The following is a 203,197-nucleotide window of genomic DNA, read 5'->3' as shown; positions in this document are numbered from 1 at the left end:
AATTTCATCTCCCTTTTAATTAAATTATTTCAAATGAATCAATAGCTTTAAAAGTCACTCTCTTTCAGGATTTTATTAATTTTTATCCAAATTAAAATTTTACTTTTCCACATTAATAAAACAAAAATTTTAGAGTTTTCCACATTTGGTTTTCCGCATTTTTTAGATTTTTTATTTTTTTGCTAAATAAATAAAAAAACTAGAGAGTTTTCCACAATTTTTTTATTTTTTCCCCTTTTTTTCAAATTTGATACATTTTTATATTATGAATATAACATATATAAAATAAATAATCAAGATTTAGCAAAAAGTTTTCCACATAGTTTTCCACAGGTACTAGATACTATATTTACCTGGTTTATTGTTATTTTTGCTCAAAATTGACAAGTTTTCCACATAAAAATGAATAGCCTATTTTACTGGATTCCCACATTTTTTCCACATTTTTTTAGTTTTCCACATCAAATTGTGGGAAACATGTGGGAAACTTTGTGGAAAAAAGTTTTCCACAATTTAAGTAAAAGTTTTCCACATGTTATTCTCTGGCAAACCCTTTATTCATCAATATTCCCACATTTCCACATTGTATAATAATAATATATATATAATAATATATAATATATTATAATAATAGACTGTGGGAAACTATGAAAAACTAAAAAGTTAATAAGTTGGTAAAGGGATTTTACTTGACTTTTATTCAAATTTTGTATATAATATTTATAAAATACTAAAAATTGTTGAAAAGAAAAGAAAAAAGAAAGGAAAAAAGAAAAAAATGACAAAAAGAACATATCAACCAAATAAAAGAAAAAGAAAAAAGATCACGGTTTTAGAAAAAGAATGCAAAATAAAAGTGGAAGAAATGTATTAAAAAGAAGAAGAGCAAAAGGAAGAAATAAATTATCTGCATAATTTATAAGTTTTACAAACAAAATTAAATTGTAGGGGAATATTTCCCCTGTTTTTTAAATAAAAAATGAATTAAAAAGAAGAAGAAGTATGTATATCAATAAAATAAAAAAAACAAAAGATTTTTCAATAATATATAACAAATCAAAAAAAGTGCATACCAAGTATGCTATTATTTTTATAAAAAAAAATTTCAAAAAAGAACAAAGATTTGGATTTGTAGCAAGTAAAAAAACAGGAAACTCTGTCTATAGAAATAGAATCAGAAGACTATTTAAAGAATTTGTAAATCTAAACAAAGAAAGATTTCACAAAGATACAGACTATGTTTTTGTAGGTAAATCAATTTTAAAAGATAATCTAAAAAATATAAAATATAAAGATATAGAAAAAGACCTAAGCAAGGTGATAAAATGATAAAAAAAATTTTATTATTTCTAATAAAAATTTATCAAAAGATTATTTCTCCTATATTTGGAAAAAGATGTAGATTCTATCCAACTTGTTCAGAATATTCAAGACAGGCAATTACAAAATATGGAGCGATAAAAGGAACTTACTTAAGCATAAAAAGAATACTAAAGTGTCATCCCTTTCATAAAGGTGGTTATGATCCTTTAAAATAATTAAAAACTTAATATAAAAATAAAATACGGAGGAAAGTTTATGTTCAAAATACCAGCATTGGTAAACTTTGTTGTATTTGTACTAAATGCTATTTACAAAATTGTAGGGAACTATGGAATAGCAATAATTATTGTGACAGTACTGATGAGAATAATTATATTCCCGCTAACACTAAAACAGGAAAAATCAATGAAAAAAATGCGTGAAATACAACCTGAAATGGATAAATTAAAAGAGAAATATAAAGATAATCCTCAAGAATTTCAAAAGAAAACAGCAGAATTATATCGTGAAGCTGGAGTAAATCCACTAGGAGGATGTCTTCCACTATTAATTCAATTACCAATATTTGTAGCATTATATTATGCATTTATGGGTGAAGCAATACCCAATGATGCAAAATTTTTGTGGTTCACATTAAAACAGCCTGACAAATTATTTATGATAGGAACATTTGCGTTTAACCTATTGCCAATACTAAATGTAGTTATTACATTTGTTCAGCAAAAAATGATGGCAACACCTGGACAAGATAATCAGCAGATGCAGACAATGATGTACATGATGCCAATTATGATGTTATTTATATTTTATAGAATGCCATCAGGAGTAACTTTATATTACTTAGTTTCTGGAGCACTGGCACTGTTGCAACAATATATTATTCTAAAAGGGAGAAGTGATGATGGAGAAAATAATACTAAAGTCACAAAATGAAGAAGAACTTAAAGAGATGATAGAGCGTTCTCTAACTTTACAAGAAGATGAAACTTATCGTGTAAAGATATTAAAATATCCAAAAAAAATATTGTTTGTCAACATAAAAGGGGAATATGAAGTTGAAATTATAAAAAAATCTGAGTTAGAAAATCTAGAAAATAAATTTTCTAAAAAAGAAAAAAAACAAGTAAAAGAAAATATAGAAAATAATTCAAAAGATGTAGAAGAAAAGAAGATAATTTCAAAACCAAATTCAAGTAAAAAAAACAATTTTAAAAATGAAATCAAAAAAAGTACAGCAGATGCGACCGTTGATAAAATTAGAGGTTTTTTTAAAGAGTTCATAGTTAATACAAAGCTAGATATAAAAATTATTGCTATAAAGAAGGAAAATAGTGATAAATATTTAGTTTTACTGGATGGAAAAGATATGAGATACATCATCGGAGAAAAAGGGAACACACTAAATAATTTTGAATATCTGATAAGCGTATTAAGAAAATTTAAAAATATAAAAATTATGGTAGATTCAAATAATTACAAGGAAAAGAGAGAAATTTCACTTAGGGAACTTGCTAGAAAAAAAGGGAAAATAGTGCTTTCAACAGGAAATGCCATAAAATTGAATCCAATGCCGGCAAGAGAACGAAAAATAATTCACGAAGAAGTTTCATTTATGCACGGACTTAAAACAGAAAGCTTTGGAGAAGAGCCAAAAAGATATTTAGTTATAAAAAAATTTGATAACAAAATAAAATAAATAAATAAATGATTTAAAAAGAGGTAGAAAAATGTTATGGGATGACACAATAGCTGCAATTTCAACACCAAAAGGTGAAGGAGGAATTGCAATAATAAGAATATCTGGCGATAAATCATTTGAAATTTTAGAAAAAATATTTAAAAGACAAAACCCAAACAGTGATTTGGGTTTTTCTAAATTAAATTATGGGTTTATCAAAGATGGGAAAAAAATGATTGACGAAGTGATGGTAGCAAGATTAAAAGCGCCAAAAACTTACACCTGTGAAGATATTGTGGAAATAAATTGTCATGGAGGAGTGGTTGTTTCGCAAAAAATATTGGAGCTAGTTTTGAAAAATGGAGCAAGACACGCAGAAAAAGGGGAATTTACCAAAAGAGCTTTTATGAACGGGAGAATTGACTTATCTCAGGCTGAAGCGGTAATGGACATCATTCATGGAAAAACTGAAAAAAGCGTGTCTTTATCATTGGATCAGCTAAGAGGAGATTTGCGGGATAAAGTAAATAGTTTTAAAAAGGCACTTTTGGATATTACAGCACATGTGAATGTGGTGCTTGACTATCCTGAAGAAGGAATTGATGATCCGCTTCCAAAAGATTTACGAGATAATCTTGAAAATGTGTATGAAGAAGCGAATAGACTTATTGAGTCGTATGATAAAGGGAAAAAAATAAAAGAGGGGATAAAGACAGTCATTGTTGGAAAACCAAATGTGGGAAAATCGACTTTGCTAAATTCACTTTTGAGGGAAGAGAGAGCGATTGTGACGCATGTGGCAGGGACGACAAGAGATGTAATTGAAGAAGTTATAAACATAAAAGGAATTCCTTTGGTGCTTGTGGATACAGCTGGAATTAGACAGACTGACGACATTGTGGAAAATATTGGGGTTACAAAATCAAAAGAGTTTATAGAAAAAGCGGATTTAGTTTTACTTGTGCTAGATGCTTCAAAAGAATTGGAAAAAGAAGACAGAGAAGTGATTGAAAAAATTAAAGAAAATGGTAAAAAGGCGATAGTTTTGTTAAATAAAATTGATTTGGCAAAAAAAATTGATTTAAAAGAATTTGATTTGGAAAATGTTGTGGAAATTTCAGCAAAGGATAATATTGGAATTGAAGATATGGAAGAAAAGATTTATTCTTATATTATTTCTGAAAAGGTTGAAGATTCTTCGGAAAAACTTGTAATTACAAATATAAGACATAAAACGGCGCTTGAAAAGACGAAAGAGGCAATAAAAAATATTTTTGAGACAATAGATGCTGGGCTTCCTATGGATTTGATTTCGGTTGATTTGAAAGAAGCGCTTGATAGCCTTTCAGAAATTACGGGAGAAATTTCATCTGAAGATATTTTAGACCATGTGTTTGGAAATTTTTGCGTGGGAAAATGAAAAATACAGAGAAATAAAATTTTAAAAGTAATTTAAAAATTTAGCTCAAAATGAAATGTAGATTATGCAAATAGAAAAGTTTGGGAAAAGTGCACTAAGGAAATTAAAACCAAAATGTAGTATAATATATATAAGTAATTTTAAATTTTATATAAAAAATTTTAATTAAAAAATTTATTTTATAAGAATATAAGAGAAGATAAAGAGAGGGATTATAAAAAATGGCTAATAATTACGGAGCTGAAAGTATTACGGTGTTGGAGGGACTGGAAGCTGTAAGGAAAAGACCTGGAATGTATATAGGTTCAACATCATCAAAAGGGCTGCATCACTTGGTGTGGGAAATCGTCGATAATAGTGTTGACGAAGCACTTGCAGGAGTTTGTGATAAAATTACTGTGAAAATACTTGAGGGAAATATTATTGAAGTAACAGATAATGGGCGTGGAATTCCAGTTGCGATGCATAAAACAGGAAAATCGACGCTTGAAGTGGTTATGACAGTGCTTCACGCCGGAGGGAAATTTGACAATGACAACTACAAAGTGTCAGGAGGACTGCACGGAGTGGGAATTTCGGTTGTCAATGCTCTATCTGAATGGGTGGAGGCAACTGTTACAAGAGATGGACAGATTGTAAGACAAAAGTTTGAAAGAGGCGTGCCGACTTCTGCTCCAGAAAAGATTGGAGATGCTCCGCTTGACGCTCATGGAACAGTTATTAGATTTAAGGCGGATGATGAAATTTTTGAGACGACGGTTTATGACTATTCTGTTTTGGAGTCAAGATTAAAAGAGTTGTCGTATTTAAATAAAGGGCTTAAAATAAAATTAATTGACGAGAGAAAAAAAGACGATATAAGAGAAGAAGAATTTCATTTTGAGGGAGGAATAAAAGATTTCTTAAATGAAATAACGGACGATGAAAAAATTGTAAATGATGTTATTTATATGGCGGATTCGTTTGAAACTCAGCCTGCCAGAGAAGTGGAAGCTGTGGACGAAAATGGAAATATTTATATGAAAAAAGTTGGGGCAAAAATAGTTGAAGTGGAAATTGCGATGAATTACACAACTGCTCAAAGAGAAATCGTCTATTCATTTGTAAATAATATAAATACCCATGAGGGTGGAACTCATGTCAGTGGATTTAGAACGGCGCTTACTAGAACAATTAACGACATAGCAAAACAGATGAATTTGATAAAGGAAAAAAGTGGTACATTTCAAGGAACGGATGTGAGAGAAGGACTTGTATGCATAATAAGCGTAAAAATTCCCGAACCGCAATTTGAGGGGCAGACAAAGACTAAGCTTGGAAACAGTGAAGTGACAGGAATTGTTTCAAATATTGTTGGAAGCAATTTAAAATTCTATTTGGAAGACCATCCGAAAGCGGCTGAAAAAATAATAGAAAAAATGACAATGTCAAAAAAAGCAAGAGAAGCGGCTAAAAAGGCAAGAGAACTTGTACTAAGAAAAAGTAATCTGGAAGTGGGTTCACTTAAAACTAGCTGACTGCTCTTCAAAAGATCCTGCTGAATCAGAAATATTCATAGTCGAAGGAAACTCAGCGGGAGGTTCGGCAAAACAGGGAAGAGATAGAAGATTTCAGGCAATCCTGCCGCTTCGTGGAAAAATATTGAATGTGGAAAAGGCAAGTGTGCACCGTACGCTTGAAAATGCAGAAATACGTGATATGATAACTGCATTTGGAGCTGGATTTGGCGATGATATGAACCTTGAAAAATTGAGATACCATAAAATTGTAATAATGACGGATGCCGATGTCGATGGGGCTCACATAAGAACATTGATGCTGACATTCTTTTACAGACATTTAAGAGAATTGATAAATGAAGGATATATTTACATAGCGCAGCCTCCTTTATACAAAATTCAGGCTGGAAAAGCAATCAGATACGCATATTCAGACGAACAGCTAAAAAAAGTTACAAAAGTACTGGAGAGTGAAAATAAAAAATATACAATTCAGCGATATAAAGGGCTAGGAGAAATGAATCCTGAGCAATTATGGGAAACTACCTTGGATCCAGAAGTAAGAACACTTTTGAAAGTTTCAATGGAAGATGCTTCGTATGCTGATAAAATGTTTAATATTTTAATGGGTGATAAAGTTGAGCCAAGACGTAAATTTATTGAAGAAAATGCAAGTTATGTCAAGAATTTGGATATTTAAAACTGCAAGAAAATTTTGAAAAAGAAAAAGAAATGAGGTAAATAAATGTCTGATGATTTCAGAGATGACAAAGAAAAAAAAGATGAAGTAGAAAAAAATAAAGAAAACAATGAGAAAGAAGTAACTTTAGAAGGAATTTCTAAAACGACGGACTTATCAAATGAGCAAAATGTCTATATCGAAGAAGAAATAAGGTCTGCATATCTTGATTATTCGATGAGTGTCATTGTGAGCCGTGCTTTGCCTGATGTGAGAGATGGGCTAAAACCTGTTCATAGAAGAATACTTTTTGCAATGAATGAAATGGGGATGACCCATAAGACACCATTTAGGAAATCTGCAAGAATTGTCGGAGATGTACTGGGGAAATACCATCCGCACGGAGATTCTTCAGTTTACGGGGCTATGGTCAGAATGGCGCAAGATTTTAACATGAGATATGAGTTAATTGAAGGGCACGGAAACTTTGGTTCAATTGACGGTGATGAAGCAGCTGCCATGAGATATACTGAAGCTAGAATGGACAAAATTACGGAGGAATTGCTAGCTGACATAAATAAAGACACGATTGATTATAGAAAAAACTTTGATGAAAGTTTGGACGAACCAGTTGTTCTTCCTGCAAAATTGCCAAATCTACTTTTAAATGGAGCAAACGGAATAGCGGTGGGGATGGCTACAAATATTCCTCCACATAATCTAGGGGAAGTCGTTGATGGAATTGTTGCATTAATTGACAATCCAGAAATTTCGATTGATGAATTAATCGGGTACATAAAGGGTCCAGATTTTCCAACAGGTGGAATAATTAATGGAAAACAGGGAATTTATGATGCATACAGAACTGGGCGTGGAAAACTTCGAGTGGCAGGACGTGTGGATGTGGAAACATCAAAAACTGGAAGACAGTCAATAATTGTGACAGAATTGCCGTATCAGGTGAATAAAGCAAGACTTATCGAAAGAATTGCAGATTTAGTAAAACAGAAAAAAATATCAGGAATTTCGGATTTACGTGATGAAACTGACAGAGACGGAATAAGAATCGTAATTGAGCTTAAAAAAGGCGAAGAAAGTGAGCTTGTACTGAACAGTCTTTACAAATTTACTGATCTGCAAAATACTTTTGGTGTGATAATGCTGGCATTGGTTGACAATGCACCAAAAATTTTAAATTTGAAACAAATTTTGGAAAAATATTTGGAGCATAGATTTGAAGTAATTACAAGAAGAGTTAAATTTGAGCTAAATAAAGCTAAAAATAGGGCTCATATCTTGGAAGGATTTAAAATTGCACTGGACCATATTGAAGAAGTAATAAGAATTATTAGGGCTGCAAAAGATGCCAATATTGCAAAAATAGATTTGATAAATGCCTTTTCATTTTCAGAAGTACAGGCTAAATCAATTCTTGATATGAGACTACAAAGGCTAACTGGGCTTGAAAGAGATAAAATTAACGAAGAATATGATGAACTTATGAAGCTGATTGCAGAATTAACAGCAATTTTGGAAGATGACAGTAAAGTATTTGAAATAATTAGGGAAGAAGCTCTTAAGTTAAAAGAAGATTTTGGTGACAAGAGAAGAACAGAAATAAGAGATGCGAGAGCTGAAATCAGTATTGAAGATTTAATCAAAGATGAAGAAGTGGTTGTGACACTTACTGAAAAAGGTTATGTAAAGAGAATAGCAATCGACACATATCGTTCACAAAAAAGAGGTGGCGTTGGAGTAAGTGCCACAAATACTGTGGAAGACGATGTGATAAAAGATATGTATATCGCCAAAAATCTTGACACATTTCTTATTTTTACAACAAAAGGAAAAGTGTTCAGTATAAAAGTGTATGAAATTCCTGAAACGGGAAAACAGGCTCGTGGAAAACTTATAGGAAATATTATAAATCTGGATAATGACGAAAAAGTGAGCACAATAATAAAAGTTCGTGAATTTGAAAAGGATAAAAACTTATTCTTTGTAACACGAAATGGAGTTGTTAAAAAATCTGAATTGACATTATTTAGCAACATTATGAAAGCTGGAAAACGGGCAATTAGATTAAATGACGAAGATGAAGTTATGTTTGTAGGACTTACAAGTGGAAGTGGAGAAGATGAAATTTTTTCGGCAACTAGAAATGGTATTGCAATAAGATTTTCTGAAAAAGATGTAAGAAGCATGGGAACTGGAGCTGCTGGTGTAAAAGGAATAACTCTCAGGGATAAAGATAAAATTGTGGGAGCGGCGATTATTAATTCAAAAATAGATGATGATAAAATTAAAATTTTGACAATTACTGAAGAAGGTTACGGAAAACGGACTAAATTATCAGAATACAGACTGACTTCCAGAGGCGGAAAAGGTATTATAAATGCTAAATTAAATGAAAAGACAGGGCTTATAATAGATGTTAAAATAGTCGGCAGTGATGACGAAATAATGCTTATAACTTCTGAAGGTACGCTTATTAGAACGAAAGTTGACAGTATTTCTACATTTGGACGTTCTTCGCAAGGAGTTAAAATAATGAAAGTAAGAAATAGTGAAAAGATAGTTTCAACAGTAAAAATAACAGAAACATCTGAATTAGAAAAAAAATAAAAAATTGATATTGGGAAGTGATTGAAATGTTATCTAAAAAAATTTTATTTTTAATTACAGCAGAAAATGAAATTAAGGCATTGACACAATTTGGAAAAAAATTTAAAGAAAAGTATGATGTGCAAATGGATGTAATTTATGTAAAAGATGTTTTGAAATATGAAATTTTTCCTGTAGCAGTCGAAGGAATTGGTGTAAATGTGGGAATGAATTATTTTGTTAAAGAATACAAGGACCAGGAAGAAAAAACTTTTCAAAAAATAAAAAAACAGATGGACAGCTCTTTTGAAAAAGTTTATGCAAAAGAAGGGGAAACTGATGAAGTTGCGCTGGAAGAATTAAAAAAATACGATGCACTTGTTTTGGTAAAAAATGAAAAAGTTAGTCCAGTTTTAAAAGAACTTTTGAGAAGTAACTATAAGCCTTTGATTATTTTACCAAATGTGGAAGAATTTGAGATGGAAAATATACTTTTACTGGATGATGGCGCTTATAATGCGAATAAGACGTTATTCACATTTTTATACATGTTTGGGGAACAAAAAATAAATGTTCTTAGGGTAAATAGCGAAATTGAAAAGGAAGAAGATGGACTTGCTCAAAGATTTGGTGAAAATTATAATTTGATTTATAAAAAAGGCGAAACTTTTAAAACGCTTTTACAGGAAACTAAAAATCATGATTTCATTTTGATGGGGGACTTAAGATACACTATTATGGTGGAAAAAATTACAGGAAAATTGGGAATCAGACTTCTTGAAAATGTAAAAAAACCAATATTTATAGTATAATACTTTAAACTATATCCAAAAGATTAAATAAAAAGATGTTTATTTTGGATATAGTTTTTTTTATGAATTTTTGATAAAAAATTTTAAATAAAAGAAAATTTTATAAAAAATAACATAAAAACAGAAAAGAATAATAAAAAACTAACTAAATTAAAATTTTGATTAATTATAATTATGACACACAAAACATGATATAAACAATTTTTCTTATCTAGAATAGTTATTTCTTTTTATTTAACAAAAAATTAATATTTTAATTGAAAAAGAAAGGAGAAACAAAATTATGAAAGCATTAATTTGCTCTGACAGCCACCAAAGACTCGATTATTTTCAACAAGTGATGGAGCTGGAAGAACCAGAAGTTGTCATATTTGCTGGAGATCACAGCACCGATGCATTTGATATGTCACTTGTATTTAGGGAAATTCCTTTTGCAATTGTAAAAGGAAATACTGATTACGATGACTTCGACACGAGAGAAACAAAAATTTTTGATTTATTTGGAAAAAAAGTTTTACTTACTCACGGACATCTTTTCAATGTAAAAACAACTCTTAAAGAACTTGAAAAAAAAGCTCGTTATGAAAATGTGGATATCTGCATATTTGGACATACTCACAAGGAATTTTTGGAAGAAAAAAATGGAATAATTTTTGTAAATCCAGGCGCATTGCAAGATAAAAAATATGTGATGTACTATGGCGGAAAAAGATTTGAACAAAAAATTTTAAAATAAAAATTTTTTTTACTAAAAATTTGCAATATAAAAAAAATGAGGTATAATTTTATTAACAAGTTCTTTTAAGAAATTTTATTTGGGTGAAAGGAGAGTTTTTATGATTAATTTAATTGTAGCAACTCATGGAAAAATGTCGCAGGAAACTGTTAATCTTACAAAAATGGTTTTAGGAGAAAGTGAACAGCTGGATTTTGTCACTTTTGTGCCTGGAGAAGGACCTGAAGATTTGATAAAAAAATATCAGGACATTATTGCAAAATATAACAGTGAAGGAACATTATTTTTGGTGGATTTATTTGGTGGAAGTCCATATAATGCAGCATGTCGTGTAGTTGCTGAAACAAAAAATACTGATGTAATAACAGGGGTCAATGTGCCTATGTTACTAGAAGTATTAGATGCTAGAGAAGAAACAGACGATGTTGCAGAATTAGTTCAAATTGCAAAAAATTCTGGAATTAACGGAATTAAGATTTTCAGTGAATTGTTTGTTGACAGTTCAAGTGATGAAGATGAAGATTTGGATGAGTTGGATTTATAAAAGTTTACTAAACATTTATGAATTGAAATATAAAATAAATGTGAAAATTTTTTAGCTGAAAATAAAGAGTGTCAATAATTTTTTGTGAATTTATAGATGAATTTAGTAAATTCAATACTTTGCTGTTCTATTTATACAAAAATTTTTACACACTCGAAAAAACAAAATTTTAAAAATTAAGTAAAAAAATATAAAAAATAAAAAAGAAGGGAGCGTTACTGCAAACTAAATTAAAATAAAAAAAATAATTACAGAGTTTTCGGTAGCGGGAAATAGAATTATGGAATTAGTTTTAACAAGAATAGACTCAAGATTAATACACGGACAAGTTGCGACTTCATGGGTAAAAGCAACTAAACCTGAAGCAATTTTTGCGGTAAATGATGATGTGGCAGAAGATAAAATTAGAAAATCACTTTTATTACAAGTGGCACCTGAAGGAGTAAAATCATTTGTAATACCTGTTGAAAAAGCAATCGCAGTTTATAAAAACCCTAAATATGCTAAAACAAAAGTAATGCTGCTTGTTACTTGTCCAGCTGATGTTGTTAGATTAATCGAAGGTGGAGTTGACATTAAAACAGTCAATGTTGGAGGAATGACTTTTAAAGAAGGAGATAAATTAATTTCAAAAGCAGTTGCGATTAATAAAGATGACTTGGAAGCATTCAATAAATTAAGATCTATGGGAGTAGAACTTGATATGAGACAATTAGTAACTTCTGCAAAAGAAGATATTAATTCTAAACTAGATTCTATTTCATTTGACTAGTAAAAAATATCAGGAAATATAAAATTTCCTGATTTATTTAGTAAAATTAAAAATCATTGTAAAGTATAAAAACTCAAAATTTAGGAGGGCTAAAAAATGAATGTTGTTCAGTTAATTTTACTGGTATTGGTAGCAGCAATAACAGGAATGGGAAGCGTACTTGACGAAAGACAGACTCACCGTCCATTAGTGGCGTGTACTTTGGTCGGTCTTGTACTGGGAGATCTAAAAACAGGAATCATTTTAGGTGGTTCACTTGAAATGATAGCACTTGGATGGATGAATGTCGGAGCGGCAATGGCACCAGATGCGGCACTAGCAAGTGTAATTTCAGCGATATTAGTAATAGTAGGTAAACAGTCAATTGGAGAAGGAATCGCAGTTGCAGTACCGATTGCAGCGGCAGGACAAGTTCTTACAATTTTCGTTAGAACAATAACAGTATTCTTTCAACATAAAGCGGATGATTTTGCAGAACAAGCTAATTTTAAAGGGATTGAGATGTGTCACCTTGCAGGATTGGCTTTACAAGCGTTAAGAGTTGCGATACCAGCACTTCTAGTTGGTCTGATTGCGGGAACAAGTGCTGTAGAAGGAGCATTACATGCAATTCCTGAAGTAATTACCAGAGGATTGCAAATTGCAGGAGGATTTATCGTAGTTGTTGGGTATGCGATGGTTATAAATATGATGGAAGCAAAAGCTTTAATGCCATTCTTCTTCTTAGGATTTGTAATAGCGGCATTTACAGAATTTAACTTAGTTGGTTTAGGTATTTTGGGATTATGCCTTGCAATCTTGTACATTCAATTAAATCCTAAATATCACGCTTCTATTGCTTTGCCAAGTGGTGGAAATGATGGCGGTGGAGCCGGAATTGCAGAAGAAGCTGACGATGAATTGGAAGGACTATAGGAGGTAAGAAAAATGGCAGAAAATAATGTAGAAAAAAAACTAACTGATAAAGATTTGAAAAGTATGTATTGGAGATCCACTACTTTATTAGGTTCTTTCAACTTTGAAAGAATGCAGTCAATGGGATTTTGTGTAACAATGATTCCTGCAATAAAAAGACTTTATTCTAAGAAAGAAGATCAAGCAGCTGCATTAAAAAGACATTTGGAATTCTTTAACACTCAACCTTGGATTGGTTCAACTATAATGGGTGTTACAGCTGCGATGGAACAGGAAAAAGCAAATGGAGTAGACATTGATGACGCAACTATAAGTGGTATTAAAGTAGGACTTATGGGACCGCTTGCTGGAGTTGGAGATCCGATTTTCTGGGGAACATTAAGACCAGTTTTAGCGGCGCTTGGAGCTTCATTAGCTATTGCTGGAGGAAATTTATTAGGTCCATTGATTTTCTTCATTGGAATAAATATCGCAAGAGTTTTGACTAGATGGTATGGATTAAAATATGGTTATGAAAAAGGTACTGAAATCGTTGGGGATATGGAAGGTGGAGTAATTCAAAAATTAACTCAAGGTGCTTCTATATTAGGGCTTTTCGTAATGGGAGCCTTGGTTTCTAAATGGACTTCAATAAATGTTCCATTGGTGTTGTCTAAATATACTGATTCAACAGGAAAAGAAGTTGTAACTACTGTCCAAAGTATTTTAGATTCATTATTACCTGGATTATTAGCATTATTATTAACATTTGGATGTATGCACTTATTGAAGAGAAAAGTAAATGCTATTTGGATTATCTTTGGATTCTTTGCAATAGGAATAATCGGATTCTGGTTAGGAATTTTGGCATAATTATGTTTAAGAAAATGATTTCAAAAGTGGAAAAATTTGTAAAGGTTCCGCCAAAGGAAGGATATATTAAAAATAGTTCTATTTTAGTTACAGGACTTATGATTATTGGAATGATTTTATATCCATTTACAAAAGGTTATGGAACAATAATAGCGTTAGCAGCGGCTCTAATTGTTATGGTTGGGCAAAAGTTGCTTATAAAACAGGCTAAGAATGATTTTCGTGATATGTATTACGCTAAAGATATGTATTTGAAAACTAAGAATACTGAATATTTGGACTTTATTACAGCTCGTTCTAAACAAATGACCAATGATGTAAAAGTTTTATCAGAAAGAGCTAAAAAAGAGATAGCAGAACTTATTGAATTTGTTAAAAAATATAAAAAATAATGAAAAGAAGGGATTATCTTTAGGGGTATTTCCTCTTTTTATTTTTTTAAAGTAGAATAGAGTAAAAATTTCAAATACTCCTCTGCTTAAAAAATAATAGAAAAAAATAAGAAAAAAAGTGTCATTTTATGATATAATCTTTAAGAAAGAAAAATTAAAAAAAGGAAAATGATATGAAGATATTAATCATACATACTGCATTTATTGGCGACATTGTTTTGTCAACACCATTAATACAGAGATTGAAAGAAATGTATCCAGATTCAGAAATTGATTATTTGACTTTGCCGACAAATAAAAGCATAATAAGCAATAATCCAAATTTAAATGAGATTCTTCTTTATGACAAGAAAGGAAAAGATAAAGGAATAAAAGGATTTTTTAGAGTTTTAAAAATTTTAAAGGAAAAAAAATATGATTATGCTGTTATTCCGCACAGATTTATCCGTTCAATTGCGCTTGCAAAAATGGCTAAAATTCCCAAAATAGTTGGATTTGATGTGGCAACAGGCTCTTTTCTTTTGGATAAAAAAGTTCATTATGATATGAAAAAGCATGAAGTTGAAAGACTTCTGGATTTAGTTGAATACAGCGGGAAAAGGATTCCGATTAGAATTTATCCAAGTGAAGAAAATAAATTAAAAATTAAAGAGATTTTGAAAGGAAGAGGTTTTGACGAAAAATTTATGAAAATGATTGTCGTTGCATCTGGAAGTCAAAGGCCGGAGAAAATGTGGGCGATTGAAAAATATGGGAAAGTTATAGAAAAGTTGTCGGAAGATGAGAAGAATTTTGTTGTGATAACTGGAAGTAAAGCGGAAAAAAAATTGCCATTGAACTTTAATAAAAAAAATGTAATAGATTTGAGGGGAGAAATAAATTTATTGGAATTTTCGGCACTGCTGTCGTTTGCGGATGTGGTTGCTGGAAATGATAGTTCTCCCATCCATATTGCAAGTGGATTTTCTAAACCTTTTGTAATCGGGATTTTTGGACCAGGAAAAAGGTCACTTGGATTTTTTCCTTGGAAAGAAAAAAGTAATGTTATTGAGGATAATGAGTTTTATGAAAATAATATTGTGAAAATCCCTGAACATCAGCATGAATATAAAAAGGATTATTATAAAGGGATTCCTTTGATTAGTGTGGACAGAGTTTATGGAGAAATTGTAAAAAGATTGGGAAAAAATTAAATAGGAGAAAAATATGAAAAGAATAAAAAGTATAGGATATGGAATTTGTTTATTATTTGCATTGTCATTATTTTTATCAGAGAAATTTGAAAATAATGTGTTAATTCCACTGCTTTTGGTATTATTTTTAATTTCGATAAGTTTTGATAAAGATAGGGAAAATATTTTTGTTTTTAAGGAGAAAAAAATTTCTGTTGCAGTTTTTTTATTGGCATTGACGCCGTTTGTCATTGCTTTTCTGGACGGAGGCTTACATTCAAGGCTTGATAATTATAATTTTAAATATTTGTCTTTTTTTCCACTAATTTATTTTTTGGATGAAGATAAAAAGGTATTTAATTTTATAAAAGCGTTGTTAATTGGTGGAACGATAACGTTAATGTTTGCGATGCTTAATTTTATTAAAAATTTTAATGCTTGGGCGCATCCTGTGGGGTTTGATTATCCAAGAGTAACTGCTATTTTGACAGTTCAGGATTTTGCTAATATTATGTGTATAATTTTGTTGTTTTTGCTTTCTTTTATACTTTTTTATAAAAATAGTGATGAGAAAAAAAACAGGATTATAAAAATAATTTTGATTATTTTGGCATTATTAGTTACTTTTATCGTGGTTGTCAACAGATCTAAAATGGTTTATATTTCTCTTCTGCCAACTATTTTTTATTTAGTTTTTAAGAAAAATAAAAAATATGTTGTTGCACTTGTGATTGCTTGTGCGTGTGGATTTTTTCTACTTCCGACTTCGATTTCAAGCAGACTTAAATATATAGCGGATTATAAAAAGGATCCGTCAAGTAATCTTAGAGTGATTTTTTGGGAAACGGGAGTAGCGGCATTTGAGAAAAAACCGATTTTTGGGTGGAAATCGCTTGAGCGAAAAGAGTTTAATTTGGATCATTATAAAAAAACAGGAACTATGGACTATGTCAATCAATACTTTTTGAGTGGACCAAATATTAGACCACAGCACTATGTGGCTTCACATAATTCATATTTACAGTATTTATTGGATTATGGAATTTTAGGATTTGCATTTTTTATATTTTTATTTGTTGAAGTTGCAATAATATTTTTTAAGACACGATTTTCTAAAAGTGAGAAAAATTTAAGCTCAAAAATTTTGGCATTTGAACTGGCTACGAAAGTATCGCTTATTGCTTGGCTTATTCAAGGAATGACTGATGATAACTTAAATGATAAGCACATGATTTTAACTTTGACCATTTTAATCGTATTTATGTGCTATCTTTATCAAAAATGGAAAATTTTGAAAAATAATAAAAAATGAAAGGACAGATTATGAAAGAATACAAATTCACCGCTTCCACAATTTATAAATTAAATGAAAAACTAAAAAAAAAGCCGTTTAAATATATTTACAAAGAACTTATGCCAAATTTTTTGTTTGATAAAATACAAAGAGAAGTGTATTTTTCTAATCAAAAGGCTATTGTCAGTGACTGGGATAAAATTTTAGCCGATTATTTTAAAGATAAAATTGAAATAGCTAAAGTTATTCCAAAAAAAAAGTTTTTAAATGATGAAAAAATAATTTGGCAATTTTGGGGACAAGGCTGGGATTATGAAAATTTGCCAAATGTGGTAAAAATTTGTTACAGAGCGATGAATAAATATAGAGAAAATTACACTTTGATTAGACTGGATATGGAAAATATCGGCGAATATTTGGAATTTCCTGATTATGTGATGAAAAAATTGTCTGAAAAGAAAATGGGATACGCTCATTTCACGGATATTTTGAGATTTTCTCTCTTAAAGTATTACGGTGGAGTCTGGATTGATGCGACAATTTTACTCACAGATTATTTGCCGAGTGAATATTTTAAAATGGATTATTTTCTTTTTCAAAGAGATGGTGATTTCAAAAATAAAAAAGAATTTGAACTTTATGATTCGATTTATTTTTCTTGGAATAAAAAATCTAAAATAAAGATGTTAAGCAGCATAATATTTTCTCATAAAAATAATAAAATAATGGCTACACTTCTTGATTTACTCTTAGTTTTTTGGCGAGATAATGACAAGATTCCAAATTATTTTTTTATGCAGATTTTGTATACGGAATTAGTTGAAAAATATTATAAGAAAGATAGGTGTAAAATTGTTTCAGACACATTGCCTCACGAACTTTTTAAAGTGTGGTTTGATACTTATTCCAAAGAAAAATTAAAAAAAATAACTGATTCTGTGAGCATTCACAAGTTGTCATTTAAAATAGACAGCAGTAAAAAGAAAGTTGAAAATACTTTTTTTGAATATTTTAAAAATTTATATGAAATTTAAAAAGCGAGAGGAAAATTATGAAAATATTGGTTTTACACGGTCATTTGAGTATGGGAGGAGAAGAGCGAGTTTTAATTAGTGTATTAAAAAACTTAAGAGATTTGGGACACAATATAGATTTACTCATAACTTGGAATCATAAAGAAAATAATTTGTTTGAAAATGAAATTCCTAAAGGTGTAAATTATGAATTTTTGTTTGATTTTTATGATGGGAAAAATAAACTTATAAAAGAGTTTTATAGATTTTTGGCGAAAAATAAATATTCAAAATTGATAAAAGAAAAAATAAAAAAAGAAAAATATGATGTTGTAATAGATTATTCTTCAAATTTATTAAAATATGAAAATTTTTCTGTAAATGTACCTTTGATTTCGTGGGTTCATTTTTCGCTTACTTTTGGGGAAAAATTGACGAGTAAAAAAATTGAAAAATATAAAAGGCAATATAAAAAGTATTCAAAAATTATAGCGATTACAAAAGTTATGCAAAAAGAGTTTTTGGAAAAACTTGAAATGAATAGTGAAAAAGTTGTGATGATTTACAATCCAATTGACTTGGAATTTATAAAAAAAAGAGCGGAAGATGTGGAAAAAAAATATGAAAAATATTTGAAGGAAGATTATTTTTTGCAAGTTTCACGACTTTCGGAGCAAAAGCAGCCTGAGCATTTAATTGATATTTATTATAAGTTGAAGAAAAAAGGGATAAAAGAAAAACTTTATTTTATTGGAAGTGGGATAAAAAATGAATTGCTTCGTCAAAAAATACAGGAATATAAATTGGAAAATGATATTTTTCTGCTGGGGCAGATGGAAAATCCATATCCATTCTTTAAAAATGCGAAATTATTTGTGCATACGGCGAAATATGAAGGACTTCCTACGGTTTTAATCGAAAGTATGACATTTGGGATTCCTGTTGTCGCCTATGACTGTCCTACTGGACCGAAAGACATTTTGGGAGAAAATAGTGAATATGGAAAACTTGTTCCGTTAAATGACAAAGATAAATTTGTTTTAGATATTTTGGAACTTGAAAATAGAGAAAAGTATAGATATTATTGTGAAAAAGCGCTAAATCGTGCAAAAGATTTTTCGATTGAAAGTAACAGAAATAAATTAAAAGAACTGTTGGAAAATCTAGTTTTTGAGTAAAATCATTAAATTTGAAGTAAATTACTTTGGATAAAAAGATAGCGGGAGTAAAATAATGAATGTAATAAAAAAAATTAAAATAAAATTGACAATTTTACTGCTTGGAAATAAAAAAAAGTATAAGAATATAAGTTTAAAAGATGTAAAAACGGTACTTTTAAGTCCAAAAGATGCACTGGGAGATACGCTTATTTCTTTTAGTCACGCAAGGCAGCTGAAAAAAATGTATCCGAGTGCAAAAATTGGGATTGTTTCGACTGAGAGAAATAAAAATTTTATAGAACTTGTTAATCAAAAAGAAAAAGTAGTTGATGAAATTGTCGATAGAAAAAAAATAATTAAGCAGCGGAAAAAGTGGGACTTGCTTTTGGATTTTAAAGATCAGATTAATACAAAAAGACTTATTTGGACAAAGATACTAAAACCAAAAATAATAATAAGTTTTGGAAAAGATAAAGAGGGACATTATTTTAACAGAAATAATGTAAAAATTTATGATTTTGTAACTATGACACCAGAAAAATCTCATATTGTTGACTATCTGATGTATTCGGAACTTTCAAAATATTTTAATATTGAAAAAGAGATTCCAAAATTGGAGTTAAATAGATTTGAAGTTTCAAAAATGGTTAAGAATTGGAATTTGAAGCGAAGAAAAGTAAAAATTTTATTGGCTCCACAGGGAAATGACAGATGTATTAAAATCGAAGAATTGGCAAAATTTTTGAATGATGTAAATTTTGAAAATGTAAAATTTATTATGTCTAAAACTAGTGGAAGTGAAAAGTATTTTGAAAAACTAACTTCACTTTTAAAAAGTAATATTGATATTTCGTTATCCAAAGCATTTTCAATAGACGAATATGTAAACTTTTTGGCGTCGTCAGATATAGTTGTGGGAGTTGATAGCGGAAGCGTTCACATTGCCTGTGCGCTAAAAAAACCAGTGCTTAGTTTTTATGCAAATAATGAAGCAAACCTTTACAGATGGTCGCCTGTACCGAATAAAGGTGTCGATAATTTACAAGTGATTTCAAATATTGTCGGAACTCAAAACGATCTTTATAATTTCCCCATGGAAGATGCAGTAAAGTGGCTAAATTTTGAAATAAGTAAAATTTATGGACAAAATGAAAGGTAAAAAATAAAGAAGAAAATGAAAGAAATAAAAAAAATAAATTGGAAGTTTTACAAACCTTATAGAGATGTGTTAATTGATAAGAAAAATGATTTTTTGAGTAAAATGTTTGACAGAAAGAAAGAAAAAGTGAATCTTACACCTGATAAAATAAAAAAAATGCTGTTTATGCGAATAGATGGAAAAATAGGAGATTATATTATAAGTTCTTTTATGTTTAGAGAAATTAAGAAAAAATATCCGCATATACAGCTGGATGTAATTTCTGATAATTCTTTGGAAAATTTGTTGAAATATAATAAAAATATTGATAATTATTATGTCTTTAACAGAAAAAAGCTTAGAGAGTGGAAAGAGATGATAAAAAAATTAAAGCCAAATAATTATGATGTGATACTGGATTCTACAGAAGGGCTAAAATATAAGCAAGTTTATTTTCTAAATAAAATGAATGCTAAAGTGAATATTGGGTACAACAAAGATGATTTTTCAGTTTACAACGAGAATGTCAAACAAAGTAAGACTTTGAAAATGAAAGACATCTATCGGGAAATGCTTAACTGTGTAAATATTAAAATTACGAATACTAAATATGACGTGCCGATTTCAAGTGAGTCAGAAAAAAAAGTTGACAAATTTTTTAGAGAAAAAAATATTTGTCAAAGTGATAAAAGTGAAAGAGTGATTTCAGTAAACTTTTTTGGGGCTTCGAGTGGAAGAAAGACAAATTTGAAAAATTCACTTGTGATATTAAAAAAATTGAGAAAAAAATATCCAAATGATAAAATTGTGATACTTGATTCACCATCTGACAGAGAGCAAATTTATGAAACACTAAAGAATGTGAATGATGAGAATGTATATTTTTTTGAAGATTCAAGGACGATTTTGGATAGTATTTCTCTAATTAATCGAAGTGACTTGGTCGTTTCCTTGGATACTTCGATACTTCATTTGGGAGAGGGATTAAATCGAAAAGTGATGGCTTTTTATGGACCAAAGCTTAATAAAAATAAATGGCGGATAAAAGAAGAGGGAAATATTTTGATTGATTTTCCAGAAAAAAATATAAATGATATTGATTTTGAAAAACTTTTATGTAATTTTTAAAGAAAAATAATTTTAAAAAATGGGAGAAAGCTAAATGAAATTATCGGTTGGGATAATAACTTTTAATGAGGAAAATAGGATTGGAAAGACGATTGATGCGATTAAAGGGATTGCGGATGAAATAATTGTTGTCGATAGCGAGAGTAGAGATAGAACTGTGGAAATAGCCAAGTTTAAAGGGGCAAAAGTTTTTGTGGAAAAATGGAAAGGATATGGTATCAAAAAATTCTGTTTTGGAAAAGTGCTGTGGAGAGTGGATTTTACTTCTTGATGCAGATGAGGTTGTGTCGCCTGAATTAAAAGAAAAAATAAAAATGATTATAAATAGTAGTAATCCTTCAAGTGAAGTTTATAAAATAAAACTTAGAAACATCGCTTTTGGGCGTAAAATTAAGTTTGGTGGCTGGGACGACTATGTAATTAGACTTTGGAAAAATGGGAAAGTTAAAATTAGTAACAGGGAAGTTCACGAGAAATATCAAACAAAAGAAAAAATTGAAAAAATTAATGAGCTTATAATTCATTACACTTACGACAGTATCGAAGAATTTTTGGAAAAGTTGAATCGGTATACTTCACAAAGTGCGAAAGAATATATAAAAAATAAAAAAAATCCAAGTTTTATAAAAATTTATTCAAAAATGTTGTTTAGATTTGTGAAAATGTATATTTTGCAATTGGGATTTTTGGACGGCTATGAAGGATATTTGCTAGCAAAGTATAGCTCGATTTATACGATGACAAAATATACTAAATTGCGCGAAGCTTATTACAACACTTTGGGAAAAGACACTTCTCTTGTGATTACGACTTATAATTGGCCAGATGCATTAAAACTGTGTTTAGAAAGCGTTTTGGCTCAAACTGTCTTACCGCATGAAATTATTGTGGCAGATGATGGCTCAAGGGAGGAAACAGTTAATTTGGTGCGAGATTTTCAAATTAGTAATCCTTTTGTAAAAATTATTCATTCCTGGCAGGAAGATAAGGGATTTAGAGCGGGAATGTCGAGAAATAGAGCGATTGCTAAGGCAACTGGAAATTATGTCATAATAATTGACGGGGATTTGATATTGGAGAGACATTTTGTGCAAGACCATATTGAAAAAAAAGAAAATGGCTTTTTTATTCAAGGTTCTCGTGTTATAATATCAAAAGATAAATCGCAAAAAATTATAAATGGCGAAAAATTAAATTTGTGGAAAAATTTGTTTGACAAAAATTTTAAAAATAAACTTAATATGATAAGAAATTCGATTTTATCTAAAATTTTGACAAAAAAAGATAAAAATTTAAAGGGGATTAGAAGTTGCAATATGTCTTTTTTTAAGAAGGATTTAGAGCTTGTAAATGGATTTGAGGAAAAAATTGAGGGCTGGGGCAGAGAAGATAGCGAACTTGCGCTAAGGCTTTTTAATAATGGAATTAAAAAAAAGAAATTGAAGTTTAGTGCGCTAACTTATCATATTTTTCATAAGGAAAATGATAGAAGTCACTTAAAAGAAAATGACAAATTGTTAAGTGATGCGATAAAAAATAAAAAGATGATAGCTGAAAAAGGGCTGAATCAATATGATTAAATTATTATAGAAAAGAGAAAAAACGATGAAAAAAGAAGTTACACTTGTCATTACAAGTGCTGGAAGATTTGATTTGTTAAGAGAAACATTGGACAGTTTTTTTGAGTACAATACTTATCCGATAAAAGAAATAATAATTACGGAAGATAGTACCGAAGGAAAGAAATTGGAAAAATTGATTTCAAATTATAAAAATCAAAATTTTAAACTTATTGTAAATTCTACAAGATTAGGGCAATTAAAATCGATTGACAAAGCTTATAAAGAAGTTGACACAAAATATATCTTTCATTGTGAAGATGACTGGAAGTTTTTTAAAAAGGGATTTATTGAAAAGTCAATGGCTCTTCTTGAGGAAGACAGCTCAATTTTGATTGTCGGAATGAGAGCGAAGGAAGATTACAACAACGATTATTTTTTTAGTGAAAAAGACGATTATGTGTCAAAGTCGGGTGAGAGATTTTACAAGGTAAAAGGTGAGATTTTTACTTATAATCCTGGGCTTCGGCGAAAAAAAGACATGGATTTGTTTGGACTTCACGAAAAGCTTGAAAATCAGCGATATGAAGAAGTTTTATCAGATTTTTATAAAGAGAAGGGATTTTGTACTGTATTTTTTAAAGAACCTTGCGTGAAACATATTGGAGACAAAAGACATGTGCATTTTAGTAAAAATAAAAAAAACACAGTTTTAAGTTTTAAAATTGACAGATTTATAAAAAAAGTGAGAGCTAAATTTTTAAAAATGACTGGGAAAATAAAGTGAGGTGAAAAAAGCAATGGCTGTAATTTTAGTAGCAATTGTTATTTTGCTATTTCTAATATTTATTATTTACAACAAAACTAGAAAAAAATTTGCAATTTGCCTTATGTATCATAGCATTGATGACAAACCTGGAAAAGAAGGGATATTTGTAGATGAGTTTGAAGAGCAGATGAAACTTATTAAAGATAAGACTTCTTTTAAAATGGAAGAGTTAAAAAAGATGAATTACAAATTGCCTGAAAATTCAATACTTGTCACATTTGACGACGGCTACAAAAATAATTATACACTAGCTTATCCAATTTTGAAAAAATATAATATAAAGGCGACTATTTTTTTGAATACGAGATATGTCGGAAATAATGCGGATTATTTGAGCTGGGAAAATATAAAGGAAATGTATGAAAGTGGCTTAGTTGATTTTCAGATGCACACACATTCACATGATTTGACGATAAAGCGAATCAAAGTTGTGGATTTTTATGAAAAAGATACTTCGCCGTATTTTAAAAGAGAGAGCTACAATTTATTTTATGAAGGAAAAGATGGACATTTTAATGTGAAAAATGACAGTGGTAAATTAGATGGGCTTCCTGTTTTTAAACTGGTTAGCCAAGTGTCAGTCGCTGGATTTCGTCCAAAGAAAAATTTTGTTGAAAAGTATAGAAAAATTGAAAATTCTGATGGATTTCGGAAAAAATCTCGTAAGGAAAAAATAGAATTTTTGAATAAACTATTTGTTGAAAAAAAAGATGAGTTTTTCTATAAAATTGATGAAAATAAATTTGCAGAAATAGTAAATTTTGAAATTTTGGAAAATAAAAAGATTATTGAAAAAAATCTTCATAAAACTCCTTTTGTTTTGGCGTATCCTTGGGGACATCGTTATAAAGGAAAAAGAGAAGACTTGAAAAAACTTGGCGTGGAAGTGTTTGTTACGACTAGAAAAGGAGCAAATTCGTTGAATTTGAAAAAAGATTGGATTTATCGAACAAGTGGAGATGATTTTGAAAATTTGTCTGAATTTAAAAAAGAGATAAATAATGGAGAAACCCCATTATATAAAAAAATAAAAAAATTATTTAAATTTTAAAATTTTAAATTTTTAGATTTAAAAGAAAGGAAAATAAAAATGAAAGTTATTGAATCAGAAAATTATAATTCAATAAAAAAATTAAGGAAATATATGAAGCGTTACTCGATTCCTATATTTTTAAATATTTTGCTGGCAATAATTTCATCAGCGGTGTCTTCGGCACCACTTGCTCTTATAAAAAGACTTTTTGATAAGGGAATTATTGAGAGCAATGAAAAAGATATTCTTTATGCGGCAGGGTCTATGATTTTGCTTGCAATAATAGGAGCTGTGCTAGTTTACTGGAATACTGTATTTTCAGCATTAATTTCCGCTTCGATATACAAAAATATCGTCGATGATATTTACATAAAGATACAAAAACTTGATATGGAATATTTTTCCAGTGCCAAAATTGGAGAACTCATGACAAAGGTCGTAACTGACCCAAATAATATAAATAGTGTAATAAAAGAAACATTTAATATGATTCCAGAAATTTTTAAAGTTGTGATTTGTTTTGGGCTTGCACTTAGTATTGACTGGAAGTTGACTTTGGGAATTTTAATTGTTGCACCTGTTTTGATTACGGTTGTAAAAAAATATTCAAAAAAATTAAAACGTTCTGGGAAAAAAAGGCAGGAAGCGATGGGAGTAATAAATTCAAAATTGCAGGAGTCACTTTCTGGAATCCGTGTTATAAAGGCATTTGCTATGGAACAGGAGGAAATCAGAGATTTTAGAATAAAAAATACGAAGTTGAAAAGAATTGCCATTCAAACTGCGAAATACAATGCTCGCTCAAGTGCTGTTTCAGAAGCATTAAACTATATTATGATAGCGGGACTGTTACTTGCAGGAGGTTATCGTGTTTTACGAGGACATGATTTCACGCCGGGAGATTTTGTCGCTATAATGGGAGCCATAAGTTCGATGTATGCTCCAATTCGTCGTGCAATTACTAGATTTAACGAAATTAGCGTGGATATTCCGTCAGTTGGGAGAGTTTTTGAAATTTTGGAAGAAGAACCTAAGATTATTGATAACGAAAATAAGATTTTATTTCAATATTTTTCAGATAATATAACTTTTGAAAATGTGGATTTTAAATATAAAGATAGCGAGGAGAGAATTTTAAAAAATATAAATTTAACTGTAAAAAAAGGTGAAACAGTGGCTTTTGTAGGAAATTCTGGCGGTGGAAAATCGACCCTTGTAAATTTGATTCCTAGATTTTTTGATGTGTCGAGTGGAGTGATAAAAATTGATGGAGTGGATATAAAAGATTATGATGTGAAGTCTTTGAGAAAAAATATTGGAATAGTTCCGCAGGAGACATTTTTATTTTCTGGAACAATTTTGCAAAATATAAAATACGGAAAAAGAGATGCCACTTTTGATGAAATAAAAGAAGCCGCAAAAAAAGCTAATGCACATGATTTTATAGAAAATCTGGAAGAAGGCTACAATACTGAAATCGGTGAACGGGGAGTAAAATTGTCAGGAGGACAGAAACAGAGAATAGCAATTGCTCGTGCAATTCTTGAAAATCCACAAATTCTTATTTTAGATGAAGCAACTTCAGCTTTGGATAACGAATCGGAAAAATTGGTTCAAGATGCGCTGGAAAAATTAATGGAAAATAAAACTACATTTGTCATCGCTCACAGACTTACAACTATTGAAAATAGTGATAAAATAGTGGTATTGCAGCAAGGAGAAATAAAAGAAATAGGAACTCACACCGAGCTTCTGGAAAAAAATGGACTTTATAGGTCACTTTATAACAAAAACTTTGATTTTTCTAAAAAAAAATAAGGAATTATTAGGAAAAATATGTTATAATAAAAAATAAATATAATTTGAGTAAGTAATTGTAAAAGTAAAAAAATTTAAGCTTTTACAAGTGACTAAAATATAATAAAAATTAGGAGAGAGCTATGAAACAAATAAAAGGAATTTTCATATTTTTAATTTCTGTCGGATTACTTGCATTCGGAAGTTTAACTGCGAAAAAGTCAAAAAATTTGAATCAAAAAACAAATATTAATCCATTTTCTGGAATTATGAATAAGAAAAAAAATACTAAAAAAGTGGTAAAAGCAGCTCAGCCGGCACCTGAAAAAGTACAGCAAAGTACGCCAAAACCTGCTACTCCGCAAGAAATAGCTGCAAAGGAAGCACAACTTAAACAGCAACAGCAGCAGGAACAACTTGAGCAACAGCAGTTGCAACAACAGCAACAACAAAAATTAAGTCAAGAAAAAAATCTTCAAGGTCAGTCGGTAGCTAGTGTCAATGAAAAATTTGCAATGGATGTAAATGGTAAAAAGCATCATAAAAAAGGCAAGAAAAAATTTGCTGTTGAAAATGGAAATTATGCGCCTAAAAAATTTAAAAAGCATTCATCGGGAAATTCAGCTGGCAGCAAAAAATCGTCTAGTTCTACCAGTAGTGAAAGCAGCAACAGTTCATCCTCTTCTGCCAGTGGAAGTGAAAGTGGCGGAAGTAGTCAAAGCTCAGGTGCATCATCACAAGAATAAGTTAGAAAAAAACAATTATTAAAAGTTTAACAAGAAAGGTAGTGAAAAAATTTATTATGTTTAGAAGAAAAAAAAGAGAGATTAATGAAAATATCTTTAAGACAAACATTGACATTTTTATTTCGCTAGTTCCAATATTTTTAGCATCTTTTATTTATACTTTACAACCACTGATAACTATAATAACTTCTACTATTGGAGCGGAAGTCGTAGAATTAATTTACTTAAAATTATATAGAAAGCAGAATATCTCAGAAAGAAAGGACACATTTTCTTCCACAGCTATAGGAGTTTTAACAGGACTGATTTTACCTCCATTTGTACCATTTTATGTAGCGCTTTTTGCAGGAGCGATGGCTGTTGTTTTTGGAAAAAATGTTTATGGAGATATTGATAAAAAAATATTTAATCCAGTTGTATTGGGAAAATTATTTGTTGTGACATTTTTTTCAAAATTTCTGATTCCAGAATCTCCAGTTTGGGGATTTGATGGGGCACTTACAATACCAATTGACAATTCTTCAAAGATAATGTCGCTATTTATAACAAGTAGAGGAATGATAGGTTCATTGTCTGTCTTAGCAATTGTTATTGGAGCAATTTATTTGATCTTTCGGCAAAGAATAACTTGGCATATTCCAGTGGCCTTTTTTATAACAATTTTTATAGGATTAAATTTGGCGGCGAATAATGGCATTTTGGTGTCAACTTCACTTGGAGAGTTTTTATTCTTTGGAGTTTTTGTAATGACGGATAAATTTACAAGTCCAGAGCATTCTTTTGGAAAAATATTTTTTGGGGTTATGCTTGGAATTTCGACAATTGCTTTTTGGTTTTTGGGTGTTCAGTCAGAAGCCATCATTTACTCAATCTTAATTTTAAATATTTTCACAAGAGGAATAAACATTATTTACAAACCAAATGTGTTTGGAAATGAGACTGTTTCGATTGCGGAAATTATTCAAGGACTTGGATTTGCAATATTAATTATGATTTTAGTCTTTGTGTTCGCATTTTTACACAACAATGGATTTATACCATATTTAGTTTACATCTATTTAGTATTTGGAGTTTGGAAGTTGTACAATCAAAATAATGAAGATTAAAAATAGGGAAATAAATCCTATTCACTTTGGCTGAAAAGCCAGAGTGTTTTTTTTATATTTTAAAAGAGAGGGTGGAAAATGGAATTTTTTAATTTTTTAAAACAGATGGATAAAAGTTTTTTTGCAAAATTAAATGAGAAAGATAAAGTGTATCGAGGGGAGATTCCGTGGATTTTGCAGCAATCGAAAGCTAAAAAAATAATTTATATTTCAACTTCCAATAAAAATTTAGAAAATTATTATTCAATGCTGGATAATTATTATAATGAGAAAAATACTTTTTCTAAAAGTTCAGATAAAGATACAAAATATATTGATATTTTTGAAAATATTTCGCAAACTAAAGAAGATATTGTCGGAATCAATGTAAAAATGCTGGATATTTTAAGAAATCAAGATAAATTTATTTTATTTATGAATTTACAAATTTCACTCGATATTTTTTTTGAAAAAGTAAATTTTTTGGAATTTAAAATTGGAAGCGAATATAAATTTGAAAAAATAAAAAAATTTTTTTTGGAAAATGGATACGAAAGTTCTTATTTAGTTGAAAAGAAGGGGCAGTTTAGCCAACGTGGGGACATTGTCGATATTTTTCCACCAGATTTGGAAAATCCTGTTAGACTTGAGTTTTTTGGCGATGAATTAGAAAGTATTAGATTTTTTGAAGTTGACAGCCAGATTTCGATTGAAAAAATTAAGGAGATAAAAATTTTTGGAAATATTTTGAGTGGAAGCGAATATGAGCTAGTCGAAATGATTTCAGAAATAAATAATGACGAAGTTTTAATTGCTATCGAAAATAAAGAATTAATTGACTATAAAATGGAAGAATATATTTTGTTAAATCGCAAAAAAGAGAATTTGTATCGAAAGAGATATGAAAATTTGAAGAAAAAAAGTTTTTTTATTTCCACAAAAAATTTTAGTAAAGAACAGCTGGAAACTTTTAAAGATAAAGAGAAGCTGGAAAAATTGGCAAATCAAAATAAAATTTTTATTCAAACAAAAAATTACGAAAAAAAACTTTCCGAATACAATCACATTTTGAAAAAAAATCAAAATAATTTTTTTGTTTCAAATTTTGAGTTATTTGAAGGATTTTTTAGTGAAAAAAATAAAAGTTTTATTTTGACGGACAGGGAGCTTGATGGCTATATCTATGAAAATTCCAGAAAAATAAAAAAATCTATAAAATATAAAAAGCTAAATCAAATTCTAGTAGACGACTATGTAATTCACATCCAGTATGGAGTTGGAATCTACAAAGGAATTCAGACTATTGATGACAAGGACTATTTAAAAGTAAAATATGCCGATGAAGACATTTTATACATTCCTGTTGAAAAGCTGGACAGGCTTGAAAAATATATTTCTAATGATTTGGAGCCCAAATTATTTCGTCTGGGAACTTCTGGATTCAAAAGAAAACGAAAAAAATTGGAAGAGGACATTCAAAAATTTGCAGCTGAACTTATAAAAATTCAAGCTAGAAGAAAAAGACAAACTGGATTTATTTATCAAAAAGATACGGTTTGGCAAGAGGAATTTGAAGAAAGTTTTCCATTTGAAGTGACACCTGACCAGAAAAAAGCGATTGACGATGTAAAAAGTGATATGGAAAGTCCAAAAATTATGGATAGGCTCGTCTGCGGCGATGTCGGTTACGGCAAAACTGAAGTTGCTATGCGTTCGGCATTTAAAGCGATTGACAATGGAAAGCAAGTGATTTTGGTAGCTCCTACTACAATTTTGGCTCAGCAGCACTTTGAAAGGTTTAAAAAGCGATTTGAAAATTATCCGATTATCATAGAAAATTTGTCAAGACTTACAAAAAGTAAATCAGATGAAATTTTAAAAAATTTAAAAAATGGAACTGTGGACCTGGTTATTGGAACTCACAGGCTTTTGAGCGATGACGTTGTCTTTAATAATTTGGGACTTTTAATCATTGACGAAGAGCAGAAGTTTGGAGTAAAAGCGAAAGAAAAATTAAAAGAGAAAAAGGACAAACTGGATGTTTTGACATTGACTGCAACTCCAATTCCAAGAACGCTAAATTTGTCGCTATTGGGAATACGGGATATTTCAATCATTGACACGCCGCCAGTTAATAGGCTTCCAATAATAACGGAAATTTTGGAGTGGGACGAAAATAAAGTAAAAATGGCAATTTTAAAAGAATTGTCTCGAGATGGTCAAGTTTTTTATATCTATAACGATGTAAAAAACATGAAAAATAAAGTGCAGGAACTAAAAGAAATCATTCCAGATTTTGTAAAAATAGAATTTATTCACGGACAGCTTCCGCCACAGGAAATTAAAGATAAACTTATTCGCTTTGAAAATGGAGATTTTGATATTTTGGTAGCTTCCACGATTATTGAAAATGGAATTGACATTCCGAACGTAAACACAATTTTAATAGAAAATTTTACAGGACTTGGATTGGCTCAAGTTTATCAGCTAAAGGGTCGTGTAGGACGAAGTAATAGACAGGGCTACTGCTATTTGTTAAAGACAAGAAACACAACAAAATTGGGAAAACAAAAAGAAGATAGCCTCTTTAAAGTGGAAGGAATAAAGTCTGGCGGTTTTCAAATTTCTGTCGAAGATTTAAAAATTCGTGGCGCTGGAGAAATTTTGGGGGACAAGCAGCATGGAACAATTGAAACTTTTGGCTATGATTTGTACATAAAGATGTTAAATGAAGAAATTCAGCGTCAAAAAGGGGAATTTAGCGAAAAAGTTGAAAACGTGGAAATTATTTTATTTGACCAAGGATTTATTCCAGAAAATTATATTCAGGATGAAGAAAAGCTAAATATTTATCGCCGTTTTGCCACGCTTTCATCAAATGAGGAGCTAAAAGATTTAGTTTTTGAAATAAAAGACAGATTTGGAAAAATTCCAGAAAGTTTGAAAAAGTTTATTATGAGTATAAAATTTAAGTTATTTGCTCAAAAAAATAAAATAAAGAGGATTTTGGAAGTAAAAAGTGGCTATAGATTGTATTTTGTGGAAAATTGTGAAAAAGAAATAAAAAATTTGGCTGAAAAAATAAAAATAAAAAAAGTGGAAAGTTTGGAAATTTTGGGGGAAAATAAAAAAAATGTAAACGAAGAAAATTTTGTTGTAATTGAAGTTTTGAAAAAAGAATTTTTGGAAGTTATCAAAAGGGGAGAAAAGTTGTGAAATATGTAGAAAATTTGGAGAGCGTAAATAAAAAAATAACGATTTTGAACGAAGGTTTAAAAATAACAGAAGATGCAATTTTGCTTTCAAAATTTATAAAAAAATATAACAAAAAATCTGGTGAGTTTTTGGAAATTGGCGCAGGACAAGGAATAATTTCAATTTTAATTTCAGAAATTTCAAAGGTTTCAAAAATTTTTGCCGTCGAAATTCAAAAAGAGATATTTGAAATTTTGGGAAAAAATATAAAAAATAATTTTTTAGAAAACAAAATAATTCCAATAAATAAGAATATAAAAGAGATAACGGGGCAATTTGATGTAATTTTTTCAAATCCACCGTACAAAAAAATTAACAGCGGAAAACTTCCAAAAAAAGAATCGGAAAAAATTAGTAAATTTGAAATTTTTTTAACTTTGGAAGAACTTTTTTTTGAAATAAAAAGGCTGCTGAAAAATTATGGCGAATTTTTTGTCATAGTTCCAAATGATAGGCTTAATGAAGTTTTTTCATATGTTTATGCAAATAAAATGAACATTTTGGAAATAGAAATTAATAAATATAAAAATCGGGATTTGGTCATTTTGCACGGGAAAAAAGGTGGAAAAAATTCTAAGATAAAATTTTTTTAACAAAAAAACTCCTAAATTGGAGTTTTTAATTTTATTATTATTATTATTATTTTTTTTTATTAAACTTTAAATTTAATGTTTAAAAATCGTCAAAGCTCCGTACGAAACTAAAATCATAATAATTGCTGCAATTAATACACCTAAAGTTATATACCAAAATGATTTTTTCCTATCAAATTGAAGAAGTGCCGCGATTAATGCACCTGTCCAAGCTCCCGTTCCTGGAAATGGAATGGCAACAAATAGCATAAGTCCTATAAATTCTCCTGTTGCAAGACTTTCGCTTCTTTTCATTGCTCTATCTTCTATTTTTTTTATAATCCCAGTACAAATATTGTGTTTTTTCAAAAAGTCAAAAACTTTGACTGAAAACCACAAAATGAATGGAACTGGAAGTAGGTTTCCAATGACGCTGACAGCCATATTTAGATACCATGGAAGTCCTAAAGCCGCTCCCACAGGTATTGCTCCACGCAGCTCAATAATTGGCAGCATTGAAATAAAAAAAACTCCAAGCGCTTTATTTAAAAGTGGCGCTGTCAAAAGCGAAGTCTGTATAAATTTACTAAAATCTTCAGCTAATTTCATAATTTTTAATTTTTTCCTTTCTTTCTTTCTTTTTTTCTTATTTTATTTATTTTTATTATTATTATTTCTTTATTTACTAAATTTTACTAACTTATTAAATATTTTATTTTTTACTATAATCTTAAATTTCCATATTTATAAAATCAAAATTATTATTTATTATTCATATATTTTTTCAAATTTTTCAAAAAACATTTTTTGAATAAACGGATATTCTCCCATTCCGATAAGTTCTGTTTCAACTTTGTAACCATTTTTTTCTAAAATTGTCTTCCAGGAATTTTCGTCATCTGACATAATGTCGCTTTTAGCATGATCTCCAGCTACAATTAAAAAAGGTTTTAGCAAAATCTTTTTAAAATTTGTGTTTTTTAATTTTTTCAAAATATGCTCAATTGTTATTTTTCCTTCGATAGTTCCAATAAAAATATTTTCTTTCCCAAATTTTTTATAATAATTTTGCAACTTTTCATAACTTTCATCAGAAGCATCTTCTGAGCCATGTCCTACAAAGACAATGGCATCATTTCTTTTTGCGTCATTAAATTCTTTATTTTCAACAATTTTTTTGAAATCAAGTTCATTAAATAACAAAGGTTCTGAAATTTTTCCAAATTTATCGCTTAATTTTTTGTATTCAATTCCATTTAAAATATGTAGCGACATTGTGAAAATTTTTTCAAATCCATAATTTTTAAGATCTTGCAACGCTTCACTTTGATTAAAAATAATCAAATTTCTTTTTATTTTGAGTTTTTCCCTAACTTTGTTGGAAGTAAAAGCTCTCTTGCAATTTTCAAATCCATATTTTTGTCCCATTTTATTTTCAATAACATCAATTGTCCTTTTTAGCGCATCTTCGTGTGTTGTTCCAAAACTTGCAATTACAATGCCTTTTTTCATACAAATAAATTCTCCCTTTTTTTATTTTACTGATATATTGTATCATTTTAATAATATTTGTCAATAAAAATAAAAAAACCACCTAAAAATAAATTATATTATTAGGCAGTTTTTAAATGTCTTATTATTTTTCAATTCTTGTGTAAGGCATTAAAGCGATTTGTCTAGCTCTTTTGATTGCTTTTGCTATTTTTCTTTGAACTTTAGCTTCTAATCCTGTAACTCTCGCAGGAGAAATTTTACCTTTATCATTCATAAAGTTTTTTAATAATTCAACATTTTTATAATTAATATCTTCCACTTTAAATTTTACTTTTGGTCTTCTTTTTCTTCTTTTAAATTCAGTAGCTGGTTTTGCTCTCATTCGATCACACCTCCTAATTTTTTTACTTTAAATTATTTTTTAAAATGGAAACTGATCTTCATCTTCGTCATCATCATCGTCTTCATCAGCAAAGTTATTGGAATTTTTGTCATAATATATGTCTTCATCAACATCTGAATCATCATCTTCAAAAATTTCCTTTTGTTTTTTAAAAGACTTTTTTGATTTCTTACTTTTATAAGAACTTTGATATTCGTCGTCATAATTTCCATTGTTTGCACTGTTTCCAGAACTTTCGATAAATTCAAATCGGTTTACTAGGACATCTGTTGTATAAATAGTTTGACCATTTTTTTCATAACTTCCTGTTCTAATACTTCCTTGTACTAAAATTCTTTGACCTTTTTTAAAATAGTCAGAAATAGTTTTTGCAGTTTTTTCCCAAGCAACACAATTTATAAAGTCAGTTCCTTCTCCAATTCGATTTATTGCTATGTTAAACCTAACAAATGCCTTTCCACCTGAACTTCGATTTAATTCTGGATCTCTTGTCAATCTTCCCATCAATATAACATTATTCATATTACTTGTCCCCCTTGTTTTTACTATTTATTAGTCATTTTTGACAATCATATATTTTAAAATTGATTCATTGATGTTTAATTTTGATTCAATTTCTGTGAATCTTGTTCCATCTGTTTGGAATGTAGTTAATACATAATATCCATTTTCTTTTTTCTTAATAGGATAAGCTAATTTTCTGTCTCCCCAAACTTCTGTTTTTACTTCAACTGCTCCAGCAGCTTTTAAAGTGTTTTCTACAAATTCAACTCCAGCATTTTTTTCTTCTTCAGTCAATTGTGTAGATAAAATAAACATAATTTCGTAATTTCTCATTGATTTTCTCCTTTCCTTTGGCTTTTTTAGCCCTACTTCCAAATAGAGCAGGTTTCATATAATTATATCAAAAATAAATGTCAAAATCAAGAATATTTAAAAAAATTTTTTTGCAAATAAAGATTTATAAAAAAATAAGTCTAAAAAGACTTATTTAAATATGAAAATGATTAATTTATTTATAAAGATTTTATTTTTGTTTTGGTGGAAATGACGGGAATCGAACCCGTGTCCAAAATAAAAAGTCTTTACTACCCTCTACAAGTTTAGTTTATTTATCTTTTTAACTTTTAGATATTAAACAAACAAAAGTCTAAAAGCGAGATTATAAAATTTCCTCAAGTGACATAATCATACATTTGAGTAAGCCGTAAAAAGTAACATCATCTAGTGGAAAAACGGCATTTCCAAAAGTGATGAGCCGCTATCTTAGGCAGCTAATGCGTAATTATCGTTTCCGATTATATTTTAGTTGGATTTTAAAGCTCCCGCTTACTTGCTAGTAATAAGTTTTTTATCCTGTCGAAACCAAAACATTCCCAAATGTTTATTTAAATATTTTTTAAATACTTTTTTCAAAACTATATTAACATATTTTTTTTAATTTTTCAATATAAATATTTTATTTTTAAAAAAATTTTTAGTCGTCTTCGTACATTGGTTCTATATGCACAAATAGTGATTTTATATTAGGGTGCTGATATTTTATTTTTTTTGAAATTGTATTTATAATTTCGTGAGCTTCTTCTATTGTCTTGTCTTTTTTCATTCTTGCATCCAAGAAAATATGAATATCTTTTCCAGAAGTTGTCATTTTAAAGTCGTGTGCATTTTCGATTTCTTCAAATTCTAAAATTTCATCTCTTATTTTGGAAAGCAGTTCTTCATTTTGGGAATCCATCAAGATTAAAGAATTATCTCTTATTAATTCGTATCCGCTCTTTAAAATGTAAATCGCAACGATAAGTCCAATAATTGTGTCAAAAACAGGATTAATTTCGGAGCATAAAAGTCCTATTAATACTGAGATTGAGATTATAATATCGTTTTTGTAATCTTGAAGCAGTGAATTTATCAAAGCGCCCCGATAACTTTTTGTCTTATTTTTCATAAAAATTAACTGAAAAACTTTTATTAAAATAGAAATTATCGAAATTGTGATAAGAATATTGCTTAATTTTACATTTTCTCCATTTTTTGAAAAAACCTTTTCTATATTTTCTCGAATCAGCTGAACTGCAGAAAGCATAATAAATGTTCCAATTATGATGCTGAAGACAGATTCTATTTTTCCGTGTCCAAAAGGGTGTTCTTTGTCTTCAGGATTGCTTCCAACTTTCAAGCCGATAATTACCAAAATATTTGTAATCAAATCTGAAAACGAGTTTAATCCATCCGCTAAAAGCGACATACTGTTAAAAATTTTTCCAGAAAATATTTTTAAGAAAGCTAGAATAATATTGATAATTATTGCCACTTTTGCTACAAAAACCATATTTTTTTTCTGTTTTTGAATTTCCAGAAGTTTATCTAAAATATATCCGTCTTCTGTTCGCAAAAATTTTTGCTTTTCCAAAAAATTGTTCATCTTTTTGTGATTTGTCACAGTCAATGAATCACATTTTTCTTTAGTTATCCAATTGATTATATATTTTAGCAAAAATGTTCCATAGCCATTATTTCTATATTTTGGAATTACAAAAATCTTTTTCAGTTTTGCGTTTTTTTCCAAATTTATTGTCGCATATCCACACAACTTTTCTTCATTATAAATGAAAAAAAGTTCGTCATTGTCTAAATCTATTGAAAAATTTATATCTAGTGCTCGGAATTTTTGTAATTCTTTTGTTATATTTGACTTTTTATCCCAGTGTTCAACTTTCATTTTTCCTCCAAAATTGTTTAAATTAAAAGTATAAAAAATAGAATAGCAATTGCTATTCTTTAGTAGATTTCATAATTTTATTTTCAAAAAGAGCGTCATACGCCAAACAATCGAAGAAATTTTACCATCCGTTTCTTAAGATAAAGACTCAAAAACAGCTACCCCATAAACCTAGAAAAACTAACTTAGTGCTGCTTCGTTCCCGACCTGACACGGTTCGTAAGCTTCCTACAATATGGGACCATCTTCTCAACATCTTTAAAATAAGGCGTTGACACTAAAACTCCCCTCAAATTTGGCATCACCTCTACTAAAGCGGATTGTAGATACAGGGCACCGCTATCTCCCCGGCTAGTATGACAATTGTATTCTATCATTTTTTTTTGAAACTGTCAAATATTTTACTCTGTCCCAATATTTTTGGAATCTTGCATAATATTTAAAATAGTAGTATAATTAAAAAATAAGCTTTAAATTAAAAAATAGAACAAAAATTAGGAGGAAATAGATAAATGTTGGAAAAATTGGCACAGCTTCGAGAAGATGTTCTAAAAAAACTTAACGAAATAGAAAATCTTGAAGAAGTTAATGATCTGAAAGTGAAAATATTGGGTAAAAAAGGGGAATTTACGGCAATTATGAAAGAAATGGCAAATATTGCCGCTGAAAAAAGAGCTGAATTTGGAAAAACTACTAATGAAATAAAAAAAGTGCTGCAAGATAAATTTAACGAAACAACTGTCAATTTGAAGGAAATTGCAAAACAGGAAAGACTTAAAAATGAAACTATTGATATAACTTTGCCGGGAAGAGCAGCCAATATCGGTTCACTTCATCCAATTACAAAAACTGTCATGGAAATTAAAGATATTGTATCTGAAATGGGATTTGACATTGTTGACGGACCAGAAGTTGAGTATGTCAAATATAATTTTGACGACTTGAATATTCCTAAAACACATCCATCGAGGGAGCTTACCGACACTTTTTATATAAAAGATGACGTTGTTTTAAGAACTCAGACTTCGGGAATGCAAATTCGTTACATGAAAGATAAAGTTCCACCATTTAGAATGATTTCTGTTGGAAAAGTGTACCGTCCTGATTATGATGTGTCGCATACTCCGATGTTTCACCAAGTTGAAGGGCTTATGGTGGGAGAAGATGTGTCGTTTGCTAACTTTAAAGCAGTTTTGGAAAACATAGTGAAAAAAATATTTGGAAAAGATAGAAATGTGAGATTTCGTCCACACTTTTTCCCATTTACAGAGCCGTCTGCTGAAATGGATGTGGAATGTGGAGTTTGTAAAGGAAAAGGTTGCCGTGTATGTAAAGGTACAGGATGGCTTGAAATACTTGGAAGCGGAATGGTGAACTCAAAAGTTTTGGAAAATGCTGGAATTGACGCAAAAAAATATCAAGGGTTTGCATTTGGATTGGGGCTTGAGAGAATTACAATGCTAAAATATGGAATTGATGATTTGAGAGCGTTTTTTGAAAATGATGAAAGATTTTTGGATCAATTTTAGAATTTTTGAGAATCTAATGGGAGTTTTAAAGTAAAAAATAGATAGAAAAATTTAAAAAATAAGGAGAAGAAAAGAATGCTGATTTCGTTAAACTGGTTAAAGCAATATATAGATTTAGATGGAATTGAAATAAGTGAACTAGAAAATGCCTTAACTATGATTGGGCAGGAAGTGGAAAAAATAGATGTAAAAGGGGAAAATCTTGAAAAAGTTGTGACAGCAAAAATCGTTGAAAAAGAGATGCACCCTGATTCTGATCATCTTACAATTTGCAAAGTTGACAACGGAAAAGAAGTTTTGCAGATTGTGTGTGGAGCGCCTAATCACAAAGCTGGGGACAAAGTTGCACTGGCACAGATTGGAGCAAGACTGGCTGAAGATTTTGTCATAAAAAAAGGAAAAATTAGAGGTGTGGAATCAAGCGGAATGCTTTGCTCGGAAGAAGAGCTTGGGCTTGGAAGCGATTCTAGCGGAATTATGATTTTGCCAGAAGATGCACCTATTGGAATGCCGTTAAAAGAATATCTTGGAGTAAACGATGTTGTGTTTGAGCTGGAAATCACGCCAAATAGACCAGATTGTCTTTCTCACATAGGCATTGCAAGAGAACTTGGGGCTTATTACAACAAAGAAGTTAATTATCCAAGTACAGAAATAAACGGTGAAACTGGTGAAAAAACTGAAGATAATATAAAGGTGGAAATTGAAAATAGCGATTTATCGAAAAGATATGTGGCTAGAATTATAAGAAATGTGACTGTGAAAGAAAGTCCAGCTTGGCTTAAAGAAAAAGTTGAGTCAATTGGGATTAGAAGTATAAATAATATTGTGGATGCTTCAAATTTTGTCATGATGGAAATGAATCAGCCAAATCACGCTTTTGATTTTGATAAAATTGCTGCAGGAAAAATTTCGGTTAGAAGTGCACGAGAAAATGAGAAACTGGTAACTTTAGATGAAGAGGAAAGAGACCTTGCGACAGATGACATTGTTATTTCTGACGCAGAAAAAGTGGTGGCACTTGGTGGAGTGATGGGTGGTCAAAATTCACAAATTACTGAAAATACAAAAAATATACTTTTGGAAGTAGCTCATTTTAATCCAATAAACATTAGAAGAACATCTAGAAGACTTGCACTTATCAGTGATTCTTCGTATAGATTTGAGAGAAGAGTTGATAGAAGTAACGCTATAAATGTGATTAATAGACTTGCAAATTTGATTCAAGAAGTTGCTGGTGGAGAAATTTTAGCTGGAGCAGTTGATATTTATCCAGAACCTTATGCTAGAAGAGTTGCGACACTTAGTTTTGAAAAGCTTCACAGATTTGTTGGGAAAGTTATTCCAAAAGAAGAAGTTATTCGAATACTTACAAAACTTGAAGTGGAGGTTAAAGATAATGGAGATAGCCTTACACTAACTGCACCAACCTACAGAGATGATTTGGAAAATGAGCAGGATTACTTTGAAGAAGTTATTAGAATGTACGGTTTTGACAATATCGAAAATATTTTGCCAAGACTTGACATTAATCCAAAAGCGACTATGGATACAACTAAGCTTTATGATAAAGTAAAGGTTATCGCTTCTCAAGCGGGGTTAAAAGAAGTGATAAATTACAGCTTTGTGCCAAGAGATGCGATTGATAAAATTAAATTTACAAAAGTTCCAAAAGAAAATTTGATAGACTTGCCAAGACCGATTACAGAAGATTTTGCAACATTGAGACCAACATTAATTTATAGCCTTTTGAAAAATGCAAAAGATAATATGAATAAAAATGTATCAAACATAAGATTTTTTGAAGTGAGCAGAACTTTTGAAAAAGGGGAAGAACTTGCTAGTGAAGAAACTAAACTGGCATTTATTCTCGCTGGGGAAAATGATAAGACTTTGTGGAATGCAAAACCTGTACCTTACGATTTTTATGACTTAAAAGGAATTGTGCAGGAAATTTTTACAAAATTAGGATTTAAAAATTATCAAATAAAAAGAAGCGCTGCGACTGAACTTCATCCAGGAAGATCGGCAGATGTATTTGTCGGACGGGAATTAATCGGAAGTTTCGGGGAAATTCATCCAGATGTGTTAGAAAATTTTGACTTGAATAAAAAAGCTGTCTTAGTTGCAGAATTTAGTATTGACTTGATTAAAAAATATATTGGAAGAAAAACTGTTTATGAACCGCTTGTTAAATTTCCAGCAGTACCAAGAGATTTTGCTTTTGTTGTAAAAGAAGATGTGCTGGTTGGGGATATTTTGAAAGCAATTGAAAAAGTTGATAAAAAGATTGAAAAAGTGGAATTATTTGATATTTATCGTGGTGTGGGAGTTTTACCTGGCATGAAGAGTGTGGCAATTAGTGTAATTTTGAGAGATAAGAATAAAACTCTTGAAGAAAAGGAAATTGTGGAAATTTCAAATAAAATTGTGAATAAAGTTAAAAAAGATTTTGACGGTATCTTGAGACAATAAAGTCAAAAAAGTTAAATAAAAGGGGGAAAAAGGTTATGTTTAAAATTATAACATTGCCGTTTGACGAGGATATGGAAGAGTTTGACCAAGATAGGCTGGAACGGGAATTTTTGTTTGCACTAAAAGATTCTGAAATAAAAAAGTATAAGCCAGAATTGGTGGAAATAGATGGAAGATATTACTGGACAGTTTTTGTTGAATATGAAAAAATAAAAAAAAAAGAAAGTGAAAATGTTTCTTTTCAGAAAAACGGTGAGTTTAGGAAAAATCAAAATTTGGAAAAGAAGAGTTTGCCTGAAGCAGAACTTCAAACTAAAAAGGAATTGGAGCTTTATAGAGTTTTAAGGGAGTGGAGGCGGGAACAATCGGATGATTTAGGTTATCCACCTTACATAATTGCTTCTAATAGACTTCTTGTGGAAATAGTGAAGGCTAGACCTAAAAATTCTTTGGAACTTTCAAAAATAAAAGGTATGGGAGAAAAAAAGACAAAGGAATATGGCAGGGAAATTTTGTTAATTTTAGAAAATTTTTATGAAGCTAGTGATTAAAAACTAAAAACTCTATTAAATTAAAATTAATTTTAAAAATATATTGAAAAAATGGTTATCTAGTGATATAATCCTACAGAGAAATACTAAGTTAAAATATGGAGAACGAATTATGAAAAAAAGTGATGTCTTTGCTGCTCTTTTAAAGGAAGAGAATATAGAGTTTGACAGGGAAATAATTGATTTTGACAATGTCGAAATGAACTCGAAAAAAATTAAAGATAAAGATTTATTTGTTGCGATAAGAGGTGGAAATAATTTTGTAAATGAAGCGCTTAATAAAGGTGCTTTTGTAGTTTATGATAATTCGGATATAGAAATAGATGGGGGCTTTGAAAAAAAGGCTTTTTTTGTGCATGACAGCGTAAAATTTTTACAGAAGTTTGCAAAAAAGTGGTGTGACAGCCTTAATATAAAAGTGATAGGAATTACAGGAAGCAACGGGAAAACTACGGTTAAAGACATGATTTATCATATTTTGTCTCAAAAGTATAAAGGGAAAAAGACGCTGGGAAATTACAATAATCATATTGGATTGCCTTTTACTTTACTTCGGAGCGAGACGGATGATAAATTTATTATTTTGGAAATGGGAATGAGTGATTTTGGGGAAATTGACTTACTTGGACAAATTGCAAATCCCGATATAAACGTCATAACAAATATCGGAGAATCACATCTTGAATTTTTAAAAACAAAAGAAAATGTTTTTCGTGCTAAAACGGAAATTTTGCCGTATATAAGAGATGCATTAATTATAAACGGAGATGACAAATATCTAAAAAATATAAAATCCGAAAAAATAAAAGTCGTAAAAGCGCTAAATCTACAAAAAAACGACTTTTTAGAAGATTCGGAAAATTTTTATTATGGAGATATTGAATTTGATAAAAATAAAACGAGATTTATATTGAAATATTTTGGAAAAATCTGTAAAAAAAATGTAACGAGAAATTATGAAACAAATGTTTTGGGAGAGCATAATGTTTTAAATTTGACAATGGCAATAGCGGTTGTAAAACAGTTTGGAATTGAAGATAAAGTGATTGAAGATGCCATAAAAAATATAAGTTTGACTGATATGAGATTTCAAATAATTGAAAAAGGGGATTTAACTTATATAAATGATGCTTATAATGCAAGTCCTAGTTCTATAGAAAAATCACTTGAAACATTCTCAAAAATTTATAACGAAAGAAACATAAAAAAAATTATAGTTTTAGGCGATATGTTGGAATTAGGAGAAAATGAGCTTAAATATCATGCAGATATTTATGATGTCTTAAAAAATGTGAAATTTGACTCGATTTATTTGTTTGGTGAGCGAATTAAAAGTCTTTTTGACAGGATTGAAAAAGAAAGTTTACAAAATAAAGAAGTTATTTATTTTGAGAAAAAAACTGAAATAAAGGAAAAAATAAAGGGAATTGAAGGAAAGAAAGTTGTTTTATTGAAGGCTTCGAGAGGAATAAAACTGGAAGAAATTATAGAAGAATAGAAAGGAGATAGAATTTTTAAAATTCTAAAAAAATAATGTTATATTTATTGCAAAAGTTATTCATAAACAATTTTGGAACACTGAGAATTTTTAAATCTATTATAGTTAGATCTTCTGTGGCATTTGCCGTGGCATTTTTGTTTATGCTTATGTTTGGAAAGCCGTTTATCGCTTGGCTGAAAAAGAAAAAGTATGGGGATACAGCGAGAGAGGAAGGACCAAAATCTCATTTTGATAAATCTGGGACACCTACGATGGGTGGAATTTTAATAATAGGAGCTATACTTTTTGCGACATTAATTGCTGGAAATTATGAAAATAAATTTATAATATTTTTGTTTTTTATAACAATACTATTTACAACAATTGGGTTTTATGATGATTACTTGAAATTGACGCGACATAAAAATGGACTTTCAGGAAAAAAGAAAATTGTGGGACAACTTATTATAACTGCAATAACTTTTTGGTTTATTTATAAGTTTGGAATGATTAATAAAACAATTGATTTTTCAATAGTAAATCCAATAATTAAAAATTCATATTTGTACATAACGCCGATTTTATTTTTCGTATTTATGGGTTTTGTCATAATAGGTTCATCAAATGCAAAATTTGACAGATGGACTTGATGGATTAGTGAGTGGACCTATAATTGTTGTAAGTATAACATTATTTATAATTACATATTTAACAGGGCATTATGAATATGCAAAATATTTAAATTTGAATTATGTCAGAGAGTCTGCAGAGATTTGTGTGTATCTCGCTTCGATTGTCGGAGCTCTAACTGGATTTTTGTGGTTTAATTTTTATCCAGCGCAAGTGTTTATGGGAGATACTGGTTCACTTACTCTTGGAGGGATATTAGGAATAGTAGTTATTTTCTTAAAGCAGGAATTGCTGCTTCCAATTGCAGGATTTATATTTATTGTGGAAGCGTTGTCCGTTATGATTCAAGTTTGGCACTACAAAACTTTTGGAAAAAGAGTGTTTAAAATGGCGCCAATTCATCATCACTTTGAATTATTGGGACTTCCTGAAACGAAAGTTACGATAAGATTTTGGATAGTTTCAATTATGACTTGTCTAATTACATTTTTAATTTTGAAAATGAGATAAAAATAATTTAAAATAAAAAAGCGAAGGATGATTTTTTCATCCTTTGCAAAAAAATAAAAAAATTGTATTTTTATTTAATTTTTTTAATAAAATTTTGTTATAAAAATAAAATAAGTATATATGAAAAAGAGAGGAATAATCATATGGATAAAGCGATAGTTTTTGGAGCGGGACTAAGTGGTCACGGAGCGAAAGAATTACTTGAGAAAAAAGGTTACAAAGTGTATTTAGTGGATGATAAAGTGGCTTTGAGCTCAGAAGAAGGAATAAAAATTTTAAATGAAGAAGATATAGAGTTTGTTGTAAAAAGTCCAGGAATACCTTGGAAAGCACAACTTTTAAAGGTTGCAAAAGAAAAAGATATAAAAATAATTTCAGAAATTGATTTGGCGTATAAATATGTTAACAAAAATATAAAAATAATTTCATTTACGGGGACAAATGGAAAGACAACAACTTGTACAAAAATGGCAGAACTTTTGAATTTTGCTGGATTTAGAGCAAAACTTGCTGGGAACGCCGGCTTTTCATTTGCGAAACTTGTGGCAGATGAAACACCACTAGATTATGTAGTTTTGGAGTTAAGCAGCTATCAGCTGGAAAATAATCCACAAATTCACTCACATATTGCTGGAATTATAAATTTAACGCCAGATCATTTGACAAGATATGCCACATTGGAAGATTATTATTCGACAAAATTTGATATTTTTACGAAACAGACAGCTGATGATTTCGCAATTATAAATTTGGACGATGCAGAATTTTTTGAACTTTGTGAAAAAAGAGAAAATTTAAAAGATAAAATAAGAGCAGAAAAAGTTTATTTAAGCAAAGAGACAAAGGGGACAGCGTTTATATATAAAAATAATATTCGCATTATGAGGGATTTGACTAAAAAAGTTGATGAAAATAATATTTCCGATGAATATGTCGAAAAAAATTCTGAACTTTTGATGAATGTTGGTGAAATGTCACTAAAAGGAAAACATAATTTGGAAAATATGCTGTTTCTAATTTTGGCTGCAAAAATCTTGAATGTTTCAAATGAAAAAATCTCTGAGTTTTTGAAATCTACAGCACCGCTTGAACACAGACTTGAGAATTTTTTTACAAAAGGGAATACAGCTTTTATCAACGATTCAAAAGGGACAAATGTGGAATCTACTTTAAAAGCGATAGATTCTTTTGATAACAAAATTGTGATGATTTTAGGTGGAGATGATAAAAAAATTGATAATATGCCACTTATAAAAGAAGTTAGTAAAAAGGTGGACTTTGTTTATTTAATTGGGGATAATGCACAAATTTTGATAGATGATATGGAAAAAGTCAATTACAAAAACTACAAAAATTTGAAAACTGTTGAAAATGTACTTTTGGATTTAAAAGAAAATTTAGATTTTGAAAAAAATCAGACTGTACTTTTTTCTCCAGCAACTTCAAGTTTTTGCCAATTCAAAAGTTTTGAGCACAGGGGAAAAGTTTTTAAAGAATTGACTGTAAAAATTTTAGGAAAATAAAAAATAGGAGAAAATAAATTGTTTAAAAATAAAAAATTTTTAGGGACAGCATTTATAATAGTTATTTTATTTCTTTTGGCGGTGAGCCTTTTGACGATGGCGAGTGTCAGTTATCCAATTGTACCAAAAGGTCAGTCAGATTTTTATTATTTATATAAACAGATGCTTTGGATGATCGGCGGTTTGGCTTGCTTTTCTTTTGCGGCTATGATGAACTACAAGAGATATAAGGAAATTAAGATTTTTTCAGCTCTTTATATAATAGGAATAATAGGGCTTATAGCGGTATTGCTTTTTGGAAGCAAGTCAAAGGGAGCGGTTCGTTGGATTGATTTGCTGGGATTTAGAATACAGCCGTCAGAATTTTCCAAGTTAATAATAATTATAGTTGTTTCTGTGTTAGTTGAGCGGTTAAAAAAGAAAAATATGATAGCTACAAAACCTTGGATTTCGGCACTTATAATTTTAGGAGTAACAGGGGTTTATTCGTTTCTTATTTTTGCAGAAAAATCATATACGAGTATGATTCAAGTTGCAGCTATTGGAATTTTAATGTTATTTATTTCGGGCATTAATTTACCAATTTTTTCGATAATATCCTTATTTTTAGTGATTCTCGGAAATATTTTATTAATGAGAGATAAATATAGAGTTGATAGAATAGAAGGTCACAAAAATACTCAAGTAATTCCTTTTCAGGTACAGCAGTCATTAATAGCGATAGGAAGTGGGAAATTAACAGGAAGAGGTTATGGAAATGGATTTCAAAAATATAAATTTCTTCCTGAGATTCACACGGACTACATACTTTCTGGATTTGCTGAAGAAAATGGATTTATAGGGGTTTTGTTTTTAATTTTAGTCTATGTATTTTTACTTGCTATAATTTTGATGGTCGCCTTTAAAATTAAAGATATGTTTGCAAAATATTTGCTTATCGGAATTTTTGTGATGTTTGCAACACAGATATTGGGGAATATAACTGTTGCAACTAATATGCTTCCTTCAACTGGAATCTCGTTGCCACTTATGAGTTATGGCGGAAGTTCCATATTTGTCAGCATGTTTGCATTAGGAATAGTTTACAATGTCATAAGGGCGCTCTATAAGCAGGAGATGGGCGATGAATTGGACGAAATTAATGAAGTGGAATATATGATGTAAAAAAATTTTTGAAAATGAAAGGAAAGAAAATGGAAAAAGTAGTATTTACCACCGGTGGTACAGGTGGGCATATTTATCCAGCTCTCGCTATAGCAAAAGAAATGAGAAAAAAAAATATAGATATTTTATTCATAGGGACAAAGTATAGAATGGAAAAAGAAATAGTCCCTCGTGAAAATTTTAGATTTATTGGACTTGATGTGTTGCCGTTAAATTCAGTGAAATCTGGAATTAAGATGTTAAAAGCGATTTTTAGCACAATAAAGTTATTAAAAAAAGAAAAGCCGCAAAAGATAATTGGATTTGGAAATTATATTACAATTCCAGTTTTAGTAGCTGCAAATGTTTTAAAGATTCCATATTACTTGCAGGAGCAAAATCACACGATGGGACAAGCTAACAGATGGTTTTACAAAGGTGCCAAAAAAGTATTTGTCGCATTTAAAAATACAATAGATAGCGTAAAAGAAAATCAAAAATCCAAATTTATCGTGACGGGAAATCCTTTAAGAGAAGAGTTTTATACAAAGGATAAATTTGAGGAAAGAAAAAAATTGGGAATAGCTGACGATGAGCATGGAATACTTATCATTGGTGGGAGTCTTGGAGCAAAAAATATAAATGAAGCAGTTTCCAAAAAATGGAAAAAGATAATGGCTGACACAAAGTTAAAATTATTTTGGGCAACTGGAAAAGATAATTTTGAGGAAGCAACTTACAGAATGAGAGATTTTGGAAAAGCTGTCGTAAAACCTTATTTTGAAAATGTACCGCAGTTAATGGCAGCGTGTGATTTAGTCATTTGCCGGGCTGGTGCTTCGACAATTTCAGAATTGATTGAGTTGGAAAAACCGTCAATTCTGATACCCTATGATTTTGTTGGGCAAAAAGAAAATGCAGATGTCTTGGAATTTGAAAACGCAGCTAAAATTTTTACGAATGAAACTGTGGAAGAAGCTATTGACGAAGCGTTGTCACTTGTAAAACAAAAGACAACTTTGGAATTTATGAGTGGAAATATAAAAAATTTGAAAAAAGGAAATGCGTCAGAATTAATAATAAAAGAAATGGGACTATAAAAAATGGAGGAAATAAAATGTTGACAAAAGTAAATAATATATATTTTAGTGGAATAAATGGAGTTGGAATGAGCGGACTTGCAAGAATACTTGCAGCTGACGGATTTAATGTAGCGGGTTCAGATTTGGTTAGAAAACCTGTGACAAAGGATATGGAAGATTTGGGAATAAAAGTTTATATTGGACAAGTTGAAGAAAATGTGAAAGATAAAGGAATTGATTTATTTGTATATTCAACAGCGATAAGAGAAACAAATCCTGAATATAAATATATCGTTGAAAACAACATAAAAAAAATAAAAAGAGGGGAATTGCTGGCTGAAATAATGAACCGTTTTGATGGAATTGCAGTTGCTGGAACTCATGGAAAGACAACTACAAGCTCAATGTTAAGCGTGGCGCTTTTAGAAAAAGAACCATTTATTGTAGTTGGTGGATTTATACCAGAAATTCAAAGTAACAGTAAAATTGGAAATTCGGAATATTTTATAGCGGAAGCCGATGAGAGCGATAACTCATTTTTATACATAAAACCAAAATATTCGGTTGTTACAAATGTAGAACCAGACCATCTTGACCATCACGGAACATTTGAAAATATAAAAAAATCGTTTGAAAAATTTATTGACAGCACTGAGAGAATTGCAATTTTATGTAAAGATACAGTTGAGAAAGTAAATTTGAAACTTACAAATAAAAATATCGTCTGGTACAGCATAAAAGATGAAACAGCCGATATTTACGCTAAAAATATAAGAGTAGAAGATGGAATTACAAGTTTTGAAGTTGTGAAAAAAGGAGAGAATCTTGGAACATTTAATTTGAGTATTCCAGGAGAACATAATGTTTCAAATTCACTTCCTGTAATTTATTTTGCACATGAATTTGGGTGTAATATGAAAAAAGTAAAAGAAAGAATTTTAAAATTTAAAGGGGCAAACAGAAGATACCAAGTGATTTATGATAATGGTATAAGAATAATAGACGACTATGCGCATCATCCAACAGAAGTGAGAGTTACAATAAAAGCGGCACATAAGACAGAAAAAGGAAAAGTTATAGTAATCTTTGAACCACACAGATACAGCCGGACAAAATTTTTCTTTGATGATTTTGTGGAGGCTCTAAAACACGCTGACGACTTGATACTGCTTCCAATTTATGCGGCAAGTGAAGACAATGTTTACGGCGTAAGTTCAGAAATGCTGGCCGAAAAAATTGGTGGAAATGTGAGAGTTCAGACAAAAGAAGAGATTGAAAATCTTTTGAAAAGCGGAAAAGACAGCGGAAACACTTATGTATTTATGGGTGCGGGAAGCGTTTCAAAGCTAGCTCATGAAATAGCGCAAGATTTAGAAAAATTATAAAATACTTTTGAGAAAAAGCGAAAGGAAGTTTTATGGAAGTTATGAAAAATGCACAAATGAAAGAATATTCCAATATGAAAGTTGGTGGAATAGCCAAAGAATTAATTTTTGTGGAAGAAAAAAATGAATTAAAAGAAATAATAGATACAAGAAAAAACATTTTTATTCTAGGAAATGGAACAAATACTTTAATATACGACGGAAATCTGGATATAAGTTTTGTTTCACTAAAAAAATTGCAAAAAATTTCTGTTGAAGAGAAAAATAAAAATTTTGATTTGGTTAGAGTGGAGTCTGGATTGGATTTGGATGATTTAATTAAATTTATGGAAGAAAATAACTATACTGGACTTGAAAATATTACAGGAATTCCTGGATCTGTCGGAGGTCTTGTCAATATGAACGGTGGAGCTTACGGAACTGAGATTTTTGACTGCATTGAGGAAGTAGAAGTTTGTAAAAATGATGGTAAAATAGAAAAAATAAAAACAAAAGACTTGCATTTTAAATACAGAACTACTGAAATAAAAGAAAATAGATGGATTGTTATATCAGCACTATTTAAATTCAAATTTGGTTTTGATCATGCTGCTTCAGAAGACAAAAGAGAGCAAAGAAAAGTAAAACATCCGCTGGACTTGCCAAACTTGGGAAGTACATTTAAAAATCCTAAAGGAAAATTTGCTGCAAGATTAATTTCAGATGCTGGGTTAAAGGGTTATCAAGTGGGAGGCGCAAGAATCTCTGAGAAACATCCGAACTTTGTCACAAATGTTGGAAATGCCACTTTTAACGATGTAATTTCCGTAATTGAGCATGTAAAAGAAGTAGTTTTTGAAAAATTTAATATAGAATTAAATACAGAAATTATTATCCTAAAATAAAATTAAACAATTTAATTTTTTTGGCAAAAAAATTGAATAAAATTGAAAAATAGTGTATAATAATATTAAAAAAGTGGAGTTAAAGTTAAGAATGAAAAACATAATTAAAATATTGGTTATATTATTTTTACTGTTAGGAATTATATTTTTTTGCAAAAGATTTATTGATTCTGACTATTTCAAAGTTCAAGAAGTTGTTGTAACTGGAAATACAAAACTTTTGAAGAGAGATGTAACGGAACAAGTTGAAAAAATGAAAGGGAAAAATATTGTTTATTTGAATACTAAAGAAATTGAAGATTTTTTAAGAAATGATGTAAGAGTAAAAAAAGTTTCAATTACAAAACAGTTTCCGAGCAAAATATTATTTAACATTGAAGAGAGACAGCCTTATGCATATGTAAGAAAAGGGGAAAATTTATTTTTAGCGGATAATGAATTAAATATTTATGGAGATAAAATAGAAGATTTGCCAAAGAGCATGCCAATTATAGATTATACAGATGAAGCGAGTTTTGAAGGAATTAAAACTATAGTTTCCAGAATAAAAAACAAAGATCTTTATTCTATGATTTCAGAAATAAGGAAAACACCCAAATGTTATGAAATATTACTTGTGAATGGTGTGGTATTTAAAACAGATACTGATGTAACTGAAGAGAAATACAATGACGCATATAAAGCGTATGACCAAATAATAAGAAAAGAAGGACCGTTGACTTATATAGAATTAAGATATAAAATTATTTATAAAAAATAATCTTAAAAGAATTTAAAGAAAGGAGATGCTATTTTTAAAATTAAAATAAGATTTTTAAGTAGCAAGTAAATAATGGAAAATTTAAATAGTACTGTAAAATTAAAAGTAGTAGGAGTAGGTGGTGCTGGTGGTAACGCAATAAACGATATGATTGAAAGTAACATAACAACTGTAGAATTTATAGCTATAAATACGGACCAGCAAGATTTAGATAGATCAAAGGCAACATCAAAAGTTCTTTTAGGAAGAGGAACAGGAGCAGGAGCGGATCCTGAAAAAGGTAGAAGTGCAGCAAGAGATTCTGAAGATAAGATAAAAGAAGTGCTGGAAGGTACAGACATGTTATTCATTACAGCAGGAATGGGCGGAGGAACAGGAACAGGAGCTTCTCCAATTATAGCTGAAGTGGCAAAGTCAATGGGAATTTTAACAGTCGCAGTTGTAACAAAACCTTTTAGTTTTGAAGGACCTATTAAAAAAATAACGCGTTTAAGGATTAAAAATTTAAAAGAAAATGTCGACACGTTAATTGCTATACCAAATGATAAATTATTTGAAATTCCAGGAATGAATATCACTTTGTTAAATGCTTTTAAGGAAGCAAATGGGATATTAAAAATAGGTATAAAAGGAATTTCTGACTTAATTATGAAGCAAGGAACTATAAATCTTGACTTTGCAGATATTAGATCTATTATGCAAAATTCAGGTATTGCTATGCTTGGTTTTGGGGAAGCAAATGGAGATGAAAAAGCAAAAAGTGCTACAGCTCAAGCATTGAACAGTCCATTATTGGAAAAATCAATAGAAGGGGCAAGAAAAATATTGATAAACATTACAGGTGGACCAGATGTTTCACTAAATGAGGTAAATGAAGTTGCAAATACAGTAACAGCAAAAGCTGGAAGTGAACCTAACTTAATTTGGGGATATATTTTGGATGAAGAATTAGAAGGAACAATCAGTGTGTCAATTGTAGCAACAGATTTTCAAGATAATCTTCATTCAAATATACAAGAAAATAATAATTCAAAAACTGTGAGATTTGCTCCAGAAATAAAGAAAGAAGAAATTAAACCATTATCATCAGAGGAAGAAAAACAGCAAAAATCAGATATTTTTTCAGAAAAGGATGAGAATCAAAAAAAAGATTTTGACGATGAAGATGAAGACGATGACGACAGTATGTCTGATTTTGTCTTACCACCATTTTTTCAAGAATAAAAAATAACTTTTGATATTGAAAATTTATTAAAAATGTGTTATACTCAAAGTGTAATAAATATATTAAACTTTTAATATATAAAATTTTTAGGAGGTATTATTAAAATGGCAGTTAAAGTAGCAATTAATGGATTTGGAAGAATCGGGAGATTAGCATTAAGATTAATGTCTGAACAAACAGATAAATTTGAAGTTGTAGCAATTAATGACTTAACAGATTCTAAAATGTTAGCTCACTTATTCAAATACGATTCATCTCAAGGAAGATTCAACGGAACTATCGAAGTTGAAGAAGGAGCTTTCGTAGTAAATGGAAATGAAATTAAAGTTTTCGCAGAAGCTGATCCTGAAAAATTACCTTGGGGTAAATTAGGAGTAGACGTAGTATTAGAAGCAACAGGTTTCTTTGCAACTAAAGAAAAAGCTGAAAAACACGTAAAAGCAGGAGCTAAAAAAGTAGTTATTACTGCACCTGGTGGAAACGATGTTAAAACTGTAGTTTACAACGTAAACCATGAAATCTTGGATGGTTCAGAAACAGTTATTTCAGGAGCTTCTTGTACAACTAACTGTTTAGCACCAATGGCTAAAGCATTAAATGATAAATTTGGAATCGTAACTGGAACAATGACAACTATCCACGCTTACACAGGAGACCAAAATACATTAGATGCACCACACAGAAAAGGTGATTTAAGAAGAGCAAGAGCTGCTGCGGTAAATATCGTACCTAACTCAACAGGAGCTGCAAAAGCAATTGGATTAGTAGTACCTGAATTAAATGGAAAATTAGATGGAGCTGCTCAAAGAGTACCTGTTCCAACTGGTTCATTAACTGAATTAGTATCTATCTTAAACAAAAAAGTAACTGTTGACGAAGTAAATGCAGCTATGAAAGAAGCATCTACTGAATCATTCGGATACACTGAAGAACCATTAGTATCTTCTGACATCGTTGGAATCCACTTTGGATCATTATTTGATGCAACTCAAACTAAAATTGTTCAAAATGGAGATGTTCAATTAGTTAAAACAGTATCTTGGTATGACAATGAAATGTCTTACACTTCTCAATTAATCAGAACATTAGGATATTTTGCAAGTAAAATTTCTAAATAATTAATTGCTTTTAAAATTTTTTAAAGGTCAAGTTGAAACAAAAGTTAAAAAGTTAAATCGGCTAATTTTAGTCGATTTTTCTTTTTTTCTTTGTTAAATTCATTTTTTGATAAAAATTTTAAAATAAAGGAGGTATTATGAAAAAGTACATTAAAGATTTTTTTAAAATAAGAAGAATCGATGCAACAATGGATTTACCAATACTTTGTAGCTTATGTATGGCAATTCCGATATTTACCGGATATTTTACAAATAATTTTAGAAATGCGATGATTTCAGCGTTAGCGGGAATTATAGTTGTTTATTTTCCACTTTTTGGGAGCTTAAAAGAAAAAATGTCTGCTCTTTTGGGGTGTTCATTTGGATTTATATTTTCATATTCGACAGGACTTATCTTTAGTTTTAATAAAATTATAATCGTTTTTATTTTGGGATTTGTTTCTTTTATCATACATTATGTAGTTTTACATTTTGAGTTAAAGCCACCTAGAAGTTTTTTCTTTATTATGGTTTGTGCAACTGCAAGTTCCCTTCCACACTTACCAATTTCAAAAATAGCGGAAAATGTCGGTTATTTAACATTTGGAACACTTTCTACTTGTGTCATAGCTTTTGTTTATAGCTTGTTTTTTCAAAACAAAATAAAAAATAAAAAATTAAATTTAGTAAAACTTGAAAAGAAAATTAATTTGGGAGATGAAAAAAATAAAAAAATTGAAAGTCTTATAGTTGGAATTTTTATGAGTTTTTCTCTTGCAATAGGATTTTTGTTAAAAATCAAAAATCCTTATTGGATTTGTGTAGCTTGTATTGCAATCATGCAAGGGACATCTAAAATTCATGTGTTTAAACGAAGTATTCAAAGAATGTGTGGAACAATTTTGGGAGTTGGATTTTGTTATTTAATACTTATCGTTTCCCAAAATGATATATTTTATATATGTGTTTCAATAGTTGTTTTGCAGTTTATTGTGGAATATTTAGTGCCGAGAAATTATGGAATAGCTGTAATTTTTATAACACCACTTACAATTTTACTGTCAGAAGCTGGAAGCCTTACATTAAATAATCATTTTTTATTTATTTTCAGTCGTTTTGAAAATACCATAATTGGAAGTATATTAGGTTTGATAGGTGGATTTTTAATATTTTCCGAAGGGAAAAAAACATTTTATAAAAAATAGCCGATTTTATTTCGGCTATTTGTGATTAGTGAACTACTCCCGCTTTTAGAAGCGGGAGCTTCTTGGGAAGTATCTGCTTCTGTTAGCCAAATATATTTACCAAGCTCTTCGGGCAGTCCCTGCCCTGATGTACGAGTATTATACCATATAATAATTATTATTTCAAGTTATGTTCTGCAATTCATCTCCCTCTTGTAGAAGAGGGAGACTTCTTGCTAGATATTGTTAAATAATTTGTATATAATTGTCTATAAGTTCTTTTTTTAAGCTTTCTGGTGGCAAATCTAAAACTTTTACTTTTATATTTTTGCTAAAATATTTTATTTCAAAAATATCATTTTTTTTCACTTCATAAGAAGATTTTTTTTGCTCTCCATTTACAGTGATATTGCCGTTGTCAGCCAATTCTTTTGCAACGGTTCTTCTTTTAATAATTCTTGTCACTTTTAAAAATTTGTCTAATCTCATTTTATTTGATACCTTTCATACTTTCATACCATGCGGTATTTGTTTCGATAAATCCAATATTTGGATTTTCTCTTAAAAATAATCCTCTAATTTTTGAATTTTTTGTTGTTTCTTTTGGACTGAAAATATATGGATTGTCTGTAACTTCTTTAGACATCAAAGCCTTTTTGATTTTTTCCTGATCTTCCTTTGACAAAGTTTTTGTGTTAAACACAATAGGCCCGTTGTAGACAGGAATTGAACGGATTACAGTGAAACTTTTTCCGGCATATTGTCCAAATGGTGCAACAGCTCCTTTCTTAACCGTGTAAGTAGCACCAGATCTAAAGTCAGTTCCAGAAGTTAATTCATAAGTTGTAAATGATTTTGGAATGGCAAATGTCGCCACATCAACATCTCCTTTAAATAATAACGCTTGTGTTCCAGGGTGAGAAGCACCAAAAACAACTTTTGAAAACACTTTATTTGGTTCAATCAATTCATCTGTATTTTTTATTCCAAATTCATCAGCTATAATCTTTCCAGGAATTTTAAATCCTGAAGTTGAGCTGTTTGTAACAAATCCGATTGTTTTTCCTTTAAGCTTTTTTAAGTCAAAGTTATTTCCAGTTTTATATTTAGCGGCATCTTCACTACGAACAGCGATAAAGCTGTAATATAGTGAATCTTTTAGAGTTCCGCTTTCTCCAGCATTTGTAAGCACAGCTTCAATATCTTTTGAACGTTCTCTTGCTTTTAAATAGGCTTCGGCACCGATATAAGTAATTTGTGCTTGCCCAGATACAATATTCTCGACTGTGATATTGTAGTCAGTAGTTGTTATAATTTCTACTTTTTTTCCTGTAGCTTTTTGGATTATGTTGGCAAATTCATCTCTTGATTTTTTTAATGATTCATTTGCTTCGTTTGGCAAAAAGACAATTTTTATCGTGTCATTCTTTTTGGAACAGCTTATCATAAAAAATAGTGTCATTACCAAAGTCAAAAGTTTCAAAATGTTTTTTTTCATAAAAACCTCCTAAGTATCAAGTATTTAAATTAACATATTATAACACTTGTTATTTTTATAGTCAATACGGATTTTTTTATTTGAAAATTTATTTATATAATTTTTTTATAAAAAAATTATTAAAAAAAATAATATTTTATAGTCAAAAAAAGTATAGAAAAAAAATTTTTTTTGTTGTATAATGTAAAAAAGTAGTTTTTTTAAATAATTTAATTGATTAAATTTTAATTTTGAAAGGTATGATTTAATCAAGATTTTGGAGTTTTAGAAATGAAAAAAATTTTTGAAGTCATCATTTTATCGGGGCTGTTTCTAGCTGGCTGTGCAAAAAGTGGGAAAGATGAAAGTGATAAAAAAAATAAAGAAAGAGAAAATATAGAAAATATTATCAAAAAAGAGAATATTTTTTCAAATAATTCGATTGAAGCGGTACTTAAAATATTTTCTGAAAAATCTGAAAAAAATAGAATAGGAATTAATAAATTTGAAAAATTAATTTTTGAAAACAGAAATTATTATTATGCTAAAATAAATTCTAAAGAAAATTCAATTTATGCATTAGATTATAGCGGAATAAATGTAACAGGAATATTTTTAAAAGTAAATAAAGTGGACAGTGCAAATTTGGGAGTAATTGAAAATTTGGTGGCAAATTTAATTCAGGTGTCTGACAGTAAATTAAAAGATTCTGAAGCAAGAGCTATTTACGCAGAAATTTTATCAAAATTAAAAGATAACGAATTTTCCAGTTCACTTACATATACAAATGGGATAACTTACGGATTACAAATAAACAGTGCAACGGGAGAATTTATATTTTATGCAAAAGAAGCTGATACACAAAACGCACAGAAAGATTTTCAAAACATCACCATCGACGAAAAATCATTCCAGACAAAAGTAGCAAAAAACAAAATCAATTAGGAGGGAAAATGAATTTAGAAGCATTATTGGGACTTTTACAAGGACAGGATTTAGAGAAATTAGCTCAGCAAGTTGGCGGGAACAGCAAAGAAGTGAGAAATGGAGTAGCAGCAGCTCTACCTGCAATTTTAGCGGCAGTTAATAAAAATGCAAATAATAGTGAAAAAGCACAGGGATTGAATAAAGCGTTGGAACAGCACGATGGAGCAGTATTGAATAATCTTGGGGGCTATTTGCAAAATCCTGATTTAAAAGATGGAGCAGGAATTTTGAACCATTTATTTGGTGGAAATACACAGAATGTGGCAAATGCTGTTTCCCAATCAAGCGGTTTAGATACACAAGGCAGTATAAAAATTCTAGAAACTTTAGCACCACTAGTTTTAGGAGTATTGGGGCAGCAAAAAAAGGAAAATAATCTAGATGCGCAAGGAATTAGTGATTTAACTTCAAAACTTTCATCAAATTTGGAAGGAGCGAGTGGAATTATGGGTATGATTACAAATTTTTTGGATTCAAATAAAGATGGGAATGTGATGGATGATTTAACTGGAATGATTGGTAAATTTTTGGGTGGAAATAAATAACCTAAAAAAATAAAAAAGTTTAAAATTTGAACTACATATTTTTCATATTAATTATTTTTTAAATTTATTTCGTTCAAATGTTAATTCAATGTTGACATTTCACTCTTAATGTGGTACGCTTATATTGAATGAAGGTAACAGTAATTCAATTCATATTGAGTAAAGTTAATCAAAATATTTTTATTTTAAAAATTTTAGAAAGAAGGTTTTTATTATGAAAAGGAAAATTTTGTTGATTTTGGCTGTAATTTTTGCGTTTAACTACACAACTTTTTCAGCAGTAACACAGAAAACTCAGGGTAATTTGGAACAAAGTACAGTAAATACAGATACAGATTATTTGAGAGGCACTTCGTGGCAGTTGACTAGTATCAAAGAAAGTAAATTTAGAACTGCAATAACTGATGGAGTAAGTAAAATTAAAATTAATTTTACGGAAGATGGTTTTAACGGGACTTCAGGAGTTAATAATTTTTTTGGAACTTATGCTTTAAGCCAGAACGGTGGTATTCTTATGTCTGATGCAGGTATAACTGAAATGGCAGGTTCTAGAAAAATGATGAAGTTGGAAAGTAAATTTATGAAAATTTTACAAAATGTGGAAAAAGTTAGATACAATAAAAATACTCTAGTTTTAGAAACAGAGAAAGGTGAAACTCTAACTTTTAAAAATGTAACTTACAATAATTCTAACAATTCGTCAAAAGGTAATATTGAAAAAGCAATTTCATCGACTCAATGGAAAGTTACAAATATTTCTGGGAAAAAAGTAAACTTAAAAGGTAAAGGAATTACAGTAAATTTTGATGGAGGAAGAATTAGTGGAAACTCTGGAGTAAATTCATATTCTGGAAATTATGAAATAAAAAATAATAACATTCGTATCGTTTCTGAATTAATGCTTACAGCAATGTTAGGTCCAAATGATGCAATGGCAATAGAAGAAGAATTTATAAATATATTAAAAGATGTAAAATATACAAGATTAGTTGATAACAACACTATGATTTTGTCAACAGAAACAGGCGCTACAATAACAATGAAAAAAGTGAAATAAAATATAAAAATTATAATTATGACTATGTACTAATTTAAACTAATATTTTTTATTAATAAAAACAGTTTAGATTAGTGCATTTTTATTTTTTTGAAGAGTTAAAAAGAGTTATTTTTAGAATCTTTATTCTATCGTTTTAAAAAACAATATAATAAATATTATTTGATAATTTTACGGTTATTACTTGGAGGTTTTTATGAGAGAAATAGCAATTTTCTATATAATTGCAATTATAATTTTACTGATTTATTGTATTTGGACAGTAAAATTTTGGGGCAAAAATTTTTTCAAAAAAGATGTCATTCCAAAATTGAAAGTTCCGAAAAGTATTTCTGCAATGGGAGTAGGAATTTTGAATAATTCTAGGACGGAGAAAAATTTTCATATTGGGATATTTTCTTTGGTTGAGAAAAATTTTATAACTGCAAAAAGAGAAAAGCTTTTTGAAAATATGGATTTTCAATCAGATATTTTGTATAAAAAAAATTTGGAAAAATCCAAAAGTAATTATTATAGACAAGATGAGCTTTTTGCAGAAGAGAGATGGGTTTTAGATAGCTTGTCGGATTCTGAAAATGGGATTTTAACTGATTATCAAGGTTTTTGGAATAGAGAGAAATTGCCGAAAATGGATGAAAAAAATATTGATAGAAGAAAAGAGATTTTTAGAGAAGTCTTGCAAGTGCTAATAATTTTTTTAGTAGCTTTTTTGATAAATGTAATTTTAAAGGGTTCTTCGGATTCTTCGTCGGATAATTCGAGTAACGGTTCTTCGAGTAGGTCATATAATCAAAAATCTTTAGATCCTTTTTTTGAAAAAATGTTTGAGATTTATAAAAGGACGAAGAAAAAGTTTTTAGGTTCATTTTGGTCGCCTGAAAAATTGGAAGAATTTATAATTTACAAGAAAAATTCAGGATTTTATATTTTTTATTTTGGAGTTATTTTAGCTTCAATTATAATGACAAGTAAAGATGTAAAATTTGGAAGTGGAGAAGGGAATTTTGGACTTATAGTTTTAGCTGCAATAATTGTTTTTTTCTTGGAAAGTCTTTGGCTAAGAATATTATTTTTACCGATATTTTCTAAGTATATCCCGAAAATAGCAAAAATTTTTATTGCATTGGCATTTTTATTTTCATTGTATAGTTTTATGTTACCAAATATTGCATTCATATTTGGACTAAGATTTTATTAAATAGTGCAAGAACACTCGCGACTTTAGTCGTGAGATGAATTGCACGAAAATTTTAGTAAGCATATAGGGAAACTTGTATGTAGACACGGAGCAAAACCGTGCAACAAAGAAACTGAATTGCTGGGAACTCTTAAAGCTAGTATAACCACAACATAATACTTAAGTGAGAAAATGGTATAAGTGTGAAGGTAGCGAAAGCAGAAAAAATATACTAGATGATGCAAGGTTAAATCCTAAACATTATGATAATAGACAATCAGCAGCTAAGCCTGAAAAGGAAAGTTCAACGACTATCCCTCGTGAGGAGAGTACAATACAAGCGGTTGGTATTGGAAGTGGTTTCGCCTAAGGTGTTGAGATACACTATGGATAAGATATAGTCTGTGCTTGTTAGAGATAACAAGAAGTTCATAAGAGAACTGCATAAGTAGTAGCGTACTTATGTGAACAACACTTCCCACTGTTGTGGGGTTTTAAAAACTTTAAAAATATTTAAAAATAAATAAAAAATACTACTTTTTTGACAGATAAAATGTAGAATGCATGGTATAATATCTCTGATGAAAAGGAGGTGATATCTATGTATTTAACTTTAAAACAACAGGTAAAACATCTTAGCAAAAAGGAGTTTAGGAATTTAAAATATTTATCTCATATAGCCAAGAACTTAACTAATGAAGCTATATATAATATTAGACAGTATTATTTTAAAAACAAAAAGTATTTAAGTTATAATGAAAACTATAAAATGCTTAAAAATAGTGAGAACTATAAGAAGTTAAATTCTAATATGGCTCAACAAATTCTAAAAGAAGTAGACGGAAGTTTTAAATCATTTTTTGGACTTTTAAAACTTGCTAAGAATGGTCAATATAATTTTAAAGATATAAAATTACCTAAATATCTTGCTAAAGATGGATTTACAACTCTTGTTATAGGTTTTGTTAGATTAAAAGACGATATTCTGATAGTTCCTTATTCAAATTCGTTTAAGAAAACTCATCAGGAAGTTAAAATTAAGCTGCCACCAGTATTGAAAGGCAAGAAGATAAAAGAGATTAGAATAATACCAAAACAACATTCTAGGTACTTTGAAATTCAGTATACTTATGAGGTAAAAGAAGTTCAAAGGGAATTAAATGAAAACAATGCACTAGGAATTGATTTAGGTATAGATAATCTTTGTACTTGTGTTAGTAATAATGGAGCATCATTCATAATAGACGGCAGAAAATTAAAATCTATTAATCAATACTATAATAAGATAAATGCAAAATTACAAAGCATAAAAGATAAGCAAAAGATAGAGCATATAACATTGAGGCAAAAGAGAATAGCTAGAAAGAGAAATAATCGTATAGAAGATTATCTTTCAAAAACAGCAAGAATAATTATAAATTATTGTCTTAATAATGATATAGGAAAAATAGTTCTAGGATATAATGAAAATTTTCAAAGAAATTCAAATATAGGAAATATAAATAATCAAAACTTTGTAAACATACCATATGGAAAATTAAGAGATAAATTAATATATCTATGTAAACTATATGGAATAGAATTTAAGCTACAAGAAGAGAGTTATACATCAAAAGCAAGTTTCTTTGATGGAGATGAAATTCCAATATATGATAAAGAAAATCAAAAAGAATATATATTCAGTGGAAAAAGGATAAAAAGAGGACTATATCAAACAAGCACAGGAAAACTCATAAATGCAGATTGTAATGGAGCATTAAATATTTTAAGAAAAAGTAAAGTTGTGGACTTAAGCGTCCTATACAATAGAGGTGAGCTGAACACACCTAAAAGAATAAGGGTAGTGTAAAGCTATCAAACTTCTTAGAAAATTTTTAAATATTTTTAAAGATTTTAGAACCCTGCGACTTTAGTCGTGGGAGGTTCAGATTTTAATTCCATTGACATTTGTAATTCTATTTTTCATTTACAAAAAGTTAATCGTGCGGTATACTGAAAATGGACTTTTGGCTATGAATGAAATTGAATCATTCAGAAAATACATTTTAAATTTTGAAAAATTGGAAGTTCCCACTTTTTCAAGTGAAAATGAATTAATCGAAAATTTTCAGCAAATATATATTTACGCTTTTGCTTTGGGAATTGAAAAAAGATTTTTGAATTTTTTGGATGTTACTTTGGAGAAAAATAATTTTGCTGGGAGAAAAGAATTTATTTACGAAAAACTTTTGATTTCGACTGTTTTTTGTGATAAAAAATTGTTGGGGGAATTGAAACTTAATGTTATGGGAAGATGATTTTTAGTAAAAAATTATTCTTTTTAACAATATTTAGCAAGAAGTCTCCTTCTTCTATAAGTGGGAGATGAATTGCAGAATATAGCTTGAAATAACAGCTCTTATATGGTATACTATTCATAGTCAGGGCAGGGACTGTCCGAAGAGCTTGGTAAATATATTTGGCTAGCAAAAGCAGATAATTCCCAAGAAGCTCCCGCTTCTAAAAGCGGGAGTAGTTCACGGGAGGAAATTTTATGAAAAAATTTTTAGAAAAAATTGGAAAAGATGAGTTGCTTGAATATTTTCGTTCATCTAAAGGACGATTTGCTGTTGGAAATTTTGTTGGAATTAATGGACAATTTGCTATTTTTACTTCAATTAGTAAATATGGGAAAAATGGCGGATTTAGACTTATAAAAATAGATGACTTAAAAAGAATTGCAAAAAATACAGAATATTTAGCGTCAATGAAAGAAAAAATAAAAGAAAGAAATTCTGAGAATAGAAGAATTGTTGAACTTGAAAAAAATAAATTTTTTAAAGAATTATTTAGATATCTTAAAAAGAATAAAATAAAATTGAAAATATTTTTTGAAGATGATTACCAAAAAGAAGGATATTTATTGAAAGAAACAAAAGAATTTTTACATTTTCAGTGGTGTGACGAGGAAGGAAATTCTGAAGAAGTTATTAGAAAAAGTGAAGCGAAGAGAATTGAGATAGGAGAAAATATTATTAAAGACATAATTATTAAAGGTGAAAAAGTTAAGAGAAATAAAATTATAGTAGCTGAAGATGATATTCAAGGAGATATTTTTTTTCAAGATGAAGATTATTCATTGATTTATGAAAATAATTTGTTTTGGGAAGATTCAAATTTTGTGATAGTGAGAACAACTGATATTTGGGAAATTACAGAAAAAGTTTATAAAATAGAAACAGAAAGCGTTTCTCCAAATGATATTTTTTCTGATATTTCAAATATGGAGATAAAAGAAATTTTGAAAAGATGTTATGAAAATAAGATATTGATAGATTTTGAATATGAACAGTCATATTATGAAAAATACGGAATAATTGAAAAACTTGAAGATGATAAATTGATTTTAAAAGAAATAAGTAAAATAAGTGGAATTTTTATTTCTAAATCAGAAATATTGATTAAAGATATTTCGTTTTTATTTGTGAGAAATTGTAGAGTTTTGAGAGTAGTAGGGTAAAACTATGGCTTTGTTTGTTATAGAAAAAAGAGAACTGATTTGATTGGTTCTCTTTTATTTTTATCTATTTATTATGAAAATTTTTGGATAAAATTTTTTATATTCATGATGTCATTGTATTATAAAAGTCAGTAAAATAAAATATTTTAAAATAAAAATTTTTACTATAATTCCAAAATCATAAATCCATCAAAAAATCTATAATCTTTTTCCGTTGAATTCCATTTATATTATATTCATCTAAATTATCCATAGAAAGAACATATTTTGGATAGTTGTCTTCAATGTTTTTTAATGGAGAAAATTCTCTCTCAATGGTATTTTCTGAGGCTAAAAGATAAGTTACTTGAATATATAATTTTTTATCTTCTTTTTGTGCGATGAAATCAATTTCTTTTGTTTTTAATTTTCCGATATTTACATTGTATTTTCTTCTTAATAATTCTAAATAGATGATGTTTTCAAGATGACCAGCGATGTCGTTTGCTTTGTAGCCTAATTGAGAATGTTTTAAACCTAAGTCAAGAAGATAAAATTTTTCTTGTGTTTCTAAAATGGATTTTCCTTTTATGTCGTATCTTTGAACTTTTGAAATAATACACGCATTTTCAAGTGCTTTTAAATAATTATAAACAGTTTCAACACTTAATTTTCTACCCTGGTTTTTCAAAAAATCTGAAATTTTTTTGGCAGAAAAAATGTTTCCAATATTGTCAAAAATATATATAATTATTCGTTCTAAAAGTTCAATATCCCTTATACTATTTCTTGCAACAACATCTTTTAGCAAGACAGAATTATAAATATCAGTCAAATACTGATAAATTGAAGTTTTATCTTGATTGAAATTGTGGATGGCAGGTAAACCTCCAAATTGCAAATATTTTTCAAAATATTCTTCATTGCTGTAAATTTTTTCTGGATTTTGAATTTTGGAAAAATCTATAAATTCTTTAAAAGATAAAGGAAAAACCTTTATTTCAACATATCTTCCTGCAATGTAGGTAGCCAGCTCCGAAGACAATAAATTAGCATTTGAACCAGTGATATAAATATCGCAATCTAAGTCAACCAGCAATGAATTTATCACTTTTTCCCAAGAAGCAACTTCTTGAATCTCATCGAGTAAAATATAAATTTTACCAGTTAAATTTTTTGATTTTTCAATAATATAGCTGTATAATTTTTGAAAATTTGCAAATTCGGCGAACATTAAAGACTCAAAATTAATAAAAATAATATTCTCTTTATTAATTCCCTTTTCTTCAAGTTCTTTAGATATTAATTTTAAAATCATAGATTTCCCACTTCTACGCATACCAGTAATAACTTTTATTATCGGCTTATCCATAAATTTTTTAATTTCTTTTAAATATTGCTCTCTTTTTATCATTTTATCACCACCTATATTAATATATACAAGAAATTATATCCTAAATTAAAAAGTTTTTCAACTTATACTAGAAAAACTTTTCGAAATAACATATTTTTTGCTTATATACTAGAAAAAATAAATAAAAATTTCTGATAAAATAAAAAAAGAGGCATAAAACCTCTTTTTGTTTTTAAATAAAAGTATAATAAAAATATTTAATAGTAAATTTCATTTTTTATAAATAAAAATTTATAAAGCTGTAATAAAAGTTAAAAATCCTAATATCACTCCAGCTAAATTTGGAACGATAAGAATAAAATCTTTTTTAGGTTCTTTAGTCCATCCGTAAATAACCCAAATTAGACAAGAAATCGAAGCCGTAAGAGGTTGCCAAGGCTGAGCTTTTTCTCCTCCTAAATTAGCAATAATTTGAGGAATATAGGTTATAAACACAAAAACTCCAATAAATGCTCCAATTGAACCAACAACCGTGTTAATTTTCTTTTTGTTCATAAAATTACCTCCTTTTTAAAAAGTACATATATAAATTATATCAAAGTTTAATATTATTGTCAAATTTAAAAGAAAAATTTCTTTAATGAGAAATTCCCAAACATTGTAAACAAATATCAAAAATGATATAATTTAACGAATAAAATTAAAATATAAGATATAAAAAAATAATTTGATAAAATAGAGAAAAGGAAGGGAATTTGATGAGTTTAGTGCAATTTAATAAGGTGTATAAGCAGTTTGCTGGGGAATATATATTGAAAGATATTAATTTTACGATTGAGGAGAGAGATAAGATTGGGCTTGTTGGAATGAATGGAGCTGGGAAGTCAACAATTATTCGGATGTTACTTGATAGAGAGCGGATTGACGGAGCAGAAGATAATTTGAATGAAATTGGGAATATTGTGAAAAGTCCTTCTATGAAAATTGGGTATTTGTCGCAAAATCATGAGTTTTCAGATGAGAAAAATACGATTTATGAAGAGATGATGTCAGTTTTTGCAGAAGAGAGGGAAATTTGGCACGAACTTCAGAAGGTTAATTTGCTTTTGGGAACGGCTGAAAATGATGAGCTGGAAAAATTGATTAATAAGTCTGCGGAGTTGTCGTCGCTTTATGAGGCGAAGGGCGGATATGATATTGAGTATAAGATAAAGCAGATTTTGACTGGGCTGGAGCTGACTGAGGAATATTACAATTTGGTTCTGAAAGATTTGAGTGGTGGAGAACAGACTAGGGTTTCACTTGCAAAATTGCTGCTATCTGAGCCAGATTTACTAATTTTAGATGAGCCGACAAACCATTTGGACTTGGTTTCAATTGAGTGGCTGGAAGATTATTTGAAACGGTATGCGAAGGCGTTTTTGCTTGTTTCACACGATAGAATTTTTTTGGATAATGTTTGTAACAAAATTTTTGAAATTGAGAATAAGAAATTGCATAAGTATGATGGAAATTTTTCTGCATTTATTATTCAAAAAGAGATGATTTTGAAAGGGGAAATGAAGCGTTACGAAAAAGAGCAGGAAAAAATTAAGAAAATGGAAGAATACATTGACAGATTCCGTGCTGGAATAAAGGCTAGACAGGCAAAAGGGCGACAAAAAATTCTAGATAGAATCGAGCGAATGGACGCTCCTATTTTTAATCCGCAAAGAATGAAATTAAAATTTGAAACAGACACGATTACTGGGGACAATGTTTTAAAAGTGAATGGAATTTCAAAAAGTTTTGATGGCAAAAAAGTGTTGAATAATGTGAGTTTTCAGCTATTTCGTGGGGAAAGAGTTGGAATTATTGGAAAAAATGGGATTGGAAAATCGACTTTGCTAAAAATTTTGGTAAATAAATTGAAGCAGGATTCGGGAACTGTCGAGTTTGGTTCTCGTGTAAAAATCGGCTATTATGACCAAAATCACATGGATTTGACTCCAGCAAACAATATTTTACAGGAAATTAATAATTCTCTGAATTTGACGGAAGAATATTTGCGAACACTTGCGGGAGCTTTCTTGTTTTCAGGCGACGATGTTTTAAAAAAAGTAGAAAAATTGAGCGGTGGAGAAAAAGTTAGAGTTTCATTCTTAAAATTGTATATGCAAAGGGCGAATTTCCTAATTTTAGATGAGCCGACAAACCATCTGGATATTTACTCAATTGAAGTTTTAGAAGACGCATTGGAAGATTTTGATGGAACGATGCTTGTTGTTTCTCACAACAGACACTTTTTAGACACAGTCTGCAACACAATTTACTGCCTTGACGAAAACGGACTTACAAAATTCAAAGGAAATTACGAAGACTACAAAGAAAGCCTAAAAACAGCAAAATCAGCTTCTCAAGGAACAGACCTCGAAACAAAGGAAGAGAAAAAACTTTCATATCAGGAGCAGAAGGAACAGTCAAGAAAAGTCGCAAAATTGAAGCGGGATATTGAAAAACTGGAAAAGGAAATGGAAAAAATCACGGAAACGAGAGAAAACTTGAACGCAGAATGCGAAAAGGCTGGAAAAGAAAACAATATGGAAAAACTGATGGAAGTGCAGGAAAAACTGGATAGGCTGGAAGAAGAAGAGATGGAGAAGATGGAAGAATGGGATTTGAAGAGTGAGGAATTGGAGAGTTTGGAGTAGGATTTAAATTCATTTGGAAAAATTTAAAAATAATAAAAAATAATGTTTAAATAAAAATACAAAAAACTTAGGAGGATAAAAATTATGAAAGATGAAAAAAGCTACGTAGAAACGGAAAGAATAAGAGAGCAATCAGAATTAGGGAGGAAAGAAGAAAAAATAGTAAACTGTGTGGATATTTCGGATAATCAGAAAGTATTTATAAAATTTAGTACAGTTACGTATAGAAATTTATTAAAATGGGTTATTATTGGTGGAATTTCTGGGATTTTGACGCCTTTTTTTCAAGCGGCGATGCTTGGTGTGATAGTTTCGGCATTTTTCTGTTTTTCGATATTAATGACGATATTGTTTAATGGGATAAGAACTGTGGAATTGAAGGAAAATACTTTTGTTACAAATGTTGAAAATGAAGATATAGATTATAAATCTTTGGAATATTTTATAATAACAACATATTCAGGGGATTTCCTAGCTTATAGAAATAATAAGAATTACTGGAGAACAATATCTGAAATAGCTTTTCCATCACAAACTATACAAAGCCTTCTAAAAAATCATCTGCTTGATAGAATCCCTGTTTCCAAAGAAATTATAAATTCAGGCGGGGAAGAAGTTTTTGGTGTACGTTCAGAAGAAGACATAAAAGCTGATTACCGTAAAAGAGATTTTCTTGGAAAGCGTAGAGATAGAGTTTATCGTGCTATGAGAGATAAAGTTGTGCCTCTTGACAGACTTCAAAATGAAGCTCGTAAAGTTTTTGAAAATCCAAATAATAAGTTGATAATAAAAAAAGAAGGATTAGTTGTGGATGGTGCAATTTATCCGTGGAATAGACTACAGCCAATAAAAGTTTCCAGAAATTTTGGAGGAATGTTAGAAATAAAAACAAGAGAAGATGAAATAATTTTTTCTGAAAGAGCAACAGCGGTAGTAAAACTTCCTTTATTTGAAGCATTATATAATTCAATGGTTTTTCAAAAATGCAAATAATTTTATGAAAGCAGGAAAAGCAAATGGTAAATAATAAATACATTTGGGAAAACGAAAGTGACAAAATTTTAAAAAGGCTAGTTTCTTAAGACGAAGAAGAATTTTTGAGCAAAAGACGGGCAAGAGAATTATTTGATAATAGAATATTGAAAAATATTCAAGTGGGAACTTTTGAAGGCTTGAAGGAAATAAATAGGTATTTGTTTCAGGAATGTTATGGAACTGCAGGAAAAATACGGAAACATGATATTCGGAAAGGCGATACTGTATTTTGTCGTGCGATGTATCTTGAAGATAATTTAAAGACGGTTTCTAAAATGCCTGAAAATAATTTTGAGGAAATAGTTGAAAAATATGTTGAGATGAATATAATGCATCCGTTTTATGAGGGAAATGGAAGAACGACTAGGATTTGGCTGGATCAGATGTTGATAAAAAGTCTTGGAATGTGTGTGAATTGGCAAAATATCAGTAAAAATAATTATTTATCGGCAATGAAAAGAAGTGTGATTAATGATTTGGAACTAAAGATGCTTTTGAAGGAGAATTTGACGAAAGATGTGGAAAGTAGAGATATGTTTATGAATGGGATTAATCAGTCTTATGAATATGAAAATATGGGGAAATATGATGTGAAAGAATTGGAAGTTTCAAATGAATTAGAAAAAATTAGCGAATAAAAAAGGAGATTAAAATGGAAAAATTAGTAAGAAGAGGTGGTGGCGGACATTCTCACGGTGGAGGGCATAGTCATTCACATGGAAGCAGTGGAAGTTATCATTATAGTGGGCATCACGGAGGAGAACATAGTAGCGGAGAACATTCGAGCGGTCATTCGGATGGAGAAGGAAATGGAAAATCTAAAAAGTCTGGTGATGATGAGCAAGAAAATTCGTCATCTTTTTGGAGAAGTCACGGATCTCATTCAGGAAGTTCAAGACGAAGAGATTGTGAAAGCATTGTTGACACTAAGGAAAGGCAGAATTGTATTGACAGCAATAATAATGCTGGTAATCTTGAGGTATTTTTTATTTTTTGTGCTGTCATAGTTTTTGTTTTTTTGAAAATAAAAGATTTTGGAAGAAAATAATAAAAAATAATGAGCGTTATATTGGATATATTTACATTGAATGATAAAAATAGCTTCTGAATTGATAATGTTTAAGATAATGGATAAAATCGTAAATATAACAGCGAGTGCAAGAGAAAAGAGAAATAATAAGTTGAGATGGCAGGAGTAGAAGATAAAATATGGAAATATTAATATCGGTATTAATCGTAGTTATTGGAATTGTAATTTTGATAATAATGAATTTTAGAAATCGCAAAAAAATGGATGAATTTGATGACTTTTCGAGAGAAATGCAGGAAAGGGAAAAAAGAAAAAGAAAAGTTCGTGAAATTGAAAAATATGAAGCTGAAGAAAGAGCGAGTTTTAGCGAAAGTGCTTATAATGAAAATAGGATTTCTTCGGAAAGTGTGCCTAAACAAAATGGAAAGACATCGAATGTAGATACATTTGGCGTGAAGATAGTTTCATTGGATGATATTGTTACAGAAGATTATGGAAAAGATTTTATAGAATATGACAAAAAGGAAAGCGAGGAATATCAAAAAAATATTAGAACAGCGAATATATTTATAATGTCAGGATTTTTTGGAGAAGCAAGAGATAGAATAGCTGAATCCTTGAAATTTAGCCAAAGAGCAAATTACGAGCTTGGAAAGTATTACTATTATTGCGAGAAAGATAACCAAAGTGCTGTAAACGCATTAAATTTGGCATACAATTCAGGAATAAAGGAGGCTATGTATTACATAGGGCTGATTGAAGAAGAATCGGGAAATTATGAAATTGCAAAAGGCTGGTATGTGGCAGGTGCGGAAAATGGCGAAATTAATTCAATAATTAGGCTAGGAAAAATTGCTGAAGAAAAGAAGGATTATGAAGAAGCAGAAAGTATTTATTTAAAAATTGCTGATACAAAAAACGCTGAATTAATATACAATCTTGTAAGAATTTACTTTAAGCAGAATAAAAGAGAAAAAATAATAGAATGGCAGGAAAAATTGTTAAATGAAAAGAAAATTATGGGATTGAATTCTAAAATAATCAAGAATATTGAATTTATGCTTGGAAATGAAAAAGACAGAAAATACGTGGAACTGATTAATCAGGGAAATGAACTTTTGGAAAAGAGAGATAAGGGAAATGCTCAAAAACTGTTTCTTGAAGCGGCACAATATAATGAAAGAGGATATTTGTCGCTTGCAAAATCATATTATGTTGCAGGCAATGGAGAAAAAGCCAAAGATATGTATGAAAAGGCTTATTCTTTAGGAGTGGAAGAGGCAGCTTATGAACTGGGGAAATATTTTGATACGATTGAAGAAAATGAGAAAGAAGCTGAAAAATGGTATAAAATTGGGCAGGAAATGGGAGATGTAAAATCTATTTATGAACTGGGGATACTTTATGAATGCAGTAAGGAATTTGGAAAAAGTGAAGAGGAAGCATACAAGCTATATGAAAAAGCTGCTAATATGAAATATGCTCCTGCAATTAGTGATATGATATATTACAATGATAGACAGGAAGACAGGAATAAGTCAAAGGACTGGGCATTTAAAGTATTAAATGAAACAGGATTGATTGAACTTGGGAGAGAAGCAATAAGAGATGCACAGGATTTTCTGGAAGAAATGGGAGAATATACGGGCGATAAAATTTCAGAAAAAAATTATGAAATTGAATACGATAACGATTTGATATATTTTATAGAAAAAAATTCTAAAGGCAGAAATATAAAGGAAGAAACTTACGAAAGAAAAAAATCAAATTTCTGGATAATATTTGGAATTATAATTTTTATATTGCGACTGATTATAAAATGTTCAGAGTATTAATTTATGAATAATAAAGTGGGAATTGTAGTCAATCCACTTAAAAATGAGAATAAAAATATGTAAAAAGAAACTTTCTGATTATGTTTTAAACTAAAATTACTATATTTTTTAACAAAAGATAGCAAGAAGTTCTCCGGCTTCTACAAGCGGGAGATGAATTGCTTTTTTTTGTAAAAAAAATTGAAAAAAGGATATATTTATGATATAATTTATTCAGTGAAATAATATAGAAGTAGGTAATAATAATGTCATATAATAGCAATTATCATTCAGTATTTGATATAAATTATCATATGATTTTTTGTATAAAATATCGAAGAGAAGTCATTAATGATGAAATTTCTAATAGATTGAAAGAGATTTTTGAAAAAATATGTCCGAAGTATAACATTGTTCTTAAAGAATGGGAACATGATGTTGATCATATTCATATTTTGATTAATGCTATGCCTAATACTGAACTTTCTAAATTTGTAAATACTTACAAAAGTGCTTCCAGCAGGTTGATAAAAAAAGAATTTCCTGAAATAAGGAGAAGATTGTGGAAAGAATATTTTTGGAGTAGAAGTTACTTAGTTGTAAGTGTTGGAGGTGCACCATTAGAGATAATTAAAAAATATATTCAAAATCAAAAGGAGGTGTAATTTATGAAATATAATTTAGCATTCAAATACAGAATTTATCCAAATAAGGAGCAGGAATTATTGATAAATAAGACTTTTGGATGTGTTCGTTTTGTTTATAATACGATTTTGTACACTGCGAATAAATTTTATGAAGAAACTGGAAAAAATAAAATAATTACACCTGCCAGTTTGAAAAGTGAAAATCAATTTCTAAAAGAAGTAGACAGTTTGGCACTTTCAAATGCTCAATTAAATGTAAGACGATCGTTTATGAATTTTTTTCAGAAGAGAGCAAAGTTTCCAAGGTTCAAATCTAAAAAGAATAATGTTAAAAGTTATACAACAAATTGTGTGAACAATTCGATACGAATTGAGGAGAATAAATATTTGGTCTTGCCAAAATTGAAAAGAATAAAATTAAAATATCATAGAGAAATACCAAAGAATTATAGAATAAAGTCGGTAACATTGACAAACAGTAATGGAAATTACTATGTTTCCATCTTGACAGAATTTGAAAAAGAAATTCAAAAAATACCAAGTAGCGATAAAGTAATTGGGCTTGATTTTTCAATGTCTGAATTATTTGTCAGTTCTGAAAACCAAAAAGCTGATTATCCAAGATATTTTAGGATGTTGGAAGAAGAATTGAAAAAATTACAGAAATCATTATCAAGAAAAGTGAAATTTTCTAAAAATTGGTATAAACAAAAAATGAAAATATCAAAATTACATGAGTATATCAAGAATTGTCGAAGAGATTTTCTGCATAAATTATCAAAAAAATTGTCTGAAGCGTATAATGCTGTGGTTGTTGAGGATTTGAATATAAAAGGGATGAGTCAGGCATTAAATTTTGGGAAAAGTGTAGGAGATAATGGATGGGGAATGTTTTTGAGGATGGTTGAGTATAAACTGATGTTTTTAGGAAAGCAATTTTTGAAGATAGATAAGTGGTTTCCATCGTCGAAAACTTGTAGTAAATGTGGAAATGTTAAAGAGGAACTGAAATTATCAGAAAGAAGTTATAAATGTGAGTGCTGTGGAATTGAAATTGACAGAGATTACAATGCGGCATTGAATATAAGAGATATTGGAAAATTGATGTTGAAATATTAGGAAAATAAAAAAAGACAGGGTAGGAACTACCCGAAGAGCTTGGTAAATATATTTGGCTAACAAAAGCAGATACTTCCCAAGAAGCTCCCGCTTCTAAAAGCGGGAGTAGTTCACTAAGTGTTGAAGGTTCGCCTCAAAATGTGAATGAAATGCAAAAAAGCGTTGAAAGAAGCTGGAATCCCTTGAAATAATAGAGAATATAATAAAACAGTCAAGCAAAGATTTTTGAATAAAACCTTGTTTGACTGTATTTTTTGTTTAGCCTATTTATTTGCAACGTTTAAATGTCCAGCGTGATGAGATTTTCCGTGTAAATGACGCTTGTAGTTAAATAACAATGCTGTGCAGATAATTGTAACTACACTTGCGATTAAAGTACCGTAAAATTCAATAGTATGAACAGGCACATTTTTGAAAAATCTTACAAATCCTTCTGGAGCGATTATGATATAAGTTGTAACAACCATTGTCATAAACATTGAAGGAATTAATGCGAATAAGAATGGTTTTCCTTTTTTAACAAGCCATACTGTTGCAGTCCATAATGAAACTGCCGCCAAAGTTTGGTTTGCCCATGCAAAATATCTCCAAATAACGTTAAAGTCAATAGTTGTTAAATAAATACCAACGACAAATAAAGGTATTGCAATTAAAAATCTGTTTTTTATTGGAGCCTGTTTAATTTTGAAAATATCAGCAATAATTAATCTTGAACCTCTAAAGGCAGTATCTCCCGAAGTAATAGGACAAGCAACAACACCTAGTACAGCTAGAAATGCTCCAAATACACCGAGCAATTGAACAGATGCTTTATTTACAACAACTGCAGGAGTTCCGGCAGCGGCAAGTTCCTTAATTCCACCAAAAACTGTCATCGCAGCGGCAGCCCATACTAATGCAACTACACCTTCTGAAATCATAGCACCATAAAAAACTTTTCTTCCTTCAGTTTCATTTTTTAGGCAACGTGCAACCATTGGGGATTGAGTAGCATGGAAACCGCTTACTGCACCGCAGGCTATTGAAATAAATAAGTAGGGAAACATTGAAGTTCCTTTAGGATGCGGATTTCCTTTAAAAATTTCAGTAATTTCAGGAATTGCAAAAGCACCTTTAAATTGCCCGTAAATTAACATTGTCCCAATACCAATCGCCATAAATAACAATGCAAAACCAAAGATTGGGTAAATTTTGGCAATGATTTTATCAAGTGGGAGAATTGTCGCTAAAATATAGTAAGCAATTATAATAATTGTAAAAGTCATGGCACTTACACCTGGAATTAAATTGTGAAGAATATCAGCAGGTGATTTGATAAATACCACTCCAACTAAAATAAGTAAAATAATTGAGAAAACTCTCATAATCTGCTGCATGACAACACCTAAATTTTGTCCGACAAGTTCTCCAATACTGCTTCCCTTATCCCTAAGCGAAAGCATACCAATCAAGAAATCGTGAACTGCTCCTCCAAATATACATCCAAAAACAATCCATAAAAATGCGGCTGGTCCCCACAAAGCACCTGCAATAGCTCCAAATATCGGTCCTGTTCCAGCAATATTTAAGAATTGAATCAAAAATGCTTTTGGAGTGCTAATTTGCACATAATCGACACCGTCGTAATATTCAATTGAGGGTGGTGTTCTATCAGGTTCTATTCCAAAAACTTTTTCTACAAATTTACTGTAAAATGCGTAACCCAAAATAAGAGCAACTATTGCTAAAATAAAAGAAATCATAATGAAAACCTCCTATAGTTTTGAATATTCATTTATTTACTGTATAAAAATTTTAAAATTTATTCTGCTAATAATATAATAGCCTGATTTCAAAAAAAAACAAGAGTATTTTTTAAAAAAATTTAATATGGATTTAAAAGACGGGAACAAAATGCTTAGGCGAATGTGAAGATTATAAAGGAAAATGAAGATTTTCTCCCTTTATGTAAAAAAATATAAAAAAATATATTAAGTAAAATAACATCTTGTAATCAGAAATAGATAAAAAATATTGAAACTAAAAATCTGACTCTAAAATTCTTACCTTGTCAGTTTAGAAAAATGACCTTGTAATTTAAAATAAAAAGTTATATAATAAATTAGAAAAATATTTAAGGAGTTGATTATGTTACAAAGTTTTTATGGCGTTATTCAGGTGGAACATTATCAAACTGGACGTTTAAGGCTTCAAACGGATGTACTAAAGGAAAATGTGGAATTAGAGCAAGAGTTTTTAAATAATATGAAACAATTATCGGGAATAAATGAAGTAAAAGTAAATTCTGTAATTGGAAGTATCCTAATTTATTTTGATGAAAAAGTGCTTGAGAATTCTTTTTTGTATCTAATAGTGTTAAAATTACTTCATTTGGATGAAGAAGCCTTGAAAAGCAAATCTGGAAAAGTGAAAGTAATGCTAAAGCAGGTATTTGAAGCGATGGATATGACTATTTATAACAAAAGTAAAGGTTATTTGGATTTGAAGACATTAATTTCTGGAATCTTTGTTTTTTATGGAATTAGAAAATTGAGAAAAGTTCCAGTATTACCCACAGGCGCTACATTATTGTGGTGGGCTTTCAGACTTTTATCAGAAGAAAAAAGAAAATAAAAGAAAAAATTGAAGGGGAAGATGATGTTAGAAAATTTTTTTAAGGCAACGTATCTGATGTTTAATCAGATAAAGGTAGTACACAGTATTCCTGGAAGACTTAGACTTTTTGTTCCAAATTTATCAAAAATTCCAGAAGAATTAAAAAAATATGATGAAGAAGTTAAAAAAATTATTTTGTCAAAAAAGGGTATAAAAAGTGTTGAATATTCATACATAACAAATAAAATTTTGATTTATTACAATATAAATTTAATTTCAGAAAAAGAAATACTGGAATGGATAAATAAAATTTGGAAAACGATAATTGAGCATTCTGAACTATATGAAAACAAATCTTTGCAGGAAATAGAAGATAATTTGGAAGTCTTTTATAATTTAATAAAAAAACTTTAAGTTTTAACTTAATTTAAAGAAAGGAAAATTTTATGGTTGGTAGAAATTATTTGCTGAATTGTGAAATTTTACATGAGATTCGTGGAAGAATCAGAATACGGTCAAGGGCATTAAAATATCTTGGCACTCATAAAGAAGAAATGACGAAGCGGTTAATGCAGATTCATTATATTAAGAGCGTTGAAATCTCAACTGTTACAGGTTCTGTACTTATTTATTTCGATAATTTTTCGCTAACTGGAGAAAATCTGGTATCTTTACTTCAAAAGACATTAAATGTATATTTAGTGGATATTTATAAAAATGAGAAAAAGAAAATATCTAGTAAATATGCGATAGAAAGACGATTGCAGGAAGAATCGCCCAAAGAAATTTTAAAAAGTATAGGTGCTGCAATATTATTGCTGCTATTACCGAGTCCGAAAACAAAATTGACAGGAATAAAAAGATTGTTTAACTATAAAACTATTTCAACAATTTCTTTGGCACTGCCTATCTTAAAAAATGGAATTTTCTCATTGATCAAAAACAAACGGCCTAATGCAGATACATTGAGTTCCACAGCGATTGTCAGCAGTATTGCTTTGGGAAGCGAAAGAACAGCTTTGACAATTATGATTTTGGAAAAAATTGCAGAGCTTTTGACGGTTTATACGATGAAAAAGACTCGTGGTGTGATTAAAGATATGTTAAGTGTCGGGGAAAGTTATGTTTGGAAAGCGTCTGGAGATGAAGACCAGGTAGCGAAAAAAGTTCCAATTGAACAAATTAAAAAAGGAGATTTGATTCTCGTTCAGACTGGAGAAAAAATAAGTGTCGATGGAACAATCGAAAAAGGGAGTGCGATAATTGATCAATCAGCCATTACTGGAGAATATATGCCTGCTAAAAAAGAAATTGGACAGGAAGTTTTTGCTGGAACACTTCTAAAAAGTGGGAATATCACTGTAAGAGCAGAAAAAGTTGGAGATGATAGAACTGCTTCAAGAATTATAAAATTGGTGGAAGATGCTTCATTTAACAAAGCGGACATTCAATCATACGCTGATACGTTTTCTGCACAGTTAATTCCATTAAATTTTCTTCTTGCTGGAATAGTTTACATTTCGACTAGAAATTTACAAAAGGCGTTGAGTATGCTTGTAATTGACTATTCATGCGGAATAAGATTGTCGACAGCAACAGCTTTTTCTGCTTCAATTAATACAGCCGCTAAAAACGGAATTCTGATTAAGGGAAGTAACTACTTGGAAGAACTTTCAAAGGCTGATACGGTAATATTTGATAAAACTGGAACAATTACAGAAGGAAAACCTAAAGTTCAAACAGTAAAAACTTTTGCTAAAAATATGAGAGATGATAGAATGATTGCATTAGCAGCAGCGGCTGAAGAAACTTCTACACATCCTTTGGCAAGTGCAATTTTAAATGAAGTCAGAAATAGAGGGTTAAAAATACCACAACATAAAGAAGATGTAATTAAAGTGGCAAGAGGAATTGAAACTTATGTAAATAAGGATATTATTCGCGTGGGAAGCAGAAGATATATGGAAGAAAACAATATTTCAGTAGAAATATCAACTGATGTGGTAAAAGGAATGCAAAATCATGGTGAAATTGTTATTTATGTGGCAAAAAATGGGAATTTAATTGGTGTAATCGGAGTTTCTGATCCGCCAAGGGAAAATATCAAAAAAGCTATGAACCGTTTGAGAAATCAGGGAATAGATGATATTGTACTGCTTACAGGAGACTTGAGACAACAGGCTGAAACTATTGCAAATAGTATGTCGATGGACAGATATGAATCAGAATTGTTGCCAGAAGATAAGGCAAAGGATATTTTAAAATTCCGTTCAATTGGATCCAAAGTTATTATGATTGGAGATGGAATAAACGATGCTCCCGCTCTTTCTTATGCAAATGTGGGAATAGCACTTGGAAGCACTAGAACAGATGTTGCAATGGAAGCTGCTGATGTTACAATAACTTCTGATGATCCGTTGCTGATACCAGCTGTAATTGGTTTAGCTAAAAATACTGTAAAAATAATAAAGCAAAATTTTGCGATGGCAATTGGAATAAACAGTTTTGCGCTTGTATTGGGGGCAACAGGACTGTTACCAGCGATATACAGTTCAGTTTTACATAATTCAATAACAATTCTAGTAGTTGGAAATTCATTGAGACTGTTGAAATATGATGTTAGATAAGTGTTATCTAATTTTGGAGGAATTTATATGAAAAAATTAACTTTGACGGTACTGCATAAATTGCCAAATCGTGTCAGATTTAAAGTTTCACACAGAATAATTGATACCAAAAAATTTTTTGAGACAATAAAAATCGGGACAAAAAATATAGCCTTGCGATATAATCGGACTATAGAGACATTGCTTGTAACTTTTGAGCCAGAGGAAATTTTAATTGATGAAGTAATTTATCGAACTGCAACAGCGCTATCAGTCGAGCACGAAATGACTTCAGTAAAGTTGGTGGAAGATTTTGAAGAAAAATCAATAGATTCGTTGTCTGTGTATTCTGGAGCGGCAATACTTCTTTCCTTTTTATATGGACTGGGAAAAAGTAAAATTGAAAAACTGCAGCTGGATATAAATAACTTTGCGGCAGGACTGACAACGGCAGCAATTATAGAACACGCCTATATGGAAACACAGCGAAAAGGATTTTTTGATATAGAAATATTACCCGCCTTGTACTTGCTTAAATCCTATATGGCAAATAGATCAGTTGTAGCTATAGCGCTTATGTGGTTTACAACTTTTGGACGGCATCTTGTATTAAACAATTTTTCAAATAAGGAAGTGAGAATTTATCGATTAAAAGCAGATAACGGCAAATTTCATTATGTCGTGGATGTAAAAGATGATAATTCTATCGAAAATTTGAGCGACTTAATAGACCACATATTTTTTAATAACAAAACGGGAAATGAGTCAGATGACAAATATATAGCTTTAAAATAAAAAAATTAAAAATAATAAATAAAATTTGGAGGTAAAAATATGATAAAATTTGGAAGTGTAAAAAAAGAACATTTAGTAGGAGCGGCAATTGGAGTGGGAACAGTTGCGGCAGGTTATTACTTGTATAAAAAAAATCAAAGTAAAGTTGACAGTTTTTTAAGAAAACAGGGAATAAATATAAAAACATCTTCCCAAGCGGCTTATGACAATATGAATCTTGAAGAATTAATGACTACAAAAGAACATCTTGAAGATTTGATTGCTGAAAAAGAATTATCTACAAATACAACTATTTCAGAAGCAGCTGTGGAAGTTAAAACAAAATAGTGTAACTGTATTTTTAAGCGAGGACAAATTTAAAAAGTCCTTGCGTTTTTATTTCATTTAAAAAAATGGATTTCAAAGGATGGTGAAATATATGACTTTGGAAATAACTACACCAGCAGTGCTATTTCCCACTGTATCTCTTCTATTGCTTGCGTACACAAATAGATTTTTGGCGCTTACATCAATTGTTAGGCGGATGGATTCGAGTGGAGAAGTAGAGCATGAGTTTTATCAAGTGAAAAATCTGAGAAAAAGACTTAATTATATAAAAAAAATGCAGTATTTTGGAGTTTCAAGTCTGCTTATGTGTGCTGTTTCAATGTTATTTTTATTTTTTCAGATAGATTTTATTGGAAAAATAAGTTTTGCGATAAGTCTTGTGTTACTTGTAATTTCACTGCTATTTTCGCTTTTGGAAATACAGATTTCGCTTGAAGCATTGAGAATTCACTTGAATTATAGTGAAAACGAAAGTAATGAAGATGAAGGTAAAAATAAAAAATAAATTATTTGCTTTTTATAAAAAATTTTTCGATATTATTTGAATAAATTGAAAAAATTTGATATAATTGAAATGAAAAATAGTTTATCCATCAAATCTAAGTTTTGTTAAATATTGTTTTTTATAATTTAGATAAAAATTAAAGGAGGATTTATGAAATTAGTATTAATCAGACATGGTGAAAGCCAATGGAACTTGGAAAACAAATTTACAGGTTGGAAAGATGTAGATTTGAGTTCAAAAGGAGTTGAAGAAGCAAAAGCTGGAGGAAAAGCATTAAAAGAAATGGGATTAGTTTTCGATGTTGCTTATACATCATATTTAAAAAGAGCCATCAAAACTTTAAATTATGTTTTAGAAGAATTGGATGAATTGTATCTTCCAGTTTACAAATCTTGGAGACTTAATGAACGTCATTACGGTGCATTACAAGGATTGAACAAAGCTGAAACTGCTAAAAAATATGGAGATGAACAAGTGCTTATCTGGAGAAGAAGTTTTGATGTTGCACCACCTGCAATTGACAAATCAAGTGAATATTATCCAAAATCAGACAGAAGATACGCAGATTTAACTGATGAAGAAGCACCACTTGGAGAAAGCTTGAAGGATACAATCGCAAGAGTGTTACCTTACTGGCATTCAGATATTTCAAAAAGTTTGCAAGAAGGAAAAAATGTTATTGTAGCAGCTCACGGAAACAGCTTGAGAGCTTTAATAAAATATTTGTTAAATATTTCAGATGAAGATATTTTGAAATTGAATTTAACAACTGGAAAACCTTTAATTTTTGAAATAGACAAAGATTTAAATGTAGTTTCATCACCAGATTCGTTCTAACTTGGAATAAATAATTTTTTTGAAAAATAAAGTTTCTAGTTCTTGCCTTATTATAATTAGAAAATAATATTAAAGTAAAGCAAAGTGCTGTGCTAAAAAATTAATCTGAAAATTATAATTAAAAGGAGAAAAAATGAGAAATTTAAAAGTGTTAGTAAGTGTAGCAATGATTGCCATTTCTATGACGGGAGTTGCTGCAACAAAAAGTAATGCAGTTAAAAGAAATACAAAAAAAGATAGAGAGCCTGCAGTAGGAATGGCAAATCCAGCTTCTGTTTATTGCACTAAAAATGGTGGAAAATCAATTATTGTAAAAGGTAAAGGTGGAGAATATGGAGTTTGCCAACTAAAAGATGGAACAGCAGTAGAAGAATGGGAATATTACAGAGAAAATAATAAAGATGAAAATAAAGAACCTGAAAAAATAATTGGAACTCCAAATCCAGCTTCAGTTTTCTGCGAAAAGCACGGTGGAAAATCTATCAATGTAAAAGATAAAAATGGAAATGAAACAGGGAAATGCCAATTTAAAGATGGTACGAAAGTTGATGAATGGAATTATTACAGGGAAAATAATTAAGATTTAAAAAATCATTATTAAAAAAAGACAGTCAAGCAAAGATTTTAGTAAAACTTGTTTGACTGTATTTTTTAAAAAATTTTGGAGGAAATAGAAATGTTTAAAGGAATAAAAGGAATATTGTATTTAGTGATGATGGGACTTTTGGCGACAGCGCCATTAAATGCGGCAGAGGCTAATAAAAGTTTAGTTTGTATTGATCCGGGACATCAATTAAAAGGAAACTCGGGACTTGAACCTGTAGCGCCAGGTTCGAAAGTTAGAAAAGTAAAGGTTTCATCTGGAACAAGAGGAGTTGCAACTAAAAAAAATGAATATGAATTGACGCTTGAAGTTGGATTAAAATTAAGAGATGCGCTAAAAGCAAAGGGATACCCTGTTTATATGATAAGAGAAACACATGACGTGAATATAAGTAACAAAGAAAGAGCGGAAAAAGCAAACAGCATGGGATGTGAAGCCTACATCAGAATACATGCTGATGGAATAAATAATTCGAGTACAAACGGAGTATCAGTATTGACTGCTTCAGCAAAAAATCCATACACAAAAAACGTACAGCGTCCGAGTGAAAAATTGTCAAGAGATATTTTATCTGAATATGTAAAAGCGACAGGTGCTAAAAACAGAGGAATTTCATACAGAGATGACTTAACAGGGACAAACTGGTCAAAAGTTCCAACTACATTAATAGAATTAGGATTTATGTCAAATCCTGCAGAAGATAGAAAAATGGCGACGCAAGAATATCAAGATAAAATGGTGACAGGAATTGTAAACGGAATAGAAAAATATTTTAGAGAAAAATAAAGATATAACTTTATTTGAAACTTAAAAAAATAATTTTAAATTATTTTTTTACAATAAACTTTAAAGAGCTAAGCTAAAAAAACTATTGTTTACCCTTGACAAAAGGACTTTTTTAGTATAAAATGTCTTTTGTGAAATGTTACAAAATAAAATTGTGACATGTCTTCAGGATTGAGCCTCCGGTGTGCCTGATATTAAATATTAGGAAGAGCTTTCCGTTATAACTCATAAACTAAATCATTAAAAATATTTTTAATATTTTTATAGAGTGAATTTAGAAGTAAGTTGCTACATTTAAAATAAATGTACACCTATGTTTTTTGGACATAAACTGAAGAAATGAGCTTTATTTGAAAAAAGTTTTAGTTTTGAAAATAACGACAGAATATATATAAATTAAAGAAATTTGAGAGGAGGAAAAAGATGCCTACTATTAATCAATTAGTAAGATTTGGTAGAAGTACAACTGAAAAAAGAAAAAATCACCTGCATTAAAAGGTAATCCACAAAAAAGAGGGGTTTGTGTAAGAGTATATACAACTACACCTAAAAAACCAAACTCAGCGTTAAGAAAAGTAGCAAGGGTTAAATTAGTAAATGGAATTGAAGTAACTGCTTATATTCCAGGAATCGGACACAACTTACAAGAACACAGTATCGTTCTTTTAAGAGGAGGAAGAACAAAAGATTTGCCAGGGGTTAGATATAAAATAATCAGAGGAGCATTGGATACAGCAGGAGTTGTAAACAGAAAACAAGGTAGATCAAGATACGGTGCAAAAAAACCGGCAGCAGCTAAATAATTAAATTTTTTGAAAAAGTAAGGAGGACAAATAGTGTCAAGAAGAAGAAGAGCGGAAAAAAGAGATGTTTTGCCTGATTCGCAATACAATGATAAAGTAGTAACTAAATTCATAAATGGATTAATGAAAGACGGGAAAAAATCATTAGCAGAAAGTATTTTTTATACAGCATTAAATGAAATTAAGGAAGAAACTAACGAAGAGGGAATCGAAGTATTCAGAAGAGCAATGGAAAATGTTAGACCTCAATTGGAAGTTAGATCAAGAAGAATCGGAGGAGCTACTTACCAAGTACCAGTTGAAGTTAGAAAAGAAAGACAACAAACTTTAGCAATCAGATGGTTAGTTAGATACACAAGAGAAAGAAAAGAGTATGGAATGGTAGCTAAACTAAAGAAAGAATTAATTGCAGCCGCTAACAACGAAGGTGGATCAATTAAGAAAAAAGAAGATACTTATAAAATGGCAGAAGCAAATAGAGCGTTCGCACATTATAAATGGTAATTTTCATATAAAAAATCTCTTGATATAGCAGATTTAAGAGAGTTTTTAAAAGTTTTTGTGAAAAAATTTTTTGTTTGGTCAAAAGACTGTTAATAAATTAAGGAGGAAAACTTAAATGGCAAGAAAAGTTGCTTTGAAAGATACCAGAAATATTGGTATCATGGCTCATATTGATGCCGGAAAAACAACTACTACTGAAAGAATTTTATTCTATACAGGAGTTAACCATAAAATTGGAGAGGTTCACGAAGGAGCCGCTACAATGGATTATATGGAACAAGAACAAGAAAGAGGAATTACGATCACATCAGCAGCAACAACTGCATTTTGGAATAAACACAGAATCAATATCATAGATACACCAGGACACGTTGACTTTACTGTAGAAGTAGAAAGATCATTGAGAGTATTAGATGGCTCAGTTGCTGTGTTCTCTGCAGTTGATGGAGTGCAACCACAATCAGAAACTGTTTGGAGACAAGCGGATAAGTATAATGTGCCAAGAATGGCATTTTTAAACAAAATGGACAGAGTCGGTGCAGATTTTGATATGTGTGTAAATGATATTAAAGAAAAATTAGGTGGAAATGGTGTACCTATTCAATTACCAATTGGAGCTGAAGATGATTTTGAAGGAATCATTGACTTGGTAACAATGAAAGAATATTTGTTTAAAGATGAAACTATGGGTGCAGATTACGACATTACTGAAATCAGAGCAGAATTAGCTGAAAAAGCTGAAGAAGCAAGAGAACATATGATCGAATCTGTAGTTGAAACTGATGATGAATTAATGGAAAAGTACTTCGGTGGAGAAGAAATTACAGAAGAAGAAATCAAAAAAGCATTAAGAACTGCTACAATTGCAGGAACAGTTGTACCTGTATTATGTGGAACAGCATTTAAAAACAAAGGAATTCAACCATTACTTGACGCAATCGTTGCTTATATGCCATCACCAGTTGACATCAACAAAGGAAAAGTAAAAGGAACAGATCCTAAAACTGAAGAACCAATGGAAAGAGAAATTAGCGATGACGCTCCATTCTCAGCATTGGCATTCAAAATCATTACAGATCCATTTGTTGGAAGATTATCATTCTTCAGAGTTTATTCAGGGGTTTTAGAAAAAGGTTCTTATGTATTAAACTCAACTAAAGGTAAAAAAGAAAGAATGGGAAGATTACTTCAGATGCATGCTAATAAGAGAGAGGAACTTGATATAGTTTATTCTGGAGATATTGCAGCTGCAGTTGGATTGAAAGATACTACAACTGGAGATACATTGTGTGATGAAAATGCTCCAATTATTCTAGAAAAAATGGAATTCCCTGATACAGTTATTCAAATAGCTGTTGAACCAAAAACAAAAGCTGACCAAGAAAAAATGGGAACAGCACTTTCAAAACTTGCTGAAGAAGATCCAACATTTAAAGTTACAACTAATCAGGAAACTGGTCAAACATTGATTTCAGGAATGGGAGAATTACATTTGGAAATCATTGTAGACAGAATGAAGAGAGAATTTAAAGTTGAAGCAAATGTAGGTAAACCACAAGTTGCATACAGAGAAACAATCAATGGTGCAGCAGATGTTGAAGAAAAATATGCTAAACAATCAGGAGGACGTGGACAATATGGACATGTTAAGATGAAAGTTGAAGCAAATCCAGATAAAGGTTATGAATTTATTAACCAGATTACAGGAGGAGCTATTCCAAGAGAATATATTCCAGCTGTAGACAAAGGTATTCAGGAAGCACTAGAAGCAGGAGTAGTTGCAGGATACCCAGTTCAAGACGTAAAAGTTACATTGTACGATGGATCTTACCACGAAGTCGATTCATCAGAAATGGCTTTCAAAATTGCTGGATCAATGGCAATCAAAAAAGCTCTAAGAGCTGCAAATCCAGTATTATTAGAACCAATTTTTAAAGTGGAAGTTACAACACCAGAAGAATATATGGGAGATGTAATCGGAGATTTAAATGCAAGACGTGGACAAGTTTCAGGAATGACTGACAGAAATAATGCAAAAATTATTGATGCACAAGTACCATTAGCTCAAATGTTTGGATATGCAACTGACTTAAGATCAAAAACTCAAGGAAGAGCTTCATATTCAATGGAATTTGAAAAATATGTAGAAGTGCCTAAAAATATTGCACAACAAGTTATTGATGAAAGACAAGGAAAGTAAAGTAAAACAAAACAAAATAAATAAAAGAAAAAAATTAAAAGAAATCTAAAAAAATATGGAGGAAAAAGAGAAAGATGGCAAAAGCTAAATTCGAGAGAAGTAAACCACACGTAAACATAGGAACAATTGGTCACGTAGACCATGGAAAAACTACTTTGACAGCAGCAATTTCAAAAGTGTTGTCTGATAAAGGGCTTGCAGAAAAAGTTGATTTTGAAAATATCGACCAAGCTCCTGAAGAAAGAGAAAGAGGAATCACAATTAACACAGCTCATATTGAGTATGAAACAGCAAAAAGACACTACGCACACGTAGACTGTCCAGGACATGCGGATTATGTAAAAAATATGATTACAGGAGCAGCTCAGATGGATGGAGCAATCCTAGTAGTATCAGCAGCTGATGGACCAATGCCTCAAACAAGAGAACATATTCTATTGGCAAGACAGGTTGGAGTACCTTATATTGTAGTATTCTTAAACAAAGTTGATATGGTAGACGACGAAGAATTGCTAGAATTGGTAGAAATGGAAGTAAGAGAATTATTAAACGAATACGGATTCCCAGGAGATGATGTACCAATAATAGCTGGATCAGCATTAGGAGCATTAAATGGGGAAGCAAAATGGGTAGAAAAAATAATGGAATTAATGGATGCAGTAGATACATATATTCCGACACCAGAAAGACCAATTGACCAGCCATTCCTTATGCCAATTGAAGATGTATTCACAATTACAGGAAGAGGAACAGTAGTAACAGGAAGAGTAGAAAGAGGAGTAGTAAAAGTTGGGGAAGAAGTAGAAATCGTAGGAATCAAGCCAACTTCAAAAACAACAGTAACAGGAGTAGAAATGTTCAGAAAATTATTGGATTCAGGACAAGCTGGAGATAATATAGGAGCATTGTTAAGAGGAACTAAGAAGGAAGAAGTGGAAAGAGGGCAAGTACTTGCAAAACCAGGAACAATCACTCCACATACAGGATTCAAGTCAGAAGTATACGTACTTACAAAAGATGAAGGAGGAAGACATACTCCATTCTTCACAGGATACAAACCACAATTCTATTTCAGAACAACTGACATTACAGGAGAAGTAAACTTGCCAGAAGGTGTAGAAATGGTAATGCCTGGAGATAACATTGAAATGACAGTGGAATTGATTCACCCGATTGCAATGGAAGAAGGATTAAGATTTGCGATAAGAGAAGGTGGAAGAACAGTAGCTTCAGGAGTTGTTGCAACTATTACTAAATAATTGATTAATTTAACAAAAAGATAGCAAGAAGTCTCCAACTTCTATAAGTGGGAGATGAATTGCATTTTTGATTGATATTTATAGCAAAATGTATTACACTAAATATATCAGGGTAGGAACTACCCGAAGAGCTTGGTAAATATATTTGGCTAACAAAAGCAGATACTTCCCAAGAAGCTCCTGCTTCTAAAAGTGGGAGTAGTTCACTAAAATAAAATTTCAAAGGACTGGGAGAAATATTTTCTTATTCCTTTGGAATCCAATAATAAAAAAAGATTTTGTAACTTTGAAAAGTGTTTTATAAAAATAGGAGGAAAAAAATTGGATAAATTAAGAATATATCTTCAATCTTACGATCATAAATTGTTAGACCAATCTGCTAAAAAAATTGCAGAAGTAGCTAAAAAGAATGGTTCACAATTAGCAGGACCACTTCCGTTGCCTACAAAAATCAAAAAATATACAGTTTTAAGATCTGTTCATGTGAACAAAGATTCAAGAGAACAATTTGAAATGAGAATTCATAGAAGATTTGTAGAAATTAAAAACTCTAATCAACAAATCGTAAATGCGTTGGCATCATTGAACTTACCATCAGGTGTGGGAGTTGAAATTAAGCAATCGTAAGCTTAGTACAAGTTGGGGTAAACTCAACCAATATATTAAGGAGGAAAAGTAAAAAATGATATTAGGAAAAAAAGTCGGAATGACTCAAATTTTTGAAAATGAACAATTAATCCCAGTTACAGTAATTGAAGCTGGAACAAACTTTGTAACACAAATCAAGACAGTTGAAAAAGAAGGATATAACGCTATAACCTTAGCATATGGAGATAAAAAAGAAAAAAATACAACTAAACCAGAATTAGGAGTTTTCAAAAAAGCTGGAATTACTCCAAAAAGATTCTTAAGAGAATTTAAAGTTGAAAATCCACAAGAATTTTCATTGGGACAAGAAATTAAATTAGATGTTTTAGAAGGAATTGAATTTATTGATATTACAGGAACTTCAAAAGGTAAAGGAACTGCTGGAGTTATGAAAAGACATAACTTTGGTGGAAACAGAGCTTCACACGGGGTTTCAAGAAACCACAGACTTGGAGGATCAAATGCCGGGGGTGCCGCTTCAAACAGTAATGTACCTAAAGGTAAAAAAATGGCTGGAAGATTAGGAGCTGAAAAAGTTACAGTTCAAAACTTGCAGGTTGTTAAATTTGATGTAGAAAATAACCTTTTATTAGTAAAAGGTGCGGTTCCAGGACCTAAAAACGGATTTTTAATAATAAAAAAAGCAGTAAAAAAATATTAATTAAGTAGGAAAGAGAGGAGGATAAAATGCCAGTTTTAAACATATACAAATTAAACGGTTCACAAGCAGGAACTGTAGAAGTAAACAACGAAATTTTTGGAATTGAACCAAATAAAAATGTAATGCACGAAGTTTTAGTTGCAGAATTAGCGGAAGCTAGACAAGGAACTGCATCAACAAAAACTAGAGCAGAAGTAAGAGGTGGAGGAAGAAAACCCTTCAGACAAAAAGGAACAGGAAGAGCTAGACAAGGGTCAACAAGAGCACCACACATGGTAGGTGGAGGAGTTACTCACGGACCAAAACCAAGAAGTTATGCTAAAAAAGTTAATAAGAAAGTTAGAAAATTAGCTTTAAAATCTGCATTAGCTACAAAAATTAACGAAGGAAATGTAATTGTATTGGATGATTTCACATTAGAAACACCAAAAACTAAAACATTTATAAACTTTGCAAAAGCTTTAAATTTTGATGGATTGAAGCAATTATTCGTAGTAAGTTTTGATTCAGACAACTTTGATAGAGATTATTCTGTAGAACTATCTACTAGAAATATTGAAAAAGTTACTACAATTAGTACGAGAGAATTAAATATTTACTGGTTAATTAAACAAGATAAAGTAGTTCTTACAAAAGAAGCACTAGCAACTATCGAGGAGGTGTTAGCGTAATGCATATTACTGATATAATCAAAAAACCTGTAATTAATACAGAAAAAGCAAGAACTTTATTAGAAAACAATGAATATGTTTTTATCGTAGATAAAAGAGCAAACAAAATCCAAATAAAAGAAGCTGTAGAAAAATTATTTAATGTAAAAGTTAAAGGTGTAAATACATTGAACATTAAACCAAAATCTGAAAGATTTAGAATGTCTATGTATAAAACTCCAGCTATTAAAAAAGCAATTGTTAAATTAAAAGATGGAGAAACTATCTCAGCTTACGAAGGATAAAAAGATTTAAAATAATTTTTAAAAAATAAAATTTTAAATAAATAAAAATTTTATAATTTTTTTGTGGAAATTATTTTAAAAAAATGTTATAATACATACAATATTTAAAAAATTTAGAGAAATTATAAAAGAAAAGAGGTAAAAAAAGTTATGCCAATTAAAAAGTTAAAACCAATAACTAGTGGGACAAGGCATATGTCGATATTAGTTAATAATGAATTAGATAAAGTAAGACCTGAAAAATCTTTAGTTGAGCCATTAAATTCTTCATATGGAATTGACAACTACGGACATAGAACAGGAAGAAACAGACATAAAGGACATAAAAGATTATATAGAGTAATCGACTGGAAAAGAAATAAAATTGGAGTGCCTGCAAAAGTTGCGACTCTTGAATATGATCCAAACAGAACTGCAAACATTGCATTGTTACACTATGTTGATGGAGAAAAAAGATATATCTTAGCTCCAAACGGATTGAAAAAAGGTGATACAGTAATAGCTGGAGAAAATGTTGATATCAAACCGGGAAATGCTTTGAAATTGAAAAATTTACCAGTTGGGACTGTAATTCACAATGTAGAACTTATGCCTGGTAAAGGTGGACAGTTGGCAAGATCTGCAGGAACAGCTGCAAGACTTGTTGCAAAAGAAGGAACTTACTGCCACGTAGAATTACCATCAGGAGAATTAAGATTAATTCACAAAGAATGTATGGCAACAATTGGAACAGTAGGGAATTCTGAACATTCATTGGTATCATTAGGTAAAGCCGGAAGAAATAGACACTTAGGAAGAAAACCTCATGTTAGAGGGTCAGTAATGAACCCTGTAGATCACCCACATGGAGGAGGAGAAGGAAGATCTCCAATAGGTAGAAAATCGCCAGTTACACCTTGGGGTAAACCAACTCTTGGGAAGAAAACTAGAGGTAAAAAACCTAGTGATAAATTTATTGTTAGAAGAAGAAAAAAATAGTATTATAATGATATTAGATGAAAATGTTGCTTAACGCATCTAAAATATTATTTTATGGTGTGTAAGCGTCATTTTTATGAGTTTAGAAAATTTGATAAAGGAGGAAAGAATGGCTCGTTCATTAAAAAAAGGACCTTTTGTTGATGCATATTTATTAGAAAAAGTTGAAGCATTAGGAGAAAAAAAACAAGTTATTAAAACATGGTCAAGAAGATCAACTATATTCCCTCAATTTATCGGACACACATTTGCTGTGTACAATGGTAAAAAACATATACCTGTATATGTAACTGAGGAAATGGTAGGACATAAGTTAGGTGAATTTGCACCAACTAGAACTTTCTATGGACACGGAAAAGATGCAAAAAAAGCTAAAAAATAAGTAAATTAACGAAAGGAGGCCTTTAAATGGCAGTAGTAGCTAAATTAAAATACCAAAGATTAAGTCCTCAAAAAGCAAGATTAGTTGCTGATATAGTAAGAGGGAAAAATGCACTGCAAGCATTAAATATATTAAAATTTACAAATAAAAAAGCGGCAAAATATATAGAAAAAACTTTAAGATCAGCAATTGCAAATGCTGAACATAACAATAATATGGATCCTGATAAATTATTTGTTTCAAAAATCTTAATTGACAAAGGACCTGTATTAAAAAGAATCAGCCCAAGAGCAATGGGAAGAGCAGATGTTATAAGAAAACCAACTGCTCATATAACAGTTGAAGTTGATGAAAGACAAGAAGGATAATTTTAGACAAATAAAGGAGGTAAGTCTGTGGGACAAAAAGTAGATCCTAGGGGGATGAGATTGGGAATCACAAGAACTTGGGATTCAAAATGGTTCGCTGAAGGAAAAGAATATTTAAATAACTTTCATGAAGATTTAAAAATAAAAGAATATATCAAAAAAAATTATTACCATGCGGGAATTTCTTCTATTCAAATAGAGAGAACATCGCCTACTGAAGTAGGGGTTATCGTTGAAACTGGGAAAGCGGGAATTTTAATTGGTAGAAAAGGTCAAGAAATTGAAACTTTAAAAATAAAATTAGAAAAGTTGACTGGTAAAAAAGTACAGATCAAAGTTCAAGAAATTAAAAACCCAAATAAAGATGCACAGTTAGTGGCTGAAAGCATTGCGACAGCAATTGAAAAAAGGGTTGCTTACAAAAGAGCGGTTCAACAAGCTATTCAAAGAGCTGAAAAAGCTGGAATTAAAGGAATTAAAGTTATGGTATCTGGAAGATTAAATGGTGCCGAAATTGCGAGAAGTGAATGGACACTTTCAGGAAGAGTACCATTACATACTTTAAGAGCAGATGTTGATTATGCAACAGCGACAGCGCATACTACATATGGAGCATTAGGATTGAAAGTATGGATTTTCAATGGTGAAGTTCTTTCTACTACGAAGGAAGGAGGAGAAAAATAATATGTTAATACCTAAAAGAACAAAATATAGAAAACAGTTCAGAGGGAAAATAGGTGGTGTTGCAACTAAAGGAAACAAAGTCAGTTTTGGGGAATTTGGACTTGCAGCGAAAGAATTTGGTTGGATTACTTCAAGACAAATAGAAGCTTGTAGAATTACAATCAACAGAACATTTAAAAGAGAAGGTAAAATTTGGATTAGAATATTTCCTGATAAACCTTATACTAAAAGACCTGAAGGAACAAGAATGGGTAAAGGTAAAGGTAATGCAGAAGGTTGGGTAGCAGTAGTAAAAAGAGATAAAGTAATGTTTGAAGTTGGCGGAGTATCGGAAGAAAAAGCCAAAGAAGCATTAAGAAAAGCTGGACATAAACTACCTATAAAAGTTAAATTTGTGAGAAAAGAAGAAGTAGGTGGTGATAAGTAATGACAATCAAAGAAATTAGAGAATTATCATTAGAAGAATTGGAAACTAAAGTAAATGAATTGAAACAAGAATTATTTAATTTAAAATTTCAAAAAACTCTTGGACAATTACAAAACACTGCTAAAATAAAAGATGTTAAAAGAACAATAGCAAGATTAAAAACTGTTGTGACTGAAAAAACTGTTAAATAGGAGGATCCTAAGTGGAAGGTAAGAGAAACGAAAGAAAAGTAAGAGAAGGAATTGTTGTTTCTGATAAAATGGATAAGACAGTAGTCGTTTTGGAAGAGACAATGAGATTACACAAAATTTATAAAAAAAGAGTAAAAACTTCTAAAAAATATAAAGCACATGATGAAAAAAATGAATGTGGTGTAGGGGATAGAGTTCAAATTATGGAAACTAGACCATTAAGTAAAGACAAAAGATGGAGAGTTGTTACTATTTTAGAAAAAGCTAAATAGTTTTAGATTAATAGTAAAATTCAAATTTAGACATATTTTTAATTTTTGAGAGGAGGAAATTTTAAATGGTTCAACAACAAACAATACTTAATGTTGCTGATAATACTGGAGCTAGAAAAATTATGGTTATCAGAGTATTAGGTGGTTCAAGAAGAAGATTCGGTAAAATTGGTGATATTGTAGTAGCGTCAGTTAAAGAAGCTATCCCTAATGGAAATGTGAAAAAAGGGGAAGTTGTAAAAGCTGTAATCGTTAGAACAAGAAAAGAATTAAAAAGAGCAGATGGTTCTTATATAAAATTTGATGATAATGCTGCTGTTATTTTAAACACTGCGTTAGAAGTTAGAGGAACGAGAATTTTCGGACCTGTTGCGAGAGAATTAAGAGGTAAAAACTTTATGAAGATTGTTTCATTGGCACCAGAAGTATTATAATTAAATAAGTTTTTTTATAGAAGATAAATTAATAGGAAGGAGAGTTTGAAAGTGGCTAAACCAAGAGTAAAATCAGTACCTAAAAAATTACATGTTAAAACTGGAGATACAGTTATTGTAATTAGTGGAAGATCTAAAGATTTGCCTAGAAATGAAAAAAGCGCTCAAACTGGAGATAAAGGAAAAATTGGAAAAATATTAAAAGTATTTCCTAAAACTGGAAAAATTATTGTTGAGGGTGTTAATATTCAAAAAAGACATGTTAAACCTAATGCGATGAACCCACAAGGAGAAGTTGTCGAAAGAGAAATGCCGATTTTTGCTTCTAAAGTTATGATTTGGGACGAAAGCGCAAAAAAACCGACTAGAACTAGAAAAGAATTTAGAGATGGGAAAAAAGTGAGAGTATCAGTAGTATCTGGTAACGAAATATAATATTTTAGAGAGGAGGATGAATAGATGTCTGAAAAATATATACCAAGATTACAAAAATTATATAAAGAAGAAATTATCTCTTCTTTAATGAAAGAATTAAATTTAAAAAACATCATGCAAGTGCCAAAAATTGACAAAATTATCGTAAATATGGGGATTGGTGAAGCAGTAAACAATCCTAAATTAATAGATACAGCGTTAAATGAATTAAAACTGATTACAGGACAACAGCCTGTTGCAAGAACTGCTAAAAAATCAGAAGCTGGATTCAAATTGAGAGAAGGACAAAAAATCGGTGTAAAAGTAACATTGAGAAAAGAAAAAATGTACGAATTTTTAGATAGATTAATTAGTGTTACTTTACCAAGAGTTAGGGATTTTGAAGGAGTTTCCCCTAAAGGATTTGATGGAAGAGGAAATTATACAATGGGACTTAGAGAACAAATTGTGTTCCCAGAAATTGAAATTGATAAAGTGGATAAAATTTTCGGAATGGGAATTACAATCGTATCTACTGCTAGAACAGATGAAGAAGGAAGAGCGTTATTAAAAGCATTTGGAATGCCATTTGCAAAATAGTTTGTATTTTGAAGGAGGTGTAATTTGATCAATGGCTAAAAAAGCGATGGTTGAAAGAAACTTAAAAAGAGAAAGAATAGTCGAAAAATATGCAGCTAAAAGAGCTGAATTAAAAGCAAGAGCTAAAAAAGGTGATAGAGAGGCAGTTTTAGAATTATCAAAATTGCCTAGAAATGCTTCGCCTACAAGAGTTAGAAATAGATGTAAAATTAACGGTAGACCAAGAGGATATATGCGAGAATTTGGAATATCAAGAGTTATGTTTAGACAATTAGCGGGAGAAGGAGTTATTCCTGGAGTTAAAAAATCAAGTTGGTAGTCTTATCACTAAGCGATTTATTATATAAAATTGCTAAAAATATTTAGAATTAAAAATTTTCAAAAGATTGAGAGGAGGAAAATTAATGTATTTAACAGATCCTATTGCTGATATGCTTACTAGAGTTAGAAATGGTCAAATGGCTAAACATTCACAAGTGGCAGTTCCATTCTCTAAAATTAAGGAAAGTATGGTCAGCATATTAAAAAATGAAGGATACATAACAGGATATGAAATAAAGGAAGAAGGAGCTATAAAAAATATAGTTGTATCTTTAAAATATATAGACGGAGAAGCTGTAATCAAAGGTTTAAAAAGAATATCTAAACCAGGAAGAAGAGTATACGCATCTGTTGAAAATTTACCTAAAGTATTAGGTGGGTTAGGAATTGCCATTGTCTCAACGCCAAAAGGTGTTATTATAGACAAAGAATGCAGAAAGCATAATGTTGGTGGAGAAGTACTTTGCTACGTGTGGTAATTTACGCATTTTATAAATATAGGAGGATAAACAATGTCAAGAATAGGTAACAAACCTATAACTATACCAGCTGGTGTAGAAGTTAAACAAGATGGTAATAAATTCACTGTAAAAGGACCTAAAGGACAACTTGAAAGAGAACTTAGCAGTGAAATAAAAGTAAATATAGATGGTAATGAAATTACATTTGAAAGATCAAGTAATTTGCCAAATATTAGAGCACTTCACGGAACTACAAGAGCAAACTTGAACAATATGATTGTTGGAGTAAGTGAAGGATTTTCTAAAGGATTGGAATTAGTAGGGGTTGGATACAGAGTACAAGCTAATGGAAAAGGGTTAACTTTATCGTTGGGATATTCTCATCCAGTTGAAATCGAAGCTGTGGAAGGAATTACTTTCAAAGTGGAAGGAAATACTAAGATTTCAGTAGAAGGAATTGATAAACAACTTGTCGGACAAGTTGCTGCAAATATCAGAGCAAAAAGACCACCAGAACCTTACAAAGGAAAAGGGGTTAAATATGCTGATGAAGTAATTAGAAGAAAAGAAGGTAAAAAAGGATAGAAAGATAGGAGGTAGATTTTAGTGATTAAAAAGCTTGATAGAAATAAATTAAGACAAAAAAAACATAAAAGTATTAGAAAAAAAATCGCAGGAACTGCACAAAGACCTAGACTTTCTGTGTACAGAAGTTTAAAAAATATTTTTGTTCAAATAATTGATGATGTGACTGGAAATACTTTAGTTTCTGCATCAACAATTGAAAAAAATGCAAAAATTGAAAATGGTTCTAACATTGAAGCAGCAAAAAAAGTCGGAGAATCAATTGCTAAAAAAGCGTTGGATAAAGGAATAACAACTGTTGTATTTGATAGAGCGGGATATATTTACACAGGAAGGGTTAAAGCATTGGCAGATGCTGCAAGAGAAGCAGGATTACAATTCTAGGAGAAAAGGAGGAAAATAACTTTGGCAAGAGAGAGAGATAATAGAGATTCAAGAGATAATAAAGACAATGAATTTAGAGAAAAATTGTTAAGAATAAGCAGAGTATCAAAAACTGTTAAAGGTGGAAGAAGAATATCATTTTCAGTATTAGCAGCAGTTGGTGATGAAAAAGGTAGAGTAGGTATCGGACTTGGAAAAGCAAATGGTGTACCTGATGCAATAAAAAAAGCAATTGCAAGTGCTAAGAAAAATTTAGTAACAGTATCATTAAAAGGTGGAACTTTGCCACATGAACAAATTGGTAAATTTAATGCGACATCTGTATTATTGAAACCAGCTTCTAAAGGGACTGGAGTTATCGCAGGTTCTGCAGCAAGAGAATTATTAGAATTAGCAGGAGTAACAGACGTACTTACAAAAATTAGAGGTTCAAAAAACAAAGATAACGTTGCAAGAGCAACATTAGAAGGATTAAGACAGTTAAGAACAATTGAAGAAGTAGCTAGACTTAGAGGAAAATCAGTTGAAGAAATTTTAGGATAATATAGGTTAGGAGGTAAAATTAATGTCTAAAATAAAAGTAACACTTGTTAAAGGAATTAATGGAAGAAAGCCTAATCATGTTGCGACTGTTAAATCACTTGGATTAAGAAAAATCAGTCAAAGCGCAGTTCATAACAAAACTGCTGATATAGAAGGAAAAATAAAATTAGTTTCTTATTTACTTAAAGTAGAGGAGGTTTAAAAATAAATGAATCTTAATGAATTAAGACCTGCCGAAGGTTCTAAAAGAGAAAGAAGAAGAATCGGAAGAGGACATGGTACTGGTTGGGGGAAAACAGCTGGTAAAGGACATAACGGACAAAAACAAAGATCAGGTTCATATGTATCACCTATATTTGAAGGTGGACAGATGCCAATAGTTAGAAGAATCCCTAAAAGAGGATTTTCTAATCACCCATTTAAAAAAGATTTTGTCGTGATTACATTAAACGATGTTGTTAAAAAATTTAATGACGGAGATGTAGTTAGTTTAGAAACATTAGTTGAAAATGGAGTAGTTAAAAACCCAAGATTTATAACTAAATATTCAGATGAAACATTGAGAAATATTAAAGGAAGAAAAGCTGTAAAAGCTTATTTAAAAGAAAATATTGATTCATATGTAAAAGAAAGAGAATATACAAGTTTATTAAAAGTTATTGGGAATACAGAAGTTGATAAAAAATTAACAGTAAAAGCTCACAGAATTTCAAAAACAGCTAAGGAATTAATTGAAAAAGCTGGTGGAAGTGTAGAGTTATTAGAAATTAGATCATATTCAGCTAAAGCAGGAAATAACAAAAAAGAAGAAGAAGTTAAGTAAGATTTTAATATCTTGCTTTTTCTTCATATATTAAAGGAGTGATGAAATTGACTCTAGCTGAAGCAGTAACAAGTAGATTAAAAGCTATATTTAACATTCCTGAACTGGAAAAAAGAGTTACATTTACGCTGCTTATGATACTTGTCGCAAGAGTGGGAATTCATATTGCAGTTCCTGGAATAAATCAAGAAGCTTTTAAAAATTTTCAAAGTAACAATGCAATTGCTCAATTTTTAAATTTATTTTCTGGTGGAGCGGTGGAAAGAGCGTCTATTTTTGCATTAGGAATAGTTCCATACATTAACGCTTCGATTGTGTTTCAATTACTAGGAGTAATTTTTCCTAAAATTGATGAAATGCAAAAAGAAGGTGGAAAAGAGAGAGATAAGATAACTCAATGGACTAGATATGTAACTATTGTATTGACATTTATTCAATCATTTGGAATAGCAATTATGCTACAAAACCAAGGTTTAGTATTGGAGCCGGGAGCTAAGTTTGTAATTAGTACAGTAGTTTTAATTACAGGTGGAACTTCGTTTCTTATGTGGATTTCTGAAAGAATTTCCATAAGAGGAATTGGAAACGGGACTTCAATGCTAATTTTCTTAAATATTGTTGCAGGATTGCCAAATGTTGTAAATCAGATGATGATTTCGCTAAAATCAGGAATGGGAGCAGTTTTACAGACATTGTCATTTGTGGCTTTTGTTGTATTTATTGCTCTTATGGTGTATGTTCAGTTAGCTGAAAGAAGAATTCCGATTCAATATGCAGGAAAAGGAAGTCTTGGTTTTGGTGGAGGAACAAGTTCAGTTGGAAAAAGAACTTATTTACCGTTAAAAATAAATATGTCTGGAGTAATGCCGATCATTTTTGCTTCAGTATTAATGGCAGCACCACCATTTTTAGTGGGAATGATGAAAAGTGGAAGAATAAAAAATATATTGACCGCTCAGTTTGAGCCAAAAGGAGCATTATATTTATTATTGTTCGCAGTATTAATTACAGTTTTTTCATTTTTTTATACACTTACAATAGCTTTTGATCCAGAAAAAGTTGCCGAAGATTTGAAACAAAGTGGAGGAACAATTCCAAGTATAAGAGCTGGAGCTGAAACGGCAGATTATCTAGAAAAAGTTGCAACGAGAGTAACATTTGGAAGTGCCCTGTTTTTATCAGTATTGGGAATTATGCCAAATATATGGTTTGGATATGTACTAAATCTTCCTGTTATGCTTGGGGGAACAAGTTTATTAATCTTAGTCGGAACAGCGGTAGAATTACTACTTCAAATTGATTCTTATCTAGCGGTTAAAAAAATGAAAGGTTTTATATCAAAAAAACATAGATAAAAAATAAAGTGCTTTTGAATGTTTAACATTTTTAGCACTTTTTTTATTTATTTTTTTAAATAATTTTTTTTCAAAAAATAAGAAATAAATTCTAATATGATTGCAACTGAAAAAATTAAATAGACAAAAACTCCAATTTCTTGAATGTCAAAGTACATCGTTCCCGCCATAAACATATCATAACCAATTCCACCAGCTCCAGCAGCAGCTCCAACTAAAACGGCATTTGTAAAATTTATTTCAAAACGGATAAAAGTCCAAGATAAAATAGAAGTAATCGTGCTTGGGAAAATTGCGCAAAATATAATTTGCCAAAAGGATGCTCCAGTTGATTTTAATGCTTCTATAATCCCGCTGTCAATTTCTTCAAAACTTTCCGAATATGCTTTTACAAGATAAGCCACGCTGTGAAAAGTCATTCCAATTACAGCGGCTTCCACTCCGATATTTGCCACAACTGAAAAAACCATAACCCACAAAATAGTTGGAATCGCACGAATAAATGACATAATCACTTTTATAATTTTTGAACTTTTTTCACTTGCCAAATTTTTTGCAGAAAAAAATGCTAAAAAAAGTGCAATTATTGAACCGATTATTGTTGAAAGTACAGCCAATGCAATTGTGATTACTAGATTATTTAAAACTTCTAAAAAAGTATATCTTTCAGATAATCTTGGCGCAAAAAACATCAGTTTTAAGTCTTTAAGCAAACTTTTTGTTGCAATTTTTATATTTACTCCGCCAAAGTCCATCGTTGCAAATGTATAAATTGTCAAAAGAAATAAAATTGTAAAAGTTACGTATAAATATATCTTTTGTTTTGTAATTTTTCTTATTTTTATATTTTTATAATTGTCATTCAAATTAAAGTCACTTCCTTTTTTTCTTTCTTACACAAACAAAGAAACTCTCTTTCTCTCTTTCTTTCTTTACTTTTCTTTTTCTCTTTTTTTATTTTTATTTTTTTTTCTTTACATCATTTCACTTCGCAGTTTGTTAGAAAGCAATTCAATACTTATTACAATTATTGTAACAATTAAAATTACCAATCCTGCAGCGTCGTATCTAAAACTTCTGTAATATAAGTTAAATGTAAATCCAATTCCTGTTCCTGTCAAAATTCCGATTAATGTCGCTTCTCTTATGCTATTTTCGATAAAATATAGAAGCCATGAAAGAAATTGCGGAAAAACGGTTGGAAAAACTCCGCAAAAAATAATTTGCAGATAGGACGCTCCAGTTGATTTTAACGCTTCGATGTTATCGGTTGCAACTTCATCTATCGTTTCTGAAAAAGCTCTTGTTAAATAGCCGAAAGTTATAAAAAATAGCGATAAAAATCCAGTAAACTCACTTTGTTTAAAAGAAAAAAGCAGGATTAAAGACCAGGCAACAACTGGCATGTTTCTAAAAAATGAAGCTATAACTTTGGATATAATTTTTGTTACAATATTGATTCCTGTGGTATTTGAGCCAATAATTGACAAAAATAATGCAAATGCCGCTGAAACCATTGTAGAACTTATGGAAAGCAAAATAGTTTTTATGGCAGAATCAAAGATTACTGGAAAATATTGAACAGAATTTTTGGTTGGAATAAACTTTTGAAATAGCCAAATTATTCCAGACGGGATTGAGAAAAAAGCAGTTCCATTTTTAAAACCAGCCAAAACAGCCGAAATTATGTAAAGTCCTACAAGCATTACAAAAAATGTGATTTTTGAGTAAAGCCGTTTTTTGAAAATATCTTTTTGATTTAACTCCATAAAATCCTCCTACTCATTCTCTTCGTTTTTATAAACATCTTCAATTATTTTATCCGTTAAATTTTCAACTTTGCCGTCAAAAACTTTTTTTCCCTTGTTAAGTGCAATAATCCGAGTTGAATATTTTTTTGCAATGTCGACTTGGTGAAGATTTATTATACAAGTAATTTTCATTTCTGTAACAATTTTTTTCAAATAGTCCATTATATTTTCTGAAGATTTTGGATCAAGAGAAGCGATTGGCTCGTCGCATAAAAGCAGTTTCGGATTTTGCATAATTGCTCTGGCAATTCCAATTCTCTGTTTCTGCCCACCAGATAATTCGCTACACTTTTGATAAGCATATTTAGTCATATTAACTTTTTCTAATAAATTAAAGGCTTCTTTTTTTTCTTTTTTTGTGTAAATTCCAAAAATGGAAGAAAATGTGGATTTGTAGCCGAGCTGACCATGAAGTACATTTTCAATAGCCGTAAGCCGTTCCACCAAATTATAATTTTGAAAAATCATTCCCATTTCTCTGCGGATATTTTTAATTTCTTTTTTTTTCATATTTGTAATATCGTGATTTTCAAAATAAATGGAACCAGAAGTGACATCAATCATTTTGTTGATGCTTCTAAGTAAGGTTGATTTTCCAGAACCAGATGGTCCAATTATTGAAATAAACTCTCCTTTTTCCACATCTAAAGAGACATCATTCAAAGCGTCTATCCCATTTTTATATCTTTTTGAAATATTTTTTATACTGAGTAACATAATTTTCCTTTCCGAAAATATAATTAATAAACTTTTTAAATATATTTTTAAAAGAGTTAAGTTAGTATCAGTATATCATTTTTTCTATTATTAGTAAATATTTATTATAAATTTTAACTTTTTATTAAAAAAAAACCAAAGTAAATTTTCAATAAATAAAATATTAAAGTTAAAAAAATCAATAAAAATTTTTATTTAAATTTTACTTTTTTTTGTTACAAATCTAAAAAATTGTGATATAATTTTAAATTAAAAGCACAAAAAATTATTAAAAATTTGGAGGAAAATTGAAAAATATAAAAGAATATTTTTTATTAATTTTATTTTTAATTTTCAGTTTTAGTTGCAGCAAATTTGAAAAAAAAGATTCAAAAAATGGAAATAACGAAAAAATTAAAGATAAAAAAGAAATTTCAATTATTGGTGTCGGAGACATCATGCTGGGAAGTAATTATCCAAACGAAGATTTGCTGCCAAATACGAATATTTTAAAAAATGTTGAAAGTATTTTACAAAATGCCGATATAACGGCTGGAAATTTGGAAGGAACATTGTTTGACAAGGGAGGAGATCCAAAAAAATGTGAGAATCCATCAGTTTGTTATGTCTTTAGAATGCCTTCAAAATATGGCAAGTATTTAAAAAACGCTGGTTTTGACTATTTGAGCTTGGCAAATAATCACAGCAACGATTTTGGCGAAGTTGGAATTTTGCAGACAATGGAAAATCTTAATTCATTGGGAATTAAATATTCAGGAATCAAAGAAAAAGCGGAATATTCAATATTAGAAAAAGATGGCATAAAATATGGATTTGTATCATTTGCGCCAAATTCTAAAACTGTTGATATAAATGATTATGAATATGCTTCAAATCTTATAAAATCTGTAAAAGAGAAGTCTGATATTGTAGTTGTATTTTTTCACGGTGGAGCTGAAGGAAGGGAACATGAGCATATAACTCGAAATAATGAGATTTTTCACGGCGAAAATCGAGGAAATGTGTTTAAATTTGCTAGAAATGCTGTAGATTCAGGTGCTGATATCGTTTTTGGACAAGGTCCGCACATAACTCGTGCGATAGAACTTTATAAAAATAAATTTATTTCATATAGCGCTGGAAATTTTGCTACTTTTGGAAATATAAGTTTATCTGGAATAAATGGAATTGCTCCAATTTTTAAAATAAATATTGATAAAAACGGAAATTTTATCAATGGAAAAATTATATCTATAAAACAGGAAAGCGGAATTTCCAAAGTGATGTTGGACACAAGAAATTCAGCCACTAAAAAAATTATTAATTTAAGCAAAGCTGATTTTCCTGAAGGAAATAATCTTGAAATTTTGGAAACTGGAGAGATTAACAAAAAATAAAATATTTTTAAATATTTTTTGAAAAATAGTGAAAATTTAAGAGTTTAAATTTTATCGCTATTTTTTTTATTTTCTAATCTTTTATTTTCTAATTTAGTAGAAAAAATAGAAATTTACTGATATAATGAAAGTAGACATAAAGAATAAAAAAAAGTAAAAAAAAATGGAGAATCAAGAATAAAAAATAAAGAATAAAGAGTAAAGAAGAAAAAATAAAAAAATCAAAAATAAAAAAAGAAAGAGGAAAAAATGGTACAAAAATTTAAAAGAATGGCAAAATTATCAGAAGTTCTCTTTAAATATGGATTTGAAGAACTTTTTGACCGCAGCGGAATTGAAAAATTTATTCCGAATAGAATTAAACAAAAAAGCAAGAGGATTGAGAATATAAAGGCAACTTCGTTTCCTGAAAGAATTAGAATGGCGATGGAAGAATTAGGACCGACTTATGTCAAATTAGGTCAGATGTGCAGCAATAGAACGGACATTTTCTCAGAAGAATTAATCGTGGAATTCCAAAAACTTCAGGATAAAGTTGAGCCGGAAAAAATAGATATTTATGAAAAAATAAAAAAAGAATTAAATATTGATCCGTTTCAGCATTTTGAAGAAATTGAAGAAAATCCAATAGCCTCTGCTTCGATGGCACAAGTTTTTAAAGGAAAATTAAAAGATGGAAGCAAAATTGTTCTAAAAGTTAGAAGGGAAAATATAAAAGAAATTGTAGCAGCAGATTTGCTTGTGATGAAAGATTTAGCGGCATATCTTGAAAAAACAAATGAAGAAATAAAAAAGATGAATTTATCATACATAATAAATACTTTTGCAAATTCTATCACAAAAGAGCTCTCGTTCAGAAATGAATTAAACAATATGGAGCGCTTTGCAAATAATTTTAAAAATGATGAAAGAATTCATGTGCCAATAACTTTTAGAGAACTTTCAAACGACAACATTCTCTGTATGGAATTTATTGATGGATTTAAAATTACAGACAAGGAAAAAATTGAAAAATATGGATTTTTGCCTCAGGAAATAGCAAGAGCAGGATTAGATTTGTATATTAAACAAGTTTTAAAATATGGATTTTTTCATGCTGACCCGCATCCTGGAAATATTTTGATGATGGAAGATGGAAAAATTGTATTTATTGACTTTGGAGCGATGGGAAGCCTTTATCCGCAAGATAAGGAACTTTTGGAAAGTCTTTTGCTATATTTTGTACAAAAGAATATAAAAAAGGCGATAGAAAAAATTAGAGAGCTTTCGGTTATTTACAATGTTCCCGATGAAAAAAGTCTTGAGCGGGAATTGACAGAGATTGTGTATATGGTCGATGGAAATTCGTTAAATGAAATTAGCTTGGGAAATATTTTTGAAAAAATAAGAATTATTTTAGGAAAAAATCAAATCACACTTCCTGAAGATATTTATCTTTTGGCAAAAGGGATTGGACAAATTGAAGGGATAGGAAGATATCTGGATCCATCTCTTAGTATAACAGAAGTTATGAAACCTTATGCCGATGAAATTTCAAAAAAAAGATTGAATCCAATTTATGTTTTTGAAAAAGGCAGCCAAAGATTTTCTCAAATATCTGAAAGTTGGCTCTCACTTCCTGAAGATTTAAAAAGTATATCTCAAAAACTTTTAAACGGTGAATTAAAGCATAAACACGAAGTCATCGGATTTAAAGAACTGCAAAAGACACTGGATAGGCTTGTGACTGCAATAATTATTGCGGCATTGCTCATCGCTTCGTCGATATTGGTATTGTCAAATGTTCCGCCAAAAATAAATGGAATTCCAGCGCTTGGTTTTTTAGGCTATGTAATTTCAGCAATTTTGGGAATCAATGAGATAATAAAAAAAAGAAAATAAAAATGTTATAAAATAAAAAAAATAGGAAATAAAAAAATTTTCCTATTTTTATTTATATAATTTAATTTTGAATTTGCGAATTTAAATTATTTTTTTTGTCTGTTTGATTATTTTCGTTTGCTTGGTTATTAATATTTTTTGAATTTGGTAAACTATTATTTTTATTTTGCTCATTATTTTGTGGTTCCAATGTTACAACTTTATCGAGTGACAACAAATCTTTTTTTAGTGTATCAAGTTTACTAATTTTAACATTCACATTTTCAATAAGGCTTTCAATCGTTTTTGTCTGTTCCGCATATTTTGTCATCAATTGGTTATAGTCATTAGTTTTTAAACTTTCCATTTTTTGCATTAAAAGTTGTTTTTCTTCATCTGTTAAAACCGTGTTATTCAAGTTTTTAAAACTATTGTTTTCTGATACAACTTCAGAAATCAATTTTATTGCTTTCCCAGAAATCAAATTATTTTTTAAATATTCAATTACAAGATCTATTTTTTTATCCGAATACAATGTTTTTATCAGCAAATCATTTTCATGGGAAGAAATTTGATAATTTCCATCTTTTTTATTTATCAACGCTTTTAAATTATTTTGAGAAATATATCCATTTAAATTTTGTGGATTTTTTAAATCGTTTATCACAACTTCCCCATTATTTATTTTGATATTGCTAATAGAAAGTTTTAATTTTTCAATTTCTTTTACTAAATTTACAATTTTAAAAGATCTATTTAATGTATCGCTAATTACTTTTCCTTTGTCCATAAAAATATATAAATTCATATTTTGAATATTATTATTATTCATTTTATTGACATCATTTAAAGAAATTTCTTTTTCCAGTTTTTCAAGTTCATTTGAAACATTTTCTAGCATAAGATTTCTTTCATCTTCAATTTTTGAAACAGTTTTTTCCGCATCTTCCTTCTGTTCATTAATTGATTTTACAAGCGGGTCAAGTTCACTGTTCAAATCCAAAATCTTTTGAGCTTTAGTTTTCAAATCTTGAGAAGTGTTGTAGTCATTTTTTAGAACATTTGTTTTTATTATATTTTCTCTTATTTTATTATAAATAAAATCGTCAATGTTATTTGCTAAAACTTGAGTATTCAGTGTTGTCTGGCTAACAAACTCGTCCGTTGACTTAGTTTCTTTGTTAGAATTTGCCGGCACTTCCAGTTTTTCAACAAAATTGTCAATTTTTTTATCTTTTTCGCTATATATTTTCTCCAAATTAACTTCTTCCAATTTAAGATTTGCCAATTTCACAGAAGGAATCATTTTAAATAGACCACTTCGAGTTGGGATGACAGTAGCTCTACCTTTTCCCAAATTTTTTCCATTTACTACAAAATTGTCAAAAGTCATCTCTTTATTTTTAAAAGAAAATTTCACATTTTGAAATTCTGAATTTTTTGTCTTAGTCATATACGAAATAATATTATTTGAAAAAATTACTCCACCAAGCAAAAAAAATAGAACTAGTAAAAATAAAACGAGTATAAATTTTAAAAATCTCATAAATTTCTCCTTATTAAATAAGCTGTCAAAAATAGAAAATCTTTCTATTTCAAACAGCTCCTATTTTTTATTATTATTTAGTTAATATTAATTATTTGACATCTTTTATTTTATCAGCTATATTAGTTAGCTTAAATTCGTCCGCTACCGATTTCATAAAAGTTTGTTGTTCCATTTGCCTTTTTTGCGTTCTGATTTGAGTTTTTATATCTTCTTTAACTGTTTCAAAAGGAATTTGTCCCTTAGGGTTTTTTTGTAATACTTTTACAATATATAATTCATTTGTTCCAACAGGAATTACACTATTTACAACTTGGCCATTTGAAACAGATTGCACAGCTTTACTGATTGGTTCAAAGCTCTTTGCCAATTGTGACATTGGTATTTCTTGAGTTTCCCCAGTTCCAGTGCCTGAATTACCGTTATATTTTTGAACAAAAGAAGTAAAGTCTGCTGGATTTGCCATAACTTCTTTCAAAGCTGCATCAGCTTTTGCCTTATCACTTGCTCTAAACACGATAAGCTGTAACTTTACAGTATCTTCAGCTCTTTGAAATTTTGCAACATTCGCATCATAAGCTGCTTTTGCGTCGGAATCAGACACCTTTACTTTTTCATTCAAGTCATTTACTATCGCAAGAGAAGCTAGAGATTGTTCTTTTAAAATATCTTCACTTTCTGTATATTTTTTATCTTTATCCAGTTTTTGTTCTTTCGCTTTTAAAACTAACGCTCTGTTTAAAGCAATATTTTGAATAATATTTTTTTTCATTTGAGTTATTTGATCTGGCGTTAAATCTTTTTGTGAAACTCCACTAGAAAATAAGGATTTTTCTAGCTCAAGGTTTACTTCGTTTTCATACACTTTTATCTTTTTGTCATCCGATTCAAATAAGACTTTTCCACCTTTTCCGCTATTTCCACATGATATAGCGAATGCACAAATTGCCGCTGCAACTATAACTAATTTCATTTTATTCTTCATTAGACTGTCCTCCATTTTTAATTACAATTAAGTAAATCTTTTTTCTTATTTTATATGCTTTTATTCTATTATAGAATTATACTTTTGTCAAGATATTTATAAAAATACAAAAATTAAAAAAAATTCTTGAAAAAATCTTAAATAAGTGTTATTATATATCTGTAATTTTATTCGGGAATAGTCTAATGGTAGGACGTCTGGCTCTGACCCAGAAAGTAGTGGTTCGAATCCATTTTCCCGAGCCAAATAAATAAAAAGTTATAAATAGATATTTTTTAAAAGAGAAAGAGTTAATTTCTCTTTTTTTTATTATATTTAATTAATTAGAAAAAAATGTGATAAAAATACATTTAAATTAATTAAAAAAAATCCCTATATCAAAAATTTTAATTTTAATTTAATATAAAATCTTTAATTTTATTAGTATTAATCACAAGTCTGAAAAATATAAAAGTACCTAAAAAATTAAATTTATAATTGTTATCATAAAAAATAATTTTAACATTATAAATATGGGGTCAAAATAATGAAATTGGACTTGGAAGAAAAAGATCTTTTGAGAGAAATAATAAATTTTAAAATTATAAATCGGAAGGACATTGAAGAAAGATACGGTTTTAATCGGTTAAAATATATGCTTATAAAATTCAATGAAATTTTAAAAAGTATTGGTGAAGAAAGTATTTACAGTAATAAAGATTATATTTATTATTTTGGGAATTACACAACAAAAATTTTTAAATTAGAGAGTAAAGACAAAAAATTAAAAATAACATATAGAAGAGAACTAATCGAACTATTTCTGCTTTTCAGTAACAAAAAATTAAGTATTTACAGAATTATAAAAAAAATGAATTTAAAAGAAGATGAAAAAAATAAAGTAAAAAGGGATGTTCAAAAAGTATTATTTAAATATAAAATAAAGTATTCGGAATATAAAAATTTTGAAAATACAAAAGAATTATTTAAGAGTAAAGGATATAAAATAAATAAAATCAGAGAACAATTTTTAAGAGAAATTTTGTCCAAGAGATTAGGAAGAGAAAAGAATAATATTTATTCAGAAAATTTCTATCTTGAAAATTTGGAATTGACGTTGGGCATAAAAAATATTACATACATAAAAAAAACAATATTTTCATATTTGGATGAGAAAACCATTATAAATTCTACAAAAGAAAAATATGAAATATTGACTAAATTTTTGATAAATTTAAAAATTCAAAAATCCGAAGCAAAAAAAGAAATTTTTTTTGAAGAACAAATGCAAGAAGAATATTTTGAAATGATCGAAAAAATTTTGAAAAAAGAAAATATAAAATTTTATCCCAAAATAATAAAAGAGCTTTACAAAAAAGTGAATAAAAACTTAAAAAAAGAAAAATCTGAAGTTGAAAACATAAATAATAAAATCAAAGAGAATTTGTTAAAAGAAAATTTAACAGAAACTAAAATAGAACTCTATAAAATTGAAGAAAAGAGACAAAACCACAATAATCAAGAATTTATAGATAAAAAAATAAAAAAAATATATGTGTTTCCTGATGAATTAAAAAGAACAAAAACTTTAGTTTTAATGGATGTAGAAGAAAGTAAAGTTTCAAAAATTTTTTATGAAATACAAAAAATGGCAGGATTTTTAGAGATAATGGAAGTCTGTAAATTGAGTGAATTTAAAAAGAGCATAAACAAAACTGAAAAAAGATATGGACAAATAGTAATAGTTTCCACTTCGAGCAGAATAAATGATATAAAAAATCTCTCAAAAATACCAATATATTTATTGAGTATAGAAAATTTAAAAACATCTATGACATCAGTAAAAAGAAAAGATTATTTAATGGGAAAAATTCTTATATTAGAAGATTTGATCAAAGAATATCAAAATTTAATTTCAGAAAGAGAAGCAAGTATCAGACTTATAAAAAGAAATAAAAGAAGAAAAGAAAGAGAATTACAAAAGAAAAAGAAATTATTAGAAATTAAAAGTAAGATCGAAAGAATGAGAAAACAAAAAAGTAAAAAAGCAAAAAAATTCAAAAAAAGAGTTGACAACGGAAATTTTTTTTGATATAATATATTCCGTCGATTGGGAAAAGGTCGGCGGAAGGACAATGGAAAGAGAAGAAGAAAAAGCAGAGTGATAGATAAAAAGATATAAGTCAAGGCTTAGCAATATATCGTCAAAGACAAAAGGTGAAATATAATGTTGAATGAAGAGTTTGATCCTGGCTCAGGATGAACGCTGACAGAATGCTTAACACATGCAAGTCGATGGGGAAGCGGCGCTTGCGCCGTGGCAACCATGGCGGACGGGTGAGTAACGCGTAAAGAACTTGCCGGATGGACCGGGATAACAGCTGGAAACGGCTGGCAAGACCGGATACTATGGGCTTACCGCATGGCTGTCCCATGAAAAGGGATGCCGTCCGAGAGCTTTGCGTCCTATTAGCTGGTTGGTAAGGTGACGGCTTACCAAGGCGATGATAGGTAGCCGGCCTGAGAGGGTGGACGGCCACAAGGGGACTGAGATACTACTCCTACGGGAGGCAGCAGTGGGGAATATTGGACAATGGGGGCAACCCTGATCCAGCAATTCTGTGTGCACGAAGAAGGTTTTCGGATCGTAAAGTGCTTTCAGCAGGGAGGAAGGAAGTGACTGTACCTGCAGAAGAAGCGACGGCTAAATACGTGCCAGCAGCCGCGGTAATACGTATGTCGCGAGCGTTATCCGGAATTATTGGGCATAAAGGGCATCTAGGCGGATAAGTCCGGGGTGAAAACTGCTGGCTCAACCAGCAGCCTGCCTTGAAACTACCCGGCTGGAGTGCTGGAGAGGTGGACGGAACTGCACGAGTAGAGGTGAAATTCGTAGATATGTGCAGGAATGCCGATGATGAAGATAGTTCACTGGACGGCAACTGACGCTGAAGTGCGAAAGCTAGGGGAGCGAACAGGATTAGATACCCTGGTAGTCCTAGCTGTAAACGATGATTACTGGTGTGGGCATGAAGAGTGTCCGTGCCGAAGCTAATGCGATAAGTAATCCGCCTGGGGAGTACGGCCGCAAGGCTGAAACTCAAAGGAATTGACGGGGACCCGCACAAGCGGTGGAGCATGTGGTTTAATTCGACGCAACGCGAGGAACCTTACCAGATCTTGACATCCTCGGAAGGCGGCGGAGACGCCGCTGTGCCCTCGGGAGCCGAGTGACAGGTGGTGCATGGCTGTCGACAGCTCGTGTCGTGAGATGTTGGGTTAAGTCCCGCAACGAGCGCAACCCCTATCGCTAGTTGCCATCATTAAGTTGGGGACTCTAGCGAGACTGCCTGCGAAGAGCAGGAGGAAGGTGGGGATGACGTCAAGTCATCATGCCCCTTATGATCTGGGCTACACACGTGCTACAATGGCTGGTACAGAGAGATGCGACGCAGCAATGCCAAGCCAACCTCTAAAGCCAGTCCAAGTTCGGATTGAAGCCTGCAACTCGGCTTCATGAAGTTGGAATCGCTAGTAATCGCGGATCAGCAATGCCGCGGTGAATACGTTCTCGGGTCTTGTACACACCGCCCGTCACACCACGAGAGTTGTCTGCACCTGAAGCTGCCGGTCTAACCTTTCGGAAGAAGGCATCTAAGGTGTGGACAGTGATTGGGGTGAAGTCGTAACAAGGTATCCGTACCGGAAGGTGCGGATGGATCACCTCCTTTCTAAGGAGCATGTTTTCCTGCGCTTCTTCTTTTGATTTGGGCGTGTAGCTCAGGTGGTTAGAGCACTGTGCTGATAACGCAGGGGTCGCTGGTTCGAGTCCAGCCATGCCCACCATTACTTTTTGGGGATATAGCTCAGTTGGGAGAGCGCTGCCCTTGCAAGGCAGAGGTCAGCGGTTCGAACCCGCTTATCTCCACCAATTTTAAGGACAATGGGAAATGAATAGTAGGTAAAAGATTACAACAAAATAGATTATTCTGTTTAATAAAAAAGCTAATTAAGAGCACACGGAGGATGCTGGGCAATAACAGCCGAAGAAGGACGCGATAAGCTGCGATAAGTCAGAGATGCACATAATCAATGACGCCTGAATCTCCGAATGGGGCAACCCGCATGCTTGAAGAGCATGCACGAGAGTGGTAAGCCTGCGAACTGAAACATCTAAGTAGCAGGAGGAAAAGAAAGTAAAAACGATTCCCTGAGTAGCGGCGAGCGAACGGGGAGAAGCCTAAACCGTGCCGGTGCCAAGCTGGCAGCGTTGCCGGCGCGGGGTTGTGGGATTTCATACGACTGACGCCATAATGTCTAAGTGGTGGCAGCAAGTAGAATCAGCTGGAAAGCTGAACCGTAGAAGGTGACAGTCCTGTACACGTAAATGCTGAGCCATGACTTGAAACTCCCGAGTAGCGTCAAGCACGAGGAACTTGGCGTGAATCAGCGTGGACCATATCACGCAAGGCTAAATACTGTTATTGACCGATAGTGAAGAGTACCGTGAGGGAAAGGTGAAAAGAACCCTGTGCAAGGGAGTGAAATAGAATTTGAAACCGTGTGCTTACAAACGGTAGGAGCCCTTCGGGGTGACTGCGTGGATTTTGGTTAATCATCCTGCGAGTTATGATCAGTGGCAAGGCTAATTAATGAAGCCGAAGGGAAACCGAGTCTTAACAGGGCGGCTAAGTCGCTGGTCATAGACGCGAAACCTAGTGATCTATATTGTCCAGGCTGAAGCTGAGGTAAGACTCAGTGGAGGTAGAACTCACCGCCGTTGAAAAGTTGGGAGATGAGATAGGTCTAGGGGTGAAAAGCCAATCGAACTAGGAAATAGCCCGTTCTCTCCGAAATGCATTTAGGTGCAGCCTGAATCTTAGATAACTGGGGGTAGAGCACTGTATGATCTAGGGGGCGTACTGCTTACCGAAATCAAGCAAACTGCGAATACCATTTATTACTGATTCGGAGTGAGTCCGTGGATGACAAGGTCCGCGGACGAGAGGGGAACAGCCCAGACCACCAGCTAAGGTCCCAAATTATGTCTAAGTGGGAAAGGAGGTGGATATTCACAGACAACCAGGAGGTTGGCTTAGAAGCAGCCATGCCTTGAAAGAGTGCGTAATAGCTCACTGGTCGAGAGTATCTGCGCCGAAGATGTAACGGGGCTCAAGACATAAACCGAAGCTGTGGAAGCCATGCCGCTTGGTAGGAGAGCGTTCTGTAGGTCTGCGAAGGCTGGAAGGCCTGCTGGAGACATCAGAAGCGAGAATGCAGGAATGAGTAGCGAGAAGGAGGGCGAGAATCCCTCCTAGGAAGTCCAAGGTTTCCGGGGAAGGTTTGTCCGCCCCGGGAAGTCGGGACCTAAGCGTAAGCAGAGATGTGATTGCGAATGGGAAACAGGTTAATATTCCTGTACCGCTGTCAGTCGCCTGAGTGACGGAGTGACGCAGCAAGGTATGTGAGAAGGCTGACGGAATAGCCTTTCTAAAGGCGTAGCCTGGGCACGCAGGCAAATCCGCGTGCCTAAAGGTGAGACCCTATGGGCAAGTGCTCCTGCACAAGTCACAGATCCTACACTGCCAAGAAAAACTTCTAGCGAGACTGGACAGCGCCCGTACCCTAAACCGACACAGGTGGACAGAGTGAGAAACTTAAAGTGACAGGATAACTCTAGCTAAGGAACTCTGCAAAATAGCCCCGTAACTTCGGGAGAAGGGGTGCCTGACATACCTGAGGGGAGAAGCGCCTCAAGGGGAAACAGCGCAGTGAAGAGTCTCAAGCAACTGTTTACCAAAAACACAGGTCTATGCTAAGCTGGAAGGCGACGTATATGGGCTGACACCTGCCCAGTGCCGGAAGGTTAAGAGGAGGAGTGAGAGCTCCGATTTGAAGCCCCGGTGAACGGCGTAACTATAACGGTCCTAAGGTAGCGAAATTCCTTGTCGGGTAAGTTCCGACCTGCACGAATGGTGAAATGATTTGAGAGCTGTCTTGGCTGGAGACCTGAAGTTGTAATGCCGGTGAAGATACCGGCTACCTGCAGTAGGACGGAAAGACCCCGTGGAGCTTCACTGCAGCCTGGCATTGGGTTCTGGCAACGTGTGTATAGGATAGTTGGGAGACTGCGAAGTTGAGGCGCCAGCCTCTTCCGAGTCGCTGTTGGAATACCAACCATATGCTGCCGGAATTCTAATCCGCTCGCGGAGACAGTGCTAGGCGGGCAGTTTGACTGGGGCGGTCGCCTCCAAAAGAGTAACGGAGGCGTTCAAAGGTTCCCTCGGGCTGGATGGAAATCAGCCTTCGAGTGCAAACGCATAAGGGAGCTTGACTGCAAGACCGACGGGTCGAGCAGGTACGAAAGTAGGAGTTAGTGATCCGGCGGTCCCTCATGGAAGGGCCGTCGCTCAACGGATAAAAGCTACCCCGGGGATAACAGGCTGATACTTCCCAAGAGTCCATATCGACGGAAGTGTTTGGCACCTCGATGTCGGCTCGTCTCATCCTGGGGCTGGAGAAGGTCCCAAGGGTTGGGCTGTTCGCCCATTAAAGAGGCACGCGAGCTGGGTTCAGAACGTCGTGAGACAGTTCGGTCCCTATCCACTGCAGGCGCTTGAGCACTGAAAAGATCTGACCTTAGTACGAGAGGACCGGGTTGGACAGACCTCTGATGTATCAGCTGTCACGCCAGTGGCACGGCTGAGTAGTCACGTCTGGTAAGGATAATCGCTGAAAGCATCTAAGCGAGAAGCCGGCTTTGAGATGAGTGCTCGCAGTATCCACAGAGAACATGTGGTCGATAGGCTGGGGATGTAAGCGCAGCAATGCGTTCAGTTGACCAGTACTAATATTACTTGGGCTTTTTAATCTTTTGCTCGCCTGCTATTTATTTCCCATTGCCCTTTACATCCATTCTTGTTTGGTGACCATTGCGGCAGGGATACACCCGGTGACATCCCGAACCCGGCAGTTAAGTCTGCTTGCGCCTACGATACTTGGCATGCGCCAGGGAAAATAGGCAGTCGCCAAACTTTTCTTTTTCTGCGTCTCCGTAGCTCAGCTGGTTAGAGCATCTGACTGTTAATCAGAGGGCCGCTGGTTCGAGCCCAGCCGGGGACGCCATTTTTTTTATTTTTTGGAGTGTTTCTATGGGAGTCAAAAGTAAGTTATTTGATAAGATTGTGATTTTTTGGAATGAAAATTTTAAATTTAGGTTGGGAATATTTTTATTAGTAACTATTTTTTTTGCTTTTAAATTTCTTGAAAAATTTGAATTATCGATAGATATGGCGATTATTTTTGTTGTTTATATGTTTTCAATGACTTTTCACGAAATTGCACATGGATATGTTGCATATCGTTTTGGAGATGACACGGCAAAAAATATGGGAAGAATAACTTTGAATCCCCTAAAGCATATTGATTTATTTGGAATGATTGTTCCTTTTATAATATTTTTATGTGGATTTAAGTTTTTAATTGGATGGGCAAAACCTGTGCCTGTAAACTTTTGCAAGTTGACTCCTCGAAAAAAAGGGATTTTTTGTGTCTGCATAGCTGGAGTTATGGTAAATTTTATTTTAGCAGCAGTTTCGTTAATTGTACTTCGAATTATTAGAAATGGACTTGGAATTGATAATAATATTGTAAAAATATTGATTTATATTTATTTAATAAATTTGTTGTTAGGAATTTTTAACTTAATACCAATAACTCCTTTAGATGGCGGAAGAATTGTCTATTTTTTTTCTTCTGGAAAAATAAAAAAAGTTTATGATTTTATTGAAAAATATGGAGTTGTAATAATAATAATGATAGCATATTTTGTAAATGAATATTTTTCTGATAAAATTTTAATAATGTTTGATTTTTTTCTTAAATTAACAGGAACAAATTTAGGTCTTTAAAAATTATATGTTATAAAAGTAGAAAGTAGTTCAGAATTAAAAATTTGAAAAGCTGTCTCATAAAAAAAGTACGAAACAGCCTTATAAAAAATAAAATTTAAAATTATCTTTAAATTTTAATCAAAATTTCCCTCATTTTTTCAAACTCACCCCAATTTTTTTCATTTACAAACTTCCTCCATCTTTCAAAATCATTTTCTTTCATATAATTTCTCAATGTGGAAGCATTTATTTTTATATCATCTCTGGAAATTACAATAAAATTTACAGATTTTTTTATTTTTTCACTAAACCAGCTCTTACATTTAGATTCTTTGCCATAAACAATACAATCGACTTTTCCCAAAATTTTTTCTGCTTCACAAAACAAATAATCCCCCCATTTTGTAACATTTCCAGCTCCCAAGTCAGCGAGTGGGGAAATTACTAATTTATTTTCCACAATTTCATTTTCATAAATTTTTTTTATCAATTTTTTCCTTAATTCATAGGAAAAAGGATTTTCTATTGTTCCAAATTTATCGCTAGAACCAATGAATACCAAAACTTTGTCACATATCTCAAGAGCTTTATTTATAATATATTCATGTCCATTGTGAAATGTTTGAAATCTTCCCAGAACCAAGCCTGTCTTATATTTTTTCATTAAAGTTTCTCCGTTTTTTTTTTATAAATTAAATATAAAATTTCAATATTTTTTTTAATATTTTTACAAGGGTTTATGACCTTTTGCTGATATAACCGCTTATTTACAGATTTAAACTTTTTTAATATTCTTTTTCCCGCTCCAGCCTAAATTTTACCGATGCCTTCAAATATTTTAAATATTTTTCATCATCACACATAACTTTCCCTTCCACATCACTTAATTTAGCAACTGGTCTAGCATTTACGTATTGAAGTTTGATTACAATATTTAATGGTTTTTCTTTTGTGTCATTAGTCACAAATGTTCCAATTCCAAAAGAAATTTTTACTTTATCTTTAAAAGTCTGATAAATCTTTTCAGCTTCATCAAAATTTAGTGAATCACTGAACAAAAGTGTCTTTGCCTTTGGATCTATTCCATATTTTTCGTAGTGATTCAATATTTTTTCAGCCCAAATATATGGATCTCCCGAGTCATGCCGTACTCCTGTATAGTTATTTACCATGCTTCTGTCAAAATCCCTTAAAAATAAGTCTGTTGTTATCGTGTCGGTAAGTGCTGTGCCGTTATCTCCCTTGTATTCGTCATACCAGTCTTTTAATGCGTAATGATTTGTGTAAGATAGCGGAATTGAGTCGATTCCCTGATACATTTGGACATATTCGTGTGCATAAGTTCCAATTGGCACTAAGTTGTATTTCATTGCCAAAAATACATTGGAAGTTCCGACCATATTTTGAGTTTCGCAGGATAATTTTTTTACTACTTCTTCCTGCCATTCTCTTGAAAGTCTTCTTCTGCAGCCAAATTCAGCAAATTTAAAATTATATTTTTTATTTTTAAAATCCAAAATTTTTTTCTCCAATTTTTCTTTTGCAGAAATAAGCAATTCATCATAATTAAATTTCATTCTAAAATACACTTCGTTAATAATTTCAAGCAAGTAAATTTCAAATTGCATAGCACTAAAAAGCGGACCTTTAACAATTACTCTAAGTTTTCCATTTTCAAGTACCATAGTTACATAATCTCTAATTGGATGCCACAGTCTTAAAAACTCGACGTAATCTGATTTTATAAATCTTATTGAACGTAAATAATTTAATTCTTCGTCTTTAAAACGTAAGCTGCATAAATAATCAATTTGCTCATTTATTTCTTCCAACATTTCTTGCGTAAAGGAAATTCCTGGAGTTCGACATTTAAAGTGATATTCTCCGACTAAATCCGTATGTTTGTGAAAGATTACCTGATTCATATTAAATTTATAAAAATCCGTATCTAGTAAAGATGTTATAATAGGTTTTAATTTCATTTTATTCATCTCCCTTTTTATATTTTGGCATAGGTAGTATTTTATGCAAATTAATTTTATGCAAATAATCTATTTTTTCTTTTACTTTTAAATCTGAAATATCACCTGTTCTAATATATTCATCCAAAACTTCATAGCTAAATCCCAGTTTTTCTTCATCAGATTTTCCGCTCATCCCATCTTCAGGCACTTTTTTCAAAAACATTTCAGGAAGTCCCAGTTCAGCTCCAAGTTTTCGCACTTCGGTTTTTGTAAAATCAGAAATTGGAGAAAAATCCCCCGCAGCATCTCCAAATTTTGTTGAATAACCCACAAAATCTTCCGACAAATTACAAGTATTAGCCACTCTCCCGCCAACAATGGCAGAAATCCCATAAAGCACAGCCATCCGTATTCTGGCAGGCTGATTAGTCTTGTAGGCATCAAATTCATCAGGATTTACTCCCGTTTGCTGCGAAATTAATTCTTTTAAGTCATTCACAGGCTTTTCAACATTTATTTCATAATGCTTTATTTTCAAAAACTCAACTAATTTTTTGGAATAATCAATATCATGCTGCATACCTTTTGGCATAAGAACTCCTATCACATTTTCCTTTCCTAAAGCCGCTACACAAAGTGCTGTCACGACTGAAGAATCTGTTCCTCCTGAAATTCCTACAACTGCCTTACAGTTTTTTCCATTTTCTTCAAAATATTTTTTTATCCATTCGATAACTTTTTCTTTTTCATTTTTCATAAAATCACCTCTTTATTTTATTATACCTGGAAGTTTTACGAATGACAAGATTTGTAAAAAAATTTATAAAATAATATTTGTATTAGACTTTTCTAATGATAAATACAGTATGTTATATTTTAAAAAATGTATAATTTAAGAAAATTCATAATTAAGAAAATTTAGAATAAGAAGATTTTAAAAAAGAAGGAATAAAGAAGAAAAATGAATAAAGTGAATAAAAATATAATGGTATTGATAGAGAATTTGCTTTTGATAAATAAAAATATATTTGCAGATTTGTTAATTGATAATTTTAGTAGTATCATATTTGAAGAAGTTTTTTTTAATAATGTAAAATCAAATAAAAGTTTTTTTGAAAAAAAGATTGAAATTATTGCAGAAATAAAAAAAGGAAATAAAAAAATTTTAAAAAAATTGATAAATTTTAATAACGAATATGTTAAAAAGAATTATTTAAATTTGTCGGAAAAAAAGTATTTGGAAGAATTTAGGAAAATCAAAATACGAAAAATTTTTGGGCGTGGAATAAATCCTGAACAAATGATACTTTATATTCTGACTACAAATGATATGGAAGAATATTTAGATTTTTTTAAAAAAGAATATTTGAATTTGAGACAAAATTTGTGTGAAGAAAGTGGTAAAATTTTTGAAAAAGCTCCGTTTTTAAAAAAAATTTTTAAATCTAAAAATTTTCAAAAAGAATTTGAAAATTATTTAGACATAAAATTCAAAAATATAAAAAAAGAAATTTAGAGAAAATATCAGAAAAATACGATTTAGAATTTGATAAAAAATTAAAATGTTTTTCTATTCCAACAGAATATATTATTTTTTTTGATAAAAAAATAAAAGAATATTTTGAAATGCTAGAAAAATTTAAAATTGGGTTTGAAATTTTTAACGCAAATTTTAGTAAAATGAGTGAGCAGGAAAAAGAAGTAGAAGAATTGATGGCTGAATTGGAAAAACTTGAAGGAGAAAATCTTTTTTTTATTTTGGAACACGATAAACTAGAAATAGAAAATAAAAAATTAAAACAAAATTTGAAAAATCAAGGAGATAATAAACTTGAAAAACTAATTTTAAAACAGCAAAAAGAAATCGAAAAGTTAAAAAATAAAATTGAAAATATGGAGCAGGACGAAAAGATGGAAGTGACTGAAAATATAAATATAAAAGAACTTCCAGAAGAACAAACTTTAAATTTTAAAGATAAAAATATAAAAGTCGTCGGCGGAAAATGGAGTTTACAAAGTATGAAAAAAGCTCAAAAATACGCAGAAGAAACAGAATTTGATATAGAATTTATAAATGCGACAGAAGTTTTTAGAAATTCAGATAAATTAAAAAATTCAGATATAATAATTTTTGATACATCATACAATTCTCATTCCGCTTATTATAAGTTAAAAAGTTATGGATTAAAAATATATCGTATCTCAACTTCAAATTTAGAGAAAATAAAAAAATTAAATTATACTTAAATTATAAAACTAAAAGATGTAGTAAAAAAATTCCAAAGTAGAAAAAACCTGGAAAGAAAACGTTGAAAAAGCAAGGAACAAAAAAGTAAAAAAATCAAAAAAAGAGTTGACAACGGAAATTTTTTTGATATAATATATTCCGTCGATTGGGAAAAGGTCGGCGGAAGGACAATGGAAAGAGAAGAAGAAAAGCAGAGTGATAGATGAGAAAATAGAAGTCAAGGCTTAGAAATATATCGTCAAGGAACAATAAGGTGAAATATAATGTTGAATGAAGAGTTTGATCCTGGCTCAGGATGAACGCTGACAGAATGCTTAACACATGCAAGTCGATGGGGAAGCGGCGCTTGCGCCGTGGCAACCATGGCGGACGGGTGAGTAACGCGTAAAGAACTTGCCGGATGGACCGGGATAACAGCTGGAAACGGCTGGCAAGACCGGATACTGTGGGCTTACCGCATGGCTTACCATGAAAAGGATGCCGTCCGAGAGCTTTGCGTCCTATTAGCTGGTTGGTAAGGTGACGGCTTACCAAGGCGATGATAGGTAGCCACCTGAGAGGGTGGACTACCACAAGGGGACTGAGATACTACCTTACTCCTACGGGAGGCAGCAGTGGGGAATATTGGACAATGGGGGCAACCCTGATCCAGCAATTCTGTGTGCACGAAGAAGGTTTTCGGATCGTAAAGTGCTTTCAGCAGGGAGGAAGGAAGTGACTGTACCTGCAGAAGAAGCGACGGCTAAATACGTGCCAGCAGCCGCGGTAATACGTATGTCGCGAGCGTTATCCGGAATTATTGGGCATAAAGGGCATCTAGGGGTAAGTCCGGGGTGAAAACTGCTGGCTCAACCAGCAGCCTGCCTTGGAAACTACCCGGCTTGAGTGCTGGAGAGGTGGACGGAACTGCACGAGTAGAGGTGAAATTCGTAGATATGTGCAGGAATGCCGATGATGAAGATAGTTCACTGGACGGCAACTGACGCTGAAGTGCGAAAGCTAGGGGAGCGAACAGGATTAGATACCCTGGTAGTCCTAGCTGTAAACGATGATTACTGGGTGTGGGCATGAAGAGTGTCCGTGCCGAAGCTAATGCGATAAGTAATCCGCCTGGGGAGTACGGCCGCAAGGCTGAAACTCAAAGGAATTGACGGGGACCCGCACAAGCGGTGGAGCATGTGGTTTAATTCGACGCAACGCGAGGAACCTTACCAGATCTTGACATCCTCGGAAGGCGGCGGAGACGCCGCTGTGCCCTCGGGAGCCGAGTGACAGGTGGTGCATGGCTGTCGACAGCTCGTGTCGTGAGATGTTGGGTTAAGTCCCGCAACGAGCGCAACCCCTATCGCTAGTTGCCATCATCAGGTTGGGGACTCTAGCGAGACTGCCTGCGAAGAGCAGGAGGAAGGTGGGGATGACGTCAAGTCATCATGCCCCTTATGATCTGGGCTACACACGTGCTACAATGGCTGGTACAGAGAGATGCGACGCAGCAATGCCAAGCCAACCTCTAAAGCCAGTCCAAGTTCGGATTGAAGCCTGCAACTCGGCTTCATGAAGTTGGAATCGCTAGTAATCGCGGATCAGCAATGCCGCGGTGAATACGTTCTCGGGTCTTGTACACACCGCCCGTCACACCACGAGAGTTGTCTGCACCTGAAGCTGCCGGTCTAACCTTTCGGAAGAAGGCATCTAAGGTGTGGACAGTGATTGGGGTGAAGTCGTAACAAGGTATCCGTACCGGAAGGTGCGGATGGATCACCTCCTTTCTAAGGAGCATGTTTTCCTGCGCTTCTTCTTTTGATTTGGGCGTGTAGCTCAGGTGGTTAGAGCACTGTGCTGATAACGCAGGGGTCGCTGGTTCGAGTCCAGCCATGCCCACCATTACTTTTTGGGGATATAGCTCAGTTGGGAGAGCGCTGCCCTTGCAAGGCAGAGGTCAGCGGTTCGAACCCGCTTATCTCCACCAATTTTAAGGACAATGGGAAATGAATAGTAGGTAAAAGATTACAACAAAATAGATTATTCTGTTTAATAAAAAAGCTAATTAAGAGCACACGGAGGATGCCGGCAATAACAGCCGAAGAAGGACGCGATAAGCTGCGATAAGTCAGTGAGATGCACATAATCAATGACGCCTGAATCTCCGAATGGGGCAACCCGCATGCTTGAAGAGCATGCACGAGAGTGGTAAGCCTGCGAACTGAAACATCTAAGTAGCAGGAGGAAAAGAAAGTAAAAACGATTCCCTGAGTAGCGGCGAGCGAACGGGGAGAAGCCTAAACCGTGCCGGTGCCAAGCTGGCAGCGTTGCCGGCGCGGGGTTGTGGGATTTCATACGACTGACGCCATAATGTCTAAGTACTGCAGCAAGTAGAATCAGCTGGAAAGCTGAACCGTAGAAGGTGACAGTCCTGTACACGTAAATGCTGAGCCATGACTTGAAACTCCCGAGTAGCGTCAAGCACGAGGAACTTGGCGTGAATCAGCGTGGACCATATCACGCAAGGCTAAATACTGTTATTGACCGATAGTGAAGAGTACCGTGAGGGAAAGGTGAAAAGAACCCTGTGCAAGGGAGTGAAATAGAATTTGAAACCGTGTGCTTACAAACGGTAGGAGCCCTTCGGGGTGACTGCGTGGATTTTGGTTAATCATCCTGCGAGTTATGATCAGTGGCAAGGCTAATTAATGAAGCCGAAGGGAAACCGAGTCTTAACAGGGCGGCTAAGTCGCTGGTCATAGACGCGAAACCTAGTGATCTAGGTCCAGGCTGAAGCTGAGGTAAGACTCAGTGGAGGCCGAACTCACCGCCGTTGAAAAGTTGGGAGATGAGATAGGTCTAGGGGTGAAAAGCCAATCGAACTAGGAAATAGCCCGTTCTCTCCGAAATGCATTTAGGTGCAGCCTGAATCTTAGATAACTGGGGGTAGAGCACTGTATGATCTAGGGGGCGTACTGCTTACCGAAATCAAGCAAACTGCGAATACCATTTATTACTGATTCGGAGTGAGTCCGTGGATGACAAGGTCCGCGGACGAGAGGGGAACAGCCCAGACCACCAGCTAAGGTCCCAAATTATGTCTAAGTGGGAAAGGAGGTGGATATTCACAGACAACCAGGAGGTTGGCTTAGAAGCAGCCATGCCTTGAAAGAGTGCGTAATAGCTCACTGGTCGAGAGTATCTGCGCCGAAGATGTAACGGGGCTCAAGACATAAACCGAAGCTGTGGAAGCTACCATGCCGCTTGGTAGGAGAGCGTTCTGTAGGTCTGCGAAGGCTGGAAGGCCTGCTGGAGACATCAGAAGCGAGAATGCAGGAATGAGTAGCGAGAAGGAGGGCGAGAATCCCTCCTACGGAAGTCCAAGGTTTCCGGGGAAGGTTTGTCCGCCCCGGGAAGTCGGGACCTAAGCGTAAGCAGAGATGTGATTGCGAATGGGAAACAGGTTAATATTCCTGTACCGCTGTCAGTCGCCTGAGTGACGGAGTGACGCAGCAAGGTATGTGAGAAGGCTGACGGAATAGCCTTTCTAAAGGCGTAGCCTGGGCACGCAGGCAAATCCGCGTGCCTAAAGGTGAGACCCTATGGGCAAGTGCTCCTGCACAAGTCACAGATCCTACACTGCCAAGAAAAACTTCTAGCGAGACTGGACAGCGCCCGTACCCTAAACCGACACAGGTGGACAGAGTGAGAAACTTAAAGTGACAGGATAACTCTAGCTAAGGAACTCTGCAAAATAGCCCCGTAACTTCGGGAGAAGGGGTGCCTGACATACCTGAGGGGAGAAGCGCCTCAAGGGGAAACGCAGTGAAGAGTCTCAAGCAACTGTTTACCAAAAACACAGGTCTATGCTAAGCTGGAAGGCGACGTATATGGGCTGACACCTGCCCAGTGCCGGAAGGTTAAGAGGAGGAGTGAGAGCTCCGATTTGAAGCCCCGGTGAACGGCGGTAACTATAACGGTCCTAAGGTAGCGAAATTCCTTGTCGGGTAAGTTCCGACCTGCACGAATGGTGAAATGATTTGAGAGCTGTCTTGGCTGGAGACCTTGAAGTTGTAATGCCGGTGAAGATACCGGCTACCTGCAGTAGGACGGAAAGACCCCGTGGAGCTTCACTGCAGCCTGGCATTGGGTTCTGGCAACGTGTGTATAGGATAGTTGGGAGACTGCGAAGTTGAGGCGCCAGCCTCTTCCGAGTCGCTGTTGGAATACCAACCATATGCTGCCGGAATTCTAATCCGCTCGCGGAGACAGTGCTAGGCGGGCAGTTTGACTGGGGCGGTCGCCTCCAAAAGAGTAACGGAGGCGTTCAAAGGTTCCCTCGGGCTGGATGGAAATCAGCCTTCGAGTGCAAACGCATAAGGGAGCTTGACTGCAAGACCGACGGGTCGAGCAGGTACGAAAGTAGGAGTTAGTGATCCGGCGGTCCCTCATGGAAGGTAGTCGCTCAACGGATAAAAGCTACCCCGGGGATAACAGGCTGATACTTCCCAAGAGTCCATATCGACGGAAGTGTTTGGCACCTCGATGTCGGCTCGTCTCATCCTGGGCTGGAGAAGGTCCCAAGGGTTGGGCTGTTCGCCCATTAAAGAGGCACGCGAGCTGGGTTCAGAACGTCGTGAGACAGTTCGGTCCCTATCCACTGCAGGCGCTTGAGCACTGAAAAGATCTGACCTTAGTACGAGAGGACCGGGTTGGACAGACCTCTGATGTATCAGCTGTCACGCCAGTGGCACGGCTGAGTAGTCACGTCTGGTAAGGATAATCGCTGAAAGCATCTAAGCGAGAAGCCGGCTTTGAGATGAGTGCTCGCAGTATCCACAGAGAACATGTGGTCGATAGGCTGGGGATGTAAGCGCAGCAATGCGTTCAGTTGACCAGTACTAATATTACTTGGGCTTTTTTAATCTTTTGCTCGCCTGCTATTTATTTCCCATTGCCCTTTACATCCATTCTTGTTTGGTGACCATTGCGGCAGGGATACACCCGGTGACATCCCGAACCCGGCAGTTAAGTCTGCTTGCGCCTACGATACTTGGCATGCGCCAGGGAAAATAGGCAGTCGCCAAACTTTTCTTTTTCTGCGTCTCCGTAGCTCAGCTGGTTAGAGCATCTGACTGTTAATCAGAGGGCCGCTGGTTCGAGCCCAGCCGGGGACGCCATTTTTTTGTCTTAAAAAATACCAATTCTACATTTTTCTCATTTCTTTTTACTGAATTCTATTTGTTTTTAATTTTATTTGCTTGAAAAAAAATTTTAGTTATGATAATATTAAACATGATAAAATTAAAGAGTTAGAAAATTATTTATTAGTAAAAAAATGTTTTAGTAAATTTTTAAAATAATTAAAATATAAGATATTAAATATGAAAAAAATATTGTAGTTTGATTTGCGATATTTATTTTTAAGAAAGAAGGGAAGATATGAAAACTATTTTAGTTCCTGGTGGAGCAGGATATATCGGTTCACACACAGTTTTAGATTTGATAAAAAAAGGTTTTAATCCTATTATTGTAGATGACTTTAGTAATTCTAGCAAAAAAGTTATTACAATTTTAGAAGAACTTTCTGGAGAAAAAATAAATTTTTATGAGTTAGATATAAAAAATAAAGAAGGTTTAAGAAAAATTTTTAGTGAAAATAAAATTGATGCTGTTATTAATTTTGCTGGATTTAAAGCTGTTGGAGAATCTGTAGAAAAACCGCTTATGTATTATGAAAATAATTTATTTGGAATGATTACTTTGCTTGAAGTAATGAAAGAATTTAATGTGAAAAATATCGTATTTAGTTCGTCAGCTACTGTTTACGGTGTTTCTGAAAAGGTTCCTTTTGTAGAAACTGATCCGATGGGAGAAGTTACAAATCCTTATGGGCGTACAAAAGTAATAATTGAACATATTTTAATGGATTTGGCAAAATCTGACAATACTTGGAATATCATTGCTCTTAGATATTTTAATCCATTAGGTGCTCATGAAAGTGGAAGAATTGGAGAAGATCCAAACGGAATTCCAAACAATCTTTCACCTTACATAACTCAAGTTGCAGTAGGAAAATTGGAAAAATTACATATTTTTGGAAATGATTACGACACTCCAGATGGAACTTGCATAAGAGATTTCATTCATGTAAATGATTTAGCGGCAGGACATTCAGCAGCATTAAATTATTTATTCAATAATGAAAATCTTGGTTTTGATGCGATAAATTTAGGAAGTGAAAAAGGTTACAGCGTTCTTGAAATTTTAAGCAATTTTGAAAAAGCTGTTGGAAAAGAAATTCCTTATGTAATTGACGGAAGAAGAGCTGGAGATATTGCAGTTTGTTATGCAGATGCTTCAAAAGCTAAAAAATTATTGAATTGGGAAGCAAAATATACAATTGAAGATATGTGCCGTGATTCTTGGAATTGGCAAAAGAAAAATCCAAATGGATTTAAAGATTAATAATCATTATAAAACATAAATAAAAATTTTTTAGGAGGATTTTTTATGAAAAAATTATTTTTAGCATTTATGTTATTAGCACCAGTTACAATAGCATATGGAGAAAGAAATGAAATTATTGTCAGTCCAACTTATGTCAATCAAAAGAAGGAAAATGGTTCCAAAGTTGGAAAATATGCACTTGGAAGTGGAGTCAAGATTTTGACAGAAACCATATCTTCATTTGGTGATGGAAGTAATGCCGTAATAGGGGCAGGAGCGGGAGTTTCATATAATTCTTTGAAAGTTAAAGGAAATGGCGTAAAGAGCGATTCTGGAAATTTAGTTTCAATCCCACTTTATTTGATATTTGGAACAGGAACAGATAATGGAATATACACAAAACTTTCAGCTGGTTTTGCAGTTAGAAACGGAAGTGTAAAATGGACTGACAATAATGGAGGTTCTGGAAAAATAAAGGCTAGACCGCTAACTGGATATGCTGCTTTTGGTGTTGGTGTCAGAAAAGACAGATTTTCAATTGGAGTAAGTGCCAGCACATCAACAAAAGCAAAAAGAACTTATTCCAGCCCTACTAAACATTATAGAGATAACATTATGTTAAGCGGTGCTGCAATATCGCTAGATTTTGGATATGCTCTTAAATACGAATAATAAAAAAATTATAAAATTAGGAATTTTCAAAAACTAAATATTTATACAATAAGGAGAATTTAAAATGAAAAAATTATTTTTAATGTTTATGTTGCTAACACCATTCACTATGGCATATGGAGAAAGAAATGAAATTATCATAAGCCCTATTTATGGTAAGCAAAAAAACAATAATGATAAAAATGCTCCTGTCAAAGGTGTTACAGGAAGCGGAATTAAAATCTCGCTTGAAGGAAAAGGTGGAGTTGATGATGATGTTGTAATGGGGCTTGGAATGGGATTGACATACAATTCTTTAAAAGTTAAAGGGAAAGATATAAACAGTAATTCAGGAAGTTTAGTTTCAATTCCAGTTTATTTTATGATAGGAACAGGAACAGATAATGGAATCTATTCCAAACTTTCGTTTGGTGCATCACTTGCAGGCGGAAGTGTAAAATGGACTGATAAAAATGGTGGAAGCGGAAGAATAAAAGCTATGCCGTTAAATGGATATGCTGCTTTGGGAATTGGAGTTCAAAAAAACAGATTTTCATTTGGATTAAATGTTGCCACAACACCAAAATTGAAAAGAGAATACTACAGTCCTGCTAAAAAATATAAAAGCAAGTTTACAGATGGAACGGTCTCATTAGAATTTGGATATCAACCTAATTATAAAGATTAAAAATTTTAATTTGAAAGGAACAAATAAAAATGAACAACTTTGAAGAAAAATTAAATAAGTATGCAGAAGTAATTGTAAAAATTGGGGCAAATGTACAGAAAGGACAGAAAGTCTGGGTAAATTGTACAACTGATGCTTTGCCGTTGGTTTACAATGTTACAGAATTAGCTTATCAAGTTGGGGCAAGTGATGTTCACGTAAAATTGACTGATGACAAATTATCAAGACTGCATGCTGAATATCAGTCAAAAGAAGTTTATTCACATATCCCGCAATGGGCAATTGACGAAAGAAATGACTATCTTGACAATAATGTTGTATTTATACACATTTTAAGCAGCTCTCCAAACTTATTCGTAGGAATTGATGCTGAAAAATTAGGAGCATTGACAAAAAATGCAGGGGAAGCCTACAAGTATTACAGAACTTGCATCATGACAGATGTAAACTCTTGGACAATTGCAAGTTATCCTTCGGCAGACTGGGCAAAACTTGTATTTCCAGATGAAACAGATACTGATATTGCACAGGAAAAATTGCTTGATGCAATATTGAAAACTGTAAGAGTTGATAAAGCTGATCCAGTTAAGGCTTGGGAAGAACATAGAAATAATTTGAATGAAAAAGCTGAATTTTTGAATAGCAAAAATTTCGTGGCACTTCATTATACTTCAAAAGGAACTGATTTGACAGTTGGACTTCCTAAAAATCATATTTGGGTGGCAGCTGGAAGTGTTAATGCGAAAGGGGATGATTTCTTACCTAATATGCCGACAGAGGAAGTGTTTACAGCTGGAGATAGAGATCGTGTAGATGGTTATGTTTCTAACAAAAAACCACTTTCGTATCAAGGAAATATTATTGATAATTTCAAATTGACTTTTAAAGATGGAAAAGTTGTAGATTTTGAAGCAGAAGAAGGTTACGACATTTTGAAACAGTTGCTTGACACTGATGAAGGTTCAAGAAGAATAGGAGAAGTTGCTCTTGTGCCAAATGATTCACCTATTTCAAATTCAGGACTTCTTTATTATCAGACTTTATTTGATGAAAATGCTTCAAATCACTTAGCATTGGGGGCAGCATATCCAACTACAATAAAAGATGGAACAAAAATGACAGAAGAAGAATTAAAAGAAGCTCATATCAATCAATCAATTTCACATGTTGACTTTATGATTGGTGACGCTGAAATGGATATTGACGGAATTTTAGAGGACGGAACAAGAATTCCTGTATTTAGAAAAGGAAATTGGGCGTTTTAAATTTTAAAATTTTGGGGATAATATTATGAAATGTAATAATTTGGAAGAAGTAAGAGAAAATATTGATAGCATAGATGATAAAATTATAAAATTAATTGCACAGCGTTCAGATTATGTAAAACAGGCTGCTTATTTTAAAAAGTCAAAAACAGATGTAAAAGCAGCTGATAGAGTTGAGAAAATAATAAAAAAGGTCAGGGGAAAAGGCTAAAATTTATGATTGCAGTCCAGATGTTGTGGAATTGATTTATAGGAATATGATAAATTATTTCATTGGTGAAGAAATGAAAATTTTTGAAAAAAATAAATAGTCAATAAAAAAGAAACTGCTTTAAATTTAAGAGTTTCTTTTTTTTTATAAATTTTTATCTAAAATTATTTAAAATATCTTCATAATATTTCTTATATTTAGCTCCAATAATTTTTAAATCTCTTTCACAAGCTATATTATATGCATTTTTTACAATATCATCCAAATTTTCAACTTTATTTTCCACAATATTTTTTATTTTTTGACAAAATTCTTCGTTATCTTTAGCTTTAAAACAGCTCTTGCCGTCTTCAATCCAATCGTTGTAAACGGGGATGTCCCTTACAACTAATGGAAGTTCTGCTGAAAAAGTTTCAAGTACGACAATTCCTTCATTTTCTTCATAAGTTGTGAATAAAAATACTTTTGCTGCACTAAAAGCACCAATTAAAATATCTTTTTCTACATATCCTGGAAAAATTAAATTTTTGGGCGGATTTTCAATTATATCTTGAATTCTCTTTGGAAGCATTGATTTTACGCTTGACGAGCCAAACCACAAAAACTGATAATTGCTGCATTTATTTACGATTTTTACAAAATCTCTTATTCCTTTTCGCTCAAAAGGTAGACCTGCTGTGATTATAAGCGGTTTTTTTATGTCGTAAATATTTTTATATTCGTCTAAAAATTTTTTCTTTAATTCTTCACTTTTTTTAAATTTTTTTGTATTTACACCATTTGAAATAACTCTTATTTCTTTGTCTTCTTCTAAATATTTAGACTTTATCAAATTTTTGGTATATTCTGATGGAGAAATTAAGTAATCGGCAGCATTGTATAATTTTTTTGCCCAAAACTTTATTATTGGAGACAGAAAATAACTTCCTTTTATGCTTCCGCGAAAATCTTCATAAGTTGTATGTGTATGAAAAATAACAGGCTTCTTTAATTTTTTTGCTTCTTTTAACATCTCATAAGACTTTATTCCAATTGTATTTATGTGAACTAAATCATAGCTGTCCTCTTTATTTAATGTAACTTCGACATCATTTTCTCCAAGGGCTTCTATCTGATGATTTAGGGCTTGCCCAACGCCTGATTTGCTGAATGAATTTTTCCCCTCTGAATAAAGTAAAACTTTCACTACTATCATACTCCTCTATCGTTTTTTTATAAAGTGCTTCCACACGGTTTCCAAAATTTTCGGCTGTATAATCCATAGAAACTGTAAAAGCTTTTTCTATCATTTTTTTTCTAAATTCTGTATCTTCTTTTAATTTTTTTATATTTTTAATAAATTCTTCTTCATTTCTGTAAACAAGCCCAGCTTCGTTTTCCACAAGTAAATCTTCCAAATTTAAGTCGTATCTTGCATTGACAGGTACTTTTGCTACCATAGCTTCGACAAATGTAAGTCCCTGCGTTTCTGAAATACTCGCATTTAAAAAAACTTCTCCAATTTGGTAATAAATTGCAACTTTTTCATGCGGAACTTCTCCCACGAAGATAACCCTGTCTGAGATTCCAAGTTTTTTGGCCTGTTCTTTTAATTTATCGCCTGTATCTCCATAGCTTTTTCCAACAATCATAAATTTACATTTTGGATCACTAATTTTAGAAAACATGTCAATTAGCACATCAATACTTTTTTCCTGCGCCACTCTTCCGACATAGACACACAAAAAGTCATCTTTTTCGACTCCAAAACTTTCTCTTATAAATTCTCTGTCTTCATCGGTGTAATTTTCACGATAAAATTTATCGACATAAATTCCAGTTGGAATTATATTTGGCTCTTTTTTTATTCCATAAGATTTTAATATGACAGCTACTTTTCTTGTTGGAACAATTAATTCGTTACATCTTTCACAGTAAAATTTACTTATCGCAGCTGCCACTTTCTTTCGTTGATTTTTTAAGTGATTTCCAAAAATGTAATGTCCGTAATATTCATACAAGGTGTGATAAGTGTGAATTAATGGAATTTCAAGTTTTGTTGCAACAAATCTTGCAAATGTTCCAACTCCCCATTCTGTTTGGCAATGAATTACATCAAGATCCAATTTACTTATTTTTTTTATAATCTTTGCGGAATAGACAAGTCCTAATCTATATTGTGGCGCAGGTTTAAACTCTATGCTTGGGATTCTTAAAACATTGGGTTCAATCGCTTTTGCATCAGGATCAGTTGTCGTTATGATGTAAACTTTGTGTCCTTTTTTTCTAAGTTCTTTTTCTAACGTTGTAATCGAACTCACAACACCGTTTACTTGCGGTCTGTATGTATCAGTAAATATACCTACTCTCATAAATTTCACTCCTTTTATTTTTTTATAGAATTTTAGAAATCCTCCAAGAAAAATTTTCCAATTTTTCCTATTCGATAATCCTTTAAAAGTCGCTTAGAAACAATGCTGTAATCGTGCTCATCAGCTTTTGAAATTCCAAGCCTAGTTTCAAGAATACTTAAAATCTTGTGATTATCCAGCTCATAAATATTATTGTTTTCAAAATATTTTTCCAAATTATACGACTTTATCAAATTTTCAATTTTATTTAATTTTTTTAGTTTTTCCAAAAATTTTAATGTAACTTGCTCTATTGGAAGCACATTATCTTTAATTGAACCAGTAATTGCAAGATTGTAAGCCACATTTTCGTCTTCAAATTTTGGCCACAAAACTCCTGGCGTATCCAAAAGTTCCAATTTTTCGTCAATTCTTATCCATTGTTTTCCACGAGTAAAACCTGGAGTATTTCCGACACGAGCTTTGTTTTTATTTACAAATTTATTTATAAATCGTGATTTTCCGACATTTGGAATTCCAACTATCATCGCTCGAACGACAGTTTTTCTAAGTCCCTTTTTTTTCATCTTTTCAAGTTTAGCTTCATAAATTTTATTAATAATTTTTCTCAGTTCGCCAAAATTTGTCCCTTTTTCGCAGCTCAAAGCTACAAAATATTCTGAAAGGTCATTAGAAATAAAATAGTTTTCCCACTTTTTTAATTCTTTTGCATCAATCAAATCGACTTTGTTTAAAATAATAATCTTTTCTTTATTTTTAGCAAGTTTTGAAATATCAGGATTTTTACTGGCAATAGGAATTCTTGCGTCCAAAATTTCTATTACAATGTCAACCAATTTAAGATTTTCAACTATCAAATCTTTCGTTTTTTTCATATGTCCTGGATACCAGTTTATATTCATTTTTTTCTCCAATTTTTAAATTTATATAATAAAATTATTTAAAGCAAAATAAATAATTTTATTATATACTCAAAAGCAGATTTGAGCATATATGAAAAAGTAAAATGTAAAAAAATTTTAAAATTTGTATTTAATTTTTATTTCTCTTTATTTTTAAAATAAATTCCGTCATCGTTAATCGCTCGAATAAACAAGACGATTTCACCTTTTATTGGCTTTTTTTCTAATTTTTCAATAATTTGTGAAACATTTCCTCTGGTAATTTCTTCATAAATTTTTGTAAGCTCTCTCGTTATGACAACATATCTTTCACCTAAATATTCTCTAACATCTTTTAATGTCTTTAAAATCCTATTTGGTGATTCTAAAATGACAATTGTCCGCTCTTCATCTTTTAATTTGTTAAAAAGCGTCTGTCTCCCTTTTTTTTTCGGTAAAAATCCTTCATAAGCCATTCTTCTCATATCAAGGCCCGAAATACTTGCTCCCGTTATAATTGAAGAAGCTCCTGGAATTCCCACAACTTTTAAGTTATTTTTTAAAATTTCATTTACTAACTCAAAACCAGGGTCTGAAATGCAAGGAGTTCCAGCATCAGTAACTAATGCGATATTTTTATTGCCTTTCAATAAATTTATCACATTTTGAATTTGGTGTAACTTGTTATGTTCATGATATTGGTACACCGTTTTTTCTATTTCATAATGTGAAAGCAGTCTTTTTGTAACTCTCGTATCTTCAGCAAAGATGTAATCGACTTCTTCTAACACTTTTTTAGCTCGAAAAGTCAAATCTTCTAAATTTCCAATTGGTGTACCAACAACATAAAACATAATTTTTACTTCCTTTTTTCTTTTTTTCTTTTTAAATATTTATTTTGTTTTTTCTCTATTTTTTAATTTTTTTATTCATTTCTTCAATTGCTCTTTTTAATTGAACGTCTCCAGCTGAAATTATTTTTTTAGCTTCAGCGTCACCTTTATCTTTTTTTATTATTTCTTCGATTTCTTTTTCACGATTTTTTTTCGCTTGGTCACTTTCGTTTGTGTATCCTTTTAATGTAAGCAGTTCTTCCATTTCAATTTTTATATCAGGTTCAATTCCTTTTTCGTGAATGTAATTTCCTTTTGGTGTAAAATATTGAGCAATAGTAAGTTTAATTGCATCGTTTGTTGCTGGAAGCGGTATAACCTGCTGTACGATTCCTTTTCCAAAAGTTTTATCTCCGATAATTGTAGCTCGTTTGTAATCTTTTAATGCACCTGTAACAATTTCTGAAGCAGAAGCACTATTTTTATTTGTAAGTACAATTAGTGGAAAATCTCCTAAATAGTTCAATGTTCTGTTGTAATTCTTTTGAGAACCATTTTTATCTTTTAGATATACAATTAAGTTTTCTTTTACAAAAAGTGAAGAAATATCTTGAGCTTCAGTCAAACTTCCACCTGGATTAGATCTCAAGTCAAAAATTAAACCTTTCATTCCTTGACTTTGTAAATTTTTGATAGCTTTTTCAACTTCGTGTCCGACATTGTTTCCAAATCTGATTAAACTCACATAACCAATTTTATTTTCAAGCATTTTGCTCTCAACCATTTCAAGTTTGATTTTAGATCTTGTCATAGTAACTTTAAATGGCTCTTTTTTTCCAGCTCTTGTCACTTCAACTTCGACTTTTGAATTTTCTTTTCCTTTTAGTAATTTCACTGTTTCATTTGCAGTCAGTGGCAAAATATCTTTTCCGTCAACTTTTGTAATTTTATCTTTTGGTTTTATTCCAACTTTTTCAGCTGGACTTCCGATAAATGGATCCAAAACTTCTAGTGCTTCTCCTTTTTTCTTGCTGATAGTCATTCCAACCCCAACATATTCTCCGTCCATATCTTCAGAAAAATCTTTTAAGTCATCAGATGACAAATATTCAGAATAAGGATCGTTTAATTTTCCGATAATTCCAGCAACTGCACCTTCGTAAAGGTCTTTTTTGCTAGGTGTAGCTTCTTTCCCGACGAATCTTTTTTCGACGATGTTTATGACATCTACAATTCTATTTAGCTCTGTCTGGTCTTTTGCGATGCTTGCATCATTTGATCTGTCTATCTGACCAGTTTTAATCGCAGTGGCAGCAGCTAGTGGTAAACTTACAAGTGCCACTCCAAAAATTACTTTCAATATTTTATTTTTTTTCATTTTTCCTCCTAAAATTTTTTAATATAAAAAATTAAATTTATAAACTAGTTAGTTTTTTTACAGTTTTTTAAATAAATCAAAAATTCTTTATTTCCTTTTGTCCCTTTTATTGGAGAATCTTCGACTCCAACCAATGTATACCCGCATTCTTTAGAGAAAGAAATTATTTTTTTTATTGCTTCGTCGTGATATTCTTCATTTTCCACAACACCATTTTTTCCAATTTTCTCTCTTCCAACTTCGAATTGTGGTTTTATAAGCATAATAATTTTTCCATCTTCTTTGAGAAATTTTTTAAAATACGGTATGACTTTTGTTAGCGAAATAAATGACACATCAATTACAATAAAATCGACTTTCTCGCCTTTTAAATCACTTTCCTTCAAATCTTTTATGTGCATCTCTTCCATTGAGACAACTTTTTCATTATTTCTTAATTTCCAGTCCAGCTGATTCTTTCCAACATCCACGCTAAATACAAGTTTTGCACCATTTTGTAAGGAGCAGTCGGTAAATCCGCCAGTTGAAGCCCCGATGTCCAGAACAAGTTTGTCCTTAAAGTCCAAATTCCATATTTTTATGGCTTTTTCTAATTTTAATCCACCACGGCTGACATATTTTAGTTTGTCTTTAATTCTTATATTTAACTCGTCGGTATCTTTAAACATCATTCCAGCTTTTGTCACAGCCTGTTCATTGACAATGACATTTCCTGCCATAATTTCTCTTTTGGCTTTTTCTCTTGTCTCAAAAAATTTTTTTTCCACAAGCAATAAATCCAGTCTTTTTTTCATTTTTATCCCTTTTGTTAAGATTATTTGCTAAAAATAAAATATTTGAAACAATAATCATTATATAATAAAATATTTTCCTTAATTTTTTATTTATTTTATATTATTGTAAGATTATTGAAAATGACAACAAATTTTGCAAAAATGAGCATAAAAAATATTTTAAAACTTCTAGCTAATTAAAGCATTATAACATATTTTTGCATATTTTTGAAGTTTTTTGAAAAAATTTGAATTAAATAAAAAAAATTGTTATAATTGAATTAAGAGAAATATTTATATAATATTAGAAATTTAGGAGGAAAAATGTTATCGGTTATTTTGGCAGCTGGAAAAGGGACACGAATGAAATCTTCAATTCCGAAAGTTTTACACAAAGTAAACGGGAAGCCAATGTTAAAATTGGTTACTGAAGTGATTGAAAATGTAGGAATTACAAAAAATATTTTTATTTTGGGACACAAAAAAGAAGTTGTGCTTGAAGAAATGAAAAATATAGAATATGTAACCCAAGAAGAACAGCTTGGAACAGGTCATGCAATTTTAATAGCAAAAGATAAAATTGAAAAATACAAGGAAGATATTTTAATAACTTGTGGTGATACACCACTGTTAAAAGAAGAAACACTAAAAAATTTGAAAAAGGCGTTTGAAGAAAAAAAATTGGACTGTATCGTTCTTTCATGCAAAGTGAAAAATCCATTTGGATACGGAAGAATTATTAAAGAAAATGGAAAGATTACGAATATTGTGGAAGAAAAAGAAGCTACAAATGAAGAAAAATTAATAGATGAAATAAATACAGGAGTCTATATTTTCAAATATGAAAGTTTAATTTATGCAATACAAAAAATTGATAATAATAATTCAAAAGGTGAATATTATTTGACAGATGCTATAAAAATCTTGACAAGTGAAAACTACAATGTGGATAGTTATCAAATAGACGATGAAAGTGAAATTTTAGGAGTAAATTCAAAAGTTCAACTTGCACAGGCAAATGAAATTTTAAAAATGAGAAAAAATATTGAGTTGATGGATAACGGAGTAATTTTAATTGATCCAAAAACAACATATATCGAACAGGAAGTACAAATAGGTGAAGATACTGTAATTTATCCGAACGTTGTAATTCAAGGAAATACAAAAATTGGAAAAAATTGTGAAATTTTGTCAAATACAAGAATTGAAAACTCTTCAATTGGAGATAATGTGAGAATAGAAAGTTCAGTTATCGAAAGCGCAGTAGTTGAAAAAAGTGCAACAATTGGTCCTTTTGCACATCTAAGACCAAAAGCGTACTTAAAAGAAACAGTTCATGTCGGAAATTTTGTAGAAATTAAAAATGCGACACTTGAAAAAGGAGTAAAATCTGGACATTTAACTTATATCGGAGATGCACAAGTCGGAGAAGATACAAATATTGGCGCAGGAACAATAACTTGCAATTATGATGGAAAAAATAAACATAAGACAATTATTGGAAGTGGTTCATTTATTGGAAGTAATTCGATAATTGTAGCACCTGTTACAATGGGAAATGAGGTATTCACAGCGGCAGGTTCGGTAATTACAAAAGATATTCCAAATAAAATGTTGGCATTTGGAAGAGCAAGACAAGTAAATAAAGAAAAAAAATAATTTTATAGCGAGAGAAAGAAGGAAAAAAATGATGTCATTATCAGCAAAAGATAAAGAAAAAATGAGAATATTTGCAGGTTCTTCGAGTAAAAAACTGGCTGAAAAAATAGCAAATTATTTGGATATGAAGTTATCTTCAGTTCAAATTGTAAAATTTGCAGATGGAGAAACCTTTGTAAAATCAGATGAAAGTGTGAGAGGTTGTAAAGTGTTCATTGTACAGTCGACTTCTAAACCAGTAAATGAAAGCTTGATGGAACTTCTGATATTTATTGATGCGCTAAAAAGAGCTTCAGCTAGAGAAATTATAGCAGTTATGCCTTATTATGGATATGCTAGACAAGATAGAAAAGCAAGTCCAAGAGAGCCAATTACATCAAAATTAGTGGCAAATCTACTTACAGTTGCAGGAGCGACAAGAGTTATCACAATGGATTTACATGCAAGACAAATTCAAGGATTTTTTGACATTCCAGTTGACCATATGGAAGCGCTTCCAATTTTGGCAAAACATTTTATAAAATACGGATTTAGTCCAGAGGATACAGTTGTAGTTTCACCTGATGTGGGAGGAGTGAAAAGGGCGAGAGGTCTTGCAAACTGGCTGCACACGCCGCTTGCAATAATTGACAAAAGAAGAGCAAAAGCAAATGTCTCAGAAGTTATGAACATAATTGGAGATGTAAAAGGTAAAAAAGCGATTTTAATTGATGATATGATTGATACGGCTGGAACAATTTGTAATGCGGCTCAAGCCTTGATAGATAAAGGAGCGACAGAAGTTTATGGGTGTGCGACTCATGCGGTATTTTCAGGACCTGCAGTTGAAAGATTGAAAGATTCAGCATTTACAGAAGTTGTAATAACAGATAGTATCGAACTTCCTGAAGATAAGAAATTTAAAAAGTTAAGAATACTTACAACAAGTAAAATGTTTGCAGAAACAATAAAAAGAATAGCAACAAGTAAAGCAATCAGTGATTTATTCGAAATGCCAGTGGAATCTGTGGAAAAAAAATAGACTATGGAAAAAATGAAAAAAAATAAAAAAAGTATAATACAGGAAAATATTATAAAAGTTATAAAAAGTGGAGGTGTTGTCGTATTTCCAACGGACACAGTCTATGGAATCGGTGCGCTTCCGCAAAAAGAACCTGTTGCAAAAATTTATAAAATTAAAAAAAGAGATTTTAGTAAAAAAATAATTGCACTAATAAGTGACAAAAAAATATTAAAAGATTTGGTGCAGGAGTCTTGTGAAAATATGTTAAAAATAGATAGAATATTGGAAAAATATTGGCCAGGAGAACTGACGGTTATTTTTCGTGCAAATAAAAATTTTACACATAAATTTGATGCACAAATGGAAACTATTGGCATAAGAATTCCTAAAAATAAACTGGCTTTGGAATTAATTGAAAAATCTGGAGGAATTTTACTTACAACAAGTGCAAATATTTCTGGGAAAAATGCGGTTTCTCGAATTTCAGATTTAGATTTAAAAATACAAAGAAAATCAGATGCGGTAGTTTTTGATGAAAAAAATGAAAATTTGACAGGAAAGCCGTCGACAATTGTAAAATATGAAGATGGGAAATTGACTTTGCTTAGGCAAGGAAATATTTTATTTGAAGAAATAGAAAAAAATTTTGACTGTTAATTAAAGTTTTAAATTAGAATTTTAATAAAATAAAAGGAGAGAATATGGCAAAAGTGATGAATCCTAATTCTGTGAGCAACATGGATTTGATTAATCAAAAAGCACAATTTAAAATGCAGCAATTAGTTCAAAAAATTGGAAAAGGGAAAAGAAGAGTGACAGTAACTTTTTCAAAAATGTCGAGAGGTTATGTCGCAAAAATGATTGAAGAAATGAAAAAGGCGATGGCACAATATGAAAGACAGCTGCCGAATCTTTTTAGTTTTTTTAATTATTTGGAAAAAGAAGTAAAAATTACAAAAGAAAATAAAAAAGAAAAGACAAAAGATGTAAAATTTTCTTATGAGGAAATAGATTTTTTTAAGTTGCAGTTAAATGAAACAATAAAAGGAATTGACACACAAGTTGCAACGTTAAAATGGTACAATTTAATAAAAAAAGGATTATTTAAGACACTGAAAAAACAGACTGAAACTGTTTTGGAAGAAGTTAAAAACGGAAAAGCAGTTAAGAAGAAATAAAAAAATAAAAAAAGAAATATATTAATAAAAGGGTTTGGGGGAACTTTAATGGAAAATAAAAATAATATTATTTCAAAAAGTGTAATTTCATATGTGAACGAAATTTTAAAGATAGGAATTTTTGAAAATGCAAGTGATATTCACATAAAATATGACAATGTTGAGGGAATGGAAATAAAATACCGAAAAGACGGCTATCTTATAGAAAGCTCAAATTTATACAAAAATATAAACAAAAATTTGTTGGAAAAGAATATTGTGGAAATAATTTCCAGAATAAAAATATTGTCACAGATGAATGTTGCGGAAAAGAGAAAGCCGCAAGATGGCAGTTTTTCAATTTCACTAAAAGACAAGAGATATGATATAAGAGCGGCGTATATGCCAACCTTTTATGGAGAGAGTATTGTCCTTAGAATTTTAGAAAATTATTTAGATAATGTGAAATTGGAAACTTTGGGATTTCTTCCAGAAAGTATAAAACTTTTAAAAAAAATTTTGAAAAGAAAACACGGACTTGTTTTAGTGAGTGGTCCGACTGGTTCTGGAAAATCGACTACACTTCAATCAATGATAAATAAAATCAATGATGGGAAGAGAAAAATAATAACTGTGGAAGATCCTGTAGAAATTAAAATAAATGGAATAGTGCAAGTTCAAATAAACAACGAAATAGGTGTAACTTTTTCAGAAATTCTAAAGGCAACTTTAAGAAATGACCCAGATGTCATAGTCATCTCAGAAATTCGGGATGAGGTAACAGCAGAAATTGCAGTGAGAGCTGCGTTAACTGGACATTTAGTTATTTCAACAATTCATACAAATGACGCTGTTTCAACAATTGTGAGATTAGTGGACATGGGGATTCCCAAATATTTAATTTTAGATTCTTTAATAGGCGTGGTTGGTCAGAGATTGGTGCAAAAAAAATGTCAAAAATGCGGTGGTATTGGATGTGGCGGTTGTAATAACGGACATAGCGGAAGAATTTCGATAAACGAAGTACTTTTGATAAATGATGGCGTAAAAGATATTTTGAAAAACAATAATTTGGGGATAGAATGCAAAAATAAGTTAAGAGAATTAAACGAAAAAAATAATTTAAATAATTTTGAAAAGTGTTTCATAAATTTTTATGAGGATATGAAAAATAAAATAGAAAAGAATTTGATTTTAGAAACGGATAATTTAGATATTTTATTTTAAAAAATAAAGAATAACCTTAAATAACCTTGAAATTTATTTTTAAGGTTATTTATTTTTAAAAAATTTTAAATCAGTCGAGGAAAAATATATGGAAACAGTTTTAATAACGGGTGCAAGTAGTGGAATCGGATGCGAGTTGGCAAAAGTTTATGCGAAAAATAATTACGATTTGGTTTTAGTAGCTAGAAGAATTGAAAGATTAAAGCAATTAAAAAGTGAAATAAAAAAAAGTAATCCCAAAATTCAAGTAAAAGTTATAGAAATAGACCTTTCTAAAAGCAAATCACCAGAAGACTTATTTCTTTTGTTGAAAAAGGAAAATATAAAAATAGATATTTTAATAAATAATGCAGGAATGGGAGTTTACGGAAATTTTTTGGAATTATCGAAAGAAGAGATGAAAAAGATAGAAAAAATGCTAAATTTAAATATGATAGCAATTGTTAAACTCACAAAAATATTTTTGAATAAAATGAAAACACATAAAAAAGGTGCAATTTTAAACGTTGCCTCAACAGCAGCATTTCAACCAGGTTTTAATGGCAACCTATTATGCAAGTAAAAGTTTTGTGCTATCTTTTAGCGAAGGAATCAGATATGAATTAAAAGATACAGGTATAAAAGTTTCTGCACTTTGCCCGGGACCAACAATTACAGAATTTGAAAAAATGTCAGAAATAAAAAATTGGAGAGATAAAATAAAGGTTATGTCTGCTAAAAAAGTTGCAAAAATAGCTTTTAGAGATTTTAAAAAAGGGAAAAAAATTATAGTTCCAGGATATTTAAATAAATTCTCAATTTTAGCAAGTAAAATATTTCCAAGAGAATTACTTTTAAAAATAATAAAAAAAATTCAGCAAAATAAATAAAAAAAATCTAAAAAAACCAGAAAAGAAGTTTTCAAAATAAGAAATTAAAAAAAGTAAAAAAATTCAAAAAAAGAGTTGACAACGGAAATTTTTTTTGATATAATATATTCCGTCGATTGGGAAAAGGTCGGCGGAAGGACAATGGAAAGAGAAGAAGAAAAAGCAGAGTGATAGATAAGAAAATAGAAGTCAAGGCTTAGAAATATACTCGTCAAGGAACAATAAGGTGAAATATAATGTTGAATGAAGAGTTTGATCCTGCTCAGGATGAACGCTGACAGAATGCTTAACACATGCAAGTCGATGGGGAAGCGGCGCTTGCGCCGTGGCAACCATGGCGGACGGGTGAGTAACGCGTAAAGAACTTGCCGGATGGACCGGGATAACAGCTGGAAACGGCTGGCAAGACCGGATACTGTGGGCTTACCGCATGGCTTACCATGAAAAGGATGCCGTCCGAGAGCTTTGCGTCCTATTAGCTGGTTGGTAAGGTGACGGCTTACCAAGGCGATGATAGGTAGCTACCTGAGAGGGTGGACTACCACAAGGGGACTGAGATACCCTTACTCCTACGGGAGGCAGCAGTGGGGAATATTGGACAATGGGGGCAACCCTGATCCAGCAATTCTGTGTGCACGAAGAAGGTTTTCGGATCGTAAAGTGCTTTCAGCAGGGAGGAAGGAAGTGACTGTACCTGCAGAAGAAGCGACGGCTAAATACGTGCCAGCAGCCGCGGTAATACGTATGTCGCGAGCGTTATCCGGAATTATTGGGCATAAAGGGCATCTAGGCGGTAAGTCCGGGGTGAAAACTGCTGGCTCAACCAGCAGCCTGCCTTGAAACTACCCGGCTTGAGTGCTGGAGAGGTGGACGGAACTGCACGAGTAGAGGTGAAATTCGTAGATATGTGCAGGAATGCCGATGATGAAGATAGTTCACTGGACGGCAACTGACGCTGAAGTGCGAAAGCTAGGGGAGCGAACAGGATTAGATACCCTGGTAGTCCTAGCTGTAAACGATGATTACTGGTGTGGGCATGAAGAGTGTCCGTGCCGAAGCTAATGCGATAAGTAATCCGCCTGAGTACTACCGCAAGGCTGAAACTCAAAGGAATTGACGGGGACCCGCACAAGCGGTGGAGCATGTGGTTTAATTCGACGCAACGCGAGGAACCTTACCAGATCTTGACATCCTCGGAAGGCGGCGGAGACGCCGCTGTGCCCTCGGGAGCCGAGTGACAGGTGGTGCATGGCTGTCGACAGCTCGTGTCGTGAGATGTTGGGTTAAGTCCCGCAACGAGCGCAACCCCTATCGCTAGTTGCCATCATCAGGTTGGGGACTCTAGCGAGACTGCCTGCGAAGAGCAGGAGGAAGGTGGGGATGACGTCAAGTCATCATGCCCCTTATGATCTGGGCTACACACGTGCTACAATGGCTGGTACAGAGAGATGCGACGCAGCAATGCCAAGCCAACCTCTAAAGCCAGTCCAAGTTCGGATTGAAGCCTGCAACTCGGCTTCATGAAGTTGGAATCGCTAGTAATCGCGGATCAGCAATGCCGCGGTGAATACGTTCTCGGGTCTTGTACACACCGCCCGTCACACCACGAGAGTTGTCTGCACCTGAAGCTGCCGGTCTAACCTTTCGGAAGAAGGCATCTAAGGTGTGGACAGTGATTGGGGTGAAGTCGTAACAAGGTATCCGTACCGGAAGGTGCGGATGGATCACCTCCTTTCTAAGGAGCATGTTTTCCTGCGCTTCTTCTTTGAAGTTTTTCCTTTTAAGGACAATGGGAAATGAATAGTAGGTAAAAGATTACAACAAAATAGATTATTCTGTTTGATAAAAAAGCTAATTAAGAGCACACGGAGGATGCAGGCAATAACAGCCGAAGAAGGACGCGATAAGCTGCGATAAGTCAGGAGATGCACATAATCAATGACGCCTGAATCTCCGAATGGGGCAACCCGCATGCTTGAAGAGCATGCACGAGAGTGGTAAGCCTGCGAACTGAAACATCTAAGTAGCAGGAGGAAAAGAAAGTAAAAACGATTCCCTGAGTAGCGGCGAGCGAACGGGGAGAAGCCTAAACCGTGCCGGTGCCAAGCTGGCAGCGTTGCCGGCGCGGGGTTGTGGGATTTCATACGACTGACGCCATAATGTCTAAGTGCAGCAAGTAGAATCAGCTGGAAAGCTGAACCGTAGAAGGTGACAGTCCTGTACACGTAAATGCTGAGCCATGACTTGAAACTCCCGAGTAGCGTCAAGCACGAGGAACTTGGCGTGAATCAGCGTGGACCATATCACGCAAGGCTAAATACTGTTATTGACCGATAGTGAAGAGTACCGTGAGGGAAAGGTGAAAAGAACCCTGTGCAAGGGAGTGAAATAGAATTTGAAACCGTGTGCTTACAAACGGTAGGAGCCCTTCGGGGTGACTGCGTGGATTTTGGTTAATCATCCTGCGAGTTATGATCAGTGGCAAGGCTAATTAATGAAGCCGAAGGGAAACCGAGTCTTAACAGGGCGGCTAAGTCGCTGGTCATAGACGCGAAACCTAGTGATCTATTTGTCCAGGCTGAAGCTGAGGTAAGACTCAGTGGAGGGAACTCACCGCCGTTGAAAAGTTGGGAGATGAGATAGGTCTAGGGGTGAAAAGCCAATCGAACTAGGAAATAGCCCGTTCTCTCCGAAATGCATTTAGGTGCAGCCTGAATCTTAGATAACTGGGGGTAGAGCACTGTATGATCTAGGGGGCGTACTGCTTACCGAAATCAAGCAAACTGCGAATACCATTTATTACTGATTCGGAGTGAGTCCGTGGATGACAAGGTCCGCGGACGAGAGGGGAACAGCCCAGACCACCAGCTAAGGTCCCAAATTATGTCTAAGTGGGAAAGGAGGTGGATATTCACAGACAACCAGGAGGTTGGCTTAGAAGCAGCCATGCCTTGAAAGAGTGCGTAATAGCTCACTGGTCGAGAGTATCTGCGCCGAAGATGTAACGGGGCTCAAGACATAAACCGAAGCTGTGGAAGCGGCCATGCCGCTTGGTAGGAGAGCGTTCTGTAGGTCTGCGAAGGCTGGCCGGAAGGCCTGCTGGAGACATCAGAAGCGAGAATGCAGGAATGAGTAGCGAGAAGGAGGGCGAGAATCCCTCCGGCCGGAAGTCCAAGGTTTCCGGGGGAAGGTTTGTCCGCCCCGGGGAAGTCGGGACCTAAGCGTAAGCAGAGATGTGATTGCGAATGGGAAACAGGTTAATATTCCTGTACCGCTGTCAGTCGCCTGAGTGACGGAGTGACGCAGCAAGGTATGTGAGAAGGCTGACGGAATAGCCTTTCTAAAGGCGTAGCCTGGGCACGCAGGCAAATCCGCGTGCCTAAAGGTGAGACCCTATGGGCAAGTGCTCCTGCACAAGTCACAGATCCTACACTGCCAAGAAAAACTTCTAGCGAGACTGGACAGCGCCCGTACCCTAAACCGACACAGGTGGACAGAGTGAGAAACTTAAAGTGACAGGATAACTCTAGCTAAGGAACTCTGCAAAATAGCCCCGTAACTTCGGGAGAAGGGGTGCCTGACATACCTGAGGGGAGAAGCGCCTCAAGGGGAAACATACGCAGTGAAGAGTCTCAAGCAACTGTTTACCAAAAACACAGGTCTATGCTAAGCTGGAAGGCGACGTATATGGGCTGACACCTGCCCAGTGCCGGAAGGTTAAGAGGAGGAGTGAGAGCTCCGATTTGAAGCCCCGGTGAACGGCGGTAACTATAACGGTCCTAAGGTAGCGAAATTCCTTGTCGGGTAAGTTCCGACCTGCACGAATGGTGAAATGATTTGAGAGCTGTCTTGGCTGGAGACCTGGTGAAGTTGTAATGCCGGTGAAGATACCGGCTACCTGCAGTAGGACGGAAAGACCCCGTGGAGCTTCACTGCAGCCTGGCATTGGGTTCTGGCAACGTGTGTATAGGATAGTTGGGAGACTGCGAAGTTGAGGCGCCAGCCTCTTCCGAGTCGCTGTTGGAATACCAACCATATGCTGCCGGAATTCTAATCCGCTCGCGGAGACAGTGCTAGGCGGGCAGTTTGACTGGGGCGGTCGCCTCCAAAAGAGTAACGGAGGCGTTCAAAGGTTCCCTCGGGCTGGATGGAAATCAGCCTTCGAGTGCAAACGCATAAGGGAGCTTGACTGCAAGACCGACGGGTCGAGCAGGTACGAAAGTAGGAGTTAGTGATCCGGCGGTCCCTCATGGAAGTAGTCGCTCAACGGATAAAAGCTACCCCGGGGATAACAGGCTGATACTTCCCAAGAGTCCATATCGACGGAAGTGTTTGGCACCTCGATGTCGGCTCGTCTCATCCTGGGGCTGGAGAAGGTCCCAAGGGTTGGGCTGTTCGCCCATTAAAGAGGCACGCGAGCTGGGTTCAGAACGTCGTGAGACAGTTCGGTCCCTATCCACTGCAGGCGCTTGAGCACTGAAAAGATCTGACCTTAGTACGAGAGGACCGGGTTGGACAGACCTCTGATGTATCAGCTGTCACGCCAGTGGCACGGCTGAGTAGTCACGTCTGGTAAGGATAATCGCTGAAAGCATCTAAGCGAGAAGCCGGCTTTGAGATGAGTGCTCGCAGTATCCACAGAGAACATGTGGTCGATAGGCTGGGGATGTAAGCGCAGCAATGCGTTCAGTTGACCAGTACTAATATTACTTGGGCTTTTTTAATCTTTTGCTCGCCTGCTATTTATTTCCCATTGCCCTTTACATCCATTCTTGTTTGGTGACCATTGCGGCAGGGATACACCCGGTGACATCCCGAACCCGGCAGTTAAGTCTGCTTGCGCCTACGATACTTGGCATGCGCCAGGGAAAATGGGCAGTCGCCAAACTTTTCTTTTTCTGCGTCTCCGTAGCTCAGCTGGTTAGAGCATCTGACTGTTAATCAGAGGGCCGCTGGTTCGAGCCCAGCCGGGGACGCCATTTTTTATTGAATAAAAAAATACCAACTCTTAGTTCCCTAGAATTGGTAAATTTTATTTTAAAATTTGTTTTTATTCAGCAATTTCAGTTATATTTTTGACTTTGTAATGACCAGCATTATTTATTAAATCAGCGATTAGAATGTCATCCACTTCTTCATTTAAAGTTATTTTTGCATTTTTTTTGTCTAAATTTACTGACACTTCTTCAACTTCTGGAATTGAACACAATGTATCTTCTACTTTCTTTTGGCAGTGTTCACAATGCATTCCTTCAATTTCAATTAATTTTTTTATCATAAAAAACATCTCCATTCATTTTAAACTTTCACTTTTATTATATAAAATTTTATTTTAAAATTCAAGTTTTTTAAAATATTTTCTTTAAATATAAAAAAAGTAATTTTTTATTTAAAATTATTAAAAAAAATGGTATAATACTTTTAAGTTGACTTTTTAGAAAAGGAGAGATTATGTATGATTTTACAGCATGTATTGTAACATACAATACTCCAAAAAATGATTTGAAGAAAATAATTAAATGTTTTCAAAAAATTAAATTAAATTTTAAATTATGGATTTCAGATAATTCTGAAAAAGATGATTTGAAAAGTTTTTTTAAGGAAATAGATGATAACCGAATAGAATATATTTTTAATAATTCAAATAAAGGTTTTGGGGCTGGGCATAATGTGGTTATTGATAAATTGATTAACAGTTCTGAAATATCTGAATTTCATTTGATTATTAATGCGGATATTTTTTTTGAGGAAAATATAGTTGAGAAAATTTTTGAGTACATGAAAAGACATAGTGAAATTGGGCAAATTGGTCCTAAAATTAGGGATTTAGAAGGGAATTTCAGCTATACTTGCAGATTGTTTCCAAAACCTTTGAATCTTGTATTTAGAAGGTTTTTACCATTTAAAAATATTGTTTATAAAATGGATTATGATTATGAAATGAGATGGGCAAATTTTGAGAAAATAATGGAAGTTCCGATACTTTCTGGGTGTTTTATTTTTTTAAGAGTTTCGGCATTAAAGGAAATCGGTGGATTTGATGAGAGATATTTTATGTATATGGAAGATTACGATTTGTGCCGAAGAATTGGACAGAAATATAAAGTTGTTTATTATCCAGAAGTCGAGATATTTCATGAGCATGGGAAGGCTTCGTATAAATCGAGAAAAATGATGATGTTTCATGTAAAATCAGCTATTAAGTATTTTAACAAATGGGGATGGTTTTTTGATAAAGAGCGAAAAATTAAAAATGATGAAACTAGAGAAAGATATTTTAAAGAAAATTAAATAATAAGAAGTTTTAAATTTAGAGTATTAAAACATTTCAAGCATAAGTATTAGATTATAAAATTTTTAATTTAATATTTATGCTATTTTTAGTATTTAAAAGAGGAGATATAAATTTTGATCTTTGAATTCAAGGTGATATAATTATAAATATGAGTTATTAGGAGGAAAATAGATGAAAACATATTTAGTAACAGGTGCAGCGGGATTTATTGGGGCAAATTTTTTGAAATATATTTTGAAAAAGTATGAGGGGAAAGAAGATATAAAAGTTATAGTTGTTGATGTATTGACTTATGCAGGAAATTTGGGGACTATTAAAGAGGAAATTAAAGATGCAAGAGTGGAATTTAAAAAAGTTGATATTAGGGATAGGAAAAAAATTGAGAGAGTTTTTTCTGAAAATGATGTTGATTTTGTGGTGAATTTTGCGGCGGAATCGCATGTTGATAGATCGATTGAAAACCCACAAATTTTAAACTAATATTTTGGGAACTCAAAATTTGTTGGAAAATGCTAAAAAGGCTTGGACAATTTCTAAAGATGAAAATGGATATCCAATTTACAAAGATGGTGTGAAATATTTGCAAGTGTCTACTGATGAGGTTTATGGAAGTTTGACGAAGGATTATGAAATAGCGATTGATTTGGCAATTGAAGATAAAGAAGTGAAAAAAGTTTTAAAAAATCGAACAAATTTAAAAACTTATGGGGATAAATTTTTTACAGAAAAAACGCCAGTTGACCCAAGAAGTCCTTATTCTGCATCAAAAACAGGAGCCGACCATATTGTAATTGCGTATGGAGAAACTTATAAAATGCCGATAAATATTACAAGATGTTCGAATAATTATGGTCCGTACCATTTTCCAGAAAAATTGATTCCTTTGATGATAAAAAATGTACTTGAAAGGAAGAAATTGCCTGTTTATGGGAAAGGTGACAATGTAAGAGATTGGCTTTATGTTGAGGATCACTGTAAAGGAATTGACTTGGTTGTGAGAAACGGAAGATTGGGAGAAATTTACAATATTGGTGGATTTAATGAAGAGCAAAATATTAATATTGTAAAATTGGTAATTGATATTTTGAAGGATGAAATTACTGCGAATGACGAATATAAAAAAGTGTTGAAAACTGACTTGGCAAATGTAAATTATGATTTGATAACTTATGTTCAAGACAGATTGGGACATGATATGAGATATGCGATTGATCCTTCAAAAATTGCGAGAGAATTGGGATGGTATCCTGAAACTGATTTTGAAACAGGAATCAGAAAAACTGTCAAATGGTATTTGGAAAATCAAGATTGGGTAAATGAAGTAGCTTCAGGTGATTATCAGAAATATTATGATGAAATGTATGGAAATAAATAGAAAGTTATGAAAAAAGTTATGAAGGAGGAAATTATGAATAATTTCAAAGTAGTTGAAACACCGATAAAAGGTTTAGTAATAATTCAGCCAAAGGTGTTTGGAGATGAAAGAGGATTTTTTTTAGAAACATATAATAAAAAGTCATTTAAAGAACTGGGGCTTACGATGGAATTCGTTCAGGACAATCATTCAAAATCCAAAAAAGGCGTGCTTAGAGGATTACATTTTCAGACAAAACATACTCAAGGGAAACTTGTCAGAGTGGCAAAAGGGAAAGTGTATGATGTGGCTGTGGATTTGAGAAAAAATAGTAAAACATTTGGTAAATGGTATGGAGTTTTGTTGACAGAAGCTAATAAGACTATGTTTTATGTGCCAGAAGGGTTTGCGCATGGATTTTTGACGTTGGAAGATGGTACGGAATTCATGTACAAGTGTACGGATTTGTATTCGCCAGAATATGATAGTGGAATCATGTGGAATGACAAAACTATTGGAATTGACTGGAAATTTGAGGAATTTGGGATTGATTCCAGTGAGCTTACAATTTCTGATAAGGATACTAAGCATCGGAATTTCGATAGAAATAAAAAATATTTTGAAAAATATTAAAAAATGAGCTCAAATTATTATAAAAAATTGTGAAAAAATTTTTATAAAAAACAGAAAAATTTTGATTTTTAGATAAAAAAGTGCTATAATGTGAAAAATTTTGATTGGAGATGATAAAATGAAAAATATCATAAAAAAATCGTTATTAGTTTTGGGAGTATTAAGTTTTTCAGCAGTTTCTTTTTCAGCGAGAAAAGTTTATGTGAAAAGGGAACCTAGTAGAATCATTTCAACTATAAAGAGTAGATTGGCAATAAGAAGAGCAAGAAGAGCTAGAAAATCAAAAAAAGTGTATGTAAAAAGAGAGCCTAGAAGAAAAAGAAGATAATTAAAATAATAAAAAGACTATCTCAGAATTTTTTCGAGATAGTTTTTTATTGATACAGTTAGTTTAAATTTTAAAAATGTTTGAAGAATATTCATAATTTTTTTGAAGTTGTATATAAATCCATTAAAATAGCAATGTTTTATTATGATTACGAAAAAATTACATTCTAAATTTTTGATTTATTTTGCAGAAATAAAGATACTTAAAATTTTTTTTATTTTATAGTGGTTTTTTTGATGGAATTCCCGTCTTTCTTGGATATTTTTCGTCAGTTTTTTTTGTTTTTTTGATTTCTAAAATGATTCTCTCATCACAACTGTCAGGAAGATTGAACTTGTGAATATTTTCGATTTTTGAGTTTAACTTTGAAAGTGCATTTTTACTTTCGTCAAGTTCATTTAAATTTAGTTTTTGTGGCAAAAATCTTCCGTTTACTTTGATAAAAGGTATCATATATTCTAAAATAATTCTTAAATTTGCAACTCCTCTGCAAAGTGCGCAGTCAAAAGTTTCCCTTTTTCCTTTTATCAATTCTTCAGCTCGTTTAAAACTTGTCTGAACATTTTTTAAATTTAACTTTTCAATGACTTCATTGATGAAATTGATTTTTTTTCTCACGGAATCAACTAGCAAAAACTCTTTTTCAGGATAAAAAATCGCAAGGACAAGTCCTGGAAATCCTGCACCTGTACCGACATCAATAAAGGATTTTTCCTCATCTTTTATAACTTTTGTAAGCAAAAGCGAGTCAATAAAATGTTTTTCCAGCATTCCATTTTTTTCACGAATCGCAGTTAAATTTATCACTTTATTTTTTTCATAAAGTAGTTCCAAAAAATCCAACATTTTTTCTAACTTTTCTTTTTCAAGTGAAATTTCTGCTTTTAAAAGTAAATTTTCAAAATAGTCTTTTATATTTTCCATAAATTTCTTTTTCTCTTTTCTTTTTTTTTAAATTATTCATTATTATATTTATTTGTTTATTTTCTTTTTTTATTCAAATTTTTATTTCAAAATTCCATCCAAATACATTATAAGTACCGAAATATCAGCTGGAGTTACACCTGCAACTCTTGCCGCTTGTCCCACATTGTATGGTCTTTTTTCCTTCAATCTCTGTTTAGCTTCTCGTGTTATCCCTTTCATCGCATCATAGTCAAAATCTTTTGGAATTAATTTTGTATCAAGTTTTTTTTCACGCTCCATGACACTTAGCGCTCTTGCGATATATCCTTCATATTTCACTTGCACTTCGATTTGATATTCAGTTTCGGCATCAAAATCCAATTTTGGAGGGTTTTCAATATCTTGCGCAATGTATTTTATATCTTCATAAGTAACTTTTGGTCGACGCAAAATTTCTTTTAAAGTTGTTCCGCTTTTTAGCGATTCTCCATATTTTTCAAGAATTTCCACCAATTTTTTGTTGCTAGTTCCAAGTTTTGTTTCTTCTAATTTTGTAATAGTATTTTTGACATTCTCTATTTTTTTCAAAACTTTGTCGTAATATTTTTTCGGAAGCAGTCCAACTTTGTAACCTTTTTCAGAAAGTCTAATATCTGCATTATCTTCTCTTAAAATAAGTCTATATTCCGATCTTGCGGTAAACATTCTGTAAGGCTCAAATAATTCTTTATTGATTAAGTCATCAATCATTGTACCAATATAAGAACTTTCTCTGTCTAAAATTAGAGGTTCTTTACCTTTTACTTTAAGAGCTGCATTTATTCCCGCAATAATTCCCTGAGCTGCAGCTTCTTCGTAACCGCTTGTACCGTTTAATTGACCTGCCAAAAACAGACCTTTTATTCTTTTTGTTTCAAGCGAATAGTCAAGTTCGCTTGGATTTACAATGTCGTATTCAACAGCGTAACCATACCGCATAATATGAGCATTTTCAAGACCTTCAATTGAGTTTACAATTTTTTGCTGCAATTCAGCTGGATAGCTTGTGGAAAGTCCACTTATGTAAACTTCTGTTGTGTGAAATCCTTCCGGCTCTAAGAATAAATGATGGCTGTCCTTGTCGCTAAATTTTACGACTTTATCTTCGATTGATGGACAATAACGAGGTCCTGTGCTGCTGATACTTCCGTTATACATTGGCGCTCTATGAAGGTTTTCTGTTATAATTTTATGTGTTGTCAAATTTGTTCTAGTCAAAAAGCATGATAACTGTGGTCGGCTCTGAGCTTCTTCATTGGAAGTCCTCATTGAAAATTTTAGTGGAACTTCAGTTTCTCCAGGCTGTTTTTCTAATTTTTCTAAGTCAAGAGTTCGGATGTCAAGTCTGGGCGGCGTTCCTGTCTTAAATCTTCCCATTTTAAATCCTAAATTTTTTAGCGACGAAGTCAGGTCATCAGCTGAGAGTTCTCCCATTCTTCCACCTTTAACTCTTTTTTCTCCGATGTATAAAAGTCCGCGAAGAAAAGTTCCTGTTGCAAGTACAACAGCTTTTGCGCAAAATTCCATTCCAGTTTTTGTCTTAATTCCTCTGATTTCGCCATTTTCTGTCACAAGTTCTGTCACAATATCCTGAATTGTATCAAGATTTTCTTGTTTTTCGACAGTTTTTTTCATTTCTAATGCGTAAATTTTTCTGTCAGCTTGGGAACGAAGAGATCTCACGGCTGGACCTTTTTTTGTGTTTAAAATTCTCATTTGAATAAAGCTCTTGTCCATATTTCGTCCCATTTCTCCACCAAGTGCGTCAACTTCTTTTGCCAAATGGCTTTTTGCAGGTCCGCCAATAGAAGGATTGCACGACATAACGCCGATATTATCTAAAGTTATTGTAAAAATTGCAGTATTTAGACCCATTCTGGCAGAAGCTAAAGCGGCTTCCACACCAGCGTGTCCAGCACCAACTACAATTACATCATAATTTTTCATCTTTTAAGATTCCTTTCAGATTATATTATATATAAATTTTTTTTATTTAAAAAGTTTCTGTCAAATCACAATTCAAGAAAATTTTTTAAAATGAAGTCTTTTAAGATATTATAACACAAAAAAAAATCTCAATCAATTTTAAGATAGAAAGCATTTTTATGTTTTTGGCTAAGTTTAAATGAGAGAAAATTTATATTTTAACAAAAAGATAGCAAGAAGTCGTAGGCTTTCTACAAGTGGGAGTGGTTCATCAGAACGAAATATGGTATTTGCAATACTATAATGTTTGTGATAAAATAAAAAATAAATCATTTTAGATTAGAAAGGAAGTAAGACAAAATGGAAGTTTATTTAGAATTATTCTGGATTTTCTTTAAAATTGGTGCATTCACTCTTGGTGGTGGATATGCGATTTTACCACTTATTCAGGCTGATGTCGTAGATTTTCATAAATGGTTAAATATACAGCAATTTACAGATATTGTGGCAATTTCTCAAGTAACTCCAGGTCCTATTTCGTTAAATTCAGCAACTTATGTCGGATATTTAGTTGGGAACAAAGCAGGAATTTGGAATGGAGTTTTAGCTGGAACAATTGCAACGATAGGATTAATTCTTCCATCAGTTATTGTAATGACTTTTTTCAGTAAATTTTATTTAAAATTTCAAGATAATAAATATATGGATAATGCGTTTGCTGGTCTTAAAATTGTTGTTGTAGGATTGATTCTAGCAGCTGCAATACTATTGATTGATAAAAATAATTTTATTAAATAGTGCAAGAACACTCGCGACTTTTAGTCGTGAAATGAATTGCACGAAAATTTTAGTAAGCATATAGGGAAACTTGTATGTAGACACGGAGCAAAACCGTGCAACAAAGAAACTGAACTGCTGGGAACTCTTAAAGCTGGTATAACCACAACATAATACCTTCGTTAAAATATGGTATAAGTGTGAAGGTGGCGAAAGCAGAAAAAATATACTAGATGGTGCAAGGTTAAATCCTAAACATCATGATAATAGACAATCAGCAGCTAAGCCTGAAAAGGAAAGTTCAACGACTATCCCTCGTGAGGGGAGTACAATACAAGCGATTGGTATTGGAAGTGGTTTCGCCTAAGTCCTTGAAATAGGATATGGATAAGATATAGTCTGTGCTTGTCAGAGATAACAAGAAGTTCATAAGAGAACTGCATAAGTAGTAGCGCACTTGTGTGAACGACGCTTCCCGCTGTTGTGGGGTTTTAAAAACTTTAAAAATATTTAAAAATAAATAAAAAATATTACTTTTTTGACAGATAAAATGTAGAATACGTGGTATAATATCTCTGATGAAAAGGAGGTGATATCTATGTATTTAACTTTAAAACAACAGGTAAAACATCTTAGCAAAAAGGAGTTTAGAAATTTAAAATATTTATCTCATGTAGCCAAGAACTTAACTAATGAAGCTATATATAATATTAGACAGTATTATTTTAATAAGAAAAAGTATTTAAGCTATAACGAAAACTATAAAATGCTTAAAAATAGTGAAAACTATAAGAAGTTAAATTCTAATATGGCTCAACAAATTCTAAAGGAAGTAGACGGAAGTTTCAAATCATTTTTTGGACTTTTGAAACTTGCTAAGAATGGTCAATATAATTTTAAAGATATAAAATTACCTAAATATCTTGATAAAGATGGTTTTACAACTCTTGTTATAGGTTTTGTAAGATTAAAAGATGATATGCTGATAGTTCCTTATTCAAATTCGTTTAAGAAAACTCATCAGGAAGTTAAAATTAAGCTGCCACCAGTATTAAAAGGCAAGAAGATAAAAGAGATTAGAATAATGCCAAAACAACATTCTAGGTACTTTGAAATTCAATACATTTATGAGGTAGAAGAAGTTCAAAGGGAATTAAATAAAGAAAATGCACTAGGAATTGATTTAGGTATAGATAATCTTTGTACTTGTGTTACAAATACTGGAGCTTCATTCATAATAGATGGTAGAAAATTAAAATCAATAAATCAATACTATAACAAGACAAATGCAAAATTGCAAAGCATAAAAGATAAGCAAAAGATTAAGCGGACAACATTAAGGCAAAAGAGAATAGCTAGAAGGAGAAATAATCGTATAGAAGATTATCTTTCAAATATAGGAAGCATAAATAATCAAAATTTTGTAAATATACCATATGGAAAATTAAGAGATAAATTAATATATCTATGTAAACTATATGGAATAGAATTTAAGCTGCAAGAAGAGAGTTATACATCAAAAGCAAGTTTCTTTGATGGAGATGAAATTCCAATATATGATAAAGAAAATCTACAAGAATATGTATTCAGTGGAAAAAGAATAAAAAGAGGACTATATCAAACAAGCACAAGTAAACTCATAAATGCAGATTGTAACGGAGCATTAAATATTCTAAGAAAAAGTAAAGTTGTGGACTTAAGCGTCCTATACAATAGAGGTGAACTGAACACACCTAAAAGAATAAGGGTAGTGTAAGGCTATCAAACTTCTTAGAAAATTTTTAAATATTTTTAAAGATTTTAGAACCCTGCGACTTTAGTCGTGGGAGGTTCAGTGACTGGAAAAGTGTTGTGATATTCGTTATATCTGTGGCACTTGTGTTAAAATGGAAAATGAGTCCGATATTGCTGACAGTAATTGCGGCGATTGCAGGAATTATAATTTATTAAAATCTTTACTTTAATCTTAGAAATAGAAAAAAATAAAATAGTTGTCTAAATTTGATTATTTTGATATAATAAAAATAAAAATTGTTAATTTTAAAAAAAATTTGACAATCAAAATAAAATATGATATATTTAGTCATACGAATTTAAAATAAAAGACTAGATATAGAATATAAACTAAATCAAATGGAGGTTAGAAAATGGCAAAAGTAGGTATTTTTTATGGATCAACAACTGGAGTTACTGAAGATATAGCAAATAGAATTGCTGAAAAAATTGATGGAGCAGAAGTTTTTAACATTGATGGAAATGTTGATGAGCTTGAAAACTATGATGTATTACTTTTAGGAACATCAACTTGGGGATTCGGAGATTTGCAAGATGACTGGCAAGCAGTATTAGACGACTTAGCTAACTTAAATTTAGCTGGAAAAAAAGTGGCATATTTCGGAAGTGGAGATCAGGGGACTTTCTCTGATACATTTATGGACGGAATGGCTATTATAAATGAAGAAATTTCAAAAACAGGAGCAACTGTAATTGGAAATACTTCAACAGAAGGATATGAGTTCAACGAATCAAGAGCAGTGGAAGGCGACAAATTTTTAGGACTTGCATTGGATGAAGTAAATCAGTCTGATTTGACAGATGAAAGAATTGATGCTTGGGTTGAACAAATTAAAAAGGAATTTTAGTGAAATTTTGTGAAAAAAGTTCACAAGTATAATTATGATTTTAGCTATATTCATATATAACTAAGATAAAATCAATTTTCACGAATTGATTTTCTCTCCAAAAAGTAGAAAAGGTGTCTCCACAACACCTTTTTTATTTTAAAAATATAATAATATTTTTTTTAAGAAAAAATATAAAATTGAAACATATAGAAATTTGTGGTATAATTAAAAATAATTTTAGATTAAGGAGAAAGTGAAAATGAAAAATGCAACTGTGATAATATTTTACGTAATTTTAATGGTAACTATATTTTTACCTGCATATCTTGCAAATAAAAAAAGAAAACAGCAACAAAAAGAGATGATTGACAATTTTAAAGTTGGGGATAAAGTAGTTACATCTGGAGGAATTTTAGGGACAATTACAAATGTTTTGAGTGAAACTTTGGAGATTAAAGTTGATAAAAATGCAAAAATTACAGTTTTGAAAACATCTATTTCAAGCGTAGAAAAAAAATAATTTTTTAGAAAGGATAGGTTTTGAAAAATGAAAAAAATATTGATATTTTTATTATTTTTAGTAGGTTCTGTCATATTTGCAGAAAATTTGGAAAGTATAAATTATAGAAATGGGACATTTAAAGGAATCTTTAAAGAGAATAAAAAAATGATGCCAGGGACAACTGTGACTAAAGTTGGAAATGACAATGTTTTAATTTTAAGTTTTTTAAATACAAAAGCGGCAAAAATTCCGCAAAGTACTTCTGTAAATGATCAGTATATAAGTAAAATTCAAGTTTATGAAAATGATTCTTCAACTTCGTTGATGTTTTATTTGAAACCATCGGCAAAATATCAAATAGTTACAAGAAACAAAGAAATTGAAGTGACATTTAATAGTGGAGATGCTAACTCTATGACACAGACAACGGTAACAACTAGACCAAATACAAGTACAACAAGTACAAGTATAAGCTCAAGACCGCAAGCAAGTGGTTATTCAAGACCAAATAATAACACAAATACTTACACACCGCCACAACAAAAACCAACAGGTCCAAGATATTCCACTTCAGGAAATAAAAAATATACTATTGTTGTAGATCCAGGACATGGTGGACATGATTCAGGTGCAAGAGGAAATGGATATAATGAAAAAGATATAGCATTACAAGTAGCAACAAGATTGGCTAACAATTTAAGACGGGATTATAATGTTATAATGACAAGAGATTCAGATTTCTTTGTACCATTAGATACAAGAGCTAAAATTGGAAATGATGCAAATGCAGATTTCTTTATAAGTATTCACTTAAATTCAGGTTCAAGCTCATCGGCAAATGGAACAGAAGTATTTTACTTTAGTAAAAAAGATGAAGGAAGTTATGCTGCAAGAGTTGCACAGATTGAAAATAGAGTGGATTCAAGCTATGGAGATACGCCATTTTCAGATTTAGTCGTAAAAGATATATTTTATAGAACAAATCAGAAAAAAAGTCAAGCTATTGCAACAACTGTGTTAGATAATCTTATAAACACTATTGGACTTAGAAGAAGAGGAGTTTTTGGAGCAAATTTTGCAGTGCTTCGGGGAAGTAATTCGCCTTCAATTTTGGTGGAATTAGGATTTATGAATAACTACGGTGACTTATCACAGTATTTAACACCTGAAGGTCAAGAAAGAGCAGCACAAGCTATTGCTAATGGAATTAGACAATATTTTAGATAATTAGGTTTACGAATATTTGGAGAAAATTATGGCAGAAGAAATTAAGAAAAAAAAAGGTTTTTTTAGAAAAAATGGCTGGGTGATATTGCTTGTTTTAGCAACTGGTGGAGTTGTAGCTACGAGTTTCTATGACAAAGATCACGAAGATATGATAGAAGTGACTGTGGATAAAGGTTCGGAAGAAGAGAGAATTCAAAATAATGCAGAAAATTATCAGACAATTACTATCTTTGTATATGATAAAAATACTAAAACTATAAATGAAAAAGAAGTGACAATTCCTAAACAGCTAAATTTAGTTGAAGGAGATTTTATTAATGAAATTATAAAAAATTCAGATTTTATTAATGAAAATATGAAATTTAGAAGTGCTTACAATTTAAGAATAAATAATGTCAACACAACAGTTGTAAAATTAAACGGAGAGTTTTTAAATTTGAAAAAAAATCCTGAATTATTTAATGGTTTTTCCCAAGCAGTGTCGAATACAATCTTGAAAAATTTTTCAAATATTCAAAGCGTTGTAATTCAGATAGATGGGGAAACAAATATCGGGTAGAAAATAATTGTCCTAAAATAATTAATGATTTTTTTGTTTCATTAATTTTTTGGGACAATTTTTTTAAAAAAGTAAAAGGTGATGGAGATGAGAGAGAAAAAATCTAAAAAAAACAAAAAAGAAGTAGAGAAATTTAAAGAAAATAAAAACGAAAGTAAAAAAGAAAAGAAAAATAAAAGTGAGAAAAAAGAAAGAAAAGACAATAAATTTTTTGGAAAAAAAGTTTTGAAAAAAAATGAGAGTGAAAATGAAAAAATAAAAAAATTTGAGGAAAGGGAAGAAAAAGAACTGAAATATTTAAAAAAAGTATTGGCGGAATATGAGTTTAATTTTCAAGAAATTTTGCAGCTCTTGGAGTGGAGTCCCAAAAAAAGAAAAATTTATAAGATGTTATTAAATCATTGGGAAGAAAAGGGAGAAATCTTTTTAAAGAGAAATGGAAAGTACACTTTGCCTGAAAAAGAAGGATTTTTGCGAGGAGAAATTTCGATTGGAAATGGGAATTTTGGATTTTTGGATATTTTAGGAGAACACAGCGTGTTTATTCCTGGCGCATATTTGAACACGGCAATGGATGGCGACACAGTTTTGGTACGAATTCTGAAAGAAAGCAGCAGTTCTAAAAAAAGAGAGGGCGAAGTTGTAAATGTAATTAAGAGAAACAGAGAGATTATAGTTGGGATTTTTGAGCATAATTTGAGCTTTGGCTTTGTTCGTCCAAAAAATTCTCCAAGCGACATTTACATTCCGAAAAAATTTATAAAAGGTGCAAAAACTGGGGATTTGGTTGCTGTAAAAATTGATTTTTGGGGAGACGATACACGAAAACCAGAAGGAGAAATTGTGAGTGTCTTGGGAAATCCGCAAGATACAGAAGTTTTGATTTCGTCGTTGCTTTTAAATGAGGGAATTGAAGAAAAGTTTTCTAATGAAGTTTTAAAAGAACTAGATAAAATTGATGAAGATTTTACAAATGAACTTTCAAATAGAAAAGATTTGCGAAATCTTGACATCATTACGATTGACGGAGCGGATGCAAAAGATTTGGATGATGCCGTGTATGTTGAAAAAAAAGAAGATAGATACAAACTTATTGTAAGTATTGCCGATGTTTCTCATTATGTTGGCGAAAATACTGCACTTGACAGTGAAGCACTAAAGCGGGGAAATTCGATTTATCTTGTGGACAGAGTAATTCCAATGCTTCCAAGAAAATTGTCAAACAACCTTTGTTCGCTTAATCCGAATGAAGATAAACTGACTTTCTCGGTTGAGATGGAAATTGATTTTAAAGGAAAAGTTGTAAAAAATAATTTTTATAAATCAGTTATAAGGTCCAAATATCGAATGACTTACGACGATGTGAATAAAATTTTTGATTATCAAAGAGATAAAAAGAGTGAAAAAAACGGAAAAAACGAAAAGAATGAGAATTTGTCTGAAGAAAAAAAAGAAATATTTTTTGAAAATAAAAAGGTTTTTGAAAGATATGAAAAAATTTCGGAAATGCTAAAAAATATGTTGGAACTTTCTAAAATAATTCGTGCGAATAAAAAGAGAAGAGGAAGCATTGATTTTGAACTGCCAGAAATAAAAGTTGTGCTGGATGAAAATAAACTTGTGAAAGACATTAAGCTTCGTTCTCGTGGGGAAGCTGAAAAGTTAATTGAAGATTTTATGGTAATTGCAAATGAAACTGTGGCAGAAAAATTATTTTGGGAAGAAACTCCAGCGATTTACAGGGTTCACGAAGATCCAGACAAGGCTAAAATTCAAGCGTTAAATGAAACGCTTATAAAATTTGGGTATTCACTAAAAAATATGGATGAAATTCATCCTGGAAAATTTCAAAATATTATAAATAAAACAACGGGACTGCCAGAAGGATATTTGATTCACAAGTTAATTTTACGGGCTATGCAGCGGGCAAGATATGCGAATAAAAATCTTGGTCATTTTGGTTTGGCTTCTAAATATTATTTGCACTTTACTTCGCCAATTAGGCGATATTCAGATTTAGTTGTCCACAGGATGCTTGGGCGTTCGATTGAAAGATTTATAAATGAGCGAGAGAAAACGAAATATTTATCCGATTTTGAAGTGATAGCAAGTAATATTTCCAAAACTGAGCGAATTGCCGATAAATTGGAAGAAGATAGTGTAAAAATTAAATTAATTGAATATATGCAAGATAAAATTGGTGAAACGTTTATAGCTAGACTTAGCAGAATGAATAAAAATAAAATATTTATGGAACTTGAAAATCATATAGAAGTTGTCTATAATATTACAAGTTCACGGGATAATTTCATTTATGATGAAGAAAATTTTAAAATTATAAATAAAAGGACAAATGAGAGCTTTACGATGGGAAACACGCTAAAAGTGAGTGTTGTGAGTGCAAGTTATGAAAAGATGGAAATTGAAGTTATTCCGTTTGAAGAAGAAAAAAGCGAAATAAATTTAGAAAACTAGAAAATTTATTTGATTTTTAGATTTTAGATAAAAAAAATTATTAAATACTTAAATACTTAAAAAGGATTATGCATTTTCCTAAATTAATGTAAATTTATGAGATGGAGAATTTTATATGAAAAGAAAGTTATTAATTTTAATAAGTTTTTGTTTCTTTTTGGTCATAAGTTGTGGAAATAAAGAGGAGCAAAAAATCAGAAAAGATTTTGACGCCACTATGGGAATTATGAGAACAGGTGACTACAATAAAGTAAAAAAAATGAGTTCTGAACTTAGTGAAGAGGAATTTTCAATTGTTGAAGAAGGATTTAAAAGAATAAAATATAAAATAAAAAAAGTTGAAGTAAATGGCAATAGAGCTAAGATGGCAATAGAAGTAAATTATCCAGATATTTCAAGTGTTATGCAAGAATACTTAGTTCAATTGGCCAGTAAAGGGCAAGAGATTGAAAATAAAAAATTGACGATTGATCAGGGAAAAAAAGAAATGAGAAATTTTACAAAAAGTTTTTTTTCTCAAAAATTTAAAGAAAATAAAGTAAGTTTTTTAAAAGAAAAATTGACGATAAATTATGTAAAAAATGATGAAAAATGGCGACTTAGCGCCAATGAAAATAAAGATTTAATAAAATTATTTTCGCTTGGAGTGGTGAATGAATAAAAGGGGGAAAATATGGTTTTAGCAAAAAATAAAAAAGCGTATCATGACTATTTTATAGAAGAAAAATTGGAGGCTGGAATCGAGCTTGTGGGAACAGAAGTAAAATCTGTAAAAGCTGGTAAGATAAGTATAAAAGAGAGTTTTGTAAGAATTATAAGAAATGAAGTTTTTATAATGAATATGCACATAACACCTTACGAATTTGGAAATATTAATAATGTACCAGAATCAAGAGTGAGAAAATTACTTTTGAGCCGAAGAGAAATCAATAAATGGGAAGCCAAAATCAAAGAGCAAGGATACACAATTGTGCCACTTTCAGTTTACACAAAGCAAAGACTTGTAAAAGTGGAAATTGCACTTGCAAAAGGGAAAAAACTTCACGATAAAAGGGAAACTTTGAAAAGAAAAGATATAGATAGAAATTTAAAAAAAATTCAAAAAGATTTTTTAAGATAATGGGATAAATTGATAATAAAAAATAAAAATATCAGGGAGGCTAAATGGATATTTTAAAAAATGTGGCAAGTGAGCTAAATTTTAATGAGTCACAAGTGGAAAATACAATAAAACTTTTTGACGAAGGGGCGACTGTGCCGTTTATTGCTCGTTATAGAAAAGAAGTTACTGGAAATTTGGACGAGGAGCAAATTAGAGATGTAATTGAGAAAGTTACTTATTACAGAAATCTAGAAAAAAGAAAAGAGGAAGTCTTAAGGCTTATAGAAGAGCAGGGAAAATTGACTGACAAGCTTAAAAACAGCATAACTTGTGCAACAAAACTTCAGGAAGTGGAAGACCTTTATTTGCCTTACAAGAAAAAGAAAAAAACAAAGGCAGATATTGCAAAAGAGCAAGGATTAGAGCCTTTGACAGAATTTGCGTTGCTTTCAACAACTACTTTTGAAGAGTTACAAAAAGAGGCAGAAAAATATTTGAGTGAAGAAGTTGTATCGGTTGAAGATGCGATTAATGGTGTGCATTTGATTATTGCACAAAATATTTCGGAAGATGTGAAAATAAGGGAATTTTTGAGAAATAAAATTTCAGAATTTGGAATTTTGACTTCAAAAGTTGTGGAAAAAAACAAAGAAAACGATGAAAAAGGGGTTTATCAAGATTACTATGAATATTCGGAGCTTATTAAAAAAGCGGCTTCTAATAGAATTTTGGCAATAAATCGTGGTGAAAAAGAAAAAATATTAAAAGTTGACATTGAAATTGACGAAAAAACTGAAAAATTTATAATGGACTTTATTTTGAATACTTTTGAAAATAAAAATTTAGTTGAATTTTTGAGCGAAGTTATAAAAGATTCGCTGGATAGACTGGCTTATCCGTCGATAAAAAACGAAGTGAGAAATATTTATACTGAAAAATCTGAGGAAGAAGCGATTAATATTTTTTCTGAAAATTTAGAAAAACTGCTTTTGCAGCCGCCTTTGAGTAAAAAAACATTGATGGGTCTTGATCCCGGTTACAGAACAGGTTGTAAATTGGTAATTATCAACAAAGATGGTTTTTATGAAACAAACGATGTACTTTTTCTGGTTGAAGAGATGCACAATTCAAAGCAGCTTGCAACCGCAAAGAAAAAAATCTTGGACTACATTAAAAAATACGATGTTGATATCATTGCAATTGGGAATGGAACTGCTTCTCGTGAAACTGAAAGTTTTGTGGCAGATGTTATAAAGGAAGCATCAAAACCTGTGTCATATTTGATTGTAAGCGAGGCAGGAGCTTCAGTTTATTCAGCTTCAAAAATTGCAATTGAGGAATTTCCAGATTTGGATGTGACGGCTAGAGGAGCAATTTCAATTGCTAGAAGAATTCAGGATCCGATGGCTGAGCTTGTGAAGATTGATCCAAAATCAATTGGAGTCGGAATGTATCAGCACGATGTGAATCAAAAAAAATTGAATGAAACTTTGGAACAGACAATTGAACATGTTGTAAATAATGTTGGAGTCAATATTAATACAGCTTCGTGGGCATTACTTAGTTTTGTTTCTGGAATTAAGAAAAATGTAGCTAAAAATCTTGTGGATTATAGACATGAAAATGGAGATTTTAAGGACAGAAAAGAACTTAAGAAGGTAAAAGGCTTGGGAGCGAAGGCTTTTGAGCAGATGGCTGGATTTGTTGTTGTGCCTGATAGTGAAAATCCTCTGGATAATACGATTATTCACCCTGAGTCGTATCACGTTGCCGAAACTATTTTAAAAGAGGCTGGATGTAAAGCTAGTGATTTGAAGGATAATTTGAAAGAAGTTAGACAAAAATTGAAAAATGTTGATTTGAAAAAAATTATATCTGAAAATGAATTTGGGAATGAAACGGCAAAAGATGTATATGAGGCTCTTTTAAAGGATAGAAGAGATCCACGTGATGAATTTGAAAAGCCTCTTTTGAGATCGGATATTTTAAATATGGATGATTTGCAAGAGGGAATGGTTTTAGAAGGAACTGTGAGAAATGTGGCAAAATTTGGAGCTTTTGTGGATATTGGATTAAAAGGTGATGCACTGCTTCATATTTCGGAAATAGCTGAGAAGTTTGTTTTGGATGCTACAAAGGAACTTTCTGTGGGACAGATTATTAAAGTTAAGATATTGTCACTGGATAAAGAGCGTGGAAGAGTGGGTCTTACGAGAAAAGGATTATAAACTAATTTAAAAAGAATTAAAAAAAGTGCAAATATTGAAAAAAATAAAAAATTTTTAAAAAAATATTTGTACTTTTCTGAAAAATTTGGTAATATATAACAGTAAGAAAATTTGGGTTGTTAAAAAGTTATAAAATGCTATTTTAAATCATAAAATTTTTAATTTTTGTAATAAAATATGACCTAAAAAATTTAAAGAATTTTTAAAAAACCAAATCAATTTAAAAAAATAAAATATTTTTAATATTTTAATTTTTTAAAGAAATTTTTCTTTTTAAAACTTTTTTAAAAAAATATAGAGAAAGAAGGAAGGTTCAGGAATGGAATTTTTAGTTGGATTAGTGCCAATAGTTGTATTTTTGATATTGCTGACATTTTTAAAAAAATCAGCAATGTTTAGTGCGTATGCCAGTTTAGTAGTGGCAATTATTTTAAATTTTGTTATGCCAGGATGGAGAATGCCGATTCAAGGGGTTTTTGCTTCAATTATTGAAGGATTTGCGACAGCATGGATGCCTATCGGTTTTGTAGTATTTGCAGCACTATTTGCTTACGATTTATCAGTAAAAACTGGTAAAATTGAAACAATCAAATCAATGTTAGGAAGCATCTCAACAGATAAAAGAGCTCAAGCATTGATATTAGCTTGGGGATTTGGTGGATTTATAGAAGGTATTGCAGGATATGGGACAGCAGTTGCAATTCCAGCAGCAATCATGGTTTCATTAGGATTTACTCCGCTAAGTGCAGCTTTAATTTGTCTTATTGCAAACTCAACACCAACAGCGTTTGGAACAGTTGGACTGCCAGTTACAACAATGATTTCAAACTTTAAATTGAATGCTGGGGAAACAGCATTTTATACATCATTATTGTTGTTAGTTTTGACATGTATTATACCATTTATCTTGGTAATAATGGCTAATAAAGAAATTGATGGTGGAAAAAATGCAGCATTTGGAAGAGGAATTTTACCTGTAGTTATTGCTTCAATTATTGGTTATTTAACACAACCATTTATCGCAAAAGCAATGGGTGCAGAATTGCCAACAATTTTATCAAGTTTATTTGCAATGATCTTAATGATAGTTGCTACTAAAATCTTTATTAAAGAAGATGAAAGTGCAAAATCTAATAAAGGTCAAGCTATTACTGGAAAAGATGCATTTATGGCTTGGGTTCCGTATATTTTAATGATAATCTTAATTATTGGAACAAGTCCAGTTGTAGAAGCTGTTCATAAAGCTTTAGAACCAACGACTACACATTTCAATTTTGCTTTGGGGCATGAAGCTACATGGTTTAAGGATAAAGGAGATCCAAGTGTAATATTCAAATGGATTTTAGCACCAGCTGCACCATTATTTGTTGCAACTGTTATAGCAGGATTCATTCAAGGTGTAAAACCAAAAGTTATGGCTGAAACATTAAAAGAAACAATTTTAAGTAAATTACCTTCAGTTGTGGTAATTATGGGAATTGTGGCATTATCAGTAGTAATGAAACATAGTGGTATGATTGAAAGTATAGCAAAAGGATTTGCTGCAACAGGTAAATTCTTCCCAGTAATTTCGCCATTCTTAGGAACTATCGGTACATTCGTAACAGGAAGTGACTTGGCATCTAACTTGTTATTCGGTGGAGTTCAAGTAAATATAGCAGGATCAAACGAAGCATTGAAAGCATTGTATATCGCTGCTGGTACAGGTGGAGCGACAGGAGGAAAAATGATTTCTCCGCAAAATATTGCAATTGCCGCTTCAACAGTTGGATTAATGGGTAAAGAAGGAGATATGCTTAAATTCACTGTTAAATATTCAATAGCTTATGCAGCTGTTTTAGGTATTTTAACATTCATTGGAGCAGGAATGCTTCATTAAAAATTTGAAACTAGAAATTATGAAGTTTAAAAAAAGTAAATGCAATGGTTAATGAAAAGGAGAATACTGAAGTTAGAAAAATTTTGGTATCTCCTTATTTGTATATTTAAGGATATTTAAGCTAGAGTTATTTAAAAATGTAAAGAATTATGATATAATAAAAAACATAAAAAAAGAGTTAGTTTTTAGAAAAATATAGGAGGAAATAATGTCAGAAAATCAAAATATTGAGAAGGTAGATTATGCAAAAACACTGAATTTACCAAAAACAAGTTTTAAAATGAAAGCTAATTTGGCACAAAAAGAGCCATTGACTTTAAGAGATTGGACAAAATCAAATATTTATGAAAAGTCATTAAGAGAAGGTCATCCATTCTTTATTTTGCATGATGGACCACCGTATGCAAACGGAAACATTCACATTGGACATGCAATGAATAAAGTGTTAAAAGATATAATTTTGAAATATAAAAGATTAAGAGGGTATGATGCACCGTATATTCCTGGCTGGGATACTCACGGACTTCCAATCGAGTGGAAAATCATGGAAGAATTGGGAGAAAAAGCAAAAGCAATGACTCCACTTCAAATTAGACAGGAATGTAAAAAGTATGCCTTGAAATGGGTAGAAAAACAAAAGAAAGAGTTTGTAAGACTTGGAATTTTAGGAAATTGGGATAATCCTTATGTTACACTAAAACCTGAATTTGAAGCAGAACAATTAAAAGTATTTAAAGAAATTTATGAGAATGGCTATATTTATAAAGGGCTAAAACCGGTGTACTGGTCACCGACTACTGAAACTGCACTTGCAGAAGCAGAAATTGAATATAAAGATGTAACTTCTCATTCAATTTATGTGAAATTTGAAGGGGAAAAAGATTTGGCTGATAAATTAGGTGTGGATAAAGCAAGTATTTTAATTTGGACAACAACACCTTGGACATTGCCAGCAAATTTGGGAGTATTTTTGCATCCTGAATTTGATTACGGGTTGTATAAAACTGAAAAAGGAAATTTGATTGTTGCAAAAAAATTAGCTGAAGATGTATTCAAAACATTGGACTTGTCGTATGAATTATTAAAAGAATTTAAAGGGACAGATTTGGAATACACTCATTACAAGCATCCGTTCTTAGATAGAAAAGGATTGGTAATGAATGCTGATTATGTAACAGTAGATGCAGGTACAGGAGCAGTTCATACAGCGCCTGGGCACGGGGCAGATGACTACAATTATTCATTGAAATATAACATTGGAATTTTGTCGCCAGTAGATGATAAAGGGCATATGACTAAAGAAGCGGGAAAATATGAAGGAATGTTCTATGCAAAAGCAAGTAAGGCGATTGTTGAAGACTTGACTGAAAGCGGACATATGTTGTATCACACAACTTTCGTTCACTCGTACCCGCACGATTGGAGAAGTAAAAAACCAGTTATTTTCAGAGCGACTGAACAATGGTTCATTAGCGTGGATGAAAGTGACATCAGACAAAATGCGTTAGATGTGTTGAAAAAAGTAGAATTCGTGCCAGAATGGGGTAAAAATAGAATTAACGCGATGATTGAAACAAGACCAGACTGGACAATTTCAAGACAAAGAGTTTGGGGAGTACCAATTCCATTATTCTACAACAAAGAAACAAATGAAGTGATTTACGATTCTAAAATCATGGACAGAGTTATCGAATTAGTGAAAAAAGAAGGAACTGATATTTGGTGGAAATATGAAGCTAAAGAAATCATCGGTGAAGAATTATTGGAAAAATTAAACTTGAAAGATGTAGAAATTAGAAAAGAAAGAAGTATCATGGACGTTTGGTTTGATTCTGGAGTTTCCCACAGAGGAGTTTTAGCACCAAGAAACTTGCCAAGACCAGCTGATTTATACTTGGAAGGAAGCGATCAGCACAGAGGTTGGTTCCAATCATCGCTTTTAACTTCAATTGCAAGTACAAAAGATGCACCATACAAAAGAGTTTTAACTCACGGATTCGTAATGGACGGACAAGGCAGAAAAATGTCTAAATCGCTTGGAAATACAATTGTTCCAAAAGATATTATTGAAAAGTACGGAGCAGATATTTTAAGACTTTGGGTATCATCAGTAGATTACAGAGAAGATGTGAGAATTTCTGAAAATATTTTGCAGCAAATGTCAGATGCGTATAGAAGAATTAGAAATACAGCAAGATTTTTGATGGGTAACTTGAATGATTTTGATTACAAAACTGAAAAAGTCGACTACAACGATATGTTTGAAATTGATAAATGGGCAATGCACAAATTGGAAGAATTGAAAGAAAAAACAACTGAATACTACGATAAATATGAATTTTATAATTTATTCCAAGAAATTACATATTTCTGCTCAATTGAAATGTCATCGTTTTATCTTGACATAGTAAAAGATAGACTTTACTGCGAAGCGCCAAAATCACTTACAAGAAGAAGTGCTCAAACTGTGTTGACAGAAGTGTTAAAAGTGTTGGTAAGAATTATTTCGCCAGTGTTGTCATTTACAGCTGAAGAAATTTGGGAAAGAATTCCTGCATCATTGAAAGATGAAGAAAGTGTACATTTATCATCTTGGATTGAACCAAATCCAGCTTACAAAAATGAAGAACTAGCGAAAAAATGGGAAAAAATTGCTCATTTAAGAAAAGAAGTGAACAAAAAAATTGAAAGCTTGAGACAAGAAGGATTAATTGGGCACTCGCTTGATGCAAGAATTCTTTTAAATATCACAAATGATGATTATTCATTCTTAAAAGATTATACAGAAGATGAAGTTTCTGACTTATTTATCGTATCTCAAGTTAAATTTGTAAATGATAGTTTGGAAGAAAGTGAAATTAGTGGAATAGGCATTGCTGTGGAAAAAGCGTCTGGAGAAAAATGCGAAAGATGTTGGAAATATGGTGAAGAAATTGGACATGACCACAATCATTCGGATGTATGTCCAAGATGTGCAAAAGTTCTTGACGAATTGAAAGGTAAAAATTAATTTATGAATTATATAATGATAATATTGGGATTGACTTTATTTGACCAAGTTACAAAATATATAATTTATCGAGTTGCAGAAGGTCAAGCGGGTTTTTCAATCCCAATTATAAAAAATTTTTTTCATATTACTTATGTTGAAAATCACGGTATGATTTTTGGACTGGCACAGGGTAAAATAAATGTGGTTACGATATTTAGCGTACTTCTAATTATTTTCATAATTTTTAGCGAATACAAAAATTTTAAGAATTATTCAAAATGGACAAAAGTCGGAATTTCAATTATAGCAGCTGGAGCATTGGGAAATATGATTGACAGAATTGCCAGAAATTTTGTCATAGATATGATAGATTTTCGTGGAATCTGGAATTTTGTGTTCAACATTGCAGATATGTATGTTCATATTGGTATTTATATTATTGCGATTGATTATTTAGTGAGAAAATATAAAATAAAAAGAGGTAAATAGCGTGATTTTTGCTGCTGTTTATGGATTTTCTCTTATTTTTCTTGTAGCATTAATATTTGTTGTATTTTTGACTATTATTTATTTTTCTAAAAATAAGGTATTGGCAGAACTAATTATTTGCGGATTTATATTGGTTTTTACTATTAATTTTTTCTATATCTGGTTTCCAATTAAAGAAAATACAGAATTGAAAATAGGAAATTGTTTACTTGCAACCGATTATAATGCGGCTGTTCCTGAAGTAAGTTTTTCTTTAGGAAATAAGGGATATTTAAAAAAATTAAATAAAATAAAAGATAACTGGATTGGCTATATTTATGATTTTGATGAAGCAATATCTAAATTTTTAGATGAAGAAAAAATTGGAAAAGAAAAAATAGAATACAATAAGAATTCAGGTTATTTTATAATAAATTCGCAAAATCAGCTGTTTCATTTGACAGAAGAACAGGCAAAAGAAAAACTGAAAGTAAAAAATCTTAATCTGAAAAATCCAGAAAAAATTATAAGAAAATATGGAGAAAAAAAAGAAAAATCAACATTTTATAAAATAATTGATGATTATTTTATACCATTTTCAGATAAGGGAATTGGTATAATAGGTTATGAAGTAATCAAATACTTCGCTATTTTAATATTAATTTTAAGAATAATATATTTGAGAAAACTTTTAAAAAAAAGAAATCAAGAGAAAGGATAGAGATAAATGACTTTTCAGGAAATTATATTAACTCTTCAAAAATTTTGGGGAGAAAAAGGGTGTATAATATCAAATCCGTATGATATTGAAACAGGTGCAGGAACATTTAATCCAGACACTTTTTTAATGTCATTAGGTCCTGAGCCTTGGAATGTTGCCTATGTTGAGCCATCACGTCGTCCAAAAGATGGAAGATACGGTGAAAATCCCAACAGAGTGTATCAGCATCATCAGTTTCAGGTAATTATGAAACCATCGCCAGAAAATATTCAGGAACTTTACTTAGAAAGCTTAGTGGCATTAGGAATTAATCCTAAGGAACACGACATAAGATTTGTGGAAGATAACTGGGAAAGTCCTACATTAGGAGCTTGGGGGCTTGGATGGGAAGTATGGTTAGACGGAATGGAAGTAACTCAATTTACTTATTTCCAACAAGTTGGAGGATTAGAAGTTGAAATCGTTCCATCAGAATTAACTTACGGACTTGAAAGAATTGCACTTTATTTGCAAAATAAAGATGATGTAAAAGATTTAGAGTGGACAAAAGGTGTAAAATATGGAGAAAGAAGATTCCAATTCGAGTACGAAATGTCGAAATACAGCTTTGAAGTAGCCGATGTGCCAATGCACTTCCAATTATTCGATATGTATGAAAAAGAAGCATTAAATTGCTTGAATCACAACTTGGTATTACCAGCTTACGACTATGTATTAAAATGTTCACACACATTTAACAATCTTGATGCAAGAGGTGCAATCAGTACAACAGAAAGAATGTCTTATATCTTAAGAGTAAGAGATTTGGCTAAGAAGTGTGCCGAACAATTTGTAGCAGCAAGAAAAGAATTGGGATATCCATTGTTGAAAAAATAAGAAATATAAAAGGGGGCTTTTCAAAAGATTTTGAGAAGGAAGGAGTGTGCGATGAAACTAACAATAAACAATATCGGGAAATTAAAAAATGCTGAAGTTGTAATTGATGGAATAACGGTTATCACTGGTGAAAATGATACTGGGAAAAGTACAGTTGGAAAAGTTTTGTGGAGTGTTTTTAATGGATTTTATGAAATTGATGAGAAAGTTTATAATGAAAAAGTTTCTGAATTGGAAAAAATTGTAGATAAACTTATGAAAGCAAATGGTTATAATAAAATTGCTGATAATTTTAAAGACTTTTTTGGAATTTTTGATAGAACTGAAGCAAAAATTGCTATTGAACTTTTAAAAAATAATAAAAATTATTCAGAAGATGAGATAAAAATTATAATTAATAATTATAAAAAAGATCTAAAAATTGAAAATATTTCAAATTTTGTTCAAGAAATAAATGAAACTTTAAAAATTTCAGACAAAGAAATCATAAAAGTTATTGTTTCACGAATTATGAATAAAGAATTTCATAATCAAATTAATGCCATTTTTTCTAGAGAAAAAATGAATATTGGAGAAATAAGTCTTAAAATAAAAGATAAAGAAATAGATTTAAAAATTGAAAATAATGAAATTTCAGATGTTCAAAATTATTTTTTAATAAATAAAGAAACAATGTATATTGATAATCCATTTATTTTGGATAGTTATGATTTCGAGGATAAAAATCACCAGACACATTTAGCAACCAATGTTTTTTCAGAAAACGAAAATAGTGTTATTTCTGAAATAAAAGTGAAGAAAAAATTGAATAATATTTACCAAAAATTAAACAGTGTTTTGAGTGGAGAGATTTTGGAAAATAAAAATTTTAAATTTGTTTACAGAAAAAATGGTGAAGATATTGACTTAAAAAATTTATCTACAGGGCTTAAAACTTTTGCAATTATAAAAATGTTATTGCAAAATGGAACGTTGGAAGAAAATGGAACAATAATTCTTGATGAGCCAGAAATTCATTTACATCCAGAATGGCAACTAAAATTTGCTGAATTGATAGTTTTATTGCAAAGAGAGTTTGGAATGCATATTTTATTGACAACACATAGTCCGTATTTTTTAAATGCAATTGAAGTTTTTTCGGAACAACATAAAATTGATGATAAATGTAAATATTATGTGGCTGAAAATGAAGGAAATAGCAGTATTATAAAAGATGTAACAGGAAATACAAGAGAAATTTATAGAAAATTAGCAAGACCAATTCAGGATTTAGAAAATATTAGATATAGCAGTGATTTAGATGAGTAAAAAAATTAATTTGAAAATATATAATACTTCTACATTAAAGCAAACTTCAAAAGATGATAACAATGAAGAATATATGACAGAAAGTCAAATTAAAGTAATTAATTTTGATAGTGTTGGAGGAGATAAGTACACTAGAAATAATAATTTGAGCATTCAGCTGAAAACAAATGATGTTTTATTTTTACATAGCGATAGAAGATATACTTTTATTGAATTTAAAAATGGGAAATTACTTGATAAGTCTAATAGAATTGATATAAAAAAATTAAAGGATATAGAGTTAAAGATTCTTAATAGTATGTTTGTTTTAGGAGATATTGAGAAAAAATCTTTAAATACTTTAAAAGAAATTACAAATTATATTTTAGTCTACAATGAAGAAAAAAATTCACCAAATGAAAAGAATTCCATTTCAGAGATTGGAAATTATTTTATAAATCAGGGAAGTAGTTTATCAGTTGGAGAAAATACTTTTGGTAAAGATGAAATCATTTGTTTTGGACTTGAAAAATTCAAAGGTTATTGCTTCAAAAATGTACACACCTACTCAAAAGAGGAATTTGAGGAAAAATTTGTAAGAAAATATGAGAAATTAAAATAAAAAATAAAGTCTTTTTTGCTTCTTTTTGTGGCGAAAATTTATAGGAAATAAAAAAATAAAAAGAAGAGTGAAAATACCGAAAGGAGTGAAAAAATTGAATTTTCTTTTTGAAATAGGATTAGAAGAATTGCCTTCGAGATATGTAGACGAGGCTGAAAGTAATTTGAAAAAAATTGCGGAAAAAGAGTTAAAAGAAGAAAGAATTGCATTTTCAGGAATAGAATCTTTTAGTACGCCGAGAAGAGTGGCGATTATTGTTAAAGATATTGCTGAAAAACAAGCGGATTTGGATAAAAAAAGTGTTGGACCTTCAGTGGAAATCGCTTATAAAGATGGAGCATTGACAAAAGCTGGAGAAGGATTTATAAAATCACAAGGAGCGACACCTGATGATGTAAAAATTATCGAAAATGAAAAAGGAAAATATATTTCAATTGAAAAATTTATTGCTGGAAAACCTACAAAAGAAGTGTTGCCAGAAATATTGTCAAATGTTATTAAAAAAATCGAGTTTGAAAAATCAATGAAATGGTCAGACAGAACATTTAGATTTGCAAGACCGATAAAATGGTTTGTGACTTTGCTTGGAACAGAAGTATTGCCTTTTGAGTTTGAAGGATTAAAAGGTGGAAAGAAAACTCGTGGGATGAGATATTTTGCACCGCAAGATGTGGAAATTTCAAATCCCGACGAATATGTTTCAAAATTGAGAAAAAATAGTGTAATTGCTAGAAAAGCTGAAAGAAAAGCGGAAATTTTGAAAAGTATAAAAGAAAATTGTGAAAATGATGGTGATGTTGCGATTATTAATAATTATTTATTGGAAGAAGTTGTGAATTTGGTGGAATATCCTTTTGCGATAAAAGGTGAGTTTAATGCTGATTATTTGGACCTTCCAGAAGATATTATCACGATAACTATGGAAACACATCAAAGATATTTTCCAGTGAAAGATGCAAATGGAAGATTGACAAATAAATTTATTGTAATCAGAAATGCACCTGAATATTCAGAAGTTGTGAAAAAAGGTAATGAAAAAGTTATTGAGCCAAGACTTGCTGATGCGAAATTCTTCTTTGATGAAGATTTAAAAGGTAAATTTGCCGATAATGTGGAAAAATTGAAAGAAGTTACGTTCCAAAAAGATATGGGAACAATTTACGAAAAAATACAAAGAAGTAAAAAAATCGCTGAATATTTGGCAGATGAATTGGGATATGGAGCGAAAAAGAAAAATATCTTAAGAACAGTGGAACTTTCAAAAGCAGACTTGGTTTCAAACGTAATTGCAGAAAAAGAATTTACAAAATTGCAAGGATTTATGGGATCAGTTTATGCTGAAAAACAAGGTGAAGATAAAGAAGTGGCACTTGGAATTTTTGAACATTACTTGCCAAGATACCAAAACGATATTTTACCAACAACTATTGAAGGAGCATTAGCTGGAATTGCTGATAAAATCGATACTGTAGTAGGTTGTTATTCGGTAGGTTTAAAACCAACAAGTTCAAAAGATCCTTATGCGTTGAGAAGAGCGGTTCAAGGAATCGTTCAAGTGGCATTGGATTCTAAATTAGAATTAAATTACGAAAAATTAGTTGAAAAGGCTTACGAAATTTTTGCGGCTGACAAAAAAGTGTTGGATAAAAATGTTGTGAAAAATGTGGTAGAATTGTTTAAACAAAGATTATCAAATGTTTTAGGCGAAAAATACAGCAAAGATTTGATTTCATATGAAATTAACCTTGAAAACAATATCGTAAAATTAAATGACAGATTGTCAGTATTATTGGAATTGTCAAAAACAGAAAATTTTGAAACATTGATTAACTTATTAAAAAGGGTAAAAAATATAGTTAAGGATAATAAAGATGAAATCAAAATTTCAGAAAATTTATTTGAAAAAAACGAGGAAAAAGCTATATTTAACTTAGGAAATAAATTGGAGCTGCTTGAAAATAAAGAGTTCGCAAATTATATTCAAGTTTTATTGAATAACGCAAATGTAATAAATAACTATTTCGATAATGTAATAATTAACACAGATGATGAAACAATTAAAAATAACAGAGTTTCTACGCTTAAAAAATTAGAAAAATCGATTGATAAAATGATAAATATATAAAATTTTTAAGAAATTTTGAATTGTTTAATTGCTGAATTACTAGTCAATATTGGAATCTCGAATAGTTTTCACAGTTAAATAATAGAAAAATAAAATTTTTAGTATTGACTTTTTAAAAAAAAAGTGCTAATATCTAACCATAAAACGATGGTTAAATTAAATATAACCCGATATAAAATTAACAAAAAAAACTTGATTTTTTTGCTAAAATAGTGTATACTTACTTAAGTAAAGTTAGATTAAAAAATTCAAATTATTGGAAAATTTTTTTAAAAAATTAATTAATTTTTGGTTTTTTAGAAAATATATAATTTGAATGAAAGTGTCTTATTGTGTACCTATTTAAGCATAATCAAGGCAGTGCAGAAGTAAAATTAAATAGAAAATTCAGGAGGAATTAAAATGAAAAAATTAGTTATTTTGGGAACAGCTTTATTAGCTTTGAATGCTGTAGCGTCTGAATTCCAAGTAAAAGGTGGATATGATTTCTACAGAAAATATAAATCAGGAGCAGATTATTGGAAACATTCTGATTTTAAAGTAAAAAATGGTGCAACTGCGGGTGTTGAATACATCGTAGACAACCAAGGTGAATTTGAATGGGGATTAGGAGGAGAATACAAATTCTCTAATAACTCAGGAAAATTAAAACCTAAAAAAGAACAATGGAATGGTACTTATTCAACTGCTAAAAAACTTGGTAGAGATGTACCAGTTTATGCTTTAGGTAAATTTAACTTAATTACAACTAATGGAGGAAACGATGCTTTATATGTATTAGGTAGAGCAGGATATAACTTCGCTAAAGAATCAAGAGAAGCAAGAAAGCAGGCAGGATTAGACATTAAAGGTGGTCTATATACTGCAGCAGGAATTGGTACTGAATTTGGACCAGTTTCATTGGAAGCTTTATATGAAAGATCTAGCTTTAAAGTAACAGATAAAACTCCAAATGTTGGTGTAACTAAATATAGAGATCATTTAGATTCAGTTGGAGTAAGAGTAGGTTATAGAATTGGTCAATTGAAAAATGACAGATCACCTAAAGTTATAACTCAAACAGTAGAAGTACCTGTACCAACTCCAGTTCCTACACCTGATAATACAATTGATACTAGAGGAAATGCTGTATTACCATTTAGCTGCTCAGTTGATGATAAAAAATGTGTAATCAGAGGATTTAAAGTTGATGGAAGAGTACCAAACGAAAATGAACAAAACGACTTGAGAAAAATTGCAGACGTAATTAATCAATTTGCTGATGGTGGAACAATTGATTTCGTTGGACATACAGATTCAACTGGTTCAAATGCTTACAACCAAAAATTATCAGTTGCAAGAGCACAAAACGTAGCAAGATTGTTAAGAGAATATGGACTTAAAAATTCAATTTCTTATGGAACAATCACTGGACAAGGTGAAACTAACCCAATGGATACTAACGATACACAACAAGGAAGATACAATAACAGAAGAGTTGAATTATTCTTCCAAAATGTAGACTTCAAAAATGTTAAATTCATTAACCAATAATAATTAATAATTTGGGAACTATTTTTTAGTAGTTCTCAAATTTTATAATTTTTTAAAATTATTTTTAAAAGAAGGCGAATATTTTTTTGTATAATAAAAAATATGAGAAAAAATGATTAAATATTTTCTTTTTTTGTAAAAAATGTGATATAATTTATTATAATTATGTATTGTTCAGGAGAAAAAATTGAAGAATAATTTTAGAGAAAATTTATTAACTGTAGAAAAAATGAGAGAAAAAATAATCGAACTGAAAAGAGAGGGGAAAAGAGTAGTTTTTACAAATGGAGTGTTTGATATTTTGCACATAGGTCATCTGACTTATTTGGAAGAAGCTAGGAATTTAGGAGATGTTCTGGTTGTGGGTATCAACAGCAACTCTTCCGTCAAAGTCAATAAAGGCGACAAAAGACCGATTAACGACGAAAAAAATAGAGCGTTCGTGCTTTTGGGGACAAAATTTGTGGATTTTGCGGTTATTTTTGATGAGAAGACGCCGGAAAAACTTCTGGATATTCTAAAACCTAACATTCATGTGAAGGGTGGAGATTACAGAAAGGAAGATTTGCCGGAAACAAAGACTGTGGAAAAAAATGGCGGAGAAGTTAAAATTTTATCTTTTGTGGATAATGTTTCTACGACGGATATAATTAATAAAATAATTGAAGTTTATAAAAAGTGAGATTAAAATATGAAAATAATGAATTTTGATGAAATAAATAATTTGGCACGAAGTTTAGCAAAAAAGTTGGAAAATGGCGGATGTGTTGGACTAATTGGAGATTTGGGAGCGGGGAAGACGACTTTTACGAAAAAAATTTGTGAATATTTTGGAGTTACAGAGAATGTAAAAAGTCCGACATTTACTTATGTCATTGAATATGAGAGTGGAAGGAAAAAAATTAGCCACTTTGATGTATATAGAATTAGCAATACTGAAGAGATTTATGAAATTGGATTTGAAGATTTTATCGGAGATGAAGAGAGCGTCATAATTGTAGAATGGGCAGATAAAATTTTATCTGAAATGCCGCAAGATACGATTTTTATTGAAATTAATCACCACTCTGAAAATATGAGAAAAATTTCCGTCTATAAATTTGAAAATGGAGAAAAAATAGATTATTTAGAAAAATTGGGAGAATGAAAAAAGAAAAATTAGAAAAAAGAAATAGAAGAAAAAACAAAAAGATAGGAGAAATAAAAAAATAAATAAAGAAAGGGAGATTATGATAACTTTTGCAATAACTACGACCACTAAATTGGCTGGTCTTGCGCTTTATGAAAATGAGAAAGTTTTGGGGAAAATTCATATTGAAGTTGCGAAATCACATTCTACAACAATTTTGGAGCAAATTGACTGCCTTTTAAAGTGGACTGGAAAAAAATTAACTGATATAAAAAATGTGGTTGTGTCGATTGGACCTGGCTCTTTTACAGGTGTGAGAATAGCTATTTCGGTTGTAAAAGGAATTTTTTTTGGAAGAGAAGATGTTACATTTTATGAAGTGAATGAACTTGATGCGCTAGGTTATCAGGCATTTTTTAATATTTGTGCGACTTGCGATAATTTTTTTAATAAAAAAATTTATGCTTTGATAGATTCGAGAAAGGAAAAAGTTTATTTTGCGACTTATAAAATTTTTGAAAATAAACTTGAATTAGTAGAAGATTATAAAGTTGCTAAATTGGATGATGTAATCTTGGAAATTAATAATAAAAAAAATGAAAAAGAAGATAAAAATAAAGAAAGTAAACAAGATAAAGAAGATAGAGAAGAAAATAAAAATAATGAAATTTATATGATTGGAGATGCAGTTTTTAATTATAAAGAAAAGATAAAAGAAAATTTGAGGCAAAGTGTCCATTTATTTGAAGAAAAAAATTTGAAAATTGATGTGGCAACTTTTGTTCAAATGATGCTCGCAGGAAAACTCGAAGATAAAAAAACTGATATTTTTAATTTAAGACCGAATTATTTGGAAAAATCACAGGCGGAAAGGGATAAGAAATAATGGCGTTAAAAAATTTTTTTAAATTTGGAAAAAAGAAGAAAAAAGAAGAAGAGATTGAAGAAACTAAAGAAACTGAAAAAAATGAAAAAATTAAAAAAAATATAGAAAACAAAGAAAATAAAGAAAATAAAGAAGAAAAAATAAAAAAAGGCAATGAAATTTCTGAAAAAAATAAAAAATTAAAAAATGAAAAAAAATCAGAAGAAAACGAAAATAAAGAAGAAAAAGAAGAAAAAATTGAAAAAACTAAGAAAAAACCGAAGTTAAAACCGCTAAAAGATAGACTTGCCACACCTAAAAAAGGATTTTTCTCAAAATTGAAAGAGATGTTTTTGGGAAAAACAATTGACGATGAACTTTATGAAGAGTTGGAAGAACTGCTTATTCAATCTGATATTGGAATGGATATGACGATGGAAATTGTGGCAGATTTGGAAAAACAAGTTGCCAAAAAGAGATTGAAAGCGTCGCAGGATGTCTATGAAGAATTGAAAGAATTGCTAAAAGATAAACTAGTTTACAACACCGAAGAAAATACGAAACTTGATATTCAAGATGGAAAACTTAATATTATTTTGGTAGTCGGAGTAAATGGAGTTGGAAAGACGACTTCGATTGGGAAAATTGCGAAAAAGTTAAAGGATGAAGGAAAAAAGGTTATAATTGGAGCTGGAGATACATTTAGAGCGGCTGCAATTGAACAGATTGAGGAATGGGGGAAAAGAACTGGCGTTGAAGTTGTGAAACAATCTCACGGAAGTGATCCTGCGGCTGTCATATTTGATACGGTAAAAACCGCTAAAAATCGAAATTTTGATGTGGCGATACTGGATACAGCGGGAAGACTTCATAATAAAAGAGATTTAATGAAAGAGCTGGAAAAAATTAATAAAATTATAAAAGAACAATCGGGAAATGATAAATTTGAAACACTTCTTGTAATTGACAGTACGACTGGGCAAAATGGACTTGAGCAAGCTAAAATCTTTAACGAAATTGTGGATTTAACAGGTATTATTTTGACTAAGTTTGACGGAACTGCAAAAGGTGGAATTATTTTTCCGATAACTAATGAACTAAAAAAGCCAATTAAATTTATTGGAGTTGGGGAAGGAATTGAAGATCTTAGAAAATTTGATTCTAAAGAGTTTGTAGAAGCGATTTTTTCTGATTAGCTTTAAAAAATGTGTGAAAATAAAAATAAAAAATAAAAAAAGAAATGGAGTTGAAAAAATGTCTAAAAATTTATTAGAAAGTTTGAAGGCTAAAGCAAAAATATTGCAAAAAACAATTATATTACCAGAAACGGAAGATCCAAGGGTGCTAAAAGCAGCTGAAAAAGTTATGAGTGAAGGTCTTGCAAAAATTGCGCTTGTGGGAAATGAGGAAAAAATAAAAAAAGAAGCTGAAAAATTGGGAGTAAATTTGGATGGAGCGATTTTTTATGATCCAAATAACTGTGCGACTATTGACCAAATGTCAGAAATTTTGAGAAAGAGAAGAGAAAAAAAAGGTATGACTTTTGAAGCGGCAAAAGCTACAATGTTGTCAGATCCTAGATTTTTTGCGGCAATGCTTGTGAAACAAGGAAGAGTTGACGGAATGGTCGCAGGTTCGATTTCTCCGACAGCTCATGTACTAAGAGCGTCAATTTTAGTAATTGGACCAAAAGAAGGGCTAAAAACAATTTCAAGTTCGTTTGTTATGGTAACTGACTCGGACTTTGGAGCAAATGGAACACTTATTTTTACAGATGCGGCAGTTATTCCCAATCCAACGGCGTTACAACTTGCAGATATAGCGATTTCAGCGGTTGAAAAAGCCAAAGTTACAGCTGGGATAAAAGAGCCTAAGGTGGCATTTTTGTCTTATTCAACAAAAGGAAGTGCTGACGGAGAATCAGTTAGAAAAGTTAGAGAAGCGATTGAAATTTTAAAAATGAGAGATGTGGACTTTGAATTTGATGGAGAAATGCAACTGGATGCGGCAATCGTTCCAGAAGTGGCAAAACTTAAGGCACCAAACTCAAAAGTGGCAGGAAATGCAAATGTATTAGTTTTCCCTGATTTAAATGCAGGAAATATCGGTTACAAATTGACTCAGAGATTTTCAGGTGCGAAAGCGTTAGGACCGTTAATTCAAGGACTTGCAAGACCTGTTCACGATTTGTCAAGAGGTTGTAGCGTGGAAGATATAGTTGAAGTTGTGGCAATTACAGCTGTTGAATCTGATGAATAATAATAATTAAGAATAAGGATAAGGATAAATAAAAATTTTTGGAGGGAATAAATAAATGAAAATATTAGTTATAAATAGTGGAAGCTCGTCGTTAAAGTTTGAATTAATTGATATGACAAATGAAAAATCAATTGCGAAAGGACTGTGCGAGAGGATAGGAATTGCAAATCCGATGATCAGTTACAAAAATTTGATAAAAGATATAAAAATAACTGAACAGCCAGAACCTATGGACGATCATAAAATGGCAATTGACGCTGTATTAAAACTTCTTCAGGACGATAGCATGGGAGTTATTAAAAGTGTTGATGAAATTGATGCGATAGGACACAGAGTTGTGCAAGGAGGAGCTTATTTTAAAGATTCGGCTTTAGTTGATGAAAAAGTTATTTCATTAGTTGAAGAACTTGGAGAACTTGCGCCACTTCACAATCCAGCTGCGGCAATGGGTGTGAGAGTTATGATGGAACTACTTCCAGATAAAAAAAATGTCGTGGTATTTGACACTTCGTTTCATCAGACAATGGAGCCAAAAGCATATATGTACGCTTTTCCGTATGAAGACTATGAAGAGTTAAAAGTTAGAAAATACGGTGCACATGGGACTTCGCACAGATATGTGAGCGAAATTGCAGCTCAAATGTTTGGAAAAAAAGATTCCAAAATAATAGTTTGTCACCTTGGAAATGGAGCTAGTATAACAGCTGTGAAAAACGGAAAAGTTGTTGACACTTCAATGGGTCTAACTCCACTTGCTGGAGTTATGATGGGAACCAGAACCGGAGATGTGGATCCATCGGCAGTTGTTTATATAATGGAAAAAAGAGGTTTAACTCCAAAAGAAATGAATACAAGAATGAATAAACAGTCTGGAATTAAAGGAATTTTTGGACCTAGCTCGGATTTTAGGGACTTGGCAGCTGGAGTTGAAGAAGGAAATGAAAAAGCAAAATTGGCATATGAAATGTTTTGTTACAAAATAAAATCTTATATTGGAGCTTATGCCGCTGCAATGAATGGACTTGATGCAATAGCATTTACAGGTGGAATTGGAGAAAATGCTTTTTATGCGAGAAGAGATATTTGTAGGGATTTGACATATTTAGGAATTGATTTAGATGAAGAAAAATCAAGTAAATGGTTACCGGGAAATGTAGAAATTACTAAAGAAAATTCTAAAGTAAAAGTTTATAAAATTGAAACGGCGGAAGAAATAATGATAGCGAGAGATACTTATAGACTTACAAGAGAAAGTTAGGTGGGGAAAAATGGCAAGTTTAAATATAATTTACTATTCAGCGACAGGAAATACTGAAGAAATGGCAAAATATATTGCACAAGGTGCAAAAGATGCGGGAGCAGATGTGAAAGTGATAAATGTGGAAGAAGCTGACGAAAAATCAGTAAATGCTGATTTTTTAGCGTTTGGTTCACCTGCTGCAGGAGCGGAAGAAATAGCGCCAGAAATAGTTGAATTTATTGAATCCAATAAAGATAAAATTTTTAATAAAACAGTTGGACTTTTTGGCTCTTACGATTGGGGAACAGGAGTTTTTATGGAAAGTTGGGTAGAACAGCTAACTAGCGAAAATTTCTCAATCGTAGGAGAAGGATTTATAAATCACTTGGCAGCTGATGATAATGAAAAAATTGAAAAATGTAAAGAATATGGAAGAAAAATAGTATTGTAGTAAAAACAAAAAAAGGGGATTTTTTCCCCTTGATTAAATAAGTAAAAATTTTTTCTTTTCAAACATATTTTATTTTGCCTAAGAATTAATAATTCTTGATATTAAATAAGAAATGTGATACCATTAAATATAAACTATTTCAAAAAATAAGTTTTTGGAGGAAAAAATTGAGAAATTTGATATTACAGTTTTGTCTTATGGTGCTTGTTGGAACACTTATAGGTTGGTTTACTAATTATTTAGCTATAAAATTACTTTTTAGACCATATAAGGAGATGAATTTTCTCTTTTTTAAAATACAGGGGCTAATTCCCAAAAGAAGAGCGGAAATATCTTTAAATATAGCTGATGTAGTGGAAAAAGAGTTAATTTCGGTGGACGATATTGCGGAAAAAATTGAAGAAATGGATATTTCTGATGGAGTTATTGATAGATTATTAGATAAAGTTATTGGAGAAAAGTTGCAAAAGAATATTCTGGATAAAAATCCGCTACTAAAAATGATTATAAACGATAGTGTAATTCAAAAAATAAAATCTTATTTTAAAAAGAGTATTTTGGAAAATAAAGAAGAAATTGTTGAAGAAATTATAAAAATAGCAAAAGAGAAAATAAATTTTCGTGAGATAATATTAGATAAAATGGAAAATTTTTCTTTACAGGAAATAGAAGAAATTATTTTAAGAATTTCAAAAAATGAACTAAAGCATATTGAAATAATAGGTGGAGTTCTTGGGGGAATTATCGCAGTGTTCCAATTTTTATTGATGTTGGTGCTAAAAGCGATATAAGTTTTGAAAGAGGGAGAAAAGATGGAAAAAGAAAGAGTATTGGCACCCGATGAATTGGGAGAGGACAATATTCAGAAGTCACTTAGGCCAAAAACTTTTAGAGAATATATTGGTCAAGAAGATTTGAAAAAAAAAATGAATATTTTTATAAAAGCGGCAAAAATGCGAAATGAAACCGTGGATCACATTTTGTTATATGGACCTCCAGGACTTGGAAAAACAACACTTGCGGGAGTAATTGCAACTGAAATGGGAGTGAATTTAAAGATTACAACTGGACCAGTTTTGGAAAAATCAGGGGATTTGGCAGCAATTCTGACTTCACTTGAAGAAAATGACATTTTATTTATTGATGAAATCCACAGATTAAACACTTCAGTTGAAGAAATTTTGTACCCTGCGATGGAAGATAATGAAATTGACATTTTAATTGGAAAAGGACCGTCAGCTAGAAGTATTAGAATTGAACTGCCAAAATTTACATTGATTGGTGCGACAACTAAAGCCGGGCAGTTAAGTACACCACTTCGAGACAGATTTGGAGTAACGCATAAAATGGAATTTTATAAATTGGAAGAATTGGAAGAAATTGTTCGCAGAGGAGCCGATATTTTGAGTATTTCATATGACGAGGACGGAATAAGTGAAATTTCCAAGAGAAGCCGTGGTACGCCTAGAATTGCAAATAGACTTTTGAAAAGGGCAAGAGACTATGCACTTGTCGAAGGAAACGGAATACTTGACAAAAAGAGTGTAAATGGGATTTTAAAACTTTTGGGAGTCGATGAAACGGGACTTGATGAACTCGATAGAAAAATTTTAAGTTCAATAATTGATGTCTATAATGGAGGACCTGTTGGGATAGAAACATTGTCGCTTTTGCTGGGTGAAGATAAGCGTACAATTGAAGAAGTTTATGAGCCATATCTGATTAAAATAGGATTTATAAAGCGGACACCCCGTGGAAGAGTTGTAACTGAAGCTGGTTACAGACATCTGGGAATAAAAAAAATAATAGAAAAATAAAAATGAGGTGAAAAGCTGTTGTTGACAGTGATAGCGGAAAAGAAAAACATTAGTGAGAATAAAATTATTATTGACAATAAATTGGACTGTGGGCACATTCAAAATGTTTATAGGCTTCAAATAAATGACGAAGTGAGAGCTATTGACGGAGAATTTGAATATTTGACAAAAATTTTGAGTATTTCTAAAAGGGAAGTTATTTTGGAAATAATAAAAAAAATAAAAGATAATTATTCACTTGATGTAAATGTCGATATGGCGATAGGAATTTTAAAAAATGACAAGATGAATTTAGTGATACAAAAATTGACAGAAATTGGTGTAAACAAAATAATTCCGTTAAAGACGAAAAGAGTTGTTGTAAAAATTAATGAAAAAAAAGAAAAGTGGGAAACAGTTGTCAGAGAAGCGCTAAAACAATGTAGAGGAGTAAAATTTCCAAAAATTTCAGAAATAAAAAAATTTATGAAATTGACTACGAAAGATATGACAAAATAATATTTGCTTATGAAAATAGTGAAAATTCAAAGCCGATTTTTGAATTAATTGATAAAAAGGATAAAAATATTTTGTGTGTAATTGGACCAGAAGGTGGAATTACCAAAGAAGAAGTGAATTTTTTAAAAGAAAAAAATGCTTTTGAAGTGAGTCTTGGAGCTAGAATTTTACGAGCTGAAACAGCTTCAATCGTAGTTGCGGGAATTATTTCAAATTTAAAATTAAAATAAAAAATTAAAAAACTAAAAATAATAAAAAACAAAATAAAATTAAATTAAAGAAAGGAAAAAGAAAAAATGAGTGAAGTAAAAAATGAATTTGGTGCAGAAATTCAACAAATAATTGACATTATGGAGGATAAGAAGGCACAGGATATCAAAGTGTATGATATGCGTGGAAAATCACCATTTTTTGATTATTCGATACTTTGTACTGGAAGTTCTAGTAGAAATATTGAGGCTATTGCGACTGATGTGAAAAAAAATTTAGAAACAATAAAAAGCGTGGAAGGACTAGAAGAAGCCAACTGGGTTTTGATTGATGCTGGGGATATGATTATTAGCATATTTAGTAAAGATGCTAGAGACTATTACAAATTGGATGAGTTTTATGACGGTGTAAATGGAGAAAATAAAGAAAATGAAAAAATTGACGAATAAAATATTTTAAAATAAATGAAAAAATAAAGACAAGGCAAAGAAGGAAAGAAAATGAGAGAATTAGACAAGGAAGAAAAAAATCCGAGGTTTATTGCTTTTATTACACTTGTGGGAATAGGATTTTTAATACTAATTTCAAAATTATTTACTTTACAAATTTTAGAAGCTTCTAAATACGAAGAAAGAGCGTTGCAAAATAGAATTAGAACGAATATAATAAAAGCTAACCGTGGTGAAATTTATGACAGGGAAGGGCATTTACTTGCAAAAAATATGACTGGTTACCAATTGGTTCACATTGGGACAAAGACACTTGATACAAATGATGTAAAAATATTAAAAGAAATGAAAAATATGAATCCTGAGCAAATTCATGAAAGACTTTCAACTGAGAAAAAGAAAAAAGCCAAAGATTTGGAAGAAACAATGCTTGATATAAAAAAAATCAATGAAGTAACTGGAACGAGCTTGGATGACATAATTGACAAATTTTTTAAGGAACAAAGACTTGGGACAGATAAAAAAATTTTGGTCATCGAGGATTTGGATAAAACTGTCGCACTAAAAGCTATTGAAAAATTGGATAACGATAGAATCGACATAGTTGAATATAATAAACGATTCTATCCTGAAGATACAATAGCTTCTCACATCATAGGTTATGTAAAACCGATAAATGAAAAAGAATACAACGAATTAAAGGATAAAGGTTATCAAAATAGTGATTTAATTGGGAAAAAAGGTGTTGAGCGTTCTTATGACAAAGAAATGAAGGGTCAAGATGGAAAAGAGAGTATTGAGGTTGATGCAAAAGGAAATATTATAAGACAAGTATCAACAAACGAAAGCGTTACTGGAAAAAATATTTATTTATCAATTGACTTCGATTTGCAAAAAGCTATGACTGAAGCATTTAGTGGTAAAAGCGGTGCATTTATCGCAATGGAAGCAAAAACTGGAAAAATTATCACTTTTGTGAGTAATCCTGAAATAAGTTTGAATTTGATGAGTTCAAGAATTCCTGGAGATCAATGGAATGCTTTGGTCAATTCCAAATCAAAACCACTTGTAAATAAAGGAATTGCAGGACTTTATCCACCAGGGTCGACATTTAAAGCGGTAACTGGTACAGGTATATTGGAATCAGGAATTTCTCCGTACGCAACGGTAAATTCTACAGGACAATATAGATTTGGAGGTTCAATATTTAGAGATGCACATAAAGGTGGGCATGGTGTGACTAATTTTGCTAAATCTATTGAAGAATCGGTAAATACATACTATTATGTATTTTCTCAAAAAGCTGGAATAAAAAATATTGACAAATATGCTAAAGAATATGGAATTGGTCAAAAAACAGGAATTGACATACCTGGAGAATCTATAGGAACATTACCAAGCCCTGAGTGGAAAAAGAAAAGATTTAAGAAAAAACAAGACCAAAAATGGCTTCCAGGAGATTTAATCAATATGTCAATTGGGCAAGGTTATGTACTTGTTACACCAATACAAATTGCTTCAGTTTATCAGACAATTGCAAATAACGGTGTGCAGTTAAAACCAACTGTTGTAGACAGATTTGTAACTTATAACGGAAAAGTTGAAGTGAATCAGCCAAAATTCTCAAGAAAGTTAAATGTGAGTCCAAAGACAATAAAATTGTTGCAAAATGCATTGAGACTGCCAGTAATGGGTTCAGGTGGAACAGCGAAAATACTTAGAATAGACGGTTATCCTGTTTCAGCTAAAACAGGTACGGCACAAAATTCTGGATTTGGAGATAATCACTCGTGGATAGCTGGATATTTTCCATCAGATAAACCACAAATTGTATTTGTTTCGGTTGTAGAAGGTGGAGGATATGGTGGAGTCGCCTCTGGAGAAATGGCTAGAGTCTTTATAAATAAATATAGAGAAAAATATGTTTTAAAAATAAAATCAAAAGATAAGGATAAGCCACAAGATGACAAAAATGGTAAAAACAATAAAAATAAAACTGAAAGTAAAAAAAGCTAAAAATATTTAAAATAAAAAAATAAAGTGAGGAGGTGTTTACTAAATGTCAGATAGAGAAAAAAGAGAAGTAGGAAATTCAAACTCAACAATAAAAAGACATTTTTCCAAAAAAGAAGACACGAATAAAATAAAATCTAATTTAAAAAGATTTAGAAGGAAAAATACAAACAGAAGACATTTAGATGAAAAAAACGAAACTAGATATGTTCCGCTTGCAAATAATAGAAATAGACATGTTGACAAGAGAAATTTGAGAGATGATGCAAAAGATGAAAAAATGTATGTAATCCCATTAGGCGGATTGGAAGAAGTCGGGAAAAATATGACAGCATTTCAATATAAAGATGAGATAATTGTAGTGGATGCTGGACTTACATTCCCAGAAGATGAACATTTGGGAATTGACGTTATAATACCTGATTTTGCGTATTTAGAATCGAATAGAAATAAGATAAAAGGTTTGCTTCTGACACACGGACATGAAGACCACATTGGAGCGGTACCATACTTTTATCAAAAATTGGGGACAGAAAATATACCAATGTATGGTGGAAAATTGACTTTGGCACTTGCTAAAGCGAAATTTGAAAAAAAAGATGCAAAACTTCCAAAAGAAAAAGTTATAACTGGAAGAAATATTTTAAAAATTTCAAAATATTTTACGGTAGAATTTATAAGTGTTACACACAGTATCGCCGATTGTTACGCCATTTGCATAAAAACTCCAGCTGCGACAATTTTACACTCGGGAGATTTTAAAGTGGATTTGACGCCAGTAGATGGAGAAGGATTTGATTTTGGAAGGCTGGCGCAACTAGGAGAAGAAGGTGTGGATTTACTTTTGTCAGACAGCACAAATGCACAAATTCCTGGATTTACACCATCTGAGAGAACTGTTGGAGAAAGTTTGAAGGATGAATTTTCAAAAGCCAAAGGAAGAATAATACTTGCGGCATTTGCATCTCATGTTCACAGATTACAGCAAATTGTAAATATTGCCTATTCTCATGGAAGAAAAATTGCAATTGATGGAAGAAGTATGATTAAAATATTTGAAATTTGTTCAAATCTGGGATATTTAAAACTTCCAAAAGACATAATGATAGATATTGAAAGAGTGGAAACACATCCAGCAGATAAAGTGTTAATTTTATGTACTGGAACTCAGGGAGAGCCACTTGCAGCGCTTTCAAGAATCGCAAATGGAACTCATAAATATATAACGTTAAGACAAGGGGATACAGTTGTAATTTCAGCAACACCTATTCCAGGAAATGAAAAGGCTGCAACCAAAAATATCAATCAATTGATGAAGCGGGAGGCCAATGTCGTGTTTGAAAAAGGAATTGGAATTCATGTTTCGGGACATGGTTGTCAAGAAGAACAAAAACTTATGATAAATCTTGTAAAACCAAAATTTTTCTTACCAGTTCACGGAGAATATGCGATGATTAAAAAACATAAAGAGTTGGCGGTTGCTGTGGGAGTTGAAGAAAAAAATATACTGTTGGGTGAAAATGGAGCAAAATTTGAACTTTCCAAAAGAGAGTTTAGACAAGTTGGAAAAGTACCAAGTGGAGCGACATTCATTGATGGATTTGGAATTGGTGATATTGGAAATGCAGTCTTAAAAGATAGACAAAACTTAGCTGATGATGGAATAGTAATTATTTCGATTTTAAAATACAAAAATGGAACTTTTAATGAAAATATAGAACTTGTTACAAGGGGATTTGTTTACAATAAAGATGCAGAAAGCTTACTTTCTAAAACAAAGGAATTGGTAAAAAAAGAACTTTCCGTTTTACAGAGTGAAAAAGTTAAAGAAATTGGAAAAATAAAACAGAGAATTAGAATAAAAGTCGGAGATTTCTTGTCAAAAGAAACTGACAGAGATCCAATAATTTTACCAATAATTATGGATAATTGAGAAAGGAGATAATACAAAATGGTACAGCAACTTTCAAGTAGAGAAAGAGCTTTTTTGAGAAAGCTGGCACACAATCTTGAGCCTGTCGTAAGAATTGGAAAAGAAGGAATAGATGAAAATGTTTTAAAAAGTATTGCTGAAGTTGTAAAAAAAAGAGAATTAATAAAAGTAAAAATCTTGCAAAATTCATCAGTAGGATTTGATAGAGAATTAGCTGATGAAATTGCAAAAGATACAAAATCAATTTTTGTGGATAAAATTGGAAATATTCTTATATTTTTTAAACCTAAAAATACAAAAGATGCAGTAATTACAACTGAATTTAATGAATTTAAAAAGAAAAAAAATAAAAAATAAAAAAATTGAAAAAAGAAAAAATAGAAGTAAAGTGAAGAAAAGAAATAAGAAAAGGAAAAGAAGATGAGTGCAGGAATATTATTTGGAAATAGACTTTTGGATGTTGCGGCAATATCTTGCCTTTCAGCGCAATTTTACAAAGTTTTTTTTCCTGTATTTAAGGGAAGAAAACCGCAGTGGGGAAGGTTAATTCAAACAGGTGGAATGCCGAGTTCTCATGCTTCAACGGTTGTTTCTCTCGCAACTGGCGTGTTTTTTATAAAAGGCGCTGCTTCCATAGAATTTGCTATTTCAATGGTATTTGCTGGAATTGTCCTGTACGATGCGACAGGTGTCAGACGTCAAGCTGGAAAACATGCAAAAGCATTAAATACATTAATAGAAGCGATAGAACATCGAGAAGGAATAGAAATAATAAATGAGAAATTCAAGGAACTTTTGGGACATACTCCACGAGAAGTATTTTGGGGTACTGTTTTGGGAATAATGTTGAGTTTTTTATTCAAAAGATATATTTTGGGATAAATTTTAAGTTGAAAAAATTTCTCAATTGTATTATAATGAACAATAACAAAAAAAATAAAGAATGAAGGAGCGGATGAAATAATGATAGAAATGATATTACCTGATGGTAGCAAAAGACAGCTAGAAAAACCAATGACAGTAGTGGAATTTGCAAAAACGATTGGTTCTAGTTTAGGTAAAGCAACTGTAGGAGCTATGATTGATGGAACCCAAGTAGATCCTTCGTACATAATTGAAAAATCAGGAAATATACAGCTAATAACAAATACTAGCGAAGAAGGAATAGAAATAATTAGACACAGTGCGGCTCACATAATGGCTCAAGCTGTGCAAAGATTATTTCCAAATACAAAAGTTACAATAGGGCCTGTTGTGGAAAATGGATTTTTCTATGACTTTGATCCTGAAAGACCTTTTACTGAAGAAGATTTGAAAAAAATTGAAAATGAAATGAAAAAAATAGTAAAAGAAAATTATCCTTTTGAAAGAAGTGAAATGAGTGCCGAAGAAGCTAAAAAGTTCTTTGCTAAAAAAGGTGAAACTTATAAAGTTGAAATAATTGATGACTTGGGAGTTGATAAAGTCAGTATTTATAAACAAGGAGAATTTGTGGATTTATGCCGTGGAACACATGTTCCGTCAACTGGATATCTAAAAGCATTTAAATTAATGTCAACTGCTGGAGCTTACTGGCGTGGAGATTCAAATAATAAAATGCTTCAAAGAATTTATGGAGTAGCTTTTGCGACTAAAAAAGAGCTGGATGACTATTTGACAATGATGGAAGAAGCTGAAAGAAGAGATCATAGAAAGTTAGGAAAGCAGCTTGACTTATTTTTTGTAGATGAACACGGACCTGGTTTTCCGTTTTTTATGCCAAAAGGTGTGGAACTTTTTAATAAACTTCAAGAAATTTGGAGAGTTGAACATAAAAAAAGAGGTTATCAGGAAATAAAAACTCCAATTATGCTGGATAGAGAACTTTGGGAAATTTCTGGACATTGGTTTAATTACAGAGAAAATATGTATACATCGACAATTGATGAAAAAATTTATGCAATAAAACCAATGAATTGCCCAGGTTCAATAATAGCATATAAAAATAACTTGCATTCATACAAAGATTTACCATTAAAATATGGAGAAATGGGACTTGTTCACAGACACGAATTTAGTGGAGCTTTGCATGGACTTATGAGAGTTAGAGCATTCACACAGGATGATGCCCATGTTTTCTGTACGAAAGAGCAAATTGAGGAACAAATTATTGAAATTATTGATTTATACGATAAATTCTATACTTTATTCGGATTTGAATATCACATTGAATTGTCAACAAAACCTGATAAAGCAATTGGTTCAGACGAAATTTGGGAAATGGCAGAAGCTAATTTAAAATCAGCCTTGGAACACAAAGGGATTGATTACAAGTTAAATCCTGGAGATGGAGCATTTTACGGTCCAAAAATTGACTTTAAGATGAAAGATTCAATTGGAAGAATTTGGCAATGTGGAACAATCCAATTAGATTTCAACTTACCACAAAGATTTGAAATGAGCTATATCGGAGCAGACGGAGAAAAACATGAACCAGTAATGATTCACCGTGCAATGTACGGAAGTTTAGAAAGATTCCTTGGAATTTTAATTGAACATTATGCAGGAGCTTTCCCAACTTGGTTAGCGCCAGTTCAAGCAAGAATTTTAACAATTTCTGATGAACAAGTGCCTTTTGCAAAAGAATTATTTAAAAAACTTCAAAATGCAGGAATTAGAGTTGAACTTGACACAAGAGCGGAAAAAATTGGATATAAAATTAGGGAAGCAAATGGAGATCAAAAAATACCAGTTCAGTTGATTATTGGTAAAAATGAAGTTGCGAATAATGAAGTGAATGTTAGAAGATTTGGTTCACAAGAAAGTAAAAATATTTCAGTTGATGAAATTGTTAATATTTTGTTGGAAGAATCAAAAGTTCCATTTAAAAAATAATTTTATGTAAAAAATTATTAAAGTTACTAAATAAATAAAAATAGAGGTGATTTTTATGAGTAATTATTATGATGAAAATAACGATTTTTTAGAACAGGAATACAAAAATGAAGAAAAAAATTCACGACTTGCAACTTATGAAGATTTAAACAGGTTAGTTGCTTCAAAGGTTCGTGGAAGTGTGTTGTGGATGGTTTTTGGATTGGTATTATCTGGAATCGCAGGTTTTTTTGTAATGAATGCAGCTTATGTTGGGATATTTTCATACGAGGTATTTGCAGCTTTAGTAAAAATATCAGTAATATTGGAACTGGTAACAGTTTTAGCGTTCACGTTTTTAATTTACAAAGTGTCGTCAAGAGTTCTAAAATTGATGTTTATTGTGTATTCGATACTTACGGGGATAAGTTTTTCAGTCCTTTTTGCAACTGATTTAAATATTGTAATTACAGCATTTTCTGTAACTGCACTATTATTTTTAATTTTGGGGATTTATGGTTATGTCACAAATGAAGATTTGACAAAATTTGGAAGCATTGCAACTGTAGGACTTATTACAATTATTTTGGCAAGTATAGTAAATATATTTTTACAAAGTGACGGTGTAGTCTGGTTTACGACAATTCTTGGAATAATCATATTTGTTATTTTTATCGCTGTTGACATAAATAGAATAAAAAATAATATAATTGCTCATGCTGTGCAAGGAGATACAGAAATTCTTAATAAAATCGAAATTATGGGAGCATTAAATTTATATTTAGACTTTATAAATTTGTTCTTGTATATTTTAAGAATATTGGGAAGAAGAAAATAAATTATATTAAAAATATTTATGTGAAAAATGCTTTAAAGTCGGAGTTTTTCTGATTTTAAAGCAATTTTAATTTTTTAGGAAAGTAGGAAAATCTTGCAAGATAACAAATTAAATAATGATACGGAAAAATTCATTAACGATGAAATTATAAACAGTAAAATTTGGGTGTTTTGTGGCATATTGATTTCAGTTTTGTTGTCGCAGATGTTAAATTTACAGGCTGAAATGTATAAAATTATGTATATTTTTAAAATGAAGCAAGTTTTGGATAAAATATCGTTTTTATTTATCGGAATAATTGTTTTAGAAATTTTTTTGACATTTTTTTTATATAAAATTATAATTAACAAAAGTAAAAAAATTATAAAATCAAGTTTTGTAATTTATTCACTTTTGACAGGTTTAAATTTGTCAATTTTTTCTTCCGTAATAAAAGTTTTATTTCAGAAAAATATTGGAATTTTACCTGTAATATTGCTAATAATATCGTTATTTCTAGCGATAATTTTAATAATTTTTGATTCAAAAAAAATAAAAAAAATGATAAAAATAAAAGTTTTAGAAAATAATGAAACTGAATTTTTGGAGAAAATAAGATTTTATGTGGCGGCAGTTTTATATACGGATATTGTAAAAATACTGATTTTGCTTATAATAAGCACGATAATTTTAATATAAATTTGAAAGGAAAATAAAAATAGATGAAAAGAAAAATAGAATGTGTGGAAGAGTTTCACAGAATTTATAAACTTGGAAATTCTAAAAAGCCGATTGGAAAATTAAAGGATGGATTGGAAAAATTGAGGTTTGACTTGATGGCTGAAGAAAATGGAGAATATTTGGAAGCGGCTAAAAAAGGGAATGTTGTAGAAGTGGCAGACGCACTTGGAGATATGCTCTATATTCTTTGTGGAACAATTATTGAGCATGGAATGCAAAATGTGATTGATGATGTTTTTGAAGAAATCCACAGAAGCAACCTTAGCAAATTGGATGAAAATGGAGATCCGATTTATCGGGAAGATGGGAAAGTTATAAAAGGACCGAATTATTTTCCGCCAAATTTAAAGAAATTTTTTGAAAAAAATGATAAGTAGTTTTTGAAATAAAAAAATTTATTCTGTCTAAATAGTGAAAATACTTGTAAAAATTTGAGAAATATGATAAAATATAAACCGATATGTGAAGAATTTTAACTAAAAAAATTAGTTAATTAAAAGTTATAAATAGTGAAAGCTATATTCAAAATTAAGAAAGGAGCTACTAATTTTAGTAGGGTGAAAAACAATGAGAAGATGTGAAGTTTTTGGAAAAGAAGTTAGCCACGGAAATAGAGTAAGTCACTCTCATAAAGCTACAAAAAGAATATGGAAACCAAATTTACAAACAATGCTTTTAAATATTAATGGAAGTGAAATAAGAGTAAAAGTTTGTACAAAAGCTATGAAAACATTGAAAGGAAAAAATGTTGATCAAGTTAAAAAAATATTATTAAAAAATATTAAAACATTAAGTCCTAAAATTCAAAAAGCATTATTTTCAGTAAAGTAAGTTATTAATAACTTACTTTTTTTTGAAAATTTTAAATTGTTTTGAAAAAATAAAAAAAATGAAAAAAAGTGTTGACATCTAAAAGTATATATGATATAATTTCTCTTGTCTGTGAGATATTAAGATTTTATAGATACGATGTGCGGTCTTCGTCTAGTGGTCAGGACTCCGGTTTTCATCCTGCAACAGGGGTTCGACTCCCTAGACCGTACCAAGTATTAATTATGGTCGCATAGCTCAGTTGGGAGAGCACCTGCCTTACAAGCAGGGGGTCATTGGTTCGAGCCCAATTGTGACCACCATTTATGGAGGTGTAGCTCAGTTGGTTAGAGTGCTTGCCTGTCACGCAAGATGTCGCGAGTTCGAGTCTCGTCACTTCCGCCATAAAATTTGATTGCCGCTTTAGCTCATCTGGTAGAGCAACTGACTTGTAATCAGTAGGTGGTTGGTTCGAGTCCGACAAGCGGCACCATAAAAAATTAATAATGTTGTGGAGAGGTTCCCGAGTGGCCAAAGGGATCAGACTGTAAATCTGCCGGCTCAGCCTTCGAAGGTTCGAATCCTTCTCTCTCCACCATTTTTTTTTATAAAAATTTTAATATGAAAAATCATATAATTTCATAGGAGGAAATATTAATTATGGTTAGAAAAATAAAAGGAGCAGGAAATAAATCAGGAGGAAGCCAACAAGATATTATAAAACAAGCTCAAGTGATGCAACAAGAAATGTTAAAAATTCAAGAAGGATTAAAAGATAAATTTGTAGAAAGTTCTGTAGCTGGTGGTGGAATCACTGTTAAAGCCAATGGTCAAAAAAAAATAGTTGATTTATCAATTTCTTTAGATGTTTTAAAGGATGCTGTTGAGGAAAATGATTCAACAATAGTTTCAGATTTAATTATAAATGCAGTAAACGAAATTTTAGATAAAGCTGAAGAAATGGCTGAAAAGGAAATGGAAGTTGTTACAGGTGGTGTAAGCATTCCAGGATTATTTTAATAAAAATTTAGATTTTTTGTAGTTTTCATGCCATATAAGAATAAACCAGAACGAAACTTCTGGTTTTTTTATAAAAAAATAAAAAAATATTTGACAAATTATATAAAATATGATAACATACTTTATGTAACGTGTGGGTGGATGTCCGAACGGCTAAGGGACCGGTCTTGAAAACCGGCGAAATCGCAAGATGTCTGGGTTCGAATCCCAGTTCACCCGCCATTAAATATAATTTTGGAGAAGTGGCAGAGATGGTAAGAATGCGCTCCCTGCTAAGGGAGTATCCGGGCTAAAACTTGGATCGAGGGTTCGAATCCCTCCTTCTCCGCCATTTTTTTATAAGAAGGTTTTTTTGCATCTGTAGCTCAACTGGATAGAGCGTCTGACTACGGATCAGAAGGTTATGGGTTCGACTCCTGTCAGGTGCGCCATAATTTATTAAATAAAAAAAATATTAGACATTGAAAATCAATAAATAGTTTTTATTGGTTTTTTTATTTTAAAAAAAATTTAAGGAGAATGAATGGAAGAAAATAAAGAATTAGAAAAGAAAAAAAATATCAATAAAATGATAATAATGATGTTTTTGTGTGTAATTGTCTATAATTTTGGACATCCTGGAACTCCAGCGCTAATTGAAATGAGAGGATGGGAAAAAAGTGTGTCAGGAGAACTTTTGGCATTTATGAGTGTGGCTATGTTTATTTCGTCGCCATATTTGGGAGCTATTGCAGATCATATTGGAATGAAAAAGTTATTTATCTTTATGCCGTTTATCTATGGGACTTCTCAGTTATTTTTTGGATTTGTTCCCCAATTGCCTTTGGTATTTATCGCAAGAGTTGTTTCAGGATTCGCATCTGGTGGGACTTATGCGATTGCTTTTGGGTATGTGAGTCAACTGTCGAAAAGTGGCGAGAAAGCTAAAAATATTGCCAAAGTCAGTTCGGCTACTGTAATAGGTGGCGCAATTGGTCAGAAAATTGGAGGAATGGTCGCTGATATTGACCCAAGATATTCTTTTGTACTGCAGTTTATATGTGGAAGTATCGTTTCCATTATTATATTATTTCTTATGAAAGAAATAATTTGCAGAAAAGATAAAACTGAAAAGCTTGATCCAAAAAAATTAAATCCATTTGCGACTTTTAAATATATAAAAGATTTGGATAATTATTCAAGATATTTTTGTCTTATAATTTTATTATCTGGAATAGGAATTTATTCATATGCCAATGCGCTTAACTATTTTTTGCGGTTTAATGAAAAAGTTTCTTCAAATACAATAGGAACTTTTGTGATGTTTTCTTCACTTACCGCTTTTTTTGGAACGGCATTTTTGCTGGAAAAATTGGTTTCAAAATTTAAAGAAAAAAATATTTATAAATTTATGATTTTGATTGGAATAATTTTTATGGCAGTAATTTTGTTTGAAGTGAAATTGGATGTGATTCCGTATGTTATAATGGCAATTTATACGATGTCTTACGAAATGGTGAGATCACTTGGAAATACAATTATTGCTAAAAGATATAAAGAAAATCAAGGAAAAATTTTAGGAGTGGCGTCCGCTGTTGGCTCGCTTGGAAATGCGATTGGCTCCCTTTTATCAGGACACCTTTTGAAAATGAGTGAATTTTTGCCTTTTATTACAAATATTGCTGTAATGGGAATTGTATTTTTACTTATTTTATTTAATAAATTTGATAAAGAAAAAATAGAAAAAAACTAAAATTTATGATAAAATTAAAAAAATTGTAAAAAAATAGAGAAAGGAAATTTATGTATAATTTTAGTTATTTCAGTCCAATTCATATAGAAACATTTATTGTTTCAGCATTATTCTGCACTTTGCTGCTTTTTGTTCCAAAAATTTTTAAAAGACTTGATTTGAAAAAATATTCACTTTTTTTGGGGTATTTTTTGCTATTTTTTAAAGTTGTTGATTCTGTCTATCGGGTAATTTATCAAAAAGAGCCAATCTATAATGTGATGCTTGTTCATCTTTGCAACTTTGTGGCAATCTTTGCTGCTTTTTATCTAATTTTTAGGACAAAATATTTGTATAATGTCGTCTATTATCTATCTTTCGGTCCTATTTTAGCGCTAATTCTACCAGGAATCACGAATTATTTTAACAATTACTATGTCTATATTTTTATGATAATGCACGCTTTGATTGTTTTTACAGTTGTATTTGGAGCAAAATATTTAGATGGAGAACCTACGAAAAAAGGGCTTTTTCAATCTATAGTAACTTTACTTATAATATTTTTGTATGCCGCATTTTATAATTTTTTATTTAAAGATATAAATGCAATGTTCTTGCGAGAATATATTGAACCTAGAATATTTGGATTTATAAAGCCATTTTGGATATATAGGATTGTTTTAATAATTGGAATGGTATTATTAGAAGTTTTGCTTTATTTTCTTTCAAAAATAAAAGCAAAAAATGAATTCGATTAGATTAAAAAAGCACAATTTATCCCGTATTAAAAAAGGGGGGGATTATTGTGCTAGTTCGTAAAAAAAAAATTATTTTTCAGTTTTATTGCTTTCTTCTTCAAATTTATCAAGTATAACTTTTGTTATTTCTTGACGTAATTCAGGAGTTATAGGATGAACTATATCTTTAAATTCTCCATTTGGCATTTTTCTAGAAGGCATTGCTACAAATAATCCATTTTGACCGTCAATTATTTTTAGACCGTGTATAACAAAGCTATCTTCAAAAGTAATGTCAACATGTGCCTTTAATCTATCATTGGCATCTTCAGGCTTTTTTCCAATTCTAATACGAACATCTGTTACTTTCATAAATTTTTCTCCTTTTCTGTATGTTATTTGTTACCTTTTCAATATAATTATACCCCATTTGTTGTAAAAAACAAGAGATTTTCCTGATATTTTTTATACTTAGATAGATAAGGAATTATTTTTTTTATAAAATAATTTTTGGAAATTAAAAAAATAAAAATTTTGATTTTATTTTAGAATGTGTTAAAATTAGCAAAGGAGGTATTTATGTACAAAGCTATTGTCAGTGATTTGGATGGAACACTTTTGAATGAAAATCACAAAGTTAGTCCATACACAAGAGAAACTATTAAATTGCTCTTGAAAAAAGGCATAAAGTTTTATATCGCAACTGGAAGAAGTTATCTTGGCGCAAAGGAAGTTATGGAAGAAATTGGACTAAAGATTCCATTAATTACATCAAATGGAGCGAGAATTTTAGATGAATCTGGAGCTGAAATTTATGTGAATAATCTTGCAAGAAAATATGTCGAAAAATTACTTGCGATGGATTACAAATCATTTGGAAGTGATATTATTTTAAATGGATATTCAGGCAGCAATTGGTATGTGACTGAAGATGCACGAGCTTATTTTTATGCGCAAAAGCCAGAGAGAAAATTGTATCCAGAACAGATTTCTTTTGAAGATTTTAGCACTAAAAATTTTTCTAAAATATTTTTTTTGGGTAATCATGAAAATCTTTTGGAATTGGAAAAAGAAGTTAAAAAAGTTACCAATGACGAAACGAATATCGTTTTTGTAAATAAAAGAAGTTTGGAAATTTTTTCAAAAACTTGTGATAAAGCTGTCGCAGCTAACTTTTTACTGCAAAAAGATGGACTTACATTAAAAGATGCTGTGTCTTTTGGAGATGGAGTCAATGATTATGATTTAATAACGCGGACGGGACTTGGATTTGCAATGAAAAATTCTATTTATAGGCTAATGGAAAAACTTTCTGATATAGAAATTATTGAAAGTAATGAAAATGATAGAATGGCTAAAAAAGTGCGAGAAATATTTGATTTGTAGTTTTTTGAAGTGAAAATTGTAAAAAAAAATTATTTTTAGAAAGGAAACTGTTATGAAAAAATTAGCATTGGTTGTCGATGACACACCTTATATAAGAGAAGATATAAGAGATATATTGGAAGAAATGGGATACGAGGTATACGAAGCAAATGACGGACTGGAAGCTTTGAGAATGTATAAAAAAATAAAACCAACAGTTGTAACAATGGATATTAATATGCCAAATATGCATGGACTTGCGGCTACAAAAGAAATTTCAAATTATGATAGGAATGCGAAAATATTGATTTGCAGCACAATGGTGATGTTTCCGAATTATCAGAAAATGGGACGTGAAGCAGGAGCAAAATCATTTTTACCAAAACCATTTACTGATGAAGAATTTATAGATGCATTTTCAAAATTATTCTTGTAAAATTGAATTTACTGAATAAATTAAAAAAATTAGGAAAAATTTTTCATATACGGTAAGATTTTAGACGCTATAAATGAGTTTATTAAGTTAAAAAGATTTTTATAAAAATTCGCAAAAGGAGACAAAAAATGTATAAAGCAGTTATTAGTGATTTAGATGGAACATTAATTGGCAAAGGGCATTATATCTCGCCTGTCACTATTGATACAATAAAAAAAATAATGGAAAAAGGCATTAAATTTTATATTGCTTCTGGAAGAAGCTATGAGCAAATTGGTTATGTGACAGAACAGCTTGACATAAAAATTCCTGTGATTGCTGCAAATGGTGCAAGAATTTTTGATGGAGATGGGAAGTTGATTTATGAAAGAGGATTAAATAAAGAAGATTCTGATGCGATACTTAATTTAGATTATAGAAATATTGCAAAAAAATCTCATCTCAATATCTTTTCTGGAAATGAATGGATTATAACAAAAGGGACAGCACAAGATGTCTTTGACAGAATAACTAATCAAGTAAAAGTGAATTTTAGGGAAGTTCCAGAAACAGAATTAAAAAATTTGGATATTTTAAAAATTTTTTATATTGGCGACCACGAAGAGATTTTAAAATTGGAAAAGGAGATTTTGAAGGTGACTAAAGGTGTAAATGTGATTTTTGTTACAGATACATGTATGGAAATTATGTCAAAAGGAGCTAATAAAGGACTTGCAGCGAAATTTTTGCTGGAAAAGGAAAATGTAAAATTGGAAGAAGCTATAGCTTTTGGCGATGGAGAAAATGACTTTGAGCTGCTTACGATGGTTGGAAAAGGTTATGCTATGGGAAACGCCATTGATAGACTGAAAAATTTGTTGCCAAGTGATTTTGAATATGTAGGAAAAAATATGGAAGATGGAGAAGCGCTAAAATTGCAGGAATTGTTTTTAAAATGAATTTTTTTATTTGTTTTTTGTAAGGAGAAAAAATTTTTGATTTCTCCTTGCAGCTAGTACTTATTTTAAGAAATAAAAATTTGAGAATTTTTTAGGTTGGCAGTTGACAATTAATTATATTTTTGATAGAATGAACAAGTAAAAAATAAAAATAAAAAAATGTAGGATAGTAGGTATAATTTGCACTTTTTTGCAAATTTTGGAAGTGAAAATGAAAATTATAAAATGTAGTTATTGGTAGGAAAATATGCGTTTTTGCATAATTTAGTAGTATTGAATTTAATAAATTTTTTAAAATTAGTAATTTGTAAATTTTAGTTTATAAATTAAATATTTTTTAGTAATAAAAATTCTGTCAATGAGTTTCTTTTTATAAATTTATTTTATTGAGTTTTTATATAATAAAATATAAGTGCGATTTTCAACTCTCCTATTATAGAGAGTTTTTTTATTACAAAATAAAAAATAAATGGAGGAAAAATTATGATTATAAAAGTAGATGAAAATATTTCACAGGAAAATATGGAAAAATTATTGAAAAGAGTGGAAGAGCTTAATTTAAAGCCACATTTGTCTTATGGAACTGAATATACAATAATTGGATTAGTTGGAGATACAAGTGTTATAGATGTGAACAGAGTTTTGACAATTGAAGGAGTGCTTGATGTGCAAAGAGTGCAAGAGCCGTACAAAAGAGCGAGCAGAAAATTTCACCCAGAAGATACGATTGTAAAAGTAGGAAATGTGGAAATTGGTGGAAATAATCTTGTGATGATGGCAGGACCTTGTTCGGTTGAAAATGAAGAACAAATTATGACAGCGGCAAGAATAGTGAAAAAATATGGAGCAACAATGTTAAGGGGTGGAGTAGTAAAACCAAGAACATCGCCATATGCGTTCCAAGGTCTAGGAATGGAAGGAATTGAATTGATGAAAAAGGCAAAAGAGGAAACAGGACTTCCAATAATATGTGAAGTGATGTCGATTTCACAATTGCATGAATTTGGTCCACATGTTGATATGATTCAGCTTGGAGCAAGAAATATGCAGAACTTTGATTTATTAAAGGAAGTTGGGAAAACAAATATTCCAGTACTTTTGAAAAGAGGACTTAGTGCAACAATAGAAGAATGGCTTATGTCGGCTGAATATATTTTGGCAGGAGGAAATGAAAATGTAGTTCTTTGTGAAAGAGGAATAAGAACTTATGAAACCGCTTATAGAAATGTGCTTGACTTAAATGCAGTGCCAATGATTAAAAAATTGACACATTTACCAATAATAGTTGATTCAGCTCACTCTACAGGAAAATACTGGATGGTAGAACCGCTTGGAATGGCAGGAGTAGCGGCAGGAGCAGATGGACTTATGGTGGAAGTTCACCCAGAACCAGATAAAGCGTTGTCAGATGGACCACAATCATTGAAAGAAGATGTATTTAAACATCTGATGGAAAATGTGGAAAAAATTGCGAATGTATTAGGAAAAAGTTTTAAAGCAAAATAATTTTGTTGAAAAATAGATTTTGTTTTTAAAATTTTGAAACACTTGAAATTTTATAAAAAAGTATGTCAGCAATAAATTATAAAAAATTAGAAAATTTGATAGAACAGAATAGAATAAAATACAATACAATAGGATAGAACTGAAAATAAAAAAAGAAAAGAAAATAAAGTAAAAGAAAGCAAAAGAAAGGGAAATAAATTTATGATTATAAAAGTAGATGGGAAAATTGATAAAAGCGTGTTAGAAAGATTGATAAAAAGATTGGAAGAAGAAAATAATGTTAAAGTGAAGCCGATTATTGGGGCAGAATATTCAATTTTAGGACTAGTTGGAGATATTAGCTCTATTGATATTAAACATATTCAATCTTTGGAATATGTAATTGATGTGCAAAGGGTGCAAGAGCCGTATAAAAGAGCAAGTAGAAAATTTCATCCAGAAGATACGATTGTAAAAGTAGGGGATGTGGAAATTGGTGGAAATAATCTTGTGATGATGGCGGGGCCTTGCTCAGTGGAAAATGAAAAACAGATAATTGATACTGCAAAAGCTGTTAAAGCCGCAGGAGCAGCTATTTTAAGAGGAGGAGTAGTGAAACCTAGAACATCTCCTTATGCATTTCAAGGACTTGGTATGGAAGGTGTTAAACTTATGGAAAAGGCAAAAGAGGAAACAGGGCTTCCAATAATATGTGAAATTATGTCAATTTCTCAACTTCACGAATTTGGTCCGCACGTTGATATGATTCAGCTTGGAGCAAGAAATATGCAGAACTTTGATTTATTGAAAGAAGTTGGAAAGACAAATATTCCAGTGCTTTTAAAAAGAGGACTTAGTGCGACAATAGAAGAATGGTTAATGTCAGCAGAATATATTTTAGCTGGCGGAAATGAAAATGTAGTTCTTTGTGAAAGAGGAATTAGAACTTACGAAACAGCTTATAGAAATGTACTTGATTTAAATGCAGTGCCAATGATTAAAAAATTGACACATTTACCAATAATTGTAGATTCAGCTCATGCGACTGGAAAATACTGGATGGTAAAACCGCTTGCAATGGCAGGAATTGCAGCTGGAGCAGACGGACTTATGGTAGAAGTGCATCCTGAACCAGACAAGGCATTGTCAGATGGACCTCAATCATTGAAATTTAATGTATTCGAAGATTTGATGCAAGATGTGGAAAAAATTGCAAATGTGTTGGGAAAGAGCTTTGAAGCAAAATAAATTATTTAGCTAATGAAGGAGAAAAAAATATGATTGTAACAACTACAAATAAAGTTCAAGATAAAGAAATATTGGAATATAAAGGAATTGTTTTTGGTGAGGTTATAACAGGAATTAACATTTTAAAGGATATAGGAGCAGGAATTAGAAATTTTTTTGGTGGAAGATCTGGAGGATATGAGAAAGAATTGCTAGCAGCTAGGACTGAAGCTCTGAAAGAAATGGAAGAAAGAGCAAAAGATATGGGAGCAAATGCCATTGTTGGAGTAAAAATGGATTATGAAGTGTTAGGTGCTGATAATGGAATGCTTATGGTTACCTGCAGTGGTACAGCTGTTGTAATTTAAGATTAAATTGTGAAATGAGATAGAATTATGATGAAAAATAATTTGAAAAAAATAGAAGATTTGACGGTAACGATTGTTGGGCTTGGAGTGATTGGCGGGGGATTTGCTCAAAGCTTAAAAAATATTGGGGTAAAAACAATTTATGGGATTGATATTGATGAAGGAACTTTGAGAAAGGCTGAAGAGAAAAAAATTATAACCGAAGGATTTGTAAAGACTAAAGATCCTTTGAAAAAATCGGATTTGGTTGTAGTCACGCTTTATCCGAATATTGTGAAATCATTTTTTGTAAATAATATTGAAAATTTTAAAGACGGTGCGATTATTACTGATGTTATTGGAATTAAAGGGAAAATAATCGAAGAGATAGATCCGTTTATTGAAAAAAGTGAAAAAAAAATTGATTTTATTTTTGGACATCCGATGGCGGGGCGTGAAAAGAGAGGAATTGATTTTGCGGATAGCCGTGTTTTTCAAAATGCGAATTACATTCTTATAAAAGATAAAAAGAATAAAAAAGAAAATCTGGATTTGTTGAGTGAGATAATTAAAAAAATGGGATTCAAAAGTGTAAGTTTTTTGACCGCTAAAGAACATGATGAAATAATTGCATTTACAAGTCAGCTTACTCACGCAATAGCGGTTTCACTTGTAAACAGCGACAATCAAAAGTATGATACAAATAGATTTATCGGAGATTCCTTCAGAGATTTGACAAGAATTGCCAAAATTAATGAAGACTTGTGGTCAGAATTATTTTTGGGAAATAAGGAAAATTTGTTAAAAATGA

The 203,197-nt window shown here is 31.4% G+C and carries 186 protein-coding genes, 16 tRNA genes, 9 rRNA genes, 2 other RNA genes and 8 pseudogenes (1 of these 221 running past the window's edge); 190 read left to right on the top strand and 31 right to left on the bottom strand.

The genetic code is table 11. The annotated features are described in order from the left end of the window. The first annotated feature begins 778 nt into the window (after nucleotides 1-778). The 30 genes and pseudogenes from rpmH (at nucleotide 779) to AB8B22_RS10635 (ending at nucleotide 32,028) form a co-directional block, all read left to right on the top strand. A pseudogene (gene rpmH / locus AB8B22_RS10780) lies at nucleotides 779-915 on the top strand (50S ribosomal protein L34). A gap of 87 nt (nucleotides 916-1,002) precedes the next feature. Then, entirely contained in the window at nucleotides 1,003-1,329 is a 327-nt protein-coding gene (gene rnpA / locus AB8B22_RS10775; RefSeq protein WP_094079525.1) for a ribonuclease P protein component, read from the top strand. Continuing rightward, complete coding sequence (gene yidD, locus AB8B22_RS10770; protein WP_216639367.1) at nucleotides 1,329-1,538, top strand: membrane protein insertion efficiency factor YidD; 210 nt, start codon at nucleotides 1,329-1,331, stop codon at nucleotides 1,536-1,538. Before rnpA ends, yidD begins: the two co-directional genes overlap by 1 nt. A 40-nt stretch (nucleotides 1,539-1,578) precedes the next feature. Beyond that, nucleotides 1,579-2,256, top strand: a complete 678-nt coding sequence (locus AB8B22_RS10765; RefSeq protein WP_369711082.1) for a YidC/Oxa1 family membrane protein insertase — start codon at nucleotides 1,579-1,581, stop codon at nucleotides 2,254-2,256. Beyond that, nucleotides 2,222-3,019 carry a protein jag gene (locus tag AB8B22_RS10760; protein WP_369711081.1) on the top strand — a complete coding sequence of 266 codons (798 nt, stop codon included), beginning with the start codon at nucleotides 2,222-2,224 and terminating at the stop codon, nucleotides 3,017-3,019. Before AB8B22_RS10765 ends, AB8B22_RS10760 begins: the two co-directional genes overlap by 35 nt. A 31-nt stretch (nucleotides 3,020-3,050) precedes the next feature. Beyond that, nucleotides 3,051-4,421, top strand: a complete 1,371-nt coding sequence (gene mnmE / locus AB8B22_RS10755) for a tRNA uridine-5-carboxymethylaminomethyl(34) synthesis GTPase MnmE (protein WP_094079522.1) — start codon at nucleotides 3,051-3,053, stop codon at nucleotides 4,419-4,421. Between the two features lie 221 nt (nucleotides 4,422-4,642). After that, nucleotides 4,643-6,620: pseudogene (gene gyrB / locus AB8B22_RS10750) on the top strand (DNA topoisomerase (ATP-hydrolyzing) subunit B). 45 nt (nucleotides 6,621-6,665) lie between these two features. After that, nucleotides 6,666-9,224, top strand: a complete 2,559-nt coding sequence (gene gyrA, locus AB8B22_RS10745) for a DNA gyrase subunit A (protein ID WP_369711079.1) — start codon at nucleotides 6,666-6,668, stop codon at nucleotides 9,222-9,224. A 26-nt stretch (nucleotides 9,225-9,250) separates the two neighbouring features. Then, on the top strand, nucleotides 9,251-10,015 hold the full coding sequence (locus AB8B22_RS10740) for a GntR family transcriptional regulator (RefSeq protein ID WP_094079519.1): 765 nt from the start codon (nucleotides 9,251-9,253) through the stop codon (nucleotides 10,013-10,015). 283 nt (nucleotides 10,016-10,298) lie between these two features. Continuing rightward, on the top strand, nucleotides 10,299-10,751 hold the full coding sequence (locus AB8B22_RS10735) for a YfcE family phosphodiesterase (protein ID WP_094079518.1): 453 nt from the start codon (nucleotides 10,299-10,301) through the stop codon (nucleotides 10,749-10,751). Nucleotides 10,752-10,851: 100 nt separating this feature from the next. Next, entirely contained in the window at nucleotides 10,852-11,295 is a 444-nt protein-coding gene (locus AB8B22_RS10730) for a PTS sugar transporter subunit IIA (RefSeq protein WP_314080696.1), read from the top strand. 280 nt (nucleotides 11,296-11,575) lie between these two features. Continuing rightward, nucleotides 11,576-12,067, top strand: coding sequence for a PTS system mannose/fructose/N-acetylgalactosamine-transporter subunit IIB (locus AB8B22_RS10725; RefSeq protein ID WP_094079516.1), 492 nt, complete (start codon nucleotides 11,576-11,578; stop codon nucleotides 12,065-12,067). 96 nt (nucleotides 12,068-12,163) lie between these two features. Continuing rightward, entirely contained in the window at nucleotides 12,164-12,982 is an 819-nt protein-coding gene (locus AB8B22_RS10720) for a PTS mannose/fructose/sorbose transporter subunit IIC (protein ID WP_060917709.1), read from the top strand. A 12-nt stretch (nucleotides 12,983-12,994) separates the two neighbouring features. Then, nucleotides 12,995-13,834 (top strand): PTS mannose transporter subunit IID, encoded by an 840-nt coding sequence (gene manZ / locus AB8B22_RS10715; protein ID WP_094079515.1) that lies wholly within the window; start codon nucleotides 12,995-12,997, stop codon nucleotides 13,832-13,834. A gap of 2 nt (nucleotides 13,835-13,836) precedes the next feature. Continuing rightward, nucleotides 13,837-14,226, top strand: a complete 390-nt coding sequence (locus AB8B22_RS10710; protein ID WP_369711078.1) for a hypothetical protein — start codon at nucleotides 13,837-13,839, stop codon at nucleotides 14,224-14,226. A gap of 173 nt (nucleotides 14,227-14,399) precedes the next feature. Beyond that, entirely contained in the window at nucleotides 14,400-15,419 is a 1,020-nt protein-coding gene (locus tag AB8B22_RS10705; protein WP_369711077.1) for a glycosyltransferase family 9 protein, read from the top strand. 13 nt (nucleotides 15,420-15,432) lie between these two features. Beyond that, a complete protein-coding gene (locus tag AB8B22_RS10700) occupies nucleotides 15,433-16,710 on the top strand; it encodes an O-antigen ligase family protein (protein ID WP_369711076.1) in 1,278 nt (425 codons plus the stop codon). Then, nucleotides 16,707-17,726 (top strand): capsular polysaccharide synthesis protein, encoded by a 1,020-nt coding sequence (locus AB8B22_RS10695; RefSeq protein WP_369711075.1) that lies wholly within the window; start codon nucleotides 16,707-16,709, stop codon nucleotides 17,724-17,726. The genes AB8B22_RS10700 and AB8B22_RS10695 overlap by 4 nt, the downstream gene beginning before the upstream one ends. A 17-nt stretch (nucleotides 17,727-17,743) precedes the next feature. Beyond that, nucleotides 17,744-18,883 (top strand): glycosyltransferase, encoded by a 1,140-nt coding sequence (locus AB8B22_RS10690; RefSeq protein ID WP_314080702.1) that lies wholly within the window; start codon nucleotides 17,744-17,746, stop codon nucleotides 18,881-18,883. Between the two features lie 55 nt (nucleotides 18,884-18,938). After that, nucleotides 18,939-20,024 carry a glycosyltransferase family 9 protein gene (locus AB8B22_RS10685; protein ID WP_369711074.1) on the top strand — a complete coding sequence of 362 codons (1,086 nt, stop codon included), beginning with the start codon at nucleotides 18,939-18,941 and terminating at the stop codon, nucleotides 20,022-20,024. A 15-nt stretch (nucleotides 20,025-20,039) separates the two neighbouring features. Further along, nucleotides 20,040-21,131, top strand: a complete 1,092-nt coding sequence (locus AB8B22_RS10680; RefSeq protein ID WP_369711073.1) for a glycosyltransferase family 9 protein — start codon at nucleotides 20,040-20,042, stop codon at nucleotides 21,129-21,131. Nucleotides 21,132-21,165: 34 nt separating this feature from the next. Continuing rightward, nucleotides 21,166-21,402, top strand: coding sequence for a glycosyltransferase (locus AB8B22_RS10675; RefSeq protein WP_369711072.1), 237 nt, complete (start codon nucleotides 21,166-21,168; stop codon nucleotides 21,400-21,402). Next, entirely contained in the window at nucleotides 21,344-22,711 is a 1,368-nt protein-coding gene (locus AB8B22_RS10670) for a glycosyltransferase family 2 protein (protein WP_369711071.1), read from the top strand. The genes AB8B22_RS10675 and AB8B22_RS10670 overlap by 59 nt, the downstream gene beginning before the upstream one ends. A 25-nt stretch (nucleotides 22,712-22,736) precedes the next feature. After that, the gene (locus tag AB8B22_RS10665) at nucleotides 22,737-23,477 is read left to right on the top strand and encodes a glycosyltransferase (protein ID WP_369711070.1); all 741 of its coding nucleotides are present in this window, start codon (nucleotides 22,737-22,739) and stop codon (nucleotides 23,475-23,477) included. 1 nt (nucleotide 23,478) lies between these two features. Beyond that, entirely contained in the window at nucleotides 23,479-24,570 is a 1,092-nt protein-coding gene (locus AB8B22_RS10660; protein ID WP_369711069.1) for a polysaccharide deacetylase family protein, read from the top strand. Nucleotides 24,571-24,609: 39 nt separating this feature from the next. Then, a complete protein-coding gene (locus AB8B22_RS10655) occupies nucleotides 24,610-26,370 on the top strand; it encodes an ABC transporter ATP-binding protein (RefSeq protein ID WP_369711068.1) in 1,761 nt (586 codons plus the stop codon). A gap of 122 nt (nucleotides 26,371-26,492) precedes the next feature. Next, nucleotides 26,493-27,095, top strand: coding sequence for a hypothetical protein (locus AB8B22_RS10650; protein ID WP_369711067.1), 603 nt, complete (start codon nucleotides 26,493-26,495; stop codon nucleotides 27,093-27,095). 41 nt (nucleotides 27,096-27,136) lie between these two features. Then, nucleotides 27,137-28,201 (top strand): RnfABCDGE type electron transport complex subunit D, encoded by a 1,065-nt coding sequence (locus tag AB8B22_RS10645; protein ID WP_369711066.1) that lies wholly within the window; start codon nucleotides 27,137-27,139, stop codon nucleotides 28,199-28,201. A gap of 78 nt (nucleotides 28,202-28,279) precedes the next feature. Continuing rightward, nucleotides 28,280-31,396, top strand: coding sequence for a DEAD/DEAH box helicase (locus AB8B22_RS10640; RefSeq protein ID WP_369711065.1), 3,117 nt, complete (start codon nucleotides 28,280-28,282; stop codon nucleotides 31,394-31,396). Then, nucleotides 31,393-32,028, top strand: a complete 636-nt coding sequence (locus tag AB8B22_RS10635; RefSeq protein WP_369711064.1) for a methyltransferase — start codon at nucleotides 31,393-31,395, stop codon at nucleotides 32,026-32,028. The genes AB8B22_RS10640 and AB8B22_RS10635 overlap by 4 nt, the downstream gene beginning before the upstream one ends. Nucleotides 32,029-32,100: 72 nt before the next feature. Here AB8B22_RS10635 and AB8B22_RS10630 read toward each other — a convergent pair whose 3' ends face one another. The 8 genes from AB8B22_RS10630 to ffs all read right to left on the bottom strand — a co-directional run bounded on the left by AB8B22_RS10630 (nucleotide 32,101) and on the right by ffs (nucleotide 36,986). Further along, nucleotides 32,101-32,616 carry a COG2426 family protein gene (locus tag AB8B22_RS10630; protein WP_094079501.1) on the bottom strand — a complete coding sequence of 172 codons (516 nt, stop codon included), beginning with the start codon at nucleotides 32,614-32,616 and terminating at the stop codon, nucleotides 32,101-32,103. Between the two features lie 159 nt (nucleotides 32,617-32,775). Further along, nucleotides 32,776-33,519 carry a sirohydrochlorin cobaltochelatase gene (locus tag AB8B22_RS10625; RefSeq protein ID WP_369711063.1) on the bottom strand — a complete coding sequence of 248 codons (744 nt, stop codon included), beginning with the start codon at nucleotides 33,517-33,519 and terminating at the stop codon, nucleotides 32,776-32,778. 124 nt (nucleotides 33,520-33,643) lie between these two features. Then, nucleotides 33,644-33,883, bottom strand: coding sequence for a 30S ribosomal protein S18 (gene rpsR / locus AB8B22_RS10620; protein ID WP_094079499.1), 240 nt, complete (start codon nucleotides 33,881-33,883; stop codon nucleotides 33,644-33,646). Between the two features lie 39 nt (nucleotides 33,884-33,922). After that, on the bottom strand, nucleotides 33,923-34,426 hold the full coding sequence (locus AB8B22_RS10615; RefSeq protein ID WP_369711062.1) for a single-stranded DNA-binding protein: 504 nt from the start codon (nucleotides 34,424-34,426) through the stop codon (nucleotides 33,923-33,925). A gap of 30 nt (nucleotides 34,427-34,456) precedes the next feature. Further along, complete coding sequence (rpsF, locus tag AB8B22_RS10610; RefSeq protein ID WP_068155616.1) at nucleotides 34,457-34,741, bottom strand: 30S ribosomal protein S6; 285 nt, start codon at nucleotides 34,739-34,741, stop codon at nucleotides 34,457-34,459. A gap of 202 nt (nucleotides 34,742-34,943) precedes the next feature. Continuing rightward, nucleotides 34,944-35,282: a transfer-messenger RNA gene (gene ssrA, locus AB8B22_RS10605) on the bottom strand. A 99-nt stretch (nucleotides 35,283-35,381) separates the two neighbouring features. Further along, a complete protein-coding gene (locus AB8B22_RS10600; protein ID WP_369711060.1) occupies nucleotides 35,382-36,626 on the bottom strand; it encodes a GNAT family N-acetyltransferase in 1,245 nt (414 codons plus the stop codon). 95 nt (nucleotides 36,627-36,721) lie between these two features. Further along, nucleotides 36,722-36,986: signal recognition particle sRNA large type (ffs, locus tag AB8B22_RS10595), an RNA gene on the bottom strand. A 152-nt stretch (nucleotides 36,987-37,138) separates the two neighbouring features. Here ffs and pheS point away from each other — a divergent pair. The 14 genes and pseudogenes from pheS (at nucleotide 37,139) to AB8B22_RS10525 (ending at nucleotide 54,105) form a co-directional block, all read left to right on the top strand. Continuing rightward, nucleotides 37,139-38,155, top strand: coding sequence for a phenylalanine--tRNA ligase subunit alpha (gene pheS / locus AB8B22_RS10590; protein WP_094079497.1), 1,017 nt, complete (start codon nucleotides 37,139-37,141; stop codon nucleotides 38,153-38,155). A 75-nt stretch (nucleotides 38,156-38,230) separates the two neighbouring features. Beyond that, nucleotides 38,231-40,630, top strand: coding sequence for a phenylalanine--tRNA ligase subunit beta (gene pheT, locus AB8B22_RS10585; protein WP_369711059.1), 2,400 nt, complete (start codon nucleotides 38,231-38,233; stop codon nucleotides 40,628-40,630). A 35-nt stretch (nucleotides 40,631-40,665) separates the two neighbouring features. After that, entirely contained in the window at nucleotides 40,666-41,181 is a 516-nt protein-coding gene (locus AB8B22_RS10580) for an HRDC domain-containing protein (protein ID WP_094079495.1), read from the top strand. A gap of 112 nt (nucleotides 41,182-41,293) precedes the next feature. Further along, nucleotides 41,294-42,679 (top strand): UDP-N-acetylmuramoyl-tripeptide--D-alanyl-D-alanine ligase, encoded by a 1,386-nt coding sequence (locus tag AB8B22_RS10575; protein ID WP_369711058.1) that lies wholly within the window; start codon nucleotides 41,294-41,296, stop codon nucleotides 42,677-42,679. A 35-nt stretch (nucleotides 42,680-42,714) separates the two neighbouring features. Next, nucleotides 42,715-43,801 (top strand): annotated as a pseudogene (mraY, locus tag AB8B22_RS10570) (phospho-N-acetylmuramoyl-pentapeptide-transferase). 143 nt (nucleotides 43,802-43,944) lie between these two features. After that, a complete protein-coding gene (gene murD, locus AB8B22_RS10565) occupies nucleotides 43,945-45,324 on the top strand; it encodes a UDP-N-acetylmuramoyl-L-alanine--D-glutamate ligase (RefSeq protein WP_094079492.1) in 1,380 nt (459 codons plus the stop codon). Nucleotides 45,325-45,342: 18 nt separating this feature from the next. Then, a complete protein-coding gene (locus tag AB8B22_RS10560) occupies nucleotides 45,343-46,488 on the top strand; it encodes an FtsW/RodA/SpoVE family cell cycle protein (protein ID WP_314080720.1) in 1,146 nt (381 codons plus the stop codon). Between the two features lie 29 nt (nucleotides 46,489-46,517). Beyond that, nucleotides 46,518-47,567: an undecaprenyldiphospho-muramoylpentapeptide beta-N-acetylglucosaminyltransferase gene (murG, locus tag AB8B22_RS10555; RefSeq protein WP_369711057.1), complete on the top strand. Its 1,050-nt coding sequence runs from the start codon at nucleotides 46,518-46,520 to the stop codon at nucleotides 47,565-47,567. A 17-nt stretch (nucleotides 47,568-47,584) separates the two neighbouring features. Next, complete coding sequence (gene murC / locus AB8B22_RS10550; RefSeq protein WP_094079490.1) at nucleotides 47,585-48,934, top strand: UDP-N-acetylmuramate--L-alanine ligase; 1,350 nt, start codon at nucleotides 47,585-47,587, stop codon at nucleotides 48,932-48,934. Between the two features lie 32 nt (nucleotides 48,935-48,966). Then, complete coding sequence (gene murB, locus AB8B22_RS10545; RefSeq protein WP_369711056.1) at nucleotides 48,967-49,818, top strand: UDP-N-acetylmuramate dehydrogenase; 852 nt, start codon at nucleotides 48,967-48,969, stop codon at nucleotides 49,816-49,818. A 91-nt stretch (nucleotides 49,819-49,909) separates the two neighbouring features. Beyond that, a complete protein-coding gene (locus AB8B22_RS10540) occupies nucleotides 49,910-50,578 on the top strand; it encodes a cell division protein FtsQ/DivIB (RefSeq protein ID WP_094079488.1) in 669 nt (222 codons plus the stop codon). Between the two features lie 72 nt (nucleotides 50,579-50,650). Further along, nucleotides 50,651-51,802 carry a cell division protein FtsZ gene (gene ftsZ, locus AB8B22_RS10535; protein WP_369711055.1) on the top strand — a complete coding sequence of 384 codons (1,152 nt, stop codon included), beginning with the start codon at nucleotides 50,651-50,653 and terminating at the stop codon, nucleotides 51,800-51,802. A gap of 105 nt (nucleotides 51,803-51,907) precedes the next feature. Continuing rightward, nucleotides 51,908-52,921 (top strand): type I glyceraldehyde-3-phosphate dehydrogenase, encoded by a 1,014-nt coding sequence (gene gap, locus AB8B22_RS10530; RefSeq protein WP_314080723.1) that lies wholly within the window; start codon nucleotides 51,908-51,910, stop codon nucleotides 52,919-52,921. Between the two features lie 137 nt (nucleotides 52,922-53,058). Beyond that, nucleotides 53,059-54,105, top strand: a complete 1,047-nt coding sequence (locus tag AB8B22_RS10525) for an FUSC family protein (protein ID WP_369711054.1) — start codon at nucleotides 53,059-53,061, stop codon at nucleotides 54,103-54,105. Between the two features lie 225 nt (nucleotides 54,106-54,330). Here the strand turns inward: AB8B22_RS10525 and AB8B22_RS10520 are convergent, their stop codons facing one another. Together AB8B22_RS10520 and AB8B22_RS10515 are read right to left on the bottom strand one after the other, a co-directional pair. Then, nucleotides 54,331-54,573, bottom strand: a complete 243-nt coding sequence (locus tag AB8B22_RS10520) for an RNA-binding S4 domain-containing protein (RefSeq protein WP_094079484.1) — start codon at nucleotides 54,571-54,573, stop codon at nucleotides 54,331-54,333. A gap of 1 nt (nucleotide 54,574) precedes the next feature. Then, entirely contained in the window at nucleotides 54,575-55,582 is a 1,008-nt protein-coding gene (locus AB8B22_RS10515; protein WP_369711053.1) for a phosphate/phosphite/phosphonate ABC transporter substrate-binding protein, read from the bottom strand. Nucleotides 55,583-55,852: 270 nt separating this feature from the next. On the opposite strand from AB8B22_RS10515, the gene AB8B22_RS10510 reads away from it, so the two are divergent. The 8 genes from AB8B22_RS10510 (at nucleotide 55,853) to AB8B22_RS10475 (ending at nucleotide 62,826) form a co-directional block, all read left to right on the top strand. Beyond that, the gene (locus tag AB8B22_RS10510) at nucleotides 55,853-56,506 is read left to right on the top strand and encodes a lipoprotein (RefSeq protein ID WP_369711052.1); all 654 of its coding nucleotides are present in this window, start codon (nucleotides 55,853-55,855) and stop codon (nucleotides 56,504-56,506) included. Nucleotides 56,507-56,514: 8 nt separating this feature from the next. Beyond that, the gene (locus AB8B22_RS10505; RefSeq protein ID WP_369711051.1) at nucleotides 56,515-57,093 is read left to right on the top strand and encodes a DUF937 domain-containing protein; all 579 of its coding nucleotides are present in this window, start codon (nucleotides 56,515-56,517) and stop codon (nucleotides 57,091-57,093) included. A 214-nt stretch (nucleotides 57,094-57,307) separates the two neighbouring features. Then, a complete protein-coding gene (locus tag AB8B22_RS10500) occupies nucleotides 57,308-58,150 on the top strand; it encodes an META domain-containing protein (RefSeq protein ID WP_369711050.1) in 843 nt (280 codons plus the stop codon). A gap of 196 nt (nucleotides 58,151-58,346) precedes the next feature. Then, entirely contained in the window at nucleotides 58,347-59,348 is a 1,002-nt protein-coding gene (locus tag AB8B22_RS10495; protein WP_369711049.1) for a hypothetical protein, read from the top strand. 39 nt (nucleotides 59,349-59,387) lie between these two features. Continuing rightward, a complete protein-coding gene (locus AB8B22_RS10490; RefSeq protein ID WP_080680096.1) occupies nucleotides 59,388-59,504 on the top strand; it encodes a MarR family transcriptional regulator in 117 nt (38 codons plus the stop codon). Nucleotides 59,505-59,928: 424 nt separating this feature from the next. Next, a complete protein-coding gene (locus tag AB8B22_RS10485; protein ID WP_369711048.1) occupies nucleotides 59,929-61,176 on the top strand; it encodes an RNA-guided endonuclease InsQ/TnpB family protein in 1,248 nt (415 codons plus the stop codon). A gap of 91 nt (nucleotides 61,177-61,267) precedes the next feature. Beyond that, a complete protein-coding gene (locus AB8B22_RS10480) occupies nucleotides 61,268-61,624 on the top strand; it encodes a DUF2207 family protein (RefSeq protein ID WP_369711047.1) in 357 nt (118 codons plus the stop codon). 236 nt (nucleotides 61,625-61,860) lie between these two features. Next, nucleotides 61,861-62,826 carry a transposase gene (locus tag AB8B22_RS10475; RefSeq protein WP_369711046.1) on the top strand — a complete coding sequence of 322 codons (966 nt, stop codon included), beginning with the start codon at nucleotides 61,861-61,863 and terminating at the stop codon, nucleotides 62,824-62,826. A 178-nt stretch (nucleotides 62,827-63,004) separates the two neighbouring features. Here the strand turns inward: AB8B22_RS10475 and AB8B22_RS10470 are convergent, their stop codons facing one another. After that, nucleotides 63,005-64,219, bottom strand: a complete 1,215-nt coding sequence (locus AB8B22_RS10470; RefSeq protein WP_369711045.1) for an ATP-binding protein — start codon at nucleotides 64,217-64,219, stop codon at nucleotides 63,005-63,007. Between the two features lie 231 nt (nucleotides 64,220-64,450). Further along, nucleotides 64,451-64,714, bottom strand: a complete 264-nt coding sequence (locus tag AB8B22_RS10465) for a SemiSWEET family transporter (protein WP_146962156.1) — start codon at nucleotides 64,712-64,714, stop codon at nucleotides 64,451-64,453. A 203-nt stretch (nucleotides 64,715-64,917) separates the two neighbouring features. Here AB8B22_RS10465 and AB8B22_RS10460 point away from each other — a divergent pair, with 203 nt between their 5' ends. The 7 genes and pseudogenes from AB8B22_RS10460 (at nucleotide 64,918) to AB8B22_RS10430 (ending at nucleotide 72,494) form a co-directional block, all read left to right on the top strand. Then, nucleotides 64,918-66,849: an ABC-F family ATP-binding cassette domain-containing protein gene (locus tag AB8B22_RS10460; RefSeq protein ID WP_369711043.1), complete on the top strand. Its 1,932-nt coding sequence runs from the start codon at nucleotides 64,918-64,920 to the stop codon at nucleotides 66,847-66,849. An 84-nt stretch (nucleotides 66,850-66,933) separates the two neighbouring features. Continuing rightward, nucleotides 66,934-67,842: a regulator gene (locus AB8B22_RS10455; protein ID WP_369711042.1), complete on the top strand. Its 909-nt coding sequence runs from the start codon at nucleotides 66,934-66,936 to the stop codon at nucleotides 67,840-67,842. A gap of 23 nt (nucleotides 67,843-67,865) precedes the next feature. After that, nucleotides 67,866-68,522, top strand: a pseudogene (gene fic, locus AB8B22_RS10450) (protein adenylyltransferase Fic). A gap of 14 nt (nucleotides 68,523-68,536) precedes the next feature. Beyond that, nucleotides 68,537-68,932: a zinc transporter 7-A gene (locus AB8B22_RS10445; RefSeq protein ID WP_369711041.1), complete on the top strand. Its 396-nt coding sequence runs from the start codon at nucleotides 68,537-68,539 to the stop codon at nucleotides 68,930-68,932. Between the two features lie 161 nt (nucleotides 68,933-69,093). Beyond that, nucleotides 69,094-70,749, top strand: a complete 1,656-nt coding sequence (locus tag AB8B22_RS10440) for a sel1 repeat family protein (protein WP_369711040.1) — start codon at nucleotides 69,094-69,096, stop codon at nucleotides 70,747-70,749. A 245-nt stretch (nucleotides 70,750-70,994) separates the two neighbouring features. Next, nucleotides 70,995-71,393 (top strand): IS200/IS605 family transposase, encoded by a 399-nt coding sequence (tnpA, locus tag AB8B22_RS10435; RefSeq protein ID WP_369711039.1) that lies wholly within the window; start codon nucleotides 70,995-70,997, stop codon nucleotides 71,391-71,393. A gap of 3 nt (nucleotides 71,394-71,396) precedes the next feature. After that, entirely contained in the window at nucleotides 71,397-72,494 is a 1,098-nt protein-coding gene (locus AB8B22_RS10430; protein WP_369711037.1) for an RNA-guided endonuclease TnpB family protein, read from the top strand. Nucleotides 72,495-72,757: 263 nt separating this feature from the next. Here the strand turns inward: AB8B22_RS10430 and AB8B22_RS10425 are convergent, their stop codons facing one another. Then, the gene (locus AB8B22_RS10425; RefSeq protein ID WP_369711036.1) at nucleotides 72,758-74,236 is read right to left on the bottom strand and encodes a carbon starvation protein A; all 1,479 of its coding nucleotides are present in this window, start codon (nucleotides 74,234-74,236) and stop codon (nucleotides 72,758-72,760) included. Between the two features lie 385 nt (nucleotides 74,237-74,621). On the opposite strand from AB8B22_RS10425, the gene AB8B22_RS10420 reads away from it, so the two are divergent. The 35 genes and pseudogenes from AB8B22_RS10420 (at nucleotide 74,622) to secY (ending at nucleotide 97,801) form a co-directional block, all read left to right on the top strand. Beyond that, nucleotides 74,622-75,107, top strand: a complete 486-nt coding sequence (locus tag AB8B22_RS10420; RefSeq protein WP_369711034.1) for an HMA2 domain-containing protein — start codon at nucleotides 74,622-74,624, stop codon at nucleotides 75,105-75,107. Nucleotides 75,108-75,131: 24 nt separating this feature from the next. Continuing rightward, entirely contained in the window at nucleotides 75,132-75,503 is a 372-nt protein-coding gene (locus AB8B22_RS10415) for an HMA2 domain-containing protein (RefSeq protein ID WP_369711958.1), read from the top strand. A gap of 32 nt (nucleotides 75,504-75,535) precedes the next feature. After that, a complete protein-coding gene (locus AB8B22_RS10410; protein WP_094079466.1) occupies nucleotides 75,536-77,716 on the top strand; it encodes a heavy metal translocating P-type ATPase in 2,181 nt (726 codons plus the stop codon). Between the two features lie 27 nt (nucleotides 77,717-77,743). Then, nucleotides 77,744-78,490: a hypothetical protein gene (locus tag AB8B22_RS10405; protein WP_369711033.1), complete on the top strand. Its 747-nt coding sequence runs from the start codon at nucleotides 77,744-77,746 to the stop codon at nucleotides 78,488-78,490. Between the two features lie 39 nt (nucleotides 78,491-78,529). Continuing rightward, a complete protein-coding gene (locus tag AB8B22_RS10400; RefSeq protein ID WP_369711032.1) occupies nucleotides 78,530-78,817 on the top strand; it encodes a hypothetical protein in 288 nt (95 codons plus the stop codon). A 91-nt stretch (nucleotides 78,818-78,908) separates the two neighbouring features. Then, complete coding sequence (locus AB8B22_RS10395) at nucleotides 78,909-79,322, top strand: DUF2721 domain-containing protein (RefSeq protein ID WP_094079463.1); 414 nt, start codon at nucleotides 78,909-78,911, stop codon at nucleotides 79,320-79,322. A 150-nt stretch (nucleotides 79,323-79,472) separates the two neighbouring features. Further along, nucleotides 79,473-80,159: a 2,3-diphosphoglycerate-dependent phosphoglycerate mutase gene (gpmA, locus tag AB8B22_RS10390; RefSeq protein ID WP_094079462.1), complete on the top strand. Its 687-nt coding sequence runs from the start codon at nucleotides 79,473-79,475 to the stop codon at nucleotides 80,157-80,159. Between the two features lie 133 nt (nucleotides 80,160-80,292). After that, a complete protein-coding gene (locus AB8B22_RS10385; protein ID WP_369711030.1) occupies nucleotides 80,293-80,739 on the top strand; it encodes a DUF333 domain-containing protein in 447 nt (148 codons plus the stop codon). A gap of 96 nt (nucleotides 80,740-80,835) precedes the next feature. Continuing rightward, on the top strand, nucleotides 80,836-81,549 hold the full coding sequence (locus tag AB8B22_RS10380; RefSeq protein WP_094079460.1) for an N-acetylmuramoyl-L-alanine amidase family protein: 714 nt from the start codon (nucleotides 80,836-80,838) through the stop codon (nucleotides 81,547-81,549). Between the two features lie 423 nt (nucleotides 81,550-81,972). Further along, nucleotides 81,973-82,352: pseudogene (rpsL, locus tag AB8B22_RS10375) on the top strand (30S ribosomal protein S12). Between the two features lie 33 nt (nucleotides 82,353-82,385). Further along, nucleotides 82,386-82,856, top strand: coding sequence for a 30S ribosomal protein S7 (gene rpsG / locus AB8B22_RS10370; RefSeq protein ID WP_094079459.1), 471 nt, complete (start codon nucleotides 82,386-82,388; stop codon nucleotides 82,854-82,856). Nucleotides 82,857-82,971: 115 nt separating this feature from the next. Further along, a complete protein-coding gene (fusA, locus tag AB8B22_RS10365; RefSeq protein ID WP_369711029.1) occupies nucleotides 82,972-85,056 on the top strand; it encodes an elongation factor G in 2,085 nt (694 codons plus the stop codon). A gap of 74 nt (nucleotides 85,057-85,130) precedes the next feature. Next, nucleotides 85,131-86,315 (top strand): elongation factor Tu, encoded by a 1,185-nt coding sequence (gene tuf / locus AB8B22_RS10360; protein WP_369711028.1) that lies wholly within the window; start codon nucleotides 85,131-85,133, stop codon nucleotides 86,313-86,315. A 321-nt stretch (nucleotides 86,316-86,636) separates the two neighbouring features. Next, nucleotides 86,637-86,942: a 30S ribosomal protein S10 gene (gene rpsJ, locus AB8B22_RS10355; RefSeq protein WP_068158281.1), complete on the top strand. Its 306-nt coding sequence runs from the start codon at nucleotides 86,637-86,639 to the stop codon at nucleotides 86,940-86,942. A gap of 55 nt (nucleotides 86,943-86,997) precedes the next feature. Then, nucleotides 86,998-87,624 (top strand): 50S ribosomal protein L3, encoded by a 627-nt coding sequence (gene rplC, locus AB8B22_RS10350; protein WP_094079456.1) that lies wholly within the window; start codon nucleotides 86,998-87,000, stop codon nucleotides 87,622-87,624. A 26-nt stretch (nucleotides 87,625-87,650) separates the two neighbouring features. Further along, on the top strand, nucleotides 87,651-88,295 hold the full coding sequence (gene rplD / locus AB8B22_RS10345; RefSeq protein ID WP_369711027.1) for a 50S ribosomal protein L4: 645 nt from the start codon (nucleotides 87,651-87,653) through the stop codon (nucleotides 88,293-88,295). Further along, entirely contained in the window at nucleotides 88,295-88,579 is a 285-nt protein-coding gene (gene rplW / locus AB8B22_RS10340; RefSeq protein WP_094079454.1) for a 50S ribosomal protein L23, read from the top strand. Before rplD ends, rplW begins: the two co-directional genes overlap by 1 nt. A gap of 150 nt (nucleotides 88,580-88,729) precedes the next feature. After that, entirely contained in the window at nucleotides 88,730-89,557 is an 828-nt protein-coding gene (gene rplB / locus AB8B22_RS10335; protein WP_369711026.1) for a 50S ribosomal protein L2, read from the top strand. A gap of 109 nt (nucleotides 89,558-89,666) precedes the next feature. Beyond that, nucleotides 89,667-89,939, top strand: coding sequence for a 30S ribosomal protein S19 (rpsS, locus tag AB8B22_RS10330; protein WP_094079452.1), 273 nt, complete (start codon nucleotides 89,667-89,669; stop codon nucleotides 89,937-89,939). 26 nt (nucleotides 89,940-89,965) lie between these two features. Continuing rightward, the gene (rplV, locus tag AB8B22_RS10325; protein ID WP_094079451.1) at nucleotides 89,966-90,307 is read left to right on the top strand and encodes a 50S ribosomal protein L22; all 342 of its coding nucleotides are present in this window, start codon (nucleotides 89,966-89,968) and stop codon (nucleotides 90,305-90,307) included. A 27-nt stretch (nucleotides 90,308-90,334) separates the two neighbouring features. Then, the gene (gene rpsC / locus AB8B22_RS10320; RefSeq protein WP_068155814.1) at nucleotides 90,335-90,991 is read left to right on the top strand and encodes a 30S ribosomal protein S3; all 657 of its coding nucleotides are present in this window, start codon (nucleotides 90,335-90,337) and stop codon (nucleotides 90,989-90,991) included. Nucleotide 90,992: 1 nt separating this feature from the next. Next, a complete protein-coding gene (rplP, locus tag AB8B22_RS10315; protein ID WP_094079450.1) occupies nucleotides 90,993-91,418 on the top strand; it encodes a 50S ribosomal protein L16 in 426 nt (141 codons plus the stop codon). Next, complete coding sequence (gene rpmC, locus AB8B22_RS10310) at nucleotides 91,418-91,609, top strand: 50S ribosomal protein L29 (RefSeq protein ID WP_068155820.1); 192 nt, start codon at nucleotides 91,418-91,420, stop codon at nucleotides 91,607-91,609. Before rplP ends, rpmC begins: the two co-directional genes overlap by 1 nt. Before the next feature lie 11 nt (nucleotides 91,610-91,620). Next, nucleotides 91,621-91,881, top strand: coding sequence for a 30S ribosomal protein S17 (gene rpsQ, locus AB8B22_RS10305; RefSeq protein ID WP_082729388.1), 261 nt, complete (start codon nucleotides 91,621-91,623; stop codon nucleotides 91,879-91,881). Nucleotides 91,882-91,946: 65 nt separating this feature from the next. Continuing rightward, nucleotides 91,947-92,315: a 50S ribosomal protein L14 gene (gene rplN / locus AB8B22_RS10300; protein WP_094079449.1), complete on the top strand. Its 369-nt coding sequence runs from the start codon at nucleotides 91,947-91,949 to the stop codon at nucleotides 92,313-92,315. A gap of 51 nt (nucleotides 92,316-92,366) precedes the next feature. Continuing rightward, nucleotides 92,367-92,750 carry a 50S ribosomal protein L24 gene (gene rplX / locus AB8B22_RS10295; protein WP_094079448.1) on the top strand — a complete coding sequence of 128 codons (384 nt, stop codon included), beginning with the start codon at nucleotides 92,367-92,369 and terminating at the stop codon, nucleotides 92,748-92,750. A 24-nt stretch (nucleotides 92,751-92,774) separates the two neighbouring features. Continuing rightward, on the top strand, nucleotides 92,775-93,329 hold the full coding sequence (rplE, locus tag AB8B22_RS10290; RefSeq protein ID WP_314082557.1) for a 50S ribosomal protein L5: 555 nt from the start codon (nucleotides 92,775-92,777) through the stop codon (nucleotides 93,327-93,329). Nucleotides 93,330-93,360: 31 nt separating this feature from the next. Continuing rightward, on the top strand, nucleotides 93,361-93,648 hold the full coding sequence (gene rpsN, locus AB8B22_RS10285; protein WP_094079446.1) for a 30S ribosomal protein S14: 288 nt from the start codon (nucleotides 93,361-93,363) through the stop codon (nucleotides 93,646-93,648). Between the two features lie 85 nt (nucleotides 93,649-93,733). Further along, a complete protein-coding gene (gene rpsH / locus AB8B22_RS10280) occupies nucleotides 93,734-94,129 on the top strand; it encodes a 30S ribosomal protein S8 (protein WP_094079445.1) in 396 nt (131 codons plus the stop codon). A 33-nt stretch (nucleotides 94,130-94,162) separates the two neighbouring features. Next, the gene (rplF, locus tag AB8B22_RS10275; RefSeq protein WP_094079444.1) at nucleotides 94,163-94,696 is read left to right on the top strand and encodes a 50S ribosomal protein L6; all 534 of its coding nucleotides are present in this window, start codon (nucleotides 94,163-94,165) and stop codon (nucleotides 94,694-94,696) included. A 21-nt stretch (nucleotides 94,697-94,717) separates the two neighbouring features. Continuing rightward, nucleotides 94,718-95,080, top strand: coding sequence for a 50S ribosomal protein L18 (rplR, locus tag AB8B22_RS10270; RefSeq protein ID WP_314082552.1), 363 nt, complete (start codon nucleotides 94,718-94,720; stop codon nucleotides 95,078-95,080). Nucleotides 95,081-95,101: 21 nt separating this feature from the next. Continuing rightward, nucleotides 95,102-95,623, top strand: coding sequence for a 30S ribosomal protein S5 (gene rpsE / locus AB8B22_RS10265; protein ID WP_369711023.1), 522 nt, complete (start codon nucleotides 95,102-95,104; stop codon nucleotides 95,621-95,623). Nucleotides 95,624-95,645: 22 nt separating this feature from the next. Beyond that, entirely contained in the window at nucleotides 95,646-95,825 is a 180-nt protein-coding gene (gene rpmD / locus AB8B22_RS10260; protein ID WP_068155850.1) for a 50S ribosomal protein L30, read from the top strand. A 6-nt stretch (nucleotides 95,826-95,831) separates the two neighbouring features. Continuing rightward, nucleotides 95,832-96,446 carry a 50S ribosomal protein L15 gene (gene rplO, locus AB8B22_RS10255; protein ID WP_094079442.1) on the top strand — a complete coding sequence of 205 codons (615 nt, stop codon included), beginning with the start codon at nucleotides 95,832-95,834 and terminating at the stop codon, nucleotides 96,444-96,446. Between the two features lie 47 nt (nucleotides 96,447-96,493). Then, nucleotides 96,494-97,801, top strand: coding sequence for a preprotein translocase subunit SecY (secY, locus tag AB8B22_RS10250; RefSeq protein WP_369711957.1), 1,308 nt, complete (start codon nucleotides 96,494-96,496; stop codon nucleotides 97,799-97,801). Between the two features lie 47 nt (nucleotides 97,802-97,848). Here secY and AB8B22_RS10245 read toward each other — a convergent pair whose 3' ends face one another. The 3 genes from AB8B22_RS10245 to phnC all read right to left on the bottom strand — a co-directional run bounded on the left by AB8B22_RS10245 (nucleotide 97,849) and on the right by phnC (nucleotide 100,329). Further along, nucleotides 97,849-98,667: a PhnE/PtxC family ABC transporter permease gene (locus tag AB8B22_RS10245; protein WP_369711022.1), complete on the bottom strand. Its 819-nt coding sequence runs from the start codon at nucleotides 98,665-98,667 to the stop codon at nucleotides 97,849-97,851. A gap of 108 nt (nucleotides 98,668-98,775) precedes the next feature. Then, nucleotides 98,776-99,570: an ABC transporter permease subunit gene (locus AB8B22_RS10240; protein ID WP_369711021.1), complete on the bottom strand. Its 795-nt coding sequence runs from the start codon at nucleotides 99,568-99,570 to the stop codon at nucleotides 98,776-98,778. A 9-nt stretch (nucleotides 99,571-99,579) separates the two neighbouring features. Continuing rightward, entirely contained in the window at nucleotides 99,580-100,329 is a 750-nt protein-coding gene (phnC, locus tag AB8B22_RS10235) for a phosphonate ABC transporter ATP-binding protein (RefSeq protein ID WP_369711019.1), read from the bottom strand. Nucleotides 100,330-100,625: 296 nt separating this feature from the next. Between phnC and AB8B22_RS10230 the strand changes: the two genes are divergently transcribed. Together AB8B22_RS10230 and AB8B22_RS10225 are read left to right on the top strand one after the other, a co-directional pair. Beyond that, entirely contained in the window at nucleotides 100,626-101,705 is a 1,080-nt protein-coding gene (locus AB8B22_RS10230; RefSeq protein ID WP_419951020.1) for a CapA family protein, read from the top strand. 249 nt (nucleotides 101,706-101,954) lie between these two features. After that, nucleotides 101,955-103,586, top strand: coding sequence for an ABC1 kinase family protein (locus tag AB8B22_RS10225; RefSeq protein ID WP_369711017.1), 1,632 nt, complete (start codon nucleotides 101,955-101,957; stop codon nucleotides 103,584-103,586). A 61-nt stretch (nucleotides 103,587-103,647) separates the two neighbouring features. Here AB8B22_RS10225 and AB8B22_RS10220 read toward each other — a convergent pair whose 3' ends face one another. Together AB8B22_RS10220 and AB8B22_RS10215 are read right to left on the bottom strand one after the other, a co-directional pair. Continuing rightward, nucleotides 103,648-105,111 carry a hypothetical protein gene (locus AB8B22_RS10220; RefSeq protein WP_369711015.1) on the bottom strand — a complete coding sequence of 488 codons (1,464 nt, stop codon included), beginning with the start codon at nucleotides 105,109-105,111 and terminating at the stop codon, nucleotides 103,648-103,650. Between the two features lie 91 nt (nucleotides 105,112-105,202). After that, nucleotides 105,203-106,096 (bottom strand): peptidyl-prolyl cis-trans isomerase, encoded by an 894-nt coding sequence (locus AB8B22_RS10215; RefSeq protein ID WP_369711014.1) that lies wholly within the window; start codon nucleotides 106,094-106,096, stop codon nucleotides 105,203-105,205. 171 nt (nucleotides 106,097-106,267) lie between these two features. On the opposite strand from AB8B22_RS10215, the gene AB8B22_RS10210 reads away from it, so the two are divergent. From AB8B22_RS10210 to AB8B22_RS10170, 9 genes are all read left to right on the top strand, one after another. Next, nucleotides 106,268-106,341, top strand: a tRNA-Gln gene (locus AB8B22_RS10210). A 281-nt stretch (nucleotides 106,342-106,622) separates the two neighbouring features. Next, nucleotides 106,623-108,167, top strand: a complete 1,545-nt coding sequence (locus AB8B22_RS10205; protein ID WP_369711013.1) for a hypothetical protein — start codon at nucleotides 106,623-106,625, stop codon at nucleotides 108,165-108,167. Nucleotides 108,168-108,306: 139 nt separating this feature from the next. Then, nucleotides 108,307-109,806: ribosomal RNA gene (locus AB8B22_RS10200) — 16S ribosomal RNA — on the top strand. Nucleotides 109,807-109,844: 38 nt separating this feature from the next. Continuing rightward, nucleotides 109,845-109,921 (top strand) — tRNA-Ile (locus AB8B22_RS10195). A gap of 9 nt (nucleotides 109,922-109,930) precedes the next feature. Further along, nucleotides 109,931-110,006 (top strand) — tRNA-Ala (locus AB8B22_RS10190). A gap of 68 nt (nucleotides 110,007-110,074) precedes the next feature. After that, nucleotides 110,075-112,945: ribosomal RNA gene (locus AB8B22_RS10185) — 23S ribosomal RNA — on the top strand. Nucleotides 112,946-112,996: 51 nt separating this feature from the next. Next, nucleotides 112,997-113,109: ribosomal RNA gene (rrf, locus tag AB8B22_RS10180) — 5S ribosomal RNA — on the top strand. The 16S, 23S and 5S rRNA genes sit together here with 3 tRNA genes alongside, the layout of an rRNA operon. A gap of 14 nt (nucleotides 113,110-113,123) precedes the next feature. Continuing rightward, nucleotides 113,124-113,200, top strand: a tRNA-Asn gene (locus AB8B22_RS10175). Nucleotides 113,201-113,226: 26 nt separating this feature from the next. Then, a complete protein-coding gene (locus AB8B22_RS10170) occupies nucleotides 113,227-113,985 on the top strand; it encodes a site-2 protease family protein (RefSeq protein WP_369711012.1) in 759 nt (252 codons plus the stop codon). Between the two features lie 109 nt (nucleotides 113,986-114,094). Here AB8B22_RS10170 and AB8B22_RS10165 read toward each other — a convergent pair whose 3' ends face one another. The 3 genes from AB8B22_RS10165 to nadE all read right to left on the bottom strand — a co-directional run bounded on the left by AB8B22_RS10165 (nucleotide 114,095) and on the right by nadE (nucleotide 116,688). Then, nucleotides 114,095-114,631 carry an adenylyltransferase/cytidyltransferase family protein gene (locus tag AB8B22_RS10165; protein ID WP_094079612.1) on the bottom strand — a complete coding sequence of 179 codons (537 nt, stop codon included), beginning with the start codon at nucleotides 114,629-114,631 and terminating at the stop codon, nucleotides 114,095-114,097. Nucleotides 114,632-114,752: 121 nt separating this feature from the next. Beyond that, nucleotides 114,753-115,949, bottom strand: coding sequence for a nicotinate phosphoribosyltransferase (pncB, locus tag AB8B22_RS10160; protein ID WP_369711011.1), 1,197 nt, complete (start codon nucleotides 115,947-115,949; stop codon nucleotides 114,753-114,755). A gap of 1 nt (nucleotide 115,950) precedes the next feature. After that, nucleotides 115,951-116,688, bottom strand: a complete 738-nt coding sequence (nadE, locus tag AB8B22_RS10155) for an NAD(+) synthase (RefSeq protein ID WP_369711010.1) — start codon at nucleotides 116,686-116,688, stop codon at nucleotides 115,951-115,953. Between the two features lie 204 nt (nucleotides 116,689-116,892). Between nadE and AB8B22_RS10150 the strand changes: the two genes are divergently transcribed. The 13 genes from AB8B22_RS10150 to AB8B22_RS10090 all read left to right on the top strand — a co-directional run bounded on the left by AB8B22_RS10150 (nucleotide 116,893) and on the right by AB8B22_RS10090 (nucleotide 127,426). Continuing rightward, nucleotides 116,893-117,447 (top strand): hypothetical protein, encoded by a 555-nt coding sequence (locus tag AB8B22_RS10150; protein WP_369711009.1) that lies wholly within the window; start codon nucleotides 116,893-116,895, stop codon nucleotides 117,445-117,447. A 110-nt stretch (nucleotides 117,448-117,557) separates the two neighbouring features. Then, nucleotides 117,558-118,178 carry a hypothetical protein gene (locus AB8B22_RS10145; RefSeq protein ID WP_369711008.1) on the top strand — a complete coding sequence of 207 codons (621 nt, stop codon included), beginning with the start codon at nucleotides 117,558-117,560 and terminating at the stop codon, nucleotides 118,176-118,178. Between the two features lie 268 nt (nucleotides 118,179-118,446). Next, nucleotides 118,447-119,948, top strand: a 16S ribosomal RNA gene (locus tag AB8B22_RS10140). A gap of 38 nt (nucleotides 119,949-119,986) precedes the next feature. Further along, nucleotides 119,987-120,063, top strand: a tRNA-Ile gene (locus AB8B22_RS10135). 9 nt (nucleotides 120,064-120,072) lie between these two features. Next, nucleotides 120,073-120,148: transfer RNA gene (locus AB8B22_RS10130), tRNA-Ala, on the top strand. 67 nt (nucleotides 120,149-120,215) lie between these two features. Beyond that, nucleotides 120,216-123,086 (top strand): 23S ribosomal RNA (locus tag AB8B22_RS10125). A gap of 51 nt (nucleotides 123,087-123,137) precedes the next feature. Further along, nucleotides 123,138-123,250: ribosomal RNA gene (gene rrf, locus AB8B22_RS10120) — 5S ribosomal RNA — on the top strand. Between the two features lie 14 nt (nucleotides 123,251-123,264). Continuing rightward, nucleotides 123,265-123,341, top strand: a tRNA-Asn gene (locus tag AB8B22_RS10115). A 262-nt stretch (nucleotides 123,342-123,603) separates the two neighbouring features. Continuing rightward, complete coding sequence (gene galE / locus AB8B22_RS10110; protein WP_146962001.1) at nucleotides 123,604-124,629, top strand: UDP-glucose 4-epimerase GalE; 1,026 nt, start codon at nucleotides 123,604-123,606, stop codon at nucleotides 124,627-124,629. Nucleotides 124,630-124,674: 45 nt separating this feature from the next. Then, nucleotides 124,675-125,283 carry a hypothetical protein gene (locus AB8B22_RS10105; RefSeq protein ID WP_369711007.1) on the top strand — a complete coding sequence of 203 codons (609 nt, stop codon included), beginning with the start codon at nucleotides 124,675-124,677 and terminating at the stop codon, nucleotides 125,281-125,283. A gap of 64 nt (nucleotides 125,284-125,347) precedes the next feature. Then, nucleotides 125,348-125,950, top strand: coding sequence for a hypothetical protein (locus AB8B22_RS10100; protein WP_018498229.1), 603 nt, complete (start codon nucleotides 125,348-125,350; stop codon nucleotides 125,948-125,950). Nucleotides 125,951-125,979: 29 nt separating this feature from the next. Beyond that, nucleotides 125,980-127,215, top strand: coding sequence for an aminopeptidase (locus tag AB8B22_RS10095; protein WP_369711006.1), 1,236 nt, complete (start codon nucleotides 125,980-125,982; stop codon nucleotides 127,213-127,215). A 25-nt stretch (nucleotides 127,216-127,240) separates the two neighbouring features. Further along, entirely contained in the window at nucleotides 127,241-127,426 is a 186-nt protein-coding gene (locus tag AB8B22_RS10090) for a chorismate mutase (RefSeq protein ID WP_369711005.1), read from the top strand. 154 nt (nucleotides 127,427-127,580) lie between these two features. On the opposite strand, the gene AB8B22_RS10085 is transcribed toward AB8B22_RS10090, so the two are convergent. From AB8B22_RS10085 to AB8B22_RS10060, 6 genes are all read right to left on the bottom strand, one after another. After that, complete coding sequence (locus AB8B22_RS10085; protein WP_237048699.1) at nucleotides 127,581-128,621, bottom strand: glycosyltransferase family 4 protein; 1,041 nt, start codon at nucleotides 128,619-128,621, stop codon at nucleotides 127,581-127,583. Beyond that, the gene (locus AB8B22_RS10080) at nucleotides 128,515-129,777 is read right to left on the bottom strand and encodes a glycosyltransferase (protein ID WP_369711004.1); all 1,263 of its coding nucleotides are present in this window, start codon (nucleotides 129,775-129,777) and stop codon (nucleotides 128,515-128,517) included. Before AB8B22_RS10080 ends, AB8B22_RS10085 begins: the two co-directional genes overlap by 107 nt. A 32-nt stretch (nucleotides 129,778-129,809) precedes the next feature. Further along, complete coding sequence (gene ylqF, locus AB8B22_RS10075; protein WP_369711003.1) at nucleotides 129,810-130,679, bottom strand: ribosome biogenesis GTPase YlqF; 870 nt, start codon at nucleotides 130,677-130,679, stop codon at nucleotides 129,810-129,812. A 137-nt stretch (nucleotides 130,680-130,816) separates the two neighbouring features. Further along, nucleotides 130,817-131,512, bottom strand: a complete 696-nt coding sequence (gene rsmI / locus AB8B22_RS10070) for a 16S rRNA (cytidine(1402)-2'-O)-methyltransferase (RefSeq protein WP_369711002.1) — start codon at nucleotides 131,510-131,512, stop codon at nucleotides 130,817-130,819. A 55-nt stretch (nucleotides 131,513-131,567) separates the two neighbouring features. Then, entirely contained in the window at nucleotides 131,568-132,869 is a 1,302-nt protein-coding gene (locus tag AB8B22_RS10065; protein WP_314082726.1) for a S41 family peptidase, read from the bottom strand. 44 nt (nucleotides 132,870-132,913) lie between these two features. After that, a complete protein-coding gene (locus tag AB8B22_RS10060) occupies nucleotides 132,914-133,663 on the bottom strand; it encodes a TlyA family RNA methyltransferase (protein WP_094079604.1) in 750 nt (249 codons plus the stop codon). A 303-nt stretch (nucleotides 133,664-133,966) separates the two neighbouring features. Between AB8B22_RS10060 and glmU the strand changes: the two genes are divergently transcribed. The 10 genes and pseudogenes from glmU (at nucleotide 133,967) to AB8B22_RS10010 (ending at nucleotide 144,536) form a co-directional block, all read left to right on the top strand. Continuing rightward, a complete protein-coding gene (gene glmU / locus AB8B22_RS10055) occupies nucleotides 133,967-135,301 on the top strand; it encodes a bifunctional UDP-N-acetylglucosamine diphosphorylase/glucosamine-1-phosphate N-acetyltransferase GlmU (RefSeq protein WP_369711001.1) in 1,335 nt (444 codons plus the stop codon). Nucleotides 135,302-135,329: 28 nt separating this feature from the next. Further along, nucleotides 135,330-136,322, top strand: a complete 993-nt coding sequence (locus tag AB8B22_RS10050) for a ribose-phosphate diphosphokinase (RefSeq protein ID WP_369711000.1) — start codon at nucleotides 135,330-135,332, stop codon at nucleotides 136,320-136,322. Between the two features lie 3 nt (nucleotides 136,323-136,325). After that, nucleotides 136,326-136,961 (top strand): L-threonylcarbamoyladenylate synthase, encoded by a 636-nt coding sequence (locus tag AB8B22_RS10045; RefSeq protein ID WP_369710999.1) that lies wholly within the window; start codon nucleotides 136,326-136,328, stop codon nucleotides 136,959-136,961. A gap of 44 nt (nucleotides 136,962-137,005) precedes the next feature. After that, nucleotides 137,006-137,482, top strand: a complete 477-nt coding sequence (locus AB8B22_RS10040; RefSeq protein ID WP_094079608.1) for a viral A-type inclusion protein — start codon at nucleotides 137,006-137,008, stop codon at nucleotides 137,480-137,482. A 48-nt stretch (nucleotides 137,483-137,530) separates the two neighbouring features. Continuing rightward, complete coding sequence (locus tag AB8B22_RS10035; protein WP_094079609.1) at nucleotides 137,531-138,688, top strand: GspE/PulE family protein; 1,158 nt, start codon at nucleotides 137,531-137,533, stop codon at nucleotides 138,686-138,688. A gap of 88 nt (nucleotides 138,689-138,776) precedes the next feature. Continuing rightward, nucleotides 138,777-139,557: pseudogene (locus AB8B22_RS10030) on the top strand (SDR family NAD(P)-dependent oxidoreductase). A 240-nt stretch (nucleotides 139,558-139,797) separates the two neighbouring features. Next, nucleotides 139,798-141,292, top strand: a 16S ribosomal RNA gene (locus tag AB8B22_RS10025). Between the two features lie 109 nt (nucleotides 141,293-141,401). Then, nucleotides 141,402-144,281, top strand: a 23S ribosomal RNA gene (locus AB8B22_RS10020). A gap of 51 nt (nucleotides 144,282-144,332) precedes the next feature. Continuing rightward, nucleotides 144,333-144,445, top strand: a 5S ribosomal RNA gene (rrf, locus tag AB8B22_RS10015). Nucleotides 144,446-144,459: 14 nt separating this feature from the next. Next, nucleotides 144,460-144,536: transfer RNA gene (locus AB8B22_RS10010), tRNA-Asn, on the top strand. Between the two features lie 71 nt (nucleotides 144,537-144,607). On the opposite strand, the gene AB8B22_RS10005 is transcribed toward AB8B22_RS10010, so the two are convergent. After that, nucleotides 144,608-144,835, bottom strand: coding sequence for a heavy-metal-associated domain-containing protein (locus AB8B22_RS10005; RefSeq protein ID WP_094079616.1), 228 nt, complete (start codon nucleotides 144,833-144,835; stop codon nucleotides 144,608-144,610). A 173-nt stretch (nucleotides 144,836-145,008) separates the two neighbouring features. On the opposite strand from AB8B22_RS10005, the gene AB8B22_RS10000 reads away from it, so the two are divergent. The 4 genes and pseudogenes from AB8B22_RS10000 to AB8B22_RS09985 all read left to right on the top strand — a co-directional run bounded on the left by AB8B22_RS10000 (nucleotide 145,009) and on the right by AB8B22_RS09985 (nucleotide 148,167). Then, a complete protein-coding gene (locus tag AB8B22_RS10000) occupies nucleotides 145,009-145,848 on the top strand; it encodes a glycosyltransferase family 2 protein (RefSeq protein WP_369710998.1) in 840 nt (279 codons plus the stop codon). A 175-nt stretch (nucleotides 145,849-146,023) separates the two neighbouring features. Continuing rightward, a pseudogene (locus AB8B22_RS09995) lies at nucleotides 146,024-147,227 on the top strand (dTDP-glucose 4,6-dehydratase). A 33-nt stretch (nucleotides 147,228-147,260) separates the two neighbouring features. Further along, a complete protein-coding gene (gene rfbC / locus AB8B22_RS09990) occupies nucleotides 147,261-147,839 on the top strand; it encodes a dTDP-4-dehydrorhamnose 3,5-epimerase (RefSeq protein ID WP_369710997.1) in 579 nt (192 codons plus the stop codon). 118 nt (nucleotides 147,840-147,957) lie between these two features. Continuing rightward, on the top strand, nucleotides 147,958-148,167 hold the full coding sequence (locus AB8B22_RS09985) for a hypothetical protein (protein WP_369710996.1): 210 nt from the start codon (nucleotides 147,958-147,960) through the stop codon (nucleotides 148,165-148,167). A 219-nt stretch (nucleotides 148,168-148,386) separates the two neighbouring features. Here the strand turns inward: AB8B22_RS09985 and rsmG are convergent, their stop codons facing one another. Together rsmG and mnmG are read right to left on the bottom strand one after the other, a co-directional pair. Further along, nucleotides 148,387-149,082, bottom strand: a complete 696-nt coding sequence (gene rsmG / locus AB8B22_RS09980) for a 16S rRNA (guanine(527)-N(7))-methyltransferase RsmG (protein WP_369711956.1) — start codon at nucleotides 149,080-149,082, stop codon at nucleotides 148,387-148,389. A 90-nt stretch (nucleotides 149,083-149,172) separates the two neighbouring features. Then, nucleotides 149,173-151,059 carry a tRNA uridine-5-carboxymethylaminomethyl(34) synthesis enzyme MnmG gene (gene mnmG, locus AB8B22_RS09975; RefSeq protein WP_369710994.1) on the bottom strand — a complete coding sequence of 629 codons (1,887 nt, stop codon included), beginning with the start codon at nucleotides 151,057-151,059 and terminating at the stop codon, nucleotides 149,173-149,175. A gap of 339 nt (nucleotides 151,060-151,398) precedes the next feature. Between mnmG and AB8B22_RS09970 the strand changes: the two genes are divergently transcribed. The 51 genes and pseudogenes from AB8B22_RS09970 to AB8B22_RS09720 all read left to right on the top strand — a co-directional run bounded on the left by AB8B22_RS09970 (nucleotide 151,399) and on the right by AB8B22_RS09720 (nucleotide 196,609). Continuing rightward, the gene (locus AB8B22_RS09970) at nucleotides 151,399-151,836 is read left to right on the top strand and encodes a chromate transporter (protein ID WP_369710993.1); all 438 of its coding nucleotides are present in this window, start codon (nucleotides 151,399-151,401) and stop codon (nucleotides 151,834-151,836) included. Between the two features lie 36 nt (nucleotides 151,837-151,872). Beyond that, on the top strand, nucleotides 151,873-151,989 hold the full coding sequence (locus tag AB8B22_RS09965) for a MarR family transcriptional regulator (protein ID WP_099011781.1): 117 nt from the start codon (nucleotides 151,873-151,875) through the stop codon (nucleotides 151,987-151,989). 424 nt (nucleotides 151,990-152,413) lie between these two features. Next, nucleotides 152,414-153,571 (top strand): RNA-guided endonuclease InsQ/TnpB family protein, encoded by a 1,158-nt coding sequence (locus AB8B22_RS09960; RefSeq protein ID WP_369710992.1) that lies wholly within the window; start codon nucleotides 152,414-152,416, stop codon nucleotides 153,569-153,571. Nucleotides 153,572-153,962: 391 nt separating this feature from the next. Then, nucleotides 153,963-154,457 carry a flavodoxin gene (locus tag AB8B22_RS09955; protein ID WP_094079629.1) on the top strand — a complete coding sequence of 165 codons (495 nt, stop codon included), beginning with the start codon at nucleotides 153,963-153,965 and terminating at the stop codon, nucleotides 154,455-154,457. Nucleotides 154,458-154,698: 241 nt separating this feature from the next. Then, complete coding sequence (gene yajC / locus AB8B22_RS09950; RefSeq protein ID WP_369710991.1) at nucleotides 154,699-154,959, top strand: preprotein translocase subunit YajC; 261 nt, start codon at nucleotides 154,699-154,701, stop codon at nucleotides 154,957-154,959. Nucleotides 154,960-154,986: 27 nt separating this feature from the next. Next, the gene (locus AB8B22_RS09945) at nucleotides 154,987-156,168 is read left to right on the top strand and encodes an N-acetylmuramoyl-L-alanine amidase family protein (protein ID WP_369710990.1); all 1,182 of its coding nucleotides are present in this window, start codon (nucleotides 154,987-154,989) and stop codon (nucleotides 156,166-156,168) included. Nucleotides 156,169-156,196: 28 nt separating this feature from the next. Then, the gene (locus AB8B22_RS09940; RefSeq protein WP_094079632.1) at nucleotides 156,197-156,727 is read left to right on the top strand and encodes a GerMN domain-containing protein; all 531 of its coding nucleotides are present in this window, start codon (nucleotides 156,197-156,199) and stop codon (nucleotides 156,725-156,727) included. 81 nt (nucleotides 156,728-156,808) lie between these two features. After that, on the top strand, nucleotides 156,809-159,202 hold the full coding sequence (locus AB8B22_RS09935; protein ID WP_369711955.1) for a ribonuclease R family protein: 2,394 nt from the start codon (nucleotides 156,809-156,811) through the stop codon (nucleotides 159,200-159,202). A gap of 115 nt (nucleotides 159,203-159,317) precedes the next feature. Further along, on the top strand, nucleotides 159,318-159,863 hold the full coding sequence (locus tag AB8B22_RS09930; protein ID WP_369710989.1) for a hypothetical protein: 546 nt from the start codon (nucleotides 159,318-159,320) through the stop codon (nucleotides 159,861-159,863). 12 nt (nucleotides 159,864-159,875) lie between these two features. After that, a complete protein-coding gene (smpB, locus tag AB8B22_RS09925) occupies nucleotides 159,876-160,322 on the top strand; it encodes an SsrA-binding protein SmpB (protein WP_314082319.1) in 447 nt (148 codons plus the stop codon). A 44-nt stretch (nucleotides 160,323-160,366) separates the two neighbouring features. Next, the gene (locus tag AB8B22_RS09920; RefSeq protein WP_369710987.1) at nucleotides 160,367-162,532 is read left to right on the top strand and encodes a Tex family protein; all 2,166 of its coding nucleotides are present in this window, start codon (nucleotides 160,367-160,369) and stop codon (nucleotides 162,530-162,532) included. 319 nt (nucleotides 162,533-162,851) lie between these two features. Then, nucleotides 162,852-164,411 (top strand): L-lactate permease, encoded by a 1,560-nt coding sequence (locus AB8B22_RS09915; protein ID WP_018499392.1) that lies wholly within the window; start codon nucleotides 162,852-162,854, stop codon nucleotides 164,409-164,411. Nucleotides 164,412-164,619: 208 nt separating this feature from the next. Further along, entirely contained in the window at nucleotides 164,620-167,421 is a 2,802-nt protein-coding gene (gene ileS, locus AB8B22_RS09910) for an isoleucine--tRNA ligase (RefSeq protein ID WP_369710986.1), read from the top strand. 3 nt (nucleotides 167,422-167,424) lie between these two features. Continuing rightward, nucleotides 167,425-167,892, top strand: coding sequence for a signal peptidase II (gene lspA / locus AB8B22_RS09905; protein ID WP_369710985.1), 468 nt, complete (start codon nucleotides 167,425-167,427; stop codon nucleotides 167,890-167,892). Nucleotides 167,893-167,992: 100 nt separating this feature from the next. After that, complete coding sequence (locus AB8B22_RS09900; RefSeq protein ID WP_369710984.1) at nucleotides 167,993-168,592, top strand: hypothetical protein; 600 nt, start codon at nucleotides 167,993-167,995, stop codon at nucleotides 168,590-168,592. Between the two features lie 6 nt (nucleotides 168,593-168,598). Then, on the top strand, nucleotides 168,599-169,468 hold the full coding sequence (glyQ, locus tag AB8B22_RS09895) for a glycine--tRNA ligase subunit alpha (protein WP_094079638.1): 870 nt from the start codon (nucleotides 168,599-168,601) through the stop codon (nucleotides 169,466-169,468). A gap of 51 nt (nucleotides 169,469-169,519) precedes the next feature. After that, entirely contained in the window at nucleotides 169,520-170,776 is a 1,257-nt protein-coding gene (locus AB8B22_RS09890) for an AAA family ATPase (protein WP_369710983.1), read from the top strand. Further along, a complete protein-coding gene (locus AB8B22_RS09885; protein WP_094079640.1) occupies nucleotides 170,769-171,377 on the top strand; it encodes a hypothetical protein in 609 nt (202 codons plus the stop codon). The genes AB8B22_RS09890 and AB8B22_RS09885 overlap by 8 nt, the downstream gene beginning before the upstream one ends. A 94-nt stretch (nucleotides 171,378-171,471) precedes the next feature. Further along, nucleotides 171,472-173,502, top strand: a complete 2,031-nt coding sequence (glyS, locus tag AB8B22_RS09880) for a glycine--tRNA ligase subunit beta (RefSeq protein ID WP_094080767.1) — start codon at nucleotides 171,472-171,474, stop codon at nucleotides 173,500-173,502. A gap of 402 nt (nucleotides 173,503-173,904) precedes the next feature. Next, nucleotides 173,905-175,035 (top strand): OmpA family protein, encoded by a 1,131-nt coding sequence (locus AB8B22_RS09875; protein ID WP_094079641.1) that lies wholly within the window; start codon nucleotides 173,905-173,907, stop codon nucleotides 175,033-175,035. A gap of 229 nt (nucleotides 175,036-175,264) precedes the next feature. Continuing rightward, a complete protein-coding gene (gene rfaE2, locus AB8B22_RS09870) occupies nucleotides 175,265-175,717 on the top strand; it encodes a D-glycero-beta-D-manno-heptose 1-phosphate adenylyltransferase (RefSeq protein ID WP_172826481.1) in 453 nt (150 codons plus the stop codon). 9 nt (nucleotides 175,718-175,726) lie between these two features. Beyond that, nucleotides 175,727-176,182 carry a tRNA (adenosine(37)-N6)-threonylcarbamoyltransferase complex ATPase subunit type 1 TsaE gene (gene tsaE / locus AB8B22_RS09865; RefSeq protein ID WP_094079643.1) on the top strand — a complete coding sequence of 152 codons (456 nt, stop codon included), beginning with the start codon at nucleotides 175,727-175,729 and terminating at the stop codon, nucleotides 176,180-176,182. A gap of 82 nt (nucleotides 176,183-176,264) precedes the next feature. Then, nucleotides 176,265-177,050, top strand: a complete 786-nt coding sequence (gene tsaB, locus AB8B22_RS09860; protein ID WP_369710981.1) for a tRNA (adenosine(37)-N6)-threonylcarbamoyltransferase complex dimerization subunit type 1 TsaB — start codon at nucleotides 176,265-176,267, stop codon at nucleotides 177,048-177,050. Beyond that, nucleotides 177,050-178,225 carry a signal recognition particle-docking protein FtsY gene (ftsY, locus tag AB8B22_RS09855; protein WP_369710980.1) on the top strand — a complete coding sequence of 392 codons (1,176 nt, stop codon included), beginning with the start codon at nucleotides 177,050-177,052 and terminating at the stop codon, nucleotides 178,223-178,225. The genes tsaB and ftsY overlap by 1 nt, the downstream gene beginning before the upstream one ends. A 58-nt stretch (nucleotides 178,226-178,283) precedes the next feature. Further along, a complete protein-coding gene (gene pta / locus AB8B22_RS09850; RefSeq protein ID WP_369710979.1) occupies nucleotides 178,284-179,288 on the top strand; it encodes a phosphate acetyltransferase in 1,005 nt (334 codons plus the stop codon). Between the two features lie 55 nt (nucleotides 179,289-179,343). Next, complete coding sequence (locus AB8B22_RS09845) at nucleotides 179,344-180,546, top strand: acetate/propionate family kinase (RefSeq protein WP_369710978.1); 1,203 nt, start codon at nucleotides 179,344-179,346, stop codon at nucleotides 180,544-180,546. Between the two features lie 10 nt (nucleotides 180,547-180,556). Next, complete coding sequence (locus tag AB8B22_RS09840; protein WP_369710977.1) at nucleotides 180,557-180,979, top strand: flavodoxin domain-containing protein; 423 nt, start codon at nucleotides 180,557-180,559, stop codon at nucleotides 180,977-180,979. A gap of 167 nt (nucleotides 180,980-181,146) precedes the next feature. Continuing rightward, on the top strand, nucleotides 181,147-181,770 hold the full coding sequence (locus AB8B22_RS09835; protein WP_369710976.1) for a DUF445 domain-containing protein: 624 nt from the start codon (nucleotides 181,147-181,149) through the stop codon (nucleotides 181,768-181,770). A 21-nt stretch (nucleotides 181,771-181,791) separates the two neighbouring features. Next, the gene (gene ruvB, locus AB8B22_RS09830; protein ID WP_369710975.1) at nucleotides 181,792-182,796 is read left to right on the top strand and encodes a Holliday junction branch migration DNA helicase RuvB; all 1,005 of its coding nucleotides are present in this window, start codon (nucleotides 181,792-181,794) and stop codon (nucleotides 182,794-182,796) included. An 18-nt stretch (nucleotides 182,797-182,814) separates the two neighbouring features. Then, nucleotides 182,815-183,524 (top strand): annotated as a pseudogene (locus AB8B22_RS09825) (RsmE family RNA methyltransferase). Between the two features lie 66 nt (nucleotides 183,525-183,590). After that, entirely contained in the window at nucleotides 183,591-183,953 is a 363-nt protein-coding gene (gene rsfS / locus AB8B22_RS09820; RefSeq protein WP_314082365.1) for a ribosome silencing factor, read from the top strand. Nucleotides 183,954-184,004: 51 nt separating this feature from the next. Next, nucleotides 184,005-185,969: a penicillin-binding protein 2 gene (gene mrdA / locus AB8B22_RS09815; RefSeq protein ID WP_369710974.1), complete on the top strand. Its 1,965-nt coding sequence runs from the start codon at nucleotides 184,005-184,007 to the stop codon at nucleotides 185,967-185,969. Between the two features lie 43 nt (nucleotides 185,970-186,012). Beyond that, nucleotides 186,013-187,899 carry a ribonuclease J gene (locus AB8B22_RS09810; protein ID WP_314082372.1) on the top strand — a complete coding sequence of 629 codons (1,887 nt, stop codon included), beginning with the start codon at nucleotides 186,013-186,015 and terminating at the stop codon, nucleotides 187,897-187,899. A gap of 18 nt (nucleotides 187,900-187,917) precedes the next feature. Further along, on the top strand, nucleotides 187,918-188,256 hold the full coding sequence (gene yhbY / locus AB8B22_RS09805; protein ID WP_369710973.1) for a ribosome assembly RNA-binding protein YhbY: 339 nt from the start codon (nucleotides 187,918-187,920) through the stop codon (nucleotides 188,254-188,256). Nucleotides 188,257-188,319: 63 nt separating this feature from the next. Next, nucleotides 188,320-188,781, top strand: a complete 462-nt coding sequence (locus AB8B22_RS09800; protein WP_314082377.1) for a divergent PAP2 family protein — start codon at nucleotides 188,320-188,322, stop codon at nucleotides 188,779-188,781. A gap of 81 nt (nucleotides 188,782-188,862) precedes the next feature. Next, complete coding sequence (thrS, locus tag AB8B22_RS09795) at nucleotides 188,863-190,773, top strand: threonine--tRNA ligase (protein ID WP_369710972.1); 1,911 nt, start codon at nucleotides 188,863-188,865, stop codon at nucleotides 190,771-190,773. A 55-nt stretch (nucleotides 190,774-190,828) separates the two neighbouring features. Beyond that, nucleotides 190,829-191,590, top strand: coding sequence for a Bax inhibitor-1/YccA family protein (locus tag AB8B22_RS09790; protein WP_369710971.1), 762 nt, complete (start codon nucleotides 190,829-190,831; stop codon nucleotides 191,588-191,590). Nucleotides 191,591-191,683: 93 nt separating this feature from the next. Continuing rightward, complete coding sequence (locus AB8B22_RS09785) at nucleotides 191,684-192,268, top strand: hypothetical protein (RefSeq protein ID WP_369710970.1); 585 nt, start codon at nucleotides 191,684-191,686, stop codon at nucleotides 192,266-192,268. Nucleotides 192,269-192,291: 23 nt separating this feature from the next. Further along, nucleotides 192,292-192,687, top strand: coding sequence for a nucleoside triphosphate pyrophosphohydrolase family protein (locus tag AB8B22_RS09780; RefSeq protein ID WP_094079657.1), 396 nt, complete (start codon nucleotides 192,292-192,294; stop codon nucleotides 192,685-192,687). Between the two features lie 190 nt (nucleotides 192,688-192,877). Further along, the gene (rpmB, locus tag AB8B22_RS09775) at nucleotides 192,878-193,141 is read left to right on the top strand and encodes a 50S ribosomal protein L28 (RefSeq protein ID WP_094079658.1); all 264 of its coding nucleotides are present in this window, start codon (nucleotides 192,878-192,880) and stop codon (nucleotides 193,139-193,141) included. Nucleotides 193,142-193,283: 142 nt separating this feature from the next. Further along, a tRNA-Glu gene (locus tag AB8B22_RS09770) sits at nucleotides 193,284-193,355 on the top strand. A gap of 12 nt (nucleotides 193,356-193,367) precedes the next feature. After that, nucleotides 193,368-193,443 (top strand) — tRNA-Val (locus AB8B22_RS09765). 5 nt (nucleotides 193,444-193,448) lie between these two features. Beyond that, nucleotides 193,449-193,525: transfer RNA gene (locus AB8B22_RS09760), tRNA-Asp, on the top strand. Between the two features lie 12 nt (nucleotides 193,526-193,537). After that, nucleotides 193,538-193,613, top strand: a tRNA-Thr gene (locus AB8B22_RS09755). Nucleotides 193,614-193,633: 20 nt separating this feature from the next. After that, nucleotides 193,634-193,718: transfer RNA gene (locus AB8B22_RS09750), tRNA-Tyr, on the top strand. Between the two features lie 62 nt (nucleotides 193,719-193,780). Beyond that, a complete protein-coding gene (locus tag AB8B22_RS09745) occupies nucleotides 193,781-194,140 on the top strand; it encodes a YbaB/EbfC family nucleoid-associated protein (RefSeq protein WP_094079659.1) in 360 nt (119 codons plus the stop codon). Nucleotides 194,141-194,275: 135 nt separating this feature from the next. Next, nucleotides 194,276-194,362: transfer RNA gene (locus AB8B22_RS09740), tRNA-Ser, on the top strand. Between the two features lie 14 nt (nucleotides 194,363-194,376). Beyond that, nucleotides 194,377-194,471 (top strand) — tRNA-OTHER (locus tag AB8B22_RS09735). 23 nt (nucleotides 194,472-194,494) lie between these two features. Further along, nucleotides 194,495-194,571: transfer RNA gene (locus AB8B22_RS09730), tRNA-Arg, on the top strand. Nucleotides 194,572-194,663: 92 nt separating this feature from the next. Continuing rightward, nucleotides 194,664-195,872 carry an MFS transporter gene (locus AB8B22_RS09725; RefSeq protein WP_094079660.1) on the top strand — a complete coding sequence of 403 codons (1,209 nt, stop codon included), beginning with the start codon at nucleotides 194,664-194,666 and terminating at the stop codon, nucleotides 195,870-195,872. A 50-nt stretch (nucleotides 195,873-195,922) separates the two neighbouring features. Further along, nucleotides 195,923-196,609: a YwaF family protein gene (locus AB8B22_RS09720; RefSeq protein WP_094079661.1), complete on the top strand. Its 687-nt coding sequence runs from the start codon at nucleotides 195,923-195,925 to the stop codon at nucleotides 196,607-196,609. 69 nt (nucleotides 196,610-196,678) lie between these two features. On the opposite strand, the gene spoVG is transcribed toward AB8B22_RS09720, so the two are convergent. Beyond that, nucleotides 196,679-196,960, bottom strand: a complete 282-nt coding sequence (gene spoVG, locus AB8B22_RS09715; protein WP_094079662.1) for a septation regulator SpoVG — start codon at nucleotides 196,958-196,960, stop codon at nucleotides 196,679-196,681. Between the two features lie 207 nt (nucleotides 196,961-197,167). On the opposite strand from spoVG, the gene AB8B22_RS09710 reads away from it, so the two are divergent. The 7 genes from AB8B22_RS09710 to AB8B22_RS09680 form a co-directional block, all read left to right on the top strand. Beyond that, nucleotides 197,168-197,974, top strand: a complete 807-nt coding sequence (locus AB8B22_RS09710; protein ID WP_369710969.1) for an HAD family hydrolase — start codon at nucleotides 197,168-197,170, stop codon at nucleotides 197,972-197,974. A 52-nt stretch (nucleotides 197,975-198,026) separates the two neighbouring features. Continuing rightward, nucleotides 198,027-198,389 (top strand): response regulator, encoded by a 363-nt coding sequence (locus AB8B22_RS09705; protein WP_094079664.1) that lies wholly within the window; start codon nucleotides 198,027-198,029, stop codon nucleotides 198,387-198,389. Between the two features lie 128 nt (nucleotides 198,390-198,517). Next, nucleotides 198,518-199,327, top strand: coding sequence for an HAD family hydrolase (locus AB8B22_RS09700; protein ID WP_369710968.1), 810 nt, complete (start codon nucleotides 198,518-198,520; stop codon nucleotides 199,325-199,327). Nucleotides 199,328-199,810: 483 nt separating this feature from the next. Beyond that, entirely contained in the window at nucleotides 199,811-200,833 is a 1,023-nt protein-coding gene (gene aroF, locus AB8B22_RS09695) for a 3-deoxy-7-phosphoheptulonate synthase (protein WP_369710967.1), read from the top strand. Nucleotides 200,834-201,034: 201 nt separating this feature from the next. Further along, the gene (gene aroF, locus AB8B22_RS09690; RefSeq protein ID WP_369710966.1) at nucleotides 201,035-202,060 is read left to right on the top strand and encodes a 3-deoxy-7-phosphoheptulonate synthase; all 1,026 of its coding nucleotides are present in this window, start codon (nucleotides 201,035-201,037) and stop codon (nucleotides 202,058-202,060) included. A 29-nt stretch (nucleotides 202,061-202,089) separates the two neighbouring features. Continuing rightward, complete coding sequence (locus AB8B22_RS09685) at nucleotides 202,090-202,407, top strand: putative heavy metal-binding protein (RefSeq protein WP_094079668.1); 318 nt, start codon at nucleotides 202,090-202,092, stop codon at nucleotides 202,405-202,407. Between the two features lie 27 nt (nucleotides 202,408-202,434). Beyond that, nucleotides 202,435-203,197, top strand: the 5' portion of a protein-coding gene (locus AB8B22_RS09680; RefSeq protein WP_369710965.1) for a prephenate dehydrogenase. 116 nt of this gene lie beyond the right edge of the window; 763 of the gene's 879 nt are visible here — the first part of the coding sequence; it begins with the start codon at nucleotides 202,435-202,437; its stop codon lies off the right edge, out of view.

The sequence above is a fragment of the Leptotrichia rugosa genome (genome assembly GCF_041200005.1).
In the GTDB taxonomy this organism is placed as follows: Bacteria; Fusobacteriota; Fusobacteriia; order Fusobacteriales; family Leptotrichiaceae; genus Leptotrichia; species Leptotrichia rugosa.
The sequence above is the reverse complement of the archived record's forward strand: the minus strand, read 5'-3'. Positions and strand labels throughout refer to the sequence as shown.

Excerpts from the sequence above, each read along its gene's own strand:
- rnpA (WP_094079525.1), top strand. The coding sequence starts at position 1,003 with ATGTATATCAATAAAATAAAAAAAACAAAAGATTTTTCAATAATATAT.
- AB8B22_RS10765 (WP_369711082.1), top strand. The coding sequence starts at position 1,579 with ATGTTCAAAATACCAGCATTGGTAAACTTTGTTGTATTTGTACTAAAT.
- AB8B22_RS10760 (WP_369711081.1), top strand. The coding sequence starts at position 2,222 with ATGATGGAGAAAATAATACTAAAGTCACAAAATGAAGAAGAACTTAAA.
- mnmE (WP_094079522.1), top strand. The coding sequence starts at position 3,051 with ATGTTATGGGATGACACAATAGCTGCAATTTCAACACCAAAAGGTGAA.
- gyrA (WP_369711079.1), top strand. The coding sequence starts at position 6,666 with ATGTCTGATGATTTCAGAGATGACAAAGAAAAAAAAGATGAAGTAGAA.
- AB8B22_RS10740 (WP_094079519.1), top strand. The coding sequence starts at position 9,251 with ATGTTATCTAAAAAAATTTTATTTTTAATTACAGCAGAAAATGAAATT.
- AB8B22_RS10735 (WP_094079518.1), top strand. The coding sequence starts at position 10,299 with ATGAAAGCATTAATTTGCTCTGACAGCCACCAAAGACTCGATTATTTT.
- AB8B22_RS10730 (WP_314080696.1), top strand. The coding sequence starts at position 10,852 with ATGATTAATTTAATTGTAGCAACTCATGGAAAAATGTCGCAGGAAACT.
- AB8B22_RS10725 (WP_094079516.1), top strand. The coding sequence starts at position 11,576 with ATGGAATTAGTTTTAACAAGAATAGACTCAAGATTAATACACGGACAA.
- AB8B22_RS10720 (WP_060917709.1), top strand. The coding sequence starts at position 12,164 with ATGAATGTTGTTCAGTTAATTTTACTGGTATTGGTAGCAGCAATAACA.
- manZ (WP_094079515.1), top strand. The coding sequence starts at position 12,995 with ATGGCAGAAAATAATGTAGAAAAAAAACTAACTGATAAAGATTTGAAA.
- AB8B22_RS10710 (WP_369711078.1), top strand. The coding sequence starts at position 13,837 with ATGTTTAAGAAAATGATTTCAAAAGTGGAAAAATTTGTAAAGGTTCCG.
- AB8B22_RS10705 (WP_369711077.1), top strand. The coding sequence starts at position 14,400 with ATGAAGATATTAATCATACATACTGCATTTATTGGCGACATTGTTTTG.
- AB8B22_RS10700 (WP_369711076.1), top strand. The coding sequence starts at position 15,433 with ATGAAAAGAATAAAAAGTATAGGATATGGAATTTGTTTATTATTTGCA.
- AB8B22_RS10695 (WP_369711075.1), top strand. The coding sequence starts at position 16,707 with ATGAAAGGACAGATTATGAAAGAATACAAATTCACCGCTTCCACAATT.
- AB8B22_RS10690 (WP_314080702.1), top strand. The coding sequence starts at position 17,744 with ATGAAAATATTGGTTTTACACGGTCATTTGAGTATGGGAGGAGAAGAG.
- AB8B22_RS10685 (WP_369711074.1), top strand. The coding sequence starts at position 18,939 with ATGAATGTAATAAAAAAAATTAAAATAAAATTGACAATTTTACTGCTT.
- AB8B22_RS10680 (WP_369711073.1), top strand. The coding sequence starts at position 20,040 with ATGAAAGAAATAAAAAAAATAAATTGGAAGTTTTACAAACCTTATAGA.
- AB8B22_RS10675 (WP_369711072.1), top strand. The coding sequence starts at position 21,166 with ATGAAATTATCGGTTGGGATAATAACTTTTAATGAGGAAAATAGGATT.
- AB8B22_RS10670 (WP_369711071.1), top strand. The coding sequence starts at position 21,344 with ATGGTATCAAAAAATTCTGTTTTGGAAAAGTGCTGTGGAGAGTGGATT.
- AB8B22_RS10665 (WP_369711070.1), top strand. The coding sequence starts at position 22,737 with ATGAAAAAAGAAGTTACACTTGTCATTACAAGTGCTGGAAGATTTGAT.
- AB8B22_RS10655 (WP_369711068.1), top strand. The coding sequence starts at position 24,610 with ATGAAAGTTATTGAATCAGAAAATTATAATTCAATAAAAAAATTAAGG.
- AB8B22_RS10650 (WP_369711067.1), top strand. The coding sequence starts at position 26,493 with ATGAAACAAATAAAAGGAATTTTCATATTTTTAATTTCTGTCGGATTA.
- AB8B22_RS10640 (WP_369711065.1), top strand. The coding sequence starts at position 28,280 with ATGGAATTTTTTAATTTTTTAAAACAGATGGATAAAAGTTTTTTTGCA.
- AB8B22_RS10630 (WP_094079501.1), bottom strand. The coding sequence starts at position 32,616 with ATGAAATTAGCTGAAGATTTTAGTAAATTTATACAGACTTCGCTTTTG.
- AB8B22_RS10625 (WP_369711063.1), bottom strand. The coding sequence starts at position 33,519 with ATGAAAAAAGGCATTGTAATTGCAAGTTTTGGAACAACACACGAAGAT.
- rpsR (WP_094079499.1), bottom strand. The coding sequence starts at position 33,883 with ATGAGAGCAAAACCAGCTACTGAATTTAAAAGAAGAAAAAGAAGACCA.
- AB8B22_RS10615 (WP_369711062.1), bottom strand. The coding sequence starts at position 34,426 with ATGAATAATGTTATATTGATGGGAAGATTGACAAGAGATCCAGAATTA.
- rpsF (WP_068155616.1), bottom strand. The coding sequence starts at position 34,741 with ATGAGAAATTACGAAATTATGTTTATTTTATCTACACAATTGACTGAA.
- AB8B22_RS10600 (WP_369711060.1), bottom strand. The coding sequence starts at position 36,626 with ATGAAAGTTGAACACTGGGATAAAAAGTCAAATATAACAAAAGAATTA.
- pheS (WP_094079497.1), top strand. The coding sequence starts at position 37,139 with ATGTTGGAAAAATTGGCACAGCTTCGAGAAGATGTTCTAAAAAAACTT.
- pheT (WP_369711059.1), top strand. The coding sequence starts at position 38,231 with ATGCTGATTTCGTTAAACTGGTTAAAGCAATATATAGATTTAGATGGA.
- AB8B22_RS10580 (WP_094079495.1), top strand. The coding sequence starts at position 40,666 with ATGTTTAAAATTATAACATTGCCGTTTGACGAGGATATGGAAGAGTTT.
- AB8B22_RS10575 (WP_369711058.1), top strand. The coding sequence starts at position 41,294 with ATGAAAAAAAGTGATGTCTTTGCTGCTCTTTTAAAGGAAGAGAATATA.
- murD (WP_094079492.1), top strand. The coding sequence starts at position 43,945 with ATGGATAAAGCGATAGTTTTTGGAGCGGGACTAAGTGGTCACGGAGCG.
- murG (WP_369711057.1), top strand. The coding sequence starts at position 46,518 with ATGGAAAAAGTAGTATTTACCACCGGTGGTACAGGTGGGCATATTTAT.
- murC (WP_094079490.1), top strand. The coding sequence starts at position 47,585 with ATGTTGACAAAAGTAAATAATATATATTTTAGTGGAATAAATGGAGTT.
- murB (WP_369711056.1), top strand. The coding sequence starts at position 48,967 with ATGGAAGTTATGAAAAATGCACAAATGAAAGAATATTCCAATATGAAA.
- AB8B22_RS10540 (WP_094079488.1), top strand. The coding sequence starts at position 49,910 with ATGAAAAACATAATTAAAATATTGGTTATATTATTTTTACTGTTAGGA.
- ftsZ (WP_369711055.1), top strand. The coding sequence starts at position 50,651 with ATGGAAAATTTAAATAGTACTGTAAAATTAAAAGTAGTAGGAGTAGGT.
- gap (WP_314080723.1), top strand. The coding sequence starts at position 51,908 with ATGGCAGTTAAAGTAGCAATTAATGGATTTGGAAGAATCGGGAGATTA.
- AB8B22_RS10525 (WP_369711054.1), top strand. The coding sequence starts at position 53,059 with ATGAAAAAGTACATTAAAGATTTTTTTAAAATAAGAAGAATCGATGCA.
- AB8B22_RS10520 (WP_094079484.1), bottom strand. The coding sequence starts at position 54,573 with ATGAGATTAGACAAATTTTTAAAAGTGACAAGAATTATTAAAAGAAGA.
- AB8B22_RS10515 (WP_369711053.1), bottom strand. The coding sequence starts at position 55,582 with ATGAAAAAAAACATTTTGAAACTTTTGACTTTGGTAATGACACTATTT.
- AB8B22_RS10510 (WP_369711052.1), top strand. The coding sequence starts at position 55,853 with ATGAAAAAAATTTTTGAAGTCATCATTTTATCGGGGCTGTTTCTAGCT.
- AB8B22_RS10505 (WP_369711051.1), top strand. The coding sequence starts at position 56,515 with ATGAATTTAGAAGCATTATTGGGACTTTTACAAGGACAGGATTTAGAG.
- AB8B22_RS10500 (WP_369711050.1), top strand. The coding sequence starts at position 57,308 with ATGAAAAGGAAAATTTTGTTGATTTTGGCTGTAATTTTTGCGTTTAAC.
- AB8B22_RS10495 (WP_369711049.1), top strand. The coding sequence starts at position 58,347 with ATGAGAGAAATAGCAATTTTCTATATAATTGCAATTATAATTTTACTG.
- AB8B22_RS10485 (WP_369711048.1), top strand. The coding sequence starts at position 59,929 with ATGTATTTAACTTTAAAACAACAGGTAAAACATCTTAGCAAAAAGGAG.
- AB8B22_RS10475 (WP_369711046.1), top strand. The coding sequence starts at position 61,861 with ATGAAAAAATTTTTAGAAAAAATTGGAAAAGATGAGTTGCTTGAATAT.
- AB8B22_RS10470 (WP_369711045.1), bottom strand. The coding sequence starts at position 64,219 with ATGATAAAAAGAGAGCAATATTTAAAAGAAATTAAAAAATTTATGGAT.
- AB8B22_RS10465 (WP_146962156.1), bottom strand. The coding sequence starts at position 64,714 with ATGAACAAAAAGAAAATTAACACGGTTGTTGGTTCAATTGGAGCATTT.
- AB8B22_RS10460 (WP_369711043.1), top strand. The coding sequence starts at position 64,918 with ATGAGTTTAGTGCAATTTAATAAGGTGTATAAGCAGTTTGCTGGGGAA.
- AB8B22_RS10455 (WP_369711042.1), top strand. The coding sequence starts at position 66,934 with ATGAAAGATGAAAAAAGCTACGTAGAAACGGAAAGAATAAGAGAGCAA.
- AB8B22_RS10445 (WP_369711041.1), top strand. The coding sequence starts at position 68,537 with ATGGAAAAATTAGTAAGAAGAGGTGGTGGCGGACATTCTCACGGTGGA.
- AB8B22_RS10440 (WP_369711040.1), top strand. The coding sequence starts at position 69,094 with ATGGAAATATTAATATCGGTATTAATCGTAGTTATTGGAATTGTAATT.
- tnpA (WP_369711039.1), top strand. The coding sequence starts at position 70,995 with ATGTCATATAATAGCAATTATCATTCAGTATTTGATATAAATTATCAT.
- AB8B22_RS10430 (WP_369711037.1), top strand. The coding sequence starts at position 71,397 with ATGAAATATAATTTAGCATTCAAATACAGAATTTATCCAAATAAGGAG.
- AB8B22_RS10425 (WP_369711036.1), bottom strand. The coding sequence starts at position 74,236 with ATGATTTCTTTTATTTTAGCAATAGTTGCTCTTATTTTGGGTTACGCA.
- AB8B22_RS10420 (WP_369711034.1), top strand. The coding sequence starts at position 74,622 with ATGTTACAAAGTTTTTATGGCGTTATTCAGGTGGAACATTATCAAACT.
- AB8B22_RS10415 (WP_369711958.1), top strand. The coding sequence starts at position 75,132 with ATGTTAGAAAATTTTTTTAAGGCAACGTATCTGATGTTTAATCAGATA.
- AB8B22_RS10410 (WP_094079466.1), top strand. The coding sequence starts at position 75,536 with ATGGTTGGTAGAAATTATTTGCTGAATTGTGAAATTTTACATGAGATT.
- AB8B22_RS10405 (WP_369711033.1), top strand. The coding sequence starts at position 77,744 with ATGAAAAAATTAACTTTGACGGTACTGCATAAATTGCCAAATCGTGTC.
- AB8B22_RS10400 (WP_369711032.1), top strand. The coding sequence starts at position 78,530 with ATGATAAAATTTGGAAGTGTAAAAAAAGAACATTTAGTAGGAGCGGCA.
- AB8B22_RS10395 (WP_094079463.1), top strand. The coding sequence starts at position 78,909 with ATGACTTTGGAAATAACTACACCAGCAGTGCTATTTCCCACTGTATCT.
- gpmA (WP_094079462.1), top strand. The coding sequence starts at position 79,473 with ATGAAATTAGTATTAATCAGACATGGTGAAAGCCAATGGAACTTGGAA.
- AB8B22_RS10385 (WP_369711030.1), top strand. The coding sequence starts at position 80,293 with ATGAGAAATTTAAAAGTGTTAGTAAGTGTAGCAATGATTGCCATTTCT.
- AB8B22_RS10380 (WP_094079460.1), top strand. The coding sequence starts at position 80,836 with ATGTTTAAAGGAATAAAAGGAATATTGTATTTAGTGATGATGGGACTT.
- fusA (WP_369711029.1), top strand. The coding sequence starts at position 82,972 with ATGGCAAGAAAAGTTGCTTTGAAAGATACCAGAAATATTGGTATCATG.
- tuf (WP_369711028.1), top strand. The coding sequence starts at position 85,131 with ATGGCAAAAGCTAAATTCGAGAGAAGTAAACCACACGTAAACATAGGA.
- rplC (WP_094079456.1), top strand. The coding sequence starts at position 86,998 with ATGATATTAGGAAAAAAAGTCGGAATGACTCAAATTTTTGAAAATGAA.
- rplD (WP_369711027.1), top strand. The coding sequence starts at position 87,651 with ATGCCAGTTTTAAACATATACAAATTAAACGGTTCACAAGCAGGAACT.
- rplW (WP_094079454.1), top strand. The coding sequence starts at position 88,295 with ATGCATATTACTGATATAATCAAAAAACCTGTAATTAATACAGAAAAA.
- rplB (WP_369711026.1), top strand. The coding sequence starts at position 88,730 with ATGCCAATTAAAAAGTTAAAACCAATAACTAGTGGGACAAGGCATATG.
- rpsS (WP_094079452.1), top strand. The coding sequence starts at position 89,667 with ATGGCTCGTTCATTAAAAAAAGGACCTTTTGTTGATGCATATTTATTA.
- rplV (WP_094079451.1), top strand. The coding sequence starts at position 89,966 with ATGGCAGTAGTAGCTAAATTAAAATACCAAAGATTAAGTCCTCAAAAA.
- rplP (WP_094079450.1), top strand. The coding sequence starts at position 90,993 with ATGTTAATACCTAAAAGAACAAAATATAGAAAACAGTTCAGAGGGAAA.
- rpmC (WP_068155820.1), top strand. The coding sequence starts at position 91,418 with ATGACAATCAAAGAAATTAGAGAATTATCATTAGAAGAATTGGAAACT.
- rplN (WP_094079449.1), top strand. The coding sequence starts at position 91,947 with ATGGTTCAACAACAAACAATACTTAATGTTGCTGATAATACTGGAGCT.
- rplE (WP_314082557.1), top strand. The coding sequence starts at position 92,775 with ATGTCTGAAAAATATATACCAAGATTACAAAAATTATATAAAGAAGAA.
- rpsN (WP_094079446.1), top strand. The coding sequence starts at position 93,361 with ATGGCTAAAAAAGCGATGGTTGAAAGAAACTTAAAAAGAGAAAGAATA.
- rpsH (WP_094079445.1), top strand. The coding sequence starts at position 93,734 with ATGTATTTAACAGATCCTATTGCTGATATGCTTACTAGAGTTAGAAAT.
- rplF (WP_094079444.1), top strand. The coding sequence starts at position 94,163 with ATGTCAAGAATAGGTAACAAACCTATAACTATACCAGCTGGTGTAGAA.
- rpmD (WP_068155850.1), top strand. The coding sequence starts at position 95,646 with ATGTCTAAAATAAAAGTAACACTTGTTAAAGGAATTAATGGAAGAAAG.
- rplO (WP_094079442.1), top strand. The coding sequence starts at position 95,832 with ATGAATCTTAATGAATTAAGACCTGCCGAAGGTTCTAAAAGAGAAAGA.
- AB8B22_RS10240 (WP_369711021.1), bottom strand. The coding sequence starts at position 99,570 with ATGGAGTTAAATCAAAAAGATATTTTCAAAAAACGGCTTTACTCAAAA.
- phnC (WP_369711019.1), bottom strand. The coding sequence starts at position 100,329 with ATGTTACTCAGTATAAAAAATATTTCAAAAAGATATAAAAATGGGATA.
- AB8B22_RS10225 (WP_369711017.1), top strand. The coding sequence starts at position 101,955 with ATGGTACAAAAATTTAAAAGAATGGCAAAATTATCAGAAGTTCTCTTT.
- AB8B22_RS10220 (WP_369711015.1), bottom strand. The coding sequence starts at position 105,111 with ATGAGATTTTTAAAATTTATACTCGTTTTATTTTTACTAGTTCTATTT.
- AB8B22_RS10215 (WP_369711014.1), bottom strand. The coding sequence starts at position 106,096 with ATGAAGAATAAAATGAAATTAGTTATAGTTGCAGCGGCAATTTGTGCA.
- AB8B22_RS10205 (WP_369711013.1), top strand. The coding sequence starts at position 106,623 with ATGAAATTGGACTTGGAAGAAAAAGATCTTTTGAGAGAAATAATAAAT.
- AB8B22_RS10170 (WP_369711012.1), top strand. The coding sequence starts at position 113,227 with ATGGGAGTCAAAAGTAAGTTATTTGATAAGATTGTGATTTTTTGGAAT.
- AB8B22_RS10165 (WP_094079612.1), bottom strand. The coding sequence starts at position 114,631 with ATGAAAAAATATAAGACAGGCTTGGTTCTGGGAAGATTTCAAACATTT.
- pncB (WP_369711011.1), bottom strand. The coding sequence starts at position 115,949 with ATGAAATTAAAACCTATTATAACATCTTTACTAGATACGGATTTTTAT.
- nadE (WP_369711010.1), bottom strand. The coding sequence starts at position 116,688 with ATGAAAAATGAAAAAGAAAAAGTTATCGAATGGATAAAAAAATATTTT.
- AB8B22_RS10150 (WP_369711009.1), top strand. The coding sequence starts at position 116,893 with ATGAATAAAGTGAATAAAAATATAATGGTATTGATAGAGAATTTGCTT.
- AB8B22_RS10145 (WP_369711008.1), top strand. The coding sequence starts at position 117,558 with ATGCTAGAAAAATTTAAAATTGGGTTTGAAATTTTTAACGCAAATTTT.
- galE (WP_146962001.1), top strand. The coding sequence starts at position 123,604 with ATGAAAACTATTTTAGTTCCTGGTGGAGCAGGATATATCGGTTCACAC.
- AB8B22_RS10105 (WP_369711007.1), top strand. The coding sequence starts at position 124,675 with ATGAAAAAATTATTTTTAGCATTTATGTTATTAGCACCAGTTACAATA.
- AB8B22_RS10100 (WP_018498229.1), top strand. The coding sequence starts at position 125,348 with ATGAAAAAATTATTTTTAATGTTTATGTTGCTAACACCATTCACTATG.
- AB8B22_RS10095 (WP_369711006.1), top strand. The coding sequence starts at position 125,980 with ATGAACAACTTTGAAGAAAAATTAAATAAGTATGCAGAAGTAATTGTA.
- AB8B22_RS10090 (WP_369711005.1), top strand. The coding sequence starts at position 127,241 with ATGAAATGTAATAATTTGGAAGAAGTAAGAGAAAATATTGATAGCATA.
- AB8B22_RS10085 (WP_237048699.1), bottom strand. The coding sequence starts at position 128,621 with ATGATAGTAGTGAAAGTTTTACTTTATTCAGAGGGGAAAAATTCATTC.
- AB8B22_RS10080 (WP_369711004.1), bottom strand. The coding sequence starts at position 129,777 with ATGAGAGTAGGTATATTTACTGATACATACAGACCGCAAGTAAACGGT.
- ylqF (WP_369711003.1), bottom strand. The coding sequence starts at position 130,679 with ATGAATATAAACTGGTATCCAGGACATATGAAAAAAACGAAAGATTTG.
- rsmI (WP_369711002.1), bottom strand. The coding sequence starts at position 131,512 with ATGTTTTATGTTGTTGGTACACCAATTGGAAATTTAGAAGATTTGACT.
- AB8B22_RS10065 (WP_314082726.1), bottom strand. The coding sequence starts at position 132,869 with ATGAAAAAAAATAAAATATTGAAAGTAATTTTTGGAGTGGCACTTGTA.
- AB8B22_RS10060 (WP_094079604.1), bottom strand. The coding sequence starts at position 133,663 with ATGAAAAAAAGACTGGATTTATTGCTTGTGGAAAAAAAATTTTTTGAG.
- glmU (WP_369711001.1), top strand. The coding sequence starts at position 133,967 with ATGTTATCGGTTATTTTGGCAGCTGGAAAAGGGACACGAATGAAATCT.
- AB8B22_RS10050 (WP_369711000.1), top strand. The coding sequence starts at position 135,330 with ATGATGTCATTATCAGCAAAAGATAAAGAAAAAATGAGAATATTTGCA.
- AB8B22_RS10045 (WP_369710999.1), top strand. The coding sequence starts at position 136,326 with ATGGAAAAAATGAAAAAAAATAAAAAAAGTATAATACAGGAAAATATT.
- AB8B22_RS10040 (WP_094079608.1), top strand. The coding sequence starts at position 137,006 with ATGGCAAAAGTGATGAATCCTAATTCTGTGAGCAACATGGATTTGATT.
- AB8B22_RS10035 (WP_094079609.1), top strand. The coding sequence starts at position 137,531 with ATGGAAAATAAAAATAATATTATTTCAAAAAGTGTAATTTCATATGTG.
- AB8B22_RS10005 (WP_094079616.1), bottom strand. The coding sequence starts at position 144,835 with ATGATAAAAAAATTAATTGAAATTGAAGGAATGCATTGTGAACACTGC.
- AB8B22_RS10000 (WP_369710998.1), top strand. The coding sequence starts at position 145,009 with ATGTATGATTTTACAGCATGTATTGTAACATACAATACTCCAAAAAAT.
- rfbC (WP_369710997.1), top strand. The coding sequence starts at position 147,261 with ATGAATAATTTCAAAGTAGTTGAAACACCGATAAAAGGTTTAGTAATA.
- AB8B22_RS09985 (WP_369710996.1), top strand. The coding sequence starts at position 147,958 with ATGAAAAATATCATAAAAAAATCGTTATTAGTTTTGGGAGTATTAAGT.
- mnmG (WP_369710994.1), bottom strand. The coding sequence starts at position 151,059 with ATGAAAAATTATGATGTAATTGTAGTTGGTGCTGGACACGCTGGTGTG.
- AB8B22_RS09970 (WP_369710993.1), top strand. The coding sequence starts at position 151,399 with ATGGAAGTTTATTTAGAATTATTCTGGATTTTCTTTAAAATTGGTGCA.
- AB8B22_RS09960 (WP_369710992.1), top strand. The coding sequence starts at position 152,414 with ATGTATTTAACTTTAAAACAACAGGTAAAACATCTTAGCAAAAAGGAG.
- AB8B22_RS09955 (WP_094079629.1), top strand. The coding sequence starts at position 153,963 with ATGGCAAAAGTAGGTATTTTTTATGGATCAACAACTGGAGTTACTGAA.
- yajC (WP_369710991.1), top strand. The coding sequence starts at position 154,699 with ATGAAAAATGCAACTGTGATAATATTTTACGTAATTTTAATGGTAACT.
- AB8B22_RS09945 (WP_369710990.1), top strand. The coding sequence starts at position 154,987 with ATGAAAAAAATATTGATATTTTTATTATTTTTAGTAGGTTCTGTCATA.
- AB8B22_RS09940 (WP_094079632.1), top strand. The coding sequence starts at position 156,197 with ATGGCAGAAGAAATTAAGAAAAAAAAAGGTTTTTTTAGAAAAAATGGC.
- AB8B22_RS09935 (WP_369711955.1), top strand. The coding sequence starts at position 156,809 with ATGGAGATGAGAGAGAAAAAATCTAAAAAAAACAAAAAAGAAGTAGAG.
- AB8B22_RS09930 (WP_369710989.1), top strand. The coding sequence starts at position 159,318 with ATGAAAAGAAAGTTATTAATTTTAATAAGTTTTTGTTTCTTTTTGGTC.
- smpB (WP_314082319.1), top strand. The coding sequence starts at position 159,876 with ATGGTTTTAGCAAAAAATAAAAAAGCGTATCATGACTATTTTATAGAA.
- AB8B22_RS09920 (WP_369710987.1), top strand. The coding sequence starts at position 160,367 with ATGGATATTTTAAAAAATGTGGCAAGTGAGCTAAATTTTAATGAGTCA.
- AB8B22_RS09915 (WP_018499392.1), top strand. The coding sequence starts at position 162,852 with ATGGAATTTTTAGTTGGATTAGTGCCAATAGTTGTATTTTTGATATTG.
- ileS (WP_369710986.1), top strand. The coding sequence starts at position 164,620 with ATGTCAGAAAATCAAAATATTGAGAAGGTAGATTATGCAAAAACACTG.
- lspA (WP_369710985.1), top strand. The coding sequence starts at position 167,425 with ATGAATTATATAATGATAATATTGGGATTGACTTTATTTGACCAAGTT.
- glyQ (WP_094079638.1), top strand. The coding sequence starts at position 168,599 with ATGACTTTTCAGGAAATTATATTAACTCTTCAAAAATTTTGGGGAGAA.
- AB8B22_RS09890 (WP_369710983.1), top strand. The coding sequence starts at position 169,520 with ATGAAACTAACAATAAACAATATCGGGAAATTAAAAAATGCTGAAGTT.
- AB8B22_RS09885 (WP_094079640.1), top strand. The coding sequence starts at position 170,769 with ATGAGTAAAAAAATTAATTTGAAAATATATAATACTTCTACATTAAAG.
- AB8B22_RS09875 (WP_094079641.1), top strand. The coding sequence starts at position 173,905 with ATGAAAAAATTAGTTATTTTGGGAACAGCTTTATTAGCTTTGAATGCT.
- rfaE2 (WP_172826481.1), top strand. The coding sequence starts at position 175,265 with ATGAGAGAAAAAATAATCGAACTGAAAAGAGAGGGGAAAAGAGTAGTT.
- tsaE (WP_094079643.1), top strand. The coding sequence starts at position 175,727 with ATGAAAATAATGAATTTTGATGAAATAAATAATTTGGCACGAAGTTTA.
- tsaB (WP_369710981.1), top strand. The coding sequence starts at position 176,265 with ATGATAACTTTTGCAATAACTACGACCACTAAATTGGCTGGTCTTGCG.
- ftsY (WP_369710980.1), top strand. The coding sequence starts at position 177,050 with ATGGCGTTAAAAAATTTTTTTAAATTTGGAAAAAAGAAGAAAAAAGAA.
- pta (WP_369710979.1), top strand. The coding sequence starts at position 178,284 with ATGTCTAAAAATTTATTAGAAAGTTTGAAGGCTAAAGCAAAAATATTG.
- AB8B22_RS09845 (WP_369710978.1), top strand. The coding sequence starts at position 179,344 with ATGAAAATATTAGTTATAAATAGTGGAAGCTCGTCGTTAAAGTTTGAA.
- AB8B22_RS09840 (WP_369710977.1), top strand. The coding sequence starts at position 180,557 with ATGGCAAGTTTAAATATAATTTACTATTCAGCGACAGGAAATACTGAA.
- ruvB (WP_369710975.1), top strand. The coding sequence starts at position 181,792 with ATGGAAAAAGAAAGAGTATTGGCACCCGATGAATTGGGAGAGGACAAT.
- rsfS (WP_314082365.1), top strand. The coding sequence starts at position 183,591 with ATGAGTGAAGTAAAAAATGAATTTGGTGCAGAAATTCAACAAATAATT.
- mrdA (WP_369710974.1), top strand. The coding sequence starts at position 184,005 with ATGAGAGAATTAGACAAGGAAGAAAAAAATCCGAGGTTTATTGCTTTT.
- AB8B22_RS09810 (WP_314082372.1), top strand. The coding sequence starts at position 186,013 with ATGTCAGATAGAGAAAAAAGAGAAGTAGGAAATTCAAACTCAACAATA.
- yhbY (WP_369710973.1), top strand. The coding sequence starts at position 187,918 with ATGGTACAGCAACTTTCAAGTAGAGAAAGAGCTTTTTTGAGAAAGCTG.
- AB8B22_RS09800 (WP_314082377.1), top strand. The coding sequence starts at position 188,320 with ATGAGTGCAGGAATATTATTTGGAAATAGACTTTTGGATGTTGCGGCA.
- thrS (WP_369710972.1), top strand. The coding sequence starts at position 188,863 with ATGATAGAAATGATATTACCTGATGGTAGCAAAAGACAGCTAGAAAAA.
- AB8B22_RS09790 (WP_369710971.1), top strand. The coding sequence starts at position 190,829 with ATGAGTAATTATTATGATGAAAATAACGATTTTTTAGAACAGGAATAC.
- AB8B22_RS09780 (WP_094079657.1), top strand. The coding sequence starts at position 192,292 with ATGAAAAGAAAAATAGAATGTGTGGAAGAGTTTCACAGAATTTATAAA.
- rpmB (WP_094079658.1), top strand. The coding sequence starts at position 192,878 with ATGAGAAGATGTGAAGTTTTTGGAAAAGAAGTTAGCCACGGAAATAGA.
- AB8B22_RS09745 (WP_094079659.1), top strand. The coding sequence starts at position 193,781 with ATGGTTAGAAAAATAAAAGGAGCAGGAAATAAATCAGGAGGAAGCCAA.
- AB8B22_RS09725 (WP_094079660.1), top strand. The coding sequence starts at position 194,664 with ATGGAAGAAAATAAAGAATTAGAAAAGAAAAAAAATATCAATAAAATG.
- AB8B22_RS09720 (WP_094079661.1), top strand. The coding sequence starts at position 195,923 with ATGTATAATTTTAGTTATTTCAGTCCAATTCATATAGAAACATTTATT.
- spoVG (WP_094079662.1), bottom strand. The coding sequence starts at position 196,960 with ATGAAAGTAACAGATGTTCGTATTAGAATTGGAAAAAAGCCTGAAGAT.
- AB8B22_RS09710 (WP_369710969.1), top strand. The coding sequence starts at position 197,168 with ATGTACAAAGCTATTGTCAGTGATTTGGATGGAACACTTTTGAATGAA.
- AB8B22_RS09705 (WP_094079664.1), top strand. The coding sequence starts at position 198,027 with ATGAAAAAATTAGCATTGGTTGTCGATGACACACCTTATATAAGAGAA.
- AB8B22_RS09700 (WP_369710968.1), top strand. The coding sequence starts at position 198,518 with ATGTATAAAGCAGTTATTAGTGATTTAGATGGAACATTAATTGGCAAA.
- aroF (WP_369710967.1), top strand. The coding sequence starts at position 199,811 with ATGATTATAAAAGTAGATGAAAATATTTCACAGGAAAATATGGAAAAA.
- aroF (WP_369710966.1), top strand. The coding sequence starts at position 201,035 with ATGATTATAAAAGTAGATGGGAAAATTGATAAAAGCGTGTTAGAAAGA.
- AB8B22_RS09685 (WP_094079668.1), top strand. The coding sequence starts at position 202,090 with ATGATTGTAACAACTACAAATAAAGTTCAAGATAAAGAAATATTGGAA.